Origin of the sequence: Bradyrhizobium sp. CCBAU 051011 (genome assembly GCF_009930815.1) — a bacterium.
Classification (GTDB): Bacteria; Pseudomonadota; Alphaproteobacteria; order Rhizobiales; family Xanthobacteraceae; genus Bradyrhizobium.
Window position 1 is genome coordinate 4,149,538 of sequence record NZ_CP022222.1, and the last position, 226,119, is coordinate 4,375,656.

At 60.7% G+C, this 226,119-nt stretch carries 210 protein-coding genes and 12 pseudogenes (2 of these 222 cut by a window edge); 117 read left to right on the top strand and 105 right to left on the bottom strand.

Features of this window, described 5'->3' with window-relative positions; translation table 11 throughout:
- A protein-coding gene (locus ACH79_RS19590) for a hypothetical protein (RefSeq protein ID WP_246738689.1) crosses the window boundary here: on the top strand, window positions 1-117 show its final stretch. 504 nt of this gene lie to the left of the window's left edge; the window shows 117 of its 621 coding nt (coding positions 505-621); its start codon lies off the left edge, out of view; the stop codon is at window positions 115-117.
- 60 nt (window positions 118-177) lie between these two features.
- Here ACH79_RS19590 and ACH79_RS19595 read toward each other — a convergent pair whose 3' ends face one another.
- The 3 genes from ACH79_RS19595 to ACH79_RS19605 form a co-directional block, all read right to left on the bottom strand.
- Window positions 178-1,830: a P-loop ATPase, Sll1717 family gene (locus ACH79_RS19595; protein ID WP_202639269.1), complete on the bottom strand. Its 1,653-nt coding sequence runs from the start codon at window positions 1,828-1,830 to the stop codon at window positions 178-180.
- A gap of 260 nt (window positions 1,831-2,090) precedes the next feature.
- Window positions 2,091-2,567 (bottom strand): hypothetical protein, encoded by a 477-nt coding sequence (locus ACH79_RS19600; protein ID WP_161852458.1) that lies wholly within the window; start codon window positions 2,565-2,567, stop codon window positions 2,091-2,093.
- A 611-nt stretch (window positions 2,568-3,178) separates the two neighbouring features.
- Window positions 3,179-3,346 carry a DUF3606 domain-containing protein gene (locus tag ACH79_RS19605; RefSeq protein ID WP_246738599.1) on the bottom strand — a complete coding sequence of 56 codons (168 nt, stop codon included), beginning with the start codon at window positions 3,344-3,346 and terminating at the stop codon, window positions 3,179-3,181.
- 2,400 nt (window positions 3,347-5,746) lie between these two features.
- On the opposite strand from ACH79_RS19605, the pseudogene ACH79_RS19610 reads away from it, so the two are divergent.
- Window positions 5,747-7,037, top strand: a pseudogene (locus tag ACH79_RS19610) (IS1182 family transposase); the annotation flags it as partial.
- Window positions 7,038-7,542: 505 nt separating this feature from the next.
- On the opposite strand, the gene ACH79_RS19615 reads toward ACH79_RS19610, so the two are convergent.
- Window positions 7,543-7,791, bottom strand: coding sequence for a hypothetical protein (locus ACH79_RS19615; RefSeq protein WP_074279461.1), 249 nt, complete (start codon window positions 7,789-7,791; stop codon window positions 7,543-7,545).
- Between the two features lie 213 nt (window positions 7,792-8,004).
- On the opposite strand from ACH79_RS19615, the gene ACH79_RS44785 reads away from it, so the two are divergent.
- Complete coding sequence (locus ACH79_RS44785; RefSeq protein WP_256380323.1) at window positions 8,005-8,139, top strand: hypothetical protein; 135 nt, start codon at window positions 8,005-8,007, stop codon at window positions 8,137-8,139.
- Between the two features lie 503 nt (window positions 8,140-8,642).
- Here the strand turns inward: ACH79_RS44785 and ACH79_RS19620 are convergent.
- The 4 genes from ACH79_RS19620 to ACH79_RS19635 all read right to left on the bottom strand — a co-directional run bounded on the left by ACH79_RS19620 (window position 8,643) and on the right by ACH79_RS19635 (window position 13,447).
- Window positions 8,643-10,757 carry a xanthine dehydrogenase family protein molybdopterin-binding subunit gene (locus ACH79_RS19620; protein ID WP_161852459.1) on the bottom strand — a complete coding sequence of 705 codons (2,115 nt, stop codon included), beginning with the start codon at window positions 10,755-10,757 and terminating at the stop codon, window positions 8,643-8,645.
- A complete protein-coding gene (locus tag ACH79_RS19625) occupies window positions 10,754-11,731 on the bottom strand; it encodes a xanthine dehydrogenase family protein subunit M (RefSeq protein WP_161852460.1) in 978 nt (325 codons plus the stop codon). Before ACH79_RS19625 ends, ACH79_RS19620 begins: the two co-directional genes overlap by 4 nt.
- A 2-nt stretch (window positions 11,732-11,733) precedes the next feature.
- Window positions 11,734-12,360, bottom strand: coding sequence for a (2Fe-2S)-binding protein (locus tag ACH79_RS19630; protein ID WP_161852461.1), 627 nt, complete (start codon window positions 12,358-12,360; stop codon window positions 11,734-11,736).
- 232 nt (window positions 12,361-12,592) lie between these two features.
- Window positions 12,593-13,447, bottom strand: coding sequence for a helix-turn-helix domain-containing protein (locus ACH79_RS19635; RefSeq protein ID WP_161852462.1), 855 nt, complete (start codon window positions 13,445-13,447; stop codon window positions 12,593-12,595).
- Between the two features lie 653 nt (window positions 13,448-14,100).
- Between ACH79_RS19635 and ACH79_RS19640 the strand changes: the two genes are divergently transcribed.
- The 18 genes and pseudogenes from ACH79_RS19640 to ACH79_RS44015 all read left to right on the top strand — a co-directional run.
- On the top strand, window positions 14,101-14,325 hold the full coding sequence (locus ACH79_RS19640; RefSeq protein ID WP_161852463.1) for a hypothetical protein: 225 nt from the start codon (window positions 14,101-14,103) through the stop codon (window positions 14,323-14,325).
- A 6-nt stretch (window positions 14,326-14,331) separates the two neighbouring features.
- A complete protein-coding gene (locus ACH79_RS19645; protein ID WP_161852464.1) occupies window positions 14,332-15,114 on the top strand; it encodes a hypothetical protein in 783 nt (260 codons plus the stop codon).
- A 682-nt stretch (window positions 15,115-15,796) separates the two neighbouring features.
- The gene (locus ACH79_RS19650; protein WP_161852465.1) at window positions 15,797-17,155 is read left to right on the top strand and encodes an ABC transporter substrate-binding protein; all 1,359 of its coding nucleotides are present in this window, start codon (window positions 15,797-15,799) and stop codon (window positions 17,153-17,155) included.
- A 121-nt stretch (window positions 17,156-17,276) separates the two neighbouring features.
- Window positions 17,277-18,200: a carbohydrate ABC transporter permease gene (locus ACH79_RS19655; RefSeq protein WP_161852466.1), complete on the top strand. Its 924-nt coding sequence runs from the start codon at window positions 17,277-17,279 to the stop codon at window positions 18,198-18,200.
- Window positions 18,197-19,159: a carbohydrate ABC transporter permease gene (locus ACH79_RS19660; protein WP_161852467.1), complete on the top strand. Its 963-nt coding sequence runs from the start codon at window positions 18,197-18,199 to the stop codon at window positions 19,157-19,159. Before ACH79_RS19655 ends, ACH79_RS19660 begins: the two co-directional genes overlap by 4 nt.
- Window positions 19,160-19,227: 68 nt before the next feature.
- The gene (locus ACH79_RS45140; protein WP_371419431.1) at window positions 19,228-19,356 is read left to right on the top strand and encodes a hypothetical protein; all 129 of its coding nucleotides are present in this window, start codon (window positions 19,228-19,230) and stop codon (window positions 19,354-19,356) included.
- 10 nt (window positions 19,357-19,366) lie between these two features.
- Window positions 19,367-20,464, top strand: coding sequence for an ABC transporter ATP-binding protein (locus ACH79_RS19670; RefSeq protein WP_161852469.1), 1,098 nt, complete (start codon window positions 19,367-19,369; stop codon window positions 20,462-20,464).
- Entirely contained in the window at window positions 20,457-21,485 is a 1,029-nt protein-coding gene (locus ACH79_RS19675) for an ABC transporter ATP-binding protein (RefSeq protein WP_161852470.1), read from the top strand. Before ACH79_RS19670 ends, ACH79_RS19675 begins: the two co-directional genes overlap by 8 nt.
- Before the next feature lie 12 nt (window positions 21,486-21,497).
- Complete coding sequence (dhaL, locus tag ACH79_RS19680) at window positions 21,498-22,121, top strand: dihydroxyacetone kinase subunit DhaL (RefSeq protein WP_161852471.1); 624 nt, start codon at window positions 21,498-21,500, stop codon at window positions 22,119-22,121.
- The gene (dhaM, locus tag ACH79_RS19685) at window positions 22,118-22,510 is read left to right on the top strand and encodes a dihydroxyacetone kinase phosphoryl donor subunit DhaM (protein ID WP_011086355.1); all 393 of its coding nucleotides are present in this window, start codon (window positions 22,118-22,120) and stop codon (window positions 22,508-22,510) included. Before dhaL ends, dhaM begins: the two co-directional genes overlap by 4 nt.
- A gap of 31 nt (window positions 22,511-22,541) precedes the next feature.
- On the top strand, window positions 22,542-22,841 hold the full coding sequence (locus ACH79_RS19690) for an HPr family phosphocarrier protein (protein ID WP_161852472.1): 300 nt from the start codon (window positions 22,542-22,544) through the stop codon (window positions 22,839-22,841).
- Between the two features lie 4 nt (window positions 22,842-22,845).
- Window positions 22,846-24,465, top strand: a complete 1,620-nt coding sequence (gene ptsP, locus ACH79_RS19695; protein WP_161852473.1) for a phosphoenolpyruvate--protein phosphotransferase — start codon at window positions 22,846-22,848, stop codon at window positions 24,463-24,465.
- On the top strand, window positions 24,458-24,880 hold the full coding sequence (locus tag ACH79_RS19700; protein ID WP_161852474.1) for a hypothetical protein: 423 nt from the start codon (window positions 24,458-24,460) through the stop codon (window positions 24,878-24,880). Before ptsP ends, ACH79_RS19700 begins: the two co-directional genes overlap by 8 nt.
- A 35-nt stretch (window positions 24,881-24,915) precedes the next feature.
- On the top strand, window positions 24,916-25,899 hold the full coding sequence (gene dhaK, locus ACH79_RS19705) for a dihydroxyacetone kinase subunit DhaK (protein ID WP_161852475.1): 984 nt from the start codon (window positions 24,916-24,918) through the stop codon (window positions 25,897-25,899).
- A gap of 188 nt (window positions 25,900-26,087) precedes the next feature.
- Window positions 26,088-26,255, top strand: coding sequence for a hypothetical protein (locus ACH79_RS19710; protein ID WP_161852476.1), 168 nt, complete (start codon window positions 26,088-26,090; stop codon window positions 26,253-26,255).
- 180 nt (window positions 26,256-26,435) lie between these two features.
- Window positions 26,436-26,663 carry a hypothetical protein gene (locus ACH79_RS19715; RefSeq protein ID WP_161852477.1) on the top strand — a complete coding sequence of 76 codons (228 nt, stop codon included), beginning with the start codon at window positions 26,436-26,438 and terminating at the stop codon, window positions 26,661-26,663.
- On the top strand, window positions 26,660-27,304 hold the full coding sequence (locus ACH79_RS19720; protein WP_161852478.1) for a VapE domain-containing protein: 645 nt from the start codon (window positions 26,660-26,662) through the stop codon (window positions 27,302-27,304). Before ACH79_RS19715 ends, ACH79_RS19720 begins: the two co-directional genes overlap by 4 nt.
- Window positions 27,217-27,417: pseudogene (locus tag ACH79_RS44015) on the top strand (hypothetical protein); the annotation flags it as partial. The gene ACH79_RS19720 and the pseudogene ACH79_RS44015, both read left to right, overlap by 88 nt.
- Before the next feature lie 53 nt (window positions 27,418-27,470).
- On the opposite strand, the gene ACH79_RS19725 reads toward ACH79_RS44015, so the two are convergent.
- Both ACH79_RS19725 and ACH79_RS19730 read right to left on the bottom strand, forming a co-directional pair.
- Window positions 27,471-27,971, bottom strand: coding sequence for a hypothetical protein (locus tag ACH79_RS19725; protein WP_161852479.1), 501 nt, complete (start codon window positions 27,969-27,971; stop codon window positions 27,471-27,473).
- Between the two features lie 633 nt (window positions 27,972-28,604).
- Window positions 28,605-28,772, bottom strand: coding sequence for a hypothetical protein (locus ACH79_RS19730; RefSeq protein ID WP_161852480.1), 168 nt, complete (start codon window positions 28,770-28,772; stop codon window positions 28,605-28,607).
- A gap of 56 nt (window positions 28,773-28,828) precedes the next feature.
- Between ACH79_RS19730 and ACH79_RS19735 the strand changes: the two are divergent.
- The 4 genes and pseudogenes from ACH79_RS19735 to ACH79_RS19750 all read left to right on the top strand — a co-directional run.
- Window positions 28,829-29,323, top strand: a pseudogene (locus tag ACH79_RS19735) (NAD(P)H-dependent flavin oxidoreductase); the annotation flags it as partial.
- Window positions 29,324-29,539: 216 nt separating this feature from the next.
- A pseudogene (locus tag ACH79_RS43020) lies at window positions 29,540-30,169 on the top strand (SOS response-associated peptidase family protein).
- 291 nt (window positions 30,170-30,460) lie between these two features.
- Window positions 30,461-30,637: a hypothetical protein gene (locus tag ACH79_RS19745; protein ID WP_161852481.1), complete on the top strand. Its 177-nt coding sequence runs from the start codon at window positions 30,461-30,463 to the stop codon at window positions 30,635-30,637.
- A 120-nt stretch (window positions 30,638-30,757) separates the two neighbouring features.
- Window positions 30,758-31,123 carry a hypothetical protein gene (locus ACH79_RS19750; RefSeq protein WP_161852482.1) on the top strand — a complete coding sequence of 122 codons (366 nt, stop codon included), beginning with the start codon at window positions 30,758-30,760 and terminating at the stop codon, window positions 31,121-31,123.
- A 457-nt stretch (window positions 31,124-31,580) separates the two neighbouring features.
- On the opposite strand, the gene ACH79_RS44020 is transcribed toward ACH79_RS19750, so the two are convergent.
- From ACH79_RS44020 to ACH79_RS19795, 9 genes are all read right to left on the bottom strand, one after another.
- A complete protein-coding gene (locus ACH79_RS44020) occupies window positions 31,581-31,847 on the bottom strand; it encodes an SDR family NAD(P)-dependent oxidoreductase (protein WP_371419432.1) in 267 nt (88 codons plus the stop codon).
- A gap of 198 nt (window positions 31,848-32,045) precedes the next feature.
- Window positions 32,046-32,261, bottom strand: a complete 216-nt coding sequence (locus tag ACH79_RS19760; RefSeq protein ID WP_161852483.1) for a dodecin family protein — start codon at window positions 32,259-32,261, stop codon at window positions 32,046-32,048.
- Window positions 32,262-32,283: 22 nt separating this feature from the next.
- On the bottom strand, window positions 32,284-33,006 hold the full coding sequence (locus ACH79_RS19765; protein ID WP_161852484.1) for a WS/DGAT domain-containing protein: 723 nt from the start codon (window positions 33,004-33,006) through the stop codon (window positions 32,284-32,286).
- A gap of 49 nt (window positions 33,007-33,055) precedes the next feature.
- Complete coding sequence (locus ACH79_RS19770; protein WP_161852485.1) at window positions 33,056-33,871, bottom strand: wax ester/triacylglycerol synthase domain-containing protein; 816 nt, start codon at window positions 33,869-33,871, stop codon at window positions 33,056-33,058.
- A gap of 67 nt (window positions 33,872-33,938) precedes the next feature.
- The gene (locus ACH79_RS19775; RefSeq protein ID WP_161852486.1) at window positions 33,939-34,634 is read right to left on the bottom strand and encodes an ABC transporter ATP-binding protein; all 696 of its coding nucleotides are present in this window, start codon (window positions 34,632-34,634) and stop codon (window positions 33,939-33,941) included.
- Window positions 34,634-35,386, bottom strand: coding sequence for an ABC transporter ATP-binding protein (locus ACH79_RS19780; protein ID WP_161852487.1), 753 nt, complete (start codon window positions 35,384-35,386; stop codon window positions 34,634-34,636). Before ACH79_RS19780 ends, ACH79_RS19775 begins: the two co-directional genes overlap by 1 nt.
- Window positions 35,383-36,684, bottom strand: a complete 1,302-nt coding sequence (locus ACH79_RS19785) for a branched-chain amino acid ABC transporter permease (protein ID WP_161852488.1) — start codon at window positions 36,682-36,684, stop codon at window positions 35,383-35,385. The genes ACH79_RS19780 and ACH79_RS19785 overlap by 4 nt, the downstream gene beginning before the upstream one ends.
- Complete coding sequence (locus ACH79_RS19790) at window positions 36,681-37,628, bottom strand: branched-chain amino acid ABC transporter permease (RefSeq protein ID WP_161852489.1); 948 nt, start codon at window positions 37,626-37,628, stop codon at window positions 36,681-36,683. Before ACH79_RS19790 ends, ACH79_RS19785 begins: the two co-directional genes overlap by 4 nt.
- Window positions 37,629-37,703: 75 nt before the next feature.
- A complete protein-coding gene (locus ACH79_RS19795) occupies window positions 37,704-38,939 on the bottom strand; it encodes a branched-chain amino acid ABC transporter substrate-binding protein (protein WP_161852490.1) in 1,236 nt (411 codons plus the stop codon).
- A 587-nt stretch (window positions 38,940-39,526) separates the two neighbouring features.
- On the opposite strand from ACH79_RS19795, the gene ACH79_RS19800 reads away from it, so the two are divergent.
- Window positions 39,527-39,745, top strand: coding sequence for a hypothetical protein (locus tag ACH79_RS19800; RefSeq protein WP_161852491.1), 219 nt, complete (start codon window positions 39,527-39,529; stop codon window positions 39,743-39,745).
- A gap of 337 nt (window positions 39,746-40,082) precedes the next feature.
- Here the strand turns inward: ACH79_RS19800 and dinB are convergent.
- The 3 genes and pseudogenes from dinB to ACH79_RS19815 all read right to left on the bottom strand — a co-directional run bounded on the left by dinB (window position 40,083) and on the right by ACH79_RS19815 (window position 42,271).
- A pseudogene (gene dinB, locus ACH79_RS19805) lies at window positions 40,083-41,187 on the bottom strand (DNA polymerase IV).
- Between the two features lie 48 nt (window positions 41,188-41,235).
- Complete coding sequence (locus ACH79_RS19810) at window positions 41,236-41,502, bottom strand: hypothetical protein (RefSeq protein ID WP_161852492.1); 267 nt, start codon at window positions 41,500-41,502, stop codon at window positions 41,236-41,238.
- A 130-nt stretch (window positions 41,503-41,632) separates the two neighbouring features.
- Window positions 41,633-42,271, bottom strand: coding sequence for an SOS response-associated peptidase (locus ACH79_RS19815; RefSeq protein ID WP_161856455.1), 639 nt, complete (start codon window positions 42,269-42,271; stop codon window positions 41,633-41,635).
- Window positions 42,272-42,306: 35 nt separating this feature from the next.
- On the opposite strand from ACH79_RS19815, the pseudogene ACH79_RS19820 reads away from it, so the two are divergent.
- Window positions 42,307-42,693, top strand: a pseudogene (locus tag ACH79_RS19820) (TrbI/VirB10 family protein); the annotation flags it as partial.
- Between the two features lie 5 nt (window positions 42,694-42,698).
- Complete coding sequence (locus tag ACH79_RS19825; RefSeq protein WP_161852493.1) at window positions 42,699-42,938, top strand: DUF2274 domain-containing protein; 240 nt, start codon at window positions 42,699-42,701, stop codon at window positions 42,936-42,938.
- A 42-nt stretch (window positions 42,939-42,980) separates the two neighbouring features.
- Here ACH79_RS19825 and ACH79_RS19830 read toward each other — a convergent pair whose 3' ends face one another.
- From ACH79_RS19830 to ACH79_RS44025, 3 genes are all read right to left on the bottom strand, one after another.
- Window positions 42,981-43,847, bottom strand: a complete 867-nt coding sequence (locus tag ACH79_RS19830) for a LysR family transcriptional regulator (RefSeq protein WP_371419433.1) — start codon at window positions 43,845-43,847, stop codon at window positions 42,981-42,983.
- A 585-nt stretch (window positions 43,848-44,432) separates the two neighbouring features.
- Window positions 44,433-44,663 carry a cation transporting ATPase C-terminal domain-containing protein gene (locus ACH79_RS45145; RefSeq protein WP_371419434.1) on the bottom strand — a complete coding sequence of 77 codons (231 nt, stop codon included), beginning with the start codon at window positions 44,661-44,663 and terminating at the stop codon, window positions 44,433-44,435.
- Between the two features lie 53 nt (window positions 44,664-44,716).
- Window positions 44,717-45,415 (bottom strand): HdeD family acid-resistance protein, encoded by a 699-nt coding sequence (locus ACH79_RS44025; protein WP_246738602.1) that lies wholly within the window; start codon window positions 45,413-45,415, stop codon window positions 44,717-44,719.
- 328 nt (window positions 45,416-45,743) lie between these two features.
- On the opposite strand from ACH79_RS44025, the gene ACH79_RS19845 reads away from it, so the two are divergent.
- Window positions 45,744-45,851, top strand: coding sequence for a DUF992 domain-containing protein (locus tag ACH79_RS19845; RefSeq protein ID WP_161852495.1), 108 nt, complete (start codon window positions 45,744-45,746; stop codon window positions 45,849-45,851).
- 631 nt (window positions 45,852-46,482) lie between these two features.
- On the opposite strand, the gene ACH79_RS19850 is transcribed toward ACH79_RS19845, so the two are convergent.
- A complete protein-coding gene (locus tag ACH79_RS19850) occupies window positions 46,483-48,129 on the bottom strand; it encodes an alpha/beta-hydrolase family protein (RefSeq protein WP_246738603.1) in 1,647 nt (548 codons plus the stop codon).
- 614 nt (window positions 48,130-48,743) lie between these two features.
- Window positions 48,744-48,947 carry a hypothetical protein gene (locus ACH79_RS19860; protein WP_161852497.1) on the bottom strand — a complete coding sequence of 68 codons (204 nt, stop codon included), beginning with the start codon at window positions 48,945-48,947 and terminating at the stop codon, window positions 48,744-48,746.
- A gap of 37 nt (window positions 48,948-48,984) precedes the next feature.
- Between ACH79_RS19860 and ACH79_RS43025 the strand changes: the two are divergent.
- Window positions 48,985-49,262 (top strand): annotated as a pseudogene (locus tag ACH79_RS43025) (IS630 family transposase); the annotation flags it as partial.
- On the opposite strand, the pseudogene ACH79_RS44030 reads toward ACH79_RS43025, so the two are convergent.
- From ACH79_RS44030 to ACH79_RS19880, 4 genes and pseudogenes are all read right to left on the bottom strand, one after another.
- A pseudogene (locus tag ACH79_RS44030) lies at window positions 49,251-49,460 on the bottom strand (AbgT family transporter); the annotation flags it as partial. The pseudogenes ACH79_RS43025 and ACH79_RS44030 overlap by 12 nt on opposite strands.
- A gap of 21 nt (window positions 49,461-49,481) precedes the next feature.
- Entirely contained in the window at window positions 49,482-50,657 is a 1,176-nt protein-coding gene (locus ACH79_RS19870; protein WP_246738604.1) for a calcium:proton antiporter, read from the bottom strand.
- Between the two features lie 10 nt (window positions 50,658-50,667).
- The gene (locus ACH79_RS19875) at window positions 50,668-51,408 is read right to left on the bottom strand and encodes a hypothetical protein (RefSeq protein WP_161852499.1); all 741 of its coding nucleotides are present in this window, start codon (window positions 51,406-51,408) and stop codon (window positions 50,668-50,670) included.
- On the bottom strand, window positions 51,396-51,662 hold the full coding sequence (locus tag ACH79_RS19880; protein WP_161852500.1) for a response regulator: 267 nt from the start codon (window positions 51,660-51,662) through the stop codon (window positions 51,396-51,398). Before ACH79_RS19880 ends, ACH79_RS19875 begins: the two co-directional genes overlap by 13 nt.
- A gap of 326 nt (window positions 51,663-51,988) precedes the next feature.
- Between ACH79_RS19880 and ACH79_RS19885 the strand changes: the two genes are divergently transcribed.
- Window positions 51,989-52,666, top strand: a complete 678-nt coding sequence (locus tag ACH79_RS19885; RefSeq protein ID WP_161852501.1) for a helix-turn-helix domain-containing protein — start codon at window positions 51,989-51,991, stop codon at window positions 52,664-52,666.
- A gap of 453 nt (window positions 52,667-53,119) precedes the next feature.
- Here ACH79_RS19885 and ACH79_RS19890 read toward each other — a convergent pair whose 3' ends face one another.
- Window positions 53,120-53,512: a helix-turn-helix domain-containing protein gene (locus ACH79_RS19890; protein WP_161852502.1), complete on the bottom strand. Its 393-nt coding sequence runs from the start codon at window positions 53,510-53,512 to the stop codon at window positions 53,120-53,122.
- A gap of 185 nt (window positions 53,513-53,697) precedes the next feature.
- Between ACH79_RS19890 and ACH79_RS19895 the strand changes: the two genes are divergently transcribed.
- The 3 genes from ACH79_RS19895 to ACH79_RS19900 all read left to right on the top strand — a co-directional run bounded on the left by ACH79_RS19895 (window position 53,698) and on the right by ACH79_RS19900 (window position 55,747).
- The gene (locus tag ACH79_RS19895; RefSeq protein ID WP_161852503.1) at window positions 53,698-54,072 is read left to right on the top strand and encodes a response regulator transcription factor; all 375 of its coding nucleotides are present in this window, start codon (window positions 53,698-53,700) and stop codon (window positions 54,070-54,072) included.
- 64 nt (window positions 54,073-54,136) lie between these two features.
- Window positions 54,137-54,304, top strand: coding sequence for a hypothetical protein (locus ACH79_RS43035; RefSeq protein WP_202639273.1), 168 nt, complete (start codon window positions 54,137-54,139; stop codon window positions 54,302-54,304).
- A gap of 963 nt (window positions 54,305-55,267) precedes the next feature.
- A complete protein-coding gene (locus tag ACH79_RS19900; protein ID WP_161852504.1) occupies window positions 55,268-55,747 on the top strand; it encodes a hypothetical protein in 480 nt (159 codons plus the stop codon).
- Between the two features lie 39 nt (window positions 55,748-55,786).
- On the opposite strand, the gene ACH79_RS45150 is transcribed toward ACH79_RS19900, so the two are convergent.
- Window positions 55,787-56,059, bottom strand: coding sequence for a hypothetical protein (locus ACH79_RS45150; protein ID WP_371419435.1), 273 nt, complete (start codon window positions 56,057-56,059; stop codon window positions 55,787-55,789).
- On the opposite strand from ACH79_RS45150, the gene ACH79_RS19910 reads away from it, so the two are divergent.
- Window positions 55,947-56,750 (top strand): alpha-amylase family glycosyl hydrolase, encoded by an 804-nt coding sequence (locus tag ACH79_RS19910; RefSeq protein WP_161852505.1) that lies wholly within the window; start codon window positions 55,947-55,949, stop codon window positions 56,748-56,750. The genes ACH79_RS45150 and ACH79_RS19910 overlap by 113 nt on opposite strands.
- Window positions 56,751-56,821: 71 nt before the next feature.
- Window positions 56,822-57,973: a glycosyltransferase family 4 protein gene (locus tag ACH79_RS19915; RefSeq protein ID WP_161856457.1), complete on the top strand. Its 1,152-nt coding sequence runs from the start codon at window positions 56,822-56,824 to the stop codon at window positions 57,971-57,973.
- A 98-nt stretch (window positions 57,974-58,071) separates the two neighbouring features.
- On the opposite strand, the gene ACH79_RS19920 is transcribed toward ACH79_RS19915, so the two are convergent.
- Complete coding sequence (locus tag ACH79_RS19920) at window positions 58,072-58,506, bottom strand: globin family protein (protein ID WP_161852506.1); 435 nt, start codon at window positions 58,504-58,506, stop codon at window positions 58,072-58,074.
- Between the two features lie 288 nt (window positions 58,507-58,794).
- Here ACH79_RS19920 and ACH79_RS19925 point away from each other — a divergent pair, with 288 nt between their 5' ends.
- The 4 genes from ACH79_RS19925 (at window position 58,795) to ACH79_RS19940 (ending at window position 61,901) form a co-directional block, all read left to right on the top strand.
- Entirely contained in the window at window positions 58,795-59,007 is a 213-nt protein-coding gene (locus ACH79_RS19925; RefSeq protein ID WP_161852507.1) for a DUF3072 domain-containing protein, read from the top strand.
- Window positions 59,008-59,016: 9 nt separating this feature from the next.
- On the top strand, window positions 59,017-59,172 hold the full coding sequence (locus tag ACH79_RS19930; protein WP_161852508.1) for a DUF3072 domain-containing protein: 156 nt from the start codon (window positions 59,017-59,019) through the stop codon (window positions 59,170-59,172).
- A 364-nt stretch (window positions 59,173-59,536) separates the two neighbouring features.
- Window positions 59,537-60,616, top strand: coding sequence for an AraC family transcriptional regulator (locus tag ACH79_RS19935; protein ID WP_161852509.1), 1,080 nt, complete (start codon window positions 59,537-59,539; stop codon window positions 60,614-60,616).
- 811 nt (window positions 60,617-61,427) lie between these two features.
- A complete protein-coding gene (locus ACH79_RS19940; protein WP_161852510.1) occupies window positions 61,428-61,901 on the top strand; it encodes a hypothetical protein in 474 nt (157 codons plus the stop codon).
- A 162-nt stretch (window positions 61,902-62,063) separates the two neighbouring features.
- On the opposite strand, the gene ACH79_RS19945 is transcribed toward ACH79_RS19940, so the two are convergent.
- The 3 genes from ACH79_RS19945 to ACH79_RS19955 form a co-directional block, all read right to left on the bottom strand.
- Window positions 62,064-62,426 (bottom strand): hypothetical protein, encoded by a 363-nt coding sequence (locus ACH79_RS19945; protein WP_161852511.1) that lies wholly within the window; start codon window positions 62,424-62,426, stop codon window positions 62,064-62,066.
- A 189-nt stretch (window positions 62,427-62,615) separates the two neighbouring features.
- Window positions 62,616-65,828 (bottom strand): alpha/beta fold hydrolase, encoded by a 3,213-nt coding sequence (locus ACH79_RS19950; protein WP_161852512.1) that lies wholly within the window; start codon window positions 65,826-65,828, stop codon window positions 62,616-62,618.
- A gap of 91 nt (window positions 65,829-65,919) precedes the next feature.
- Window positions 65,920-66,891 carry a tripartite tricarboxylate transporter substrate binding protein gene (locus tag ACH79_RS19955; RefSeq protein ID WP_161852513.1) on the bottom strand — a complete coding sequence of 324 codons (972 nt, stop codon included), beginning with the start codon at window positions 66,889-66,891 and terminating at the stop codon, window positions 65,920-65,922.
- Window positions 66,892-67,817: 926 nt separating this feature from the next.
- Here ACH79_RS19955 and ACH79_RS19960 point away from each other — a divergent pair.
- Complete coding sequence (locus ACH79_RS19960; RefSeq protein ID WP_161852514.1) at window positions 67,818-68,600, top strand: nucleotidyltransferase domain-containing protein; 783 nt, start codon at window positions 67,818-67,820, stop codon at window positions 68,598-68,600.
- 196 nt (window positions 68,601-68,796) lie between these two features.
- On the opposite strand, the gene ACH79_RS19965 is transcribed toward ACH79_RS19960, so the two are convergent.
- Window positions 68,797-69,996, bottom strand: a complete 1,200-nt coding sequence (locus ACH79_RS19965) for an alpha/beta fold hydrolase (RefSeq protein WP_161852515.1) — start codon at window positions 69,994-69,996, stop codon at window positions 68,797-68,799.
- Window positions 69,997-70,064: 68 nt separating this feature from the next.
- Between ACH79_RS19965 and ACH79_RS19970 the strand changes: the two genes are divergently transcribed.
- The 5 genes from ACH79_RS19970 (at window position 70,065) to ACH79_RS44040 (ending at window position 74,671) form a co-directional block, all read left to right on the top strand.
- Complete coding sequence (locus tag ACH79_RS19970; RefSeq protein ID WP_246738605.1) at window positions 70,065-70,718, top strand: OsmC family protein; 654 nt, start codon at window positions 70,065-70,067, stop codon at window positions 70,716-70,718.
- Window positions 70,719-70,748: 30 nt separating this feature from the next.
- Window positions 70,749-71,990, top strand: coding sequence for an NAD(P)-binding domain-containing protein (locus ACH79_RS19975; protein ID WP_161852516.1), 1,242 nt, complete (start codon window positions 70,749-70,751; stop codon window positions 71,988-71,990).
- Between the two features lie 11 nt (window positions 71,991-72,001).
- Window positions 72,002-73,168, top strand: a complete 1,167-nt coding sequence (locus ACH79_RS19980) for an NAD(P)/FAD-dependent oxidoreductase (RefSeq protein WP_161852517.1) — start codon at window positions 72,002-72,004, stop codon at window positions 73,166-73,168.
- A 10-nt stretch (window positions 73,169-73,178) separates the two neighbouring features.
- Complete coding sequence (locus ACH79_RS19985) at window positions 73,179-73,634, top strand: MaoC family dehydratase (protein ID WP_161852518.1); 456 nt, start codon at window positions 73,179-73,181, stop codon at window positions 73,632-73,634.
- Window positions 73,635-74,254: 620 nt separating this feature from the next.
- Window positions 74,255-74,671 (top strand): DMT family transporter, encoded by a 417-nt coding sequence (locus ACH79_RS44040; protein ID WP_246738606.1) that lies wholly within the window; start codon window positions 74,255-74,257, stop codon window positions 74,669-74,671.
- A gap of 349 nt (window positions 74,672-75,020) precedes the next feature.
- On the opposite strand, the gene ACH79_RS19995 is transcribed toward ACH79_RS44040, so the two are convergent.
- Both ACH79_RS19995 and ACH79_RS44045 read right to left on the bottom strand, forming a co-directional pair.
- Window positions 75,021-76,361 carry a transposase gene (locus ACH79_RS19995; protein WP_161852520.1) on the bottom strand — a complete coding sequence of 447 codons (1,341 nt, stop codon included), beginning with the start codon at window positions 76,359-76,361 and terminating at the stop codon, window positions 75,021-75,023.
- A 197-nt stretch (window positions 76,362-76,558) separates the two neighbouring features.
- Complete coding sequence (locus ACH79_RS44045; protein ID WP_246738692.1) at window positions 76,559-76,672, bottom strand: hypothetical protein; 114 nt, start codon at window positions 76,670-76,672, stop codon at window positions 76,559-76,561.
- A 306-nt stretch (window positions 76,673-76,978) separates the two neighbouring features.
- Here ACH79_RS44045 and ACH79_RS20005 point away from each other — a divergent pair, with 306 nt between their 5' ends.
- The 8 genes and pseudogenes from ACH79_RS20005 to ACH79_RS20040 all read left to right on the top strand — a co-directional run bounded on the left by ACH79_RS20005 (window position 76,979) and on the right by ACH79_RS20040 (window position 86,072).
- Window positions 76,979-78,550: a winged helix-turn-helix domain-containing protein gene (locus ACH79_RS20005; RefSeq protein WP_161852521.1), complete on the top strand. Its 1,572-nt coding sequence runs from the start codon at window positions 76,979-76,981 to the stop codon at window positions 78,548-78,550.
- Between the two features lie 205 nt (window positions 78,551-78,755).
- Window positions 78,756-80,195: pseudogene (locus ACH79_RS20010) on the top strand (IS1182 family transposase).
- A gap of 298 nt (window positions 80,196-80,493) precedes the next feature.
- Window positions 80,494-80,853, top strand: coding sequence for a GYD domain-containing protein (locus ACH79_RS20015; RefSeq protein WP_161852522.1), 360 nt, complete (start codon window positions 80,494-80,496; stop codon window positions 80,851-80,853).
- A 64-nt stretch (window positions 80,854-80,917) separates the two neighbouring features.
- Window positions 80,918-81,508 carry a malonic semialdehyde reductase gene (locus ACH79_RS20020; RefSeq protein WP_161852523.1) on the top strand — a complete coding sequence of 197 codons (591 nt, stop codon included), beginning with the start codon at window positions 80,918-80,920 and terminating at the stop codon, window positions 81,506-81,508.
- A 190-nt stretch (window positions 81,509-81,698) separates the two neighbouring features.
- Window positions 81,699-82,916, top strand: a complete 1,218-nt coding sequence (locus ACH79_RS20025) for an adenylate/guanylate cyclase domain-containing protein (RefSeq protein WP_161852524.1) — start codon at window positions 81,699-81,701, stop codon at window positions 82,914-82,916.
- 409 nt (window positions 82,917-83,325) lie between these two features.
- A complete protein-coding gene (locus tag ACH79_RS20030) occupies window positions 83,326-83,937 on the top strand; it encodes a DinB family protein (protein WP_161852525.1) in 612 nt (203 codons plus the stop codon).
- A 269-nt stretch (window positions 83,938-84,206) separates the two neighbouring features.
- Window positions 84,207-85,241 carry a class I SAM-dependent methyltransferase gene (locus ACH79_RS20035; RefSeq protein WP_161852526.1) on the top strand — a complete coding sequence of 345 codons (1,035 nt, stop codon included), beginning with the start codon at window positions 84,207-84,209 and terminating at the stop codon, window positions 85,239-85,241.
- A 390-nt stretch (window positions 85,242-85,631) separates the two neighbouring features.
- The gene (locus ACH79_RS20040; protein ID WP_246738607.1) at window positions 85,632-86,072 is read left to right on the top strand and encodes a hypothetical protein; all 441 of its coding nucleotides are present in this window, start codon (window positions 85,632-85,634) and stop codon (window positions 86,070-86,072) included.
- A gap of 238 nt (window positions 86,073-86,310) precedes the next feature.
- On the opposite strand, the gene ACH79_RS20045 is transcribed toward ACH79_RS20040, so the two are convergent.
- The 6 genes from ACH79_RS20045 to ACH79_RS20070 all read right to left on the bottom strand — a co-directional run bounded on the left by ACH79_RS20045 (window position 86,311) and on the right by ACH79_RS20070 (window position 93,941).
- The gene (locus ACH79_RS20045; RefSeq protein WP_161852520.1) at window positions 86,311-87,651 is read right to left on the bottom strand and encodes a transposase; all 1,341 of its coding nucleotides are present in this window, start codon (window positions 87,649-87,651) and stop codon (window positions 86,311-86,313) included.
- 270 nt (window positions 87,652-87,921) lie between these two features.
- Window positions 87,922-88,668, bottom strand: a complete 747-nt coding sequence (locus ACH79_RS20050; protein WP_161852527.1) for an alpha/beta hydrolase — start codon at window positions 88,666-88,668, stop codon at window positions 87,922-87,924.
- A gap of 269 nt (window positions 88,669-88,937) precedes the next feature.
- Window positions 88,938-90,776 carry a hypothetical protein gene (locus ACH79_RS20055; RefSeq protein WP_202639274.1) on the bottom strand — a complete coding sequence of 613 codons (1,839 nt, stop codon included), beginning with the start codon at window positions 90,774-90,776 and terminating at the stop codon, window positions 88,938-88,940.
- A 1,142-nt stretch (window positions 90,777-91,918) separates the two neighbouring features.
- Complete coding sequence (locus tag ACH79_RS20060; protein WP_161852528.1) at window positions 91,919-92,410, bottom strand: hypothetical protein; 492 nt, start codon at window positions 92,408-92,410, stop codon at window positions 91,919-91,921.
- A 111-nt stretch (window positions 92,411-92,521) separates the two neighbouring features.
- Window positions 92,522-93,346, bottom strand: coding sequence for a hypothetical protein (locus tag ACH79_RS20065; protein ID WP_161852529.1), 825 nt, complete (start codon window positions 93,344-93,346; stop codon window positions 92,522-92,524).
- The gene (locus tag ACH79_RS20070; protein WP_161852530.1) at window positions 93,339-93,941 is read right to left on the bottom strand and encodes a PriCT-2 domain-containing protein; all 603 of its coding nucleotides are present in this window, start codon (window positions 93,939-93,941) and stop codon (window positions 93,339-93,341) included. The genes ACH79_RS20065 and ACH79_RS20070 overlap by 8 nt, the downstream gene beginning before the upstream one ends.
- A 74-nt stretch (window positions 93,942-94,015) precedes the next feature.
- Between ACH79_RS20070 and ACH79_RS44050 the strand changes: the two are divergent.
- From ACH79_RS44050 to ACH79_RS20100, 5 genes and pseudogenes are all read left to right on the top strand, one after another.
- Window positions 94,016-95,398 (top strand): annotated as a pseudogene (locus tag ACH79_RS44050) (DUF6119 family protein); the annotation flags it as partial.
- 62 nt (window positions 95,399-95,460) lie between these two features.
- Window positions 95,461-95,646 (top strand): DUF3606 domain-containing protein, encoded by a 186-nt coding sequence (locus ACH79_RS20085; RefSeq protein ID WP_161852533.1) that lies wholly within the window; start codon window positions 95,461-95,463, stop codon window positions 95,644-95,646.
- A 2,076-nt stretch (window positions 95,647-97,722) separates the two neighbouring features.
- Window positions 97,723-98,115 (top strand): hypothetical protein, encoded by a 393-nt coding sequence (locus ACH79_RS20090; protein ID WP_161852534.1) that lies wholly within the window; start codon window positions 97,723-97,725, stop codon window positions 98,113-98,115.
- A 723-nt stretch (window positions 98,116-98,838) separates the two neighbouring features.
- A complete protein-coding gene (locus ACH79_RS20095; RefSeq protein ID WP_161852535.1) occupies window positions 98,839-99,000 on the top strand; it encodes a hypothetical protein in 162 nt (53 codons plus the stop codon).
- 276 nt (window positions 99,001-99,276) lie between these two features.
- On the top strand, window positions 99,277-99,510 hold the full coding sequence (locus ACH79_RS20100; protein WP_161852536.1) for a hypothetical protein: 234 nt from the start codon (window positions 99,277-99,279) through the stop codon (window positions 99,508-99,510).
- A gap of 680 nt (window positions 99,511-100,190) precedes the next feature.
- Here ACH79_RS20100 and ACH79_RS20105 read toward each other — a convergent pair.
- On the bottom strand, window positions 100,191-100,616 hold the full coding sequence (locus tag ACH79_RS20105; protein WP_161856461.1) for a hypothetical protein: 426 nt from the start codon (window positions 100,614-100,616) through the stop codon (window positions 100,191-100,193).
- 671 nt (window positions 100,617-101,287) lie between these two features.
- Between ACH79_RS20105 and ACH79_RS20110 the strand changes: the two genes are divergently transcribed.
- Window positions 101,288-102,256: an IS481 family transposase gene (locus ACH79_RS20110; RefSeq protein ID WP_161852537.1), complete on the top strand. Its 969-nt coding sequence runs from the start codon at window positions 101,288-101,290 to the stop codon at window positions 102,254-102,256.
- Window positions 102,257-102,764: 508 nt separating this feature from the next.
- Window positions 102,765-104,203, top strand: a pseudogene (locus tag ACH79_RS20115) (IS1182 family transposase).
- 102 nt (window positions 104,204-104,305) lie between these two features.
- Here ACH79_RS20115 and ACH79_RS20120 read toward each other — a convergent pair.
- The 3 genes from ACH79_RS20120 to ACH79_RS20130 are packed head-to-tail and all read right to left on the bottom strand — an operon-like array spanning window position 104,306 to window position 108,134.
- Complete coding sequence (locus ACH79_RS20120) at window positions 104,306-105,328, bottom strand: HupE/UreJ family protein (RefSeq protein ID WP_161852538.1); 1,023 nt, start codon at window positions 105,326-105,328, stop codon at window positions 104,306-104,308.
- On the bottom strand, window positions 105,325-106,134 hold the full coding sequence (locus ACH79_RS20125; RefSeq protein ID WP_246738610.1) for a peptidyl-prolyl cis-trans isomerase: 810 nt from the start codon (window positions 106,132-106,134) through the stop codon (window positions 105,325-105,327). Before ACH79_RS20125 ends, ACH79_RS20120 begins: the two co-directional genes overlap by 4 nt.
- 50 nt (window positions 106,135-106,184) lie before the next feature.
- On the bottom strand, window positions 106,185-108,134 hold the full coding sequence (locus ACH79_RS20130; RefSeq protein WP_161852539.1) for a DUF3604 domain-containing protein: 1,950 nt from the start codon (window positions 108,132-108,134) through the stop codon (window positions 106,185-106,187).
- Between the two features lie 352 nt (window positions 108,135-108,486).
- Between ACH79_RS20130 and ACH79_RS44065 the strand changes: the two genes are divergently transcribed.
- Entirely contained in the window at window positions 108,487-108,744 is a 258-nt protein-coding gene (locus tag ACH79_RS44065) for a hypothetical protein (protein ID WP_246738693.1), read from the top strand.
- Window positions 108,745-108,927: 183 nt separating this feature from the next.
- A complete protein-coding gene (gene gntH, locus ACH79_RS20135) occupies window positions 108,928-110,352 on the top strand; it encodes a guanitoxin biosynthesis MBL fold metallo-hydrolase GntH (RefSeq protein ID WP_161852540.1) in 1,425 nt (474 codons plus the stop codon).
- 322 nt (window positions 110,353-110,674) lie between these two features.
- Here the strand turns inward: gntH and ACH79_RS20140 are convergent, their stop codons facing one another.
- The gene (locus ACH79_RS20140) at window positions 110,675-112,231 is read right to left on the bottom strand and encodes an IS630 family transposase (RefSeq protein ID WP_161852541.1); all 1,557 of its coding nucleotides are present in this window, start codon (window positions 112,229-112,231) and stop codon (window positions 110,675-110,677) included.
- A gap of 237 nt (window positions 112,232-112,468) precedes the next feature.
- Between ACH79_RS20140 and ACH79_RS20145 the strand changes: the two are divergent.
- The 5 genes and pseudogenes from ACH79_RS20145 to ACH79_RS20165 form a co-directional block, all read left to right on the top strand.
- Window positions 112,469-113,407, top strand: a pseudogene (locus tag ACH79_RS20145) (IS1182 family transposase); the annotation flags it as partial.
- Between the two features lie 523 nt (window positions 113,408-113,930).
- Window positions 113,931-114,248: a hypothetical protein gene (locus ACH79_RS20150; protein WP_161852543.1), complete on the top strand. Its 318-nt coding sequence runs from the start codon at window positions 113,931-113,933 to the stop codon at window positions 114,246-114,248.
- A 1,024-nt stretch (window positions 114,249-115,272) separates the two neighbouring features.
- The gene (locus ACH79_RS20155; RefSeq protein WP_161852544.1) at window positions 115,273-115,812 is read left to right on the top strand and encodes a hypothetical protein; all 540 of its coding nucleotides are present in this window, start codon (window positions 115,273-115,275) and stop codon (window positions 115,810-115,812) included.
- A gap of 117 nt (window positions 115,813-115,929) precedes the next feature.
- Complete coding sequence (locus ACH79_RS20160; protein ID WP_161852545.1) at window positions 115,930-116,841, top strand: hypothetical protein; 912 nt, start codon at window positions 115,930-115,932, stop codon at window positions 116,839-116,841.
- Window positions 116,842-117,200: 359 nt separating this feature from the next.
- Complete coding sequence (locus ACH79_RS20165) at window positions 117,201-120,581, top strand: adenylate/guanylate cyclase domain-containing protein (RefSeq protein ID WP_161852546.1); 3,381 nt, start codon at window positions 117,201-117,203, stop codon at window positions 120,579-120,581.
- A 27-nt stretch (window positions 120,582-120,608) separates the two neighbouring features.
- Here ACH79_RS20165 and ACH79_RS20170 read toward each other — a convergent pair whose 3' ends face one another.
- Window positions 120,609-121,622 (bottom strand): enoyl-CoA hydratase-related protein, encoded by a 1,014-nt coding sequence (locus ACH79_RS20170; protein WP_161852547.1) that lies wholly within the window; start codon window positions 121,620-121,622, stop codon window positions 120,609-120,611.
- A gap of 209 nt (window positions 121,623-121,831) precedes the next feature.
- On the opposite strand from ACH79_RS20170, the gene ACH79_RS20175 reads away from it, so the two are divergent.
- Genes ACH79_RS20175 through ACH79_RS20200 form a run of 6 tightly spaced genes read left to right on the top strand, consistent with a single transcriptional unit; the run spans window position 121,832 to window position 127,294 of the window.
- Window positions 121,832-123,091: a Rieske 2Fe-2S domain-containing protein gene (locus ACH79_RS20175; RefSeq protein ID WP_161852548.1), complete on the top strand. Its 1,260-nt coding sequence runs from the start codon at window positions 121,832-121,834 to the stop codon at window positions 123,089-123,091.
- Window positions 123,091-123,585 (top strand): aromatic-ring-hydroxylating dioxygenase subunit beta, encoded by a 495-nt coding sequence (locus ACH79_RS20180; protein ID WP_161852549.1) that lies wholly within the window; start codon window positions 123,091-123,093, stop codon window positions 123,583-123,585. The genes ACH79_RS20175 and ACH79_RS20180 overlap by 1 nt, the downstream gene beginning before the upstream one ends.
- A gap of 22 nt (window positions 123,586-123,607) precedes the next feature.
- Window positions 123,608-124,402, top strand: a complete 795-nt coding sequence (locus tag ACH79_RS20185; protein WP_161852550.1) for an enoyl-CoA hydratase/isomerase family protein — start codon at window positions 123,608-123,610, stop codon at window positions 124,400-124,402.
- Between the two features lie 3 nt (window positions 124,403-124,405).
- Window positions 124,406-125,164, top strand: a complete 759-nt coding sequence (locus ACH79_RS20190; RefSeq protein WP_161852551.1) for an SDR family NAD(P)-dependent oxidoreductase — start codon at window positions 124,406-124,408, stop codon at window positions 125,162-125,164.
- A 1-nt stretch (window position 125,165) separates the two neighbouring features.
- Window positions 125,166-126,104 (top strand): alpha/beta hydrolase, encoded by a 939-nt coding sequence (locus ACH79_RS20195; protein WP_161852552.1) that lies wholly within the window; start codon window positions 125,166-125,168, stop codon window positions 126,102-126,104.
- The gene (locus ACH79_RS20200) at window positions 126,101-127,294 is read left to right on the top strand and encodes an acyl-CoA dehydrogenase family protein (RefSeq protein WP_161852553.1); all 1,194 of its coding nucleotides are present in this window, start codon (window positions 126,101-126,103) and stop codon (window positions 127,292-127,294) included. The genes ACH79_RS20195 and ACH79_RS20200 overlap by 4 nt, the downstream gene beginning before the upstream one ends.
- A gap of 202 nt (window positions 127,295-127,496) precedes the next feature.
- On the opposite strand, the gene ACH79_RS20205 is transcribed toward ACH79_RS20200, so the two are convergent.
- The 7 genes from ACH79_RS20205 to ACH79_RS20235 are packed head-to-tail and all read right to left on the bottom strand — an operon-like array spanning window position 127,497 to window position 135,512.
- A complete protein-coding gene (locus tag ACH79_RS20205) occupies window positions 127,497-128,657 on the bottom strand; it encodes an ABC transporter substrate-binding protein (protein ID WP_161852554.1) in 1,161 nt (386 codons plus the stop codon).
- A 33-nt stretch (window positions 128,658-128,690) separates the two neighbouring features.
- Window positions 128,691-129,737, bottom strand: a complete 1,047-nt coding sequence (locus ACH79_RS20210) for a branched-chain amino acid ABC transporter permease (RefSeq protein WP_161852555.1) — start codon at window positions 129,735-129,737, stop codon at window positions 128,691-128,693.
- 4 nt (window positions 129,738-129,741) lie between these two features.
- Window positions 129,742-130,614, bottom strand: a complete 873-nt coding sequence (locus ACH79_RS20215) for a branched-chain amino acid ABC transporter permease (protein ID WP_161852556.1) — start codon at window positions 130,612-130,614, stop codon at window positions 129,742-129,744.
- Window positions 130,614-132,548: a long-chain fatty acid--CoA ligase gene (locus ACH79_RS20220; protein ID WP_161852557.1), complete on the bottom strand. Its 1,935-nt coding sequence runs from the start codon at window positions 132,546-132,548 to the stop codon at window positions 130,614-130,616. The genes ACH79_RS20215 and ACH79_RS20220 overlap by 1 nt, the downstream gene beginning before the upstream one ends.
- Window positions 132,548-133,351 carry an ABC transporter ATP-binding protein gene (locus ACH79_RS20225; RefSeq protein ID WP_371419436.1) on the bottom strand — a complete coding sequence of 268 codons (804 nt, stop codon included), beginning with the start codon at window positions 133,349-133,351 and terminating at the stop codon, window positions 132,548-132,550. Before ACH79_RS20225 ends, ACH79_RS20220 begins: the two co-directional genes overlap by 1 nt.
- The gene (locus ACH79_RS20230) at window positions 133,339-134,202 is read right to left on the bottom strand and encodes an ABC transporter ATP-binding protein (protein WP_246738611.1); all 864 of its coding nucleotides are present in this window, start codon (window positions 134,200-134,202) and stop codon (window positions 133,339-133,341) included. Before ACH79_RS20230 ends, ACH79_RS20225 begins: the two co-directional genes overlap by 13 nt.
- Complete coding sequence (locus tag ACH79_RS20235) at window positions 134,199-135,512, bottom strand: NAD(P)/FAD-dependent oxidoreductase (RefSeq protein ID WP_161852558.1); 1,314 nt, start codon at window positions 135,510-135,512, stop codon at window positions 134,199-134,201. Before ACH79_RS20235 ends, ACH79_RS20230 begins: the two co-directional genes overlap by 4 nt.
- Before the next feature lie 243 nt (window positions 135,513-135,755).
- Between ACH79_RS20235 and ACH79_RS20240 the strand changes: the two genes are divergently transcribed.
- Entirely contained in the window at window positions 135,756-136,391 is a 636-nt protein-coding gene (locus tag ACH79_RS20240; RefSeq protein ID WP_161852559.1) for a TetR/AcrR family transcriptional regulator, read from the top strand.
- A gap of 1,466 nt (window positions 136,392-137,857) precedes the next feature.
- Here the strand turns inward: ACH79_RS20240 and ACH79_RS43040 are convergent.
- Window positions 137,858-138,097 (bottom strand): hypothetical protein, encoded by a 240-nt coding sequence (locus tag ACH79_RS43040; protein WP_202639275.1) that lies wholly within the window; start codon window positions 138,095-138,097, stop codon window positions 137,858-137,860.
- Window positions 138,098-138,838: 741 nt separating this feature from the next.
- On the opposite strand from ACH79_RS43040, the gene ligD reads away from it, so the two are divergent.
- Both ligD and ACH79_RS20250 read left to right on the top strand, forming a co-directional pair.
- A complete protein-coding gene (ligD, locus tag ACH79_RS20245) occupies window positions 138,839-139,726 on the top strand; it encodes a non-homologous end-joining DNA ligase (RefSeq protein ID WP_161852560.1) in 888 nt (295 codons plus the stop codon).
- Window positions 139,727-140,226: 500 nt separating this feature from the next.
- Entirely contained in the window at window positions 140,227-140,907 is a 681-nt protein-coding gene (locus tag ACH79_RS20250; RefSeq protein WP_161852561.1) for an ankyrin repeat domain-containing protein, read from the top strand.
- A 24-nt stretch (window positions 140,908-140,931) separates the two neighbouring features.
- On the opposite strand, the gene ACH79_RS44790 is transcribed toward ACH79_RS20250, so the two are convergent.
- From ACH79_RS44790 to ACH79_RS20260, 3 genes are all read right to left on the bottom strand, one after another.
- Window positions 140,932-141,060, bottom strand: coding sequence for a hypothetical protein (locus ACH79_RS44790; protein WP_256380325.1), 129 nt, complete (start codon window positions 141,058-141,060; stop codon window positions 140,932-140,934).
- 496 nt (window positions 141,061-141,556) lie between these two features.
- A complete protein-coding gene (locus ACH79_RS20255) occupies window positions 141,557-142,321 on the bottom strand; it encodes a hypothetical protein (protein WP_161852562.1) in 765 nt (254 codons plus the stop codon).
- An 86-nt stretch (window positions 142,322-142,407) separates the two neighbouring features.
- A complete protein-coding gene (locus ACH79_RS20260; protein WP_246738695.1) occupies window positions 142,408-143,328 on the bottom strand; it encodes a LysR substrate-binding domain-containing protein in 921 nt (306 codons plus the stop codon).
- 197 nt (window positions 143,329-143,525) lie between these two features.
- Here ACH79_RS20260 and ACH79_RS20265 point away from each other — a divergent pair, with 197 nt between their 5' ends.
- Complete coding sequence (locus ACH79_RS20265; RefSeq protein WP_161852564.1) at window positions 143,526-145,277, top strand: acyl-CoA dehydrogenase family protein; 1,752 nt, start codon at window positions 143,526-143,528, stop codon at window positions 145,275-145,277.
- Between the two features lie 3 nt (window positions 145,278-145,280).
- Window positions 145,281-146,063 carry a 2-keto-4-pentenoate hydratase gene (locus tag ACH79_RS20270; RefSeq protein WP_161852565.1) on the top strand — a complete coding sequence of 261 codons (783 nt, stop codon included), beginning with the start codon at window positions 145,281-145,283 and terminating at the stop codon, window positions 146,061-146,063.
- A gap of 18 nt (window positions 146,064-146,081) precedes the next feature.
- Here the strand turns inward: ACH79_RS20270 and ACH79_RS20275 are convergent, their stop codons facing one another.
- On the bottom strand, window positions 146,082-146,396 hold the full coding sequence (locus ACH79_RS20275; RefSeq protein ID WP_161852566.1) for a hypothetical protein: 315 nt from the start codon (window positions 146,394-146,396) through the stop codon (window positions 146,082-146,084).
- Between the two features lie 226 nt (window positions 146,397-146,622).
- Here ACH79_RS20275 and ACH79_RS20280 point away from each other — a divergent pair, with 226 nt between their 5' ends.
- Together ACH79_RS20280 and ACH79_RS20285 are read left to right on the top strand one after the other, a co-directional pair.
- On the top strand, window positions 146,623-146,823 hold the full coding sequence (locus tag ACH79_RS20280) for a hypothetical protein (RefSeq protein ID WP_161852567.1): 201 nt from the start codon (window positions 146,623-146,625) through the stop codon (window positions 146,821-146,823).
- A 571-nt stretch (window positions 146,824-147,394) separates the two neighbouring features.
- Window positions 147,395-147,889: a hypothetical protein gene (locus ACH79_RS20285; protein WP_161852568.1), complete on the top strand. Its 495-nt coding sequence runs from the start codon at window positions 147,395-147,397 to the stop codon at window positions 147,887-147,889.
- Window positions 147,890-148,019: 130 nt separating this feature from the next.
- On the opposite strand, the gene ACH79_RS20290 is transcribed toward ACH79_RS20285, so the two are convergent.
- From ACH79_RS20290 to ACH79_RS20315, 6 genes are all read right to left on the bottom strand, one after another.
- Window positions 148,020-148,988 (bottom strand): ABC transporter ATP-binding protein, encoded by a 969-nt coding sequence (locus tag ACH79_RS20290; RefSeq protein ID WP_161852569.1) that lies wholly within the window; start codon window positions 148,986-148,988, stop codon window positions 148,020-148,022.
- Window positions 148,985-149,977, bottom strand: coding sequence for an ABC transporter ATP-binding protein (locus tag ACH79_RS20295; RefSeq protein WP_161852570.1), 993 nt, complete (start codon window positions 149,975-149,977; stop codon window positions 148,985-148,987). The genes ACH79_RS20290 and ACH79_RS20295 overlap by 4 nt, the downstream gene beginning before the upstream one ends.
- Window positions 149,977-150,897 carry an ABC transporter permease gene (locus ACH79_RS20300; protein WP_161852571.1) on the bottom strand — a complete coding sequence of 307 codons (921 nt, stop codon included), beginning with the start codon at window positions 150,895-150,897 and terminating at the stop codon, window positions 149,977-149,979. Before ACH79_RS20300 ends, ACH79_RS20295 begins: the two co-directional genes overlap by 1 nt.
- Entirely contained in the window at window positions 150,863-151,822 is a 960-nt protein-coding gene (locus ACH79_RS20305; RefSeq protein WP_161852572.1) for an ABC transporter permease, read from the bottom strand. The genes ACH79_RS20300 and ACH79_RS20305 overlap by 35 nt, the downstream gene beginning before the upstream one ends.
- A 22-nt stretch (window positions 151,823-151,844) precedes the next feature.
- A complete protein-coding gene (locus tag ACH79_RS20310) occupies window positions 151,845-153,641 on the bottom strand; it encodes a peptide ABC transporter substrate-binding protein (protein ID WP_161856465.1) in 1,797 nt (598 codons plus the stop codon).
- 268 nt (window positions 153,642-153,909) lie between these two features.
- Window positions 153,910-155,328 (bottom strand): M20 family metallopeptidase, encoded by a 1,419-nt coding sequence (locus ACH79_RS20315; protein WP_161852573.1) that lies wholly within the window; start codon window positions 155,326-155,328, stop codon window positions 153,910-153,912.
- Window positions 155,329-155,535: 207 nt separating this feature from the next.
- Between ACH79_RS20315 and ACH79_RS20320 the strand changes: the two genes are divergently transcribed.
- Both ACH79_RS20320 and ACH79_RS20325 read left to right on the top strand, forming a co-directional pair.
- Window positions 155,536-156,156, top strand: a complete 621-nt coding sequence (locus tag ACH79_RS20320) for a DUF5343 domain-containing protein (protein WP_161852574.1) — start codon at window positions 155,536-155,538, stop codon at window positions 156,154-156,156.
- A complete protein-coding gene (locus tag ACH79_RS20325) occupies window positions 156,149-156,736 on the top strand; it encodes a Swt1 family HEPN domain-containing protein (RefSeq protein ID WP_246738612.1) in 588 nt (195 codons plus the stop codon). The genes ACH79_RS20320 and ACH79_RS20325 overlap by 8 nt, the downstream gene beginning before the upstream one ends.
- A 76-nt stretch (window positions 156,737-156,812) precedes the next feature.
- Here the strand turns inward: ACH79_RS20325 and ACH79_RS20330 are convergent, their stop codons facing one another.
- Window positions 156,813-158,060 (bottom strand): multidrug effflux MFS transporter, encoded by a 1,248-nt coding sequence (locus ACH79_RS20330; RefSeq protein ID WP_161852575.1) that lies wholly within the window; start codon window positions 158,058-158,060, stop codon window positions 156,813-156,815.
- Between the two features lie 268 nt (window positions 158,061-158,328).
- Here ACH79_RS20330 and hemC point away from each other — a divergent pair, with 268 nt between their 5' ends.
- Complete coding sequence (hemC, locus tag ACH79_RS20335) at window positions 158,329-159,288, top strand: hydroxymethylbilane synthase (protein ID WP_246738696.1); 960 nt, start codon at window positions 158,329-158,331, stop codon at window positions 159,286-159,288.
- 44 nt (window positions 159,289-159,332) lie between these two features.
- Here the strand turns inward: hemC and ACH79_RS20340 are convergent, their stop codons facing one another.
- The 6 genes from ACH79_RS20340 to ACH79_RS20360 form a co-directional block, all read right to left on the bottom strand.
- A complete protein-coding gene (locus ACH79_RS20340; protein ID WP_161852576.1) occupies window positions 159,333-159,812 on the bottom strand; it encodes a cyclic nucleotide-binding domain-containing protein in 480 nt (159 codons plus the stop codon).
- Between the two features lie 87 nt (window positions 159,813-159,899).
- Window positions 159,900-160,196 (bottom strand): hypothetical protein, encoded by a 297-nt coding sequence (locus tag ACH79_RS43045; RefSeq protein ID WP_202639276.1) that lies wholly within the window; start codon window positions 160,194-160,196, stop codon window positions 159,900-159,902.
- Window positions 160,197-160,426: 230 nt separating this feature from the next.
- Complete coding sequence (locus ACH79_RS20345; RefSeq protein ID WP_161852577.1) at window positions 160,427-160,651, bottom strand: hypothetical protein; 225 nt, start codon at window positions 160,649-160,651, stop codon at window positions 160,427-160,429.
- 413 nt (window positions 160,652-161,064) lie between these two features.
- Window positions 161,065-161,865: an SDR family NAD(P)-dependent oxidoreductase gene (locus tag ACH79_RS20350; protein WP_161852578.1), complete on the bottom strand. Its 801-nt coding sequence runs from the start codon at window positions 161,863-161,865 to the stop codon at window positions 161,065-161,067.
- Window position 161,866: 1 nt separating this feature from the next.
- On the bottom strand, window positions 161,867-162,421 hold the full coding sequence (locus ACH79_RS20355; protein ID WP_161852579.1) for a carboxymuconolactone decarboxylase family protein: 555 nt from the start codon (window positions 162,419-162,421) through the stop codon (window positions 161,867-161,869).
- A 40-nt stretch (window positions 162,422-162,461) separates the two neighbouring features.
- Complete coding sequence (locus tag ACH79_RS20360; RefSeq protein ID WP_161852580.1) at window positions 162,462-163,403, bottom strand: hypothetical protein; 942 nt, start codon at window positions 163,401-163,403, stop codon at window positions 162,462-162,464.
- Between the two features lie 188 nt (window positions 163,404-163,591).
- Here ACH79_RS20360 and ACH79_RS20365 point away from each other — a divergent pair, with 188 nt between their 5' ends.
- The 6 genes from ACH79_RS20365 (at window position 163,592) to ACH79_RS20390 (ending at window position 171,987) form a co-directional block, all read left to right on the top strand.
- The gene (locus tag ACH79_RS20365) at window positions 163,592-167,065 is read left to right on the top strand and encodes an indolepyruvate ferredoxin oxidoreductase family protein (RefSeq protein WP_161852581.1); all 3,474 of its coding nucleotides are present in this window, start codon (window positions 163,592-163,594) and stop codon (window positions 167,063-167,065) included.
- A gap of 144 nt (window positions 167,066-167,209) precedes the next feature.
- Window positions 167,210-167,608, top strand: a complete 399-nt coding sequence (locus tag ACH79_RS20370; RefSeq protein WP_161852582.1) for a hypothetical protein — start codon at window positions 167,210-167,212, stop codon at window positions 167,606-167,608.
- Between the two features lie 117 nt (window positions 167,609-167,725).
- Window positions 167,726-169,306, top strand: coding sequence for an alkaline phosphatase (locus ACH79_RS20375; protein WP_161852583.1), 1,581 nt, complete (start codon window positions 167,726-167,728; stop codon window positions 169,304-169,306).
- A 189-nt stretch (window positions 169,307-169,495) separates the two neighbouring features.
- Complete coding sequence (locus tag ACH79_RS20380; RefSeq protein ID WP_161852584.1) at window positions 169,496-169,936, top strand: heme-binding protein; 441 nt, start codon at window positions 169,496-169,498, stop codon at window positions 169,934-169,936.
- 21 nt (window positions 169,937-169,957) lie between these two features.
- The gene (locus tag ACH79_RS20385) at window positions 169,958-170,974 is read left to right on the top strand and encodes a Gfo/Idh/MocA family protein (RefSeq protein ID WP_161852585.1); all 1,017 of its coding nucleotides are present in this window, start codon (window positions 169,958-169,960) and stop codon (window positions 170,972-170,974) included.
- A gap of 50 nt (window positions 170,975-171,024) precedes the next feature.
- Entirely contained in the window at window positions 171,025-171,987 is a 963-nt protein-coding gene (locus tag ACH79_RS20390) for a tripartite tricarboxylate transporter substrate-binding protein (RefSeq protein ID WP_246738613.1), read from the top strand.
- Between the two features lie 43 nt (window positions 171,988-172,030).
- Here the strand turns inward: ACH79_RS20390 and ACH79_RS44795 are convergent, their stop codons facing one another.
- Window positions 172,031-172,159, bottom strand: a complete 129-nt coding sequence (locus ACH79_RS44795) for a hypothetical protein (RefSeq protein WP_256380326.1) — start codon at window positions 172,157-172,159, stop codon at window positions 172,031-172,033.
- A gap of 263 nt (window positions 172,160-172,422) precedes the next feature.
- On the opposite strand from ACH79_RS44795, the gene ACH79_RS20395 reads away from it, so the two are divergent.
- Window positions 172,423-173,595, top strand: a complete 1,173-nt coding sequence (locus ACH79_RS20395) for an acetyl-CoA C-acyltransferase (protein ID WP_161852587.1) — start codon at window positions 172,423-172,425, stop codon at window positions 173,593-173,595.
- Window positions 173,596-173,680: 85 nt separating this feature from the next.
- On the opposite strand, the gene ACH79_RS20400 is transcribed toward ACH79_RS20395, so the two are convergent.
- Window positions 173,681-173,914 (bottom strand): hypothetical protein, encoded by a 234-nt coding sequence (locus tag ACH79_RS20400; protein WP_161852588.1) that lies wholly within the window; start codon window positions 173,912-173,914, stop codon window positions 173,681-173,683.
- Window positions 173,915-174,278: 364 nt separating this feature from the next.
- Here ACH79_RS20400 and ACH79_RS20405 point away from each other — a divergent pair, with 364 nt between their 5' ends.
- Window positions 174,279-175,559 carry an amidohydrolase family protein gene (locus tag ACH79_RS20405; protein WP_161852589.1) on the top strand — a complete coding sequence of 427 codons (1,281 nt, stop codon included), beginning with the start codon at window positions 174,279-174,281 and terminating at the stop codon, window positions 175,557-175,559.
- Between the two features lie 13 nt (window positions 175,560-175,572).
- Here ACH79_RS20405 and ACH79_RS20410 read toward each other — a convergent pair whose 3' ends face one another.
- Window positions 175,573-176,481, bottom strand: coding sequence for a DMT family transporter (locus tag ACH79_RS20410; protein WP_246738614.1), 909 nt, complete (start codon window positions 176,479-176,481; stop codon window positions 175,573-175,575).
- Window positions 176,456-178,090, bottom strand: coding sequence for an FAD-dependent oxidoreductase (locus tag ACH79_RS20415; protein ID WP_161852590.1), 1,635 nt, complete (start codon window positions 178,088-178,090; stop codon window positions 176,456-176,458). The genes ACH79_RS20410 and ACH79_RS20415 overlap by 26 nt, the downstream gene beginning before the upstream one ends.
- Before the next feature lie 95 nt (window positions 178,091-178,185).
- On the opposite strand from ACH79_RS20415, the gene ACH79_RS20420 reads away from it, so the two are divergent.
- Together ACH79_RS20420 and ACH79_RS20425 are read left to right on the top strand one after the other, a co-directional pair.
- Complete coding sequence (locus ACH79_RS20420; RefSeq protein WP_161852591.1) at window positions 178,186-179,172, top strand: tripartite tricarboxylate transporter substrate binding protein; 987 nt, start codon at window positions 178,186-178,188, stop codon at window positions 179,170-179,172.
- A gap of 276 nt (window positions 179,173-179,448) precedes the next feature.
- Window positions 179,449-179,670, top strand: a complete 222-nt coding sequence (locus ACH79_RS20425; RefSeq protein WP_161856469.1) for a helix-turn-helix domain-containing protein — start codon at window positions 179,449-179,451, stop codon at window positions 179,668-179,670.
- A gap of 26 nt (window positions 179,671-179,696) precedes the next feature.
- Here the strand turns inward: ACH79_RS20425 and ACH79_RS20430 are convergent, their stop codons facing one another.
- Together ACH79_RS20430 and ACH79_RS20435 are read right to left on the bottom strand one after the other, a co-directional pair.
- Complete coding sequence (locus tag ACH79_RS20430; RefSeq protein WP_161852592.1) at window positions 179,697-180,941, bottom strand: PLP-dependent aminotransferase family protein; 1,245 nt, start codon at window positions 180,939-180,941, stop codon at window positions 179,697-179,699.
- A gap of 58 nt (window positions 180,942-180,999) precedes the next feature.
- Window positions 181,000-181,539 (bottom strand): DUF3124 domain-containing protein, encoded by a 540-nt coding sequence (locus tag ACH79_RS20435; protein WP_161852593.1) that lies wholly within the window; start codon window positions 181,537-181,539, stop codon window positions 181,000-181,002.
- Window positions 181,540-181,597: 58 nt separating this feature from the next.
- Between ACH79_RS20435 and ACH79_RS20440 the strand changes: the two genes are divergently transcribed.
- The 5 genes from ACH79_RS20440 (at window position 181,598) to ACH79_RS20455 (ending at window position 187,106) form a co-directional block, all read left to right on the top strand.
- Window positions 181,598-183,322: a cation:proton antiporter gene (locus ACH79_RS20440; protein WP_161852594.1), complete on the top strand. Its 1,725-nt coding sequence runs from the start codon at window positions 181,598-181,600 to the stop codon at window positions 183,320-183,322.
- A 108-nt stretch (window positions 183,323-183,430) separates the two neighbouring features.
- Window positions 183,431-183,556 carry a hypothetical protein gene (locus ACH79_RS44800; protein ID WP_256380327.1) on the top strand — a complete coding sequence of 42 codons (126 nt, stop codon included), beginning with the start codon at window positions 183,431-183,433 and terminating at the stop codon, window positions 183,554-183,556.
- A 43-nt stretch (window positions 183,557-183,599) separates the two neighbouring features.
- Window positions 183,600-184,676: a 3,4-dihydroxy-2-butanone-4-phosphate synthase gene (ribB, locus tag ACH79_RS20445; RefSeq protein ID WP_161852595.1), complete on the top strand. Its 1,077-nt coding sequence runs from the start codon at window positions 183,600-183,602 to the stop codon at window positions 184,674-184,676.
- 101 nt (window positions 184,677-184,777) lie between these two features.
- Window positions 184,778-185,992, top strand: coding sequence for an acyl-CoA dehydrogenase (locus ACH79_RS20450; RefSeq protein ID WP_161852596.1), 1,215 nt, complete (start codon window positions 184,778-184,780; stop codon window positions 185,990-185,992).
- Window positions 185,993-186,185: 193 nt separating this feature from the next.
- Window positions 186,186-187,106, top strand: a complete 921-nt coding sequence (locus ACH79_RS20455; RefSeq protein WP_161852597.1) for an MBL fold metallo-hydrolase — start codon at window positions 186,186-186,188, stop codon at window positions 187,104-187,106.
- Between the two features lie 53 nt (window positions 187,107-187,159).
- Here the strand turns inward: ACH79_RS20455 and ACH79_RS20460 are convergent, their stop codons facing one another.
- Entirely contained in the window at window positions 187,160-188,017 is an 858-nt protein-coding gene (locus ACH79_RS20460) for a DUF1499 domain-containing protein (protein WP_161852598.1), read from the bottom strand.
- Window positions 188,018-188,470: 453 nt separating this feature from the next.
- On the opposite strand from ACH79_RS20460, the gene ACH79_RS20465 reads away from it, so the two are divergent.
- Complete coding sequence (locus ACH79_RS20465) at window positions 188,471-189,712, top strand: hypothetical protein (protein WP_246738615.1); 1,242 nt, start codon at window positions 188,471-188,473, stop codon at window positions 189,710-189,712.
- A 102-nt stretch (window positions 189,713-189,814) separates the two neighbouring features.
- Here ACH79_RS20465 and ACH79_RS20470 read toward each other — a convergent pair whose 3' ends face one another.
- Window positions 189,815-190,711 carry a LysR family transcriptional regulator gene (locus tag ACH79_RS20470; protein WP_161852599.1) on the bottom strand — a complete coding sequence of 299 codons (897 nt, stop codon included), beginning with the start codon at window positions 190,709-190,711 and terminating at the stop codon, window positions 189,815-189,817.
- A gap of 93 nt (window positions 190,712-190,804) precedes the next feature.
- On the opposite strand from ACH79_RS20470, the gene ACH79_RS20475 reads away from it, so the two are divergent.
- Window positions 190,805-191,044, top strand: a complete 240-nt coding sequence (locus ACH79_RS20475; protein WP_161852600.1) for a hypothetical protein — start codon at window positions 190,805-190,807, stop codon at window positions 191,042-191,044.
- 133 nt (window positions 191,045-191,177) lie between these two features.
- Here the strand turns inward: ACH79_RS20475 and ACH79_RS20480 are convergent, their stop codons facing one another.
- Window positions 191,178-192,806, bottom strand: coding sequence for a fatty-acid--CoA ligase (locus ACH79_RS20480; protein WP_161852601.1), 1,629 nt, complete (start codon window positions 192,804-192,806; stop codon window positions 191,178-191,180).
- An 86-nt stretch (window positions 192,807-192,892) separates the two neighbouring features.
- On the opposite strand from ACH79_RS20480, the gene ACH79_RS20485 reads away from it, so the two are divergent.
- Window positions 192,893-194,020: an extensin family protein gene (locus ACH79_RS20485; protein WP_161852602.1), complete on the top strand. Its 1,128-nt coding sequence runs from the start codon at window positions 192,893-192,895 to the stop codon at window positions 194,018-194,020.
- A 24-nt stretch (window positions 194,021-194,044) separates the two neighbouring features.
- On the opposite strand, the gene ACH79_RS20490 is transcribed toward ACH79_RS20485, so the two are convergent.
- On the bottom strand, window positions 194,045-194,734 hold the full coding sequence (locus ACH79_RS20490; protein WP_161852603.1) for a L,D-transpeptidase: 690 nt from the start codon (window positions 194,732-194,734) through the stop codon (window positions 194,045-194,047).
- Between the two features lie 418 nt (window positions 194,735-195,152).
- Here ACH79_RS20490 and ACH79_RS20495 point away from each other — a divergent pair, with 418 nt between their 5' ends.
- On the top strand, window positions 195,153-196,130 hold the full coding sequence (locus ACH79_RS20495) for a magnesium transporter CorA family protein (RefSeq protein WP_161852604.1): 978 nt from the start codon (window positions 195,153-195,155) through the stop codon (window positions 196,128-196,130).
- A 129-nt stretch (window positions 196,131-196,259) separates the two neighbouring features.
- A complete protein-coding gene (locus ACH79_RS20500; protein WP_161852605.1) occupies window positions 196,260-196,478 on the top strand; it encodes a hypothetical protein in 219 nt (72 codons plus the stop codon).
- Window positions 196,479-196,679: 201 nt separating this feature from the next.
- Here ACH79_RS20500 and ACH79_RS20505 read toward each other — a convergent pair whose 3' ends face one another.
- The gene (locus tag ACH79_RS20505; protein WP_161852606.1) at window positions 196,680-197,432 is read right to left on the bottom strand and encodes an SDR family NAD(P)-dependent oxidoreductase; all 753 of its coding nucleotides are present in this window, start codon (window positions 197,430-197,432) and stop codon (window positions 196,680-196,682) included.
- 40 nt (window positions 197,433-197,472) lie between these two features.
- Entirely contained in the window at window positions 197,473-198,114 is a 642-nt protein-coding gene (pdxH, locus tag ACH79_RS20510; RefSeq protein WP_161852607.1) for a pyridoxamine 5'-phosphate oxidase, read from the bottom strand.
- A 122-nt stretch (window positions 198,115-198,236) separates the two neighbouring features.
- On the opposite strand from pdxH, the gene ACH79_RS20515 reads away from it, so the two are divergent.
- The gene (locus ACH79_RS20515) at window positions 198,237-198,638 is read left to right on the top strand and encodes an RT0821/Lpp0805 family surface protein (protein ID WP_161852608.1); all 402 of its coding nucleotides are present in this window, start codon (window positions 198,237-198,239) and stop codon (window positions 198,636-198,638) included.
- A gap of 151 nt (window positions 198,639-198,789) precedes the next feature.
- The gene (locus ACH79_RS20520; RefSeq protein ID WP_161852609.1) at window positions 198,790-199,749 is read left to right on the top strand and encodes a DnaJ C-terminal domain-containing protein; all 960 of its coding nucleotides are present in this window, start codon (window positions 198,790-198,792) and stop codon (window positions 199,747-199,749) included.
- A 288-nt stretch (window positions 199,750-200,037) separates the two neighbouring features.
- Here ACH79_RS20520 and ACH79_RS20525 read toward each other — a convergent pair whose 3' ends face one another.
- The gene (locus ACH79_RS20525) at window positions 200,038-200,811 is read right to left on the bottom strand and encodes an anti-sigma factor (RefSeq protein WP_161852610.1); all 774 of its coding nucleotides are present in this window, start codon (window positions 200,809-200,811) and stop codon (window positions 200,038-200,040) included.
- 56 nt (window positions 200,812-200,867) lie between these two features.
- The gene (locus tag ACH79_RS20530) at window positions 200,868-201,356 is read right to left on the bottom strand and encodes an RNA polymerase sigma factor (protein WP_057840161.1); all 489 of its coding nucleotides are present in this window, start codon (window positions 201,354-201,356) and stop codon (window positions 200,868-200,870) included.
- A gap of 237 nt (window positions 201,357-201,593) precedes the next feature.
- Here ACH79_RS20530 and ACH79_RS20535 point away from each other — a divergent pair, with 237 nt between their 5' ends.
- Together ACH79_RS20535 and aroC are read left to right on the top strand one after the other, a co-directional pair.
- Window positions 201,594-202,193 (top strand): histidine phosphatase family protein, encoded by a 600-nt coding sequence (locus ACH79_RS20535; RefSeq protein WP_161852611.1) that lies wholly within the window; start codon window positions 201,594-201,596, stop codon window positions 202,191-202,193.
- Window positions 202,194-202,390: 197 nt separating this feature from the next.
- Window positions 202,391-203,479: a chorismate synthase gene (gene aroC / locus ACH79_RS20540; RefSeq protein ID WP_161852612.1), complete on the top strand. Its 1,089-nt coding sequence runs from the start codon at window positions 202,391-202,393 to the stop codon at window positions 203,477-203,479.
- Between the two features lie 13 nt (window positions 203,480-203,492).
- Here aroC and ACH79_RS20545 read toward each other — a convergent pair whose 3' ends face one another.
- A complete protein-coding gene (locus ACH79_RS20545; RefSeq protein ID WP_161852613.1) occupies window positions 203,493-205,187 on the bottom strand; it encodes a GMC family oxidoreductase in 1,695 nt (564 codons plus the stop codon).
- 118 nt (window positions 205,188-205,305) lie between these two features.
- Here ACH79_RS20545 and ACH79_RS20550 point away from each other — a divergent pair, with 118 nt between their 5' ends.
- Window positions 205,306-206,490: an adenylate/guanylate cyclase domain-containing protein gene (locus tag ACH79_RS20550; RefSeq protein WP_161852614.1), complete on the top strand. Its 1,185-nt coding sequence runs from the start codon at window positions 205,306-205,308 to the stop codon at window positions 206,488-206,490.
- Between the two features lie 99 nt (window positions 206,491-206,589).
- Here the strand turns inward: ACH79_RS20550 and ACH79_RS20555 are convergent, their stop codons facing one another.
- Entirely contained in the window at window positions 206,590-207,282 is a 693-nt protein-coding gene (locus tag ACH79_RS20555; protein ID WP_161852615.1) for a glutathione S-transferase family protein, read from the bottom strand.
- A gap of 100 nt (window positions 207,283-207,382) precedes the next feature.
- On the opposite strand from ACH79_RS20555, the gene ACH79_RS20560 reads away from it, so the two are divergent.
- Entirely contained in the window at window positions 207,383-208,357 is a 975-nt protein-coding gene (locus ACH79_RS20560) for a LysR family transcriptional regulator (RefSeq protein ID WP_161852616.1), read from the top strand.
- Here the strand turns inward: ACH79_RS20560 and clpS are convergent.
- A complete protein-coding gene (gene clpS, locus ACH79_RS20565) occupies window positions 208,321-208,626 on the bottom strand; it encodes an ATP-dependent Clp protease adapter ClpS (RefSeq protein ID WP_161852617.1) in 306 nt (101 codons plus the stop codon). The genes ACH79_RS20560 and clpS overlap by 37 nt on opposite strands.
- Before the next feature lie 47 nt (window positions 208,627-208,673).
- Entirely contained in the window at window positions 208,674-209,990 is a 1,317-nt protein-coding gene (locus ACH79_RS20570) for a tetratricopeptide repeat protein (protein WP_161852618.1), read from the bottom strand.
- 251 nt (window positions 209,991-210,241) lie between these two features.
- Between ACH79_RS20570 and ACH79_RS20575 the strand changes: the two genes are divergently transcribed.
- Both ACH79_RS20575 and ACH79_RS20580 read left to right on the top strand, forming a co-directional pair.
- Complete coding sequence (locus ACH79_RS20575) at window positions 210,242-211,099, top strand: DUF1194 domain-containing protein (protein WP_161852619.1); 858 nt, start codon at window positions 210,242-210,244, stop codon at window positions 211,097-211,099.
- 376 nt (window positions 211,100-211,475) lie between these two features.
- The gene (locus ACH79_RS20580) at window positions 211,476-211,940 is read left to right on the top strand and encodes a hypothetical protein (protein WP_161856471.1); all 465 of its coding nucleotides are present in this window, start codon (window positions 211,476-211,478) and stop codon (window positions 211,938-211,940) included.
- A gap of 33 nt (window positions 211,941-211,973) precedes the next feature.
- Here ACH79_RS20580 and ACH79_RS20585 read toward each other — a convergent pair whose 3' ends face one another.
- The 9 genes from ACH79_RS20585 to ACH79_RS20625 form a co-directional block, all read right to left on the bottom strand.
- A complete protein-coding gene (locus ACH79_RS20585; protein WP_161856472.1) occupies window positions 211,974-213,161 on the bottom strand; it encodes a class I SAM-dependent RNA methyltransferase in 1,188 nt (395 codons plus the stop codon).
- Between the two features lie 52 nt (window positions 213,162-213,213).
- A complete protein-coding gene (locus ACH79_RS20590) occupies window positions 213,214-213,975 on the bottom strand; it encodes a TlyA family RNA methyltransferase (RefSeq protein ID WP_371419463.1) in 762 nt (253 codons plus the stop codon).
- On the bottom strand, window positions 213,972-214,535 hold the full coding sequence (locus ACH79_RS20595) for a nucleoside 2-deoxyribosyltransferase (RefSeq protein WP_161852621.1): 564 nt from the start codon (window positions 214,533-214,535) through the stop codon (window positions 213,972-213,974). The genes ACH79_RS20590 and ACH79_RS20595 overlap by 4 nt, the downstream gene beginning before the upstream one ends.
- 63 nt (window positions 214,536-214,598) lie before the next feature.
- A complete protein-coding gene (gene dxs, locus ACH79_RS20600; protein WP_161852622.1) occupies window positions 214,599-216,524 on the bottom strand; it encodes a 1-deoxy-D-xylulose-5-phosphate synthase in 1,926 nt (641 codons plus the stop codon).
- A gap of 349 nt (window positions 216,525-216,873) precedes the next feature.
- Window positions 216,874-218,193, bottom strand: coding sequence for a hypothetical protein (locus ACH79_RS20605; protein ID WP_161852623.1), 1,320 nt, complete (start codon window positions 218,191-218,193; stop codon window positions 216,874-216,876).
- Between the two features lie 145 nt (window positions 218,194-218,338).
- Entirely contained in the window at window positions 218,339-218,590 is a 252-nt protein-coding gene (locus tag ACH79_RS20610; RefSeq protein WP_161852624.1) for an exodeoxyribonuclease VII small subunit, read from the bottom strand.
- Between the two features lie 74 nt (window positions 218,591-218,664).
- The gene (locus tag ACH79_RS20615) at window positions 218,665-219,591 is read right to left on the bottom strand and encodes a histone deacetylase family protein (protein WP_161852625.1); all 927 of its coding nucleotides are present in this window, start codon (window positions 219,589-219,591) and stop codon (window positions 218,665-218,667) included.
- A gap of 88 nt (window positions 219,592-219,679) precedes the next feature.
- Window positions 219,680-221,344 carry a bifunctional UDP-sugar hydrolase/5'-nucleotidase gene (locus tag ACH79_RS20620; RefSeq protein WP_161852626.1) on the bottom strand — a complete coding sequence of 555 codons (1,665 nt, stop codon included), beginning with the start codon at window positions 221,342-221,344 and terminating at the stop codon, window positions 219,680-219,682.
- A gap of 148 nt (window positions 221,345-221,492) precedes the next feature.
- Window positions 221,493-222,257, bottom strand: a complete 765-nt coding sequence (locus ACH79_RS20625; RefSeq protein WP_161852627.1) for a crotonase/enoyl-CoA hydratase family protein — start codon at window positions 222,255-222,257, stop codon at window positions 221,493-221,495.
- A 241-nt stretch (window positions 222,258-222,498) separates the two neighbouring features.
- Here ACH79_RS20625 and ACH79_RS20630 point away from each other — a divergent pair, with 241 nt between their 5' ends.
- The 3 genes from ACH79_RS20630 to ACH79_RS20640 all read left to right on the top strand — a co-directional run bounded on the left by ACH79_RS20630 (window position 222,499) and on the right by ACH79_RS20640 (window position 224,917).
- Complete coding sequence (locus ACH79_RS20630) at window positions 222,499-223,452, top strand: ring-cleaving dioxygenase (protein ID WP_161852628.1); 954 nt, start codon at window positions 222,499-222,501, stop codon at window positions 223,450-223,452.
- 130 nt (window positions 223,453-223,582) lie between these two features.
- Window positions 223,583-223,789 (top strand): DUF1737 domain-containing protein, encoded by a 207-nt coding sequence (locus ACH79_RS20635; RefSeq protein ID WP_161852629.1) that lies wholly within the window; start codon window positions 223,583-223,585, stop codon window positions 223,787-223,789.
- Window positions 223,790-224,110: 321 nt separating this feature from the next.
- A complete protein-coding gene (locus ACH79_RS20640) occupies window positions 224,111-224,917 on the top strand; it encodes a hypothetical protein (RefSeq protein ID WP_161852630.1) in 807 nt (268 codons plus the stop codon).
- An 84-nt stretch (window positions 224,918-225,001) separates the two neighbouring features.
- Here ACH79_RS20640 and ACH79_RS20645 read toward each other — a convergent pair whose 3' ends face one another.
- Complete coding sequence (locus ACH79_RS20645) at window positions 225,002-225,217, bottom strand: hypothetical protein (protein WP_028346790.1); 216 nt, start codon at window positions 225,215-225,217, stop codon at window positions 225,002-225,004.
- A gap of 528 nt (window positions 225,218-225,745) precedes the next feature.
- Here ACH79_RS20645 and ACH79_RS20650 point away from each other — a divergent pair.
- Window positions 225,746-225,937 (top strand): hypothetical protein, encoded by a 192-nt coding sequence (locus ACH79_RS20650; protein WP_161852631.1) that lies wholly within the window; start codon window positions 225,746-225,748, stop codon window positions 225,935-225,937.
- Window positions 225,934-226,119, top strand: the 5' portion of a protein-coding gene (locus ACH79_RS20655) for a hypothetical protein (RefSeq protein ID WP_161852632.1). It continues 927 nt past the right edge of the window; only the first 186 of its 1,113 coding nucleotides appear in the window; its start codon is at window positions 225,934-225,936; the stop codon falls past the right edge of the window. Before ACH79_RS20650 ends, ACH79_RS20655 begins: the two co-directional genes overlap by 4 nt.

A 226,119-nucleotide genomic window follows, 5' to 3' on the forward strand; every position in this document is an offset into this window, starting at 1 on the left:
GGACCAGCCCGCTCACTGGTGAACACGAAAGGTGACTTCGGCTCTTGCTCCCGCTGCAACCGACAAAGGCCCGCAGTTCATCACATGATCGGATGGGAGCTGGGTGTGCTCGCTTGACCCTACGCACATGCAGGCGGTAGCTATCGATCTGATCCCAGGTCAAAGCCCTGATTGGCCTTAGATGGATTCGGACACGCGGAAGACACCATGGAGCATCTGATGGACCCTAATTGATACATCTGAATCTGGTGTTTGAGCCACTCGCAGTAATGGATGGCCGTTGTAGGCGAATTGGTGAGGTGCGCTCTTGTCGAGTTTCACGCCGATCGCGCCTACGCGGTATAGGATACTGACAATGGTCTTGGCAAAAATTCTGGTGCCTGGATTTTCGCAATGCTCTCTTGCGGCATCATGAAGTGGATCGTAATGGCGCTTTGGTTCGCTGTAAATTAATAGGGCCATTTCGTCCATTTCGCTTTGCGGGCAAAATTCATCGAATGAAAGAAGCACCTTCCTCTTGGAGGCCAAGAAAGCCGTGAGTTTTGCGATTGTTGGGTAGGCGCTCTGCCATTCCTGCTCAAGATTGGTCAGTCGCTTCGAGGAATAGGTGGCTTCGGCCTTTTTAATGGTTTGGGCCGAAACTTCGTAGTTGCCCTGCGCTTCATTTAGACATTCGTTCACAAACGCGATGATGTCGCGTGGGCGCATTAGAGTGCGCTCGACCATGTAGTCGAAAGGAAGAGAGGCTGAGACACGATTTTTGAAGATGTCATCGAATACGATGTCATCGCCGGTATATTGCTTCTTAAACAGTTTTGTAATTCGAAGATCGATGAGTTGCTTGAGTAGGGGCTTAGACCACTTCAGCTGGATAAAATAGTCTTCGAGCTTCTCGCGCTGGAACGTGAGGTCTCTGGTTTCTTGGACGACGCGTTCAAGTACATCTGAGCGCGCTGCAACCAGAATCTTGAGGTCGCGTATTTTACGGAAAGCCTTTAAGGATTCGACGAGGCCGCGAATAAGTTTAAAGCGAACAGAGATGTCGACCCATCCCTCATCAAGTCTATCAATGATAATGTAGTAGTGCTTGAAGTTTCCTTCATCAGCCCCCAGCTCGGAAAGCAAATCGATGACTGCCCCAAGTTCGCTGGCTTGTTCAGCGCTGATGATTTTCTTGACCCGCGATATAAACTCGGACTTCTTGTCGACGCTTAATCGCTTGTCGTATTGACCGCCAAGCTTAAACTTTTCAATCTCACCACCAAGCTCGGCCTTGACTGCGTTTTCGATTTTTTCGGTAAGTTCCTTGATGTTCTGATCCATCGTGATCCAGTACTTGCCCTCCCATGAGCGCAGATACGCGATTGCCTTTGTCCGACGAGCGTCGTGATAGAACTTATCGGCTATCCAGCTGAAAACTCCTTTTGAGGAGGTCTCGTCCACGATTGAGAATCTCAAGCGGATGAATTCTATGCAGAGGACATGCTTCCACAGAACCTGAAACATGAGGTCGAGGTCTGCACCGATGGCATGGAGGAAAGACAATACATCGGAGTTAGACACGTAGCTCATGGACATGTCGAAGGGGTCGACTTCGGAGCAATGCTCTACGCGGGATTCAATGTATTTCAGGATCGCTGTCTTTCCGGAGCCGGTGCGTCCTTCAATCACCGTGCCACGAGAATTTAGGTCCAAGCAAAGGTCGACGGGCGGGTAGTGAACAAAGCAAGGTAGAAGGAACTCGTCATCCATCTCAGCGGCGCTTGAGCCGATGCTCATTCCAGGCTTCAAAACTACGGGGTTGGTCCGCCTTGGTTCGGTTTTGGTCATTCCGGATTTGCCCGCTTGCGACACGCCGAATCTGTCAGGAAAGTAGTAACGTCCAGAGAGCCGACCTTTCCCCAAAGGTATTACTGGGTCGCGAACAGAAGTTCGAAGCCCAAATCCACAGCGAGCAAGCAGGCGCTCGACAGTGAGAGGGTTCGTGAGGGCTTGAAGGATGCCTTGCTTGGGCCAGCTCAGCTCTATGAGGCGCTCAGGAAGAAGGCAGGGCAGGCCGCGAACCGAACGAGCCTGTTGCTTAGATGCCGCTAACGGCGGCGCAAGGTCTCATAGACCGCAAAATAGATCATGAAGATCAAATAGGCGCCGCCATATAGGAAAACTGCGGCGACCAAGATCGGAAACAGAGGTGGAATGATAGCCTGGACGAGAGCCAAGGCGAACAGAATGATAAGTATTGCCCCACTGTTGATGAAGCGGCCTATATCGGCAGCGACGGCTTTAATGGGTGAATTGTTCCGTACCTTCGGAGAGATCAGGTGGGATTTTCCATCGAGGGCGGTAGCAGTCGGTGGCGGCTTAGTGGCGTCTGTTTTTCGAGAACGCTTCTCTTGGGCAGCAGTCGTGAATACCACGAAGGGCAGGCTTTCCTCGACTGCTCGCTTTGGGTCTTCACCTTTCCGTTCAGCTTCGTAAGCAACGTGGCGGATCAGAATCTCCTGGCCGCTGAGTTGATCGGCCGTACCATTCAAGATTGCCCTAAAGCGCGTCTCATCGATCTTCACTGCAGTCTCCCAGTCGATACAATTGGCATACTTGCGTCGCGAATGGCCAGCGACCTATACCTTGGTCGCAAGCCCCCTTGCGCCGAAAACTCGGACCTCTGCTACGCTTTGACTGAAAATGTATGGCATCCAGCAGTTGTCGAAATTGGACGGAGGAAGACGACCGTAGGCTTCTTGAGCTGCACGAAGCCGGACGGTCGGCCCTCTCTTGATTGCAGCGGCCCTGAAGCGAACCAAGGCGGCCGTGCATTCCCGTCTGAGCATTCTACGAGCGGACGCCCAGGAGACCCAGGCGCTGGTGGACCGAATTCCGCAATCAGATCTCGTGAACAGTTGGGTAGGCGGCAGGACATGGTCCAGCACTATGCCTGAGGTTTCGATGCGATGATCCTGGCGTGTGCTAGCTAAGGTCGGCCTTGAAGCCCGAGGGCATGGCGGGGAAGTCCTCTGGATCGTCCGCATCAACCTTGTTGCAGGCCGGGCAGGGCGCGCCAGCACCGTCGCAGGCAGGCCCGTTCACCCAGGAACGGCCGATCAAAATGGTTTTCGCAGACCCACCGCGTGTTGTCGCATCTGGGGCAGTACCGCATCACTCCAACCCCAGGCGCTCCTCACGTCTTGGCAGCTTCCTTGCTGATAGCCGAGATCGAATTTCCGGTCTTGCGTACGATGGCGGCCAATTCGACGTTCGATAGCTTGAGCCGCCGACGCAAAACTTTGACCTGCACCTTGCTGTTCATATCCAGAGAGTTACGAAAATTGGGCCTTCGCTTGATCATGATGCACTCGCGATGATGGGCGCGACGCAACCGCCTTGGCTGCTCGCAAAGATTCCGTCTCTGGCAGCCAAACTGACTTAACCGGGTTATTGTTCCTAAGTCGCGTGATGGCGGCGGCTAACTTTTGTTGTAGCGAGAGGCGGCCATCGGGTGCTTTGGATCAGCGCGGCCCTGATTGGTTCTCCGGGCTGGCAAGGGCTCCAGCTTCGACACCCCGCAGCTGGGGCTCTTGCGCGTTTGGGGTTGGCGAGGAGCATGGAGCGCTCGGTCCGCGACGGAACCTAAGATTGATCTAAGTGACCTCACAATCTTGAGGGGCCACTGGCGCAAGTTGTTCTTGCAATCCGCCAAGGTTGTGTTTGACTTGCAATGCTCGCTCCTTCGAACGAGATCGGCGGATCGGGTGGTCCCGGCGCAGGCCCCGTCCTTCTGCGCCGAGGCCCCATAGGTGGAGCACACCATGACGCCATCCACGCGCAGGGACATGTTCCGGGTAATCGCAATCGGGATCACGTCGTCGGTGCTGCTGGTCGCCGCGTTTGACCTTCTGCATTAGGCAGGGTGAACCGCTTCTATTTTTGGGAGGCGGTTATGGATTCAAGGACCACGGCGCATGCCGCTGGAGGACCGCCGAAGCGACGACAAATGGACGAAAGAACCACGACGCCCTGGGTGGGCGTCGCCTTTGTGATTGTTGAACTCAATTCCTCGGCTGTGTTCTGCCGCGGGCAATATAAGTCGTAGAGCTTGCGGTGCTCATCTGTCATGTACGCAGCGGCACCTGTCACGTCTGCACATTTCGCGTCGGTGGCCACCCATGATCCCTTCTGGCATTGCAGTCTTCTGCTGACCACCGATCCAGACGGCCCTCCCGTTGCATACCCAACCTCTGTCTTGAGGCTTGGGCATTCGCAAATGGTCGCGCCTTCGGTGTATTTCCGCTGCAATAATCCCGAGCGAGCGGGCCACCTTTGATGTCGAACCAATCCTCCCAGTCATGCCGTGGCCGACCGGAGCGCTCGTCAGAGCAACGACGGGGAGAGGTAGATTTTTGCGCGGCGGGTAGATGCGGTCCATGCAGAGCCGAAGCGCTACCACGTCACTGGCGACCGCGCGATGTGATGCGTTGAATGGCGATAGAGCTTTTGATCAGGCTGGGCGGATCAGGTGCGCGAGCATGGCGGTGCAAGCGATCTCAGCCTCGACAAGCGTCTGAAAGGGGGAGCCGCCGACCTTTATGGCGCATCGGCTTTGGTGGATCGGGCGCCAAGATGCCAAGTAACCATGGCGTCCGCGGAGGCCGGGACCGCTGCAAGTTTCAAAGCTAATCACGAAGGAGAAGCCGTTGCTTGTCGCACTCCATATATGCAGGTCCTCGACGAGACCGCTGACGCGGTTGAATTGCATGACAATTCCACACGAGCCCCCATCAGGAGGAAACAGCACTTCGCTGATTCGGAAAATGCAGTTGTTCTGACCTAACCTTGTTTGCCCAGAGTGGCCACAGCGCAGGCTCGTCGTCTAATTTCTTTGAACGACTACTGCCAAACAACTGTCCATCACCGACTTGATAACATGCGCCATCGAGATAAGAGCCGTCGTCCGCACGGATTTTGCGTCCAAACGAAAAGGACCACCGGAACGACCGATGGTCCTGAAAGCCTTGCGGCTTTCGTATCGCATTTCGTTGCCAGTTAGCTGCGGACAGACTGGCGGCAGCCGCAGGGTTGACCCTCGCTTTGCACTGGCCGTTTGGACTCTGACCTTTGGACCCTTTGCCGTTGAGACGTCGGTCCCGTCGGACGCCTGTCACCCTTGGCTTTGGTCGTTATCGGCACTCGTCACTGTTGGCGCGGGATGGTGCGAGAAACCACGCAATCAACCGAACAATCCAACGCTCGACGAAAGCGCCGGTTCCCGCAGGGAGAGAGCAACGGACCCAAAATCCGATGACCGCCCGACGCGTGCGGAGCAGTTCACCCGCACCGAATTGATCCGCATCGCTGTGCTAAGGCACGTCTGGCACAGACTGTATAGTCTAATACCGTAGGATGCCTGCCAGTTTTTGAGACATCCAGCGCTGTCCAAAGCATGCTTTCGCCATTGTAGCCGACTTTCCCACGCAATTGACCTGTGAGCCAGCAGGGCCACGGGATTGAATCGCGTCAGGTACCGGTACCGGTTACCGCCGGATCAGGGTGAGATTAACGTCCGCCCATGAGGACACGCTTGGCCGGGACGGCGTGGAGACGTCCGCTCTTTGAGGGTACAACGGACGTGCCACGCAAACAGGAACACTTCTGAGTTTGACCCTGGCTGTGTGAAAACGCTGTGCCGCTGTTATGATTCTCCCGTGATTCTAGGGGGAATTGATGAAGCGCTTCGTTGCGGGGGCGGATCGTGGCGCCGGCGGCGACGGGTCGGCCGTCGTACCATCCCTCGGTTCTGCTGAAGCTGTACATCTATGGCTATCTGAACCGAGTGCAATCGAGCCGGCGGCTGGAGCGCGAGGCCGGGCGCAATGTCGAGGTCATGTGGCTGTTGGGTCGGCTCGCTCCTGATCACAAGACGATCGCGGACTTCCGCAAAGACAATGGCCTGGCGCTGCGCAAGGTATGTGCGCTTTGTCGAACTCTGCCGCGAGATGGGACTCCTTGCGACGGCGAGCGTCGCCATCGATGGCAGTAAGTTCAAGGCCGTGAACAACCGGGACAAGAACTTCACACGGGCGAAAGTGGAGCGGCGGCGCGCCCAGCTGGAGGAGAGCGTCGCGCGCTATTTGAGCCAACTTGATACCGCCGATCGACAGGAACCGACGGAGGCGCTGGCGGAGAAAGTAACAAGGCTCACCGAGAAACTGACGAAGCTGAAGGCGGAAATGGGCAAGCTTGCCGTCTACGAGAAGCAGATGCTCGCGTCGCCCGACCAGCAAATCTCCCTGACCGATCCCGACAGCCGATCGATGGCGACGAGCGGCCGTGGTTCCGGCGTTGTCGGCTATAATGTGCAGGTCGCCGTGGATACCGAGCACCATCTGATTGTGGTGCACGAGGTAACGAACAGCGGCTCTGATCGGGCGCAACTTGCCAATATGGCCAAGCAGGCGAAGGCTGTTCTTAAGACCGAGACGCTCGAGGCCGTGGCCGATCGCGGCTACTTCAGCAGCCCGGAGATCCTCGCGTGCCACGAGGCCGGCATCACGGTAACTCTGCCCAAGCCGCAGACGTCGGGTGCCAAATCGGAGGGACGCTTCGGCAAGCAGGGCTTTGTCTATTTGCCAGAGGAGGACGCCTATCGCTGTCCAGCTGGGGAGCAACTGCCATATCGCTTTACGAGCGAGGAAGACGGCAAGCGGCTACGGCGCTACTGGACCACAGCCTGTCAAGATTGTTCGCTTAAATCGCAGTGCACGACAGGACCAGAGCGGCGGATTCCACGATGGGAGCATGAGCATCTGCTCGAGGCCGTGCAGCAGCGCCTTGATGCAAATCCACAAGCCATGCGCCGGCGTCGCGAGACGGTCGAGCATCCGTTCGGCACGATGAAGGCCCGCATGGGAGCGACACACTTCCTCACCAAAACGCTTCCAAAAGTAGCAGCCGAGATGGCGCTCTCGGTGCTGGCCTATAATCTGACACGGGTCATGAACATCGTCGGGACCAAGCCGCTGATCGCTGCGATCGTGGCCTGAAACACACCCGTTCCGGCCCTCTGGATAGCTTATCTCTGAAGACCGTTTTTACACGGCCAAGACCCGTTGCAGACATTGCAGCGGCCTTGGCCGATGTCGGATACGACCCAAAGCGGCAAGGGAAATGAAGAGAGGGGCACTGGCTTGGCGCCTCAATACCCCTCATGCTTCTCTTCCGCGCTATCTTGTCACTCCTCGCCCGGTCCGGTCTGCGATAGCCTTTGGGGCGGCGAGGGCACCTAATGAAGCGACGTGAATTCGTGGGTCTCCTGGGTGGCGTGGCGGTATGGCCGTTGGGGGCGCGCGCCCAACCGCCTTCACCTCAGTCGGGAACGCGACCAGCGGCCGGCGCCTCTCGTGGCAATCGGCCCTTCCCAAAACATGAGGCTGCCAAAGAAGGAGGATGGGGTTGGCCCTCAGTCACAGTCACAGTGAGATGCCATAGAGGCATCCACGGAGCGTGCGAACGCGATGGCGAAAATGAGTTGATGCCGCGTCCGCCTGCTCAGGGCTGCTTTTCAACCAGGGCGATCGCTAGTTCTACGCGTCCGAGCTTGTTCTCCTCACCGCCACCCATCCCTTCAGACTCGGCAACCGACAGGCTGCGTGCAGTCTGTTCCCACTGCCGCAGCAGTGCAAGCTTCATCTCCCGCGACAGCTGGGGATGTGCGACAATATCATTAGGTTCCGAAAAAATTGCTGTGGGATCGCGAAGAGCTGTTGCGAAATCGATTGTGGATGATGCTTGGCCCATACATCAGTCCTCCCTTGAAGGGTCCCAGCGGATGCGGCCACTGTTGCTAATCGAAGACTATGCCATGGGTGGTTTGACGTCTAGGGCTGCACTGTTACGGGCAAGACGTTTAGCGTCAGTCAGCCCATCGAGGTCGTTGTGTTGAACTGATGGGTGACCCAGACAAAGAACACGCCGTCACCTTGCGTCATCCTCAAACCAAAGGAGATCGACATGGCCAAGGGCCAACAAAGGAGCAATCGGGAGGCCAAGAAACCCAGAAAGAAGAAGATCAAAGTCATTGCCGCAGCACCAAGCCAAAAGGGTGCGGGATGGCAACCGACCTTCGCTGAGGGCAAAAGGAAATAGAAATGGCTAGCGTCATCTGACGCGTTGTCGGGGGATTCAAAAGATCCGCGTCCGTCCGGCGGCTGCATGTGCTGAGTGCTGCACGACAGCTATTGCCAAAGATTGGCTGGTAAACGTCATAGACGCACCGGCGCAGATCGATGTCGTCGCGCGTTCAAAGCTCGGTGGGTAAGCCGTCGCGTAAAACGATCGGACAGTTACAAGCGTCGGGCGGTTGACCTGATCTCAATCTCAAGACGGCTAAGGCGCTTGGCCTTGAGATTCCGCACACCTTTCTTGCCCGCGCCGACGGGGTGATCGAATAGGTCACCTTGTTGCGGTGCATGAGTCTGCTTCTGGCACTTTTCGGAAGTGGTGGTCCCGAAGCGTGATGTCCGCAGTTAGGGGAAGACCGGAAGTAGTCGGCCGACGACCAAGATGACGCGATTGACCCGTTGGGGACTCCAGAGATCGGAAGTTTCAGCTTTGCGCCGAGAGGGGCGGCATGAGACCGTGGATCGGAGCTACCCGGTCAGCACATCTTCAATTCGGATCGGCAGGGTGCGCACGCGTTTGCCGGTCGCGTGAAAGACGGCGTTGGCGATGGCTGGAGCCATGCCGACGAGCGCGATCTCGCCGAGGCCTTTGACGCCAAGCGCGTTGACGTGTGGATCCAGCTCCTCGACGAAGTGCGCTTCGAGTTGGGGAACGTCGAGATTCACGGGCAGGAGGTAATCGGCCATGTGGGCATTGACCGGGCGTCCGTCGCGCGGATCGAGGACAGTGCGCTCCATGAGCGCCATACCCATACCGCCGATCATGCCGCCAATGCATTGGCTCCTCGCAAGTCGCGGATTAACGACGCGGCCGATGCCATAGGCGCCTACTGCACGGCGCAGCCGGATCGTCCCGACGTCCGGATCGACAGCCACCTCCGCAAATACGGCTCCAAAGGAGTGCATGGAAAATCGGGCCGCAACATCGGGATCGCGCTGAGCCGAAGCCGTAGCCTCGATGGGTCGGCCATCCTGAGGGCCTTTTGCGGCTTCTTCCTGCACGGCCATGCAGGCGGCACGGACCGCAGAGCCGACCGAGGCCATCGTCCAGGAGCCACCATGGGATGGAGCGGGCGGATAGTCAGAGCGGCCCAGGCTGAAGCGCACCCGTTCAATAGGCAGTCCTAGCGTCTCGGCGGCAACTTGCGTCATGGACGTGTAGGTGCCAGGGCCCATGTCGCTTGCCGCCACTTCAACTTCGGCCGTGCCGTCCGCGAGCAGCCGCGCCCGCGCACTCGCCGGCGCGTGGAAGGCCGGATAGCTCGCCGATGCGACACCCATGCCGACCAGCAGCCGGCCATCGCGCATCGAACGCGGCTCGGGTAACCGCCGCGACCAGCCGAAACGTTCGGCGGCGAGGTCATGGCATTTCATGAGGGATCGGCTGGAGAAGGGCTTGTTCTCGCCCTCATCGATCGCCGGCTCGTTGCGGCGCCGCAGATCTATGGAATCGATCCCGAGCTTGTACGACAATTCATCGACGGCACATTCGAGCGCAAAGACACCGCTGGCCTCGCCAGGACCACGCATATGGTTCGGGGTGCCGATATCGAGTGGCAGCAGCCGGTAGCGGGTCCGCACGTTCGGCGTGGAGTACAGGAAGGTCGTCACTGACGTCAGAGCCTCCATGAACTCTTCATAGCGGCTCGTCTCTCCGGTGCCTTCGTGAACAATGCTGGTGAGCTTGCCGTCCGCCGTGGCGCCGAGCGCCATCCGCTGCAAGGTGCGGGGGCGATGGCCCGTCATGAAGAACATCTGCTTGCGCGTGAGCACGAGCTTGACGGGACGCCCCACTTGCCGCGCCGCCATGGCCGCAAGCGTCACGTGTGGCCACGTCCTCAGCGTCGTACCGAAGGCGCCACCGATAAACGGACAGATCACCTGTACGTTCTCGGACGGCAGGCCGAAGACGGCCGCGACCTCGGCCTGTTCGTTGACGACGAACTGGCTCTTGCTCCACAGCGTCAGCCGATTGCCATTCCAGGCCGCGACGGTGGCATGCGGCTCCATTGGACTGTGGTTCTCGCGCGCGATTTCGTAGATCTCGTCGACCCTCACCGGCGCATCCGCGAGAGCGCTGTTGGCATTGCCGCGCGCGGTGTCGGCTGGCAGCCTCGCATCCGGCTGCTTCCCGGCTTCCGGGACGACAGGCCGGGCTTTTGCGTCGGCAGGATCAATGATCGGCCGCTCGGCCGTGTAGGAGATACGTAGCGCGGCAGCCGCGCGCTCCGCCTGCTCGAGCGTATCGGCGACGACGATCGCTACCGGTTGCCCATAGAAACGCACGTGGTCCTCCTGCAACACATGCAGCCGCTCGCCCGTGGCCGGATCGATGTAGCTCTTGTGGGGTGCATACGGCAGGCGTGGCGCATTGCGATGCGTGATGACTGCAATGACGCCTGGCATCTTCTCAACCGGCGCGGCGTCGATGCCGGTCACGCGGCCGAGACCGACCGTGGCACCGGCGACCACCGCGTAGGCCTGGCTGGGCTGGTTGAAGTCAGCGGCATAGCGCGCGACGCCGGTGACCTTGGCGCGACCATCCACGCGCGGCAGCGGCTTCCCGATCACGTTCGTCGTCATGCGGCTTCTCCCGTCATCTCAAGGGCGCGAACGATCGTGCGGGGCAGGAGTTCGAGCTTGTAGTGATTGCCCGACAGCGGACGGGCTCCTTCGACTGCCAACCGGGCGGCTGTCTCGAACACTTTGCGATCCGGCGCCTTGCCGATCAGCGTTTTCTCCACCGCGCGCAGGCGCCACGGCCGAGTACCCACACCGCCGACAGCGAGCCGCGCCTGGCGGATCACACCGCCGCCAACGTCGAGTGCGGCGGCCGCGGACACCAGCGCGAACTCATAGGAGGCGCGGTCGCGCACCTTGAGATAGCGCGCCCGCCGGCTGTACGGGCCGCCGGGGACCCGCACCGCGAGGATGAGTTCGCCAGGCAGCAGCGTGTGTTCGAGATGGGGCGTGTCGCCTGGCAGACGAAAGAGTTCCTCGATTGGAAAGCTGCGCTCGCCGCGCGGTCCACTCACCTGCATCGTAGCTTCGAGGGCGACCAGGACGACGGCGAGGTCCGAAGGATGCGTCGCGACGCAATGATTGCTGGTGCCGAGAATGGCGTGGCCGGCATTGAGTCCATCGATGGCGGCGCAACCGGAGTTCGGGGTGCGCTTATTGCAGGGCGCATCGTGCATCCGGAAATAGGGGCAGCGCACGCGCTGGAGCAGATTGCCGCCGATGGAGGCCATGTTGCGCAGTTGCGGCGAGGCGCCCTCGATCAGGCTTTCGGCGACGAGCGGGTGCAGGCGCTGCACGTCGGGATGGGCGGCGACATCGGCCATGCGGGCGAGCGCGCCGATCACGAGATCGGAGCCATCGATACGGACTTCGGAAAGCGGGAGCGTGTTGATGTCGACAAGGTGCTCCGGCTGCTCCACCTCCTCCCGCATGAGGTCGATCAACGTCGTACCACCGGCGATGAAACGTCGGCCGGACGATGCAGCGGCGATAGCGTCTTGGACGGAGGTCACCTTCTCGAGCGTGAATGGAAGCATGGTCAGGCCCTCTTGGCAGCGTCGGCGACCGCGGCGACGATCCCCGGATAGGCCCCGCAACGGCAGATATTGCCGCTCATCCAGAACCTGATTTCATCCGGCGTACCCGCATGGCCTTCCGCGATGCAGCCTATTCCCGACATGATCTGTCCCGGGGTGCAGAAGCCGCACTGCAAACCATCGTGCTCGACGAATGCAGTCTGGAGCGGATGAAGCTCGCCATTCGTTTCAAGGCCCTCGATCGTCTTGATCTCAGCCCCGTCATGCATCGCGGCCAGCGTCAGGCAGGAGACGATCCGCCTGCCGTTGAGAAGCACGGTGCAAGCGCCGCAGGCGCCCTGATTGCAGCCCTTCTTCGTCCCGATGAGATCGAGCGTTTCGCGCAGCACGTCGAGCAGTGAGCGGCGGGGGTCCAGGTCAAGCTCATGCTGCTTTCCGTTGACGACCAAGCGGACCCGTCCCGTGGATGCGATGGGAGGCTGTTCAGATATAGGTTGCGCGGCAACTTCCGACGCGGCCGCGAGAGTGGCCACTCCCCCGACCGTAAGCAGGATCGAACGGCGCGATAATCCGCCACGCCTATGTTCGATCTCGACAGCACCGTCGGTGAACGGCTCTTCGTTTTTCATGGTCGTCTGCTCGCTTGCTTATGAGGTGATGAGTTCGCTGATTGCGACAAGATGGCCCATAATTCCTCTTCGACGCTCGGAAGCGGATCGGATTGCGCTGCGCACCGGAGTATCAAGCGCAGCCAAGCCATCGCCTCAGATGAGCACCGCGAACTAAGCACGAACTCGATGGGTGTACCGTTCGGATTTTGCGGCGACTATCTCGGTGTTGCGATGAATTGCCACCGGGCACCTACAGAGCGCGTCGGAACCCCGATGGGGTCACTCCGACAATCGTACGGAAAGCCGCCGTGAAGGCTGATGGCGTCTCGTAACCGACTGCAAGCGCGACCTGTGTGACACTCAGGCCTGACTGGGTGAGAAGCTCGCGGGCGCGGCGCATGCGTTGCGCGGTCAACCATGCATGCGGGGTATGGCCGGTCGAGTGCCGAAAAGCCGTGCAGAAGTGGAAGCGGCTCAGGCCGACAAGGGCGGCGAGCTCATTGAGCCCGATATGCTGTTCGAGATTCTCGCGCATGAACGTCGTAACACGCCGCACCTGCCAGTCAGCAAGGCCGCCCTTTCTAACGGGAGCAGGCAAGCTGCCAAATGATGAATGCTCCCGGATCAGCCGCGAGCAGAGAAGATCAATCGCCTGCTCCACGAACAGACGGGACGATGCGCTGTCCCGCGTCGCCTCGTGACTCAGAATTTCAAGCAGCCCCGCCGCCGCTGGATCGGCGAAAGCCACGCGCGGAACAATCTCGATACGTCTTCCACCCGCAATCTCGTCGGCGCATGCCTGGATGCGTTCCTGAGTGAGGTAGACATGCGAAACGACCACCGGGCCAGCAATGTTCCAGTGGCCGTCAACGCCTTTCGGAATGAGGGTGAAGGCCTTCGAGTTGGTCCTGGAAGTCAGGCGCTTGTTCTCAATCCGCCAGGATATCTGGTGCTGTCCTTCGTAGCAGCCGACAGCCACGTGCCCAGCAACGCCCCGCATGTAATCCTCTTGCAACCCGCCATGCGCCCACTTCCGAGTCAGGCGCGTATCACCGTGCAAAACCTCAGGCACCAGTACCGGCGGCTCGTCCAGAATGCGGGTCATCTCAATGGCAGCATCAGGAGTTGAGTGGTCCGCTGCAGATCCGCGCAGGCCGCGTGGACTCGGCGCAGCCCTGCTTCGGGAAGGGAACAGCCGCTGGTCCAAACTGTCGCCCTCCTCGAGCTGCTAAAATATTTGGAATGATTGAGATTGAGGCTCAATTACTCAATTATACGGAAAGGGCCCGCAGGGCGATACGAAGGTTGTGGTGTCTCGAGCCTGGGATGCGCGCTGTGGATACCAATGCAAAAAGACTCGGCCATGTGTAGAAAAAGATCCGCGCCACTCGTGAGTGCTGTCCGTCGTCTGCCCACAAACTGGTCAGCGCATTGTTGATGGTCGGGAGGCCTAGGGCCTCGTGGCGACGTGGTAGCTCCTGGCTATCCCGAGCTGCGGCTGACCGCCGGTTGTGCAACGCACAGGACTTCGCCGCTCTTGATGCGGCACCGCACCTTATTACCGCCGCGAACGTCTCGATCTGGCGAAGATTCATACGGGAAACGCCTCGCTGATCGCTCCCGAAGTGAAGCAGTAATTCCACCATAATGGGGTCTGTTCTTGGCACCTTTGAGACATGGCGACGCCACCGGCGCATTCATAAATCAGACGATCGCAGAACTCGACGAGATCTCGGGAAAATACGAGACCGGAGGCGTTTGGTCGACGACCCGGAGGTATTGGGCGTGGACGCGGACAGGATTCGATGCCGCTTCACCGGGACTGTCAGCGTCACGCTGATGGCGGGCGGCAAACATGACCCGGTCGACTTCAACGAGAGCTTTCCCTTCGAGTGCACCACCTCGGCGCCGGCGACCACGCCGGAGGACTTCGATCTCGACGACACAGCGATAAACGTCGACACTTCGTCGTGGAGGGAATGAGGTCGAATGCAGGTCTATTGTCGGGGAACCGCTCGAATCAGGCACCGCGAAACCGGTGAGATCCATGAGATCGAAAGCGACGAGCTCGACTGGGAGATCGTCGACAGCGACGAAAGGGGCATGGGCCCGGAGCTGCACCACGAAGCGTCCGTCGATCACCCGGCTCTGGGGATGCTGACCTGGGGCCTGTGGGAATATCCGGTCGGCGTTGAAAATTATGACGACACCAACGTCGGTCAGCACGAGATCCTCGAAGACTTCGACTACGGTCTCGAGCACGAAATGCCCGACCCCGACGAATGGCTGGATCTCACGCCTCCCCACGATCCCTGTTTCGTTTTTCTGGGCTCGTTCAGGGACACGACCGACCTCCTCGCGAGCCACGGCTCGGACGACGGGGGACATCTGGTCAACCGGCTGGTGTTCTCACATCAGATCACGGCATTGGAGACCTATCTCGGCGACACTCTGCTCAATGAGGTCTTCGCCGATACCGATGCCTTGCAGCGCCTGGTCGACGAGAGCGAAGACCTAAAGAAGGAGAAGTTCACTCTTTCCGAGATCTCCAAAGACCCCGCGCTGGTCAAGGGAAGGTCCGCAGCCATCTGCGCGGCATCCTGTACCACAACCTCGCGAAGGTCGACGTGCTCTACCGAATTGCACTGGCATACGGGTGCTCGACCTCGCGGCCGACAAGGAATTCTTGTTTCGAGTCGTCGGCCTCCGACACGATTGCGTCCATCGCAACGGAAACGACAAGGATGGGAACGAGCAAAGAGTCGTTCTTAAAGCGGGAAGCGAGTCGTTTTCAAAGTGTCCGCATACGCGAGCGAAGGCTGGTGGGCCCGGCAGGACTCGAACCTGCAACCAGACCGTTATGAGCGGGAGATCGGCTTTGTTGATTTTGCTGCGCCATTGCTTGAGTTCGATTGCGTGCGTTGCGCTTTGGCGAGGTCGTTTCTGGTGCGAAAGCTGGTGTGATCCACCGCAATGGCAGATTTCGGCCGACGGGGAGACTGCTCGCGCTCTCAATCGCTTTGTTGAACGTTCAGTAAGTTAGTTTGCTAAACATGCTGGCTATGTCCAGTCTTCTGGCGCTCCTGTTATCCAGGTGGGCCGAATTATCTCCGCCGGACCAGATCGGCAATCGTGCTTACAACAACCGTCGGGAATTTGCTGCGTTGCGAACATCCCGCTTGCTCACGCGAACGCCGCAAATCTTTTAGCCAGGCTCGCGAGAAACCGGCTTGACGGCCTCCGAAATTTAGTAATACGTTTAGTATTACAAAAAACTAAACATCACGCATTCGAGTGCATGTGTGGGAGGAGCCCAAGCCTTCTGGACCCGTTTCCAGAAATGGTGCGTCTCGTCCTTCACTCATCGCTCCTCAAACTCGGTTTCAGGGTCTTGGCGTCGTTCCGGCAGGGACCGCCGAGCAGGTTAGATGCTTCAACGAGAGAGGAAACGGATATGCGGACATTAAATTGTTTAAGAAGCTCGGCGGCAGCCACGGTCCTTGGGGCGGCGCTGCTGGGGATGTTTGGCGGGAACGAAGCCGCAGCACAGAGTAAGCAGCTCACACTGTGCTGGGCGGCATGGGATCCGGCCAACGCGCTGGTCGAGCTCGGCAAGGACTTCACCAAGCAATCCGGCATCGAGATGAAGTACGAGTTCGTCCCATGGACGAGCTATGCCGATCGCTTCCTGAACGAGCTCAATTCCCACGGCAAGCTCTGCGACCTGATCATCGGCGACAGCCAGTGGATCGGCGGGGCCGCCGAAAACAAGTGGTACGTCAAGCTCAACGATTTCTTCGACAAAGAGAAGATCTCGATGGACGACTTCGTCCCGGCGACGGTCGTCGGCTATTCGCAGTGGCCGAAGAACTCGCCGAACTATTGGGCGCTGCCGGCCATGGCAGACGCGGTGGGCTGGACCTATCGCAAGGACTGGTTCTCGCGGCCCGAAATTCAATCCGCGTTCAAGGCCAAATACGGCCGCGATCTGGCGCCGCCGAAAACCTATGACGAGCTGAAGCAGATCGCGGAGTTCTTCCAGGGCCGCGAGATCGACGGCAAGAAGGTCTATGGCGCATACATCTTCACCGAGCGCGGCTCGGAGGGCATCACCATGGGCGTGACGAACGTGCTCTACAATTCTGGCTTCAGCTACGACAATCCGAAGAAGCCGTACCAGATGCAGGGCGTCGTCAATTCATCCGACGCGGCCAAAGGGCTCGAGTTCTATAAGGAGCTCTACAAGTGCTGCACGGCGCCGGGCATGACCAACGCCTACATGCAGGAGGGGCTCGATGCTTTCAAGTCCGGCCAGGTAGCGATGCAGATGAACTGGTTCGCCTTCTTCCCCGGCCTCTACAAGGATCCGAATGTCGGCGGCGACAAGATCGGCTTCTTCGTCAATCCGGCCGGTCCGAACGGACACTTCACCCAGCTCGGCGGGCAGGGCATCTCGGTCGTCGCGACATCCGACCGCAAGAACGACGCGCTCGCCTACATCAAATGGTTCGCGCAGCCCGCCGTGCAGCAGAAGTGGTGGCAGCTCGGCGGCTACTCGGCCCTGAAGGCGGTGGTCGATGCGCCCGACTTCCCGAAGAGCGCGGCATTCGCCCCGCAATTCCTGGAGTCGATGGGCATCGTCAAGGACTTCTGGGCCGAGCCGTCCTATGCGCAACTGCTGCTCGACATGCAGAAGCGCGTGCATGATTACGTCGTCGCCGACAAGGGCACTGCGCAGCAGGCGCTCGATCTCCTGGTTAAGGACTGGACCAAGGTCTTCAAGGAGCAGGGCAAGCAGGTCGCGTCGCAATAGACATGGCAATCGCATCAACTGAACTGGTTTCCCCGGGGACGTGCCTCGGGGAAGCCGAACCAGCCAGCCGATGGACCAGATGACGACGATCCTTCAACCTGATGATGCTACGATTGCCAGTATGAGCGAGCCCGCCAGATCTCGCGCCACGCGGCGCGTCCGCGGCCTGTCGGACCGGACCATCGCCTGGCTGTTCGTTGCGCCGACGATCGCGCTGTTGCTGGCGATCAACATCTTTCCGCTGGTGTGGATGATCCGGCTATCCTTCACCAGCCTCAACCTCAGCATGTCCTATCTGCCGTTGCGGTTCGTCGGGCTCGATAATTTCCGCGACATCCTCACCGACGAGGACGTCTGGTTCCGGCTTCAGACCACGGCGCAATTCGTGATCTGGTCGGTGGCGTTACAGGTGGTCATCGGGTATGGCCTGGCGCTGTTGATCAACCGCCAGTTCCGCGGTCACAGCTTCTGGACCACGATCATCCTGCTGCCGATGATGTTGTCGCCGGCCGTGGTCGGCAATTTCTGGACGCTGCTGTTGCAGCCCCAGATCGGTCCGTTCAACTACGTGATCAGCCTGTTCACGGGGGTGCCGCCGAGCTCGTTCAGCATGACCGGACAGGTCGCGCTCGCACCGTGGACAATCGTGCTCGTCGACACGTGGATGTGGACGCCTTACGTGATGCTGATTTGCCTCGCCGGGCTTCGCTCCATTCCCGATTACATCTACGAGGCGGCCGAAGTCGATCGCGCCTCGGCCTGGCGGCAATTCTGGTCGATCACGCTGCCGATGACCGTGCCGTTCCTGATGCTCGCGGTGCTGTTCCGCGCGATCGAGAACTTCAAGATGTTCGACATGGTCAATCTACTGACGTCGGGAGGACCGGGGTCGACCACCGAACTGGTGTCGATCACGCTGAAGCGCGCGGCGTTCGAGAAATGGCGCACCGGCTATTCCTCCGCGCTCGCCATCATCCTGTTCGTGACCGTGTTCGGTGCCGCCAACATCTACGTCAAAGTGCTCAAAAAGGTGAAGCAACGATGACCGCCGCCGTCGCCAATTCCACCGCTCACTCCATCGTCGAAGCCTCGCCACGCGCAAAGGCCGTGGCCGGTGGCCTCGTCATTCTCTATGCCGTGATCACGATCCTGCCGCTGCTCTGGATCGTCGCCACCGCATTCAAGTCGCAGAGCGACGCCATTGCCTATCCGCCCAAGGTGATCTTCGAGCCGACACTCGAGGGCTATGTGAACCTGTTCACCGTGCGCACCCGCCAGACGCCGGACTTCATCGCCAAGCTGCCGCCGCCGGAGACATGGTACGACAAGCTCGTGCGTGAGCGGGACATGGTCATTGCCGGACCGTCGAAGGTCGTGCCGCGTTTCGTCAACTCGCTGATTATCGGGTTCGGATCGACGTTCCTGGCCGTCTTTCTCGGCACGCTCGCGGCCTATGCCTTCTCGCGCTTTCGCATTCCCCTGGCGGACGATCTCCTGTTCTTCATCCTCTCGACGCGAATGATGCCGCCAGTTGCGGTCGCGATCCCGATCTATCTGATGTACCGGCAGCTCAATCTGACCGACACCAGGCTCGGAATGATCCTGCTCTACACCGCCGTGAACGTGTCGCTCGCGGTCTGGCTGCTCAAGGGCTTCATCGACGAGATCCCGCGCGAGTATGAGGAGGCCGCTCTCGTCGACGGTTACACGCGACTGCAGGCCCTGCGCAAGGTGGTGTTGCCGCAGGCCGTCACGGGAATTGCGGCGACAGCGATCTTCTGCCTGATCTTCTCGTGGAACGAATACGCCTTCGCGGTTCTCCTGACCAGCGGCGAAGCGCAGACCATGCCGCCCTTCATTCCCTTCATCATCGGTGAGGGCGGACAGGATTGGCCGGCCGTAGCCGCCGCGACCACGCTGTTCGTCGTGCCGATCGTCCTGTTCACCGTGTTGTTGCGCAAGCATCTGTTGCGCGGCATCACCTTCGGAGCTGTGCGCAAATGAGCGCTTCTGCGGTCGCCAAGGGTAGAGTTTCTCGCTGGTTCCATCGCGGACCTTGGGAGACAGGCGCGATGACCCTGATCGGGGGCGGCATCATCATGCTGGTGCAGCCCTGGTCGATCGATTTGTACAGCTATTCCTTCGTGACGATCCTCGCCGGCACGGTTGGATACGTCATCGTCAGCCATTTTCCGGAATAGGGTGGCAGCCATGGCACAGATCCGCGTCGAAAACCTGCGCAAGTCGTTCGATCAGTTCACGGCCGTGCAAGGCTCTAACTTCACCATCGACGACGGCACCTTCTTTGCGATGCTGGGGCCTTCCGGCTGCGGCAAGACGACCACGCTGCGCATGATTGCGGGCCTTGAACTGCCGACCGAGGGAAAGATCCTGCTCGACGGCGAGGACGTGACATTCCGCCGCGCGGCCGCCCGCGACATCGCCTTCGTCTTCCAGCTTTTCGCGCTCTATCCGCACATGAATGTCGCTGACAATATCGGCTTTCCCCTGAAGTGCCAGGGCATGGGTCGACGCGAGGTTCGCGCGCGGGTGCAGGAGACGGCGCGGCTCCTGCGGATCGAGCATCTCTTGTCGAGCAAGACGTCAAGGCTGTCGGGCGGCGACCGCCAGCGCGTAGCACTTGGGCGCGCCATGGTCAGGCGGCCGAAGGCCTTTCTGATGGACGAGCCGCTGGGGGCGCTCGATGCCGAGTTTCGTCATCTGATGTGCGGCGAGCTTCGCGATCTGCACGATCGCATCGGCGCGACGACGGTCTACGTGACGCACGACCAGCTCGAGGCAATGTCGATGGCGGACCAGATCGCCGTCATGAACAAGGGGCGCGTCGAACAGATCGGCTCGCCGCAGGAGGTCTATCACCGGCCCGCGAGCATGTTCGTGGCCGACTTCATCGGCTCGCCGCCCATGAACTTCCTGCGCTTTGAGAGCAGCCTGCGCTCCGGCGATCGGGCTGTCGCCTTTCACGGCGTCAATGTCCCAGTCCCCGAGATCCACGAGGATCGCGCGAGCGCCCCGCTGGCGCTCGGAATCCGTCCGGAGCATATCCGTTTCGTCGACGCGGCGCCCGTTCGCGGCGAGGTGTTCGGCGCGGAATATCTCGGCACCACACAGATCGTCACCGTCGACACGACGCATGGCCGCGTCGCGGCGCGGCTGCCCTCCAGCGCGTCGGTGCGGATCGGCGAAACGGTGGGTCTTGAATTCCACTCCAAACGCCTCGCGCTGTTTGATGTCGGCAGCGGCCTGGCGATCCGGACCGCCAATGAGGGGAGCGCGCGCCATGGCTGACGTCACCCTGCGTAACATCACCAAGCGCTTCGGTGCGGTCGAGGCGGTGCGCGAACTCTCGCTGGCGGTGAATGACGGGGAGTTCCTGGTTCTGCTCGGGCCGAGCGGCGCTGGCAAGACCACGACGCTGCGGCTGATCACCGGGCTCGAGAGTCCCGACGCCGGCTCGGTCATGATCAACGGGCGCGACGTCACGCTTGATCCACCGGGATCGCGCGATATCGCCTTTGTCTTCCAGCAATATTCGCTGTATCCGCATCTCACTGTCTACGACAATCTGGCGTTTCCGCTACGCTCGCCCGCGCGGCGCGTGCCGGAGCCCATCATCCGCAAGCGTGTCGAACAGACAGCGGAGCTCTTGCATATCGCAAGCAAGCTGAACAACCGTGCCACCCGTCTGTCCGGCGGCGAGATGCAGCGCGTGGCTATCGGCCGCGCGCTGGTTCGCGATCCCTCGATCTACTTGATGGACGAGCCGCTTTCGTCGCTGGATGCGAAGCTTCGCGCAGAGCTTCGTCTCGAGCTCAAGCGGATTCAGCTCGAGCTCGGTGCGACCATCCTCTACGTGACTCACGATCAGGTCGAGGCCATGACCATGGCTTCCCGGATCGGCGTGATCAAAGACGGCCAGCTTCTTCAGCTCGGCACGCCGCGGGAGATCTACGAAAGCCCGTCCAGCAGCTATGTCGCTTCGCGGCTCGGGACGCCGCAGATCAACTTCCTTCCTGCCCGCCTGCTGTCCGACGTAGCAGTGCCGCCCGGAACCGAGACCGTCGGCATCCGCACCGAGCATCTGAAGGTTGCCGCGCGCAATGGCGGGCGGATGGTCGGTCGCGTGCACCGCGTCGAGCACCTTGGCGAGCAGAATCACGTTCACCTGGACTATAAGGGCGAGATACTGGTGACGCTGGCGGATCCCCATCAGCAGCCGTTGAAGGCCGGTCAGGAGGTCGAATTGCGTCTGGTTCATCCGCTCTGTTTCGATCGCGCGGGGCAACGTATCCCCGCGATGATGCACTAAAGGATAAACTCGATGTCGCTGCAACCCGAGACGTTCAAGTCGTTGGTCAAGGTGGCCGCAGAGCAGGTCATTGCCAGCGCGCCGGAGCTTACAAGCCTGGATCAGGCGATCGGCGACGGCGACCACGGAATAAACATGAAGCGCGGCTTCGAAGCCGTGCTCGGCAAGCTCGACGCCATCTCCACGCAACCGCTCGACGAGGCGCTGAAGATGATCGGCAAGACCTTGGTGATGACGGTCGGCGGCGCGTCGGGGCCGCTTTACGGCAGCTTCTTTCTCGCCGCCGGCGAAGCGCTCTCGCACGACAGACATTTGCCGGACGATCTCGCCGACGTCTTCGGTAGCGGCGTCAACGCGGTCAGTGCGCGTGGCCGCTCGCAGGCCGGTGAAAAGACGATGCTCGACGTGCTTGTTCCCGTCCTGGAGACGCTGAAGGCGTCGGCCGGCCAGCCGGACCTGATTGGGCGGGTCCGAGCCACTGCCGCCGAAGCGGTCGAGCGGACCGCGCCGATGCAGGCCACCAAGGGGCGGGCGTCGTTCCTTGGACCGCGCAGCATCGGCCATATCGATCCCGGCGCACGCTCGAGCTGCGTTCTCGTGCAGGCGGTCTGCGCTAGCCTGGAGGGACAGCAATGACCGACACTGTGGGTATCGTGATCGTCTCGCATTCGAAGGACATCGCCAAGGGCACCGCCGACATGGTGCGGCAGATGGTCGGCAGCGAGGTAAAGGTGGCATTCTGCGGCGGCAATCCCGACGGCGGACTGGGCACCAGCGTCTCGCTGATCATCGACGCCATCAATGATGCCTGGTCCGCCAAAGGCGTCGCGATCCTCGTTGACCTCGGCGGTGCCGAAACCAACAGCGAAATGGCGGTCGAAATGCTGGAGCCCGCGCGGCGCGATCTCGTTGTCGTATGCAACGCACCGATCGTCGAGGGGGCCGTGATGGCGGCGACCGAGGCGGCAGGCGGTAGCTCATTGGCCCAGGTGAAGGCCGTGGCCGAGGAACTCTCTGCCGACTGAGACGTCGGCGAAGCGAAGATGGAATATAGGTATGCTGGACAAAGCGGACGGACAGATTTTCACCGGCAATGTGCGGCTGGTGCACGCAGTGGGCATGCACGCGCGCCCGGCGGTCAAGCTGACCAAGCTTGCCAAGAAGTTCCAGGCCCAGATTTCCGTGCGGGTCGCAGGCGCAACCGAGTGGATCAACGCCAAGAGCATCGCCAAGATCATGGCGATGCGCGCGGCGCACGGCAGCATGATCGAGATCAAGGCGTCCGGCAGTGACGCAGAAGCCGCGGTTGCGGCGCTGGTCGATCTGATTGCAACCGATTTTCCGGAGGGGGCCTAGCAGCATGCAGGGTGGCGCGACAGGACTGGCCTACCGCGGCAGAACCGCCTCGATCGGCTTTGCCCATGGTCCGTTCGTCCGGGTCGACGCTGATACGAGCGGCGAGCGTGTCGCGGGTAATCTCGCCGAAGAAGCGCTTGCCCTTCGTGCTGCGATTGACACGGCAAGCGGGCAGATCGCGGATTTGGCCGGGATCGCCGGCGGCGAGGCCGCGCAAATTCTCGAATTCCAGGTCGCGCTCCTGGAGGACGAGGATTTCATCGAGGCTATTTTCGCGTCGATCGGAGAGGGGGATGCGGCTGACGTCGCATGGCGTTCGGCGCTCGATACGCAGATCGCGGATTACAATTCGGCGGCGGACGAATATCTGAAGGCGCGCTCCTCCGATCTTGCTGACCTGCGCGACCGCGTGATCAACATTCTGCGAGGCGGTGGAGGTAAGGCGCTGGAGATTCCAAATGGCGCCGTCGTCTGCGCCGACGATCTGCCGCCCTCGCGATTCCTCGAGATCGACTGGTCCGGCGGTGGCGGTCTCGCGCTCTTGCGTGGCAGTCCCACCAGCCACGTCGCGATGCTGGCGCGCGCGCGGGGCATCCCCATGGTCGTGCAACTCGGCGCGATTCCGGACGTCGGAGCCACCGCGTTGCTCGACGGCGAAGGCGCGACGCTCGAACTTGATCCCGGCGCCGAGCAGGTCCGCCTGTTCGAGAAGCGGCGCGAAAGCCATCGCAAGAGCAGGGCGTCCGCCCGTGCGATCCTGCGTCGGCCCACGGCAGCGTGGCGCGGCGAGCGGATCAAGTTGTTCATCAATATCCAGCGAGTCGACGATCTCGAGCACGCCGACGCGCAATATGCCGATGGCATCGGCCTGATGCGCACCGAATTTCTGCTGACGGAGCGGGGCGGCCTGCCCGACGAGGAGACGCAGTTTCAGGCTTACGATGCAGTGTTGCGTTGGGCCGACCGGCGCCCGGTCACCATTCGCACGTTTGACGCGGGCGGCGACAAGCCGGTGCCGGGCTTCACGCTGGACGGCGAAGCCAATCCGTTCCTCGGGGTTCGGGGCTTGCGGCTTTGCCTGGCCCGGCCCGAGATCTTTGCCATTCAGCTCCGCGCGCTGGCGCGCGCTGCCGTGCGTGGAAACCTCAGGGTCATGTTTCCGATGGTCACATCGGCGGACGAGCTTGAGGCGGGGCGGAAGCTGTTCTCCGACGTCGTGCAGCGCTTGCAGGCGGACGGTATTGCCGCAATGCTTCCCGAACTGGGAATCATGGTCGAAGTCCCGGCGGCGGCCCTGGCGATTACGAGCTTCAAGGCTTCCTTCTTCTCGATCGGCTCGAACGATCTCGCACAATATGTCCTTGCCTGCGATCGTTCCAATGGAGCGCTCGCCCCGTTGATGGACCCGCTGCATCCGGCAGTGCTCGAACTGATCGCGCGGACCGCCGAGCACGGGCGGCGCGCCGGGATCAGTGTCAGCCTCTGTGGCGACATGGCGGGCGATCCGCGCTGTCTCCCCGCATTGCTGAACTGCGGCTTGCGCGAGCTTTCCGTGAACGCGTCGGCGCTTGCGCAGATCAAGCAGACGATCGACCGGCTGAGCAGCGGAGGCGGTGTTGGCTGACACGGCGATCGATGAACCGGCCGACGCCGGCGCTGTTGCGGTTTACAAGCGCATCTTCAAGGAGGTGCTGGACAGCCGCCCGTCGGGCATGCGGCTGCGTCTTGCCCATGCGATGGGGAAGAACCGCAGCTTCGTCAGTCAGATCAGCAATCCTGCCTACCCGGTGCCAATACCCGTGCAGCATCTCAACACGATCTTCGATGTCTGCCACTTCCCGCCGCAGGCGAAGGCCGCCTTTCTTCGCGCCTATGCCCGCGCGCATCCGCGCCGGATCGGCCGGCTGACCGAAGGACCGCACGAACGGACCTTGACACTGCACTTGCCGGATCTTGGCAATGCCAAGCGGAACGCAGAGCTCGACACGTTGCTCCAGGAATTCGCGCGGCGCTTGATAGCCATCATGCAGGAAAAATAGGCGTGAGGCGGTGGGGAGGAAACGGGGAGGAGACAATGAAGAAGTTCATCAATTCGGTCGACGGCGTGCTCGCGGAGAGCCTCGACGGGCTTGCGGCCGCGCATGCCGATCTCGTCGCGCTTGGGCCGGAGCGGAAATTCGTGCGGCGCCGTGAGCTGACCCCGAAGAAGGTCGCGCTCGTTTCGGGCGGTGGCAGCGGGCACGAGCCGCTGCATGCGGGCTTCGTCGGCTATGGCATGCTCGACGCCGCCTGTCCGGGACAGGTCTTCACGTCGCCGACGCCGGACCAGATCGTTGAGGCCGCGCAGGCTGTTTCCGGTGAGGCCGGTGTGCTGTTCATCGTGAAGAACTATGCGGGAGACCGCATGAACTTCGAGATGGCGGCCGAGATCGCCGAGGGCCGCACGGCGACCATCGTGACCGACGATGACGTCGCGGTCGAGAACTCGACCCACAGCATCGGGCGCCGCGGCGTGGCCGGTACGCTCATCGTCGAGAAGATCGTCGGCGCGGCCGCCGAAAAGGGCACTGATCTGGCGGGCTGCGTTGCGCTCGGCGAGCGCGTCAACGCCCGCACCCGCTCGATGGGCGTGGCGCTGACGAGCTGCACGGTCCCTGCCGCGGGCACGCCGACCTTCTCGCTCGGTGAGGACGAGATGGAGATGGGGGTTGGCATTCACGGCGAGCCGGGACGTCGCCGCGTCAAGCTGGAGCGAGCTGACGCGATCGCGGACGAGATGACGACGGCCATCGCGCAGGATCTCGACGCGCGCGACGGGGCCGAGGCCCTCCTGCTCGTCAACGGATTTGGCGGCACGCCCACGATCGAGCTCTACCTGATGTACAATGCGGCGCGACGGATGCTCGAGAAGCGAGGGCTGCGCATTGCCCGCTCGCTGGTCGGCAGCTTCGTCACCTCGCTCGATATGGCCGGCTGCTCGCTCACGGTGAGCCTGCTCGACACTGAGACGACCGCGCTCTGGGATCATCCCGTGCGCACGGCCGCACTGAAATGGTGATCGCGGTGTAAGCGGTCGCTGAGTTTCGGATTGCGCTCCGGCCGACGATCCGCGGGCAACGGTTCACGCATGCACCGGGAGTTTCTCGGTTCACCCTCCCTGAAACTTGCCGTGTCCCTCGGGCACGGCATCTTTTTGTGCCGAGTGGAAGGCCATGCGTCTGGTGCGATACTCCAACGACCAGGAAAATGAGAAACCTGATGCGCCTTGATTTGCTGGTGGACCCGGCAGGACTGTCGCATTTCAAGGAATACAAGCGCTTAGCCAGGACTGAGACAGCCAGAAATCCAGATATTTCCCTATGTTTGTCTCAGCCGCGCGTCTCAATGGAGGTGCGCAATGCGCAGACCACCTGATCCGAAAAGCGAAAGGGCGCCCCTGCCAGGACGCGCCAAGCACAAAGCCGATTTCCATAAGCCCAAAGAGTCTACCGACACAGTCCCCGAACTTCAAGCGCGGATTCTTCGCCGACGATTTGCGCTCGCATACTATTTTGCGTCCGCAATTGCGGCCCTTGTATTCGCGGGGGGACCGCGATGAACGCGCACTTCAAACCGCCGTCGCGCGACCCGGACGCCGAGTACCTACTGGCTGCGCTTCGCTGCGCGAGCCGCCGGCTAAAGCTGATCGACGAGGAAGTCATTCTAATCGGCCTTGCTCTTCAGAAGGGCCTAATCACGTCACAGGAAGCCGTGGCCCGGACCGAGGAGATCGCACCAGGGTGTCTGGATGCCGTCGCCACTTCGATGTGGGTGACGGCATGAGCGATTGGAAAAGCCGACTGCTGGTCACAAGCACAGGCGCGCCGCGCCCGTTGCTTGCCAACGCGATCACAGCGCTCCGCGAGGCGCCAGCCTGGTTCGGCGTTCTCGCCTATGACGAATTCTCGCGTGAGACCGTCATCAAGGCCGCACCTCCGTGGGACATCAAACTGGCCCCATGGTCTGAGCGCGCTTGGTCGTCGTATGACGACTTGCTCGCGACCGAATGGCTGCAGCGCGAGGGCATCGCCGTCAACACCCAGACGACGGCGCAGGCGGTTGAGGCCGTGGCCGGCGATCGAGCCTTTCATCCGGTGATCGATTATCTGTCGGACCTTCAGCACGACGGCAAATCACGCGTGACCACTTGGCTACGTACGTGTCTTGGTGCCGAGCAAACCTCCTACAACGAGACCGTGGGCAGAGCGATGCTTATTGCCGCGGTGGCGCGGATCTTCGATCCGGGTTGCAAGGTCGACACAGTACCGATCTTTGAAGGCGCGCAGGGGGCAAGGAAATCAACGGCGGTGAAGGCCCTGTTTGATCCGTCGCCTAACCGACGCCAACGGCGAAGCGGAAGCAGACTTTCATGCTGTTCGCATATCCGACCGGTGTGCAGGGTAACGTGGTCTCGGCGGGAGTGAACGAGTTCATCATTCCCAATTACAAACAAACTTGGGGCGGCATCCGCAAAATTGCAGATGCACCCGAGGGCGTGAAACATTTGACCTTCAAGTCAAACGAATACGTCGCCTGATCTCAATGCTCCTCCCCAAAACTTGCCCGGGCGCCTGCGTCCCGGGCAACTTTTCAAGTATCGAAGAGGAATGCAACCTTCGACCGTCGCGACCGGCCGTAGATCGCCACGTCGATTTTCATTCGTCTTGCCAGCTTTTCGGCAAGTTCCGTCCAACCGGTCCGAGATCTGTTGGATGGCCTGTAGGTCGCCTTGCTCTGCTTTCTCAGCCAACTTGCGATCTTTGCTCGCACCGTGGCTCGTTCAGTCAATCCAGTCCTCAAGAACAACAGCCACCCCGATCCCAAACGCAAGAGAACCGGGCTCCGCACCCGGCTTTCCATCGCATTTAGATCTTCGAGCAGGTGGCGCTCGAATGGATCACCCACATGCTGAGGCACGCCTGCGGCTTCGCCCTGGGGAATCTCCCCAGATCCACCTACTTGGGAGCGCTCAAATTCCGCGATTGCCGTGCTCTCCTCGTTGGGCTTCTCCGAGAATCCGCGCGGGAAGATGAGTCCCCTGCAAACGATGGCGAGGCCAATGACAGTCAGGGCGATACCTAGTGCATCCATTTTTCGACCGCCAAACGGCTACTAATGAAATGCGAATAAGTTCAAACGAATGGGTCCGGCCAGTCGGTTCGAAATCCGACCGAGAGACGCTTTTGCGCTCGCACTGTGGGAATTAGGACACTATCGGCGGCGCCGCGGCGTGCCCCCATGCAATGCGAGCGACCAGGAAAAGGCGCCGACGTCAGGCCGGATCGGCAGAGCGTGGAGTCGCAATTCCTGCCGCTGGTGACTATGTGAGGGTATGGAGAAGCCGAGAATTAGAGCGCTCCGGCAAGCTCGGCTGTACGGATACCTTATCGACCGAACTGACAGGCTCTACTACCCCGGCGGCAGTCATCCTGTTTGTAGCGTGCAGACTGCGCAGGAGATGGTCAGAGCTGGGTGGCTGGTACGCCGCCCAGATGGCAGATACGAGATTACACCCGCTGGACTGCGCGTGCTGGAACTAGAGCACCCAGCGGCTTGATAAGCCCAGATAGCTGCGAGACGGAGTCTGCTTAGCCCTGACGACCTTCAATCGCCGCCGCCACGCGTCGGCGCACGCCGCATCTACGGGCGTCGCGGCGAAGGTCCGCGACGCCCTGCGACGGCAACCTGATGATGCACGTATTCCGCCGCGGTGCTTCTGCTCTGTCATATCGCGATGAGCATCTTCACGAGTGAGATGGCACCGAGCACCGCGAGGCCGGTGAGGCCGATTGCGATAGTTAGGAAGAGCGCCGCGACGATGAGAGGATGCGCGTTCGCGAATTGTGCGGCGGCCGAGCGCGCGCGGGTCAACGATCTGATAGCGACGATCATCAGGCCTATGGCTCTCGATCCTGGTCGGCGTCGACCGTCACCGCGGCCCGCAGAACGTGGCTTCCGGCGGGATGGCGGACGCCCGGAGCCTCGTCGCCGCACTGTCGATGGGCGCAGCCGGGATGAACATGGGCACCCGCTTCGTCGCCACCAAGGAGGCGCCCGTTCATGAGAACGTCAAGAAGGCGATTGTCGCGGCAAGCGAGCTGGACACGCGGCTTGTCATGCGCGCCCTTGGCAACACCGAGCGCGTGCTCAACAACGCGGGCGTCTAACGCCTGCTCGAGAAGGAACGCGAGAAGGGCAAGAACCTCAAGATCGACGATATCCACCACGAGGTGGCCGGCGTCTATCCGAAGATCATGATCGACGGCGACATGGATGCCGGCGCCTGGAGCTGCGGCATGGTAGTAGGGCTGATCGACGACGTGCCCACCGTCAAGGAGTTGATCGACCGCATCATGGCCGATGCCGAGCGCATCATTCGCGAGCGATTGACGGGCTTCCTCGACGGCGTCGCCGCGCCCAAGCGCGAGCGTATGGTCGCCTGAGCAGTTGGACGGAGAGCGTCAAGCCAGCATGTAAAGACGGAAGTCGACAACTGCATCTGGTCCTGACGCTGCAGCGTCTGAACAAGAAGAACGCCCTGACAGGTGCGATGTATGATCGACGCGCTCGAGCGCGCCGAGGCCGACAGTAGTATCAGGGTGGTCCTGTTCCATGGCGACGGCGACAGCTTTACCGCCGGCAATCAGCAGAACGCCGCAATTCATATCTACTCAATCACCATCAACCAAGCCGCCTTCCGCGTCGTCAACCGCTACGTCGGCAACCTGCCGCCTTTGCCCGGCATCTTCCCCGACTATCCGGCGCCAGTGGCGCGCAACCCGGGCGGCGAGCGCGAGATGACAATGATGCGCTGGGGCATGCCGCCACACCGCGCACTGTGGGCCACCGGTCACGAACATCCGCAACACGTTCTCGCCGCACTGGCGAGGCTGGCTCAAGCCGGAAACAGCTTCGCGGAGTACGCGCCAGAGCCGAACCCCGAGACCAAAAAGAAAGACATCGTCTGGTTCGGGCTCGGTGATGATCGACCGCTCGCGACCTTCGTCGGTATATGGACCGAGTACAAGGGCGACCGCGGCACAGAGTCCAAGCCGATCCCCGGCGCTGCATCTTGTGTACGGCTTCTTGACCCACCGCACCAAACGCGATCGTCGAGGCGATCCATCCCAAAGCGATGCCGGTGATCCTGACCACACCTATGAAGAACGCGATGTTCGGATGCGTGCGCCATGGGAAGAAGCGAGGCGTTGCAGCGACCGCTGCCGGACGAGGCCGTGAAGGTCGTGGCACGCGGTACTGAAAAAGAGGACGCCGCCGGAGCTGCATGACCGATGGTTTGAGAAGAACTCGGCGTGCACCTCATCAGCGTTTATTCCAGCCTGAACTTGCACCAGCATCAAGCTCGCGTTTTGATGTGGTTTTACGGTCCATAAGAGTCCACTCATCCAAACGTGATCGAGTTTTTTTAATAGCAGGTTCCATCGAAATGATTTCCTCTTTTATCTCAATGGGGAGCCGCAATGCGAGGCAACGTGCATAGTTCAGCAGCGCCCATGGGTCCTTGAACCTTGCATCGAGCTGTCGAACGAACCTTCGTGGAAGGAAACCGGAGGTTTCCCATGAAAAATCTGATCATATCCGCGATTGCGGCCGTTGCCCTTCTCACTTCTGCAACCACCATGCTGTCGTCGTACTCACCTTCGATCGAGCGTCATGCCGCCGGTACAGTCATAGGTCATTGCAAGAACTTCCACAGCCTGGCTGGGACAAAAGCTTCCGAGCTTTTGCCTTACTAAGCGCTAACAGCCGCTAAAAAGGGGCTGCCACTTTCTTTAGAATCTGGTTTCCTTGGTTGCCGGAGAGTTCGTGTGATTCGCGGATGCTAAAATTAGTGACAGTCCACAATGGAGGCTGCCATGAAAGCGTTCGGTCGCGTACTTACGATGTTCGGTATTCTTCTGATGTCCTTTCGTGCTGACGCTCACGATCCGTCGATGGCGCACCACGAATGGTTCAAGAGACAGGAAATGAACCCCGCCGCTCAACACCGGCTCGGCGTTCCGTGGAAATCGTGTTGCGATAACGGCGATGTTTTCAAAACACGCTTCCGCGTCGCAGACGACCATTCGGACCAGTGGCAATACCTCAAAGACGGCCAATGGAAAGTCATCCCACCCGACATCATCAAGGCTGAAGACACCCCAGATCGTTTGCCCGTGCTGTTCATAAACAAGAGCACGGGGGACGAGCTCTGCTTCTTCGTGCCGCGTGGTGGACTGTGAACTAAGGCGCACGCACCTCAAAAATGGGTGCGGGACTGTCGCGTTCAAAATCTGTTCGTCATCGCTCGCACTTCAAGCTTTACCCTACAAAGGCAAAGCTGTCGACGTCAAATGGGTTGGCCGCGAGCTTGACGTTCGCTACGTGCTGTAGGGTAGTGTCCGCAAGGCAGACAACCGCGGTCGCATTACCGGGCTGTTGAGCAACACGCAACTTCCAGGAAGGGCCGCTAGTGGCGCAAGGCGGTCGTTGACTTTCAGACGCCGCATGCCCTCGATCGAGCCTATATTGATAACGCGGCGTAGTCCTGCTTCGAGCCGACTGCTGCCAGCAGCTTGAAAACACGTTGAGTCATGAAGAAGGCCGATTTGACGTTGAGGTCCATGACTTTGTCCCAACCGGACTCGGGAGACGATTGAAAATCCGCTCCCCAGCGCGCCGGCGTTATTGACCAGAATGTCAAGCCTCCGCTCGCGCCGTTCGATTTCGGTGCCGAGACGATCGATTTCGTCCATGCGGGAAATATCGGCTGTGATTGAGATGCATTCGCCGGTTTTCGAAAAGTTGGGAGGCGAGAGCATCGCTGGCTTCCGCTTTCCGGGCCGTGATATAGACCTTGGCGCCATTCTCGACATAAGCGCGCGCGATCATCTCCCCAATGCCGCGGCCGCCGCCGGTCACTAGAGCAATCTTGCCCCGGACGCTAAACAGCTCCTCAATCTTCATCGATCTCCAAGTTCATTGTCGGTCAGGCGGATCGTTATGCGACCGCTCCGTCCGCATGAAGTTCCTCGATCAAGGCTGCGTCAAATCCGGCTTCGCATAGGTGCTGGGTTCATGGCCTGCGGCGATTGCCGGAAGATTGTCCAGAGACATCCCCAGGTGACATTCGAGCGGAGGCGAAGTTTGCAGCCGGAGCGGAAGCTACTGCTCGCCTTCGTATTTAAAGGAAACCTTGACCTTCGCCCGGTAGGCCTCGACCTTGCCTTCAGTGATTTGCATGTCGAGTTCGACGACTTCGGCCACGCGAAGGTCTCGCAGACTTTGCGAAGCACGTTCTACAGCTGCGCGTGCAGCCTTTTCCCAGGAGTCGGTACTGGTGCCGACCAATTCGATAACCTTATAAGCGCTATCAGCCATGGCGTCCTCCGTTGTGACTGTTTCATTTCGACCTCTCATGGGCCGTTGCGGAAGCGATAACGCGTCGATCGGAGACCGACCAGCGACTGCAATTCAGGCCGACCGTCGGGCGGCGTTCGCTTCCCTTATTTCGATCTTTTTTCACCTTTGGCTCACCGCCGCTCGCTGCCTTCTTCAAGCGCCCAAATTCGTCGATCAGGAAATCCACCAGTTTTTCAATGTCGGGAACGGCGGTTCGGCAGGCGATCAGCCCGAAGTCGAGATTGTCCAAATAGCTTTGAACGGTGATATTGAGGACGCTGCCGTTCGACGGAATCGAGACCGGAAAATAGTTGATCATCCTCGCGCCAGCGCAATAGAGCGTTTCTCTAGGTCCCGGCACGTTCGATATCAGGACGTTCACGATGGCGGGGAGTTGCTCGGCAAGCTTGGCCTGTCCCATCAATCGTGCCAAGCCGGTGATGATGATTGGTGCACCCAGCCAGGTCATGTCGGTCCGGATGACGTCGCGAATATCTTCGAGCCGCTTCTTGGAATCGGTCGATGAGGCCACGATTGCCTCCAGTTGGCGTATCGGGTCGGCAATGTCGGTAGCCAGGTTGCACAGCATCGCCGTGACCTGGTTGTTCATGTCTGAGTTGCCCGCCTTTCGCAGTGAAACCGGCACAGCTGCGATCAGCGGCCCATCGGGAAGTGCGTCCGTTGTTTCCAGGTAGCGCCGCAGGGCGCCGGCGCTGATCGTCATGACAACGTCGTTCAGCTTCGACCTTGTTAGCTTGGCGACCGCCTTCGCTTCACGAAGCGAGATGGTGCAGGTTGCAAATGATCGCTGGCCCCGATAGCGACGCATTGAAGAGGGTTTTCGGTGCGATCGGAAGCATGCGAGGCGGGTTTGCCAAATCTTCCGTAACGCGTTGTCCCACTTTCGCGATCGCTTTGCCGATATCGGTCCACGACTGATAGAACTCCCGCTGCTGGGTGAAGAACTTGTCGTAGGAATCGCGGATCAGCTGGAAGAGCTCGGGAGGCCTGCTGTCCCTGGTTGTCGGGGAGGGCAGTTGCACCGGCTCCGGATCGGGTGAGGTGGCGAATATGATAGGAAGCGCGGCCATGCCCGCGCCGCCGTCGATGCCAGCGTGGTGCATCTTGATGTAGATCGCGAAGCCGCCGCCCTCCACACCCTCGATCACATAATACTGCCAAAGCGGTCGGCTACGATCGAGCAGGATCATGTGCAGTCGAGCCACCAGGGTCTCGAGCTGCTCGCGCGTTCCCGGCTTCGGCAAGGAGACGTGGCGGAAGTGATATTCGAGATCGAGATTGTTGTCATGGACCCAGACCGGATGATCGAGCTGGATCGGCGCCAGGGCCAGCTTGCGCTCGAAGAAAGGAACGAGATGAAGCCTGCTCTTGAGATGGTCACGAAACGCCACGAAAACGTTGGCATCTGCGGGAGGCGGATCGAATATTGCCAGGCCAGCAACGTGCATCGGTGATTCCGGTGTTTCGCCGTACAGAAAGCTGGCATCGAGAGCTGACAATCTGTCCATGGTATCGTCCGATCCGTTTCTGAGCCTCAACCGCAGTCTACAGTCGGGCTCTGCACTCAAGGCGAGCTCCTCTTCTCCATGGCGGTGGGGTCAGCTCCGATTGTTGACCGGGCTACCCACGCCCGGCTCAAACCTCCAGCCATTCCTTTCTGACCGCGGCGTTGCGTGTAAGATCCGCGGGGGTGCCCTCGAAAACGATGCGACCGTGACCCATCACGTAAACGCGGTGCGATATCCGCATGGCGATGGAGAGCTTCTGTTCGACGAGCAGGATAGCCACTCCGCGCCGCGCGATTTCTGCGATCAGGTCGCCGACCTGATGAACGATGAGGGGCGCCAACCCTTCAGTCGGCTCATCAATCATAATCAGTTCAGGGTCACCCATCAGCGTGCGGCACATCGTCAGCATCTGCTTCTCGCCGCCCGACATGACGCCGGCGGTGGTGTCCGCACGCGCCGCGAGGTTAGGGAACATTTGCAGCATATCGTCGAGCCGCCATTTGCCAGGCTTGCGCGGGTCCTTGATCCCGAGCATCAGGTTTTGACGTACGGTGAGGCCTGGAAAAATATCACGGTGCTCAGGGACGTATCCGAGGCCGAGATGGGCGATGCGAAAGCTTGGAAGCCCGGCGATGTCGGTCCCCTTGAACCTGATGGTTCCCTGAGGCGGTACCTCGCCCATGATCGCCTTGACAGTCGTCGAACGCCCGACACCGTTCCGGCCCAATAGGCTTACGACTTCGCCGGCATCGATGCGCAGATCGACGCCCTGGAGGATATGACTTTTGCCATAGTAGGCGTGCAGGTCCTTGACCTCGAGCATCAAGCCGCCTCCTCGCCAAGATAGGCTTCCTTGACCTTGGGATCCGATCGAATTTGGTCCGGCGTTCCGGTCGCAATGATGTGGCCATAGACCAGCACCGAAATTCGGTCGGCCAGTCCGAACACGACGCTCATGTCATGTTCTACGATCACCAATGTGCGGCCCTCGGTGAGGCGACGAATGAGCGAAACTGCCCGCTCCGTTTCTGCGTGGCTCATGCCTGCGGTCGGCTCGTCGAGCAGGATGACGTCGGCGCCGCCGGCAATAGTGATGCCGATCTCCAGCGCGCGCTGTTCGGCATATGTCAGCAGCCCGGCCGGTACGTCGCGGCGTGCAGTGAGACCGATGTCCGACAGCACCTGCGCCGTTCGGTCGCGGACCTCCTTCAGATTATCGATGTTCTTCCAGAACGAGTAATGATGACCGTCGGTCCAGAGCACGGCGCAACGCAGGTTTTCCCATACGCTCAGGTTGGCGAACACATTGGTGACCTGGAAGCTGCGCGACAGGCCGCGGCGGTTGATCTGATAGGGTGGCAGGCCCGAAATCACCTCTCCGCGAAGCGTGACGGTTCCCGACGTCGGTCTGATGTAGCCGCTGATGAGGTTGAACGTTGTCGATTTGCCCGCACCATTGGGGCCGATCAGCGCGTGCCGTTCGCCTTGTACCACGCTCAAGTTCAGGTCGCGGATGATCGAGATGTTGCCGAAGCTTTTCTGGACGTCCTTGATTTCAATGGCAGGCGCGGTCATGCGTGGTATCCTCTTTCATGCGCCGCCGTCAGCGCGTCGTCCCAGGCGCGCGCAAGCCTGCGCCAAGTCTCTCGCGCAACGAAAAATCCGCCGACGATCAGGAATAGAGCAATTGCCCACGTGATCGGACTCGAGGCGTTGAAGTTCATACCGAAGGCTTTGATATTCGGGTCGTCGCCCGGATTCACGGTGTGATGCACGATAGTTTCGATCGCAAGAACGAGGCCAGCGACCAAGGCGAGCGTCGGAATCAGCGCTATCAAATAGGACGGCAATACCTTGCCCAATGTGCCGCCCTTGAGCAGCGGTCGGTGCATCATCAGAAGTCCTGTGATGCCACCCGGCGCAAACGTCACGACCGCTATGAAGAACAGTCCGAAGTAAAGCTGCCAGACAGATGTCAAATCGCTTAGGCTCAACGACAGCACTGTAACGAATATCGCGCCGACAATCGGCCCGATGAAGTATCCGACGCCACCGATGTAAGTCGAGAACAGTACGGTGCCGGACTGCACGGCGCCAAGATAAGCTGAGTTGGCGATCTCGAAATTGATCGCGGCGAGTGCGCCCGCGATGCCAGCAAAGAAGCCGGCGAAGCAAAAGGCCAAATAGCGAATGACGTGGGGGTCATAGCCAACGAACTGAACGCGCTCCGGATTGTCACGAACGGCATTGCACATGCGGCCGAGCGGCGTGCGCGTCAGCGCGTACATGGCGATGACCGCCAGCAGCGTCCATGCGGCGACAAGATAGTAGATTTGAATCTGCGGTCCGAAACTCCAGTCGAACAGCCGAAACAATTTGGTTCGATTCGCCGAGATGCCGGCTTCGCCCCCGAAGAACGTGCGCAGGATGAGAGCCGACGAGGCGATCAGTTCGGCGACGCCAAGCGAGATCATCGCGAACGCCGTTCCGCTGCGCTGGGTCGAGACCCATCCAAGCAGTGCAGCGAAGAATAATCCAGTCAGGCCTCCGACCAGGGGAACCACGGGCAACGGGATCGGGAGTTTGTTGGCGCTGATGATGTTGATGGCGTGAATCACCAGAAAGCCGCCAAGGCCGTAGTAGACGGCGTGTCCGAACGAAAGCAGTCCGGTTTGGCCGAGCAGGATGTTGTAGGAGAGGGAGAAAATGATGGAGATGCCGATCAGGCTAAAGGTCGTCAGCGCGCCGCCCGAGCTGAAAATCGTCGGCAGCACCAGGAGCAGCAGCGCTACGGAAACCCAGACGCCGTAGAATTTCAGCCTTTCGCTGAGGGCCGGATGAGGCGGCGCTACGCTTGAAGCCAATTCGGTCATGTTTCACGTGTCCCCAGCAGCCCCATCGGACGAAAGATCAGAATGAGCACCAGCAGCACGTACGGCATGATCGGCGCGATCTGAGCGACGGTTACGCCCCAGATGTCCGACAGCCAGGTTTGCGCATAGTCCGGACCAAGCGGGCCAAATGCGCCGGCAAGTGAACCATTCATCGAGACCGCGAAGGTCTGGACGAGGCCGATCAGCAGCGACGCAACGAAGGCGCCCGGTAGCGAACCGAGGCCACCGACGACCACGACGACGAACAGAATTGGTCCGAGCAGCGCCGCCATGTTCGATTGCGTCACCAGCGCGGGGCCTGCGATCACGCCGGCGACGGCGGCGAGCGCCGTACCGACGCCGAACACCAGCATGAAGATGCGCCCGACATTGTGGCCGAGATGGCCGACCATATGCGGATGGGTGAGGGCTGCCTGAACGATCAGGCCGACGCGCGACTTCTTGAGGACGATGAGCAGGCCAACGAAGATCGCGATCGAGACCAGCAGCATAAACATCTTGTAGGCCGGGTAATTGGTCGAGAAGATTCTAAAGGCTGGAAAATCCAGCGACGCCGGAATGCGGAAATCGACCGGGCTCTTGCCCCAAATGATCTGTACGATCTCCTCGATCGCGAAGGCCAGGCCGAACGTAAACAGGAGCTCTGCGACATGACCGTTACGGTGAACCCGTCGCAGCCCAAATCGCTCGACCGCCGCGCCGAGCGCTCCTGCCAGCAACGGGGCAATAAAGAGCGCGGGCCAGAAGCCAACCCATCGGCTGATCTGGAAGCCAAAGAATGCGCCGAGCATGTAGAAGCTTGCATGCGCGAAATTGAGAACGCCGAGCATGCTGAAGATGACGGTCAGGCCGCTTGCCATCAAGAACAGCAGCATTCCGAATAAAACGCCGTTCAGCGTGGAAATGACGAAAAGTTCGAGCACGACACCACCCCCGAGAGATAAACCAACCTCGCTCCGGCGATTGCCGGAGCGAGGAAGCTTGCGCGGAGACGACGGTTAGTTCGGGCGCTCCATCTTGCAGGTGGTCGGGAGCATGGTCTGCTCAGGGTCGATCTTTGCAGCTTGCCGCCAGCCCCAACCGGTCTTTTCCTCGTCGAACGGCTCCTTCTCCGTGCGCTCACCGAACGAGGCGATATACATCGGCTGGAAGAATTGGTGATCGTCCTTGCGCATGGTGCCCTTGCCACCACCGTTATAGACGTCGAACTGCATGCCTTCGAGCGCTGCAGCGACCTTGACCGGATCCAGCGACTTGGCCTTTTCCGCCGCGGCCGCAAACATCCGCATCTGGTTCACGGCCCGGGGATAGAACAGGCTGAAGTCATACTTCGCCCGCAGAGCCTTCTCGAAAGCGTCTGCTGACGGATTGCCGAGATTCGGAATCCCCTCGGCGATCTGGAACACCTGGTGATTGAGGTTCGCCTGCTTGATCGCGGTGGGACCGCCGGTCCCGCCCGCATAGTAGGTGTACCAGTTCACCTTCAGTCCGGCATCGGCACTTGCTTTGAGGAGCAGCGCAAAATCCTGCCCCCAGTTGCCGGTGATGACGCTGTCAGCACCAGACGCCTTGATCTTCGCAACGTACGGTGCGAAGTCGGTGATCTTCAGCAACGGATGCAGTTCGTCGCCAACGATCTGAATGTCCGGTCGTTTCGTCTTCAGCATGGTTTTTGCGGCTGAACGGACCGACTCGCCGAACGAATAATCTTGGTTGATCAGATATAGCTTCTTGATATCCGCGGCGCTCTTCATGTAGTTCGTGAGCGCTTCCATCTTGATGTCGGAATTTGCATCCCATCGGAAATGCCAGAAGCTACACTTTGCATTGGTGAGCACCGGATCCACGGCGGCATAGTTGAAATAGAGGATTTCCTTGCCGGGATTACGTTCGTTGTACTTTGTCACGAAATCGGTCAGCGCACCGGCAACAGACGACCCGTTGCCCTGGGTGATGTAGCGCACGCCGCCGTCGATCGCCTTTTGCGCCTGGATCAAGCTTTCCTGAGGATTGGTCTTGTTATCGAAGGGAACAATCTCGACCTTCTTGCCGAGGATGCCACCCTTGGCATTCAACTCTTCTGCAAGAAACTGGAAGGTCTTGAAGCCGACCTCGCCGATGCTGGCACCGCCGCCCGAGAGCGGATCGATATAGCCGATTTTGACCGTCTGTTGCGCAAGCGCCGTACCGCCGAGCATCGGCAGCAAGGCAGCAGCCATCATCCACTGACGCATGGCACTACTCCCTCTTGGTCGTTCTTTTTCGAAGGCTTATAGGAATCGCCGACCGAGAAAAACAGACCGGAAGACGAGCGCCTCCTGCTTTGTAAGTGTTGTCCAATAGTTCGGAGGCCGCAAGGGAATAAATCGAACCGGCGTTTGAAGTGTCGAGCTTTCACTGAGAGCAAGGCTGGGATCCCAGAAAGCTCACGGGAAGCCTTCAGGACGCGGAGCTCCGGCTCGCGACCTGCGCCAATGGGCGCGCGACGGCTCAAGATAGTGTGCGCCCGTCACTGCTCCTGCTTGGGGGCGTTGATTCCTGCCGCGGAAACGTCATTCGAAGCGACGGTAGTCCGTTAGGCGAGACCGTCGTTTAGTATGTTAGCCTCCGCGGCGACATCGTCATCCGTTGCGTCGTGCCGGCCGATGCGAGTCAGAGATCGAACAGAGAGGTCCTCGGAACTTGGATTGTCGATTTGGGTTGTGGGAGCGACGATCCATGTCAGGAATAACAGGCGGACAACACTGCTTGCTGATTGTGGAGGTTCGCATGAACAGCCCCCCCGTCGCCCAACGATCCAACTCAGTATCTCGAAGACCTGATGCATGCGGGCCAGCAATCGATCAAGCAATTCGACGATGCGCTTGCGGCTACCATGGGAGTGCGCCGCAATAATGCGGCGCCAAGCGGGCAGGTCTTCTCACCGCTTGCGTTCGCGATGGATATGCAGCGCGAGTACTTCACACAATTCTGGCGGTTCTGGAACGCTGCCTTCATCGCGGCGATGACCGGCGGGCTCCCATTGTCATCTATTCCATGACGACTTCCAGTCACGCGGGTGCTCCGCGCGGGATGGAGTTTCTTTACAGCGCCAACAACTGAACGTCGCGGTTTCGCGAGCGAAGTGCATCTGCATCGTGGTTGCGTCACCACGCTTATTCGAGGCCGAATGTCGGACGCCTCGAGCTCGCCAATGCGTTTTGTCGGTACAATGCGTTTTGTCGGTACGCGGAATTGGCGTTGGTTATGTAAGGAGTGCCTGCAAATTTGCATCGACACGGGATTTGTTAGCCGTAAGCGATCTCTGCGACAGGGATACACCCTATTTCCCTCGTGAGGTCCGCACCGCGCGGCTTACCGGCGCTGCCTATTCCGGTTCAAATCCCGAAATCCAGTTGCGGCTCCGTGTCGTTTTCGCCTTGCAGGGAAGACAGCGACACTCCCAGGAGGCGCACCGCTTTTGAAAGGGGCATGGCGTCTTCCAGCAGGCCGATCGCCAGACGCGCGAGATCGTCGCGGTTCGCGACCACCGCAGACACGGATCGGCTGCGCGTGATGATCTCGAAGTCAGCGAACTTCACTTTAAGTGTCACCGTTCGTCCCCTGGTGCCCGCCAACTCGCAAATGTCCCCAGACCTTATCTATCAGCGGCTGGAGCTCGGCGACCATTGCGTCGAATTCCGTGAGATCTGTGAAGAAAGTGTTCTCGGCGCCGACCGATTTGCGGACACGATTGGCCCGTACGGGGCGCTCGTCGATGCCGCGCGAAATCCAGTAGTAATAGGTGCCGGACTTGCCGAAGTTCTCCTGCAGAAAGGTGAGGGACTGGTTGCGAATGTCGAGGCCGGTCCAAATCCCGAACGCGTTGAATTTGGCAGCGGTTGCCGGCCCGATGCCGTGAAACTTCTCGACCGGTAGCGTCTCGACGAAGGCCGGTCCCATCTGCGGCGAAATGACATACTGCCCATTGGGTTTGCGATGATCGGAGGCGAGCTTCGCCAGGAACTTGTTGTAAGAGATGCCCGCCGACGCGTTTAGGCCGGTCTCGGCTTTGATCTTCTCGCGGATCCTCATCGCGATGTCTCTGGCCAGCAGGATGCCTTGCAGGTTTTCGGTGACATCGAGATAGGCCTCGTCGAGCGAAAGTGGCTCGATAATTGGCGTGTGCTCGGCGAAGATCTGGCGAATCTGTCGGCTGACCGCCTTGTAAACTTCGAAGCGTGGCTTGACGAAGATCAGGTCCGGACACTGCCGTTTCGCGGTGACCGACGGCATGGCCGAGCGAACGCCGTACTGGCGGGCTTCGTAGCTCGCGGCAGCGACGACGCCGCGCTCGGCCGAACCGCCCACTGCCACCGGCTTGCCCCGCAGGTCCGGATTATCGCGCTGCTCGACCGACGCGTAGAAAGCATCCATGTCGATATGGATGATCTTGCGGTGAGACGTTGTCGAAACGCTGTGTGCCGGATCGGGAGGGACCATGGGCGGATTGTACAGCGCACCGCAAGCCAAGTCGCGGCCAAGTCAGCCTTAATCCGCCGGGGGGCATTCAGGGCAGGTGTCGCCGATCGAGTCCAGCACCTCGGCGATCGCGACGGCAGCCACTTGGGACGAAACGCCGGCCGGCGGATCGGTCCGAGCGATCTGGAATGCGCGGTCGCGGGCATGCGGGTCGGCGCGGTCCTGCATCCACCCGTGCTCCTCGCATTCGCGAATGGCGCCGGCCTCGCTGAGCACCGAAATCGCCCAGCCGCGTAGCGTCCGGATGGCTGGTTGCCTCTCCTTCGTCATCAGCATTCGAAATCGCTCCTACGGGGCCGAATCCTCTCGCCCCGCCGTCCGTTCCCGGGCTGCTAACACAGGTCAGGGATTCCGAATTGCATGGCTATTGCTTTTCCACGTGTTCCGTCCGCCTGCGTGCAATATTTCAGGCGGCTAGCGCGGGATCTTCCTTTTCGCCGGTCGCAACGATCTTCAGCGCCCCGTCCGGCAACGGCCGCTGGAGCGCCTTGGCCTCGTCCCAAGGGGCGCGCAGCCAGACATCGTACTCTTCGGTTGTCGTCAGGATCACTGGCATCGCCTTCGGGTGCACGCGTTCCACCTCGGCATTCGGCTTGCAAGTCAGGAAGGCGTAGACATCGATCGTGACTTCTCCTTCCTTGGCCTTGCGGACGCTGGTCGAGTTCGTCCAGAGGCCGGCGAACGCCAGCAGTGGGCGGCTTTCGTCCGGAGCGAACCATACCGGAACCTTCTTGCCATCGATCGTGTCGTACTCGCTGAATGACGTGAAGGGGACCAGGCAACGGTGCTCAGTCCCGAGCCATCGCTTCCAATGCGCACTGCCCACGTTTCGGATATTGGTGGTGCCACTGTCCGGCTCCATCCGAAGCAATTCCTTGAAATCGACCGGCTTACCCTTGGCCTCGAGCTTCTGGGCTCGCTTCCTGGTGGCGTCCAGGAGCGCCTGCTGGGAGGACGGCATGCCCCATCGAGCCATGACGATCTCCCGATCGTCGGGCGCGTTGCGAACGATCGGCGCTGGGTAGTCCGGAAAGATGCCGGGCATTGAAGGCAAGTTGCCAACGCGACTGTTGAGTGCGACAGTCACGCGTGCTCCTGGTCTGGACACGCCTGATCATGCCAAACGGCCGATCGATCGTTCTTGAGCGCCAGCCGGGTGCCGACGCCGGGGGATATGCTGGGCTTCACGACGAGGTCGATCATCACTGGGGCGAGCTGTTCAAGGCGGCCTTGCTGTCGACTTTGCTTGGTGTCGGAGCCGAGCTTGGGTCCGGCTCGGATGCTGGCAACGGAGACAGCGCCATTCTGCAGGCCCTTCGCCGTGGGGCAGGGGATACCCTGAACCAGACCGGTCAGCAGATCGTTCGGCGCAATCTCAACATCCAGCCGACCCTGACAATCCGGCCGGGTTTTCCGGTGCGGGTAATCGTCAATCGCGACCTCGTGCTCGAACCATACAGAGGCTGAAGAAATTGGTGAAGTTAAAGCTCGGCGCCATTGCCGATGATAAGCCGGTAAAGCTCACCGTGGAACTGCCGGCCGACGTCCATCGCGACCTTGCTGCCTACGCCGACGTGCTTGCCCGAGAAACCGGCCAATCGATCTTGGACCCCGCAAAGCTGGTCGCGCCAATGCTGGCGCGATTCATGGCAACCGACCGAGCCTTTGCAAAGGCCCGCCGCAAGGGTCAGCCCTTGCAAGGCAAGGGATAGCGCTCGCTCAACAATTTGAGAAAGTTTGCCAGCGCCGGATTGTCAATGTGCTGAATAATTGACCTGACTCGGCCCCGCGCCGTCTCGTACCTCGCGATAAGTCAGGCCCGCAAAAGTAACGCCGATGTCGGATTCGGCCACCAGACTGACACCGAATCCTATGGATATGAGGGTCTTGATGATACCTCTGCTAACGTCATGGCGTTCGATCTTGGGACGGTCTGCTGTCGAGATCAGCTTCGCCAACAAGAGATCCTCAAGTTCTCGTCCCGGGTCGTAATGGCTGAGAAGGACCGTCTCGTTCCGCAGGTCGGTCCAGTAGATCGCCTTCTTCCCAGCCAGGTGATGTCCGTCAGGCAAGGCCACCAGGACGCGCTCGCTCCACAGCGGCAAGGCGTTGCTGTCAAAGACGTGTCCCCCGTCGGTCGCGATGACAACGTCGATTGCACCATTGCGTAAGGCGGTGACGAGGCGCATTCGCGATCGTTCGACCATGCCAAGTGCGACCTGTGGGCACCGCTGCCTGAAATCTACCAACGTCGCTCGTAAATTGCCGGCCGACAGCGACGTATAGAATCCCACAGACAACCGCCCAGCCTCGCCGCGTCCGTTAGACTTGGCTGACGTAACCAGCGCATCCATTTGTTCGAGAATCGTTCGGAGAAAATCCCGGCCAGCCGACGTGGCGCAGACGCCGCCGCTCGATCGCTCGAACACAATCACGCCTATTGATTCCTCGAGTTCCCGAATGCAGCGGCTCAGAGTTGACTGCTGCGTCAACAACGCTTCTGCAGCCCGCCGGAAGCTTCCATACTCCGCGGAAACAACCGCATATCGGAGGTGTTGAAGGGGGATCGTCGCAGATTGATTGCGGAGAGATAAATATCTGTGGTCTTGTTCGTCGGCCATTCGCGACCATGGTGCTCTGAGACTGCAGGAGCATCGATAAGATATTTGGAATCGGGTGATTTCGTCGGCAGGTTGTGTTTTTTATTGGGCCGATCCGTGCCCTGCCGTCGGCGTCCGGCAGGCGATGGGGCGCCATCCGGACCGCGTGTCGCCCGAGTAGCGCACGCTTCTCTCAGATCGTCGGATAAGCGACATCGCGTTACGCTACGCGTGGCGACTGCACCTCGTCGTGAACATCGCGCCCATTGCGAGGTTGATCGGCATCCGGTGAAAGCGCTTTACAGACCGGCAAGCATCACGTGATCAGAGCAGGGCGCAGCTTGTGCTCTGCTGTGGCAGCCGGCGCTTATACCAACGAGGGCGTTCTAGCGAATGCTTGCACCTGAATAGAGCGAGATGAAAATCGCTTTTAATGCCGCAAGTAAAGCTATCTTGCGCAAGGACTTGGGTCTCATTGCCTCTCCCGTCATCTGCGGTCGTATGCTCGCGCGTTGTCGGGCCGCTTTGTGGCGCTTGGACGTGCCGAGGCGGTGCCGCTTCGGTCACCGCCCATCGCGCGTGTGATGACTTTCCTCAGTTCGCGGGCTACAGTGCAGAACTTGCGACCGTCTCGGGCACGCGAACACTGGCGTAATCGCCGGCGTCGAGGCCGCTAGTCGAGAACGCTTCCTGCAGGAAGGGTACGTAAACAACGGCCGCGTGCAGAAAAAGCGACAAGGCGATGGCCGCCCAGAGCCAGCGCTTTCGGAAAAGGCCGCAAAGGCTGGGACCGGCACGATGCGCTACGGCCAGACGATGACCTTTACGACCTGACAAGCAAGGGTTCGAGGGGCGTTCTGCGCTGGATTAGCTTGGTCTCCCGACCACGATCAAGGTGTGACGCAGCGGTGGAGTTGCGGGTGCAAAGTAGATCCCGGAGGGCAGGTTGGCGCCGTAACGCAGCGGTGTAGTCGCGGATGCAAGGTAGATCCCGGAGGGCAGGTTGGCGCCGTAACGCAGCGGTGTAGTCGCGGATGCAAAGTATATCCCGCAGGGCATTCCGCGGCCACCAGCGTCACGTCCGGCACCGTAAGCTGAGAGTCATGAGGCGAGAACGGCATAGCTTGGGCGCTTACCGCGACCAACGATGCCGCCAAGGCAGCACGAGCAAGGGGAAAATAAGACCTGATCAGCATCATCCAGCCGTTCTGTCGCCAATGGGCGAAACTCAGGAGGCATCGAATGGCGCCCGATGCGATGAGCAGCGCGCCGAGGAAATAGGTCAGGACCAGGGCGCCGGACGCTGGCTGCACGAGCAGCACGAGTCCGAAGGTGAGATAGAGCACGCCAAGCAGGACCTGCCGCAGGAAGCCGCCCCATCCCTTGGTCCAGAAAGCATGCATGATCTCGAATGCGCCGGCCGCGATCGCCGTCAGCCCGATCAGCTTGACGCTGATGATGGTTGCGAACGCGACGTCAGTGAGCGCGAAGATGCCGGCGGCAATCAGCACGATGCCAAGAAGCGCGCAGACCCAGAGGGGAGGAGGACCCAGAGCTTCGATGCCGGTTCGGCTGTCATAGGCTGTCATGCCATCCTCCTGAGCGGTGATGGTTCGATTGGCACGCGCCGGATGGTAGCTTCCAGCCCGCAATGCCAACATCCGACGAAACCCTGAGCAACGGGCGGGAATGTTCCCATTGGCCTGACTCGAGCCGCATCGATCTCGCCCAAGATCCGCCAATACGAGCTCATCGCCGTCCTCTCGGACCCAGCGTCAAATTGGTTACGCCGGCGGCGAGATTGAATCCGATCGACCGCTCGATCGACAGTCAACGAGCTGAGCGGCTTCTACTTGACGATCAGATGGGCAAGGGTATCTACTTAAGCGGAGGCGGCGCTAGGAGTTCGTCTTAAGGGTGTCACACGCTGGCACCCTGCCTTGGATTGTCTTGGCCAGGAACTCGCGAATCGGCCCAGGCACCGTGCGAGGAAGTTACGTGGGCGCGAGCGGCGGGGCGGACTGACATTCACTAAGGGCTCGCGAGCTCAAGTACTGGACTTACTGGGCCCGCGGTGAGCAGGAAAGGAACTGGACCGATGCGGTGAACTGGAAGAAACCGGTGCCAGCGTACATGCAATTTGTTCATGGGATGGAGGTGAGGATGAATATACGGGCTGTATGCAGTGCATTGATCGTGAGCGGTTCGGTAGCGGTTGCTGCACCTTCAAGCCTTTCCTTGGCTCAGTCGAATGATGCCGGCTTATCCGCGAAGGATCGCGGCGCATCTGTGCCAAAGAGGGCAGCGCCAAATACAAATGCAACCCCGCTAACCCCGCGAAACCCCCGGTACTGGCGTCATCGCGGCGGTAAGCATCCGCACTTTGGCAGCCGGCGCGTTCGCACCTAGGTCCAGGCGCCACAGAGCAGCGGCTTCGCCCCGTTGCCCAGTAGAAGCGCCTGGTCAGTTCCACTCGTGTAACTTGACCGATCGACCCTTCGCTATGATCGTGGCGTTAGCTGCCTTCCATACGCGCTGATCAAGGAAGCAGCGGAAGCCGTCGCTGTGCCACTCGCTCGTTCATCTGATACGCTCGTTGATGGCTGTGCTAAAAAACCGTCTCCGCCGTAGCTCGTGTTGGAACAGCGGTCGCGGACTACGGCCTGGAGAGGTGTTGCTTCAGCCGCGTGATCTCGTCCGGGGACCAGTCGCGAACATCCGTCACCTCGATCCACGCGTCAACGTAGTGCGCCGGGGCGTAGACGTGGCCGTAGCCGATCGGCGCTGCGGTCGCCACGAACTTGTCCGCCGCCAGTTGAAGAAGAGTTACGACCGGGTACCACCGCAATTGCGGCGACACGTCCGGGCCGCGGGGCGGCGTCATCCAATCTGGTTCGCAATAGAGGCTGCGGTACTCGAAAAAAGTCACCGGGTCGCTTGCATATTGGAGATAAACGACCCGCATCCGCCCCCATGAGGCATTAGGAGCCGAGAATGGGCCGGCGGCGTCTCCGCCCTGGTTCATGAACCGCACGAACGATCCGTCGCGGAACCGGGGAAGCCAAGCTGGCGATCCGGGATTGCGGCGGTCGGTGAGGAAACGCCAGAGCTTGCTTGAATAAGGCGGGCCGCTCCACAGTGCGCCGGCGAACGGGTCGTCAAGTACTTCAATCAGATCTGTCGACTGTTCGGAGTTCTTGGCGCCAAGGCTAAGACCGTGCAGATAGAGTCGTGGCCGTTTGTCCTTGGGAAGCGTGGTCCAGTATCCGTAAACCTCCGTGAAGAGCGCGCGTGCAGCATCGGCGCCGTAGTCCGCTCCAACAAGCAGGTACAGCCAACTCCCGAGATAGGAATATTGCAGGGCAACGCTCGCGACGGCACCACGGTGCAGATATTCGACGCTATCCAACGCCGCCGGGTCCACCCAGCCGGTGCCGGTCGGCGTCACCACGATAAGCACGGATCGGTCGAACCCGCCGACGCGCTTTAATTCTTCCAGAGCGAGCTTGGCGCGCGCTTCCAGCGTGTCTGCCGATCTTAGTCCGACATAGACGCGAATTGGCTCAAGCGATCTCCTGCCCGAGAAAGCACTGATCTCCTCGCGGGTCGCTCCCAAGGAGATGAACTCCCGTCCCGCCCGCCCGAGCTCATGCCAAGCCAGCAGGGAAGCGCTGCTGCCGGTCTTCAGAGGGTCCGTTGGTGGCCCCGTCTCCGGTTCGATCAGTTTGTCGAATTCCCGGTAAGACGCATCTGCGACGCGCAGGGTGACCCGGAAGAGAAGTCCATTGATAACCGATGAGAACAGCGCAAGCGTGGCGATGATGCCAATGATGTGGGAAACCCGCATCGGCAGAAGGCGGTTAACTCTTATAGCTACGAAGCGGAGCGTCAGCCGAAAGCACCGCGCTAGCGCCAGCAGGATTGCGAAGACCGCCAGTGCAATCAGGGCGACCTCGAATGGATACGCCGTTTCGACGTACTCGATCTCCATTAGCTCTCGGATCGAATTCTGCCACCCTGCCGCCTGCCAGAGGGAGGCGAGCGCAATCCCCGTGCAACTGATCGCGGCGGTGAGCCGCACAACCCGCATGAGGCGGCCCTTAGGCTGAGGGAGCTCCATATAGGCCCAGAGCCAACGGCCGAATACGACGACGCCGTATCCGATCGTCAGAGAACATCCCGAGACAACGCCCTGCGTCAGAAAACTTCGCGGCAGCAGTGACGGCGTCAGAGAGGCGGCAAAAAACAGTGTTCCGAGGAGAAGGCCGCAGGTAGAGAATGAATGCCATCGCGCTCTCGCCATACGCCCGCGCCTCCCGATTCCGACGGACCTCATTCGTCCAGCAGCTTGTCGCGAGCACCTCATGGCCTAGTCTCGCCGTATGTTGAACACCGTTGAACGTTGATTTGACATGCTATCTCAATTTGAGAGCCTAACCGACTGGATAACTGCACATCTGAGCCGGCGGGCTAGCGGTGGCGATTGCCCCGCGTTTCGTTCTGCCGTCCTTGCTGAACTCGACGCCCGCAAGCGAATTGAATGGGAATAGCCCGCACCGTTCGCGCCAACCATCGCGCGAGCGGCCTCAGGCCTGATGAGGTCGCAAACCAACGCAAATACTATGAAGGGTTTGGAGACACTCATGATCGTGAACTCAATGTCGGCATCCACGGCGGAAGAGATGGTACCGTCCTCCCGACCACGCCATTGCCGAATACTCGCACGAGAGCTAGATGACCTGAGATATCTCTCCCGGTCGCTGTCTTTGACGCGAGCGCGGGGCCAACCAGTCGCTGCACTTGCTCAGCTGGCGGAAGATGCCCAGTCTCTGCTTTCGATACCACCTGAACCAATTCGTACAATATCTACGAATCTCTCCGAACAATCGCGCGTCCGGCTAAGGCTTGAAATCCGCACTAATTCAGGGGCTGATTGCGACGCACAATCTTCAGAATAAGGAGCACCAGACCGACCACCAGCAAGAACGCGCCTATAGCTGTAAGTCCATCGTACGACAGACTTACACCCGTAGCCGTCAATAACAATCCCAATATCAGCAAAAGCACGCCCGCAATCTTTTTGATCAAGAGGACGGGATTTCCACCTGTAGACGTTGCCATTGAATCGCTCCTAGAATTAGGATTCTCGTTGTCCTTTGATCCTGAACCTGGCCATCCGATGGGCCTACTCCACGACGATCAGGTTGCTGCTGTGATCGAGCAGACTTTGCGCACCACGCCGGTCGATGCGACGCACTGGGCGATCCGCTCAATGGCTGCGGAAACTGGCTTCTCCCACCCACGATCCGCCGAATGTGGATGGCGTTCGGCCTGCAGCCGCACCGGAGCCAGACATTCAAGCTGTCGAGCGATCCGCTGTTCGTCAACAAGGTGCGCGATATCGTCGGCCTTTACATGTCCCCGCCGAACCGAGCCTGCCGAAGCACCGAATAGGCTCGCGATAGCCGAGATGATGATGAGGCCGCCGATCAGGATCAGAAAAATGACGACCGGATGGGGCACCACGTTGCCCACCCGTTCGACGGCATTGACAAAGCGTTGCATCGCATCCTCCGCGTTCTCGCTCACCTTCGACAATGAGTGCCTCCCGCTAGCCGGGGGGATCCGCTCCATTCATCGGGACACTGCCGCTGACTAGCCCCACCAAAAGATCGCCGCGATCAGAACATAGAGTCCGACGAGCGAGGCACCATCAACAATGTCGGCCCGGCCATCAACGCAGACTAGTGTTACCACCAGGACCGACAGCGCCAGTGCCGCGGCCATGACCGGCGGAATGGTGAGCGTGAAAGGCGCCCCGTCGAAAAAGAAAAAGCTAACCAGGACCAGCACCGGGATCAATGCGACCGCGACCTGTAGTGCCCCGTTCAGCGCTACGCTGACTGCCAGGTCCGCGTTGCCCTGGAAGGCGAGCCGTATCTCCACCACGCCGACCGTATTGCCGGCGATGGCGACGACAACAAACCCCGCGAACGCCTCGGAAATACCAAGCTGTTCGGTTGCTGGCCTAAGCGCCTCGATGAACCAATCCGAGAGCAGGACGGTAATCACACCGCAAATGGCCAAGACCGCCAATACCAGGCCTATCGGCCAAACCTGGGGACGCGCGCGTGCTTCGGGGGGAACCTTGCGCTCGCCGTTCCGCAACATCACCTGTGTTGAGAGGGTAAAGACCAGCAACAGCGCCAATGCACAAACGACGGCAAGCTCGCGCTCGTGCCGCGCAGCCGGCAGATGTAGTTCGTAGGCAAGCGTTGGCAGCACCAACGCCGAGACTGCCAGCATCAGCAAGACAGCAATCATGCGCGGCGTCCGACTTTCGAACTTCAGCAGACCGTGGCGTACGCTGCCCACCATCAGAGCAACGCCGAGAATCAACACAGCCGTGGCAATGATGGAGCCAATCAGCGCTGCCTGCACCACCGCCACCGATCCCGCTTTAAGCGCGAAGATGCAGATGAACAGTTCCGGTAGGTTGCCCAGCGCCGATTGGATAATACCGGCGGCGGACGCGCCGAGATGGTTACCGAGCTGGTTGGTCGCTTCGCCGATCACATAAGCGATTCCCGCCAGTGCAACCGCGGTCATAGCGAAGATCAGTACCGACCCGGCTCCGACCAAGTGAAGGAATCCCACAACCGCCGCGGCCGCGAAGGCGCTCACAATTACGCATGTGTCGGCGAAGGTGAGGTCCTTGAACACTCGCGGTCCCGCTTTCAGTGCGCTGTCATCGCCAAGGCGAACAGAGCTGCCCTCGTCACAATCCGCCGCAAAGGCATAAGCAAACTTGGCAAAGCCGCTTCTGACCAAAGCGCTTCGCTCATGCTTTCGGCGTCTTGTCCTGCCTCCCTGCTGAAGTGCCGGAAATATCCGGTGGCACCGGCAGCCATTGAACCCATTTTGACATATTGCTGAGCTGCCAGGCCACGCCGACTGCGGCCATGATCATAATCAGCACGCTCGACCAAAATCCGCCGATACCGTCATACAGCCCGCCGCGCAGAAGAAGGTGCGCCCCAGCCGCCGCAAGGCTCGCACCGCCAAAGGCGGTTGCAGCAACCACGAAAACGTCGAAAAAATAAAGGACAAGGACTCCGCCGATCAGGCCGCCCGCGAGTATCAGAAAGAGATTGAGGAAGCCCACGAACCACCCCTCCAAACCGAGGCCAGCAGCAAGTGAAAGTCCCACCAGGACGCCGCTGGACGAGCCCAGCAGTATTCGCCGGTAAGGCTCCAGCGAATAGGAGGCGACAGCAAGTATCCCCGCGGCGACCATTCCCAGTACGATCGCAATCAAGCCGATGCCTCCTGTCAACCATCGGCCCAAGAGAACGCCGATATCAAAGCCGATGAAAGCGAACAGCAGCGGCAGGAACGCGTAAAACAGGAAAAGGCCGAACAACATAAAGGCGAGGCCTGTGACGACGAACACTATTCCAGCCAGAAAGGGCATGCGTGTTGTCCTCGGTTGATGCAGTTGACGCTCACCGCCGCGCGGGCAGAAATGCCCACCGGAGCTGGGGAGGAGGCCCTGCCCCGCGGCAGGATTCAGACGTTCCATGGGCCAATCCCTCCTGGGGGCGCGGTGCTACCAGCGCCGGCGTAGTGGGCGAGTTCTGCACCTGACATCTTGCCCGCTAGGTTGTGGTCAGTGATGAGCGCCTGCAATTCGGTTCCAGTTGACGCGATGATCAGTTCGGCAGATTCGGCGGTCGTGCATTCGATCACCTCGAACCCTTCATCCTTTAATACATCGGCCAGTACCTCGCGCTGCAACGCATCGTCTTCTACCAACAGGGTCACAAAGTTCGACATGCGCACCTCCAATCACGTCAATCCACCTCCATTCACGTCAATCGGAAGGACGGACTTTGGTTCATCAGCCACCCGCGATGTGCCGGTCCAACCATTTGTTCCTCTGTTATTTTGTGCGCAGACGGCGCGGGCGGATGCTGGTCTGCTGTCCGCATTATCGATCCTAGAAGTATATTTGCGATCAGCCCGACATTGCGTGTCGGGTTTTTCGTTAACCTAGTTCTGCTTTCGTAATCGACACGCGGATCAACTTCCTTGTCTGGTCGCTCTTCGCTCTAGGAACATGGCAGCTGCGGAGCCGTTCTCCCCTCATGTGAGAGGTTTGGATGTACAGCAACGCGGGAGGCCAAAAGCCTCGTCTGATCGGAGAACTTAGCGCTGCTTCCGATCGGATCAGTGTGAGCGACTTCAGATACGGCAGAGGAGCCGAGATTTTTGGAGAAGCAGAACCGGCTGAGTACATCTACCAAGTGATTGAAGGGGCTGTGCGTACACACAAGCTTCTACCAGATGGTCGCCGCCAGATCGGGGCATTTCATCTCTCTGGAGACATCTTCGGACTGGAGAACGGCGCAACTCATCGGTTCACGGCGGAAGCCATTGTCGCGACCATGGTGCGCCTTGTGAAGCGCAAGAGCCTTGATAACGTGGCGCAGAACGATCCCGCGATTTTCAACACCATCCTCGACATGACGACCAGCAGCCTAGTCCATGCGCAGAACCTGATACTGCTGCTAGGTCGCAAGACCTCACTTGAGCGAGTGGCGGCCTTTCTGCTTGAGATGCATTTTCGTTCAACAGCAGCAGGCGTTATGCACCTTCCTATGTCTCGTCGCGACATCGCGGATTATCTCGGATTGACGCTTGAAACGGTATCCCGAGCGATCTCGGAGCTTCGCAGAAGGCTCATCCTCAAATTCGAAGGCACGACGCAGAGACACATCGTCATTCTGGACGTTCAAGCTCTCGCGAAGCTGGCTGACGAACCTGACGCTGCAGCCTAGCCCGCGATCATGATGCAACTGCGAACTGCTTCATATTCCAGACGGGGTTCATATTGTATCGTTAGGCCATGCGCAGCCTTGTCCTTGCCATGGCTATCCTCGCAGCACTGTCGGCGGTGACGCAGTGTCAGGATCGCAGGCTCGTCTTGAGGCCATCTGCGCCGATGCCTGCCGTGCTGATCCCGTGAGGCGAGACGTGTGTGGGTACAGGTCAGCCCAGACCAGATGTGGCCCGACGCATAACGTTTAGGACGACACACGTCGGGCCATGCCACAACGGGTTCACCCCCGGAATGGCTCCTCAGCCGCGCTGGCTGAACAAAGCCTACAGCCCTTCAGTGCGGTCGAGAACTCCGTGGGACTACGGAGGACTGCGGACAGCCCATCATGGGCCGCGCAGACCCCCGCTGGATAAGCACGGGCACATCATCGTCTGTCGATAAGGTCGCGGCGCTACCAAGTGCCGAGTTCGGAAGCTTTCAAACCTTTCTCTGCAGTACGGAAGATGCGCATCGCTTCGGTGACGTACTTCGTCTGATTGAGGGCACGTTCTTTCGACAACAGATACACGTTGCCGTGGCGAGCTATCACGCCGTCCCTTAGAAACTGATTGAGTTTGCGGATTACCGTTGAGCGCGGCAGACCGATGTACTGCGCGATCTTCGTCGCACTCATCGGTTTGTTTTCTGCGTGGCCAACCATGATGGCGGAGCCGATTAGCAGCAGGGAGTGATCGGCAGGTTTCCCGCCGAACACAGAATCGACCATCACATGGGTAAGCGCGATGTACGCTTTTGCCAACGCGAGCCGCTCCGAACGGTGCATGATCGAGTATGTCCCAGACATGCGACCCTCCTCATTTGGCGTACTGTAAGACTGCCTCCCTTCATTATACATCAAGCGAAAGATTTGACGCCGGGTCACCACTAAGGAGCGGCGGGGGTGTCCAAAATGGACGCTTCCGTAGTTGTAGCCGCTGAAGGCGACGGCTAAATCACCCATCTCACAATCTGATAAGGGAAATCGAGCTTTTGAATGATCGGAAGATCGTAGTAGTCGTCGATGACGATCCCGGAATGCTGGAGGGACTTCAGCGGCTGCTCTGGCTCCATGCATACGAAGCTATCCCGCTTTCGTCTGCAAAGGCTTTCAAAGACCACACCGATTTCGAAAAGGTGGCTTGCGTCATTCTCGACATCAACTTGGGCGACGGATCAGGCATCGAGTTGGGGCTTCACCTGAAAGCCGCAGGGGTACCTGTCCCGGTCATCTACATCACCGGCAATCAGGACCCTGCTGTTCGCGCGGCTGCGCTGGACGCTGGGTGCATCGCATTTCTAACAAAGCCGTTCTCCACCCAGGAGCTGATTGAGCCGCTCAAGAAAGCAGCGGCAGCGCGTTCGTAGGCTTCGCCGCAACTGGTGCAGCCGCGTAATGGGTGCGGTAAGACAAGTAAATAACGAGGGCACGATGCAGGACATACTGGCTCATCTGGAAAGGCTAAGAGACGTTGCCGAGTGCGAGCGAATTCTCGTGAAGAAGTGCGAACTGTTCGACCGGCTAGCGGCCCATCTGACGCAGCTAGCATGCGAAGTCGAGCAGGCGATCTTGGAAAAAGGGAAAAAGGTTGGCGAATAGTCCCGAGCGGTCGATTGAGGCTACAGCCGTCTTGAGATGAGAAACCCAAGATGGCTACGTGGCGCGTTAATCATTGGTGTGATGTTCAACATGGTCCATTCGCGCTATCACTCGATTGCCCTCATTACGGCTCCGGCTCGCGCGATTGCAGACCAATTGGCGCATGACGAAACCGCGCTATTGATTGGGATGATGGAGATAGGATGGCGAGGTTACTATTTGCTGCGGTATTCGGAGTTCTTGCCTCGCAAGCTAACGCCGCTCCGCTTGACGATGCTAGCTACCTAAAGGGTCACTACATCGCTGATGTGGGCGAACTGGAAAAGGTGTCATGCCCTGTCGGTGGCAGATACGACTGCCTAGCGTTCCCCTCCAATTTGTACAAGCTGAACGGTCAGTGTCTTCAAATTCCTAGCTATTACGGCGAAGGTTCGCGCAACACTACGTTCCTTGCAGTGGATGTATCGACCAAGAGGCCATCAGCGTTCGTGGTTGAAGGAATTCTCGCAGTGTGCGCAAGTACCCCATTCTTCAGTACGACTGTCCCATTCTCTTTTAGGGCATCGCCATCATCAGCATTGCCGAGCGAGCCAACGGCAGTGCAATTCACGCTCGAAGGCGTGAAGTTTCTGCGAGGCGATAGGGTTGCGCGGCGGCGTGCCTGATCCTGAGTGCAAGGTTTGCTTTGGCATCGGTTGGGTCTGTGGAAACCATCCCAACAGAGCTTGGTCTGAAGAGCTTGGCTGTCGGTGCGGTGCGGGCATGCCGTGCGAGTGTGTCCGCGCTGACGGGCTTGAGGAGCCCTGACGTCACCCAAGTCCTCGAAGTCCCCCGTCAAACACAGCATTAGCGCCGTGCGGTCGTAACGAGCGGCCTATATTATGATGTTTGAATATTAAGCCGAGTGATATTATCGATGCTTGTCCATTTGGAACAGGACAGGCAAACCATGCGGCCCGCCCCATGAAACCGCGCTCCGCCTTTATCTTCGCATGCACGGGCCTGGCCATGTTGATATCTGGCTGCCTGCCGGTGTCGGCCGCAACACGGCATATCGTTCTCCTTTTCGACGAACGGGTGGAATTGCCCGGCCTGTCGCTACTAGAGGCCGAATTAGTCCGAACCCTTCGGTCCAATTCCAACGAGCCGATTGAGGTCTATCACGAAGCGATGGATTTGTCGCGATTTAGCTCAAGCTCTTACCGGACGCTCCTGCGGGATTTCCTCCACGCCAAATATGCGGACAAGAAGATCGACGTGGCAATCGCCGTCATGGCCCCCGCGTTTGATTTCTTGTTGGCCAATGGTGATCTGACTTTCCCCGGGACACCAATTGTGTTCAGCGGATTGGATAGACAGCAACTTGCCAATCGCTCCCTGCCGCCCAACGTGTCTGACCTACTTCTGGGACGGAAGGACGCAGGAAGCGGACGAGGTTTATGAATGCTCCAAAGAAAGCGCTATCAGAGCGCTTGAAGGCCGTTAGCCCCTCCAAAAGTCCTTGAACCTTGTCGGCGATAACTGGGTGTACCTCACGGTATGCTGAACGTCCTTGTGGCCGAGATAGGCTTGCAGAGCGTGGGTGTCATGCCCTTGTTGGCCAGCGCGAACCCGCAGGACATTACAGGCCCCAAGTGAGAAGTTGCTGCTCGCCTTTACAGGGTCCCGCCTGATCCGTGCCACGGCCATTCGCTCCAGCCCTACCGACTTCGCGATCTGGCTCGTGTTCATCGCTCCCTGGCTGGCGAGAGTCATCACCGTTCTGAATTGCTCACGGCTGATGGGCAATCACGACCGTCCGCGCCTCGCAACTCGAATCGGGCCCGACCAGGCCCGCGTCGCCGCAATGCTTTTGATGACATTGCGGGGAACACCGACGCTCTACTATGGTGAGGAGATTGGCATGAAGCAGGCGGCTATTCTGCCCGAACAGATTCGGGACCCGTTCGAAAGGAACGTTCCAGGCATCGGTATTGGTCGCGACGGATGCCGCACCCCGATGCAATGGGATGGCACCAAGTGGGCCGGGTTTTCGGACGTTGACCCCTGGCTGCCAATAGCTGCCAACTTTCGTGATGAAAATGTGAACAGTTACCGAAAGGATAAGGGTTCGCTCTATTGGCTATATCGTCGGCTGATCGATTTCCGGCGCAATCACGTTGCTCTTGCAGAGGGCTCGTATAAGCCCCTGATGGCCAGCGGCGAACTTCTGCTGTTCTGTCGTGAGCTGCGGGCCGAGCGAGTGTTAATTGCGCTCAACATGGGATCTGAGCCTATCGCAGTCTCATTTCCTGATAAAAGATCGTCTGGGCGCGTTCTTCTATCTTCATTCGCCGACCGCGAGGGGGAAGAGGTGAGGGCCAGTTTCGATTTACGAAGGATTGCTCCTGAAAGTGGATGCCGAACACGCTCGCCAATTAGGAACATAAAGCACATTGACAATTAGGAACATAAAGCAACATTGAATGTTGGGTCCCTCGCTAGACACACCAATTTTAGTGCATGGGTGAGAAGGAGATGAGGATCGCTCAGATTGCCCCCCTGATGGAGAGCGTGCCCCCAAAGCTCTACGGTGGGACTGAGCGGATCGTTTCTTACCTTACGGAAGAGTTGGTCAAGTTAGGTCATGACGTTACGTTATTCGCCAGCGGTGACTCCGTAACTTCAGCAAAATTGGTGAGCTGCGTTCCGACCGCTCTGCGGCTGGACCCCAAAGTATATGATGTCATTCCGTACTACATGCTCATGCTCGACCGGGTGCGGCGTCAGTCACACCAATTCGATATTCTTCATTTCCATATAGACTATTTGCACTTTCCACTTTTCCGGGACATGTCCTCGCGCGTTCTGACCACTCTTCACGGCCGGCAGGATCTCCCTGATAACAAGCCGATTTACATTGGTTTTGATGAAATGCGTTTGATCTCAATTTCCGAGAGCCAGCGAATCCCAATTTCAAACGCAAACTTCGCGGCAACGATTTACCACGGGCTCCCTGGAACGGATCTTAAGCTGACCCTGCGTCCTCAGGGCGGTTATCTTGCGTTTCTTGGTCGCATTGCACCGGAGAAGGGTCCAGAAACCGCCATTCAGATCGCACGATCTGCCGGTATTCCACTTAAAATAGCGGCGAAGATCGATCGGGTGGACGAACAATACTTTCGCGAACGAATCGCTCCATTGCTGGATAAACCGGGCATCGAATTCATTGGAGAAATCAACGAGCATCAGAAAGCGGAATTTCTGAGTCAGGCCTCCGGTTTGCTATTTCCGATTGATTGGCCGGAGCCATTTGGCTTGGTAATGATAGAGGCTATGGCATGCGGAACGCCGGTTCTCGCTTTCAATCGAGGCTCGGTGTGTGAAATCATCGAGGACGGCAAGACAGGTGTCGTGGTCCAGTCGATGGACGAGGCCATCAAGAGATTACCCCATCTTTTGACTTTGGACCGACGGAGAATCCGGCACGAGTTTGAGCGGCGTTTTTCGGCTCAACGAATGGCCCATGATCACGTTGGCCTGTATCAAAAGCTGTTGAAGGGCGAGCGCGAGTGTCTCCTTCAAGACGCTTTTAAAAGCGATGCTCTCGGAAACGCTCAGCAAGTGATCAGCCGACGTCTGCTATTCAATGATCAAGGTGGCGCGGTGCCGCTCATTAAAGATCATTGACCTGTCGCATCGGCAATACTTCGCGGGCCAGCACTTTAGACCATATTTTTGGCAGGGGCGTCCGCCGGCTCTTGTTTTTCCTTTTCAAGTATTTGCAGCTATGCATGCGCAGCCCGTTCCAACTCACTAGCCGCCGCGTTGCGCATGACCTCTGCTACGGTGCCGTAAGCAGCGGCCCATGCGGACTTCGCTGCGGGTGTCCAAGCCTCTTTCAGGCCCTGCTCCAGGGTCCAGAGCAATGCTGCGCCAACAATATCGTAGTGCTGATCTCTTACTCCATATCGAACGTGATTTCTGCCAAGCGCCTCCAGCGTCGGCACTAATGACGGGAGGTTATCGACACCGTTAATGACGGCGGCCAAAGCTTGCACCAGCTTTCGACGCTGTTCCTTCATGTCCGCGTTTTGGAACAGTCGACGCAGCGATGGATCGAGTGTGAAAAGTCTGTCGTAAAACAGAGTGGCTGCGGGATCGCCAATCGAGACGACCATGGCCCAAGTTGTCTTGAGAAGTGCCTTGGTTTCAGGAGACATGATATAGCTTCCAATTCTGATTGTTCAGTTGAGCATATGCAGATGTGTGCTGAGCGAGCCCGCGAAGGTTCGAGCGGGCGTCATGAATTGTTGAGATCGGCGCGTTCTAATTCAGTGATAGCGGCGTCGTTGCCGCCGGTTCTGGATCAACTCCTCCGCTCGCTGCACAGCCGTCTCACGAACAATGGCGTCGATAATGTGCGGCGGGCCGCCTCCATCATACGCCCGTAAGCCGCAGGAACATCTAGCGAACAGATGCGTTAGCCGCTTCAACAACGAGGCGTCACCATGAGTAATTCAAAGACGGAACCGACCGACAACACGAAGAAAGATCCCGACGAGTGGGTCTCCGGCGATCACCCGATGACTGGCGCACAGGCGTCGTATCTGAAAACCCTGTGCGAGCAGGCCGGCCCCCCCGAGCTTTACGACGACAATCTAACGAAAGCCGAAGCATCGAAGTTGATCGACGAGATGCGCGAAAAGGCTGACGTCAAATAGGAGAGTGTCATGGAAGAGCCGATGATGACCGAGGCGCAGCGGGACGAATTGAAAAGTCTCTGCCAAAAAGCGAACGTGCTCGATAAATCAGGTGAGTTGCTCACGCAGGAAGGCGCGCAGCATTTTATTGATGATCTAAAAAAGCAAATGTCTGAGCGGGAATAGGTAAAGAAAAACCGCCAGAGAATAACTGCGTTTTCTAGCGGAGTCGTCGTCAATTATCGGGTGGTTGTAGTGACCGCACCCGACCAATGCTGCAAAACGTCAGAAAGTTCTTGCCAGGAGCGGACATTCGATCTCTTGGATGTCTCCCGTAAAGGCTCTGCGCTCCAGTGTGATACATAGCAGGGGCATGGACTGATGCGTCGGCGAGAGCTCATTGCAATAATTGCTGGCATCTGAGCATTGTCGCTCGCGGCGCGGTTAACGGGCTCTGTGGCGGACGAGCGCGCGGAACGGCGCTTCGACGGGCCAATCATTTGATCTTAGAGCCGCAAGGCACCACGAATAGACCCAAATCGGCGATTTCATGCCCTCCAGCCAAAGCGCGAGGCTTTACTCGATACCAAGTGCCACCGGAGCTATCGCACGGCTCGCATGCGCGCGGCTGCGCGAACTTGGTAAGGACCCTGCGGCCGTTATCGCAAAGGCAAGGGCAAGGCCCGAGCAGGTCTATGATGACGCCATACGACTTGAGGTCCCCAAGCAAATCAGGATCCTGGAGTTGGCATCCGAAGAACTTCAGGATGGACTCCTCGGATTTCACCTGGCCCGCAGTTTCGATCTCCGCGAGATCGGGTTGGTTTACTATGTGATCGCATCATCGGAACGATTTCCCGACGCTCTGCTGAACGCGAAGCGATATTGCACGGTCATGAATGAAGGAGTCCGCCTTCAGGTGGGACAGGATGACCGAACGGTCTCGATTGCACTCGACTATGTCGATATCGACAGGAAGTCAGACCGGCACCAGATCGAGTTCTGGCTGGTGACGATGGTGCGGATTTGCCGGCAAGTGACAGCCACTAGGCTGGCGCTGCGCCATTTGAGGATCAGACATCGGCGTGATGAGACGCCTGCGGAATTCAAGAGCTTTTTTGGGTGCGATGTTGAATTTTGCGCAGACAGGGATGAGATCATTTTCGCAGCGCCAGTGGCATCCCTCCCCATTGTTGGCCGTGACAACTATTTGAACGATCTGCTGCGGCGATACGCAGAGGCAGCACTCGCCGACCATCCGAAGGAGCGCGGGGCTCTTCGATCGGCCGTGGAGGGAGTTCTGCCGCAGCTGCTTCCACACGCCAGAGCAAGTATATCGAACGTCGCCAAACGGCTAGCCATGAGCACGCGAACGCTGTCACGCAAGCTCCGCGAAGAGGGTGTGGCATTTGCCGAATTATTGGAGGAGACAAGAGCAGTTCTTGCAAAGAGCTACCTTGCCGAGCGCGATCTGCCGGTCTCCGAAATTGCATGGCTACTGGGATATCGCGAGGTCAGCTCTTTCAACCACGCGTTCAAGCGTTGGACCGGTATGACGCCGCGGCAATTTCGTTTAGCCGTTGCTTCTCCCCAATCTACGAACACGCCGAAGGGAGGGCGAGGTGGCTAGGGTTTGCTGGCAGTCATAGCCAACTGAGGCGGTCTTGTGTCACAAGAACGCGACGTGATGTGGCTCGGCAGGCTGATCGTCATCACCAAACGATCAGCCATATGACGGCGATGCTCAGGCCGAAAACCGAAGCGAATGAAGCCAGGACAAGGAAATCGTACCGATCCATATGGGGCTATGGTCCTTAGCTGAGAAGGCCGCAGTCATTCGATACTTCGGCGACAATGCCTTAGCGATTGATCGGATCTATCTTGTATTTGAACGCCTATTTGTTGCGATTGTGCGCCAATTTCTTATGTGGCGGCCAACCGCGCGGGGTCTGCTGTTGGCACTTTTCGGACCTGACAGGTCTGGCTGACGATGCCCATTGTTGAGGGCAAAGCGGACTTCCCAGTTGCGCACTCACACTTCTGAGTTCACCCACCCCGGACATCCGACCGCTTGCACAACGCGAGCCGCTCTGCAGGCAATAGTTGGCAAAAGTAGCTTGTCAGGTCCGGCGATTGAGCCGAGCGCCTGCCACATATCGGCTGCCTCCCTCGACACACCGAGGTTTCGTCAATCCGTCTATGCCCTGAAGCAACGACTCCGTCCGTGTTGCCAGGACCCAAGACCGAGGACAATTACCCGCAACCCGACTGTTTTTAGGATGATGCTACGGGGTTATTTGCAAACAAGCGCGGCGACGCAAATACTCTCGCTAAAATCGGAGCGCGCTATGATGACAACTCTTAGTCGGCGGACCTCGATTTTCTTGGTCCTATCTCTCCTATCTCCGATACCAACCGTTCTGAAGGCCGCAGAATTGAGCTTGGGTGAAATAGCCACAGCGATAAAAGATCTCGTAATTTTCATGATCAAAAGGGGCGATCTAGAGACGCGGGAAAAGCGCAAAGCCAGTGCTGCTCTAATAGGCGCGCGGATGATTCGTATCGCTGCAATGAAGCGCATTTTTGCGGAGTACTTGCAGGGCAAGCCCGCAACGATGAGTGAATTGTCGCCCCACGATCAAATGTTAGTCGATCAGGAGCTCAGACGCATCGATCGCGAAATTGCGAATTCTGCGGAGGACCTACGCGAGATAGATCCTGCATGGGCAACTAAAAATCCGAAGCTCTACAATGAACTATTCGCGATCGGTCACGGAAAGGGATTGTGGTGGGCCGTTAGATTCGAACGCTACGGCGCAAACCAGGACGTTGGTCGGTTGCGAGCTTGGATGAGTGCCGAAGCTAAGGCGCTCGAGATCGCAGCTGCCGGAATCCAATCAGAGCTAACTCCCTAACTGGCAACAACACGCACCCACCGGCCTTCAAATTTTTTCGGCGCTCCGCCACCCCCTTGCGCGCGCCGCCAGTGCAGGCTGACGCGCTGGGCGATTGAGCCGAAGCCGCGCTGCCGGCGGGCGGGGGCCCGCTGATAATGGGGGCGGCCCAATACATCCCGCCTAGCGGACCCTCAGGGCTACGACGGCACAGGCGAAGCCCAACACCAAGATGCTGGCAGCCGTGACGGTGACTAGGTCAACTGACCAGTGCTGACCGATCAGATCGAGGTGCGTTGAGCGATTTTCGTCCCGGTATGTGTGAAGGTGCATGGCAGCCTCCTGCGCGGTGGGGACGTCATTCAATCGTCTGCCGCTAAAACAGTTCCCACCAGATTGGACGCCCGGCTTCGCCGTTTTTTTGGCGCGCGATTTTCGACCCCATTGATCAGCCGGTATCGCCGCGCGGCCCACGTGCTTTCCGCGCCCGGAGGCGAGCAGCATTTTGCGCGTCTTGCTGGTCGACTTCAGTTTCTTGCCGAGCACTTCGAGCGCAGTAGTACCACTGCGCAAATTGCAGGACTTTGCCGCGCTTCATCGCATCTCTCCTCGGCGGTCGACACCCGCACGCATCCCCCGCCCGCCCAATTTTTCGCGCCCCGCTTTGTCGGGCAGGGACCACAAACTCCTCAGCCTCTCAGCAGCCGGTGGTCAGCCGCGGCGGGATCTGGGACATCATCCAGAGCTCGATCGCTGCCAGGAGGTACGCTCTGCGCGTCCGGTGCGAATGAAGTTGCAGAGCACTTCGCAAAATTCGTCTGGGGCGGAGAACATCGGGCTATGCCCCTTGCCAGCAAATATATGGAGCTGCGCTCCTGGAACACGCGACGCGATGAGTTTGCTGGTCTCGCACCTGATGAGCTGGTCTTCGCCGCCGTGCGCGATAAGCATCGGGACAGCGATCGAATCCAGTAGCGGCACGATATCCATGCCCGGATCCGGATCGTAGAAGCTGAGGATTGTTTCGTCTGGCAACTTGCGGCGGCTCTCGAATGCGATCCGCTGCAGCTCGCAGGTATTTGGCTCGCTGAATACGTACCGAATTTGCACGCGAATCAATTCCTCAACGTCGCCCCGACGAAAAGCGTCGTCACGAACGGCCAGGTAGTCCGGATTCCATGCCGAGAGCCCGTCAGGCAGCGGTCCTGTGAGCGGAGTGCCCACAGTCATGATTTTTCCGACGAGCTCCCGGTGCCTGTGCGCGAGCTGGATAAGCAGGTTTGAACCGCGAGAGATGCCCACGCCGACGATCGGAGCGGCAGCGGCCTCTAGGATTATCGCTCGGAGGTCCTCCATATGTTGCAGGGTAGAATAAGGTCGTACCAGAGCGTCAGATCGTCCAGCACCCCGACAGTCGACCGTGATCACACGAAATTCCTGGCAAAGCCGCTCGAGAATTGGCTCAAATGTCGCCAGTCCGTACACGATAGGGTTGATGAATACGATCGCAGGCTCGCCGCTGCCGTGCTCGTAAAAGACGAGCCGCGCGCCGTCCCGCTCTGCGTACTTGGGACGGTGAATGCAGTTGCGCGCCCGATCGCGGTCGGCATCGTTATCGGCGAGTGCCATGGCACGCTCGTAATAGGTGTTCGCTCGATCCAGGTCGTCATCAACACCGGCCAGGTCGCCCAACATCAGGAGGCACTCGCGCTCGGTGCGCCGGTCGGGCGGTGCCGCGTCGCCTTGGCGAGAGGCTGTGAGCCGCAGACACATCTCGAGCTGAGATACAGCCTCTGAGACGGCGTGCCGCGCCTTTGCCAGCCTACCGGCGGCCATCAGATAGATTGTCGCGCGGTCGGGCAAGCCAGATTCGATGAAATGATGAGCGACGATTTCGGGCTGCGCCGCCGCAATCTCGGGACGCAAGCGTTCGATGGCTTGCGCTATTCGGGCAGGCAACTGCTGACGGGATGATCTGAGCAAGGTGGCGTATGCGGCATCGCGGACTAGCGCGTGCTTGAAGCTGTACGCATGATGTGGCGGTGTCCCGCGTCGTTGGATGACTCCCGCGAGGCATAACAGGTCTAGAGCCTCGGCTAATTGGCTCTCGGGGCATCCCGCGATCGCTCTGACGACGTCCTCATCGAACTCCCGACCGATGCAGGCGGCGATCTGCGCGACCTCACGGGCTGGAGCCAAACGGTCAAGACGCGCCATGAGGGAATCTTCCAGCGTGGCCGGAATAGCGAGCGGCGGAAGTGGCCCAGAAAGCTCGAGATCGCCGCGACCCGTCGTTGCCTTCCAAATCGGGGATTCCAGAATCACTTTCGTCAATTCCTCGACGAACAACGGAACGCCCTCCGTGCGGGAAAGAATCTCTTCGATGACGACCGGCGGCAGCGACCACTCGCCCGCCGACATCTGAATGAGCTTTCGGGATGCGGGCCGCCCCAGGCGATTGAGGCTAAGCAACGTGACGTGTGGGAAGTTCGTCCACGGCGTCTGCTCCTCAGGACGAAAGGTGGCCACGAGTAGGATCGGCAGAACTCGAATCCTATCCACTATGCGCTCGAACAGCTCTGCCGATGTTGGATCGAGCCAATGCGCATCCTCTAGGATAACGAGCATCGGTCTCTGGCGCGAAAGCCCTTCCATCTGGGCCAAGAGAATTCCAAAGAGACGTGCCTTCTTCTCCTGCGGTGTGCCGCCTGATGCCAGGTAGCTTCCATTGAGCGGTAACCCGATAAGCTCAGCTAGTAGCGGGACGGCGTCTTTGCAAAACTCTCCGGCTCGGCCGAGAAGCCGCTCGAGCTTCTCGAACTTCAACGCAGGTGCGTCCTCACGGAGATACCCTGCCGCCCGCTGGAGCTGGGCTACCACCGGCCAGAGCGCGCTGTTCACATGATGGGGCGAACAGTAGTACCCGATGCGGAACCGAGGTTCGTTTCGCAAACGCTCACGAAGCGCGAGGACAAGCCGGGACTTGCCAATGCCGGCTTCGCCGGACAGCAGAACGACCTGACCCTCGCCGCTCTTGGCCGTCTCCCAGCGGTCGAGTAAGAGAGCGAGTTCGTGCTCGCGGCCGATCAGCGGGCCAACATTGGCGCTCCGCAAGGCCTCGAAGCGACCCTCCGCTGTCGCTTCACCGAGAACGCGGAAGGCCGTTACTGAGGCCTCAATCCCTCGGATCTGTTGCGGGCCCAGATCAGAGACTGTGAACCAGCTGCCAAGGAGGCGCCGCGTGCTCTCTGAGATCACCACGGCGCCAGGCTCTGCGAGTTGCTCCAACCGTGCTGCCAGATTGGGTGTTACACCGACGACATCTTCTTCCTGTATGGCTCCTTCGACGATGAGATCGCCAACCACGACCAGCCCTGTCGCTATCCCGACGCGCGCGGAAAGAGCGCCCCCTGCTCGCTCTAGCCGTTCCACGGCTTCTACAATTGCAAGTCCGGCCCGGACAGCGCGTTCGGCGTCATCCTCATGCGCCTGCGGCCAGCCGAAATAGACAAGAACACCGTCTCCCAGGAATCTCGCGATGTATCCCTCAAAACGGGTTACGGCCGATGCTACGGTCTGGTGATAGGCCGAAAGGATCTCTCTCATGTCCTCCGGATCCAGGCGCACCGAGAGAGCCGTCGATCCGACAAGGTCGGCGAACATCACAGTCAGATGGCAGCGCTCGGCGCGTGCCGATTTCATTGCAGCCGGTGAAGCGCTAACGTCCAATACCGGCGCACGATCGTCGCACATCTCTCTGTCAGGCTCTGGGAGCAAGGTGGCAATCGCCGAGAGCAGCTTCTTGCGGTGCCCCAGCGAGGTGACGCCGAGCTCACGCAGATCGTCTGCCGTCAAATTCGGCAGCGTCTCCGTGTCTACGTCGTTGTCTCGAAATGCACGCTCGTACCGGTCCAACCCAAGGCGGCGTAGCCAATCCGCTATGTCCATATCGACCTCCCACCGGGTGAGGAGGGCCCTTGAACGCAGCGGCAGTCTACCGGGGCGCAACAGCACACCATGTCCGGTTCTCGTCGACTGCTCATTCCCGTTTCATGTTGGCCGCCAGAATTACTCTGCTCCACTTCTTAACCTCATCGGAGATTTGCTTAGCGAAGTCGGCGGGCGACCCGCCAAGAGTCGTGCCGCCCTGATTGGCGAGCCGCGTTTGCAGTTTCGGATCGGCGATGCTGACGTTGACTTCCTTGTTCAGTTTTTCGATCACTTCTTCCGGCATGCGCTTTGGACCTCCAATGCCGTACCATGAACTCGCCTCGTAACCTGGCAACGTTTCGCCCAGAGCTGGAACGTCCGGCAAGATTGGCGAGCGCGCGACCGTCGTTACGGCCAGAGCGCGGAAATTGCCGGCCCTGACATATTCGATCGATGAGAGTAGCGGGCCGAAATAGACCTGCGCTTCGCCGGTGAGAAGGGCAGGAAACACCTGCGCACCCCGATAAGGCACGTGAAAGAGGTCGACGCCGGCCATTGTTTTGAACATTTCGCCGGCCAAGTGCGTCGTAGATCCGGTCCCGGCTGACGCCATATTGACCTTGCGGGGGTTGGCCTTCGCGTAGGCGATGAACTCCGCGACTGTCTTGGCGGGGACTGACGGGTGGACCTCCATGACGAGAGGCACACGAACGATACATGCGATCGGCGCGATATCGCGGACGATGTCGAAGTTAAGGCTGAACATGGTTGCATTTATCGCGTTTGCTGCGGTAACCAACAGCAGCGTATAGCCGTCCGGAGATGCCCGCACGACCGCCTCAGTCGCGATGTTGCCGGTGGCGCCGCTGCGATTCTCGATGACAAATGACTGTCCGAGTCGCTCCGATAGCGATTGCCCGATCAATCGCGCCACAATGTCCGGCGCTCCGCCGGCGCCAAAGCCTTCGAGCAGATGCACTGGTCGGGAGGGGTAACTCTGCGCGATAGCAAACCGAGATGATATTGGGAGCGTGGAAGCGGCCACTGCCAGATGCAGGAATTGACGGCGCGGAACTTTCATTGCGGCCTCCCCAAACAGCTGGGATGCGAAGCCCTGCGGAGCCGCACGGGACCCGCATACATTCAGATGTCAGTTCAATTTTGATGCGCGCCTGCCGACGGCATAAACGCTGCGGCAAAATAAATTGGGACTTCGGCACGTCCCGCTCGGCAGCTCGTGATCAGGTTACATCAGTTGCACGACCAGCGGAAGGCACGAATCGAGAGCTATTTGTACCTCATGCGTCAGGAACTCCCCTTAGGCCGTCGGTTTGTTGGTCTTAATCGATCACTCGGCGGATTGATTCTAGCTCGGCCTAAGGGCGTCGAACAGGTAGTGGATCAGGCGGAAGAAGTAGCTGCCTTCACTGACTTCCATTTGGACTCGGCGACTCAGGCGTCCACCTTGGGATTCGAGAGCTGACTCGTCCCGCTGACGTAATCGGCCACTATCTGCGGCAGCATGAAGTTGAAAGCGTTTGGGGTATAGTCGGTGTTCAAGATGACGAGTGGCTCGACCCGTTCCACTTGGAAACCCACCAAGGGTGAGCAACCGCGCGAGGCAACGCGGCAGTTGACTGTGGGCGAGGTGCCCCTGCAGGTAGAAAGAAAATAGCTGCCGCCGCCCTCAGGTTGAACCGCCCCAATACCCTAGGCCCCCCAGCAGCGCCAGAGTAAGAAATGCTCGATTGTTATTGAGTTGAATGAAGTGATCCCAACCCTGCGGAGGTTAAGCTCCGCAGGGTGGTCCGAAAGGATGTCAGCTTTCAGGGGCGAAGCGGAAGGACATTCGCTCGCCGGGCGCCTTCCGCTTTGGACCTTGGCTGTGTGATACACGCCAAGACCCAAAGCTGACATCTCATCGACCCCATTGGAGGAGTCGCAGATCGCGTAGGGCTTGTCGTCATACTTCCTCGCTGGCATTCTGAGGCTGGCTTGGAGACAGATGTGACCAGCACGCTTCCTTCCCAACATGCTGCATTTCTTGAGCGGCTCGTCGACAATGTGAGGCAGGACGATCGTTTTGAGGCGCTTTTGGCAGGCGGCTCAATGGTTCATGGCGGCTTCGATGAACTGTCCGACCTGGACCTAGTGCCCGTCGTTCGAGACGATGCCTATGCACAGGTGACGACGCAAAAGCGCGCTGTCGCGGAGCGCTTTGGTGATCTACTTGCCGCTTTTACGGGTGAGCATGTGGGCGAGCCGCGGCTGTTGATCTGCCTCTATGGACCCGAACTTCTTCATGTCGACCTGAAGTTCGTTGTCCGCTCCGATCTGACCCAGCTTGTCGAGCGTCCGGTTGTTCTGTGGGCGCGCAATGCGGCGGCAATCGAGGCCATCCTAGACAGCGCAGCAATAGTCTGGCCAGAACGGTCGCCCGATTGGTTCGAAGAACGCGCTTGGATCTGGCTGCATTATGGGGCGACGAAGTTGCAGCGCGGTGAGCTGTTCGAAGCAATGGGAATGATCGCGTTCTTTCGAGAGCAGGTTTTAGGCCCCATGCTCAACCGGCGGCTGGGTCACCCGCAGCGGGGTGTGCGCAAGATCGAGCAGATCGGCGGGGCAGTAGACCAACTATGCGCCGTGGTCGCCGATCACAGCAAGGAAGGTGTTACATCGGCGCTGCGGAACGCTGTGTGCCTATACGTGGAACTGCGCAGCGACAAACCTCCGGCAGTTTGCACGCGGGGGATGCCTGAACTGCTCATGCCGTTTCTTCGGAGAGATTGAAGAATGCGATCAGGACAGCGGTGCAGCCGGTACAACAAGGCCGGCTCTGTGCAAACGGACGGGTTATGTGCCGCAATGGTTCGATTGTGGTAAAAAAGGTCGGAGAATACTGCTGCGGAAAAACTCCGCTGAAATCGCCTCCGCCAAGCTAAGAGAAGCCTTCGTCGCAACGCAGTACCGCCTTGCCCTCGAGGCGTCAGCGTTTCAGAAAAAGCTCTATCTCCTCGAAAAACCGCTCAGAAGCCGCCTCATGCTCTAGAAAAAGATGGTTTTGACCCTGAAGCGGGATAAATCGGGCGCGCGGAATGCCGGCGGCCATGGAGCGCCCTAACTCGAACGGCACTCTCGCATCTCCTCGCGCGTGCATGACCAGCGTCGGCATAGTCACCTTGTCAAGAAGCTCAGTGACATCAATTTCTCCGGAGGCTTCAAAATAGCGCGCTGCGCACTCGGGTGACGTCGTTCGGCGTTGCAGTTCGTTGAAGAAGGCAGCTTGCTCTGGTGTGGCCTCGGGCATGAATTGCGCGGTAAACATCTGTCGAAAGGCCGGATTGTCTGATCCCCAGCCGTAACGCATCACCGTCGTCATGGCCGCTTTGAGTTCCCTTTGCTCCGGCGACCTCTTTGCCATGCCAAGCGCAAATCCCCCATAAAGAATAAGGTGAGAAACTCGTTCCGGGTGTCGAACAGCATACGCAATGGACACCGCGCATCCCTGAGACACTCCAAGGAGAGGAAATCGATTAATACCAGCTGCATTGACCACTGTTTCAAGGTCACTGATCCAAGCTTCGAGGGACACCGTCTCGACATCCCAGTCGGACATGCCATTGCCCCGCGCGTCGTATCGGATAAGCGTGTACTTTCGCGCCAGCCCGTGAACGACGTGCTGCCACACAGGGGTCTCCCAATCATATTCGAGGTGGTTCAACCAATTTGCCGTTTTGACCAGAGGGGGCCCACTGCCGGCAATCGCAAAGGCGAGACGAACACCTTCGGGTGTGCGGCAATACTTGATCTCCTGGTTCATCTGTGACGGATTGGCATCGGCATCGTTGGGTTTTTGCCCAAGGCTGCCTGACTCGGCTTGCAGACCAATCAATCGATACCCGCGGCCCGGAACCGTAACGACAAAGCTTTGGTCGCTTGCCCCGTCATCGAGTGCCTTCCTAAGTGCTGAGATGTGGACGTGAATGTTGCTTTCTTCCACTGCCAGCCCCGGCCATACGCGCTCTAACAGGTGGTCCTTAGAAACGACGTTGCCCTTTGCAGAAGCGAGTTCGCAAAGGATCTCCATCGCGCGGCTGCCCAACTGAACCCGAACGCCCTCCCGCGAAAGCTCGCGCCGTTCGGGATCAAGAAGGAATCGGCCGAAGCAAACCTTATTGCCGCCCATCAAAGCTCCACGACACGATCGCCGGTTCAGAACAATTAAGGTTCTAAACCAAGGATCTTACACGAGCATTGCCCTACCGTCCACGGAAGGTGCTGCTGCGGCAGCAATCCAGCAGCGTTTGGAACTTACTCACGACAAAGGAGAATGAGACGATGACTACGGACACTTCGACCCTCGCAAAGGTAGACAACGGCGTTAATGTGACTGCACTTCTTGGCGCGCGCGAAGCATTGGAGAAGGCGCCGGAAGCCGCACAGTTCAAATGGCGCGCGACCTGCGAATGGTTAGACGGGACACACAGCCGCTCAAAGATTGGCCAATTCTTCGGGCTCGGGGCGGAGCAGTCACGCGACAGGACCTTCGCGGTCGAGGCAGATCATCCCAAGGTGTTTGCGGCCGAAGACCATGCTCCGACCCCGGTCGAACTTATCCTCTCCGGGCTTGCGAGCTGTCTAACAGCGGGTGTTGCCGCGGTCGCCCAGCGACGCGGCATACAGCTGCATTCGGTCAAGGCATCACTTGAGGCCGACATGGATATTCAGGGCATCCTCGGCATCGACGACGAGGTGCGCAATGGCTTCGGCGCCATCCGCGTTCATTTCGACATTCGCGCCAATGCAAGCGAGGACGACATCAAAGCGCTCGTGGCTCAATCGCAGAAGCGTTCGGCCGTATTCGACATCATCACAAACCCGACGAACGTCTTCGTCACCGTTAACTAACAGCGGCAGCTGACAAAAGGAGCGAGTGTCGTGAGGTTCGCGACCACCATCATCATCGGTGCCGGCCAATCGGGATTGGCCATGAGCAGGCATTTAACCGCCCGCTCGATCGACCATATGGTCCTCGAGCGTGGCGAAGTCGCTAACTCATGGCTGACGGAGCGGTGGGACTCGCTGCGCCTGCTGACGCCAAACTGGCAAAGCCGGCTGCCAGGATACACCTATACCGGCAATGATCCGGACGGCTTCATGACTATGCCGGAAGTCGTGCGCTTTCTGCAGCAATATGCCGAGCTTTCGCGCGCTCCAATCGTGAGTGGAACGCGCGTCACTCGGGTAAGGCAAGCTGATGGAGGCTATGAGGTCGCGACCAGCCAGGGATCATGGCGTTGCCGCAAGCTAGCGATAGCAACGGGAACCTGCAACCTTGCCGCAATCCCATCGCTCAGTGCCGATCTGCCCCCCGAGGTGACCAGCCTCACACCGCTGCAATACAAAAACCCCGGCCACCTGCCGGATGGCGGCGTGATGATTATCGGCGCCTCGGCCAGTGGCATTCAGCTCGCCCGAGAGATCCAGGCAGCTGGCCGTCGCGTTGTACTTTGCGTCGGAGAGCACGTGCGGATGCCGCGAACCTATCGCGGACGCGATATCCAATGGTGGATGGATGCCATCGGCGCCATGGATGTTCGGTATGACACGCTCGAAGACATCGAAAGGGCGCGGCGCCTGCCGTCGCTGCAGCTCATCGGAACGCCGGATCGCGTCACGGTAGACCTCAACAGCCTGCACGGGGCGGGCGTCGAGCTCGTGGGTCGACTCGTCGGTCTGCGGGACGGGAAGGCACGCTTTTCCGGATCCCTCGCGAACCATTGCATGCTGGCGGATCTGAAGATGAACCGACTTCTTGACAGCATCGATAGTTGGGTAAACGCAAACGGGTTTGCGGATCGATTTCCCGCTCCCCATCGTTACGAGCCGACAACCGTTGGGTCGGAGACCAAGCTCAGCTTGGACTTGATCTCCGCTGGTATTCGTACGGTGATTTGGGCGACAGGATATCGCCCCGACTACTCTTGGCTCGACGTCCCCGTGCTCGATCGCAAAGGGCGCATCCGTCACGATGGAGGGATTGTCCCAGCGCAGGGAATGTATGTCCTGGGCTTGCCCTTCATGCGGCGGCGAAAATCATCCTTCATTGATGGAGCTGGCGACGATGCTGCGGATCTCGTCGCTCATTTGGACCAGAACCTAGCTCGCGCTGCTGCTTGAGGGCAATTGCCATGAACGGGCTCTACAGTCTCGACTCCCATTACGATGCCGTGGTCATCGGCGCGCGCTGTGCGGGCGCCGCCACAGCATTTCTCTTAGCAAGGTCAGGGGCCAAGGTCCTGCTGATCGACCGACAGGCCTACGGCTCCGACACACTATCGACGCACGCCTTGATGCGGGGCGCTGTGCTCCAGCTCAAGCGTTGGGGACTGATTCCGACTGTCCTTGCAGCCGGAACACCCGCCATTCGATCGACCACGTTCCACTACGGCGACGAAGCGGTTAGAGTAGACATAAAGCCGGATCATGGCGTCGATTGTCTGTTTGCGCCGCGGCGCACGGTGCTCGATCCCTTGCTGGTCGACGCAGCCCGGGAAGCCGGCGCGGAGGTCCGCCACGGCGTCGCTCTGTCCGAGTTGCAATTCGCAGGGAGCGGCCGGGTCATTGGCGCCTTGTTGAGAGATGCTGGCGGGGCGTGCATGAGCGTTCGCTCAGACATCATCATCGGTGCGGACGGCCGCCAGTCGACTGTCGCACAGCTTGTCAATGCCAAAGCGTACGTCGAAGGCTCCAACGCCTCGGCTATCGTGTTTGGCTACTATGAAGACCTAAACCGCGACGGGACGCATTGGCACTTCGCGAATAATGCGGCGGCAGGAGTGATTCCGACCAACGCCGGCCGCTGCGTCTTTGCGGCAGTCCCAAATTCGCGATTGGGCGCGACATTTCGCGGCGATGTGATGCGCGGCTTTCTCCAGGTGCTGGCGTCGAGCTTTCCGAAGCTGCGTGAAGACGTCGATCGGGCCACACTGATCGGCCGCCTTCGAGGTTTTGGGGGAGCAACGAGCTATCTTCGACAATGTCACGGAGCAGGATGGGCTCTTGTCGGTGACGCCGGCTACTTCAAGGATCCCCTCACTGCGCACGGAATCACTGATGCCCTTCGTGACGCGCAATTGTTGGCGATACGCATCCTCGACGGCGGTCGCGCGATAGAGGGCTACCAACACGAGCGCGATGCGCTGTCCATGCCATTCATGCGCGTTACCGACGCGATCGCTTCGTTCTGTTGGGACATCGATGGGATCAAGCAGCTACATGATGATTTGAGTGCCATCACGAACATGGAGGTCAATCACATAGCAAGCTTGTCTCAACTGCCCTCCCTCGCAGCATAGGAGTACAAAAATGTCGACCGATTCACCTTGGACACGAACGCTGGCCGGCCGACCCGTGCCGGGCAGTCGTGCGGAAAGGAGCCGCACGACCACAATGCGCGATGTCGAAATTTTCACCGAGATGACAGGGGACAAGAATCCCATCCATTATGATGTCGAGTTGGCGGCAAACTCGCCCTTCGGCGGCCTTATCGTACAAGGCGGAATCACTACAGGTCTCATGAACGCCGTGGTCGCGGAAGATCTCCCGGGACCGGGCACGGTGTTTCTCGAAACGAACTGGCGTTTCGTCAAAGCCGTCCGAGTCGGGGAGACGATTACGGCAAGCGTCAAGGTCGAACACGTCCGAGATGACAAGCCGATTTGCAAGTTGGAGACCGTTGTCCGCAATGCAAGCGGGGAAAATTGCATAATCGGGACCGCCACCACTTACACCATGCCGCTGTCTCGGCGTGTGGCCGGGTAGCCGAAGGATGCCCATAGCCAAGTGACGGGCTATCGCGCTGGCTCGATGCGCCATCAGGGTTGTCGCAAATTGCAGTGCCGAGCAGCGGCAGGACACGGTCTGTGGTCGGTCCTATTGAAGTTTCGAAACGGCGCTCTCATAGCTCCAAAAACCAACGACTAGGCGAATCTCGAATGAAGCGGACTACCAGGACAATTGCCTTGACCGGTCTGGCGATGGTTGCATTCGCAGCAAATTCAGTGCTTTGCAGAGTCGCTCTATCCCAAGCTGCGATTGATCCGGCTACTTTTACCGTTGTACGGCTTGCGTCAGGCACGTGCGTGATGTGCCTTATCTTGTCGCTTTGTCGGAAGCCTAAACAGTCCAGCGGATCGTGGCCTGCATCTGTAGCGCTATTCGCTTATGCGGCCGCATTTTCCTTTGCATATATCTCCCTTTCAGCTGGAACTGGGGCGCTTCTCCTGTTTGGCGCTGTTCAGGCAACAATGGTAAGCTATGGGCTCGTCCGCGGTGAACGATTACCCGCCTTACAGTGGCTCGGACTGACAATTGCTATCGCAGGTTTGGCGGCGCTCGTTAGTCCCGGTGAATCGGCACCATCTGTGACGGGCGCGTGTCTTATGCTGGTTGCTGGCATTGCATGGGGCGCTTACTCGTTGCTCGGCCGTGGCATTGCGGATCCCCTCAGCGTGACGGCCGGCAATTTCCTGCGTTCCCTAGCAATCGCAATTTGTCTTTATCTGAGCGTTGTGGTTTTCGGCACGAACCTCACGGCTATCGGGCTCGCCTGTGCGATCCTTTCTGGCGCAGTTGCTTCTGGGCTTGGTTATACGATCTGGTATGCGGCTCTCCCATGGTTGACGCCTGCGCAAGGCGCATCAGTGCAATTGAGCGTTCCGGTTATTACGACGTTAGGAGGCGCTTTTGTGCTTGGAGAAGCAGTTACTCTTCGCCTGTTTGTATCTTCAGTTGCGATACTCGGCGGAATCTCACTTGTGATAGGCAGCCGAGAACGCGCGCTATCCCACACCAGTTGAGTGGTTATCGATGATGTCGCTGAGCGACGGCCACATGGCGAAACATAGCACGCGGATAGCCAATGATCAGTTCTCCAAGGTCGGGTAGAGGCCAGCGGCTGGTATCGCCGAGAACATTGGCAGGAGACCTCGGGTTATCATCCATGCCCGACCTTGGCAGGCTTAGGGAAAAGGCTGCTTCTGGCCCTTTAGCAGACGTCTTCGACTGCCAACGATGTTTGCTTTCAAGGGCGAAGGAGATCAGTTTGACGCTAGCCGCTGTCTGTTTTTTGCCGATTCCGTTGAAAAAGGCGGCAGTAGTTTCGTCGTGAACGCCCGCTGTTCCGCGGACGAGTCGGCTTGATGAGGCTCACGCGGGCATCGGGATCAGCTTGGCCATCTTACGAAGGTTCTGAGCGGTTGCAGCGAGGGTGAACTCATCACGTGCGCCATTCGGACCCCTTAGTCGTAGCCGATCGAGCTTGAGAATGCGCTTGAGGTGCGCGAACAGCATCTCGATCTTCTTCCGGAGCCGACGTGAAGTGCGGCCTTCCCATGATCTTGCGATCTCGCGCGCCATGTCGCGAGCGCCCTCGTAGATCGAGCGCGGCACTTTGCGGGCCGGAGTGTTGGGGCAACACCTGCTTCTCAGAGCGCATGCTTGACAATCGTGCTTGCTCGCACGGTAGAGGATCGTCGCATCGTCGTTCACCGGCGTCCCTGTGGTGGTGAGGGTTTTGCCACCGGGGCAACGATAGATATCCCCGGCATGATCATAGGTGAAGTCCTCGCGCGAGAAGGTCCCGTCGGTGCGGGCCGACTTGTCGAAGACGGTCACGTGCGGCTCGATCCCGTGCTCGTAGAGCAGCCACCCCAGCATCTCGGCGGAGCCATAGGCGCTGTCACCAAGAATCCGGCCCGGATAAAGATCGAACCGTTCGAGCGAGCGTTGGATCATGCGCTTGGCGGCCAACACTTCCGCCTGGCGGATCGCCGTGGTCGCCTCGACATCGACGATGATCGCGTTCTCAACGTCGATCAAGTAGTTCGTCGAATACGCAAAGTAAGCTTGTCCGCCGTGCGCTCCCGTCCAGCGCGCCGCCGGATCGGAGGGCGACACGAACTTCGGCGTGACCTCCGTCGCAGCACCGAACGCGGCGTCATCAAGAACGGCAAGGTATTCATCGATTGCTCGACCCGCGGCCTCCGGTGGAAGCCCCTTGCTGCCTTCGATACCCTTCTGCCGATTGGCATCCGCTTTGATCAGGCTCGCGTCGACCGCGAACCCTTCGCCACCGACTAGCCGCTCCCGGATGCAGTGGCGCAAAACGGCCTCGAACACGCGACGGAAGAGATCGCTCTCACGGAAGCGGCCGTGCCTGTTCTTCGAGAAGGTCGAGTGATCGGGGACAGCCCCGTCCAGTCCCAGCCGGCAAAACCAGCGGTACGCCAGATTGAGGTGGACTTCATCGCAGAGGCGACGCTCCGATCGTATGCCGAAACAATAGCCCACCAGGAGCATCCTGATCATCAGTTCGGGATCGATCGAAGGTCGTCCGATGTTGCTGTAGAACGGCGCCAGCTCCCGTCGCAGGTCCTCAAGCTCTACGAACCTATCGATCGACCGGAGTAGGTGGTCGGCCGGGATGTGCCTTTCGAGCGAGAACTCATAGAACAACGCAGCTTGTTCGATTTGCCGATGCCCCATCATGACCTTCAGTCCTGCCAATTAGACAGACTGAATCACTGATATCTCTGCGTCGCAACAGCCGCCTTTTTCAACACAATCGGGAGATTAGCCGACCCGGTTAGGCAAGCCTGCCGAGGCTCGTTTTTGACCCAATGCGGAAGTCGGCCCCCGATGAACGGTGCGCGGGCGTGTCCAATGCTGGTCACTGGTGCTGAATATCAGACATCCATCGGAGGGGATCGGACGCCTCGCGGGTCGATTGAGCGGTTCGAGGCGACGTAGTCGATCTCGCCGCGCGTAATGCCGATATCCATCAGCTCCTTATCGCTCAGGTTGCAAAGATCGGCTCGTAACCGCTCTCATTTGCGCCATTCTTGAAACGCACCCCAAAAATTCTTGAAGGCGCTGGAGACGCGCCGCGTCGCGGTCGTCTGGGCTAAATCCGTTGCACTGTAGGTCGTGTTCATTGCAGCACCTCCTGGGTGCGTTGTTTCCACCCAGACAACGGTGCCAAGCCGCCGGCGGGCGCGCTTGACATCCTCCTTACATTTTCCTCACCGGCGGCTTATTCTTGGCCGCTCCAGGCGTTGCTAAAGCGCTTCCCGACGATTAGAGGCCCAACCAAGGGTTTTCGCAGCTTGCGTTATCTCTTCGAGGAGTATGCATTCGACACTGACCGACGCGAGCTGCATCGCGGGGCGGACGTGATCTCCGTCGCGCCACAAGTATTCGACCTGCTCGATTACCTAATCCGCAACAGGGAGCGTGTCGTCAGCAAAGAAGACCTCATCAACGCCATCTGGAATGGGCGCAGCGTATCCGATGCAGCGCTGACGACCCGCCTGAATGTCGCTCGCAGCGCGGTCGGCGATTCCGGTGAGGAACAGCGCCTCATCAAAACACTGCCGCGCAAGGGCTTTCGTTTCGTCGGACCAGTGCGGGAAGTGCAGGGGCCGGCAGGCGGGGAAGATGCCAATAATCCAGTAGAACCGAGGAAACCAGCCCTCACGCTCCCCGATAAGCCATCGATCGCCATTCTCCCCTTCGCCAACCTGAGCTCCGATCCGGAACAGGAGTACTTTGCCGATGGAATGGCCGAGGACATCATCACGGCGCTATCTCGTTTCAAGGCGCTGTTCGTCATCGCCCGCAACTCGAGCTTCACATACAAGGGTCGTGTCGTTGACGTGAAGCACGTCGGACGCGAGCTTGGGGTGCGCTATGTGCTGGAAGGGAGCGTTCGCAAGGCGGCAAACCGGGTGCGCATCACGGGACAGCTCGTCGATGCCGCCGCTGGCACACATCTGTGGGCAGACCGGTTTGATGGTGGGCTTGTCGATATCTTCGACCTGCAGGACCAGGTGACTGAGAGCATTGTTGGAGCGATTGCGCCCGCGATTGAAAAGGCCGAGATCGAGCGTGCCAAGCGCAAGCCGACCGAGAGCCTCGACGCCTATACGCTCTATTTGCGCGGTTTGGCCAGGTATTATCAGTTTGCTAGTCAGCAAGCGAACGACGATGCGTTGCGCCTGTTCAACAGCGCAATCGAGCTCGACCCGGATTTTGCGTCTGCCTACGGTCGTGCCGCCTCTTGCTACGTCTATGCCAAGATCAATGACTGGTTTTCAGACACGGCGAAGGAGATTGCCGAAGTGACGAGGCTCGCTCAGCGGGCGGTTGCGTTGGGCAAGAATGACGCGATTGCGCTCGCCGCCAGCGGGTGGGCGTTAGCGTATGTCGTTCGTGATCTTGGGGTAGGTGCCGCCTTAATCGATCGCGCGCTTGTGCTCAATTCCAATTCGGCCGAGGCATGGTTTTACGGTGGCTGGGCCAAAATCTATCTCAGCGAGCCGGAAGAGGCGATCGAGCGCCTCGCGCGTGCCATGCGCCTCAGCCCGCTTGATCCGCGGCTGATGGGAATGCGAGCCGGGACTGCGTATGCCCATTTCCTCCTGGGCCGCTATGACGAAGCGGCATCTTGGGCGGCAATGGCATTGCAGGACAATCCGGACTATCAACCTGGATTACGCATCGCCGCCGCAAGCAATGCATTGGCCGGACGACCGGAGCAAGCACACAGGGCAATGGCTCGACTGCGGCAACTCAATCCGGCGCTACGTGTTTCCACTCTCAAATACCGGGGCCCTTGGCGGGCCGAAGACCTCTTGCGATATGAAGAAGGATTGCGGCAAGCCGGGCTGCCCGAATGAACATCACGGCCAGGTGGTCGCCTTGTTGCGACGAGTTGATCGAAGAGTGCGACTTCCAGAACAGCGCTTAAGCCGGCGTCATGTCGGCTGACAGAAGCAGATCGGACGGCGGTCCATGCTTGCCTCTACCGCCGCTAGTGACCCTGGCTGTGTGAAAACGCTGTGCCGCTGTTATGATTCTCCCCGTGATTCTAGGGGGGGATCGATGAGGCGCTTCGTTGAGGAGGCCGATCGCGGGCAATGGACGCTACTGCCCGAGTGCCTCGATGATTTCATTGACGAGAGCAACCCCGTCCGCGTGATCGACGTGTTTGTCGGTGCGCTCGATTTGGCTGAGATGAGCTTTGAAGGAGTGGAGCCGGCGGCGACTGGTCGGCCCTCGTACCATCCCTCGGTTCTGCTTAAGCTTTACATTTACGGCTACCTAAACCGGGTGCAGTCGAGCCGCCGGCTCGAACGAGAAGCCGGACGCAATGTCGAGGTGATGTGGCTGCTGGGCCGGCTCGCTCCCGATCACAAGACGATCGCGGACTTCCGGAAAGACAACGGCTTGGCGCTTCGCAAGGTCTGTGCGCGCTTCGTCGAACTCTGCCGCGAAATGGGGCTTCTAGGGACGGCGAGCGTCGCCATCGATGGCAGCAAGTTCAAGGCCGTGAACAATCGGGACAGGAACTTCACAAAGGCGAAGGTGCAACGGCGGCGTGCTCAGCTTGAGGAGAGCGTCGCCCGCTATCTGAGCCAGCTTGACACGGCCGATCGACAGGAGCCAAGCGAGGCGCTGGCCGCAAAGGTAACAAGGCTCACCGAGAAGCTGACGAAGCTCAAGGAGGAAATGGGCAAGCTTGCGGTTTACGAGAAGCAGATGCTGGATTCGCCGGACTAGCAAATCTCCCTGACCGATCCGGACAGCCGTTCGATGGCGACGAGTGGCCGGGGTTCCGGCGTTGTCGGCTATAATGTGCAGGTCGCCGTTGATACCGAGCATCATCTGATTGTGACGCACGAGGTCACGAACAGCGGCTCAGATCGGGCGCAACTGGCCAATATGGCCAAGCAGGCGAAGGGTGTTCTAAAGACCGAGACGCTCGAGGCCGTTGCCGATCGCGGCTACTTCAGCAGCCTGGAGATCCTCGCCTGCCACGAGGCCGGCATCACGGTAACTCTGCCCAAGCCGCAGACCTCGGGCGCCAAGTCAGATGGCCGCTTCGGCAAGCAGGACTTTGTCTATTTGCCAGAGCAGGACGCCTATCGCTGTCCAGCTGGAGAGCAACTGCCATATCGCTTTACGAGCGAGGAAGACGGCAAGCGGCTACGGCGCTACTGGACCTCGGCCTGTCAAAATTGTTCGCTCAAATCGCGGTGCACGACCGGGCCAGAGCGGCGGATTACGCGATGGGAGCATGAGCATCTGCTCGACGCTGTGCAGCAGCGCCTTGATTCAAACCCACAAGCCATGCGCCGGCGTCGCGAGACGGTCGAGCATCCGTTCGGCACGATGAAGGCCCGCATGGGAGCGACACACTTCCTCACCAAAACGCTTCCAAAAGTAGCAGCCGAGATGGCGCTCTCGGTGCTGGCCTATAATCTGACACGGGTCATGAACATCGTCGGGACCAAGCCGCTGATGGCTGCGATCGCAGCCTGAGATCGAACCGGTCCTGGCTTCTCTCCAACCTCCCTGGGAAGGATGTTTTTACACGGCCAAGACCCAAAGCGGCCGTTCGAGATCGCATCCCAGCGCGGCGTGGGCGCAATAACTGTTTTGTCGATTACGATGGCTTCTCGTTTCGAGCGTGCCTTCACGGGAGTGGCGCGAAGTGCTACACTGTTTTCAATATTAACACTGGTGCCGTGAGCTTGCCGTTGTGAGGGGAACAAAGATATCCGCGGCAATGCGTTTTGCGGTGAGCAAGGGGGCGGCAAACTCTGAAAGGAGACCCTCCATGGCCCTTTATGCCTTGCAGACGGCTTACGCCCCTGTCGGGTGGGCAGCCCTGCTCAAAGATCCTCAGAACCGCATGGAGGCCGTCAAACCTGTTGTTCAACGACTCGGCGGCAGTGTCGTCGACGGCTGGCTGACGTTCGGCGATTACGACGTGCTGGTGATCTGTCAGCTGCCGGACAATGTGAGCGCCACGGCGCTGTCCATGGCGATCTCAGCTGGTGGGGCGGTTAAGAGCGTCAAGACCACGCCGCTCGTGACCTTCGACGAAGGGCTTGAGGCTCTCAAGAAGGCCAAGGACGCAGGATACACGCCGCCGCCTAGCGAAGTCCCGTACTTTGGCGTGTATCGCGGCGCGTGACGCCTCGATGAGGTAGTGAGCTGCAACTTGAATTGAAGTAGCTTCAAGAGCGAGGAGGTATCTTATGGCGACGCCACTCGATGATTCCACGCTTGATACGATCTTTCGCAAAGCGCGTACTCAAAACAAGTGGTTCGATAAGCCGGTTTCGCGTGAACAACTCGTTGCCCTGTACGATCTGACGCGCTGGGGCCCGACCAGTGCGAACTGCTTCCCCGTGCGCATCGTGTTCGTGACGACGCCGGCGGCGAAGGAGCGACTAAAGCCCCTCGTCCTTGAGGGTAACCGGCAAAAGGTGACAGACGCGCCGGTGACAGCGATCATCGGCTACGACACCAGGTTCTACGACTGGCTGCCGCGCCTGTTTCCGCACGTTGATGCCAGATCCTGGTTTATCGACAAGCCCGGTTTTGCCGAAACAACGGCCTTCCGCAACAGCAGCCTGCAAGGCGCCTACTTTATCATGGCGGCGCGGGCCATCGGGCTCGACTGCGGACCGATGTCCGGGTTCGACAACGAGGCTGTCGATCGGGAATTCTTCCCCGGTGGCCAGATCAAATCGAACTTTATCTGTGCCATCGGCTATGGCGATCCGGCGGGATTGCTTCAGCGTCTGCCGCGTCCGGATATCAACGAGGTGTGCTCGTTCGTGTAACCGATCTGCATGTGCAGCGCGATCGCGGCCGCCATGCAGACCCCGTTTGAGTGTCAATCGGCGTTGGAGTGGGACCCTGTGTCGGCGACGGCCCGGCATGACACTGCCAGCACGAAACTTCCAGCCGAGCTGCGAGCGCGCTACAGGAACTTATCGTTGCGGATGTGCCCTGGGAAACTTCGGGTGAAATGTGACCAAGGCTCTCGATTTCTCACTTGCTGATCGCAAGGCCGAGCTTCTGCGCTGGCTAAGCGAGGAGGGACGTTTTGCGCCCGATACCGGTGGGCTTCTTGAGATGCTCTGCGAGAAGTTCACCGTGCTCGGGGCGCCGATAGCCCGCGCCACAGTGCATGTCCGTACGCTGCATCCAGAATTCCGGGGAGTATCGCGTATCTGGCGCCGTGGACAGAGTACCGAGTTCCGAACGTCGCGACATGGTATCGAGTCTACATCGGATTACCAGAATAGCCCCCTTCAGTACGTTATCGAAACCGGACAGTGGCTTGATACTGTCCTTAGCGAAGCCACCGATCGGCGCTTCCCGATCCTCGCAACGCTGCGGGCGCAAGGCATTACCCATTACGTGATGGCGCCTCTTATCTTTTCGAATCGGATCGTTAACGCGATATCGTGGGGAAGCGACGCTCCCAGCGGGTTTAGGGAAGCGGATGTTGAACTCTTTCGCTATCTAGTGCCGACCTTTGCCCCAGTTCTCGAAGTGACGGCGGGCCGGCGGATCTATGCTGAACTTCTTGCTACCTATGTAGGTCGAGATCCGTGCGCGCGGATTATGGCGGGCGCCGTCCAGCGCGGAAACGTCCACCACATCAAGGCGGCAATGCTGCTCGCCGACTTGCGTGGTTTCAGCCGACTGACAGATGAGCTTCCGGAGCAAAGAATCATTGAACTTCTAAATGCCTTCTTCGATCTGGTCGTCCCTGGCATCATTGGCAGCGAAGGTGACATCCTGAAGTATATCGGTGATGCGGTCATTGCGATCTTTCCAGTCACCGGCGATGATCCGGCGCGGGCCTGTGAGTTGGCCCTGGCTGCAGCGCAGACAACGCTGGCTGCGCTCCAGGCTTCACCGCCCGAGGTCCAGCAGCATATTTCCATCGATATTGCTCTGCACTATGGTGATGCCGCATACGGCAACATTGGCTCTGGCAATCGCCTCGACTTCACCGCCGTCGGGCGCGACATCAACATCCTCAGTCGGCTTGAACTCCTCTGCAAGGATGTTGGCCGGCCACTGCTCATGAGTGGTGCTTTTGCCGCCGAAGTTGCGACACCGGTCGTTGAAATCGGCCATTTCGAATTGCGCGGCTTCCGTCAGCATCAGTCTTTGTACGGGTTGTGCCAAGACGGCGAGGTGCCTGGTGCGCCCACGTGGACGGATGGCGTGTAGCAGGCTGTACGGACTGTTGGGGGTAAACTTCTGCTTTTGGCAGATACTGTTGCAAAAGTCGAAAGTTGCAGGGCTCAAGATTTTTAGCGAAAACACTAAGCAGCGAGCGATCGCTGATTCGTATGACCTCAATCGCGTTACCGAAGTCGCCTGTGAATTTTGCGTGAGGCCCTGAGGTCCCTCACATCTTGTACACGAACGTCGCGCCCACGGCCCGCAGAATTTTGGTCATCGGCGAAAATCGACTTTTGCAACACAATCAGGGGGAAAGCGGACATCGCTCAGGACCGAGCCGAGGTCCGAGAATGACCAGAGCAAAACAGGCCACTCGCGAAACTGAAAGGGACGAGGTCGGAACCTTCTTCTCGGCTTCTTCTTATTTCTTCAGATCGTGTCGGTTAGTAACAGCATGATCACCCAAGAGCACTTCAAACTGCTTGCCGCTTACAACCGTTGGGCTAACGCCCGACTTTACGCGGCAGCTCTTGACCTATCAGAACTGTCATGCCGCCTTCACACCGGTGTCTACTTCGGTAGCCTCCACGGGACGCTGAATCATCTACTGCTGACCGACAGGCTTTGGTTGAAACGATTGACCGGTGAAGGCGACCTTCCAAACGATCTTAATGCAATCCTGTATGAAGACCGCATCGAACTAACCAAGGCTCGTATCGCAGAAGACAATCGGATGGTCGAGGTCATCGGAAAGTACGATGAAACAGCACTGAGAGGTCTTCACAGTTACAGAACTACATCCGGAATGCCACAGTCACAGGTTCTCGCGAATATTCTGCTGCATCTATTCAATCATCAAACTCATCATCGCGGCCAAGCGCATGCCTGTCTCTCCCTTCTTACTGGTGGTGAGCCGCCGTCGTTGGACTTGTTGGCCTTTCTAAGAGGCGGCGCAGCGCCAAACCTCGAAAAACTAATTGCCAGCAACCCAGCAGATTGCAAGAGAGATAAGGTGCGCGATGACCGCCCTGGTCCAAAGTCGCGCTCGCAAAGGGATTCGCCCTAGCGGTTGCCTCGCCTTCCTGCGAACTCCGACGGACCGGAAAGAGACCGTAGACACCCCATCCGGGGCAGAACAAGGCCGCCTCTAGACTTGCAGTCTAGGATTGGGGTGTCACCTAACTCACGATCGCGTCAATGGTCGATTTTTCGTCGCCGGCTCGTCGATCCCGTCGGAAGAGGATAAAATCGCATAAGAAACGCACAGTTCTGCTTGACCGTGGCTCCTCATTGACGTGAGAATCTCCATCGCTTTCAGAGGTTACAGGAGTACCCTTGGACATTGTTCTGGCGCTTCAGTTGGTCGCGGCGATCGTCATCGCGTTGTTCGTAGCATACAACATTTTTCATTACGTACTTTTTCTCTTGGTGACTCAACCGAAGGACGCGAGCAAGATCGGCCACGAATTGAATCAATTCGAGCAACGTCAACTGATCGAGTGGACACCGCAGCCGAGCGATTTTCTCAAGCACGACGACGAGAAGCGTACATACGATGACGTGTTCGGCGCGTATCGCGACGAGCAAGCGAACTACAGCACGTGCGTTTTCCCCCGCTTCGCGTTTTCGCGTCCCTACGAAGCCGAATACGTTCTTTTGAAGCCGAAGGAAGGGATGCGAGTGTTGGATCTCGGGTGCGGATCTGGCGCGGCGGCCTACTACCTCGCCAGCCGGCGAGACATCGAGATTGTGTGCGTGACCAATTCATCCGTACAGGCGGAAATCTGCCGGCGTAAATTTGCAAAACTGGGTGGGCGCGGACAGGTGATCGTCACCGACTTCGACAGTCTCGATCTCCCGAGTGAGAGTTTTGACGCCATCTACGCGCTCGAATCGATCGGCTACACCAAAAACTTGGACGCTTGGCTGGTGCAGTGCTGGCGGATGCTCAAGCCGGGAGGAAGCCTGTTAATCCGCTCACCGGGGTCGTTGGATCATTGTCGGCGTAAGGAGGATTACCTGAGCGTCACCGTCTTCTTCGAAAACTGGCGCTACAATTTTGTCGGCGCCAATCTTCTTGTCTACAAGATGCGCCGACTCGGCTTCAACCCGATCCGCTATCGGCGACTGCCATTCTGGGCCTGGGGCCTCACGTGGAACTTCATTCAACACTTGGTGTTGTGGAAGTACCGGCTAAAGATGCGCACATTCGTGGAATTGGAGCGGATCATTTGGCGCACTTCGAAGGTATTTGTCTTCGGCAACCCGTACAACACGGTGCTGGCTACCAAGCCCGAGGCAGCATCTTGCTCCCGGCAGACTCTTGCATCCTCAGAAGCATTGGATGGTGTTGCCGAGACTGACCGCTAAAGCGACCCTTCGTTCATTGCGGCCGAGGGCTGACATCATCTAAGAATCTCGAGGCGCGTGGTGGTTGATGGATTGGAAAAGCTGTGCGACAGATGTTTCTCCGCATCGTTCAGCCGTGTCGGGTTTGGCAGGATTAGGAAGCTCCTTGAATCCAATCGTCACATCTCTGAATGGACTGCCGGGTCGGTGGCACACTCAGATTTTTATCGACGAACTTAACAGAACTTCAGGAATTGCTCGGCGATTGGTCCGTGACTTCCGTTATTGGCACTTTTTAGACATGCCGACGGTCTGCGATTATGTCTGCTTTTGGGGTTAGACCAGAAGTGAGCAGCACGCGGTCAAAGCGACGCGGTTGACTCAATCCGGACATTGCCTTGGAACAGTTTATTGAGCGGTTCATCGGCTGCCGGGCTTGTAAAGCCGCTGAAGGACGCGCAGTTTTGTATCTACCCCCCGGGCAGCAGGGCGATTGCGCGGCATCAAATCATGATCAGGAACGGACTTTATCTAGCTGAGACGAGATTTTTGGACGGCGTGGAAGCCTACAACCGACACGTCATGGTGCTGCGTGATGGCACGATGCGCGGGGGCGGCGGATATTACTATACTGTCGGAAGCTACACTTGTTCTGACGGCAAGTGGAAAGGTGAAATGACGAGCCGAGAGCATTCACCTATTTCTGGAACGTATCCATGGGCACGAAAGACTATCACCATTGGATTTACTGGAACCTATTCAGATGACGGTGCCGAGTTCGAAGCCACGGCACTGGCTGGCAAGCAATCCTTTCGGTTCAAATCCGTCTACCGGTTGCTATTCGCGGATTGAAAGAGTTGGTTGCAGCCTGGATGCGCTCAACATGGTGGCCCGTCTTGCGCGACCAACATCAGCGCCGCAATGGTCGCTTGCCATTCGGGGATGGCAGATTGTCGATACTTGCCATGCCGACGAGTTGACTGATTGAACCTCCGCCAGTGTCGGTTATTGGGCCGATTCCGTTGAAAAAGGCGGCAGTAGTTTCGTCGTGAACGCCCGCTGTTCCGCGGACGAGTCGGCTTGATGAGGCTCACGCGGGCATCGGGATCAGCTTGGCCATCTTACGAAGGTTCTGAGCGGTTGCAGCGAGGGTGAACTCATCACGTGCGCCATTCGGACCCCTTAGTCGTAGCCGATCGAGCTTGAGAATGCGCTTGAGGTGCGCGAACAGCATCTCGATCTTCTTCCGGAGCCGACGTGAAGTGCGGCCTTCCCATGATCTTGCGATCTCGCGCGCCATGTCGCGAGCGCCCTCGTAGATCGAGCGCGGCACTTTGCGGGCCGGAGTGTTGGGGCAACACCTGCTTCTCAGAGCGCATGCTTGACAATCGTGCTTGCTCGCACGGTAGAGGATCGTCGCATCGTCGTTCACCGGCGTCCCTGTGGTGGTGAGGGTTTTGCCACCGGGGCAACGATAGATATCCCCGGCATGATCATAGGTGAAGTCCTCGCGCGAGAAGGTCCCGTCGGTGCGGGCCGACTTGTCGAAGACGGTCACGTGCGGCTCGATCCCGTGCTCGTAGAGCAGCCACCCCAGCATCTCGGCGGAGCCATAGGCGCTGTCACCAAGAATCCGGCCCGGATAAAGATCGAACCGTTCGAGCGAGCGTTGGATCATGCGCTTGGCGGCCAACACTTCCGCCTGGCGGATCGCCGTGGTCGCCTCGACATCGACGATGATCGCGTTCTCAACGTCGATCAAGTAGTTCGTCGAATACGCAAAGTAAGCTTGTCCGCCGTGCGCTCCCGTCCAGCGCGCCGCCGGATCGGAGGGCGACACGAACTTCGGCGTGACCTCCGTCGCAGCACCGAACGCGGCGTCATCAAGAACGGCAAGGTATTCATCGATTGCTCGACCCGCGGCCTCCGGTGGAAGCCCCTTGCTGCCTTCGATACCCTTCTGCCGATTGGCATCCGCTTTGATCAGGCTCGCGTCGACCGCGAACCCTTCGCCACCGACTAGCCGCTCCCGGATGCAGTGGCGCAAAACGGCCTCGAACACGCGACGGAAGAGATCGCTCTCACGGAAGCGGCCGTGCCTGTTCTTCGAGAAGGTCGAGTGATCGGGGACAGCCCCGTCCAGTCCCAGCCGGCAAAACCAGCGGTACGCCAGATTGAGGTGGACTTCATCGCAGAGGCGACGCTCCGATCGTATGCCGAAACAATAGCCCACCAGGAGCATCCTGATCATCAGTTCGGGATCGATCGAAGGTCGTCCGATGTTGCTGTAGAACGGCGCCAGCTCCCGTCGCAGGTCCTCAAGCTCTACGAACCTATCGATCGACCGGAGTAGGTGGTCGGCCGGGATGTGCCTTTCGAGCGAGAACTCATAGAACAACGCAGCTTGTTCGATTTGCCGATGCCCCATCATGACCTTCAGTCCTGCCAATTAGACAGACTGAATCACTGATATCTCTGCGTCGCAACAGCCGCCTTTTTCAACACAATCGGCCCTTAGCGGACCACCCCGCCCGAAGTCGGCAGGTCCGCTGGCGACTCCATTGCGGACGTGCGTTGCTGTCATCGTAACTGCTTCGCGGTAAAAGGACTTAGATTTTGAACACTTCGCGGTCCACATGAACCTTAGCGGTCCTGTACCTTCAAAGGTAATGATCTGCCGTAGAGCTACTAACTCTCGCATTCAAGGAGAGGAGTGGCTCCATAAAGTCGTTAGCGCGTGATTGAGCGGCTCTCCGGTGAACTGGATCTCGTGGCCCGCTCCTTCGATCACCATGCGGGAAGCGCCGATGCGTTGCGCTAGGTCGTCACAGATTGCGTCGAACCCTGCACTATGCCCACCCGATATCACGAGTTTAGGGAAGGAGGCAGACGCCAGCTTGGGAAGCGGCGGTTCAGCCTCCCAGATCGGCCGACCGCGGCGGAAGACGGGTGCGAGCGACACTGCAGCGGCGATCAGTTCGGGGGAAAGAGCGCTCGGATCACTTCCCACAATTTCCAGGAAACGAATGACCCATTCCTCGTCCGGAGCCTTCTGGTCCCAGAGAGATCGAACCTTTCCGACGAGTGTCCTCGCTGCTTCATTGTGCTGGCCCAATGCGAAGGTGGCCGGCTCCAGTAATGTAATAGATAGAGCCGCTTCGGGACGGCGGGCGGCGGCGAACAGCACGCCGAGACCACCGTAGGAATGCCCTACAAGGTGCGCGCCATTGCCCATCAGACGGGCAATGTCGTCGGCATCGACTAGAAAGTCCTCACCTTGAGCGGCGGGACTTCGCCCATAACCACGCCTGTCCGGAACTATCAGACGAAAGCCGCTGTCGGCCAGCGGTCGCTGAGCCTGCCACTCGTCGGATCCTGTTGCCAGCGAACCGTGCACTAACACGACGGGCACGCCCGACCCCCATGCTTCCATGAAAAAATCGCTCATTACTCGACCACCCTTTCAATTCGGCAAGGCTTAACTCCCTCCATTTCAGCTCACGACAGGGAGACCCAAATTGGGCCGGGTATTAGCCATAGGTCGAGAACGGATCGTAGGAGAAGGTGTCCGGGCGGATTGATCCGCAGCGATCACGAGGGGCCGATCCTATGAGAGCGTAACTGCCTGTTCATACTAGCAAACGTTCCGCGGACGTGGCAGCGGCATGACGGCTGAGCACCGGTCGTGCTGGACGTTAGAAAGGTGAGCGTCACGCTTCAAAGATTTGAAATCTGCAACAGCTTGCGGTCGCCAATCCAGGTTTTCGCAAGATTAGCCTGGGCCTTGCGCATGCCGGCGGCATCGCCGCGTGCCTTATGCAGCTCTGCCAGACCGTAATACGACCAGCCGTTGGCGGGTGCCCGCCGCAGCGCAAGCTCGAATTGCTGCTTCGCCTCAGCGTAGCGACCGGCCTGCAGCAAGGCTGCTGCAAGCGACTGCCGGATTGGATAATACCAATAAGGCGGTTCCGTATAAGGCAAGGCATCCTGCAAGTTAGCCGCCTGCTCGAACTGGACGACGGCGCCGCTCTTGTCGCCTTTACCCTGTGCCACGCGCCCCATGACTACGGTGCGCGCGATACGAAACACTTCCTGTACCGGTATATTGGATTCCTTCAGGAGCTTGAAGTCGGACTCGCGCTCCAATTTCTCGATCGCATCGGCCGCCGCCGTTGCGCCCTCGAACTTGCCCTGCGCTGCCAGCGCCACGCCGCGGGCATAGAGCCAGATCGCTTTGACGTACGGGACGGCATCACCCGGGTCTGGTAGCGCCAGGATGGCCTCCGGTGAACTGAACTGCGCGTGCGCGAAATAAGGCGCTGCTTTGACGGGCTGCACCAGCGCGATGCCGCGGGCGGCCTCATCCGGAATGAGCGTTCCCAGCTTCTCCGCGGCTGCAATTACGGTATTCCCGTCGCCCGCCATTTGCGCGGATGCCATCACGAAGTGCACGTTGTGCGGATAATAGCCCATCCTGTAGACGCCGGGAGGCGCGTTGGTGTCAGCCAGATATTTTTCGTCCACTGTGACAGCGGCCTTATTGTCCTGAAGAGCGTCCAGATAACGCCCGACACGATAATAGATGTGGCTCGGCATGTGCACGAGATGGCCGGCGCCTGGTACCGAATTGCGCAGGCGGTCGGCATAGGGCTCCGCGCGCTTGGGTCGGTCAGAGGCCTCGACCGCATGGATGTACAAATGGATCGCGCCGGCATGATTTGGATTGCGCGCCAGCACTCGCTCCAATGTCGGCACAATGGGTACGCTCTGCGGGTTGGGCTCGCGGCCAGCTGGCTTTTTCCAGTAATCCCACGGGCTGAGATCCATCACCGCTTCGGCATAAAGCGTGGCGATTTCGTTGTCGCTGGGAAATCGCGCCGCGGCTTTCGCCATTTCGGCGGCATAGGCCTTGTCGAGTGGCGCACGTTCCGCCTTGGCGTCATTGCTGTAGCGCACAGCGAGAGCGCTAATCAGCGCCTGCTCCCGAGACGTTACCTTGCCTGCTAGAGCTCGCGCCTTCTGTGTGGCGGCATAAGCGGGCGCGATGGCATCCTCCTGCATGGGCAGATTAATATTGGGGCCAAGCACCAATGCTTCGCCCCAGAAACACATGGCGCAATCGGGATCGAGCTTTTGCGCCTTGCGGAACGCGCGTTGCGCTTCCCCGTGATTGAAGGCGTAGGCCAGGCGCAGACCCTGATTGAAATAGGCTTGCGCCTTTTCGTTCTTGGTCGTGATCTTGTAAGTGATGGAGCCGAGGCCGTCCCATAGCGGCGGCTCGGTGTCTGCGAATGCCGGTGCAGAAGAGGCAGCACTCATCTCCGCGCGCGGCACTTCGGTTTGCGCAAGACGAAGCATCATGCCCGGTCGACCACTCGCGCCCGATGTCTTGCAGAGCGCGACATCCGGAGCAGCGAGGGAAATGTCCCTGGCGCTGGCGCCTGCGTCGGCGAGAGTTGCAATATTGTATGCCAGCAGCGCCGCCAACGAGGTGCCTGCGAGAGCTGCGGCTCCAGTGGAAGCAAGCAGCGTGCGTGAGTGCCTGGAGATGGCCATGTCGTGCTCCCAAACGTTCGTCTTATGGGTCCTAAGGCGTTTGGAAAGGTTCAATGATTGCTCCAAAATGTCGTGCGGGTGCAGCTAAGGCAACGATACTGTCCCAATGTTGCTGGCGCTGAAGCACCGCTCCCAGATGTCGATCAGCGAACACGGGCTTACTTTTAGGCGGACAACTAAACACGGCTGGCCAGAACTTCGGCTGTTGGGTCCGTACAGGCATCCCCTAACGCTCCCCACCGCGAGCCTTTCGATCGTTTCGTCCTTAACTTCCAATCACATTTGGTACCGGGCCTTGAGATGGGTGAGTTCTCGCAGAGACTTCGTGCTGATTGAATGTTGTTGACCGAAGTCAATGGCTTATCCATTACCTAGGCGGAAATTCGGAACCCCTACCCGTAGGCTGTATGTACCCCGGTTTTCACTGCATAGCGCTGAAACGAGTAAAGATCGTTTGGAAAAATTTCCGAGAGCGAGTAAGAGAAATAAATTCTTGCAAGTGACTCCGAGGATTCGAGTCGATTTCGTCTCGTCGCCGATGATCCCGTTTCGGCCAATTGGATGACGTCTACATATCATTTGGCGCAGCCATGCTGACAAAGGTCGCGCCATGCTTTTGCTTTTCGTGCGTGGTGTTTTTGTGCGGGGCTTCGACGACTAGAAAGATCGCCCGAGCAGGGATATTATTTTAAGCTTCAAGTATTTGATTTTATTTCTAGTTACGCGAACACTCGTCGTCGCGCGGCCGCGCTATGATCGGGGCCTTCCAGCAGGATAAAGGCGCTTCGCACGCTGGCGCTGTGCAGGGCTATCGGCCGGGGTCGGGCAAGGGGGTACGGCCCTTTTTGGGGCAGCGGGGGCTGTCACCGGCGAAGGGTGACATCGTCACTCTATTTCGGAACAAGGTGACAGGCTCTCACTCCTATTTTCGAAGGCTTCTCTATATTTGTCACCTTGTCACCCTAAAGGAATAAAAGGGATATAGAAACAACAGGGGATGCGATCACGGCGCGCCCCCTCCCATGGGGTCGTGACCGGGAAAAGTAGGGTGACAGGTGACAAATCCAAGAAATGCCTGCGGCACGAGGGTTTCTTGCATTTTGAGGGTGACCCGCGTGGTGACAACGGGTGACCCGTTACGGTTAGATCCTAAATTCCTGCTTCAATCTGATGCCTATAAAGCGCCCCTTGATCCGTTCGCCTTTCCCGCCTGTCGGCTTGAACGGGTCGTGCCAGCGGGTTTGGTTCGACGCGTATTTGACTCCGCGCGCCCGCAGCGCTGCAATCATGTCTTCCTTAAAGTCGTTTTTGTTGCGGCGTTCGCGCGGGCTTAGCTCCTCCCGCGCTGCCCATTCCCCGTAGACGTCGAAGATTAGCGGCACCGGGACCATATCTTCCCGCTTGCCCGTGATGACAAGGCATTCAGAGGCAAACCGAAGCGCCGGGGACTGCGCCAGCTTTACTTCGTGTTGTGCCACCTTGCCCTTCGCGCCGATAGTGAACTTGCCTTGCTCGCGGAGACGCTCCAGCCCCTTGATGGCCCAATTAGCGATTCCCGGACGTTCGGCCGCCAGCCGGTCGCGCAATGTGAGGTCTTCGCGACCCGCGAATGAAGTTTCGAACGTGAACACCAATTCGCGATTCGCCAGCGCGGACGAGTCGTCGATGAACTTAGGGTGACGGTTGGCGATAAGTCAGCTTCGCGGGGATTCGGACGTTCGGAAGCAAGGGCTTGTTCTTGCGGTTCACCGACAGCGCGTCATTGCCGCTGATGCTCTTGATGCGCTCAATGGCAGTGTTGCGCTTCGACGTCTCGGCGTCGGACGATCCGGGATGATAATCAGCTTTTTGTCGATCATGGCTTGCAGTCCGAAGTCGCCAGCAAGATCGTTGAGCGTGATCGAACCGCGATGCGCCTCGCCGGTGAGCCCTTCCAGCACGTTTTTTATTGTGCCCTTGCCGCCGCGCGACGCGCCGATAAGCGCCGCAATCTTTTCCAGTGACGTATCTGGAGTCAGCGTGTAGCCGAACCACTCTTGCAGAGTCGGATGGAACGACTGGTCTAAAACCTGCTTTAGAAACGCCAGCCACATCGGACATTCGGCGTCCGGGTCAAAATTCCAATCGGGAACTCCCGTGGCGAAGTAGTCGGGCGTCAATGGCATCAGCTTGCCGGTTTCCACATTGTAGATTCCATTGCCGGCCAAGATCAGATTGTTAGACGACGGCGCGTCGTCGGCTTTCTTGATCCATTGGAAAGGCATCGCGCTTGATCGAATGCCGCTTGTGATCTTCAGTTCGTCCATTCCCGCAATCTGACCCGACGTGCTGAGGTACTGACAACCCGGATCGGTCTGCCGAATCTCGGCTCGTAAGTCGTCCGGTTCCATCACGTCCCAATAATCGGAGTCGTTTGCCGTGTAGAAGTCGCCAGCGGCGAAGAGCAGCCGATAGGGTCGCGCTTCCTTGAAGATCAGCGCGTTCTGCGACGGCGTGTTTTGGTTTCGGGGGCCGCCATAGGCGATTTCCACCGGCCACGGTTCAAACATCGGAAAGGCGTGCTTAGACATTGTCGAAATCCCTTGCGGCGGTGTTGAACAGTTGGAAGACGACCAAGCCGGGGACTCGGAATTCCAAACACATGCTGCGTAGCGTGCCGATTCCTACACCGCTCCCGTGCGATGGGTCGAACGATTCCCAGCGCAGGCGATTGCGTGCGTCGGTGTCTTCATCGCCGTAGCCCTCGCCAGTTGAACAGAATTCAAAGAACAGTTCGGCCACGTCTTCATTGGCGTTGCAGGTGCTATTCAGCGCCATCGCGAAGCGCTGCCAGTTCGCGTTCCCCGACAGGTATTCGACGTCCAGATGTTCAAAAAGTAGTTTGGCCTTATCGACTCCGATGAAGCCGATTCCCTTGTCATTCGAATTGACGAAGCGGCGCGGCAGCGGCGGCAATCGTTCATCGAGTTCGGCGAGCGTGTAGCGTCGCGCGAAGTGGTCGATCTGGAGAATGCGGCTTGTGAACGGGGAGGCCTTCATGTGCCGAAAGCCGGGCATTCGGAAGACCCGCGCCCGGTCGGACACGGTCGGATCGCCGCCAAACTTCACGGCCATTCGCTTCGCGACGTTCTGCGCCAAAGCGAAATCGGTCGTCTGTTCGATCATAAATAGCGCTTGATGGCGGCCGGGGCGACGATCACGAGCTCGAAGAGCGGCCGTCCGAATCCGGACGGCTTTTTGTGGGCCAAGCGCCAGCATTGCCGCCGGCTTGGTTCGACTTTGTCAGTGGCTTTGCGACAGGCGGTCTTGGGCGCCTCGTAAATCAAAGTTGTGCCGCTGTACTGTTCTTGGAAGTCGTCCCTGACGATAAGCGGCTAGCGACGCGAATCATGGCCCTGACTTTTGGGACCGGGCATCATTCGCTCGATCCGGATGCATTTGAGCGAAGCTTCGGTCTGAAGGTCGTTCTCAACTCCGTAGCCCGTTCGAATTTGCGGAGCCTAGACATTGCTACGCTCGATGCCACCACCTTCCAGAAGCGCATTCAGGCCAGTCGGGATGCTGATTTGCAGGGATTTGGAGTCGACGTTGATCGCGATCTTTTGAGGCTGGCTGCAGGATCACCTAAGGATAATTCGTTCGCAAAATCCCTCGCGGGTAAAGACGCTCTAACACTGCACACAAAGACGTCGCCCGACGACGTGATTGATAAGTGCAAGATAGCGCTCAAACTCTATCATGCTACAGACTACAAAAAAGACTTCGGGTTTATCGACTTCGTAGCGCCCGTCCGACAACGAAATCTTCTTGAGCAACTGGAGCAGCAGCCTTCGCTGAATTGCGGAAATTGGTGAAGGGAAATGCATCGGACCTTCACATCGCGTTGCCGGATATACTGGGGCCCTGAGGAGGCGGTCGAGGTTGGGTATTTTGGCATTGGGTTAAGATCGGGACGAAGGCAGGCTTATGTGCAAATTGCGATTGAAGACTACGTTGATGAGCTCAAAGCAGGTCAGATCTCCGATATTGCAGACATGGCCGAACTTCGCGCGAGCCATGAGGTGCGCGTTATTGTCGATGGCGAGGGAGACAGAAAGCAGAAGCGCAAATCGTACGATTGCTTCGTCTATGAATTGACGCACAAAGGTGATACCTACGTTCTATTTGCCGGCGACTGGTTCGTGGTCGACAAGGCGTTTCACGCTGCTGTCGAAACGGATTTCCTCAAGCTGTTAGCAAAAAAGGCATTTGTGCCATCCACAAAAAGCAAGAGCGAACGTGATTTCATCGCGGAGCTCGATGCCCGCAAAACCTTGCTCAATCTTGATCAAGTCAAACTCTCGCCGGCAGGGGCGCCTGGTGCCAATCTTGAACCATGCGATTTTCTTTCGACAACCAGGCAATTTATCCATCTAAAGGATGGTCACGGATCAGCGCCAATTAGTCATCTCTGGAATCAGGGCGTTGTGTCTGCCGAAAGCTTCATTCGTGATGAGAAGTTTCGGATAGACCTCCGTAAGGAAGTAAAGAAGCGCCAGGCGCAATCCAAGAAGACGGGCTTTGATGCCATTCTGCCAGACGGTCGCTCGAAGCCAGTCCCGGGCGAATACACTGTGGTTTTTGGAATTATGCGTGACCGATACAAGAGATCCGGAGCGATCAGCCTTCCCTTTTTCAGCAAGGGATGGCGAAGGCAAAGAAGAGATCAAGCCGCGGACGCAAGCAGGACCGGCCGCGGGTCGCCGGTGGGCAGGATTACGAGGTGCGCTACACGGCGAAGAAGACGAAGAGGTCGGCAGGTGCGGTGAAGAAGGCGGTGAAGAAGGTCGGCAGCAGCCGCAAGCGGGTCGAGCGTCGGCTTGGACGTTAGGAACGCGATCGAGGCTGGCGGGTTGAGCCGATATCGCACCGCTTCCCCCAGGGTGCGATTCCTCAGTCACAAGGGTCTCGGGGTCGCCGCTCGAGGCCCTTCTCCTTTCATTGCGTGCGCCGAGCACGACGAATGCCGCCAAGGCGGCAATTTTTTGGCTCTGGCGATTATAGGAGGAATTTGACGCCGATCATCGTTTCGGTTCGCCAAATAGCTATGCATCTGATGCGGTCAGAGGCGACGACCAGTGTAAACTGTGCCGGAAGGCTGCTCGTGCTGACTAACTGCAAGGCCGCTCCAGTCTCAGACCGGTTACGAACGAGACAGGCAATCGCGTGCCCGCTAAACTCAATGCTTCCAGATTTCAAAACGCTTCATCCGATCAGGCGCAACGATCCCGTTTCGAGGGCTGCGAACCTGGGGATTTTAACCACTCATTCAAGCGCGCTGCGTGTTCAGCCTGGCGGGCACGCCTCAGGAGCAGTTCCTGAGCCGTGCCGGGAGGAAGCGCCTCGGCCGCCTCTCTAAAGCGGTGAGCCTCTTCCGCTAACCGTTCTCCAAAGCTTTTTTCATGCTTAATGCGGCGACGTTTCTGCATACGCTGCTCCATTCCATTTGGTGAAGGCGGGAGCGCGTCGTTGCGATCTCATCACCGAAGATGCCTGGGCCGGGCGGTGATGGCTGGTATGATAGTCCAACTGGAAACGTCGGCTGTTCGCTACCCGACTTAAGGGCTCATTCCTTCGGAGGGGCTGGTATGAGTGCTCCGAGTGGAACGACAGCCGTTTCACTCAAGTTGAGTGACTGTAGCCGATGGCGCGCAAGGCTGAATTTCGACGCGGCCCTTTGTAGGTGAAATTGTTGCAGCTGAGTTAGCTGCGTTGACGCACGGGCCTTCACACGATTTTGCCGCTTTATCCCGGCATGATGATTCGGCGCTCGAAAGAACGCAAGGACGGCTCTGGCACATTAGCCCCCAAGCCCCTCGCCAGAGCCGTTTCATCAAGACCCGTGTTCGCTGAGGCTCCTTTAATGGCATGGCTTCCGCTATGCAGCGATCTCGTTCTGCGATTGTCCTGGAAGTCATCACCGCGGCGGCGGTGGTCGTGCTCGTCGTGTACGTGATATTCCCACCCAACTAGCCAGCGGTGCCAGACGCCCGCGCCGCGTGGGGGCGGACAGAAACTCTATTGTCGGGAGGCTTTAGGCGAACAGCTCAGATCCTGCTGGTGTGAAGATTACAAGGTCCTGGATTCGTGCATCGTTCAGCCAGCAGCGTTCGATTAGATCGGGCTTGCATCGCCGGGACGTCGTCAGGATCGGCCGGATTTCTATTGCAGTTCGGGCAAGGTGCGCCGGCGCCGCCGCAACCACAGGCCCTTTCTCCCAAGAACGGCCGATCGAGGTGATTTTCACAAACCCACCGGCACCGAGGACAGTACCTCATCAATTCCGCCCGCTAGCAAAGGAAGACCAATGTCCGGTGCTGTCATTGCGTTCCGGCGCGGTTAACTTTTGTTGTAGCGAGAGACGGCTGTCCGGTGCTGTAATTTCGGCGCGGCCCTTTGTGCTGGTCACACACGCAAGGGCTGGCCTCCAGGGGCCTTGGCTCCACTCCTCAGCCCCCACTCTCGGGTCAAAATTTTCGTCATGGGTCAGAGCGGCTCACTTTTACGGAGCCGACGGCGGAGTCATGGTCCGCCGCCGACCGCGACATAGATGCCGCACCCGCGGTGTCGGAGGCCTCCGGTTAGCGTCGGCGCGCTCACTGACGGCCGCCCCGTGGTGAGCGGGAGACGGCTCCGCTCACCCCGGAGCCGTCTCCATTCGCGCCGAAATCTCCTCGAACAAACGCGGCCCCGGGGGGACTACGAGGGACCGCGAGTTCCAAAGTTCATTTGGAGTCGACGATGTTTAAGGTGTGCCGCTCTCACTTCGGCACAGACGCGCAACACCTTCAGGGCGGGATCGTTCCTACCAGCGTTGCCTGCCGTACCAGTCGTTGGGGCGAAAATGGTAGGCCTGCACTATTGAGCTGCTGCAATCCCCCGGCGATAATGCGCGCCTGGGGGCGAGATGGACTGGTCATTTCTGATAGTGCTGGCGATCGCGGGCGGGTTCTTCCTATGGCGCCAGTCGAAGAACGCGGAAGCCGCGAAAGTCGCCAACGCGAGGTTGGAGAGAGGCACACGCCTGTATCAGCGCATCAAGGAGGGAATGCGGGAGTACCATTGGCGAGAGCGCGAGCAGCCTTTGTGGCGAGCGAAGCACGGCGAGTTAGTGTTTGAGACCGCTCACATGTCGGCTTTCCATGTCAGCCATGTGGGCTTCTATTTCAAAGACCTCGATGAATATGGGCTCTACGGCTTCTTCGCAGGTAACGGCGACGAATTCTTCGAGAGCTACTACCGCACGGACAGAACCTTCCAAGAGGAAGGGCAGCTACTGCATAAGATGAGTGACCTTTAACCGCCGGCATGGCATCGCCGCTGTCGGGGGATAAGCGGACATCGCGATTTATGAGGCCACGCGCAAGGCAAATAGATCAGCGCCGCCCTGCTTATGAAAACGAGTCCTTCACGCGGTTTATCGCCGGGTGTTTCCGATTCTTCATCTTAATCCAGTCCGCGGATCGCCCGGCATGGTAGCGGCTGTCAGCGCGCTTGGACACGAGCCCCTCACCGGCCGATTGGGGACCTTGGTCCCGCGCGTCGGAACGCAAGGATCGAACGCAAACATACGCATGCGGGATAAATAGGCAACCGCGGGGGGAAATGCGAGGCTGAGTTAGACCAGTTGGAGGGTCAACTGACGCCGATCTCGGTCCTCGTGCCGTTCGACGAAATCACCTCGACCAGATGCGCTGCGACCACCCGGTAGCCGGGTCTAGTTGACGGTTCCAAGATAAGCGCGCCTTGTCGTCGTTCACCCCAGGGGACACCGAGGGTAAGTCATGACCGACCAGACCATCCGACGCCTCATCGCCGCTGTAGTTGTCGTCTGCACCTTCATGATCGTGAACCACATCTGGATTGCCATCGGTCCCGACTAGCAGAAGTCCACTTGGTCCCGCGCGTCGGAATGCAAGGATCGAGCGCGCACGTACGCATGCGGGATAAATAGGCAACCGCAGGCAAAATGCGAGTCTGATTAGACCAGCCGAAGGCTCAACTGACGCCGATCCTGCCCTTCGTGCCTTTCGACGAAATCCGAGATCGCGGCTGGCAGCTCGCGCAGCTGCAGATCGCAGCGGCGGCGCAGTTCGCGGGCGACGTCTTCGGAAACATCTTCCGACCAGCGTTCGGCGGTGTTGAAGGCGACGACGCGGATCGGGTTGCTGTATTGGCCGGCTAACAGGTTTTGAATGACGGTCTCGAGATCCGTGGCTCGTAATCGGCTTCACGCCAGGCCCGGCCTAATCGGCCGAAATCATCCGCGACCAAATAGACCGTCGCATCGTTGTCGTTCGGGACGATCGACGGCGTCCAACTAGACTTACGCATATGAACTCCACGCAATACGGTTTCAAATTGACCTGCGCTGAATCGTTCCGAACTGAGGCGGCCTTTATTTTACTGCTTGGTCAAAATTGACCAGCGGGATTGCTGAAAATAATCCAGGCTCTGGGTCATGACCTTTGAAGCGACAAAGCTCACCCATGAAAAGCTCACCCATGAAGAGTTTGCCTCCCTGCTCGCGGTCGGCAACGCCCGTGTACATGGGCCTGCACCCGCGATCCCCGCTGAACATAGTGCCCGATTGATCGCGTTGGGCTACGTCTTTCATCTCGAAGGTAGGCTGCGGATGACCACGCCCGGCAGAGTGCGGATATATGTTGGCAACTCGCCAATTGAGGCGGCCTGAAAGGTTCAGAATGACGTCTAAAATCAAAGAACATAAGTGCGTTGCTTGCAACGGAACGGGCTTCCCCGACGTGATGCAGCCGGTACAACCGGACCGCAAAATCTATCCCGTCAAATGCACGGCCTGCGCCGGCAAGGGAAGGATTACGGACGTCAACTGAGGCGGCTTTACCGTTCTGGATCGAATTGCGCGACCTTACGACCTTCCCGCCATAGCTCTATGGTGTGAAAGTCGCACTTCACCCCCGTCCGCGCGACCACCTTGAAGACTCCTTGGAAGGGCTTCAGCTCTGCCGCTGGGGCAAGGCAGCGAACTGAAGATGGTTTCAAATGGCCGGCATGGCCCGATTGACGCCAAACTGGAGCGGTTCTTTTTGAAGGTGCCTAAAGGGATCGATTTCCATCCACTCGCGCAAGACAAGATAGGTCTCTACATTCAGGGGCTTGTGTCGTTCGGCTCGATACAAGATCGAATGATCGTCCAACCCCATGTGACGCGCGACCTCACGCAAACTTAGCCCCCTAGTCTCGCGTGTGTTCTTAAAGTCGCGGCTAGAATTCTCCCAGTCGATCCTCACTTCACTCCGGCCCCTTCCTACCTTTCGTTGCGAGCAGCGGCGCTGCTCATCCTAAGATTACTCATCTTAGCGAGAGGCGAAAGGCGCACGGTAAGTTGCAGACCTAATGGCTCTCCCGTTGATCGCCGGGATACCAAGGTTCGCTGTCATTCTTAGTCGTAGAATTGGAGCGTCGCAGTCGGACCAGGTGGCCGCGCTTGTAGGGAGAGCCTCGCAGTTCCGAACAGGGGCGACAAGCCATGCGGCGCTCAAGTTGCCAGACCGGCGTTTCCTTCGGCCGGCGGATAATGGTCAGGTCAACCGTGCTATGCGTGCTGCAGCCGTCGCACTTCACCTCGAGATAGCGGAACCCGGCATTGAGAGCGTCTCCAATCACCGGCGATGGCTGGGCGGGACCACCATAGCCGCGCAACCTGAAATTCCATGCTTCGCAGGCAGCGACGTCCGCTGCCAAGCGCAGTTCTTTCGCGCGCTGCTCGGCCGCGGCGATTGTGGCGCCCCACAGGCGTTCCTTCGAGACAGATCCCATGGCGCCCATGAAAGCGCGACGCCGCGACGGTGTCGAATCCTCTAGATGTTGGGCCCAGGAGGCGAAAGCGAGCGCATCAGCTAGGCGAACAGCTCGGCGCCCGGCCGTCGTGAAGGTAGAGTAGGACTAGGCTTCGATCCGCGGTTCGCTTTCAATCGCACCGGTGCCGATCAGCCATTCTCGCTCCTTTGCGAGCAGGCGGTAGCAGGCTGCGATGTCGCTATATCGCTTTCTCAGCACGTCGACGGCAGCCGCTGCGGCTAGCGCTTCGAATTCGTCCTCTCTCCAAATACTCCACGACGCTACGCACCTTGCCCTCGTCACCCGATAGCTGCCGTCGCACCTTGCGGGGGGCAATCAACGCTGGGGCCGCCATTCCAATGCGCCATGCAGGGGGGCGTGGCGCCCCCATCAACGCGAACGGTGGCAGGTCCGTTCCTGGCGAGCCCTAGACCGCCTCGTAAGCTGTTGGCTGCTTTTCAGGAGTCTTCGGAATTTTGAATGTCATGGGGAAGGTGCCATCTACCAAACGCTCGTAATCCGATTGCTCCTCGGACAGACGCCTTTCAATAAATTGACGCTCTAGATGTGAGCTTTCAGGAGGTTGTCCATCCAGTCCTGAACGAGGAAGCTGAAGTTGTCGAAGCTTTAGCCAATCCCCGGAGGACCGAATGGACACCCATAAGAATGCGCCTCTGACGCCGAAAGGTCGAGAGGCCATGGTGCGGAGCGTGATCGAGGGCGGCCTGACGAAGGCCGCAGCCGCGCTCCGGTTCAACGTCACAGCGAAGACGGTCGCCAAATGGGTCAAGCGCTCCCGGGAGGAAGGTGTTGATGGGTTGCGTGATCGCTCCTCACGGCCCCATTCATTGCCAGGCCAAACCCTGCCTGCCACATGCGCTGCGGTCGAGGCGCTGCGCCGACAGCGCCACACGGGCAAGCAGATCGCGGCCGAACTCGGCATCTCTCCGGCGACTGTCAGTCGTGTCCTGCGGCGACTGGGATTGAACCGGTTGCGCGACCTGGAACCGGCCGAACCGGTGCGGCGCTACGAGCGTGAACATCCCGGCGAACTGATCCACATCGACATCAAAAAGCTCGGCAAGTTCAACCAGGTAGGCCATCGCATCACCGGCGATCGAACCGGTCAGAGCAACCTGCGTGCCCGCGGCGAAGGGCCTGGCTGGGAATACGTCCACGTCTGTATCGACGATGCTTCCCGGATCGCCTTCAGCAAGGTCATGAAGAGCGAACGGCAGGGTTGCGCCGTGGCCTTCCTCAAAGCTGCGATCGCTTACTACGCCAGCCTGGACGTCAGGGTCGAGCGGGTGATGACCGACAACGGTTCTTGCTATAAATCGCGCGCCTTCCGCAAAGCCTGCCAGCGCCTCGGCCTCAAGCACATTCGCACCAAGCCATACACGCCGAAGACCAACGGTAAGGCCGAACGCTTCATTCAGACCAGCTTGCGCGAGTGGGCTTATGCCCGCGCCTACAACACCTCAGGAGAACGCGCCGCCGAACTGCCAAGATGGCTTCACCGCTACAATTGGCATCGCCCTCATGGCAGTATCGGCGCGATGCCACCCATCAGCAGACTCGCTCTAACCGGGAACAACCTGTTGAGGCTCCACATCTAGATCAGTAAGCTTGGTTTGGAGCAAACGCCGGTAGCGGGCGATATTATTGCGATGGGTTCGTAAGCGGGCAATGTTTTCGTCCATCATCGTCGTCATCCTTTGACGGTCGTTACAGCTTTCCCTTTTGGTAGAGGGGCGATGCCCCCGGCGAAAAAATTAGGCGCGGGCCGCAACCTGTCAAGAGGCTTGGCGGGGTAGTCCTTTGGGCGACGGGGCAGGGAGGCGTCGGATACGACCTGCAACGGTTAGTTAGGTCTGGCGCGTGTCGTTCGGAAGTGTCCGGGGCCTTCCTCACCCCCGGGCGCGCCTCTATTCCACAAGGCGAAGAGTTCGGCGCCGTTGCATTCGATCGAGAGCAAGGACAACCTCATCTCTATCGAGGACGGCGATGAGCCTGTGCACTGTACGCGTAGCGTCGTGTGGACCTGGTGAGTCCGGAATTGGCCCTGGCTGTGTGAAAACGCTGTGCCGCTGTTATGATTCTCCCCGTGATTCTAGGGGGGGATCGATGAGGCGCTTCGTTGAGGAGGCCGATCGCGGGCAATGGACGCTACTGCCCGAGTGCCTCGATGATTTCATTGACGAGAGCAACCCCGTCCGCGTGATCGACGTGTTTGTCGGTGCGCTCGATTTGGCTGAGATGAGCTTTGAAGGAGTGGAGCCGGCGGCGACTGGTCGGCCCTCGTACCATCCCTCGGTTCTGCTTAAGCTTTACATTTACGGCTACCTAAACCGGGTGCAGTCGAGCCGCCGGCTCGAACGAGAAGCCGGACGCAATGTCGAGGTGATGTGGCTGCTGGGCCGGCTCGCTCCCGATCACAAGACGATCGCGGACTTCCGGAAAGACAACGGCTTGGCGCTTCGCAAGGTCTGTGCGCGCTTCGTCGAACTCTGCCGCGAAATGGGGCTTCTAGGGACGGCGAGCGTCGCCATCGATGGCAGCAAGTTCAAGGCCGTGAACAATCGGGACAGGAACTTCACAAAGGCGAAGGTGCAACGGGGCGTGCTCAGCTTGAGGAGAGCGTCGCCCGCTATCTGAGCCAGCTTGACACGGCCGATCGACAGGAGCCAAGCGAGGCGCTGGCCGCAAAGGTAACAAGGCTCACCGAGAAGCTGACGAAGCTCAAGGAGGAAATGGGCAAGCTTGCGGTTTACGAGAAGCAGATGCTGGATTCGCCGGACCAGCAAATCTCCCTGACCGATCCGGACAGCCGTTCGATGGCGACGAGTGGCCGGGGTTCCGGCGTTGTCGGCTATAATGTGCAGGTCGCCGTTGATACCGAGCATCATCTGATTGTGACGCACGAGGTCACGAACAGCGGCTCAGATCGGGCGCAACTGGCCAATATGGCCAAGCAGGCGAAGGGTGTTCTAAAGACCGAGACGCTCGAGGCCGTTGCCGATCGCGGCTACTTCAGCAGCCTGGAGATCCTCGCCTGCCACGAGGCCGGCATCACGGTAACTCTGCCCAAGCCGCAGACCTCGGGCGCCAAGTCAGATGGCCGCTTCGGCAAGCAGGACTTTGTCTATTTGCCAGAGCAGGACGCCTATCGCTGTCCAGCTGGAGAGCAACTGCCATATCGCTTTACGAGCGAGGAAGACGGCAAGCGGCTACGGCGCTACTGGACCTCGGCCTGTCAAAATTGTTCGCTCAAATCGCGGTGCACGACCGGGCCAGAGCGGCGGATTACGCGATGGGAGCATGAGCATCTGCTCGACGCTGTGCAGCAGCGCCTTGATTCAAACCCACAAGCCATGCGCCGGCGTCGCGAGACGGTCGAGCATCCGTTCGGCACGATGAAGGCCCGCATGGGAGCGACACACTTCCTCACCAAAACGCTTCCAAAAGTAGCAGCCGAGATGGCGCTCTCGGTGCTGGCCTATAATCTGACACGGGTCATGAACATCGTCGGGACCAAGCCGCTGATGGCTGCGATCGCAGCCTGAGATCGAACCGGTCCTGGCTTCTCTCCAACCTCCCTGGGAAGGATGTTTTTACACGGCCAAGACCCGGAGCGGACATCTGTCTCTTACACCGCGCTCCCCCGGCTACACAAAAAAGCCCGTAGTGCGCTCAACCAGCCAGTAGGCCGCTACGATGCCTATGGCATAGGCGACGGCCACATCCAGCCGGTCAAGGGCTGGCTGTATGCGCACAGGCTGCAATAATTGTGAGGCCACATAGCGTAACAACGATATTAACGACAAGACTGCGGCGACGAAGATGAGCTGCCCAATCTCCACCCCAACATTGAAAAACAGCAGCGCAATGGGGATCGCATGTTGAGGTAATCCCACCTCCGCCAGCGCTCCGGCGAAGCCAAAACCGTGTAAAAGCCCAAAGCTGAAGGCGACCAGCCATGGCATACGCGCCGTCAGACTTGGCTTTCCGCGCCGTGCGTTCAGAATCTCGACCGAAACAAGCATAATGCTAAGCGCTATGGCTGCTTCAAGAGGCGGACCCGGCACGTTCACGAAACCGAGCGTCGCCGCGGAAAGCGTAATGCTGTGCGCGATGGTGAATGCCGTCACTGTAAGGGCGACGCGGGCCCAGCCTCGAACGAGGATCACCAGCGCCAGCACAAAGAGCAGGTGATCGAAGCCGAAAAGGATGTGTTCGACGCCAAGGCGCAGATAAGTTGCAGCCACCTCGCCCGCGCCTGGCGTGGCCTGAACAATGAACGTCGTCTTCGTCGGAAACAGCCGCTCGGTCTGTACTGCGCCGGTAAGGCTTTCGATCCGTACGAGTACATCAGTCAATGTGGCCGAAAGGCCCTCAATCGATACCGCCTGCCCGGCGAGCCCTCCATCCCGCCGAATGGTACGGCGTTCGATATAGGCACCCTCTCTGAACGACGCCCGGGGCGGCGCTACATCTTGAGTGCCTTCGGGCAGCTTGATGTAGATCGCGAGCCGCAAATCTTCCCCCCGCGCGGGGATCTTGAAAAGCAGATTAAAGGCGTCAGGGCTGGTCTGGCGCATTTCAAGATAGCCAGGCCGAAGTTCATCCGAGAAGGCAAGTTGCGGCAGCAGCACCGTCAGGACGGCAAAGAGAAAACGGAAACGATTCATCGGCTGACGGCCTCCGCCGCCTTTTCCCGAGGCGCCTCCACCACGATTTCGTAGCGCTCCCGCAGCGAGGCATAAAGTTTCTGCTCCGCCTCAAGGCGCCGCGCATTCGCCCACTCACGGCGGACGGCTGGCCGGACATCATCGAGCGGTGGCAGGCCGCCCGGCACTCGTTCGCTGACAAAGACGAAATGCTGCCCAAAGCCCGAAGCAACCGGTCCCTGCCAGCGGCCCTCTTCCATAGCGAGGATCCGCTTGGCAAACCTTTCACCAAATTGGTTCATTACCTTCGTTGCCGAGACGGCACGAAACTCTTCGCCAAGCAGGAAGGGATCGCCGAGTGCCGTCGCATCTACAGCCGCGTCGGCGCGAGCCAGGATGCTCGCAACCTGTTTGCTATCGCTGTCGATGGTACTTTGGCGCCGCGTTGCACTCAGGAATACGTGACGGAAGGTGAGATGGTCGTCGGCTCTGAAGCGCTCCGGATTGGAGGCGAGATAGGCCGCAAGCTGGTCATCATTCGGCTCCGGTACGGACATGTCCTCGGCGAGAAATTCCATCTTCTGCCGCACGCGGCGGCGAATGACGGCGTCGTCGCGGTCCAGTCCAGCCGCCCTGCCTTCGCGGTAGAAAACTTCGTCGCGGATGTAGTCCTCAATCAGACCCTGCAGTTCCTGCTCGCTCGGCGGCCGTCGCCACGTCCGCGCAAATCCGTCGCCGAGGTTGGCGATCCGCGAGGCGGAAACAACGATTTTCTCGGGCGCCTCCGCGCTTTGCTTGCCGACCAAGCCGTAGAGCGCGAACAGCATTGTACCGAGAGCGAGGAACTGGAGTAATGGCTCCCTCAGCAGCCGAGCGATCAAGGGGTGTACCAGATCGGTGAAGTGTATGCGCGTTCTGTGGTAGTCATCGTAGCTTCCGCCGGCATCTTGATACCGAAGTATTTTGCGTCATAGGCCGTCCAGCGCGGGGTCGGAATTTCGATCACGCGCACATAGTAGAAGGCGCGCAACGCCGGATCGAAGTCGGGATCCTCCCAGACGGTGATCATCTCGCCCGTGCCGATCGTGTTGGTCCATGTAGCGTTGGCGACATTGACCGTGCTCCCGACCGCTGTTCTGCTGCGGCCGTCGGCATCGATCTTGCGGCCTCCCGATACCGCAACGTCATAAATTCGCTCCTGCGTCTGGCCGTCTTTTCCGGCCCAGCCCTTGATGACCTGGATGCGGTCCAGATTTGCACCGATCGGATCCTTCAATGCGGCGACAAGGAAGGTGGGCGACTTTCCATTTGGCGCGTTGTTCAACTCTCCGCCCATCGGCACGCCTTTGGTGTAGCCAATTCGCGCCGGCGTGCGGTTGTTGGCATCCGCAGTCTCAAAATCCCACCCGCCGAAGAAGCGAACGGCCATGCGCGGACCGGTGGTGGCATAGGTCTCGCGCCGCTTCATGGCGTCGAAAATCGCTTCCCGGGTATTTTCCGTGGCCCATACCGCAGCATAGCCGGATGACGTCTGCTCCCAGCCCATGATGACGCCCTTGTCGGTTTTGGCGAAGGGATGCGTCGCCCGGTCCGGACTTGGTTCGGCAGAAGATGTCTTGCCGAAGAAGTTATCCTCCTCGACCCCCGCAAGCCCGGTATGAGCATCGGTGCTGCCGACCAGACCAAACTTGTAAGGATTAACCCCGAGTTCAGCTTCCATCTTGAGGCCGTTTTTCAGTGCCGAGCGGACGTATTCGAATTCAAGCATTTCAGGTTTTTTGACTACGGTGAGATCAAGGTTACCCTTGTCCCAGCGCTCAAAGTTCGCGAACTCGTCGTTAGGCGAAAGAAATGGATGGGTTTCGCCATCACCTTTGATCTGCGTGGCTTCGTAAAGCGGCTCCCAGCGCACGCGGTTCTCCGCATATTCGCGGTCGATTCGCTTGCCATTGAAGCTTTCGATAATGGGAAACATCCGGCCGTTGCTCAGATTGCCGTTGTGGGCAAGCGCGAGAAGTTCGGCGCCGGTTTTTTCCTCAACCATCGCCATCCACTTCCAGAGGTCACGAGGATTTGCACTACCGAGCGGGGGTTGCGTGGTGAAGGGTTCGATAAGGCCCGCTTTGGCTCCGTTGTCGCGCCAGATGACATTGCGATGAAGGTTGTTACCGCCCTCGCCCGAGGTCCACTCATAGCCGATGAAAGCAGTGAAACGGCCCGGTTCATTAGCTTCGTCGGCCGCCTTGATCGTTTCGCGCCAGGCACTGCGATAGGCCGGCGTTCCCGGCGTGGGGAAGCCCTTGGGCAATTGTCCCTTGCCGAAGCTTGTAATGATATCGATGGCGGCCTGGGCACCCTTGCCCGAAGTGATCTCGTCGTACCACTTGCGGCCCTGCGGCGTCGCCAGCAGGGTCGGATCGCCTCCCATCAGTTGCGGGAAAAAGCCCATGCCGTCGGAATGGTCCGTTACCACCATGAAATCCAGCGGACGCGAAAGTTTCGCGCGCTGTCCGCTGGAAGCGATCACTTCCTCGCCCTTGGCAAAGCGATAAGCGTCCTTTGGGCCAAGCCGAGCGCCGAACGCGCCGGCGTCCATCGAGAAAGAGGTGTGCGTGTGCGTGTCGCCGAAGTACGGCCGTGTCGGGAAATTGCGTCCCGCATACGGCGAGTAAGGCGGCTTGGTGGGGAACGCCTTGTCGGCGCTCTCCCTGTCGAACGTGCCAATGTCCGTCGTTACATCTTCTGCTGCGACATTCGTGGCAAACGCGCCTGCGGCACAAACGAAAGCCAGCACGGCTCCGGAAATGGAGGACAAACGGAACAGCATCAGTGCGCTCCTACAATCCCGGTGAAATATCGCGGCAAGGATATCAGTTCAGCGGATGACCTGGTCAAAGATATTGGAGGCAGGTGATGTCTTTAATAATTCGATTTAACGCGACGTTAGGCTTTCTCTAAACCGCTTGGAAGCCCGCAATGCCAAATCAGTTAGGGCAGCCACACTGCCGCTTATTCGCTGCGGCGATTCCTCCAGGTTAGTTTCTCATAGCCCTATGCGCGCATAGACTGTAGCTTCGGCGAAGGTACGCACTTGTGCACTGTCGGGATTTGCGGATGCAGGCCGCAAAAAATGGAGGCCATCCATGAAGCGGACGACGAGACATCTCGAAGGACGCCAAATGAAGCTTTCGATCACGTTGTCGGCGCTGCTGACAGCTGGGTTCGTGGCCGCAAGTACTGAACAGGCCAGTGCCGTAGTCTACTGCCAATACGTTGCGTATCCTGCCGGGTGCGTCGTAAGGCCCGGCGTGGTGCTGCGGCCGCGGCCGGTCGCGCGAGCCGTGGTAACCCCCGGCGTCGGCGCCGTAGGTGTTGGAGTTCGGCGCGGAACACCGATGAATCGTGGCGGTCCCGTCAATCGAGTCGGCAGGCGCTGATATCCCGAGCCGTACTGCACGCGCAGCATCCAGGCGGACGCGTGCAAATCTCGCATGTTCGTGTTGGCACAAGCTGACCTAACGGTCCCTTGATCCATAGCGGTCGATTTAGTCCGCAAAACATTACTCTCCGTGGCTTCTTCCGTTTTCTGAAAGAGTGCCATCACGAAAGGGAGAGAATAGATGAAAATCCCGGCACGAATAATCCTGATTGTCCTGGCGATGATCAGTCTACAATCAGTATCTCCCGCACAGGTGCCCAGCCTCTCGATCACTCCAGAGCAGTTGCAGGAGCTTGAGAAGAAGGGGTTTCAGGCAGATCCGAAGATATTGCAGGATATTGCCACCGCCGGCCGACCACTCGGACGTTGGAAGGAAGGGCTCATGTTTGACGGCATCGCACCGATGCCGTGGCTGAAGAGCGCAGCCAACTGGACCCCAGGCACGGAAGAGGTGCAGCCGGAAGAAATCCGCGTCACCTTCATGGGAAGTTCGCCCTTGCCACGACCAGGCCAAATGGGCACGTCGATCTATGTCGAGCTTGGCAATGGCGACCGCTTCATCTTCGATTTCGGCCCCGGCTCCATCGCTAACTATCTGGCTTCCCGCGTACCGCTGAACCAGATCAACGACATCTTCATTACCCATCTGCATTGGGATCATTTCGCTTCTGTGCCGTATGCCTTCGTGTTTGGCGCCTGGGGTGGCCGCTGGCATGAAACCTTCCGGATTAATGGCCCCTCCGGAAGGACCCCGAAACACGGCATCAATCATATGGTGTATCATATGAAGGAGATGTTGTTTTGGCACATGGAGAACTTCAGTGCCGGTAGCCCGATTGGCAAAGGCTATGACATCGAAGTCAACGAGTTTGACTACACAAATGACGGCGGTGTGGCCTACGAAAAGAACGGTGTAAGGATTACCCATTGGCAACAATCCCATGGGAGCGATGGCGCCTCGGCATATCGTCTTGATTGGAACGGCATGTGCGTGGCGTTCACCGGAGACGGTCGCCCCAATTCCCTGACAATCACGTACGCCAAGGGCTGCGACCTGCTGATCACCGAAATTCAGCCGGAGACGGTGGCCATCAGTTCGTCGGTGTCGGGCACCATGCCCCTGACTTCCCGCACTACCATTGATGGCTGGCATAATCCCGCCTACGCCGCTGGTTACCTGTACAATGAAGTGAAGCCGCGCCTCGCTATGGCAACTCACGTGTCCTATGACGAGTACGTGATTCCCGAACTCGTGGCAGAAGTGCGCCACCATTGGAAGGGGCCCTTCCAGTTCGGCGCGCCGGACATGGTAGTCGTGAACATGACCAAGGACCAAATCTGGGTGCGGGATGGCGTCGTGCCCAAGTATCCGAACATGGCGCCGCCCCAGTTTGATGTATCGACATCAGGCGGATTGATCATGCCGCTGCCGCCAACAACGCGCCGTGACGTACAGTCACAATTTATTCGTGATGCGGAAATCCCCCCGCAGAAATACTACCCGGAGGGTTATCATCCTCAGCTGATGCCCTGGTGGCCATCTGACAAGCCGATCTTCCTTCCCGAGGCACTTGTACCGGAACAGATGAAGAAAAAGTCGAAGTAAGCATCCAAGTAATCGGTGGCGGCCGTCCCTTCCCAGGAGATATTGTGTCGAGCCGATCTTGCGCGCCATTGATCTGTAATAGCAAAAACGTCCTGCGGGATGAGTCCGTTAATGGCACCTCTGAGACATGACGACCGGCCATTATGACGTCCGTTTACAGGGGAAGAACGGAACTAGCCGGCCGAGAGCCAAAATGACGCAATTGACCCGAAGCGGAATTGCCGGAAATACTGAACGATGCGAAAGCGAGGCGATTGCCTCGCGCCGGTGGGGATCCCAAAGGCTCTGAAATCTGGCCAATTAGATCGTCCAAGGCCGCCGTCTAGCGAAACCGCGGATCTTTACAATTGTTGAATTCCGAAAATCTGCTCGGCGTTGGCTCCTTTCCCCACACCTTCACGCCAGCCCGTCGTGGATGATCTCTGAAGTGGGCGTTGCGCTCACTGAAGTACCGGTCGATTGCGGCTTTGGCGTCATCCACCGATTGATAGTCGCTGTTTTGAATTATCGCGCGAGACATGCCACTGAAAACGGATTCTATCACGTTAAGGAACTGAGCCCTTGCCGGAAGCGGCGCTGTCTCGACCGTTGGACCCTTACAGCCGGCAAAAAAATTGTGCTCATCGATACATTCAAATAGCTTCTTAGAGACGTGCCACGATGCTGCATCCCACGAGAGATAGAATTTTCGACGATTGCCATATCGAGCGAGGAGAACCTGCATCATACGGATCATCTCATCAGTGTTCTTTTTCGTGCTGTAAAAATGAGTAATCTGATTGGAGGACAGTTCAATGGCAGCTGTGAGAATTAGACAGCCCTTCGATCGCTGCCACTGCGCGACGAGTGTTTTCTCATTTGGGGCAACGAGCGCCCGTCCTGGCTGAGCCTTTACCGCGAAGGGCCCGAATTCATCGATCGAAAAGAAAGCTTCGTCCGCTCTCAGTCCGGAGAGAATAGACTGAATGTGGCAGAGCTTCTCGGAAAATTCAGAATCATTAGAGGTCAGCGCAACGCGCGCTTTGCGCCAGCGGTATCCTGCCTCCTTCAAAATTTTTCGAATGACGTCGTCCCCAGCCGGCTGGCCCGTTTCCTTCATTATTCGGGACAAGTCGGCCATTTTCCACGTCGTGCGATTTATGCCAAAATTGCTGGGCGGTTGATGAAGCAGGCTGAAAACCGCCTTCTTCACCGCTTCCCTATCAAATTTCCGAAGGGGGCTGATGCGCGGAGCGAATAGCGCTGCTGCCCCGCCCTCGTCGAACAAACGGACGTAGCGACGGTAGGTTTGTCGACTAAGATTGAGCGCGCTGCAGATCGCGCCAGTTTGCAGGCCATTTCGGCTTGCCAAGATGGCTATTGAACGCCGTCGATCCCCCAAGTGTCCGCGCTTGAGTCGTTGAAGGAGTATCTGCCGATCCGGGTGGCCGATGATTGAGCGCGGGAGTTCCTCGGGATTGCCGTCGTTGTGAAGCATCGCCAAGAGCCAGATGTGTGCCGATTGTTTGGGGGACGTTTTCAGTCGCCCATTGCGAGTTAAGATTGCAGTGATCGTTGACGGCGCGGGAACGACAGCGGCACCAAAAAATTTAAGATGTGAAGCAATTTTTCGACCGCCCCACCTCGGGTGGTCCGCGCGTACGGAAAGGACAGCCAATTCAGTGTCCTTGGAAGAGCGCAACGGCGTCCGATGTGGGGCCCGCGAACGATCTCGCAAGCCATTTTCGCCCTCGGCTCGATACCTTTCTAAGGTTTGATAACCTGTGTTTGGGCTAATGTTAAATTGCTTGCAAAGACGTCGGATATTTGACTTCGGGGATAGCGCAAGCAGTGCAAAATTGCGCCGCGCCTCAAAAATGGAGTTTGCGGTCCATGGCATGTGAGCCTCCAATCAGTTTATTGGATCGGCCTTTGCCGGAATTCTTTGCCACCGGCTAAGCCAAGGCACGAGTCCGATCTTGGCACTTTTCGGACGTAGGCCGTCAAACTCGCGATGTCGGCTCATCGAAGTAAAGCGGAACTCCCAACTGCGCTCGCCCAGTCCGAAATTGACCCTGGCTGTGTGAAAACGCTGTGCCGCTGGTATGATTCCCTCGTGATTCTGCGGGGGGAATTGATGAGGCGCTTCGTTGAAGAGGCGGATCGTGGGCAATGGACGCTGTTGCCCGAATGCCTCGATGATTTCATTGACGAGAGTAATCCTGTTCGGGTGATCGATGTGTTTGTCGGTGCGCTCGACTTGGCCGAGATGAGCTTCGAGGGGGTTGAGCCAGCGGCAACTGGTCGGCCGTCGTACCATCCCTCGGTTCTGCTGAAGCTGTATATCTACGGCTATCTGAACCGAGTGCAGTCGAGCCGGCGGCTGGAGCGCGAGGCCGGACGCAATGTCGAGGTCATGTGGCTATTGGGCCGGCTCGCTCCCGATCACAAGACGATCGCGGACTTCCGCAAAGACAATGGCCTGGCATTGCGCAAGGTATGTGCTCGCTTCGTCGAACTCTGCCGTGAGATGGGCCTTCTCGCGACGGCGAGCGTCGCCATCGATGGCAGTAAGTTCAAGGCCGTGAACAACCGGGACAAGAACTTCACACGGGCGAAAGTGGAGCGGCGGCGCGCCCAGCTGGAGGAGAGCGTCGCGCGCTATTTGAGCCAACTTGATACCGCCGATCGACAGGAACCGACGGAGGCGCTGGCGGAGAAAGTAACAAGGCTCACCGAGAAACTGACGAAGCTGAAGGCGGAAATGGGCAAGCTTGCCGTCTACGAGAAGCAGATGCTCGCGTCGCCCGACCAGCAAATCTCACTGACCGATCCCGACAGCCGATCGATGGCGACGAGCGGCCGTGGTTCCGGCGTTGTCGGCTACAATGTGCAGGTCGCCGTGGATACCGAGCACCATCTGATTGTGACGCATGAGGTCACGAACAGCGGCTCAGATCGGGCTCAACTGGCCAATATGGCCAAGCAGGCGAAGGCTGTTCTTAAGACCGAGACGCTCGAGGCCGTTGCCGATCGCGGCTACTTCAGCAGCCTGGAGATCCTCGCGTGCCAGGACCATGATCGGAAGGTGTATAAGCAGGAATGGCCCAAAGCCGACCAGCAATTTTGCGTTGGTTCACGGCAAAACGCGAAGATTGACGATATAGGGCCCGGTCGCAAACGGACGCTCGCTTCGTATGGCATCGAGACCGCGCTGGATCTTGTTCCGAACCGCATAAGTGCCGTGCCCGGCTTTGGCCCGAAGAGAGTGGAGCGGTTGATGAAATGGCGGCAATCTATTGCGGCGAAGTTCAGGTTTGACCCCGCCAAGCCCATTGATCCGAGGGATGTCGCGAAGGTAGAGCAGGAAATGCTGGCATTGCGGAACAAGGCGGAGAGCGCGGCCAAGACAGCACACGCCGAAGCATTGCAGGCGCACGCCCGCATTTTAGCGATACGGCAGACGGGTCGGCCCAAAATAGAGGAAGCTCAAAATGCAGTAGCACAAGCAAGAGCAGATTATGATTTCGTGAGCGGCAGCTAATCCTTGAACTGCCCGTACTTAGCCGCACCCGCCATTTCTCCTAAAGGTCGGTTTGATGAGCGATTTGAACGATCAGATTGCTGCCAAGTGGATAAACCGCTTGCCGCTGCGGTGGGCTATCGGCGGATTGCTGGTCGGGGTCGTTTGGAGTGCCATTTCATCTTATTTGCAAGGACGCTTCAAAGACCCCGCAGGAGGGGTTGAAGCTGGACTTGTTCGGCTAATTGTTTTCATCGTGCTTCCGCTTGGCGGAGGCGTTTGTATCTCGAGAGTCACATACGATCAGATGCGGAAGATTTTGCCATTGGCGTTCACGGACCTTGGTGCCCAGGACGTCAAGAACATTCAAGAGCCAGTCAGGTGGCTGCCTTAGGCGAAACGGAGGAAGCTACTTATCCTCATCTTATTGAGCGACAAGCCCGACTCCGAACATACCCTCCATTGCGGTGCTTCCGCTTCAGAACATGAGCGGCGATCCTGATCAGGAGTATTTTGCCGATGGGATGGTCTAAGAGATCATCACCGCGCTCTCTCGCGCTTCAAATCGTTGTTCGTAATCGCTCGAAATTCGGCGATTGTGAAAGTGAGATTGAAATGGCTGACCGGGCGGTTGCGCTCAATTCTAATTCATTTCTCGCATGGCATTTGAGGATGGGTCTATAGAATTGTGGGGCAGCCGGAGGAGGCGCTCCGGAGCTTTGAACGTGCTCTTCGCATCTCGGTTGACACGGGGCTACACCTAACGTTCGCTGCGATGGGAAGCGCCTTTGATTGAGCTTCGTCGCTTTGACGAGGCCGTCGTCATTGCCAAGAAGGCCCGACGTCATAGCCCCTCCTATTCGGCAAGTTACCGCTGTCTCGCGTCCACTTTCGCCCATCTCGGACGCGACGCTGAGGCCCGCAAGGCGGCGGCGCGGGCCGAAGCGCGACAAGCCAAGGAAGCCCTCGCGCTCGTTGAAGGGGCCATTCGCAAGCGTCTGCTTTGCGCAAACCCAGGTGCCGTAACAGGTTGACAGCGGTAGCCTGATACATTGCGAGCTGCCATGGCTCGCCGCGTGCCGCCAACGAGCGCCTTGTCAGCGTTTGTCGTCGTACTTGGCTGCCTCAGCGGATAGTTCGAGGTTTCGCAGGTCCTTTTCTAGCTTCGCCACGAGCTGATTTACCAGCGATAGGTCGTCACAGTTCCTTATGTAAGTCGTATTCACACATGCAAGTCAAAGCACGTGCGACGACTTGGTTTCGTAGTAGGACGCACGCGGCGGCAGCGACTTAATCCGCTACTCTATGGGGTCAATTTAGGCAGTGTTGCAGCAGACTTGTCAGGACGAAATCCTACAACTAAAATACAAAGTGCGGCTGTAAGACACCGAACTGGTTTCAGCAGGGAGGGATTGATCATGGCCTCGCACACCAAGTCGCAACCGAATTCCGGCATCAATCGGCGTTGGCTCCTTGCAGGAGCCGCCGGCGGCGCAATGCTTCCTGTAGCAGCGCACGCAGTACCACCTAAACCAAAAAAGCGCGGTGTTTGGCTGAACCCCAGAGGGGGAGACGATGATAATTTAGTAGATAAGGTGGCTGATTTCTCCTACCAAAATGATGCCCTCGCACAATTGATCGTCGATACTTGGAAAGACCTCTACCCTGATCTGCTTGCAGGGGTCGGAACGCCCCAGCAACAGTACCAACAACGCTCGAGTCGCGCAAAAGCAGTTCTCGAGGATCGGGGCATCTATTTGACGCAACCCATCGTGATCACGGAAGACGAGTACGACCAGGGTTTCAGTTTGGCAGACGCAGGCCTGCCGGTAACTGACGGAGTCGTCCTTGTGGTGCCGAGAAAGACACGTGCGACGATGACGACTGCGACTGGGCCGGCTCCGCCTCTGCTTGAGACGGCCAAGATGCTGATGGCCGTTACGCCGAACGGGATCTAGCGCTGTCGCGAGTCGGTTCAAGCGATGTGTCTTTGATTTGAAGCGAGCTCGGTCCGCATAACAAGTCGCATCCTCCAAAGCGAGCGCGGGCGAGGACTCGAAAATGGGAGGTTTCGCATGGCACGGTCGGTCACGGAGTGGGTCAACGTCACGGGCGATATTTCGATCATCGCTCGCGAGTCGGGAGAGGTCTGGTTTCATACGCCTGACGGTACAAAAGAAGGCATAGATCCATTCGCGACGCCGATGATGGGCGCGGGTGCGGTGGGCAGCACGCTCGGGCTGCTCGACGGCGCGATAAATCTCGGTTTTGCGGGAATCGAAAAGCGCCTCGCGTGCCCTGACCCGACGATCGCCGGCTATATCGTCGCCCTGGCCGGCGCCTATCACACGTCTGTCAACACGCCTCGAAATCTCCGGCGGGCCGCCAGCCGCTTCAAGGAGCTGGGGAGGCCCGAGGTCGCGGCCTACCTTGAAGAGCGTGCTCGCGAGGAGACCGGTCACGACCGGCTCGCGCTCAAGGATCTGCGTGCGCTGGGTGTGCCCGGCGAGCGCCTCGTCGCCAATTTCATTCCGGAGGGCATCAAGCCGCTTTGCAAGCGCTTCGATGACCTCTGCATCCAGGACTATCCGATGGGCTGCATCGGCTATTCGTACTGCCTGGAGCGCATCGCCGCGCTCAAGCAGGAAACCGATATCGAGAAGGTGCAGACAATGTGTCCGGATGACGTCGATGCGACCCGCTTCCTCAGAAGTCACAGCTCCCTCGGAAGCGAGGCCACTCACGTCGAAGAAACGATCAAGTTCGTCGCCTCCCTTCCCGCGAATGATCGTATCAGAGTCGTTCAGGAGACCTATGAATCAGCATTGATTCTGGCGGAGGGATATAATCACGAGCTTCTCAAATCCGAAGCGGAGATGCTTGAAGAGCTTGAGCAGGCGCTCGGAGAGGCGCTCCCGTATCGTCGCAGCACATATCCTTTGCATAGTGGAAAGCGCGGCGCTCGGCCCGCAGCGCGAGCGGAATAGCGCCATAGTCATCGCAGTTGACATAGCGTGAGGCACGAGAAAGGAACCTTTCTCCCATAGGGTAATAGTACGGTTGCGATTTGAAATGATGAGGGCCGCGTGACTGCTCGCGATCGGCCGCCATGGTTAGCTGGGTAGGGCACCGGCGCTGGCGTCGTCGCCAAGCTGCAGTTGTGCCTCGACGCCGGGTGAAGCAAATATTTCGGCGGTCAAAAGAACCCTCATATCATATCGTGTGCGGGAGATGATATCGTGCGGAGGAGAAGGTTTCCTGGTTTTAAGCGACAGAGGCACCACATGGTGGGTCTGAAGCCCCACTCCTTCTTAATGAACTACGGCAGTAGGCAAGGGCCTCTGCAATGACGAGGACAACAACCACCGACTTAGCCGAGTGGCTGGGTAGACACGGTCTAGGCCAGTACGCCAAAACCTTCGCAGAAAACAATATCGACTACTCCGTCCTTCCGGATTTGACGGAAAATGATCTCGAAAAACTCGGAGTTTCTTCGCTAGGTCACCGCAAGAAGCTGCTTAGGGCCATTGAAGCATTGACGGCCGCGCGCCAGCCCACCGGCACAACAATAGCGCTTTCAAGCGCCACTGTGTTGCCACCCTCTCTTGTGCAACATCGCGACGCTGAATTCCGTCAGATCACAGTGATGTTCTGTGACCTGGTGGGATCTACGCAGCTATCGGAGAAGTTAGATCCTGAGGATCTCCAAAAACTCATTGACGCGTATCGGGTAGAGTGCAACGCGGCGATTGGGCGCTATGGAGGCGAGGTCGCCCGCTATTTCGGCGATGGAGTGATGGCATTTTTCGGTTGGCCCCGTGCACACGAGGATGACGCCGTTCGTGCTGTTCACGCCGGCCTGGAGATTGTGTCCGGAGTTACGAAAATTTCAGGGCCAGTTACCTTGAATTGTCGAGTGGGTGTTTGCTCGGGTCCGGTTGTTGTCGGTGAGATTGGAGATAGCGGTACGTGGTCGATGGACGCGGTGGGAGAGACGCCGAATATCGCCGCACGTCTACAGACCCTTGCCGCTGCCAATACGGTACTCATCTCGGATTCGACGAGGCGTCTCGTATGGGCAGCTTTTGAGTTTCAGGACGTCGGGCTCCAGGAACTCAAAGGTGTAACTGAACCTCTTCACGTGTATCGCGTGCTCTCGGCAAAAAATACCGCTAGCCGCTTCGAGGCTGCGCATACGGGCTCTCTTACCCCGCTCATTGGACGCTCAAGCGAACTAGGCTTGCTGCTCGATAGGTGGCAGAAAGTCAAAGAAGGTGATGGCCAAGTCATATTGCTCTCGGGTATTCCCGGAGTCGGAAAATCAAGGCTCCTCCACGAATTGAAATCGCATATTCAGCAGGAACCACACATTTTGCTGCACCATCAGTGCTCGCCCTATCACAGTCAGAGCGCATTCTTTCCGGTGATCGGGCAGATCGAACAAGCGGCCCAACTAACAGCTCGCGAGGCCGAGGCAGATAAGATTGCCAAGCTTACAACTTACCTTCCGCGCTCAACTAATAACTCCAAAGAGCCGGTCCTGCTCATTGCCAAACTGTTATCAATCCCTTTGGAAAATAACCTCGAACTATCTGATCTTACGCCGCAGCAAATAAAGAACAGGACGATAAGCACGCTTGTCGACATGATCTTGGCGTTTTCTGTCCAACGCCCCACGCTCTGCATCTTCGAGGATGCGCACTGGCTAGATCCATCGACGCTTGAGCTGCTGGAATCGATCATCAGCCGGATCGACCACGCCCGCGTGCTACTTATTGTGTCGTGCCGGCCCGAGTTCCGCCCCACATGGATGACCCACGCGAACACCACCATGCACTCGCTCACTCGATTGTCGCTCACCGAAGTGAGGGCGATGATCCGAGATATCTTGAGGGGAGGGAGCATGCCCCAACCGGTGCTCGACCGGATTATCGAAAAGGCCGATGGCGTCCCGCTATTCATAGAGGAACTGACAAGCAGTATGCTGAGTGCGCCTTTACAAACCCGAGGCACCTTCGAGCCCGCAGCACAGTCAGCATTACTCAGGGTTCCGGACACGCTGAGTGACGCATTGATGGAGCGGCTCGACCGCGTTGCGCCGAGTCGCAGACTTGCACAGATTGCGGCTGTGATTGGGCGCGAGTTCTCCTATGATCTCTTGTCGGCTGCATCGCGAATTGACGATGACGATATGCTGTCGGCCCTCTCGTTGCTCGAACAGGCTGACATCATCTATCGAGTCGGAATTTCGCCTTTCCTTCGTTTCGCCTTCAAACATGCGTTGTTGCGTGACGCAATCTACGACTCTTTGCTTAGGAGTAAGAGGCAGCAGATACACGCGGACATCGCGGCAATCTTAGAGCATGACTTTTCGGAGCTCGCCGAAAATCAACCCCAAGTCCTAGCCTATCACTATCAAGAAGCAGGCAATCACCAATTGGCCATTCGTCGCTGGTTCGAGTCTGGACAGGGTGCGCTCGCGCATTCCGCCAACGTCGAAGCGATTGCTAGCTTTCGAAAGGCCCTTCAGCTTCTGGACGCTTTGCCGGAAACGCCTGCACGGATCAGACAAGAGATCGACATTCAATTGGCGTTGGGAATACCGCTTATCGCCGTTCAAGGGTATGCCTCCGCGGAAACCCGCGAAGCGTTTTCGCGGGCTCGTACCTTATGCCTGCAACTCGGCGACATCCCTGAGTATTTCCAAGCCCTGTTTGGGTTGTGGGGGCACTCCTGGATGGGTGGAAAGAATGATGATGCGCGCCGCTTAGCTGATGAGTTCCTGTCACGGTCACGAGCGTTGTCTCAACCCGTGCCGCTAATGGTGGCTCATAGAGTGATGGGCAGTACGTTATTGACGATTGGGGACTTCCAATCGTCAGCGAACCATTTCGCGGAGTCAATCAAGCTCTCGATTGGCAAAGGAAAACAGCCCCTATCCAATCTTTACATGGTGGAACCCCAAGCGGCTTCGCTTCTGCTCCTATCTTGGGACTTGTGGTTTCTGGGCTATCCGGATCAATCCCTTTCCCGCGTTTCGGAAGCGCTTGCCTTGGGTCAAGACCTTGGCCACCCATACACCGTGGCGTTCGCTCATTACATGACTTCTGTTGTGCACCTCCTGCGCGGGGAGGCCGCTCGCGCCTTCGAAAGCGCCGAAAAAAGCTTCGAAATGTCGCAAGAACAGCGGTTTTCGCTGTACGCAATTTTGGCGAGAATTTCACGAGGCCGAGCAGCCGGCGAACTAGGCCGACTGGAGGAGGCCCGGGAGGAAATGGCACTGGGAATCGCCGAAGCACGACGCAATGGCGTGGGCTTCATGCTTCCAATGATGGATAGCTGGCTGGCGGACCTGAACGCCAAAGCTGGCGAAAATGAATGCGCGCTATCGAGTGTCGAGGGGATCCTAGCCAATATTGGTGACGTGACAGGCAGGTCATGGGAATCGGAATTGCATCGGCAAAGAGCGCAAATTCTTGTAGCACTCGACCCATCGAACATAAGAGAAGCTGAGTCCCATCTTAAGAAGTCTGTCGAAGTGGCGCGTGGTCAAAGCGCCAAGTCCTTGGAACTACGCGCCGCCACAAGCCTTGCAGAACTCTGGCGGACGCAAGGAAGGCCCGATGAGGCGCGCGCACTGCTAGAACCAATCTGCCGTTGGTTCGACGAAGGAGCCGAAACGGCTGACCTCAGGCGGGCGCGCGGCGTTCAAATCACCCTGAACTGATCCTTCACCTCCTCAACAGTTGATTAGTTAGTTCGAAATGCGTGCGCATTCATCTCGCGGCAGAATTAGCTGGACATCATGGTCCGGCGCCAGGCGCGTCACCAAACCGAAGGCGAGGGCTTCTTGCGCGGTGAGGCGGCGGTTGAGCAGGAACAGCTCCTGCGCGCGCCGCATCCCGACCATGCGCGGCAGGAACCAGGTGTTGCCGCCATCGGCGGTGAGGCCGAGCGCCCCATAGCCCAGCGCAAACCGGGCGTCGTCAGCTGCAACGACAATGTCGGCGACGTAGAGCAGGCCGAGTCCACCGCCACCGACGCCGCCGCGCACCGCGGCGACAACAGGCGCGTCGATGCTGGTCAGCCGCTCGATCGCCAGATGAAAGCGGTCGATCATGCGGCGCAGCCGGTTCGGCAATTGCTCGCGCGCGGTACCGGCAAACAGGCCGAGGTCGCCGCCGACCGTAAAGTTCGGCCCGTTGCCGGTGATAAGGACAGCGCGAACGTCAGGCCGTTCGGCAATCTGTGTCGCGGCTTCGGCGAGGTCGGCGGCCATGCTTTCGTCAATCGCATTGCCCTTGTCCGGACGGTTCAGGCGCAATGTGGCGACGCCACCTTCGAAATCGAGCAGCACGGTCCGGAGCGGTCCAGCGGCGTCATGCCAGCGTGCGGTGTCGGTGAATTGCTCGAGCGACTTGATGTGCCCCTCGTCGAATGTGATCAGATGGGCAAAGGCGGCGTCGAGAGCAGCGCCGCCCTGTTTGCCGCGGCCGCGGTAACGGCCGGTCACCAGCAGGCGGCCATCGGCGAGATCGAGAAACCGTTCCGGCTCGGCCCGTGCCTCGAAATGCCTGCTAATCGCGCCCCAGCCGTTGCGCCGCATCGCCGCGGGGCCGTCATGATCGCCGCCGATGCCGAACGGCATGCCCTCTGCGCTGCGGCCGGTGAACTGCGGATGCAGCAACGCGTCGAGCTGATCGCGGTCGCCGGCGGCGAGGGCGGCGTAGAGGGCGCGGGCGAGTCCGGCAGGGGTGACTTCGTCCATCCCGATGATCCTCCTAGCGAATTCGTTGTTTTGGCGCCTGAATGGGAAAATTCCCTTGAAGCCGTCGAACGGCGATGCTATTATTTGAACGGTCAGTCGGATTATTTTTAAGCCAAGTCGCAGGTTTTCGCAAGAGAGCCTGGCCGGAACGAAAGATGTCGGGCCACAAAAGATACCCGGCCACGAAAGACACAATGGGAGATGCAGCGATGAACGTGGTGCCGCGCGCGTCGCAATGGGGCGAATTGATCCGCCCCGACAAGGTGCACGGCTCGCTATACAGCGATCCTGCAATCTTCGAAGCCGAACTGCAGAGCATCTGGTACCGCACCTGGGTCTATGTCGGGCACGAGAGCGAGGTGCCGAACGCGAACGATTACGTGGTCAAGTCGATCGGCCCGCAATCCGTGATCATGACCCGCGACGAGCAGGGCAAGGTCAATCTCTTGCTCAATCGCTGTTCACATCGCGGCAACCAGGTCTGCTCCTACGACAAGGGCAATGCGCGCTCCTTCACATGCCCGTTCCATTCCTGGACGTTTGCCAATGACGGCCGTCTTGTCGGCTACGCCTTCCCGGACGGCTATGAAGGCCAGGACAAGTCAAAGCTTTCGCTCGGCCGCGTGACGCGGGTGCAGTCCTATCGCGGCTTTGTGTTCGGATCGTTTGCGGCCGAAGGCCCGACATTGGAGGAGCATCTCGGCGGTGCGGCCGAGACCATCGACCGCTTGGTTCGCTTCTCGCCGGAAGGCGAGGTCGAGGTCACCGCGGGCTTCCTCAAGCACCGCGTCAAGGCCAACTGGAAATTCATTCTGGAAAACGAATGCGACGGTTATCACCCGGCCTTCGTGCATTCCTCGATCTTCGGTGTCGCCGACAGCGCGATTGGCAAGCTTTATGGCGGCGCGTCGACCGCGGTGACGCGTGATTATGGCAACGGCCATACCGAGATCGACCTGCGGCCCGAATTCCGCAAGCGCGACACGCCGATGAGCTGGTTCGGCACCACCGAAGAGCGGCTGCCGGATTACACGGCGCGGATGAAGGCCGCCTATGGTGACCAGAAGGCGCGCGAGATCATGATCGACGGCACGCCGCATGTGATGATCTTCCCGAACCTGTTCATTGCCGAAATCCAGATGTTCGTGATCCAGCCGCTCGCGGTCGACGACAGCGTGCAGCATGTCACCGCCTTGCAGTTCAAGGGCGCGCCCGACATAAACCGGCGTCTGCGCCAGCAGACCATGGGCTCGGTCGGCCCGGCCGGATTGTTGCTCGCGGACGATTCGGAAATGTACGAGCGCTGCCATCGCGGCGTGCTGGCGCGCAATCCCGAATGGATTTTCCTCGGCCGCGGCGAGAAGCGCGAGCGCCAGGACGAACTCGGCTTCAAGGTCGGGCACGTCACCGATGAAATTCCCTCGCGCGGCATCTGGCGCCACTACCGCAGCCTGATGGAGGCGGTGTGATGCTGTCGCGTGAAAGCAGCGCCACGCTGATATCAGCCGTAACCGCCTTCATCTACAAGGAGGCGCGGCTGCAGGACGAGCATCAATACGAAGCTTGGGAAGCGCTGTGGACCGATGACGGCGTCTACTGGGTGCCGGCCAATGGCGACGACATCGATCCCGAAAAGCAAATGTCGATCATTTACGACAACCGTTCGCGCATCTCGCTTCGCATCAAGCAACTGCTGACCGGCAAACGCCACACCCAGACGCCGCAATCGCGGCTGCGGCGGCTGGTGTCCAACATCGAACTGCTGGACGAGCAGCCCGGCGGCGATATTTCGGTCGCCAGCAACAGCATGGTGTTCGAATCCAGCCTGCGCGACGACACCGTCTGGGCCGCGCGCAATGAATACCGGCTGCGCTATGTCGATGGCGAGCTGCGCATGGCGTACAAGAAGGTGATCCTGGTCAACAACGAGAAGGCGCTGTTCACGCTCTCGTTCCTGATCTAGCCGGTAAAGGCGGAAACTTGCCATGATCGACAAAGGTCCTGTTCTGCTCGACATCTCCGATGGCATCGCGCGGCTGCGGCTCAACCGCCCCGATGCGGCCAACGGCATGAGCGCCGAACTCCTGAGCGCGCTGTGCGACGCCATCATGGTCTGCCACGGCCAGCCCGATTTGCGCGTGCTGCTGCTGAGCGGCGAGGGCACGAATTTTTGCGCGGGCGGCGATATCAGGGCGTTTGCGTCGAAGGGCGAGAAGCTGCCTGACTACATCAGGCAGGCGACGGCCTATCTGCAGAACGCAGTGACGGGATTGCTACGGCTGGAAGCGCCTGTCATTACCTCGGTGCAGGGATTCGCGGCAGGCGGCGGCGGCTTTGGCCTTGTCTGCGCCTCCGATATCGTTATCGCCGGCGAGTCCGCGAAATTCCTGGCGGGTGCAACGCGGGTCGCGATGGCGCCCGACGCCGGCGTGTCCGTCACGCTGTCGCGGCTGGTCGGTTTGCGCCGGGCGATGTCGATCCTTCTGACAAATCCGGTGATCTCGGCTGCGGAGGCTCTGGATATGGGCATCGTCACCCAGGTCGTTCCGGATGCGGACCTCACCGAGGCGTCGCTTGTGATGGCGCGGGAACTGGCGGCCGGTGCGCCGAAGGCACTGGCCGCGACCAAGCGGCTGGTCTGGGCCGGGACCGCGCTCAGCATCGAGCAGTGCCTGTCGGAAGAAGCGCGCACCGTATCCGAGCTGTCCGGCATGGCCGACGCGCGGGAAGGGCTCGCCGCGGTCATCGAGCGGCGCAAGCCCATTTTTACGGGACGCTAGCCAGTGCCGGCCTCTGGCACGCGCGCGTTCGGACGGCTCGACGGCCGCCGCGCTTTCGTCTCCGGCGGCGCGAAGGGGATCGGTGCGGCGATCGTTCGCAGCTTCGCCGATGCCGGTGCTCACGTCGTGATCGCCGATCTCGATCTCGAAACGGCATCCGGGCTTGCCGGGCAGGTCGGTGCGACTGCTGTTCACCTCGATGCCGGCGACACCAAAATGGTGCAGGCGATCGTGGCGCAGCACGGACCGTTCGATATCGTCGTCAACAATGCCGGCGTCGACCAGCATGCGTTCTTCACCGATACGGCACCGGAGGATTGGGCCAAACTGCTCGCCGTCAATCTGGTCTCGGCCTTTGCCTGCACCCACGCCGCGCTTCCGGCGATGCAGGCGGCCGGCTTTGGGCGCATCATCAACATCACCTCGGAGGCGGGCCGGCTGGGCTCCAAAGGTGGCGCGGTCTATTCCGCCGCCAAGGGCGGCGTGATCGCCTTCACCAAGAGCATGGCGCGCGAAAATGCGCGCTTCGGAATTACGGCGAATGCCATTGCGCCGGGGCCGATCCGCACGCCGATGCTGGAAGCGGCAGTCGCCCGGGGCGGCGACAAGATCTTGCGCGCGATGACCGATGCCACATTGCTACGGCGGCTCGGCGAGCCCGACGAAGTCGCCGCAGCTGCATTGTTCCTGGCTTCCGATCAGGCGGCCTACATCACCGGCGAGACGATCGGTGTGTCCGGCGGAATGGGTCTGGGTGGATAGTATGGCGCGCGCAGGCGAGGAACTCGCAACGGCTCCGATCGATCTTGCGATCGAGCGTATCCGCGCGGTCTATCGCAGCTGGAACCGGGATACGTCAGTCGCGCAGATGCGCGAGGATTGGGAAACGGCCTTCGGAGGCAGCACGGCGCCGGTAACATACGAACGTGTCTCTGCCGATGGCGTCGATGGCGAATGGATTTTTCCGGCCAATGCGCCCGATGACAAGACCATTCTGTATTTCCACGGCGGCGGCTTTCGCATTGGCTCGGTGGCTTCGCACCGCGACCTGATCGCGCAGATTGCACTCGCCAGCGGCTGCCGCGTGCTCGCCATCAACTACCGCCTCGCGCCGGAACATCGCTTTCCGGCTGCGCTGGATGATGCGCTTGCGGCCTATGGCTGGATGATCGATCGCGGTCTGAAGTCCGGCAACATCGCCTTTGCCGGGGATTCCGCTGGCGGCAATCTCGTGCTCGCGGCGATGCTGGCCTTGCGCGAACGCGGCCTCCCGCTGCCTATATCGGCGGTGCTGATGTCGCCATGGACCGATCTGGCGGCGACCGGCGCGAGTTATGTCACCCGCGCCGAAGCCGACCCGATCCACCAGCGCCCGATGATCCTGGCGCTGGCGAAAAATTATCTGGGCGGGCAGGGCGATCCCTGCGATCCCAGGATCTCACCGCTATACGCCAACCTGCAAGGCTTGCCGCCGCTCTTGATCCAGGTCGGCGACCGCGAAACCGTGCTGGATGATTCCGTCATGTTCGCCGACAAGGCGCGCGCCGCAGGTATCGATGTCAGTCTGGAGGTCTGGGATGGCATGATCCATGTCTTCCAGATGTTCGGTGCGGAGCTTGCCGAGGCACGTCAGGCCATCGCATCGATCGCCAGGTTTCTCGACCGGCACCTTCACATCAGGGACGAGAGGGTATCATCATGAACGTCAGGCCCGCCGATCCGCGAGGTCATACCGACAGCGAATTCCATTTCTCGGAGCAGCCGCAGCTGTCCGAGGAATTGCGGATGCTGCGCGAGCAGGTCCGCCGCTTTGTCGAGAAAGAGGTCATGCCGCATGGCGAACAGTGGGAGCGCGACGGCAAGATCCCGCGCGAGATCTACCGCCGCATGGGCGCCCTCGGCTTTCTCGGCATGCGCCACGCGGTCGAATATGGCGGCACCGATATGGGCCCGCTGGCGTCGATGGTGTGGGCGGAGGAGCTTGGCCGTTCGACCTTTGGCGGGTTCACCTCGTCAGTGCTCGTGCATACCGACATGTCGGCGGTCCACATCACCTTGCGCGGTACACCCGAGCAAAAGCAGAAATACCTGCCTGCGATCATCCGCGGCGAGACGATCTGCTCGATCGCGGTGACCGAGCCCGATGCGGGTTCCGATGTCGCCGGGCTGAAAACGCGGGCCCGCCGCGACGGCGATAGCTGGGTGATTAACGGCTCAAAAATGTTCATCACCAATGCGGTCTATGGCGATATCCTCATCGTTGCCGCGCGCACCGATCCCGCGGCCAAGGGGAGCCGTGGCATTTCGCTGTTCATTGTCGAGCGCACGACGCCGGGCATTTCGGTGACAAAACTCGACAAGCACGGCTGGCTTTGCTCCGACACCGCCGAGATCAGTTTTCAGGATGTCCGCATCCCCACCAGAAATCTGCTCGGCGAGGAGAACCGCGGCTTCTACGGCATCATGGAGACCTTCGAGAACGAGCGGATCTGCATCGGCGGCATCTGCGCCGGCGAATCCGCCAAGGCGATCGAGCTCACCACCAATTATGTGAAGACCCGGCAGGCGTTCGGCGGTCCCTTGTGGAACCAGCAGGCGGTGCGGCTCAAGCTCGCGTCACTGGCAACCAAGGCCGCGGCCGCCCGGGCGCTGGCCTATCATGCGGCGGAACTGGTGGAGGCCGGCAAGCCGTGTCCGCGCGAAGTGTCGATGGTGAAGGCGCTGTCGCCGGAAGTGCTGCACGAGGTCGTGCATGGTTGCCTGCAGCTGCACGGCGGCTCTGGCTTCATGCGGGGCACGCCGATCGAGCGGATGGTGCGCGATGCCCGGGTGCTGACGATCGGTGGCGGGGCGACGGAGGTGATGCTGGAAGAGGTTGCGAAGCGGATGTGAGGGGGCTGTTGCTTCTCTCCCGCCTGCGGGCGTCGAGACGAGCGAAGCTCGCTCTTAGGTCGACGCGCTGGGCGCAGCGCAATTGCGCGCCAGAGCGCGGCGGGTGGGGGCTCTCACTTGGAAAACCCGTCGTGGGGATAGACCCCCCGCAAGCGGGAGAGGGGGCCGACTGCCGTCGCGGCGGTCTGGCGGGATCTGACTCTCAATTCACCGGCTTGAAGCTCAGCGTCGAGAACTCGGACTGCATGATCTGCAGCTTCTGGTTTGAGAAGCGGACGCCGGGGCCGAAGCTGATTGGCGCCATGATGCCGGTTTCGACATTCTCGGTCTTTTCCAGTTCGGCAATGGTGCAGGCCCAGGTCGGCTGCTTGCCGCAGCGCTCGATGGCGGCAATCAGGACCTTGGCGGCGGCGTAGCCGGTCATGGAATAGCGGTTGATGCCCTTGATCTCGGCTTCCGGCAGTAGTTCCTTGGCTTTCTCGAGGAAAGCCTTGCCGGCGGCGCCTGCGAACGGTTCGACATAGTCGACGGCGTAGATGCCGTCGCCGGCCGGGCCCATCAGCTTCAGCACCGGCTCGACCCGCCCGGGCCAGAAGATGCCGACCACCGGCTTGATGCTGAGCTTTTCGAGCTCCTTTATCATCGCGATGTTCTCGCCGATGATTCCACCGGCGAGAAACACTTCGGCGCCGGAATCCTTCAGCTGCAGCATGTCGGACGAAAAGTCCTGCTGTCCCTTTTTGTAGTTACCGCTGTAGACCACATTGAGTTTCCTGGCCTTGACCACGGTATCAAAACCGTCGCGCACGGTGATGCCATAGTCGTCGTCCTGCGTGATCAGGCCCCATTTCTTGCCGGGGTTCTTCTCGGCGAGATAATTGACGAGATGGATGATGCCTTCCTCGTAGGATTGCCCGACGACGAACACGTTCTTTCGTGGCGGTTCCCAGAGGAATTTGACGGGCGCGACGTCGATGACGGTGGGAATGCCGGCTTTCTCCAGCAGCGGCATCACGGCGATGGACTGTCCGGAGCCGGAGATGCCGAGCAGGGCAAACGCCTTGTCGACATCGGTCACTTTCTTGACGCCCTGGATGGTGCGGGCGGTGACGTAACCGTCGTCTTCCAGCACATACTTGATCTTGCGGCCGTTGATGCCGCCGGCGGCATTGGCTTCCGCGATCGCGATCTTGTGGCCGATCGAGGCGGCGACCCCGAGCAGCGCCGGGGGGCCGGTCAGGGGTTCGACGTCGCCGATCACGATTTCGGTGTCGGTGATGCCGGGGTCGGCGGCCAGCGCCGGGGCGGTCGAGAGATACGCGCCCGCGAGCAACAGCGACGCGCTCGCCAGATATTTGATCATTGTTTCCTCCTCCTGTTCGATTTTCTTTTCTGGTTAGTAGCGAAGCGGCCAGTTCACCCACATTCGCCTGATGTCGTGCCAGGCGCCGACCAGACCGCGCGGCTGGAAGCGCAGGAACAGGATAATGACGAGGCCGTAGAGCATGCTCTTGAGCTCCTGCGCGCCGGTCGTGAACATGGCGTCCATCTGCGCGCTGAACAGACTGAAGACCAGCCGCGTCGCTTCCGGCAGCAGCACGATCAGGATGGTGCCGAGCACGGCGCCTAGCGCCGAGCCGAGACCGCCGACGATCAGGATCGCCAGCGCCTCGATCGAGAGCAGGAACGGAAAGCCTTCGACGCTGACGAAGGACAGGTAAATTCCGTACAGCGCGCCGGACAGGCCGGTGATGAAGGCGGAGGTGACGAAGGCGAACAGCTTGTAGGCGTGCAGATTGATGCCCATGACCCGGGCGGCGGTGTCGTTATCGCGGATCGCGACAAAGGCGCGGCCGACGCGGCTGCGGCGGATGTTGAGCGTGGCAAACAAAGTGAGGACTGCAAAGCCGAGGCAGAGCCAGGTAAAGGCGGCGTCGCTGTCGAAGCTGATGCCGAAGATCTCCGGTCGCTGCACCGAAATACCTCGAGCGCCGTTGGTCAGCCACCGCGCTTCCAGGATCACGGTGTTGATGATGAAGGAGAAGGCGAGCGTGGTGATGGCGAGATAAAGCCCCTTCAACCGCAGTGACGGCGCGCCGACGATGAGGCTCGCGAGTGCCGGCACCACGCCGGCGCCGAGGAAGCCGACCAGCGGGTGCATCTGGTATTTGGAAACCAGGATCGCGTAGGCATAGGCGCCGGTGACGAGGAAGCCGACATGGCCGAGCGAGATCAGGCCGGTGTAGCCGGCCAGGATGTTCAGCCCCAACGCGCCGACGACAGTGATCAGGATGATCATCAGGAACGACAGCACGTAGGAGTTCAGCACAAAGGGCGCGGCGATCAGGCCTGCGACCAGCAGCGCCGACCACAGCCATACCGGCGGGGAATCGACGAGGGTGACGAGTTCGCCGTAGGTCTGTTTGAAATCACCGGTGCGCATCGCCCTAGACCCTCTCGATGTCGCGTTCGCCGAAGATGCCGAACGGGCGGACCATCAGCACCACGATGATCATGGCAAAGCCTGCGACCTCCTTCATGCCGGAGCCGATGTAGCCGCCCGCGAGGTTTTCGGTGATGCCGATCAGGAGGCCGCCGAGGCCGGATCCGAGCACGGCGTCGAGCCCGCCGAGGATGGTGGCCGGAAACGCCTTCAGCCCGAGCTGGAACATCGCCGGCGACAGGTCATAGGACAGCGCAAAGAACACGCCGCCAATTCCGGCAATCACGGACGATGCGGCCCAGGCCAGCGCATGGACCTTGGTGGCGCTGATGCCCATCAGCAGCGCGGTACGGTCGTCGGCGGCGACGGCGCGCATGGCGACGCCGATCTTGCTGTAGCGGAAGAACGCCCAGATCGCGGCAAGCAGCACAAGGAGCGTGACGATGACGGCAATCTGGCCGGTGCGTACGCCGATCGGGCCGATCCGCACGATGCTGCGGCCGAAGCCCACGTCGAGGCCGTGCGGATAGGCGTCCCAGATGAAATTGATCGACGAGCGCAGAATGACCGCAAGGCCAATGGTGACCATCACGGTGGCGAACACCGGCTCGCCCAGCATCGGCCGCATCACGACGCGCTCGATGATCAGGCCGAGCACCACGGCGGCAAGGATGGCGCCGAGCGCCACCACGAACACATCGCCGCTGACCGTGGTCGAGATGGTCCAGGCGATATAGGCCGTGATCATGGTCATTTCGCCCTGCGCGAAATTGACCAGGCCCGTGGACTTGTAGATCACAGCAAAGCCCATCGCGATCAGGCCATAGATGGCGCCGATGGCGAGGCCTGAAATCAGCAGCTGCATGAAATACTGCATCAGATCTCCGCCTGGTAAATGATGGCGAGTTCACGCGCGAACTTCTTCTCGATCATGGCGCGGCGGACTTTTTGCGTGGCGGTCAGTTCGCCGTCGTCGTGGTCGAGTTCTTTCTCGAGAATCGCAAAGCGGCGGATGTTCTCGACGCGAGCGAAACGCTTGTTGGTCTCATTGACGATCCGCTCGACGAGGTCATGCACTTCGGGGAGTTGCGACAGCGACTTGTAATTGGTGTAGGGCAGCGCCTTGTCGCGGGCCCAGCGGCCGACATTGTCGAAATCGACCTGGATGATGGCGCCGAGATATTTTTTGGCCTCGCCGACCACGATCGCTTCCTTGATGAACTCGGAGTCCTTGAGCGCGTTCTCGATCTCGGAGGGCGCGATGTTCTTGCCGCCGGCGGTGATGATGATCGCCTTCTTGCGGTCGACCACGCTGATCTCGCCATTGTCCATGATCTCGACGATGTCGCCGGTGCGCAGCCAGCCACCCGGTTCGAGCGTGGCCGTCGATGCCTTGTCGTCGAGGAAATAGCCCTTGAAGACACCGGGGTTCTTCAGCAGGATTTCGCCGTCGGCGTCGAGCTTCCATTCGGTGTGGAGCAGGGGCAGGCCGCAGCCGCCGAGCCGGTGATGGCGGTCAGTCTGGATGAAGGCGACGCCGCCGCTTTCGGTCAGGCCATAGCCTTGCGACACCGGGCGGCCGATGATGTCGAAGAAGCGCAGCGTCTCCGGTGAAATCGAGGCGCCGGCGCAGAGACGGTGGCGGCTGCGCGCGAGCCCGAGATGGCGCTGGATGTTGCGGAACAGGAAAATGTAGAGCAGTGCGTAAGCGATCTGGTCGAGCCGGGTGTCGCTGCCGTTCTGCCGCCGGTCCGACAATTTGCGGCCGAGTGCGAAACAGGCCTTCGCGAATGCCTGCCGCAGCCGGCCGCTCTCGCCGAGTCTGAACAGGAAATTCTGCTGCAGCTTCTCGTAGATGCGGGGAACGCCGACGAAAAAGGTCGGCGCGATCTCGCGGATGTTGAGTGCGACGGTATCGATCGATTCCGCAAAGCTGACGGTGCCGCCCAGCACGAGCTGCATCACCTCGGAATAGCAGCGTTCAGCTACATGGCAGAGCGGCAGGTAGCACACCGATTCGAACGGCTTGTCCGATATCCCGACCGCCTCGGCATAGATATACGATGCATAGATCAGGTTGCGATGCGTCAGCATGGCGCCCTTGGGCGGACCTGTGGTGCCTGAGGTGTAGACGAGGATGCAGACATCGTCGGGCGAGGCCCGCGCAATCAGCCGGTCGAGCCTGCCATTGGCGTCGGGGTTTTCGTGTGCGTAACGCTTGCCGAGTTCGCAGAGCTTTTCGAACGACATCAATTGCGACTGGCCGTAATGCCGCAGGCCCTTCATGTCGACGCAGACGATGGCCTCCAGTGCCGGCAGGCCGTCATTATTGGCGATGGCGTCCAGGACCTTGTCGGTCTGCTCCTGGTCGCCTGATATGATCACGCGCGCGCCTGAATGCCGGACGATATACTGCAGCTCGACCCACGGATTGGTCGGATAGATGCCGACCGCGATAGCGCCGATCATCTGGGTGCCGAGATCGGCATAAAACCATTCCGGCGTATCCTCGCCCGCGATGGCGACGCGGTCGCCGGGTTTTAACCCGAGCGACAGCAGGCCGAGCGCGACGGAACGCGCGGTCTCATAATAATGGTTCCAGGAATAGCGGTTCCAGATGCCAAAATCCTTCTCGCGCAGTGCAAGCTTGTCGCCGTGCAGTTCAGCCCGCTTTTGCAGCAGTTGCGGAATGGTGATCGCGGCATTCTGCAGCGTGGACCGCAACGACGCGGTGTCGGGGGCGGACGTGCTCTTGGCCGAATCCGCCTGCACGGTCGGATGCGCTGTTCGCATCGTGTCGAGGGTGGACATCATGCACCCACCTTCGCAGGCACTTCCGCGCGATGGCCGCCGAGATAGGCTTCCGTGACGGCCGGATCGCAGCGCACTTCGGCGGGCGTGCCTTCGGCGATCTTGCGACCGAAATTCAGGACGTGAACGCGGTCCGAGATGTCCATCACGATCCGCATCTCGTGCTCGATCATCAACACGGTGATGCCGAGCTGGTCGCGGATATCGAGCACGAAGCGGGCGATGTCCTCGGTCTCCTCCTGGTTCATGCCCGAGACCATTTCATCGAGCAGCAGCAGCTTCGGCTCGCAGGCGAGCGCCCGCGCCAGTTCGACGCGCTTCTGCTGGCCGTAGGACAGCGTGCCGACGATGGCGTCACGGATGTGCTCGATCTCGAGGAATTCAACGATGTGCTCGACGCGCTGGCGGGCCTCGATTTCCTCCCGGCGGGTGCGGCCGAAGAAGATCACGGCATCGAGCACATTGGAACGCAGATGAGTGTGCCGGCCGGTCAGGATGTTCTCGACCACGGTGCCGTGCTTGAACAGCGCGAGATTCTGAAAGGTCCGTCCGATCCCGATAGCGGCAAAGCGCGAGGGGGAGACGGTCGCGAGATCGGTGCCGTCGAACAGGATGCGGCCGCCGCTTGGCCGCAGCACGCCGGAGATCATGTTGAACAGCGTGGTCTTGCCGGCGCCGTTCGGGCCGATCACGCTGCAAATTTCGCCTGCGGTGACATCAAGGCTGACATCGGCGACCGCCTGCAGGCCGCCAAAACGCTTGGTGAGGTTTTTGACACTGAGCAAGGCGATCACGATAGCCACCGTTTGCGCCGCTTGTAATGCTTGACATCGCGCAGGCTCTTTCGCCCCGAATTGGAAACGCCGAGATAGAACTCCTGCACGTCCTCGTTCGACGCCAGCTTCTGCGCCGTGCCGTCGAGCACGACGCGTCCGGTTTCCAGGATATAGGCGTAGTCGGCGATATCCAGCGCGCGCTGCGCGTTCTGCTCGACCAGCAGCACCGTCATCTTCATCTCGTCGCGCAGCTTGGCGATTACCTCATAGATGCGGTCGATGATGAGGGGCGCGAGGCCCAGCGAGGGCTCATCGAGCGCCAGCAGCACGGGATCGGTCATCAAGGCGCGCCCGATCGCGAGCATCTGCTGCTCGCCGCCGGACATGTAGCCGGCGATCTGGTCGCGCCGTTCGAACAGGCGCGGAAACAGCGTAAACACCTTTTCGCGGTGCTCGCGCGCTTCCGCTGCGGTCTTGGTGTAACCGCCCATCTGCAGATTTTCGTCGATGGTCAGCGCCGGAAACACGCGGCGGCCTTCCGGCACCTGCACGATGCCGCGCCGAACCAGCTCATCAGGGGCGAGGCGGTGGATTTCCTCATTGCGGAAGCGGATCGAGCCATTCTCGATCACGCCTTCCTCGGTGTAGAGAATGCCGGACATCGCCTTGAGCAATGTCGACTTGCCGGCGCCGTTGGAGCCGAGCAGGGCGACGATGCCGCCTTCGGGCACGGCAATGCTGACGTCGCGGATCGCCTCGATGGCGTTGTCATAGACGACGCGGATGTTGCGGAATTCGAGCAGGCATGACGGATCGGGCGCGGCCTGCGCGCCGCTAAGATTCGCCTGCGTCGGGATTGTTGTCGGTATCGCACTCATACCCGGCTCGATTGTGCCACGCGTGGCCGCTGCGCCAGGATCGCGTCGGTGACGATCTTTGCGGTTTCGGCACAAGCTTGCGTGCCGCCATTGCCGTATTGCTTGACGGCGTCGCCGACGCACCACAGTCCGTCAATGCCGGTCTCTCGCGGCAGGTCATATCCGGCGCAGCTGCGCTGGGCCGCCCAGTCGTCGCGCATGACGCGGATCGACAGGATTTTGGCTTGGGCAAAATTCGGGAACTGCTCGCGCAGATCGGTCAGTGCGAGTTCGACCTCGACCTCGGAGTCGAAATCGCCGAGCGCCGGGATCGGAACGGCGTAGGCGACATAAAGATGCCAGCCGGGCGGTGCCAGTTCGGGGCAGGTTGCCGTGAGGTTCGCCATATTGCACAGCCGGCGGGTTTTGCCAAAGGTCACGATGCCGGGATGGGAGATCAGCGGTTCGCGGCTGGCGATATTGATGACGATGTTGGCGGCGGGCTTGAGCCCGCTGCGTACCTGCTCGACATAGGCGGGCGGGAAGGCGCCTTCGCCGCCAAGGGCCACGGTGGTCTTCGGACCGGCATTGCTGATGACGAGATCGGTCTCGATCCGCACCCATTGGCCATCGCGTACAACGGTCACTCCATCGACGCGGCCCCCGGTGGTGTGAATTTGTGCCGCCGGCGTCGACAGCCAGATATCGCCATTCCGTTTGATGACGGCCCCGAGTGCATTCCAGACGCCGATCGTGCCTTGCGGGCAGAAGCCAAAACGCTTGAAGGCGCCCTTGCTGGTGAAATAGGTCAGGAAGGCGCGCGCTGGCAGCTCATTGGCGTTGCAGGCGAAGATCGCCGCGCAGAGGTTGCGGAAGATGGCATGCACCGAGGCATTGCTGGTGTAGGTCTTGAGCCAGTCCTCGGTCGATTGCCGGCCGTCGGGAAGGTTGCCGGAGCGGGCGTCGGCGAATTTCTCCAGGATGCGGGAGGCCTGCTTGGTCAGTTGGCCGAGCAGCAGTGACCAGCCGCCGCGCCCGACATCGATCAGCTTGCCGTCGATGAAGAAGGAACTGGCGGGCTCGGGGGTGCGGATATCGAGCGGCGCGCCGACGGTATTGAAGGTCTCCTCGAAGACACCGCCGAGTTCGATGGCGATGGCGCCGATATTGACGGTAAAGCCGTCGATCTCTTCGGTCGAGGCACGCCCGCCGAGCCGGTCCTTGTCGTCGACGACGAGGGTATGGAGCCCGGCATGGGACAGGCGAGCCGCGGCGCAAAGCCCGCCGGCACCGGCTCCGATCACGACAGCATCCGCCCTAATCACCGTCATTTCACCTCCCAAAGCGCGCTGCACGGTTGGTCCGGGCTGTCCTTATTTAGATCATTCTATTATAATCCGACTGGCCGTTCAAACAATTTTTTGCGATAAGGACGATGTGGTCGATCGGCCGCAGGCCCGTGCGGGGCCGGCGGGGGCAGCCGACGCATCGAGATGTGAAAAAGGGCTGCTGAATCAGCTAAGCATGTCCTTGGGAAGACGAGCTAAGGCTGAAATGGAAGCGGACACTACCCGATGGCGCGAACACGCTCTGAAAATTACGACGGCATCCATCTCGGCATCTTGACCAATGCCGCCCGGTTGTTTTCGGCGCAGGGCTATATGCGCGCTTCGATCGCCGACCTTGCGGACGCCTGCAAGCTGTCGCGCGGCGCGCTCTACCATTATTTCGACTCCAAGGAAGCGATCCTGTTCGCGATCCTCGACGCCCACATCAGGGAAATGATCCAGCATGTCGAAACGGCGGTCGCGGCGGGCGGTCCGACGCTGACGCAGTTTCAAAACGTCATTCGCGCCATCGTCGAGGTCAACGCCAAATCGCCGCATGAGCAGCGCGTGCTGATTCACGATCTCTCGTTCCTGAACGAGGATGAGCAGCAGGCCATCAAGGATCTCGAGCGCCAGCTGGTCGATATCGTCGCCGACCTTCTGCTCAGGCTCGACGCCGAAGGTCGAATCGTCAAGCGCACCAAGAAGATCTACACGATGATCCTGTTCGGCATCATCAACTTCACCTACACTTGGTACGATCCTAAGGGCGCGGTCGATCCGCAGGAATTTGCTGATATGGCGGTCGAATTATTCCTGCACGGCTTTGCGCCGGGAGCGGTTGGGAAGCCTGCCACGACGAACCGGCGTGAGAAAGTTTAGCGTAGGCACCCTGTCGGAGATTGCATGCGCGTGTGGAACGACCGCTTCTGGCGCAAAGCGGCCGTTCGTACGCAAACAGCATCCCGCGACTAAGGAATAGGTAGAGAATCAATCGGTTTGATTTCGGGGAAGGGCGCTTAGCCGATCACATGGGAAGCCGCGACATCATGCTTCGGTGGCGTGCGCGAGCACTGGGCGTGCGTTGCCCGCTTTCGTCCCCTCCGAGCCAAACGCTGCCGTAGCGTCGTCCCACTGGCGCAGATTTCTGCGCCATAGCTGGATCATTTTTGGTGAGTTTGTGGTGGGTTTTGCCCTACAGGGGCGTTTGACTAAGTAATTCATTTTATGGCGCACCCGAAACGATTCGAAAGGTGACCTTTGCCTTTGGGCAACGCTAAGCGACCGCCTGAAATAGCGATTTGAGGTGGTTGAATGTCCCCGCAACCAACCGAAAATCTCTGGTCGAAAAGCTATTCTACATGGAGCGCCAACCCCGGGATAACCCCGGCTACGTCAGCAACGAACGAAAATAACCAATATCGTATGAAGCCAAAACTCTCGACTTTTCAGCGCTATGCGGTCCGATAACTGGGTTCGGGACGCAGGGGTCGCAGGTTCGAATCCTGCCACTCCGACCATTATCCTAGCCGTTCATTTTTCAGGACTTTTTCTGATTGCTGGCGGTTCCCGAGTCAACCGCCCATTCCCTTCCAAAAGCCGGATACAGGTCTGCGTTCCCGCGGCGCGTGGCGTCCGGGCGTTGTCAGGTTACCCTCTGATATGGAGGGTGCAGGGAATGCCGGGTGCTCGCCGCACCCGCGGTCTCGTGTGCATGTGTGGATAGAAATGCGCACACGAGCATACAGGTACAGCCGGAGCAGTCCGGCATTCCCTGCGCAATGGGTTGACGGCTTATGCCGTGGTCTCCCCGGAGCCGAATTCCTCTGGCCTCCGTCACTGCCGGCTTGATGGCTAAATCGATCCGGTTGGATCTGATACGCCACCGGCAGCTTGGCACCAGCCACGGGTGTCAGGACCACACGGTTTTGCCGTACGCATCGAGCGCCGTCATCTTGCGCGCCGTCAGCCGCTCACGAGTTTGACCTCGCCCTGCAACCATCCTGCGCACCGACGCCCTCGCGTCCACCGCATCCCGTCCCGCGTTCGTGACGATCGCGATACGCCCCTCTTGCCGGGACGAGACGCGCGGAAAGTGCCGCTGATTTGGGTGCGAGGGAAAGCAGTATATTTTTGCGCTGACGACTGGACGACCCAAATCAGATTGAATCTGTTCAGCAAATTAGATTATTCGCGCGGCTGCCTATCTTCAGTTGTGTAGATCCATTTCTACACATAAATTCCTTTGCGCCATTCATTGTCATGCACATCTTTGAAGCTGGGCGACGCCGTCCCAGCAGATCTTGCTGACACCCGGCCATGCCACCAGGCTTCGTTATCGAGGAAAATCAGGCTGGTTGTTTTGGCAGAGCAAATCGAGCGTGGGGTTGCGTAGAGGATTGCGGGTGAGGACGGACAGGAGGCGGGCTTGGTGGCGGCAGGCCATACTTGGCCGCGCGTTCGGAGACGAGCTTCCGATAAGCGACCGCCTGCATCTCGAAACACTTTCGGAGCTCCGGATTGGTTTCTTCGGCGGCCAATCGCTCGAAGGTGAGCGCGTGCTCCAGGTATTCGGTCAACAACTTCATCGGTCGTCCCCGATTTTGTCCGCCCAACGCGCCAGGGGGCGTTCAAGTTCCTAGCGGTCTTCCGGGCTCTGTCGTGTAGATAAGTGCATTCAAATGAGGGAATGGAGTGCAATGCTCAAATTGAGTACGTGCAACTACATTGTCGGGAAAAAATGGCAGACCAGCGGAATTGGCAGTGCTCAAAAATTCGCGCGCCGTCTAAAGAGACGCGGTGACTGATGAAATGTTTACCGCTGTTGTTATCGCAAGTGGCCTGCTCGTGGTGATGTTACTCGCTGCCGTCATACTCAATTTGTGACGGCTTGCTGGCGTATCTGCACGCATTGGCGCCCGAGGCGCGTGGCCGGATCTGTCTTATTGCAGTCCTCTGCGGTTAACTTTTGTTGTAGCCAGAGACGACTGTCCTTGCTGTGATTTCGGCGTGGCCCTTTGTGGGTGAAGGGCTGGCCTCCAGGAGTCTAAGCTTCGACGCCCCGAAGCTTAGGCTCTTGGTGCCAGGCAAATAGATCAGCGCCACTCTGTGTTAACTTCACGAACGTTCCCGGACGCCCGAAACCGGAAACAGGTCTGGCGCTCAAGGCGCTCAAGCAACCGCATCCTTCCTCAATAAGCCCTGCAGCATTGGTGGTGGCAGCGAGGATCACGTCCCCTGATTGTTCGAGATTCCTGAGAACTGCGCGAAGATGCCTGCTTTTCCCGCAGGCTTTTTTGTGAGTTGCGTTGTTGCCCAAGAATATCCAGATGCCGGGGTTCATTAAGCCCCAGCTTGCAACGTTGAAGTCCAAGGCGCCCAAGGGCGACCAGTGGCTTCACGAGATCAAGTACGACGGTTATCGCGTCCAGGTCCATCTCAACCGCGGAAGGAAGAAGGTCTTCACCCGGAACGGGCTGGATTGGACCAAGCGCTTTACCGAGATTGCCGGCGCGCTCGCCATACCGGGCGAAGCCATCATCGACGGCGAGGTGGTGGTCGTCCATGAAGGGCGCGCCAACTTTTCCGAACTCCAGGCAGAGCTAGCCGCGGGCAGGCAGGGCCGGCTCGTCTACTACGCCTTCGATCTGCTCTGGCGGAATGGCGATCTCCGCAAACTCCCGCAAATCGAGCGCAAGCAACGGCTGCGGGATCTCCTTGGGGAGAACGATGTCGAGCTTCCGGTGCTTTATTCCGAACACCTCACTGGTGACGGACAGAAGATGTTCGAACACGCTGCGAAACTGAATTGGGAAGGCATCATCTCCAAGCGTGCCGATGCTCCCTACAGATCGGAGCGCGGTGAAGCCTGGATAAAGGTCAAGACCATCCAGAGGGAGAAATTTCCCGTCGTCGGCTTTGTCAAAGATCCCTCGGGTATAGCAGCCCTCTATCTGGGCAAGCAGGAAGGCAAGGAGCTGCGCTACATGGGAAAGGTTGGCACGGGGTGGTCCCGAACCGTCTCCAGCCAAATCCGCAAGCAGCTCGATACCGTTATCAGCCCCAAGTCGAAGCTCACGAAACCCATAAGAGAGCCGAAGGCCACCTGGGTCGAGCCGACGTTCTACGCGGACGTGGAGTACAAGGACATCACCTCAGAAGGCTTGTTGCGCGCCAGCTCCTTCAGGGGATTGTTCAAGGGAACGGGCCGCACCTGACAACGTTCGTGGTTCATAACGTGAGTCCTACGGGGCAGCTGAACCAGGAAGGTTCGAATGCCGAAAGACAACGACTGGAACGCCGACAAGACATGGGCGGCAAGCACGGCGGACAGGCAGGAATGCCCAAGCCGGAGTCGCAGACCGCAGCTCAACAGGGCATCGCCCGTGGCGAGAAGGGTAACGAACAACCTTCAGATAAGTCGCGAAGCCGGCAGCGGTAGTTGCCGAGGCGTCTCAAAAAGAAACGCCGCCGGGCTCGAAATGATTGTCCCGGCGGCATCTTGTCTCAGACTGGGCCCTGAAATCCCAGTCACTGACAAGGATGCAATGGCTATGCCACAGGGGCGTGACACCAAGGGAAAAAGCGGAAATACGTAGGTATCCCTCGGCTTTCATAATTCCGTAAAATAACGTTCGCGTCCCTTCCGCGGGACGCGCGCTATTTTCGGCAATATGCGCAAGTGTTTTCCGATGGCCAGTGGCCGGAGTCATTTTTCATGCGTTTCCTCGCCGCGCTCGTTGTCGCGCTCCTGACCGTCCTGCCTGCATCGGCGCAGGTCGCGCCGACCGAGGCGGAGTTGCGCGCCTATGGCGGCCTGCATGCGGCCGCCGCGCGGGGCGACGTCGCCGATATCGAAAGGCGCATCGCAGCTTTCGAGAACAAGGAGGCGCTCGACGCGCGCCATCGCACGCCGCTGCATGTCGCGGTCTATCAGAAAAAGCACGATGCGGCGCGCGCCCTGATCCGGCTCGGCGCCGATCCGAACAGGCTGGAGGTCGACCGCTATGACATCGTCACCATCGCCGCGGTCGCCAACGACGTGCCGATGCTCAGGATCGCGCTCGAAGGCGGCGGCAACCCGAAGGCCGTTACCAGCCGTTATGACGGCACGGCGCTGATTGCGGCCGCGCATCTCGGTCACGCCGAGATCGTGCGGGCTTTGATTGCCGCCAAAGCGCCGCTCGATCACGTCAACAATCTGCAATGGACTGCGCTGATCGAATCGATCGTGCTTGGCGATGGCGGCAGGAACCACACCGAGACCTTGCGCGCGCTGGTCGAGGCCGGCGCCGACGTCAATATTCCCGACGGAAGCGGATCGACACCGCTCGTGCTGGCGCGAAGCCGCGGTTATCGCGACATGGTTGCGATCCTGGAAAAGGCCGGCGCGAAGTGACGAGGTCGCCGGCTGCGGCGCGGGTTAGAACGCCCGGCGCCGCGGCGGCGGACCGGCTTGCGGGTGCCGACGGGTGAGGAGCTCGGAAATTGCGATCGTCGCGATGCCCGCGATGATGGTGATGGCCGCCATCACCAGAACAGTTTTGAGCACGGTTCCCTCCTCAACAATTTTAACCAACACGCCAGACGAATCACGTTCTGGCAAGACGAGGGAACTACGGGGGCTGAGTTGTACGGGGTAGTTCGGCGAGGCTGTTCTGTTCCAGTTTCATGCACGATCCGGAACCGGAACTTGCCGAATGAAGCAGTCCGGCCGATGAGAGTCCGTTTCCGAACAGACGGATGATCCAGCGTTGATTTTAATCGTCCTCGTCAACGAGGAGCACCAGGATGCAGACACGGCGTAACAAGCGCGAGAAGACTTTCGAAGAGCGGCTGGCGGAAGAGGCCCAGTGCTTTAGAGAGGCGGCAAGTCAGGCGCCGCCCGGCATGGCTCGCGAGTTGCTGTTACGTCGGGTTCGGCAGATGGAAGCCGCATTGGAACACGCCGGGCATGAGAGAGTGGCAAGACTTGTCTCCCCGCCGCCTGGTGCTGCGTTTGAAGCGGCGGCTTATCCGCCAAAACCGTAATAATCCCGCACGACCGTTTAAGGTGGGTGATGCCTCTTTCCGGGCCGATCCGGTATTTGGTATGGAAACAGAAGTGATCGAAGCGCCAGCTGACGCTCGCCTAACTCACCTTCGCCCGTCGTGAAGCAACGATCCGCTGCTTTAATCCTAGTGACGCTTTGCGTTTCCTCGAAACATTGCAACCATTTGAGATTGTCGAGTTTTCTTTTGTCGGCTCTCGTAAGCTCCCAAAATGACGTACCCAACCACATTGTTGCCCCTACTGCCTCGATGTATCCGGCGCCAAAGCGCCACCTTCCAGGATTGCGCGATGTATCGATTTCCATGCGGTCCAACGGATACGGCATTCCGTTCGACCGCAAGGGAAGATGCGCAAACGATTTGCCGACCACTTCGTATTGCTGAGGATCGACAGCATTCTGCCAATGGTCGTATTCAATATCGACGACCCAGGCCATCACGAAGTGATCACCTTCAATGAGGCCAGAAACCCAATCATCCCAGCGTACTATGGCGCCATCGGTCGTCGTGATAATCAGAAGATCGAGCTGAAACCTCGGCAAGGAAGCAAAAATAAAATTGAATCCATGCCCAGTGACGTCAAAGTCAGTCACGCCTGTTAGCTTCGACAGCAGTCGAGGTCTGCTCAGTTTCAGCCCGTCTGATTCGAACTCTGTCGCGCCAATTCCGTGACGAACGAGAATCTCCGCCACTCGTCGCATTGTCAACTGCGGGTCAAATGTATCGTATTTAAAGATCAGTTTCAGCCGTTCGTTCGCCATCGTACGCCACCTAACGGGGAAATGCTCGAATTCTGACGTCTACTCCAGGTTGAGCTCCACATATCTGAACGCGCCTTGAGTAAAACTCAACGCGCATATTCCGCGCCCGCCTTCACGGCCGCCGTCTTCGCCGCGGGCTTCTTCGCCGCGCCCTTCTTCGGCGCGGGCTGGCCGCGTGTATCGTTCAGCCAGGCGACGAAAGCGGTGACTGCGGGATCGTCGGCCATGCGCTGCTCGTATTCGAGCACGAACTGTCGGCGCGTCGGGCGAATGGTTGGATGGGCCCTGACGAGGTTGCCGCGGGCGAGATCGGGCGCGAGAAGGCCGTCGATCGCAATAGCGACGCCCATGCCGGCGGCCGCAGCTTCAATGGACAGGCCGAGGCTTTCGAAACTGCTGCCGCCCTGTACGGGCACGTCGGTGAATTGCGCGTGATCCAGCCAGCGGCGCCAATCGTCCGGACGCGGCCGCGCATGCAGGAGGGGAACGGCGGCGAAATCCACCGCGCCCTTCTGCAAAAACTCCGGCGCGCAGACCGGCACGGTCGCGATCGGCATCAACGAGTGGGTGACGAGCCCGGGACGCGGTTGCCCATCGGAAACGGCGATCACCGCATCGTAACGGCTGGCGAGAAGGTCGAGCGGATTGGAGCTGGTGTGCAGGTCGACTTCCAGATCGGGATAGGCCGCATGGAGTGTCGGCCAGATCGGCAGCAGGAAGCGCGAGACGAAGAAGCCGTAGACGCCGACCGACAACCGCCGGAAACGCCGCAACCGAAGCCCGTCGGCGGCGTCGGCGATCCGGTCCAGCGCCTCGCGGGCGGAGTCAGCGAAGGTTTTCCCTGCGGAGGTCAGGATCAGGCCGCGCGAGCCGCGCAGGAAAAGGGCGGTCCCCATGCGCGCCTCCAGCGCGCGGACGTGCCGGCTCACGGCACCGACCGTCACGTTCAGCTCCTCGGCCGCCCGCGTGATCGACAGATGCCGCGCGGCGGCCTCGAACGCCCGCACCGCATGCAAGGGAGGAAGTCGTCGTGACGCCATCGCGCAAGCTTAGTGGAAAAGGCCCAGCCGGCAAACGGGAGCGTTGACTCTGGCTCAAGGCGCCGACCCAAGAAGTCGTTTGCACGGATGCGTAGCAGGCCATACCCCGGCATTCGCCCCGGGCCTCACTTCAGCCCGGGCAGGCGAAGCCGAGGGAGGTGTCCATGACCATTCATGTCGATCTGACCAGCCGCGAAGCGGTGGCCCGGCGTTCCGGCGCATTGGCGCCGACCTGCCGCGGGCTGAACTTTTACTCGCTCGACCAGAGCCTGCGGGACCTGTTGCCGCATTACATGGAGGCGCCGCTGCTGGCGCATCTTTCGCCGCATCTTGCGGAACTCGGCGAACTGGCCGGAGGCCGGCTGCATGATCTGTCCGATCAGGCCGAGCGGCATCAGCCGGTGCTGCATCCCCGCGACGGCTATGGCCGCGATGAGGAGTGGATCGAATATCACCCGGCCTATCGCGAGATGGAAAGCATCGCGTTCGGCAAGTTCGGCATGCACGCGATGTGCAACCGCGCCGGCATCATGGGCTGGCCATCGCCGATGCCGCCGCTCGCAAAGTACGTCTTTCACTATCTGTTTGCGCAGGCCGAGTTCGGCCTGCTGTGCCCGGTCAATCTCCCCGACAGCTCTTCTGAACTGGTGCGCCGCTTCGGAAACGATGAGCTGCGCCAGCGCTATCTCGATCGGATGTGGAGCCAGGATCCGGCTTCCCTGTTCAAGTGCGCGCAGTTCATGACGGAGAAGACCGGAGGTTCCGATGTCGGCGCTGGCGAACTTCTCGCCGTGCGCGACGGCAAGGACTGGAAGCTGTGGGGCGAAAAGTGGTTCTGCTCCAATGTCGACGCCGAATTGGCGGTGCTACTGGCGCGGCCCGAGGGTGCGGTGGCCGGTGGGCGCGGCCTCGGCCTGTTTCTGATGCCAAAGATGCTGCCCGATGGGCGGCGGAATTCGTACCGGATCATGCGCCTGAAGGACAAGCTCGGCAGCCGCACCATGGCGAGCGGCGAGATCGTTTTCGAGGGCGCGGTCGCCTACCAGCTCGGCGAACTGGATCAGGGCCTCAAGCACATGCTGGTGATGGTGAATTCGAGCCGGGTGTCGCACCTGGCGCGCGCCGCCGGCATGATGCGGCGCTGCCTGAACGAGGCGATGGTCGCCGCGCGGCATCGCAACGCCTTCGGGCGTGCCGTGATCGATCATCCCCTGATGCGACGGCAATTGCTCAAGCTGATGGTGCCGACCGAGCAGGCGCTGTCGGCGCTGCTCTATTCGGCGACGTCATCCGACAAGGTGCTGCGGTTGCTGACGCCGATCGCAAAATACCGGGCGTGCCGCGACAATGTCACGGTCGCGACCGGCGCGATGGAGGCGCGCGGCGGCAACGGCTACATCGAGGACTGGCCGAACGCGCGGCTCATTCGCGATGCCCATCTCGGCCTGCTGTGGGAAGGCACCAGCAACATCAACGCGCTGGACGCGGTGCAGCGCGCGGTCGGCAAGGCCCGCGGTCACGAAGCGCTGCGCGACGATCTCAGCCGCCGCCTGGAAGACGTAAGTGGAATGCCGGGTCAATTCCGCACCCGCCTTTCCGGCGCGCTGACGGATGCCATGCGCTTTGCGGAAGAGGTGGCGGCCGATCCGGAGAACGAGCGGTTCTGCCGGATCGCCGCCGGGAAACTTTATCACGCGACGACAGCTGCGCTGCTGGCATCCGAAGGCACGCGGCTCGGCAACGCCGGCGGCGATGCGCGGCGTCTATTGCTTTCGCGCTTCGTGCTCGAGCATCGCCTGGCCGAGCATTCCTCCGCCAATCTGCAGGCGCAGCGCTGGGAGAATGAAGCGATCGATCTATTGCTCGGCGATGCGCCTGTCACGATGAGCCAGGCTTCGGCGCTGGTGCAGGGGTAGATCGTGGACATTGCTTGTCAACGCGAACTCGCAAGCCTGCTCGCCACGTTGCGCCGTGAAGGCCGCCAGCAGAGCGGCCTGGATCAACGTCTCGTGCCGCCGGACAACGCAACGGCCTATCGCGTCGCCGGCATGGTCGTGGAAGAACTCGGTTGGGACGTGGTCGGCTGGAAGATCGCCGCGATGAAGGAGGGGTTGCAGCGTCAGCTTCGCACGGACCAGCCGATCTACGGCCGGGTGTTGATGCCGGTCGTGCCGTCGCCGGCTACGGTCGAACACGCCAAGGTCTGCAGCCCGATTCCCGAAGTCGAATACCAGGCCATACTCGGCGCCGACTTGCCGCCGCGCGAAAAGCTGTACACGGTGGAGGAAGTCACCGAGGCAGTGGCGTCGCTGCATCCGGGTATCGAACTCGCCGAATGCCGCTTCGTCCACGACGCGGCGTTTCCGCCGCTGCCCGCGATCCTCGCCGATGGCGCCGGAAGCGGCATCATCGCCTGCGGTGACGCGATCCCCGATTGGAAGACGCGCGATATCGCCGGCCAGGAAGTGGTGTTGAGCTGCAACGGCACGCTGCGGCGGAAGGGCACGGCCGGCGAAGCGCTCGATCATCCGATGGTGCCGCTGACCTGGCTCGCCAACGAACTCTCGCGTACCGGCGTCGGCATCAAGGCGGGGCACATTGTCAGCACGGGAACGCTGACCGGCATGCTGCGGCCGAAGCCGGGCGACACCTTTGTCGCGGATTTCGGCCCGTTCGGCAGCGTGACCGCGACTTACGCGTGATAGAGGGCAGTCCCGATCTCAGGTACCCCGCTCGGGAAGGTCGCCGAGGAGATTCGACAGCCTGACCGCCAGGTTTCGCAGCCGGGCGTTCTCCTCGAGCAGTTGCAGCACGTTGCCGGTATCGTGCTGCCGCGCTTGATCGCCTCGAAGTCCGTCGGCTTCGTCGAGCAGGGGCGATAAAGCTGCGAGCAGCGCGTCGCCCCGGAGCGGCGCTTCCTGTGCCTGAGCCACGGCACTGCGCTCACGCAGCGGCACGACGTTATCGCGACGGCCGATATCCCGGAATGCATTGACGCGGACCTGTTTGCCCAGCGGTAGATGTTCGGTACTCATGACAATTTCCTGATCACAAGGTGGCGCAGTCGCCGTTTTCGACGCCCAGCTTTTATTGAGTCCGGGGCAAATTTGCGTCGGAAAGGCAACGGCGAAAAGGCTCGCCGGATGGCGCCTGCGTCGCTTGAGTCACACGGCAGATCGGATTAGGCCAAATTTTTGACGTATCGCCGTCCTTTCTGACGTCGACGGTGGGCTGGGGAGCGACCACCGTAGGGGCGTATCAATGACGGATTTCCTGACCAACGCAGATCACTGGCGCAAGCGCGCGGAACAGACAAGGGCGTTAGCCGCGAATGCGGTCAAGGACCAGGGCCGCCTGCTTAAAGTGGCGGAAGAATACGATCGTCTGGCAGCGCACGCCGAACAGCGGCGGAGCACGTTGGTTCCTCGGGGGTCCTACATTCCGGCAAGCCAGTCCGAATAGATCTTCTTCAATCGAAAACGTTGGGAGAAGCGGGCATTTCTTGCTTCCGCGGCCGCGCGGCTGCGCCGTCGTGGCGGCGAAACGCGCAGCCATACCCAGATGTGTGACCTGTAAAACACAACCGCGAAGCAACGTTCAAAGCATTGTGATCGCGCGATTGCAGTCGAATCAACGAATCGCCTAGACCGTTAGCGGGGCTGGGAAGCGGAGAGTTAGTATGAGAGTCGCTTCCTTAGAAAGTGTACTGACGGCGGCTACGCTGGTATTGGCCATCGTCATCGTGCTGTGGGGAATCAAGATTTTCCACGGTGTGTGAGCAGGTAAGCTGGCGTCGAACAGAGACCTCCGAATCAAGAAGAGGCTCGCGACAAAGGCACGGGCAGGGCGTCACTTCCGCGGCGGCGGAGGTCCTTCTCATTTCTGATTGCCGAGGCATAGTTCGCCGGAGGCTTGTCCCTTCCGACGCGTATCGGGTTTGGTTTACGGCTTGGCGTAAAATTCGCGCAGGCCGCGAAAGGCATTGGTTTCAATTTCCGCATGCATTTTGGTTATTATCTGATGATCGCAGCCCTTGTTCTCATCGGGCTGGAAGTCCTTTACCGGCTCTATCAATTGGCAACATTCCTTTAAATCGCACGCGCAGGCTGTTGTTTTTGTGCACGCGGGCTTCGGGTCTTGCCGCAATCACGCCGCTTTAGCGCCGGGGTCGCCACCGCACGATTCCAATTTTAGTCGCAAATTTGCCGGCCGACTCACCTCATTCTCCGCGCGCGACGTGGTGACTGGGGGCACGTTTCCGCTTTTTAAAATTGGAGTATCAATCATGCGAGTAGACCATCCGCAGCTTAATAAGCGAGACCGCCGCGCTGAACCTTCATTTTGGGTTGAGGAACCGACCGACGACGCACTGTCATTGCTGGAGAATGCCCTTCGCGGGGATGAGCCTGCCCTTCGCCGCGAAGAGCGGGCCGACGAAGCCAACGCGCTGATCGAGGAAAATGCCAGGCTTCGGGAGCTTCTGTCACAGCTATCGGACCTGATCCGCAAAAACGGCATTCAGCGCTAACGCCCACATCTGATTTCGGCCCCGCCCCGGCAACAAGCGATTGAACCGCTGCCGGGGCGGGGCCGCGTTTATTTTCAGCGATTGCATTCACGCCGCCGACTGCGCGAGAGCGGCGGCTCAGGCGCCGCCGTCAGGCCAGATGACATGCGACGAAATGTCCGTCGCTCCCTTGCTTCAATTCGGGCGCGCTCTCGCGGCAGCGCGGCTCGGCGATTGGGCAGCGGGTGTGGAAGTGACAGCCGCGCGGCGGGTTCATCGGGCTCGGCACGTCGCCCTGCAGGCGGATCCGCTTGCGTTTCACCTTCGGGTCCGGCACCGGCACGGCGGAGAGCAGCGCCTGCGTATAGGGATGCCGGGGATTGCGGTAGAGCTCGCTGGCATCAGCCAGCTCGACGATGCGTCCGAGATACATCACCGCGACGCGGTCGGAGATGTGCTCCACCACGGAGAGATCGTGGGCGACGAACAGGTAGGTAAGGTTGAGCTCGGACTGCAAATCTTCCAGCAGGTTGATGACCTGCGCCTGAATGGAGACGTCGAGCGCGGAGACCGGTTCGTCGCAGACGATGAATTTCGGCTCCACCGCGAGCGCGCGCGCGATCACGATGCGCTGGCGCTGGCCGCCGGAAAATTCGTGCGGATAGCGCCGCATGTGCTCGGCCTTCAGCCCGACCTTGACCAACAGGCTCGCCACGCGGTCGTCGCGCTCGCTTGCCGAGGAGGCGAGCTCGTGGATGGTGAAGGCTTCTCCGAGGATCGCGCCAACCGTCATGCGCGGATTGAGCGAAGCGAAGGGGTCCTGGAACACGATCTGCATGCTACGCCGCATGGCGCGCAGGTCGCCGCCGGAGAGGCCACGCATGTCCTGTCCGTCAAAGACGATCTCGCCCTCGCTGGGCTCGACCAGGCGCAGCACGCAGCGCGCCGTGGTGGACTTGCCGCAACCGGACTCGCCGACCAGGCCGAGCGTTTCGCCGCGATTGACCGCAAAGGACACGCCGTCGACCGCGTGAACGCGGCCGACTTCGCGCGACAGCAGTCCGCCCTTGACCGAAAAATGCTTCTTCAGGCCGGTAACGCGGAGCAGGGGTTCGCTCATGCCATCGCTCCCTGCTTCTCGCCGAGGTGACATGCCATGCGATGACCGGGCGCGACCTCGCGCAGCAGCGGCTCCTCTACGGTGCAACGATCAAAGGCGTAGCGGCAGCGCGGCGCGAAGCGGCAGCCGGGGGTCGGATTGATCAGGATCGGCACCGAGCCGCCGATGGCCTCCAGCCGGGTCTTGTGCTTGCTGTCGAGGTCGATGCGCGGGATCGAGCGGATCAGGCCTTGTGTATAGGGATGGCGCGGATTTTCGAACAGGCTGTCAACGTCGGCCTCTTCCACCACCTTGCCGGCATACATGACGACGACACGCTGCGCGGTTTCCGCCACCACGCCCATGGCGTGGGTGATCAGCATTACCGCCATGCCGAAGCGGTCCTTCATGTCCTGCAGGAGGTCGAGGATTTGCGCCTGGATGGTGACGTCGAGCGCGGTAGTCGGCTCGTCGGCGATGACGAGCTTGGGCTTGCAGGCCAGCGCCATCGCGATCATGACGCGCTGGCGCATGCCGCCGGAGAACTGGTGCGGATAATCATGCACGCGGCCCTCGGCGTTCGGGATCTGCACCAGCTTGAACATTTCCACGGTGCGGGCGAGCGCGTCCTTGTTCGACAAGCCCTCGTGACGGCGAAGGCTCTCGGCAACCTGTTCGCCGACCGTCAGCACCGGGTTGAGCGAGGTCATCGGCTCCTGGAAGATGAAGCCGATATCCTTGGCGCGGATATCGTCCAACTCGTGGCTCGTGAGCGGCACGAGGTCGCGGCCCTCGAACAGGATCTGGCCCTGGACGATGCGGCCGGGCGGCATCGCGATCAGCTTCAGGATCGACATCGCGGTGACGGTCTTGCCGCAGCCGGACTCGCCGACCACGCAGAGCGTCTCGCCCTTGTTGATCGTGATGTCGACGCCGTCGACCGCCTGCAGCATGCCGTCGTCAGTAGAGAAGTGGGTTTTCAGCCCCTTGATTTCGAGCAGCGGCGCCATCAGATCACCCGCCTTGCATCGAGCGCGTCGCGCATGCCGTCGCCGATGAAATTGATGGCGACGACGGCGACGAAGATCGCCCCGCCCGGGAACAACGCCCAATGCGGACCGATGTCGAGGAAATCCTTGGCGTCGAACAATAGCCGGCCCCAGGTCGGGGTATCCGGCGGAAAGCCGAGGCCGAGAAACGACAGCGTCGATTCGGCGATGATCGCTGCGGCGACGTCGATGGTGCCGGCGATGATCACGGGGCCGACGGCGTTGGGCAGGATGTGCCGCACTACCTGCCGCAACGGGCTGGCGCCGAGCGCGCGCGCGGCTTCGACGAATTCCTTCTCGCGCAAGGAGAGGAACTGCGCGCGCACCAGGCGCGCGACCGGCATCCAGCGCAGGCCGCCGATGACGAGCACGATCAGGATGAAGATGCCGCCCTCGGGACCGAACACGGCTTTGAGCCCGTCGCGGAACAGATAGATGAGCAGGAGCAGCAGCGGCAGTTGCGGCAGCGACAGGAAGAGATCGGTGAGCCACATCAGCGCATGCCCGAGCGCCCCGCGCGACATGCCGGCGAGCGCCCCGATCAGCGTGCCGACGAGGACGGCGACCGCCATCGCCGCGAGCCCGACGGCCAGCGAGATGCGGCCGCCGTAGATCATGCGGGCGAGGATATCCTGTCCGAGATCGTCGGTGCCGAAGGGGTGGGCGAACGAGGGGCCCTCCAGGCGCGCGCTGAAATCGATCTCATTGATGCTGACGCGCCAGACGAAGGGGCCGAACACCACCGCCGCGATCAGGACAAGCAGCAGGAATGCGCTGACCACGGCGAGCTTGTGGCGGCGATAGCGCCGCCAGGTCTCGCGCCAGGGCGACCAGGCCGGCCGCCGCTCAGCGGAAGGAGATGCGAGGGTCAAGCCAGCCATAGAGGATATCCGCGATCAGGTTGAACAGCACGACGAGACAGGCGAACACGAAGGTCACGGCCATCACGACAGGCGTGTCGTTGGAGAGGATGGAAGAGATCAAGAGCGAGCCGATGCCGGGAATGCGAAAGATCTGCTCGGTCACGATGGCGCCGCCGAACACCGCCGGCATCTGCAGCGCGACCAGGGTGACGACCGGGATCATCGCGTTACGCATCGCGTGCTTGACGATCACCCTGGGTTGCCCGAGGCCCTTGGCGCGGGCGGTGGTGACGTAGTCAAGGCGGATCACGTCCAGCATGGCCGAGCGCACGAAGCGCGTCATCGAAGCCGCCTGGAACAGGCCGAGCACCATCACGGGCATGATGGCCTGCTTTATCTGCTCAAACAGCCAGCGTATTCCGGTCGCCTTGATGTCACTTGAATAGACAAAGGGCAGCCAGTCCAGCGTGATCGAGAAGACCAGGATGAATAGGAGCCCTGTGAAGAAAGTCGGTAGCGAGAAGCCGATGAAGGCAAACGTGTTGGCAATCTGATCGAAGATCGAATAGGGCCTGGTCGCGGCGTACACGCCGACGGGTATAGCGATCAGGAGCGCCAGTATCTGCGCCGAGCCGATCACGTAAAGCGTGGTCGGCAGGCGTTGCAGGATGAGCGTGTCCACGTTCATCCTGCTGACGAAGGAAAAGCCCCAGTCGCCTTGCAGCATCGCCGCGAGCCAGCGCAGGTAGCGGAGGTAGATCGGATCGTCGAGACCGAACTTGGCGCGAAGCGCCGCCCCGACTTCGGGCGGTACGTTGGGGTTGGTTGCCAGTTCACTGAAGGGATCGCCCGGCGCAAGCGCCAGGACAATGTAGAGAACCAGCGAAATGCCGAGCAGGCTCGGCACGGCGATCAACAAGCGACGCAGGACATACTGACTCATGAGGGAACAATCCCTTCGATGATTAGCCTGTCGCCTCCCGGTACCAGTCAAACAGATTGTCGGTTTCGTTGGCCCAGCCGCTGACCACCGGACGCAGTGCGTTGGCGCAGGCCTCCACCTTCAGGCGATGCATCACCGGGATGAAAACGATATCCTGCATCATGATGTCGTTGGCCTTGATGTAGAGCGCAGCCCGCTTGACCAGATCGGTCTCGGACTCGGCGGCGTCGACGGTGTCGTCATATTCCTTGTTGACCCAGCGCGGGAAGTTCACGCCCTGCCACTTGTTCTCCTTGGTGGCGACGTTGCGCGAATGATAGCGGCGCATGTGCTGGGCCGGATCCGGCTGACTCATCGGGATCTGGAACATCTCGAGGTCGGCGTAGAATTTGGCGTAGGTGTCGGGATTGGCGACGTCGGAGGAGAAGAACACCGAGGCGACCACCGATTTCAGCTCGACGTCGATGCCGGCCTTCTGGCAGGCCTGCTTGACGATGGCCTGGGTCTTCTGGCGCGGGCCGTTGATCGCGGTCTGGTACAACAGCTTCAGCTTCTTGCCGTCCTTCTCGCGGATACCGTCAGCGCCCGCTTTCCAGCCGGCGTCCTCCAGCAGCTTGGCCGCCTTTTCGATGCTGAATTCCCAGCTCGTGTTCTTGGAGACGAATTTTTCCGGGCCGTTGAGGAAATTGGGCGTGACGCGTCCGGCGCGGCCGTAGATGACTTTCTTGACGGCCTCGCGATCGACCAGCATCGAGAGCGCCTTGCGCACCGCCGGATCGGAGAATAGCGGGTGCTTGGTCTTCATCGAGGACCGCTCGCCGTCGACCTCGGTATTAGGATCGGTGAAGTTCAGCGCAATGAATTCGGTGTCGCCGCCGACCGCATAGACGGTCTTGCCCTTGCCGCCCTTTTCCAGGCGCAGCAGCACGTCGTCTTCGACCTGGATATTCCAGCCGAAATCATACTCGCCGGACTGGATGACGGCGCGCGCCGCCGAGACGGCATCGCCGCCGCCCTTCATCTCGATGGTGTCGAAGTGCGGGCGGTTCGGCATGTGGTAGTCGGGATTGAGCTCGCCGCGGATCACATCGCCCGGCTTGAACTCGACGAATTTGTAGGGGCCGGTGCCGACCGGCGACAGGTTGTTCGGGGCCTCGCGCGACTTCGCGCCTTTGTATTCCGCAAACAGATGTTTCGGGATGATGCTGCCGGGGGCGCCGACAAAGGCGTCGGCCCAGAATGGCGTCGGCTTCTTGAAGAGGATGCGGACGGTGAGGTCGTCGACCTTCTCGACGGTGATGTCGCGGTGAATGCCGATGGTCACGGTGGCGGTGGCAGGATCGCGGGCATATTCCCAGTTGAAGACGACGTCATCGGCGGTGAAGGGTTTGCCGTCGTGCCATTTGACGCCGGGCTTGAGCTTCCAGGTCACCGACATGCCGTCGGCCGACAGGCCGCCATTCTCCAGCGAGGGAATCTCTGCGGCCAGGACCAGCTTCATGTTGCCGTCGGGATCCCAGCAGGCGAGCGGCTCATAGAACAGGCGCGAGCCGTCCTGGTCCTTGGTGCCGGTGGCGAAATGCGGATTGAGCAGGGTCGGTCCCTGCCACCACAGCAGTTTCAGTGCGCCGCCGCCGCCGCGCTTGGTCGGCTTGTAGACGGAGGGACCCTCGGCCATGGCGACGCCACCGATCGCCAGAATCTGCGTGGCCATGGGCGCGGTGAGACCGAAAGCCAGCATACGCTGAACGAAGCCGCGGCGGTCCATGTGGCCGTCCTTTACCTCGTCGATCATGGTGCGCAGTTCGGTGTCCAGCATCGTTGTCCCCGTCTGGTTCTTGTGGTTGAGGCGCGCCGGAGGCGGCGGCGCCAAATGGTTCGCCGGTAAAAGGCTCATCAAATGCTTCGGAGGTCAACGCCCGGCTGTCAACAATTGGCAGCATGGAAGCGGCAAATGATTTCTGCTTGGGCAGAAACACGCTGCGTCGCACATCGCTTTGGCAATCCGGCAGCCAGGGCGCGTCAAAACCGCGCGAAATCGCGCCCTGCACTGCAAAAAATTTGTTCGCTAGACCGGCCGGAGCCGGTCAGGTCAGCGACATGTCCAGCGGCGGCGCGACGCTATCCGGCAGCGGATTGACGTAAGGGGTGCGGGCGGTGCGCTTCTTTAGATCGGCCTGGGCGGCGGCAATCAGCTCCGGTTCCGTCAGCGCCCTGACGCCGAGCCCCGCCATGGCCTTGGCGGCCTGCACCATGGCCTTGTGGGCGTGTGGGCTCTTGCCCTGTGCTACCACCTGCCAGGTGTGGAACGGGGTGCCGATCGCGACCGTCGGAGCGTGAACCTGAACCGTCGGCACGACCCAGCTTACATCGCCGACGTCGGTCGAGCCGATCAACGGATTGCGCCTGGCGTCCAGCGGTACGATGAAATCGGCCAGCGGCCGGTCGGTCGGATCCATGCCGATCGCATAATAGACGCTGGCGATGTCCTTTTCAGTCAGCGTCGATCGGATCTGTTGCGCAAATCCCTTGTCGGCGTCGTCGAAATGCGGCGGGCCGAGTTCTTCCATGATGTTGTGCAGCGCCGCTTCGAGCGGGGTGTTCGGCAACAGGTTGGAGACGGCGGAAATGATCTTCATCTCCATCTTGGTTTCTGTCATCAGCGCTGCGCCCTGCGCGATCTTGTGGACGCGCTCCACCAGCTCGGTCATGCCAGGCAGGTCGCGGGCGCGGATCGAATAGCGCACGCGGGCATGGGCCTGCACCACATTGGGGGCGATGCCGCCGGTATCGAGCAGGGCGTAATGCACACGGGCGTCGCTCGGCATGTGCTCGCGCATGTAGTTGACGCCGACATTCATCAACTCGACGGCATCGAGCGCGCTGCGACCGAGATCCGGCGAGGCCGCGGCATGCGAGGTACGGCCGGTGAAGATGAAATCGGCGCGGGTGTTGGCGAGCGAAGGCGTCACCACGACTTCCCAGAAGCTGGAAGGATGCCAGGTGATCGCGATGTCGGCATCGTCGAAAGCGCCGGAGCGCACCATGAAGGTCTTGGCGGCGCCGCCTTCCTCCGCGGGGCAGCCGTAATAGCGGACGCGCCCCGGCACCTTGTGCTCGGCGAGCCAATCCTTCACTGCGGTTGCGGCCAGCAGCGCGGCCGAGCCGAGCAGGTTGTGGCCGCAGCCATGGCCGTGGCCGCCGGCCTCGATCGGCCGCGGCTCGGCCACGCCCGCCTCCTGGCTGAGGCCGGGCAGGGCATCATATTCGCCAAGGAAGGCGATCACCGGTCCGCCTTCGCCCCATTCGCCCATCAGGGCGGTGGGAATGCCGGCGACGTTCTCGGTGATGCGGAAACCCTGATGGCGCAGTTCGGTGAGATGCTCGGCGGAAGAGCGCGCTTCGGTGTAGCAGACTTCTGGCATCGCCCAGACCCGGTCGCTCAGGGCGACAAAGCGCGGCTTGATGGTGTCGACGCCACGCCAGATAGTGCTGCGGTTATCCATCTTCCGATTCCCAATTCTGAAGCCGATGTGAGCGGAGGAATTGTTATCAGCTTCGCCACATGACGCCAGCGCCGGACGGACATTCAGCCATGCGGCCGGGGCGGGCGTAAGTTGCGTTAATTTCGCAGTGGCTTTCCCAACTTCTGAGTTGACTCTCGTTAGCCGCCTAGGCGTGACTACTCCTCGTTGTAGAAGAAGGGATAATTCATGGCATTGCCGGACGTCTACGTTCAGATTTATGGGCAATTACCGGATATTTTCAAACGGATATCTGAGGGACAAGCGCCGGATAAATTTACCAGTCAATACCTGAAGGACATCGGCTTCCAGTCCACGAACCATCGCGCGATCATTCCGCTGTTAAAGGCGCTCGGGTTCCTGTCTGCGGAAGGAGTGCCTACGTCGCGCTACCATTCGTATCGAGATCACAGCCAAGCAAGAAGGGTAATGGGACAAGCGGTTCGGGAGGCATATTCAGATCTTTTTACGATCAAGGCTCATCCCACTGATGCGGATCGAAGCCTTATCGAGGGGAAGTTTAAAAGCGCACATAATACGACTGAGCGCATGGCCAAATTAATGACCAGCACCTTCTATTCACTCTTGCCATTAGCCGATCTCACGGCCGCGACACCAAGTATCACGCTCGAAAGCAAGCAGGAAAATGAGCCGACGCTGCCTCACGAAGTCTCTCGTTCTGACAAGCTCGTACGCTCAGTAAGACCAGCAACACTTCACTACAACATTCAGATCCACCTGCCTGCGACAAAGGACGTTGAGGTTTTCAATGCGATTTTCAAATCATTGAGGGAGCACCTTCTTGACTGACACCAGGACTGCTCTCAGAGATTTCATGTTTCGGGGACTAATGTTTGAGTCAAAAGCGGCTGGATTTCAATCCGCTGGTATCCAAGTTGGAGCGGATGTGGGCCAAGCGGAGGAAAGACTCCTATCGGAGGCGTTGTCGCCTTTCGGAGTCGTCCGGCGAAACCAAGCTTTGGAGATGGGACGGCTGTACGTTGTTATTCATTGTTTTGAGAACGAGGTGAGATCTCTGATTCGCGAAACGCTAGAAGAAAAAGACGGCATAGATTGGATTCAGAAGCTACCAGCAAAGATAAGGTCGTTTGCAGAGGGACGACAAAAAGCCGCTGAACAGGATTCTTGGCTAAGCGGAGAGAAGTCGGACGTGCTTGGGTTTGCGGATTTTGGCCATCTAGCGACTATCATTGTCGAGAAGTGGGCGCACTTCGAGGATTTGTTGCCAAGCCAGCATTGGTTGAAGCAGCGCATGGATGAACTGGAAAAAGTTCGCCACTTCATCGCGCATAATCGGGTGCTTCTGCCTACGGAGTATCAGCGCGTTTACATGTACATTGCTGATTGGAATCGTGTCGTTGGACTTTAGTGAGTATGAATAGATTTGGCTTAAGCAGTCAGCCTCCCTTGTCCTACCTCGTTGAGCAAATCAGCGGCGCCACTTATCACACCTTCAGGCCGTAAGGCCTGAACAGCCGGCCTTTCTCCACCACCAGCACCACGGCGAGCGCGGCCAGCGTGCAGAGCAGGAAACCAGTCGCGAACGGCACCAGCGTGCCGTCGTAATCCTGGCCAATGGTGGCGCCAATGCCGATGGCGAGGAGCGTGGTGATCGAGCCGTACAGCGATGCGGCGGTGCCGGCGATATGGCCCTGCGGCTCCATGGCGAGCGCGGTGAAATTGGCGATCATCAACCCGAACGCAAACATCATCGAAATCGAAAGCACCATGAACAGCGGCAACGGCAGCATCTGCAGTTTTGCCGCCACCAGCATGGTTGCAGCGATGACGACGAAGCCGATCAGCGCGGCATGCGAGATCACGCGCATGCCGAGGCGGCCGACGAGGCGGGAATTGACGAAGCCGGCGATAGCCGTTCCAACCGCGACGCCGGCAAACGCCAGCGGAAAATAATGTCCGAGCTGGTAGATCCCGGTGAACACCTGCTGCGAGATGAAAACGAAAGCGAACAGCGAGCCCAATACGCCGCCGGCGACCAGCGCATAACCCAGCGTCTGGCGGTTGGTCACGGTCTGGCGGAAGGCGTCGAACACTTCGTCAATGGCAAGCGAGCGGCGCCGTTCGGCCGGCAGCGTCTCCGGCAGGCGCAGCGCGCTCCAGATCAGCGCCACCACGCCATAGAGCATCAGCACGATGAAGATGCCGCGCCAGTGCGACACCAGCAGCACGGCCTGGCCGAATGCCGGGGCGACGACAGGCACGGCAATGAAGATCATCATCGTCAGCGACATCACGCTCGCCATGCGGCGCCCGGCATAGCAGTCGCGCACGATCGAGGTCGCGATCACGCGCGTGGCCGAGGTGCTGAGGCCCTGCAAGGCACGCGCCAGCAACAGCGTCTCGAACGAGGGCGCGGCGATCGCGAGCAGGCTGGCAGCGCAATAGACGGTCATGCCGCCGAGCAGGACCGGCCGCCGGCCGAACCGGTCGGACAAGGGGCCCATCACGAACTGGCCAACGCCGAAGCCGACCAGAAAAATCGACAGCACCATCTGCGGCCGGTTGACTGAAGTGATGTGGAAGGCGGACGCGATGTTCGGCAGCGCCGGCAGCATCATGTCCATCGCAAGCGGATTCAGCGCCATGATCGAGGCGATCACGATGACGAATTCGGGAAAGCCCATCGGGCGGTGGCCTGAAGCGGTCAAGGCATCGGCACTGGTATCGGACAACGAAAAAATCCTTTTGCAGGCGGCACCCTATGGATTTTGATGCGCTGCACAAATAACGTTTTCGGCATGGCAGACCATCGGCCAGCGGGGCTTGAAGCGGGCCACGCCGGTCTGGCGGGAAGAACACGTTGGGCCCGGCCGGCCAAAGCCGTTGTTCTGATGGGCGGCTTGCTCTATCCCCTACGCACAAAACATCAGCGATGGACCGCTTTCGAACGGAGATCTTGTGTCGGAACAGACCTTGAAGATCGGCACGCGCAAGAGCGCGATGGCGCTCGCGCAGACGGAAGGGATCGCGCGGCTGCTGCGCGTGGCCGATCCCGCGCTCGATGTCGAGATTGTCAAGTTCGAAACCCGCGGCGACCAGGACCAGACCAGCAAGCTGCTGCGCCATGGCGGCAAGGGCGGCGCCTTCGTCGCGGAGATTCGCGAGGCGATGCTCGCCGGGCAATTGCAGGCGGCGATGCATTCGTTGAAGGACGTTCCTGGGAACGAGGAAACGCCGGGCCTGATCATCGCCGCGACTCTGCCGCGCGATGCTGCCAACGATGCGCTGGTACTGCGTCCTGGCCTCTCGCTCGACGACTTTCGCGCTTCGCATGGCAAGGGCTTCAAGATCGGCACCAATGCCGTGCGCCGCGCCGCCTATCTGCGCCGGCTGTTTCCGGAAGCCACCGTGATCCATTTCCGCGGCGCGGCCGATACGCGCGTGGCAAAACTCGATCGCGGCGACAAGCAGCGGCTGCCCGACGGCGGCGAGGTGGGACCTGCGGACGCGCTTGTCATGGCGCGGTCCGGGCTCGAACGCATCGGAATGGCGTCCCGCATTGTCCATGACTTTTCGGTCCGCGAGATGCTGCCCGCGGTGGGGCAGGGCATCGTCGCGGTGGAATGCGTCGAGAAGGACTGGCTCACGCGCGAACGCCTTTCGAGGATCGAGGACGCCTCGTCGCGGCTCTGTGCCGAAGCCGAGCGCGAGGTGTTGTGGGTCTTGAACGGTCACTGCAACTCGCCAATCGCCGGCCATGCCACGCTTGATGGCCGCGAGATGACGCTGACGGCCGCCGTGCTGGATGAAGCCGGCGACCGCTTCATCGAGGTGTCGCGGCAGGGGCCAGCGGACCGGCCGCGCGAACTCGGCAGGACGGTTGGTCTCGAACTGCTCGACAAGGGCGCGGCTGAGATCATCGCGCGGACAAGGCCGGAGGAAGATTCGCTGCTTTCGTAAGGTAGCCGGATTGACGTGGATGGGCCGGTGGCTTGCCCCCGGCGCTATGAGCCATCGGCACGGGCGCTCAGCTCGGCTATGCGACGGTCGGCGCGGCGGAGCCGCCGGCACAGTTCGCGATTGATATTCTGCATCACAATCACATAGCCGTGGATGTCGGCCTTGTAGTACGCGTAAAGGTTTCCGGCCGTCAGCTCGTGCAGTACGGTTTCGCTCTCCGCGACCACGGTGGCCGACCGGTTCTGCATTTCGATCAGCGTCATTTCGCCGAAGAAATCGCCGGGCTCTAGAACCAACATCCGAATTGAGCGCCCGGAATCACCGAGCTTGCTCACCACGAGTTCGCCCGAGAGAACAATGAACATGGAGCGCCCCGGTTCTCCTTCCGCGACGATCGTGGCGCCGGCGTCGAAGCGGCGTTCGACCAGCATGGAGATCAGGCGATCGAGGCTTGCGTCGGAGAGGCCACCGAAGAAAGGCGTGGCGAGCAAAAATGCTTTCAGATCGGGCGAGCTGACAGCCATCGGTCGAATATACGCCTGCTCCGGGCAGCGGCAAGTTCGGAACGGCTTTGCGGTGGTGTAGCGAACCTGTCTCTCTTCAGGGTTGAGTCAGCGCGCGACGTCGCGCCACTCGGGGCAGGCGCGCTGGTAGCCGCGGACGCGCTCGCGGTTGGTCGGCGCGGCCGGCGTTCCCTCGATGACGACGATCTTGCCCTTGCCGCCCATCTTCTCGAACAGATAGCGCGCCTCGCGGTAGCCGATTTCGAAATCGTCGGCGGCGACGTCCATGCGCTCGCGCAGGCGCGGGAAGTATTCGAGGATCCGCGCCTCGCGTTTCGAAAGCAGATTCCAGGTGGCGTGAATAAAGGCGGCGAGGACAACGAAGGAGAGTGAGAGCAACGACATGAGACCTCCGTGCCATCTGGCGCGAACAAGATCTCGACATCTCCTCCTCTGGGCTTTTGTCCCTCGGGTGCAGCCGCGTGCTACCGCGGTTTTCCGCAACGCTCGGACCGGCGATGGCGGTTTCGCCATCCGGAACCCTAGTTGCCACTCAGTCGATGGAACTCCGATATGTCAGGGAATCAGGTGCGGTCAATGCGAAATTTATGCTGCAGGTGCGCAATGCCGCGCGGTCAGGCGGCCAGATCCTGCAGCAACAGCGACGATCCGCGAATCAGCACCTTGCGTCCCTTCGCCGTGATGGCGGGCGCGTCGCCGTTCATGACGGCGAGTTCGAGCACGATCAGGCCGTCGATCGTGTAGCGGCTCATGCGCGGCAATCTTGATGCCGGAGTGCGCAATGCCTTCAGTGTTTCCCACTGGGACGGCGTCAGGTCGTAGTCGAATTCTTCGTTCATGGTGCCTCGGCTTCCACAATTCTTGTGGCGTCTCATAGCGAGCGCACGTGAAATTCGTGCGACCGCAACGAGTCGGTATTTCGACAAGCGACGATGCGCTGTCACATCATCGTGTCATTGGAATTGGTCGATGTTGTCGAATCACGCGGGGGCCAAAAAACAAAATTACGCCGGCGCAGGTCGCGTGAGCAGGGTCGGCAAAAAGGCCGCCCAATCGCCGCAACCCTTAGGAGAAGGTTACTAACGAAAAGTAAACGGCGGCCTGGTTCGAATACCGTGATTCAGCTCACAGCGCGATGAACGGCGCTGCTGCCGTAGGGTGGGCAAAGCGAAGCGTGTCCACCATTGCGAGCGAGGTGTTCGATGGTGGGCACGGCGCGGTGCGCCTTTGCCCACCCTACGAATCCACTATCCTATCCGCGCCGCACGCTGGCGCCGCCGTCGACCGGCAGGGTCACGCCGGTGATGAAGCTCGCTTCGTCCGACGCGAGGAACAGGGCGGCGTTGGCGACGTCCCAGCCGGTGCCCATCTTGTGACGCAGCGGCACCTTGGCATCGCGCTCCGCCTCGACTTCGGCGCGGCTCTTTCCCCATTCGCGGGCGCGGGTGTCGACTGCCATCGGCGTGTTCATCAGGCCGGGCAGGATGACGTTGGCGCGAATGCCATATTGCGCGTTCTGGTAGGCGAGCTGTTCGGTGAAGGCGATCATCGCCGACTTGGTCGCCTTGTAGGCCACATAAGGATAGGTGGTGATCGCGGCCATCGAGGAGATGTTGATGATCGCGCCGCTCTTTTGCTGGCGCATGATCGGGATCACGTGCTTGGCGGCGAGCACGCAGCTCTTCAGGTTGATCGCCACGCAGCGGTCGAAGGCTTCCTCCGAGATCTCGAGCAGTTCCGCGTCGCCGCCGGACAGGCTGACGCCGACATTATTATGCAGGATGTCGATGCGGCCCCAGCGCGTTTGCGCATCCGCCACCATCGCCTTCAACTCGGCGTTCCTGGTGACGTCGGCCTTGAATGCCGCCGCGGTGCCGCCATTCGCGGCAATCAGGTCGACGGTTTCCTGCGCCGATTCCAGATTATGATCGACGCACAAGACCTTGGCGCCTTCACGCGCAAAGGTCAGCGCGGTGGCGCGGCCGTTGCCGATGCCTTCGCCGGGACTCTGGCCGGCGCCGACGATGATGGCGACACGATCTTTCAGGCGCATCTCATTCCACTCCCGGGATCGGGTACTGTTGCAGTACCTCTTTGTAATAGGGTTCGTTGTCGATCTTCATCGTCGCCAGCACGCGGACCACGGCGCAATAGAAGGCGATGGTGAGCACGAGGTCGACCATCTCTTCGTCGGAGAGTTTTTGCTTGATCTCGCCGAAGGTTGCCTCCGACATCGCAAGCTCCCGCACCATCTCGCGGGCGCCGCGGAGAATCGTCTTTGCGAGCGGTTCCAGCTTTGATGGCTTGCCCTCGGTCTCGGCCATCAGTCCTTCGATATCCTCGTCGGTGACGCCGAATTCCCTGCCGATCTTCACGTGGTGGGTGAACTCGTATTCAGATTTCTCCATCCAGCCGACCTGCAGGATCGCAAGCTCGCGCAAGCGCGGATCGAGCTTGCTCTTGAAGCGGATGTAGTTGCCGACGCCGTTGAAGGCGCGGGCCATGTCCGGCGAGTTCACCAACAGCTTGTGCAAATTGGTGTTGCGCTTGAGCATGTCGCGGTACTCGGGCGCGACCTGGTCGGCTTCGAGATAGGGCAGGCGAGCCATTTTGTTGTTGTCCTTATTGGCGATAGCGCATCACGCTCACCTAGCCGTAGAGCGCTTTGTGCTCCCGCTCGTAGCTGGCGTAGGAGTCCTTGATGCTGGCCATGTTGAGCAACATGGTTGCAACCGGCTTGTCATCCGAAGCGAATACCGTGGTGCGCATCCACACGCTTTCGGTGCGGCGGCTGCCGCTCAGCGCCACCACTTCGCGTTCGGTCGAATAATTCTCCCCGACGAATAGCGGGCCGCGCAGCAGGCGGATTTCCTGATCGGCGAACAGCCCGACGGCGGGCCCGCGCACCGGCAGCCGGTCCTCGCGGGCGCGGTATTGAAACAGCACGCTCAGCATTTCGAACGGAATGATCGCGCGACCCCAGGGATTGAGTTCCTGGGAATAATAGGCCGAAGGTTCAGTGATGGCCTTGAGCTTGTCGGCAAGCGAAAACGGGTAGAGGTCGCCCATGTGCTGGTCGAAATCCATTTTTACCGTCTGCCGTCCCGTCTTCATGCCGACCTTGAGGTCGGCGAGGATGACAGGATCGGCGAGCGGCTTCAGTTCGCCGAGCCGCTGACTTAGCGCCGTTTCCGTCACGTCGCCGACGGAAGCGGTGCCGCGCAAGATCTCGGTGCCGTCGCGCTTGGTCATGCCGATCGCGCAAGTCCTCTCGCCCGGCTTCGGCTTCTCGATATTGGCCTGAACTTCCTCACCCTCGAAGGCGGGGTTGCGGTAATGCGCGGACAGGCATCCGCTCTCGAACCAGGCCTGGCCCCAGATGCGTTCGCATAGTGGCGCGAACTGGCTGAAATGGGTCGGGCCCTCGATGGTGCCGCGCTGAAAGCCGAGTTTTTGCGCGGTAGCGTCGTCGTGGATCGAGGCGTGGGAGTCGTAGACCTGCGCGTGGAGCATCTGTTTGGGGCTGCGCCACGGCCCCACCAGCAGATTGCCGCTCTCCGATAACTCGGTCCTGAATGCCGGTTCTGTCATCCCTGGTGTCTCCCTTTACGCCCAAACGTTTCAAAGAAGGCGGGGGCCCGCAAGAGGCGGGCTGATCCCAAGGCAGGCCGAGATATGTCCTGCGGCCATGAATTCACGCTGGGCACGCATAGCAAAACCGGTGCATTCTGTTCGCAATTAGACCGGTTCAAATAACCGGCGCGACGGGGAGCGGACGAATGGCGTTGATGGAAGTTGGGCTGGATGACAAGTACCGGCTGGATGCGAAGCGAATCTTCCTGTCCGGTACGCAGGCGCTGGTCCGTCTTCCCATGTTGCAGCGCGAACGCGACCGCGCGCAGGGGCTCAACACCGCCGGGTTCATATCAGGCTACCGCGGCTCGCCGCTCGGCATGTATGACCACGCGCTGTGGCGCGCGAAAACCTTTCTCAAGCAGCATGACATCGAGTTCTCGCCCGGCCTCAACGAGGATCTGGCGGCGACGGCGGTATGGGGCAGCCAACAGGTCGGCATGTTCCCCGGCGCCAAGGTCGATGGCGTATTCGGTATCTGGTATGGCAAGGGCCCCGGTGTCGACCGCTCGGTGGACGCGCTCAAGCACGCCAACTCTGCCGGCACGTCGAAGAATGGCGGCGTGATTGCGCTGGCCGGCGACGACCATGGCTGCCAGTCCTCGACGCTGGCGCATCAGAGCGAGCAGGTATTTGCCGCGGCGCTGATGCCGGTGGTCAATCCGGCGACGCTGCAGGATTATCTCGATCTCGGCATTCTAAGCTTTGCGCTGTCGCGCTATTCCGGTTGCTGGGTCGGCTTCAAGGCGATCTCCGAGACGGTCGAAAGCTCGGCGTCGATCGTCAGCGATCCCGACCGCATCAGGATCATCACGCCTGACGATTTCGAGATGCCGCCGGGCGGACTTTCGATCCGCTGGCCGGATGCGCCGATGGAGCAGGAGCGTCGGCTGCACGGCCCGAAGATGCAGGCAGTCGCGGCATTCGCGCGTGTCAATCGCTTCGACCGCATCGTGCTTGACTCAAAGCCCGCGCGGCTCGGCATCATGGCGACCGGCAAGGCCTATCTCGATCTGCGGCAGGCGCTGGCCGATCTCGGCATTACCGACGCCGAGGCAAAGGCGCTGGGATTGCGCATCTACAAGGTCGCGCTGACCTGGCCGCTGGAGGAAACCGGCGCGCGCGTGTTTGCCGAAGGGTTGCAGGACGTGCTGGTCGTCGAGGAGAAGCGCGGCTTCATCGAGGACCAGCTTCTTCGCATTCTCTACAACGTCGATGCCTCGAAGCGGCCTTCGGTGGTCGGCAAGCGCGACGAGAGCGGCGCGCCGCTGCTGCCGAGCGAAGGCGAGTTGACGCCGACCATGGTGGCGGCGGCTGTGGTCGCGCGCTTGCGAAAACTCGGCCATCGCAGCCCGGCGCTGGAGCAGCGCCTCGCAAAGCTCGAAGCCTTCGACCGGCCGGCGGAGGGCGTCGGCGCAGCAAAGCTGCAGCGCACGCCGTACTTCTGCTCCGGCTGTCCGCACAACACCTCGACCAAGATACCCGAAGGCAGCCGCGCGATGGCCGGCATCGGCTGTCACGGCATGGCGCTCTCGGTGCCGAATCGCCGGACGCAGACGATCTCGCATATGGGCGCGGAAGGCGTCACCTGGATCGGGCAGGCGCCGTTCACCGATGAGCCGCACGTGTTCCAGAATCTCGGCGATGGCACCTACACCCATTCCGGCCTGCTGGCGATCCGCGCGGCGGCGGCTTCCGGCGTCAACATCACGTACAAGATCCTTTATAACGACGCGGTGGCGATGACCGGCGGCCAGCCGGCCGAGGGCGGTCTGACGGTGTCGCAGATCGCGCACCAGGTTGCTGCGGAGGGGGCAAAACGCCTCGTCATCGTGTCCGACGATCCGGAGAAATACCCAAGCAATTACTTCCCATCAGGCGCGACTGTTCATCACCGCCGCGAACTCGACGCGGTGCAAAAGGAACTGCGCGAGGTCAAGGGCCTCACGGTGCTGATCTACGACCAGACCTGCGCGGCGGAAAAGCGCCGCCGCCGCAAGCGCGGCCTCTATCCGGATCCGCCGAAACGCATCTTCATTAATGAGCGGGTCTGCGAAGGCTGCGGCGACTGCTCTTCTGTTTCCAACTGCGTCTCGGTGCAGCCGCTGGAGACCGAATTCGGCCGCAAGCGGCGGATCGACCAGTCGAACTGCAACAAGGATTTTTCCTGCATCGAGGGCTTTTGCCCGAGTTTTGTCACCGTGCACGGCGGCAAGCTGCGCAAGGCCGACCGCACCGCGGCTGATCCGTCGGCGCTGTTCGCCGACCTGCCGACGCCCGCTACCCCAGCGCTCGCGGGCCCCTGCAATATCCTGGTCACCGGCATCGGCGGCACCGGCGTCATCACCATCGGTGCGCTGCTCGGCATGGCCGCGCATGTCGAGGGGATGGCGTGTTCGACACTCGACTTTACCGGCCTGTCGCAGAAGAACGGTGCGGTTATGAGCCATGTCCGCATCGCGCCGACGGCGGACGATCTCTCGACGGTTCGCATCGCACCCGGTAACGCCAATCTCATTCTCGGCTGCGACATCGTGGTCGCTACCAGCATTCCCTCGCTGAGCCGGGCCGAGCGCGGTCTCACGCGGGCGATCGTCAATGCCGACCTCTTGCCGACTGCGAGCTTCGTCATCAACCCCGACATCGATTTCGAGGCGGGCGCGATGCGGGAGGCGCTCAACGAGGCGGTCAGCGCCTCCGATCTCGACATCCTCGACGCGACCGGCCTTGCCACCGCGCTGATGGGCGACAGCATCGCCACCAACGCCTTCATGCTCGGTTTTGCGTTCCAGCGCGGCGCGATCCCGCTGTCGCTGGAAGCGATCATGAAGGCGATCGACCTCAACGGCGCGGCGATCGAGATGAACAAGCTGGCATTCTCCTGGGGCCGGCTTGCCGCGCACGACCTGCAGCGGGTCGTCACCGCGGCGCGCTTCAAGAGTTCGGGCGCGGCGCCGGTCCGGCGGACGCTCGAGGAGAGCATCGCCTTCCGAGCCGAATTTCTGACCAACTACCAGAACGAGGTCTATTCGAAGCGCTATCTCGCCGAGATCGAACGCGTCCGCGCCGCCGAGGCCAAGGCCGCGCCCGGTTCGCATGAACTGACGGAAGCTTTCGCAAAAGGCCTGTTCAAGTTGATGGCCTACAAGGACGAATATGAAGTCGCCCGGCTTTATTCCGACGGCGAGTTCGCAAAAGCGTTGAAGGAACAGTTCGACGGCGAGGAGGGCGTCAAGGTCAGCCTGGCGCCGCCGCTGCTGGCGTCACGCGACAAGGTCACCGGCCATCTGCGCAAGCGCGAGTTCGGCGCCTGGATTTTCCGCGCGTTCGATATCCTGACACGATTCAAGTTTCTGCGCGGCACCGCGTTCGATCCGTTTGGCTACACGGCCGAGCGGCGGATGGAGCGGGCGCTGCCGGGCGAATATTCTGACATGATCTTCCGCCATCTCGACAGAGCGAAGCCGCAGGACTGGCCGCGGTTGGTCGCATTGGCGAAGTCCGCGGAACTCGTTCGCGGCTACGGCCATATTAAGGAAGCTAATGTAGCGAAGTTCCGCAGAGAGTGCGCGCGACTGGAGGCCGCGATCGGCCAGCCGATGGCGGAGGCCGCCGAGTAGGGGCAGTTGATTCGGCACGTGAACTTCTTCGCGGCCGGGATCACTCACCGGTAATCCCGAGGGCGGAACCCGCTGGAATTGTGCTGGCGGCTTCCTACATGATGGCTGTTCCCTAGCTTTTGAGTTGGTTTCACGAGGCCTGCGATGGTCCTGAAGAATGCTATTGCCGCGGCACTTTGCGCGGGGCTCCTGATGTCGGGTAGCGCCGCGCTCGGCGATGAGTATCGCGCGGGCGAACTGTTCGGACTCGATCTTTCCAGCGCCGTGCTCTCGCCGAAGCGGCTCGGGCCGGAGACGCAATTCGCTCCAGTCCGGATCGAAGCCCGAACCGATCGCAAGCCGGTGAAGACGGAGCGCGTGGTTGTCCGTAAAACTCCGGAGCGCAAGGCGCATGTTGCGCAGGAACGCGTCGAGAAGCCGCGGGGTGCGGCCCGCGCCCAGCTGGCGCGCCGCCACAGCAACCCGCTTGACGCCCAGGCGCGCGACACGCGGATTCAGACCTGGCCGTGCAGGTCCGGCGCCATCTGCGGCTGGCAGAATTAGTTCGTAGCTTCGCTCCACCCATCCTACGATTCTACGTCATCCACCTGTCGTAAAAGCTTCAGCCGCGAGTCAAATTCAACGGGCACACCTTCGTCGTGATTCGACGAGGGTGCTTCGATGCCGATTGCGATACGCGCCGGGCAAAGCTTGAACCGGCGTCAATGGCTGGTCCGCTCCGCCGCAACATGTGCCGTCGCCGGTCTCGGCAGCCTCGCCAGACCCTATCTCAGCCGCGCCGCCGATCGGCCGCTCATCACCAGCGGCATTCAATCCGGCGACGTCTCGGCCGATTCCGCTGTCGTTTGGGCGCGCGCCGACCGCGCCGCGCGGATGCAGGTCGAGTGTTCGACCGCCGAAGACTTCAAGACCATCATCGGCGCGGCTTCGGCCGATGCATTGCCGGCAAGCGATTTTACATCGAAGGTTCTGCTCGGCGGCCTGCCATCGGGGCAGGACATCTTCTATCGCGTGCGGTTTGAAAGCATCGACACGCCGGGACTGGCCGGCGAGACGCAGGCCGGGCATTTCCGCACCGCGCCCACGGCAAGGAGCAACGTGTCGTTCGCCTGGTCCGGCGATACGACGGGGCAGGGCTGGGGCATCGATGAAAGCCGTGGCGGGATGCGGACTTACCGGACGATGCTCGACAACCGTCCGGACTTCTTCATCCATTCCGGCGACCACATCTATGCGGACTGCCCGGTGGAGCGGGAATTGAAACTGCCCGACGGCGGGGTGTGGCGGAACATCGTCACCGAGGAAAAGTCCGTCGTCGCACAAACGCTGGCGCAGTTCCGCGGCAACTACAAATACAACTGGCTCGACCAGAACTTTCGCGCCTTCCATGCCGCCGTGCCCCTGTTCGCGCAGTGGGACGATCACGAGGTCACCAACGACTGGGCGCCGGTCGGCACCGCCGATGAGACCGGCTATGCCGGGGATGGCTCCTCGCTTCTGGTGGCGCGGGCCCGCCGCGCCTTCCATGAATTCATGCCGATGCGCGCGAGACCTGCGCAGGAGGACGGCCGTATCTATCGCAAGATCGCCTACGGCCCGCTGCTCGACGTCTTCATGATCGACATGCGCAGCTATCGCGATTCCACCTTCAACAAGCGCGACGACCATGGCGACACCTGTATCTTTGGCGCGACGCAACTGGCTTGGCTGAAGCGCGAACTGGTGGCGTCCGATGCTACCTGGAAGGTGATCGCCGCCGATATGCCGATCGGCCTGATCAGCGAGGACGCGATTGCGCTCGGCGACGGTCCGCCGGAGCGGCGCGAGCATGAGATCGCCGATCTGCTGTCGTTCATGAAGCGCGCCGGCATCCGCAACACGGTGTGGCTGACCGCCGACATGCATTACACGGCGGCGCATCATTACGATCCGAACCGAGCGACTTTTCAGGATTTCGAACCGTTCTGGGAATTCGTCTCCGGCCCGCTGCATGCGGGCACCTGGGCGCCGGCCCCGCTCGACAATACGTTTGGGCCAAAAGCGATGTTCCAGAAGGGCTGCAGCGGCGAGAATCTCGCGCCATGCTTCGGGATGCAGTTCTTCGGCCGCGTCGATATCGACGGCAAGACCGAAGTGATGACCGTGACACTGAAGGATGTCGACAATCGCGACCTCTGGTCGGTCGACATCGAGCCCCGTCCGGATGCGCGGCCGGGGCAGATCATGGCGCAGCACATCTGACGCCTTCGATCTGGGGACGCTCGGCACACAATCCCCGGCAACTTCCATGTTCGCGCCGCATAGTTCGGCCAGGCTTTGTCGCCTGCCAACACGTGCGGCAGATAAACAACTGAAAATTGCGTATCGTTTCTTGAAGGAGGCGCTGCGGTGAAGCACAATTGGCCTGTCCCTCCCGACCGGAGCGCCCCCATGTTTGTCGCCGAAAGCAAGCGCCTGACGCATCAGGGCGCGAAGATGATCATGGCGACCGCGCTGGAATTGGCCGGCCAGGCCAAGGTCGCGATCTCTTGCGCCGTCGTCGATGCCGGCGGACATGTGATCCTGATCGAACGCATGGACGGCGGTCGCTTCCACACCGTTCACTCCTGCACCACCAAGGCGGTTTGCGCCGCATCGAACCGGCGCCCGACCACGGCCAAAGGCGCGGCCGGTCAGGACCTCGACGTGGCCCACGCGATCGGACTTGCGCTCGCGGCCGGACCGGAACGGTGGACGGCGATGGAAGGCGGCGTGCCGGTGCTGGTCGACCGCGAATGCATCGGCGGCGTCGGCGTCAGCGGCGGCGACTGGGAGACCGATTTGCGGATCGCCAAGCTGGCCGTCGAGTCGATCGGCGCGAAATGGGAATGATATCGTAGAGAGGGCAAAGCGATGACTGCCGATCCGCTCCGTGTGGCTTGTATCGGGATGGGATGGTGGTCCGATGTTCTGGCGGATGCGATCCAGCGCTCGGGCAAGCTCGAGATCCGCACCTGCTACACAAGATCCGATGAAAAGCGCAACAGCTTCGCGGCAAAGTACCGCTGCCGGCCGGCCGAGAGTTACGAGGCGCTGCTGGCCGATGCCGAGATCGAGGCGATCATCAACACGACGCCGAACGATGTCCACCTTGCGACGACCTGCGCGGCCGCGGCCGCCGGCAAGCACGTCTTTCTCGACAAGCCGATCGCCAACAGCATCGCGGACGGCCGCGCCATCACCGAGGCCTGTCGCAAGGCGGGCGTGGTGCTGGCGCTCGGCTATCAGCGGCGGCGCGAGAGCCATTTCCGCCACGTCAGGCGAGAGATCGACGCCGGCCGGTTCGGCAGACTCGTCAACGCCGAGGCGAATATCAGCCGCGACCGCCTCGGCAAGGTCGATCTCTCCTCCTGGCGCTACCAGGCCGCAGGCATGCCGGGCGGCGTGATGCTGCAGATCGGGATCCACTACATCGACGTGCTCGCCTACCTGATCGGGCCGGTCCATGCGGTGCGTGCGCAATCGGCGCAACTGGTGCTACCCGGCGACAATCCTGACGTCGCGAGCCTGATCCTGCAGCATGAGAACGGCGCGTTGTCGACGCTGAATGCCAGCTACGCCTCGGCCTCCGAATACTACCTGATGAACGTCTACGGCAAGGACATGACGGCGTTTTACGATCTGCACAATGGGCTGCGGCTGCTCAAGCGCGGTGAAAGCCGACCTGTCACGGTGCCATGCGCAGTCAACGATACCCTCGTCGAGGAACTCGAGGAGTTTGCCGCGGCGGCGCGCGGGCAGCGTCAGCACGAAGTCGGCGGCGAGGAGGCGACGCGATCGCTCGCGGTGGTACGCGCCGGCATTGTTTCGGCGCGCGAGAGGCGTTCGGTCAAGGTCGCGGAAATATTGAACGGTGACGGAAGCTTGTGACCGTGCATCAGCACGGATGGGAGCGCGTTATGAAACCTGGCTCTTGTGTCTTGAAATTTTTCGCAGTCGCACTGGTTGTAATTGGGATCGTCGCGCCGGTGCGCGCGCAGGACTATCCCTCCAGGGCGATCACGGTGGTCGTGCCGTTCCCGCCCGGCGGCGCCAGCGACGTCGTTGCGCGCATCGTTACCAACCAGATGTCGAAGATCCTCGGGCAATCCATCGTCATCGAGAACGTCAGCGGCGCCGGCGGCACCGTCGGCAGCGCGCGCGTCGCTGCTGCCGCGCCTGACGGCTATACCCTGCTTGCCGCGGCGATGGGCTCGCATGTCGCGGCTCCCGTGCTGACGCCGAACCTCAAATACGATCCCGTTGCCGACTTCATGCCGATCGGCTTCACGGCCCATTCTCCGGCAGTCGTCATCGCGCGGAGGGATTTCCCGGCAAACGACCTGAAGGAATTCGTCGCAACGCTGCGACAACGCGGCGACGCTGTAAGGCAGGCCCATGGCGGCATCGGCGCGTCCTCGCATATGGCGTGTCTGTTGTTCACGGCGGAAATCGGTGCGAAGCCGGCGCTCGTTGCCTATCGCGGTTCAGGCCCGGCCTTGAATGATCTGGTCGGCGGCCACGTCGATTTCATGTGCGAGCAATCGGTCAGCGTGGCGGAGTCGGTTCTGGCCGGCTCGGTCAAGGCCTTCGCCGTCTCGGCCGCGAAGCGGCTGGAAACGCTGCCGAATGTTCCGACCGCCGGCGAAGCGGGCATAGGCTATCAGATGAGCGTCTGGGCCGGACTGTTTGCGCCGAAGGGCGTTCCGCCTGAAATCATCGCCCGGCTTTCGGATGCGCTCGACAAAGCGCTTGATGAGGCCACAGTGCGCGAGCGGATTGCTCAGCTCGGTGGCTCGATCCCGCCAAAGGACGAACGCAACCCGGCGGCGTTCGACCGGTTTGTTCGATCCGAGATCGCACGCTGGTCACCCATTCTCGCTGCGGCCGGATCGGGGAAGTGAGGCATCGGACGCAAGCGCCCGCGCTGTACCACAGGAAATCGGCTCAGGGCGTAACGATCAGATAGCCTCCGACAACGAACAGCACCGAGAGCGCAATAACCACCCCGAGCACGGCAGTGATGATCGCTGGCAGTTCATGGGTTTCCAGCCATTGTCGCAACGCCCTTACCATCGCACCCCTGCCTTGGTTCTGATTGTCTCGCGCACGCCCGCGGGCATTCTCCATAGCGGTCAATTTCGCTCAGTGAAATAGCCGCTGCCTGCGCCTTTCGTCGACTCCCATCGCGGCCTTGCCGAAGTACGTGCGTTGTGTAAATCCCGGCTTCGAGCTGGCCTGCCGGGTTCATTCTTTTCCGCTGGCCGGAATTCGGGTTTTCGCTACACACGGGCGCGGCTCCAGTCCATACTGGATCGCATCAAAGGGAGGTCTTTCAAATGCGTGAAGCTGTCATCGTTTCCTATGCACGTACGGGGCTGGCAAAGTCCGGCCGCGGCGGGTTCAACATCACGCCGCCGATGTCGCTGGCGGCCCACGCCATCAAGCACGCTGTGGATCGCGCCGGCGTCGACAAGGAATATGTCGAGGACTGCTATCTCGGCAATTGCGCGCATGGCGCGCCGAACATCGGCCGGCAGGCCGCGCTGCTCGCCGGCTTGCCGAAGTCGACCGCCGGCGTCTCCGTCAACCGCTTCTGCTCGTCGGGCCTGCAAACCATCGCGATGGCCGCCAATTCGATCCGCTCTGACGGAGCCGACTGCATCGTGGCCGGCGGCGTCGAGAGCATCTCGATTCCGGGCGGCGGCTCGCCCAAGGAATCGATCGATCCGGAACTGCTCAAGGTCGCCCCTGATATCTTCATGGCGATGATCGACACCGCCGATATCGTTGCCGAGCGCTACAAGCTCAGCCGCGAATATCAGGACGAGTATTCGCTGGAGTCGCAGCGCCGCATGGCCGCTGCCCAACAGGCCAACAAGTTCAAGGACGAAATCGTCCCGATGAAGACCAAGATGAAGGTGGTCGACAAGGCGACGAAGGCGGAATCGATCGTCGACTATGTCGTCGACCGCGACGAGTGCAACCGGCCCGAAACGACGCTGGAAGGCCTGGCCAAGCTCGAGCCCGTAAAGGGCCCCGGCAAATACGTCACCGCCGGCAACGCCAGCCAGCTCTCGGACGGCGCCGCCGCCGTCGTGCTGATGGAAGCCAAGGATGCCGAGAAGCGCGGCCTCAATCCGCTCGGCCGCTTCGTCGCCTGGGCCTCCGCGGGCTGCGAGCCGGACGAGATGGGCATCGGCCCGATCTACGCCGTGCCGAAGCTTCTGAACCGTCATGGCCTGAAGATCGACGACATCGATCTCTGGGAGCTCAACGAAGCCTTCGCCAGCCAGTGCCTCTATTCCCGCGACAAGCTCGGCATCGATCCGGCGAAGTACAACGTCAACGGCGGCTCGATCGCGATCGGCCATCCCTTCGGCATGACCGGTGCGCGTCTCACCGGCCACATCCTGCAGGAAGGCCGGCGGCGCAAGGCCAAGTGGGGCGTCGTCACCATGTGCATCGGCGGCGGCCAGGGCGGCGCGGGCCTGTTCGAAATCTATAGCTGAACCTCCGCAGCCAGCGTGCAGTAAAGAAAATGGCTCCGCGAGGAGCCATTTTCCGTTTCAGGTTCTTCGGTTTCGGGTGTCGGCCTTAGTAGCGATGCTTCTTGATGATCACGACCTTGTCGCGATGGCCATGGCGCCATCCGCGATGGTAGCCGCGGTCACGATGTCCTCGGAATTCGGCGCGTGCGCCATAGCCATGGTGATGATGACCATGATAGCCGCCACGCTTCTTGATAATGACGGTCTCAGCGCTCGCAATCGACGGCGCTGCGATAATGAGCGCGCCGAGCGCGGCGATAACGTATCCAAGCCTCCTCATTCCAATCCTCCTCAATTGAGCGAGGATAAAACATCGGATTGCGAGCAACGTTCCCGAGGAATTTCAAGAGAATTCTGAACACCCGTTCAGATACGTCGGCGCGGCTTGCGCCGTTGAACTTTTGGATGAGGCGAGCTCGTAGGATGGGTGGAGCGAAGCGATACCAATCACGCTTCCGCGCCGGGATTCGATGGGTATCGCTTCGCTCGACCCAGCCTACGCGGGCAAAACGCGGTGGTCTGCCCACTCAGGAATTATCGGCGCCACTGCGGACTGCGCGTGGGACGATGCACGCCCTGCTTGCGGAATGCAGGAGCCCGGCGCATCATCATCAGATAAAAATCATATCAGGGGGAGCGCTGCGATGACCGGGTTTTCACGCCGTGATTTTCTGGGCCTGACCGGGACGGCCGCCATTGCCGCCATGTCTGGCCGCGCCCATGCCGCGATGGGTCCGAACGACAAGTTCGATCTTGTTATCAAGGGTGGCGACGTGCTGGATCCCAGCCAGTCGCTGAGGGGCAAGCGCGACATCGGCATCCGCTGGGGCGTGATCGAGGCGGTGGAGAACGAGATTCTATCCGCCCGCGCCGCCAAGACCATCGACGCCTCGGGCAAACTGGTGACGCCCGGCCTGATCGACTTACATTCCCACGTCTACCCCTACGGTTCGGCGATCGGCATTCCCGCAGACGAACTGGTGCAGGCGCAGGCCACCACCACTGTGGTGTCGGCGGGCGACGCCGGCGTCAACAACCTCGCGGCGCTGCGCCGTTACATCGTGGCGCAGTCGCGGGCGCGGATTTATGCCTTCGTCCACATTGCCAATAACGGCCTGTCGGGCTTCCCGGTCGCCGAGCTCTACAACATCGACTACGCGCAAGTGGACGCTTGCGCGATGGCGCTGGCGGAAAATCCGGATTTCCTGCTCGGCGTGAAGGTGAGGATGTCGGAGAACGTGATCGCCAAGCACGGCCTTGAGCCGCTGAAGCGCAGCATCAAGGCCTGCGAAATGTGCGGCTGGCCGGCCAAGATGATGGTGCATATCGGCGGCGTCGAGACCAGGGAGCTGATGTCCGAGATTCTCGACCTGCTGCGGCCCGGCGACGTGCTGACGCATGCCTATTCCGGCGCGCCAAATATTGGCGGCGTCTTCACCAACATCGTGCAGGACGGCAAGCTGTTGCCGGCGGCGCTCGCCGCCAAGCAGCGCGGCGTAATGTTCGATGTCGGCCATGGCGGCGGCAGTTTTGATTTTACCATAGCGGAAGTCGCGCTTCCCGGAGGCTGCACGCCCGATACGATCTCCTCCGACATCCACGTCTTCTCCGGCAACAGCCCCGGCATGCCTTATCTGCCGAACGTCATGAGCAAGTTCATCACGCTCGGCCTTTCATTGGAGCAGGTGGTGGCGGCGGCGACCGTGACGCCCGCGAAAATCATCAACCGCGCGCCCAAGATCGGCACGCTGCAGATCGGCGCGCCCGGTGACGTCGCGATCATGGATCTGATGGAGGTGCAGACCTCGTTCGTCGATACACGCAACAACAAGCGCGAAGGCAAGCTGTTGCTCAAATCGGTGCAGACCGTGATCAACGGGGTGCCGTTCGGCCGTCCCTATCAGGCGCCGTTCGCAGTGCGGTAGCTCCGCCCGCTCATTATGCTGGCCGCTGCGTGCGCATATCGCCGACGATGTCGGCAATCACGGCGCCCATCACCAGGGCGCCGCCGGCGAGGACCCGCAGCGTCGGAACGTCGCCAAATCCAACCCATACCCAGAACGGCATCAGCGGCGTCTCCAGCGTGGAGATCAGCGCCGCCTGGCCGGAGGGCAGCAGGCGCGAGCCGAGAAAGAACAGCGTCAGGCCCAGCGAAACCTGAAAGCATCCGAACATCGCGAGGACAAGGATATCGGTCCCGGTGACGTTGGCAATTTCGCCGGCGAAGGGAATGCTGACGATGCTGCCCAGGATGTTCGACAGCGCGGCGGCGGCCACCATCGACGTATTCTTGTGCTGCCGGACCAAGACCGTCATCGCGGCAATCGCCAGCGTCATGAAACAGGCGAGTGCGACGCCGAGGATGTCAGAACCAACGCGTGCGTTGCCGACGATGACAGCGACACCGCAAAGCGCCACGACGCTTGCGATCATGGTTCGCGCGCGCGGGGCTTCCCGCAACCAGACCCAGGCGAGCGCGGCGGTGACGAACGGGCCGGTCGCGATGATGATCGCCACATTGGACACGCTGGTCAGTTGCAGGGACGGGATGAAGGCGATCATGGCCGATGCCGACAACGACGCGACCAGCCAGCCGCTTTTTCTCATCCCGATCAGATCCCGCAGGCCGGCACGGCCTTGCAGCACCAGCAAGATTGCCGTGATCATGCCGCCTGCGAACAATCCGCGCCAGAACAGGATGGTCCAGGAGTCGTAGGGAAGCAGCCGCGTGAAAAACGGCGCCGTGCTCCAGGCGATCGCGGCGGCGACGACGAGGGCAATGCCGACGCGATGCTGGGAGCGCACTTCCGCCATCAGGCCATCAAACCGGACTGAAGCTTCGGCCAAGCAGCTTTCCGACGAGGTGCGCGGGATTGTCAGGAATGACGTCGCCGCGCCAGGCCACGTGCTGATCGGTGCGCGCAAGAATGAGTTTGTGGCCAGGATTAGGGGCGGGGACGTCGACGACTGCAAACGGCACGCCGTTGACACGCATCGCGTCGGCCAGTGGCGCTACCGCGACATCCGGTTCATAACGCAAAAGCGTGTAGCCCGGCCCGAGCGCATCATAGACCGGTCGTCCGTCGTCGAGTTTTGCGAATGGCAACCGGCATCCCGGCGTTGAGGACGGCGTGAAATCCGCCATCGTAAAGCCCGGCTGCTCGGCGCCGTCATAGGCGATGATCGGAGAGTTGTCGTAGAAATAGCCGAAGTTGAGGCCGGCGCAGCAATATTGCTGCACGTTAAGATCATACGCCGCTTGCCCGACCTGTTTGCGAACGGCGTCGCCTTCGGGGCCCGGGTGCTCAATCGCTTCGGGAACGGTGCGGCGCTGGCTCAACACTTTGCCGGCCATTTCCATTGCGAAGCGGGAGACTTGCTCGGTGATGGGAAGGCGCTCGGCCTCATAGGCATCGAGGATTTTGATGTCGGCCCATCCTTGCAAATAGGCGGCGAGCAGCCATGCGAGGTTGGTCGCATCGGCAATTCCCGCATTCATGCCGTAGCCGGCATAGGGCATCCACAAATGCGCGGCGTCGCCGCAGATGAAGGCGCGACCCCTGCGAAACCGGTCGGCGACGAGCCGGCGGCCGACCCAGTCCTCCTTGCTCAGGATCTCGTATTCGAACTCGGGGCCGACGCCGAGGATGGCACGGATCGAGGCGTCGCGATCGACGGACTCGAAGGTCTCGTCCGCGCGGTTGAGGTGATTGTGGATCAGCCAGTTCTCGCGGCCGTCAATGGCGACCACCGTGCCGCAGCGCCGCGGATTGAGCGACAGCGTCATCCAGGCCGGCTGATCCATCATTCCAAGCAAGGCGGGCGCGTGGATATAGGTCGATTGCACGCGCTGGATGATCGGCGTTCCCTGCAGGTTGGCGTCGATGGCCTTGCGGACGAGCGAACGCGCGCCGTCACAGCCCACGATGAAATCGGCATGAATTGGCGAGGCAGTTCCAGTATCGAGATTGCGGACGGTCGCAACGATGCCGTCATTGTCTTCGCGAAAATCCTCGAACGCGGTGCGGTTCAGAATCTGAAGCCCGTCGATGGAAGCCGCGTGCGCGAACAGCACGGGTTCCATGTAGATCTGATTGATGCGGTGCGGTGGCTCGGCCGTCGGCCAATCGGTATCCGGCCCGCCGGTGGCGGTATAGCGATCGCGTCGGCAGGGGATGAGGATGCGCGAGAGCTCGATGCCGGTTGCCGTGGTGCGGTAAGAGCAATCGTTCGGGTAGTCGGCCGGCAGTCCGGCGTCGCGCAGCTTCCGTGCCACCCCTAAGCGGCGAAAAATCTCCATCGAACGCGACGAGACGTGGTTGCATTTCACGCTCGGCGGCTCGCCGGCGGCGCGCGTTTCGACGACGGTGACGGAAATTCCCCGCGTTGCGAGGTCCATGGCCAAGGTGAGTCCGACCGGACCGCCGCCGACCACGAGAACGCTGGTCTTCACCATGTCGTTTGCTGCCAAGTCCTTGCTGTCATGTCGCTTGCTGCGTGCGGACGATCATGCATTACTGAGGGCCAAAGAGATCATCGGGGGGCCCTTTAATGTTTCCGTCGATCCGCCAAGGCATGATCCGCGCCCTTATTGTTGTTCTGTCGCTGTCGTTGTCGGCGATTGAAGCAGCAAATGCCTATCCCGATCAACCCATCAAGATCATCGTGACGTTTCCGCCCGGCGGCAGTGCCGATATCGTGATCCGCGCCCTGCAGCCGCTGCTTTCGGAAACGCTCCGCCAGCCGATCGTCATCGAGAACAGGGCAGGCGCGGGCGGCAATATCGGAATCGGGGCGGTGGCGCAGGCCGCGCCTGACGGCTACACGCTCGGCATCGCCGCGGCCGGCGTGCTGACCGTCAATCCCCATCTCAATCGCGCGGCGATGTCGTTCGATCCGGTCAAGGATCTGGCGCCGGTGACGATGCTGGCCGAAATCCCGTTCGTGCTGGTTTCCTCGCAACAATCGGGCATTGCGTCCGTCGCAGACATCATTGCCAAGGCCAAAGCGAAAACGGCGGGCCTGTCGATCGGCCATGGCGGCAACGGCACCGCGATGCATCTGACTTCGGCATTGTTCAACCAGAAGGCCGGTGTCGGAATTCAGTTGATCGCCTATCGCGGCACCGCGCCGGCGACAACGGACGTTCTGGCCGGCCACGTCCCGCTGGCCGTACTGGATATCCCGGCCTCCAAACAATTGATCGGCGACGGCAAGTTGAAGGCGCTCGGCGTCTCCGCCGCCAAACGTGTGGTGTTCCTGCCCGACGTTCCGACGCTGGCGGAGCAGGGCCTCTCCGGCTTCGAATCCGTCGGCTGGTTCGGCATCGTCGCGCCCGCCGGCACGCCGCCGGAGGTCATCACCACGCTGAACGCCGCCTTCGTGAAGGCGTTGAGCGATTCCGCCGCGATCGAGAAGATCCGCACACTCGGCGCCGAACCCATGCCCACTTCGCCGGATGCTTTTGCCAGGTTCATCCAGAGCGAAAGCACGAAATGGGGGAAGCTGATTGCCGAGGCCGGCATCAAGGCTGAATAGGCGCTGGCCGGCATTTTGGCCGTTTGTACCGCATGGCCGGGCTTGTCCCGGCCATCCACGTCTTCCCTGCATCACGGAAGCGAAGACGTGGATGCCCGGCACAAGGCCGGGCATGACGGGTTCCGATTGATCGAAATCAATTGGCCCATCCCATTTGATCCCAATCAATGCGGCGGTCCTTTTGCCTGGCGACGATGCCGGGCAAAAGGATCGAGCGTGATGCGCAGCGAAAGCCTATCCCAGACCGAAGCAGTTCCGGGCCACCGCGTCCGGGCGATGCGCTATGACGAAGACGGCCGCCTGCCTTACGAAAGCGAGTTTCTGGCGCAACTCGGAGACAGGGTGCGCGAGATGCGCGCGCAGCACGGCCTGTCGCGCCGCGAGCTCGCGCGCCGCGCCAGCATGTCCGAGCGCTACGTGGCGCAGATCGAAGCCGGCAAGGGCAACGTCTCGATCGTGCGTCTGTTGCGGATCGCGCTGGTGTTCCGCGGCGAATAGCGCATCAAGCGACGAGTTCAGCTCGCTCAACTCCGCGCTCGTTTATCCACATTGGCAATCCGTTCCGGCACGCCGAACTCCTTGCGGCAGACTTCGGCGAGCACCGCGACGCCCTCGCGGATCTGTTCGTGCGACGGACTGGCGAAGCAGAGCCGCAGCCGGCTGCCGGCATAGGCCTTGTCGGTCGACCATTCCGGCCCGGGATTGATGGAAACTCCGGCGGCGAGCGCGGCCTGATAGAGTTTTAGCGTATCGACATTGTCGGGCAGCTTCACCCACAGGAAGATGCCGCCCTCCGGCGCCGCGAATTCGGCCGCGGTTCCGAACTGCTCGTTGAGCGCCTCCATCAGCGTATCGAGCTTGGCGCGCAGGCCGCGCGTCAGCCTCGGCACATGGCTTGCGAAATGCGGTGCGCAATATTCTGCCAGCACCATCTGCTCCAGTGCGCCGCTTCCGGCGTCGGTCTTCAGCGCCAGCATCCGTGACATCATCTCCCAGGGCGCGACGATGAATCCGACGCGCAGGGCAGGGGCGATCGACTTAGAGAACGAGCCGATGTGAATGACGCCGCCGTGCTGGCTCATGGCGTAGATCGCGGGCGGCCGCTCACCGTTCCAGATCAGGTCGGCATAACAGTCGTCCTCGAAGATCGGCACGCCGTACTCCCGCGACAGCTTCAGTAGCTCCGCGCGGCGCTGCTGCGGCAGGATGCTGCCGGTCGGGTTCTGCACGGTCGGGATGGTGTAAATGTATTTCGGCGTGATGCCGCGGCGCTTGTGGTGGGCAAGCGCTGCCGCCAGCGCATCCATCCGCATGCCCTGGTCGTCGAGGGGAATGCCGACCGCGTTGACGCCGAGCCGCGTCAGCCGGGTCAGCGCGCCCTGATAGGTTTCCTGCTCGACCAGCACGGTATCGCCGCGTGCGAGAAGCGTCTGGTTGACGAGGTCGAGCGCCTGCAGCGAGCCTGAGACGATCATGATGTCGTCGGCACTGCAGGCGATGCCGGCGTCGCGCTTGAGTTTTGCGGTGAGGAATTCGCGCAAGGGGCGATAGCCCTGCGGGCCGCTGGCAAGGCCGTAGGTCGCGAGCGTCTTGCCCTCGCGCCGGAGCACGGCGTTGACCGCCTCGATCAGGCCGTCGACCGGGACCTGGTCCGGATCGTTGTTGCCGCCGACGAAGGAGTATTTGGCAAGTCCCGTCCACCGCGCTGCCGGGGCCGGCAATCCGGCGGGCAGCAATGGCGCGAAATCGAAGGGGGATGCGGCAGACATGGATATTCACTCCCGTTTTGTTGTTCGTTGAGAAGGCCGCAAGCAGCCTTCCGGCAGGCTAGTTCTTGATGATCCTGATCGACCGGCCCTGGCTGATGAAGGCATAATGCCCGGCGCCGACGCCGCCGAACATCAGCGCCTCCACCGTGGGCTCGGCGATCTCTCCCGTGGCCGCCCAGTCGACCACGAAATTGGCGCCCGTTCCGCCGCGCACGTCGTTCGCGGCGATGAAGACCTCGACGGTCGCGAACGGTTTTAGCGCAACCGGTGACTTGAGGTAGCTCTCCACCATCTTGCCTGATGTGTCGAAATAGGCGATCCGCTTCAGGACGAGGGGACGGGTTTCGGAGGCGTTGTGGACGCCCAGCGTGACCGAAAAATCGGCCCGCAGCTTGCCGGGGTTCATCGAGACGCTGGAATAGACGGGGACGTAGGAGGCGCCGGACACAGCGAGATTTTCCGCCGGCCGCGCGGTGAGGGAGGCGGCAAAATTCTGCTCGATACAGCCCGCGGGCTGCGCGCCGGCGCCGGGGACGGAAAGGATCGACAGCGCAGCCAGAATCGCGAGAAAAGCCCCCAATCCATGGCTGTGACACATTGCTTGTTTGACCCTTGCGCCGGGATCTCTAGGTTGCAAGAAGGGGAAATCCGGAACCATGCACGAACTTATTCGCGATATCACCTTATGCATCCTGTTCGCCTGGGGGCTGGGCCTTTTGGCGCATTTCTCGCGGCAGCCGCTGATCCTGGCCTACCTTATCGCCGGGTTCTTCATTGGTCCATTCGGCATGGGCTGGGTCAAGTCCCAGGAGTCGATCACCGTCATCTCCGAACTCGGCCTCATCTTCATGCTGTTCATGATCGGGCTGGAAATCGACCTGAAGAAGATCGTGCGCGCCGGCAAGGTGATCCTGTTCGCCGCCGGCGGGCAATTGATCGGTGGCGTTCTGCTCGGGATATTGTTCTTTGTCGGGATCGGCCTGTCGATGGGCAACGGGCATTTCGACGCGCTCTATCTCTGCATCGCCTGCGCGCTGTCGAGCACGGTGATCATCGTCAAGGTGCTGTACGAAAAGCGCGAGCTCGACACGCTGCCGGGCCGGATCACGCTCGGCGTGCTGGTGCTGCAGGATATCTTTGCGATCCTGTTCCTGGCGGTGCAGCCGAGCCTCGATAATCTGCAAGTCAGCGTCATCCTGCTGTCGGTCGCGCGGGTCGGCGTGCTGGTGGCAACCGCGCTCGTGCTCAGCCGCTATGTGTTGCCCTGGCTGTTTCACCAGATCGCGCGCCGGCCGGAACTGATCCTGCTCGGTGCACTGGCCTGGTGCTTCCTGATCGGCGAGATCGCGGAGAGGCTGCATTTGTCGCGCGAGATGGGTTCGCTGGTAGCGGGCGTTTCGCTATCGACATTCCCCTATGCGCTCGACGTCACCGCCAAGGTGACGACGCTGCGCGACTTCTTCATCACGCTGTTCTTCGTCTCGCTGGGCATGACGATCCCGATTCCCGGCCTTTCGGTAATCGGGCTGGCGCTTGCGATCGCGGCCTTCACCGTCGTCAGCCGCATGGTGACGACGTTCGTGCCGCTCTATCTGATGAAGCAGGGCCTGCGCGCCAGCCTGTTGCCGGCGATCAACCTGGCGCAGATCTCGGAATTCTCGCTGGTCGTGATCCAGACCGGCGTGACGGCACACCATATCAGCGCGGAGACGTCGAGCGCGGCGTCGTTCGCCTTCGTGGTGCTGGCGGTATTGAGCACCTTCGTCATGAGCCGCAGCGACCAGGTCACGCGCGGCCTGATCGGTCCCCTGAAGCGGATCGGCTTGCGCGATCTCGATCACAAGCATGAGGCCGATGCCGGGCACGGCGGACATGGCGAGGCGCGCCGCATCGTCATCCTCGGCTTCTTCCGTGCCGCCAGCGCATTGATCGCCGAGATCGAGCGCCGCACGCCGGCGGTATTGGATCAGATCACCGTGATCGATTTCAATCCGCTGGTGTTCCGCACCCTGACCGACCGCGGGATGCATGTGGTCTATGGCGACATCAGCAATGTCGATACGCTGGTGCATGCCGGCGTCGGCAAGGCCGAGCTGATCATCCTCAGCATCCCGGACTCGCTATTGAAAGGCGCCGACAACGAAAAGCTGGTCCGGCACGTCCGCTCGCTCAATCCGAGTGCCAAGATCGTCGCGACCGCGGAGATCCTGGCCAATGTCAACGACCTCTACGAGGCCGGCGCCGACTACGTGACGGTAACCCGCCTCAGCGACGCCGACGAACTCTACAAGGTGATCGAAGCAGCCCAGGCCGGGCTGTTGGAGGACAAGCGCGCCGAGACCGACGTGCTGCTCAGCGAGCGCCGCGAGGTGCTGCCGTAAGGGGGCCGAACGGCGTCGCGGATCGGTGCCCGGCCGGCGCCGCCATTTCGCCAGTGCCGCGAGAAGAGCTATAATCCCGAAAGTGTTTTCGCCAGGCGAAACCGTTCCATGCGATCGGGCGAAATCGCCAACACCTCTCCGTTCAGGCCCGACCGCAGCATGGCCTCTCCGCCATGCCCCTCCGGCGTTCCGCCCTGCGTATTGGCGCTGGCGCTGCGCATGGAGTCCGGCTAATGCACTGGCTGAAAGAAGCGGGATTTGACGAGATTTCGAGAAAATGGCCGATAGCATCCAGGAAGTTCTGCAAGCCTTTGCCAAGGGTGAACTCGTCGTCGTCACCGACGATGACGACCGCGAGGGCGAGGGCGATCTGATCGTCGCGGCCTCGCTCTGTACCGCGGAGAAAATGGCATTCATCATCCGCCATACCTCCGGCATCGTCTGCGCGCCGATCACCACCGACGACGCCCGCCGGCTGCGGCTCGATCCGATGGTGGCGCATAACGAGTCCAACCACACCACCGCCTTTACCGTCTCGATCGACTACAAGCCCGACGGCGGCACCGGCATTTCGGCGGAAGAGCGCGCTTCCTGCTGCCGCGCGCTCGCCAATCCCAATGCCGGCGCCAGCGACTTTGCCCGGCCCGGTCACATCTTCCCGCTGATCGCCCGCGACGGTGGCGTGCTGCTGCGCTCCGGCCATACCGAGGCGGCGGTCGATCTCTGCAAGCTCTCCGGCCTGCCGCCGGTCGGCGTCATCTCTGAGTTGATGAACGACGACGGCACCGTGATGAAGGGCGAGCAGGTGGCGCGCTTCGCCGCCAAGCACAAGCTCAAGCACGTCACGATCGCTGACATGATCGCCTACCGCCAGGCGCGCGAGAAGCTGATCGAACGGGTCGCGACCTTTACCACCGACAGCCCGATTGGTCCGCTGCAGGGCTACGCCTACCGCTCGCCATTCGACGAGATTGCGCATGCCGCGTTCGTCTATAACGGCGTCGGCGACGGCAAGAATGTGCTGACGCGGCTGCACAAGCCCAACATCGTCAAGGACCTCTTCACCGGCCAGGCACGGATGCAGATCGTGCTGAACCATTTCGAGAAGGCCGGCCGCGGTGTGCTGGTGTATCTGCGCGACGGTGCGGCCGGGGTTCCCGTCGAGCCGGTGGGAGAGCAGAAATCAGCGGAGGCCGATCGCAACCGGCAATGGCGTGAGGTCGGCGTCGGTGCCCAGATCCTGCGCGATCTCGGCATCACCTCGATCGTCAACCTCACGTCGTCGGTGCACGACTACAAGGGACTTTCCGGTTTCGGCATCGAGATTGTCTCGAGCGAGCGGCTTGAAGACTAGCCTTCGTCATCTCGTCAAGCACCAATCCATTTGCGCTTCTGCCGATAGCGCACTAATTTGTCAGCAATTTCCATGAGGACAGTGATGCGAAAGGGATTTTCATGAGCGTGCGCCCTCAAGCCAAGGACAAGCCGGCGGCGGCTTCCTTCCAGTGGGACGATCCGTTCCTGCTCGACGAACAGCTCACCGAAGATGAGCGCATGATCCGCGACACCGCGCGTGCCTATGCGCAGGACAAGCTGCTGCCGCGCGTCATCAATGCGTATCTGGAAGAGAAGACCGATCGCGAGATCTTCAACGAGATGGGTGAGCTCGGCCTGATTGGGGTCACGCTGCCGGAGGAATATGGCTGCGCCAATGCGAGCTACGTCGCCTATGGCCTGGTGGCGCGCGAGATCGAGCGGGTCGATTCCGGCTATCGCTCGATGAACTCGGTGCAGTCGTCGCTGGTGATGTACCCGATCTACGCCTATGGCGACGAGAACCAGCGTAAGAAATATCTGCCGAAACTTGCCACCGGCGAGTGGGTCGGCTGTTTCGGCCTGACCGAGCCGGATGCCGGCTCCGATCCCGGTGGCATGAAGACCCGCGCCGAAAAGGTATCCGACGGCTACCGCCTGACCGGCAGCAAGATGTGGATCTCGAATGCGCCGATCGCCGACGTCTTCGTGGTCTGGGCCAAGTCGGCCGCGCATGACAACCAGATCCGCGGCTTCATTCTCGAGAAAGGCATGAAGGGCCTGTCGGCGCCGAAGGTCGGCGGCAAGCTATCCTTGCGCGCCTCGATCACCGGCGAAATCGTGATGGACGGTGTAGTGGTGCCGGAGAGCGCGCTGCTGCCCAACGTGTCGGGCCTGAAGGGCCCGTTCGGCTGCCTCAACCGCGCCCGCTACGGCATCTCCTGGGGTGCGATGGGCGCCGCGGAAGACTGCATGCACCGCGCACGGCAATACACGCTCGACCGCAAGCAGTTCAACCGGCCGCTGGCGGCCACGCAACTGGTGCAGAAGAAGCTCGCTGACATGGAAACCGAAATCGCGCTCGGGCTTCAAGCAAGCCTGCGTGTCGGCCGCCTGATGGACGAAGGCAAGATGGCGCCGGAGATGATCTCGATCGTCAAGCGCAACAATTGCGGCAAGGCGCTCGACATCGCCCGCGTGTCCCGCGACATGCATGGCGGCAACGGTATCCAGATCGAATACCACGTGATGCGCCACACCGCGAATTTGGAAACCGTGAACACCTACGAGGGCACGCACGACGTCCATGCCCTGATCCTGGGCCGGGCGATCACCGGCATCCAGGCGTTTTCGTAAGGAGACAATGTCGTTGCGTTCGGCGTGACGTAACCCCGATTTTCGTCATGGCCGGGCTTGTCCCGGCCATCCACGTCTTGGGGCTCGCAAGGAAGACGTGGATGCCCGGGACATCTAGCGCGAAGACGCGCTTCGCGCTTTAGCCCGGGCATGACGAGGTCAAAGAGAATCCGGAAATCACGGACAAGAACCCATGGCCGACAACGACGACATCCCCTTTAACCGCGACTTTCCCTTAAAGCCTGGCGTCGTCGATGAGCCGCGCCCCGGCGTGCGGCGCGTTCTCTGCAACAATCCGAGCCCCTTCACCTTTACCGGCACGGTCAGCTACCTCGTGGGCCGAGGCAATGTCGCGATCATCGATCCCGGCCCCGATGACGAAGCGCATGCAAAAGCGCTGCTCGACGCCGTGCGCGGCGAGACGGTGACGCATATTCTCGTCACCCATACCCACCGCGACCACTCGCCGAACACCGCGCGGATCAAGGCCGCCACCGGCGCGTCCGTCTATGCCGAGGGGCCGCACCGCGCCTCGCGGCCACGCTTCGAGAGCGAGAAGCACAATCCGGAATCCGGCGCCGATCGCGATTTCAGGCCCGACATCGAGGTCAAGAACGGCGATGTGATCGAAGGGCAGGGCTGGGCGCTGGAGGCGGTCGCAACCCCCGGCCACACCGCCAATCACCTGGCGTTTGCGTGGCCCGAGCGAAAGATCAATTTCGTCGGCGACCATGTGATGGGCTGGTCGACCTCGATCGTGGCGCCGCCGGACGGATCGATGATCGACTACATGGCCTCGCTGGCGCGGCTGGAGGCCCGCGAGGAGGATCTATATTTTTCGGGCCACGGGCCGGAGATTCCGGAAGGGCCGCGCTACGTCCGCTTCCTGACGCGCCACCGCCAGGCCCGCGAAGCTTCGATCCTGCATCGCCTTGCCAAGGGCGAGGCCGACATCCCGACCATGGTGCGCGCGATCTATATCGGCATCGACCCGCGGCTGACCAATGCCGCCGGCTATTCCGTGCTGGCGCATCTGGAAGACCTGGTCGCCCGCGGGATCGTGGCTACCGACGGCGATCCGGTAATCGGGGGGACGTATCGGATGGCGAGCTAATTCATTCGGACCCGGGCGGAGATGCGGATGAATGTCTCGTCGTCCGTGCCGCGCTAGCTGCCCTTCTTCACATTCTTCGCCTGTGCCTTCGCCGGCGCCTGCGGTTTCTTCGGTGCCGCCGGCTTGGCATTGTCGACGGCCGAGTTGATGTCCTCGATCAGCTTGGAGATGCGCGAGGCGTTGCTGCCGAGGTCGCTTTCGAAATAGCGCGAGGAGGAGCGGATATCGACACGCGATTCCTCGCCGTCGGGCGTGATGCGGATCGAGACGTCCTCGCGGAAACCCATGATCGGCGTTCGCGCCACCGCCTCGATGCGGCCGATGCGGCGCGGCGGCTGCGGCGGCCGTTCGTCGATAACCAGCCATTTGCGCTTGGTGACCAATGCCAGCGTCACCTCGTAGGCCCGCTGCGGCGGGACCTCGAGTTCTACCGTCTCGATGTCGGGGTAGGCGATCCGCTGCTGTTCGGCCGAATAGAGTCCGGCATAGACCGCCGAGTTGGCGCCTTCGCCGCTGCGCAGCCGCGCCAGGGCCTCGAAGCGCGGCGGATCGATCGGATCGGTGGTGATGTCGTGGATCGGCGGCAGCTTGCGGTATTGCAGGGCGAGGTAGGCCGGGTAGGCAAGCAGGATGGCGTTGATCAGGAACGCCAACAGGATCCGGCCCATGCCGCGCGACCCGTTCTGCCAGATTGCGGCAAAGGCGGCGAGGCCGACCAGGATCGAAAGTACGGCGCAACCGAGCGCGCCGAAGAAGGTCGCCAGCGCCGGCTTCATCTCCAGGAAGCCGAAACGGACGATGAGGATCGACCCCACCACCGCGATCACGGCGAAGATGGCGAGGTTGCGCGACCAGGTGGCGAGGCTGGACACGGGCTCCGACTGGTAGGGAGCGGAAAACCTTCGGGCCATCGATGCAATCTGCCGGGTTGAAATCTGTCTGGCCGGCGGGCGGGCCGGGCTGCAAACTAGGAAAACTTGAGACCACGGCGTGCGTAGAATTTCAAGGTTTGCAGGCGATACTAATCAGACAGGCGGCGGCAACCTCACCGGTTTAACCATCCCTGTAAATTGATTATTAGTTGTAGATTGAAGTTGGTCCAACTTTCGTCTACCTCTCGCCGCCGGGTTGTCGTATTTGCCGCAACACGGGACTGTCCTGCACGGGGACCGGCGAGCGCCAACCAAGGGGGAAACGGCGGGCGTCGGCCGGAAGCGCTGCAGGATGATCTCAACTTCCGGTCCTTGTTGCGGGCGGAGTCGCAAATAAATTGCGGTTACGCTCCCGGAGTTCTAGGATTGTATAGGGCGCTATCAGCATACGTCCGCGGGGCTGGCGGAAGGCCCCATGAGGGCGAGTTCAGTATGAGTAGTGATGCAAAGCACGAAGGATATGTCGGCCCGAACGATCCGGCATATTATGCGCCGCGGGAGTTGAGGGACCGGACGAGCAGTGAGCAGCCGAATCCGATGCTCATGCAGAACAATGACGGCTGGCGTCCGCGCGTGACGACGGAGGGCCCGCCCTTGCAACCATTGAGCAAGCCGTCTCGCCGCCAGGATTCCGAAATGTTTACCAAAGCCGTGGCCCAGGCCATGCAGGAGGCGAGGGATAACGTGCCGGTCGAGGCACCCTCCGTGCTTCGCGACCTGTCGGGACGCCGCGCGCTTATGCAGCAGGTCATTCGCTTCTCGATCGCGGTAGCGATCGCAGCGAGTATCGCGATGCTTCTGGTCATGGCCATTCCGTCGTCGCAACGCCCTGCAAACCAGGATGCATCGCTTTCGGCTGCCTGGCAGTCGGTGAAATCCTCGGTGCTGCCGCAGCAGCCGGCGACACCCCAAAAGCGTACGGCCACCCTGGCCGTGCAGGACGGCAGCGGGTTCGTCAACGATCCCGTGCCGCTTGGAATTCACGTCGGCGCTCCGCCGCCCGGCGCGTTCGTATCGATCAGCGGGCTGGTCGGCGGCGCGCGGCTGACGTCCGGCAAGCGTATCGCCGCCAACGAATGGCGGGTGCCGGCAACGGAGATTTCGGGCGTTTCGGTCATTCCACCGGACGGATATACCGGCCAGATGCTGGTGACGGCTGAATTGCGTGACGGTGGCGGCGTGGCGCTCACCGGCACCTCCACCCGTCTGACCTGGGTGGCCTCGCCCAGCGCCGCCGCGCCGGTGGTCGCCGCCGCTTCGCCGGTCCTCGCCGCTGCGCCCGCCGTCGCCGCTCCGCCGCCGGTTGTCGCCCCGCCGCCGGTCGCCGTGGTCGCCGCCGCGCCGCCGGCGCTGCCGGTACCGGCTCAGCCGCAGGCAGAGGTAGTGCGCAGCCTCGATCCGAGGGAAGTCGCCGCATTGATCAGGCGTGGGCAGGATTTGCTCGCCAGCGGCGACGTGCAGTCGGCGCGGCTGTTCCTGATGCGCGGCGCGGAAGCACAGAATGCGCGCGCTGCGCTGCTCGTCGGCAACACCTACGATCCGGCGCCGCTCAGGCAACTCGGCGCCAGCGGCCTCGCCGACGTCGCGCAGGCCCGCATGTGGTATCAGCGGGCCAAGGAATGGGGCGAACCCGACGCGCAGCGACAGCTCGACGGACTCGCGTTCGCGCGCTGATTGGAGCGGGCGCGCCACGCGCGCCCGTCAATCGACCTTGCTGCTCACGCGACTGCGGCCGTTCTGATGGGCCGTTGTGCTCCGCCGCACGAGGCCGCGTTGTCACCGCCCACCGTCCATCTGCGAGACCATGAACTCGGTGAAGGCCTTCACGCGTGGCGTCCGGTGACGGCCGGACACCGTGACGACGTGAACCGGAAACGGCTCGCTCAGATGGGTATCCATCAATAGCGGCACCAGCGCGCCCTCCTGTAACGCGCGCGCGACCACGAAATCCGCCAGCCTTGCAACGCCGAGCCCCGCCACCGCCGCATCGAGCAGCAGATCGGCATTGTCGCTTGTAAGGGTGCCGGAGATGGCAAGCCGGTTGATACCTTCGCTGGTGTGGAACGGCCATTGGTTGAACTGCCCAAAGCCGGTCAGCGTCAGGCAATTGTGCTGCAACAGATCGGCGGGCACGCGCGGCGAGCCGTATTTCCTGAGATAATGCGGGCTGGCGCAGATCAGACGTCTGGCGTCGTGAAGCTTGCGCGCCACGAGGGTCGAGTCGCCGAGCCATCCGGAGCGGATGGCGATATCCACCTGTTCGGCAACGAGATCGATTTGCCGGTCCGAAACCAGCAGCTCGACGGTGATATCAGGATAGCGGGCGAGGAAGAGCGGCAGCGCGGGACCGAGGATCTGCTTGGCGTAGGTCGTTCCGACGCTGATCCGCAAATGACCGCGCGGCGCCTGGCTTGCCGCCGTGACCTCGGCTTCTGCGGCTTCGATCGATGCGAGGATCTCGCGGCTGCGGGCGACGAACAGCTCCCCCTCGGCGGTCAAAACCAGACGGCGCGTGGTGCGCGTCAGCAGGCGGACGCCGAGCCGGCCCTCAATCCGGGTCACCATCTTGGACAGCGCAGAAGGCGTGATTCCGAGATCGCCGGCCGCCGCGACGAAGCTGCCGCGTTCGATCACCCGCACAAAGGCATTCATTTCATCGGAGGTGCTATTCATGAATTCATTTCACGAATGAAGTGAAATTGTAAAATATTATCAACTTCATGGAAAGGAATAAATTTGAGCGATCGGATCATGGAGATCGAACAAATGTCAGCACAAGAGATTTGGAGCGGCGGCTCAAGGTGGCCCGGCAGCGGCGATGCCGTGCTGCGCCATCCCAACGGCAGTATCGATATCCGGGCCTATGCTGCGATCGCGCATCGCCAGCGCGCTGCGGCGCTGACGTCTTTGCTCTCGTCCGCCGTTCGGCCAATACGCGATGTCTGGGCTGCCATCACGGTGCGCCGTGTGCATCGACGAGCCGCCACCGGGAAACCCTGCGGCTGATGTCGGGAGACGGGCGGCGCGGGGCGCCGTTGCGCAGCTGCCGAAAATTCCGAACGTTCAGACCGATATGCCGGCGTGCGATCTCACGCCGGCAGCATGTTCGAGTCCTTCCCGGCACGGGAGGAAATTTGCATCACGCCGCCGCGTTCGGGAAGCGGTAGCTCTTGAACTGCTCGCGCAGCGCCGTCTTCAGGATCTTGCCGGTCGCGGTGTGCGGAATGCCTTCGACGAAAGCGACGTCATCGGGCATCCACCATTTGGCGATCTTGCCATCCATGAATTTCAGGATGTCCTCGCGGCTCGCCTGCTGGCCTTGCTTGAGCTGGACGATCAGGAGCGGACGCTCGTCCCATTTGGGATGATAGACGCCGATCACGGCGGCTTCTGCGACCGCCGGATGGCCGACCGCCAGGTTTTCCAGGTCGATCGATGAGATCCATTCGCCGCCGGACTTGATGACGTCCTTGGAGCGGTCGGTGATCCGCATATAGCCGTGCTCGTCGATGGTCGCGACGTCGCCGGTGTCGAAGAAGCCTTCCTCGTCGAGGATGTCGGTGTCGATCTTGAAATAGGCCTTGGCGACCGCGGGGCCGGCGACCTTGAGGCGGCCGAAAGTCTTGCCGTCCCACGGCAGTTCCTTGCCGGCATCGTCGGTGATCTTCATCTCGACGCCGAACGGCGGATAGCCTTGCGTCTGCAGGATGTCGAGCCGCTCCTCGCCGCTGAGTTCGGCGAACGGCGGCTTGAGCGCGGCAACCGTGCCGATCGGGCTCATCTCGGTCATGCCCCAGGCGTGGCGAACGCGAACGCCCATGTCGACGAACGACTTGATCATCGAGCGCGGCATCGCCGAGCCGCCGCACACCACGCTCTTGAGGTGCGGCAGTTTCAGATTGCCGGCGGCCATATGATTGAGCAGCATCAGCCACACCGTCGGCACGCCGGCGGTGTGCGTGACCTTCTCGGTGTCGAGAAGCTCATAGACCGAAGCGCCGTCCAGCTTGGGGCCCGGCATCACGAGCTTGGTGCCCATCGACGGTGCGGAGAATGCGATGCCCCAGCTATTGGCATGGAACAACGGCACCACCGGCAGCATTGTCTCGGCGGCGCTTGTGCCGAGGGCATCGACATTGTTGGCCATCAGCCCGTGCAATACGTTCGACCGGTGCGAATACAACACGCCCTTCGGATCGCCCGTGGTGCCCGAGGTGTAGCACATCGCGGCCGCGGTATTTTCGTCAAAGTCCTTCCAGGCGAACTTGCCGTCGACCGCGCCGATCCAGTCCTCGTAGGCGACTGCGTTCTTCAGCGTGGTCTGTGGCATGTGCGCCTTGTCGGTCAGCACGACGTAGCGCTCGACGCTCGGCAGGTTGTCGGCGAGCTTCTCCAGAATCGGCACGAAGGTGATGTCGGTCATCACCACGCGGTCCTGCGCGTGGTTGATGATCCAGGCGATCTGGTCGGGAAACAGCCGCGGGTTGACGGTGTGGCAGATAGCGCCGATTCCCATGATGCCGTACCAGCATTCGAGATGGCGCCAGGTATTCCAGGCGATGGTGGCGACGCGGTCACCGAGCTTGATGCCGTCGCGGTCGAGCCGTTGCGATACTTTCAGCGCGCGTGCATGAATTTCGGCGTAATTGGTGCGATGAATGGGACCTTCGACCGACCGCGTGACGACCTCTTGCGTACCGTGATACTTCGCCGCGTGTTCGATAATCCGGTGGCAAAGCAAAGGCCAGTCTTGCATCAATCCGAGCATACGCACGTCCCTCCGATGGTATTGTTTGTTGCCGCACGATCCGCCGATGATACGGCCAGATCGGTGGGTGGGTTCATGGAATTGACATGAACTTTACCGCGCGTAAAGCAAGCCGAAAATGGGCTATTGGCGCCTTTGGCCGCAGTGGAGCGGTAATGGTTACCGTTGCCGTGGCGGCGCTCCTGCTTGGCATGCCAAGCGAACCGGCGCAGGCCAGGAAAGCATCCCGTACGGTGTGGGACGATCTGTTCAGGGTGCCCCCGTCAAAACCGCGGGCGACGGCGCACCGCGGGGCAGCCGTGCCCTTGCCGAAGCCGCGTCCGGCCGATGCGCCGTCGGCCGAGCGTGACAAGCCGGACAAGGAGCAGCAGGCGTCTCCGCCGAACGGCAAGTCCGGCGAGCAGGCCGCGCCCGCGCCACAGCCGACGCCACAGCCGTCCGCGTGCCGGCTGGCGCTGACCGACGCCGTCGCGATTGCCCCCAGCATCCCCGACATTCGGGGCGCCGGCGGCTGCGGGGGCGAGGATCTGGTGCGGCTGGAGGCGATCGTGCTGCCGGACAGCCGGCGGGTCTCGGTGAAGCCGGCGGCGATCCTGCGCTGTACCATGGCCTCCGCACTGGTCGACTGGATCCGCAAAGACATCGCGCCGCTGACGGAGCGTCTGGGTAGCGCGATCTCCGATATCGATAATTTCGATTCGTTCGAGTGCCGCGGCCGCAACCGCATTGTCGGCGCCAAACTCTCCGAACATGGCCGCGCCAACGCGCTCGACGTGCGCGGCTTCAAGCTCGCCGATGGCACCTTCATATCGCTGACCGACCGCACCGTGCCGCGGGGATTGCGCGAGACCGTGCTGCACTCCGCCTGCACGCGATTCTCGACCGTGCTCGGCCCGGGCTCGGACTGGTACCATGAGGACCATATCCATCTCGATCTGATGGAACGGCGCGGCAATTACCGGATCTGCCAGTGGGACGTCTGGGAGCCGCTGCCGCAGAAAGCGCCGCTATTGCCGGCCGAGCGGCCCGAGGAAGCGCCGCCGCGCGAGGTCGCCGAAGGCGCCAAACCGCATGCTGGCAAATCGGATGCCGGCAAGTCCGATGCTAGCAAGTCCGATGCTGAAAAATCCGACGCCGAGAAGCCGGATGAGGCCGAGCCGCCGCGCCAGGAGAAGCCTGCAACGAAAAAGCGCCGGCAAAACCGGCGCTCTTGATCCGCGACTGCTGACGATGCCGGCTTATTGCGGCATCGGGCCGCTGGTGCCGCCACCCTGCAGCGCCATCTTGGAATTGTATGGCGAGTCACCCTGCTTGGGGTCGAGCACGACAACCACCGTACCGGCCTTCACACGGCTGTAGAGGTCGATGACGTCCTCGTTGGTCATGCGTATGCAGCCCGAGGAGATCGAGGCGCCGATATATTCCGGCTGGTTGGTGCCGTGGATGCGGAACAGCGTGTCGCGGTTGCCCTGGTAAAGGTAGAGCGCGCGGGCGCCGAGCGGATTGTCGACGCCGCCGGGCACCGAGGCAGGCAGGCCTTCGATGCGTTTGTGAATGTCGGCGGTCGGTGTCCATTTCGGCCATTCGGCCATGTTACCGACCTTGGCGATGCCGGAGAACGCGAGCGCTTCCTCACCGACGGTGACGCCGTAGCGGATCGCCTTGCCGCCGTCCTGGACCAGATAGAGGTAGTGGTTATCGGAATCCACGACGATGGTGCCGGGAAGTTCCTTGCGGTGATAATCCACAATGGCGCGGCGGAACGGCTCGGGCGGCGCCACGGCGGCATAGCGCGCCTTGGCAAGTTGCGCCTTGTCATTCGGCTTGAGGGTGGCTTCAGGGGCGGCCTGATAGGTGGTTGCCGGCATGCAACCAGACAACGCAAGGCCAGCGGCAAGCAGCCCCAGGATTACTTTCAGCGACGACATGGCACACTTCCAATCGAAAGTCTGGTGTTCGCGACGCCAATCCTGCGCCCCAAACGCGACGATTCCATTAATCCCATTATCGGCAATAAGCGGCAGATAAGCCAGCATTTGCACGGCCGTTCGGCGCTGCGGAAGGCCGGCTGTGGCTTTTGTGCCGCAAATTTTGCGAGTTCCGTCTGAATCCCGGGCAGGGGTGTTGCCGGCGGCCGATCACGGCCGCGTCAACGCCATCTGGACGCCATAAGCGCCACTCCGCCGCCATAAATATGGACCGGCGGTTATTGTGCCGGTCATGAAGCGCTTGCCAGAATCGGGTCTAGTGGCGCTGGGTAGCCATGGCGGAGCGAAACGGGTACCCGGTTCGCGTCAGAAAGCGCGTCAAAACAACAGGCTGCCGCCCCCCTTTCCGGAGTTGCTCATGTTTTCGGTGTTTGTTCCCTCGGAATCCAGCCTGAAGAAGCACCCCGCGACGGACCCGGTGGCGTTGCCGGACAATGCGGTCTGGATCGATCTGGTCAAGCCGACGATGGAGGAGGACCGCGCGGTCGAGCGGCTGGCCGGGATCGCGGTGCCGACCCGGGAGGACATGCAGGAGATCGAGATTTCCAGCCGGCTCTATATCGAGAACGGCGCCCGCTACATGACGGCGACGCTGATGTGCCAGTCCGACACCGATGCGCCGAAGACCACAGCGGTGACCTTCATCCTGGCCGGTCACCGCCTGGTCACCGTGCGCTACGATGAGCCGAAGCCGTTTGCCCTGGTCGAGCACAAGCTGGCGCGCTCATGCATGCCGGGGATATCGGGCGAGATGGTGCTGATGGAACTGCTCGACGCGGTGATCGACCGCTGCGCCGACATTCTGGAGCGCGCCGGCGCCGAGGTCGACCAGGTCTCGCACGACATCTTCGAGCCCGAAAGCGCGCGCCATGGCCAGGCCAAGCGGTACTCGCAGATCCTGATCGCGATCGGGCGCAAGGGGGACCTGGTCTCGAAGATCCGGGAGAGCCTGGTCTCGATCGGCCGCGTCGTCACCTTCCTGTCGGCGGTGGTCGAAGGCGTCAAATGGTCCAAGGACATGCGCGAGCAGCTCAAGACCATGCAGCGCGACGTCGTTTCCCTGACCGACCACGCCTCCTATCTCTCCAACAAGATCACCTTCACGCTCGATGCCATGCTCGGCGTCGTCAATCTCGAGCAGAACAACATCATCAAGCTGTTCTCGGTGATGGCAGTGGTGCTGATGCCGCCGACCTTGATCGCCTCGGTTTACGGCATGAATTTCAAGGCGATGCCGGAACTCGAATGGCCGCACGGCTATCCGATGGCGGTGCTGATGATGCTCATGGCAGCAGTGCTGCCGTACTTGTTCTTCAGATGGAAGAAGTGGCTGTGACGCAGCGGTTCCCTGCGGTTCCACACGTGCGAAGATCGGCTCAATCTCACCGCTAAAATTTGAGCGGTGGGCTGAACGAATGGTCGAAACTTGTCTGCGATAAAGCGTCTCTCAAGCCGCGAGGATCCCATGGTTGAGAAACTCATAATGTCGCCACGCAACGTCATCGATCTGGCGCGCTATCAGCAAGGCCGGAGCGTTGGCAAGGCGCAGACGTTCTCGACGCGGCTTTGCCGGCACTGCGGCGCGGCGCTGGCGGACGGCGAGAACGAAGACGAATGTTCGAGCACGTTCAATCTTGCAGCGGCTGCTCCACGCGCGGCGCAGCGCAAATTTTACGCGGAGTGAGCGTTGCTTCAGCAATCACCGACCTCATCCTGAGGAGTGCGACGTTGCGCGCGTTCGAAGGATGAATGGCACGATCGTGTAGTGGAATCGTGGGGTGGGCGAGGGCGCACTTGCGCCGTGCTCACCATTTCAATCCGCTCACAGAAATGGTGGGCACGCTGCGCTTTGCCCACCCTACGAGATCTTGGATCACGTCACGGACTAAACGTGCTGGCCGCCGTTGATGTGAATCTCGGCGCCGTTCACATACGAACTGGTTTCCGTGCACAGCACATAGATGATCTTCGCCACTTCGTCCGGCGTGCCGAGCCGATGCATCGGAATCTGCTGCTCGACGATCTTCTCGGTGCCCGGCGACAGGATCGAGGTGTCGATCTCGCCCGGCGCGATCGAGTTGACGCGGACGCCGACGCGGCCAAAGTCGGAGGCCATTTCCCGTGTGAGTGAAGCAAGTGCCGCCTTCGAGGTCGCATATGCAACGCCCGCGAACGGGTGCACGCGCGAGCCCGCGATCGAGGTGACGTTCACCACCGCGCCTCTGGCATGCTTCAATTCCTCGATCAGGCCGCGCGCCATCATGATCGGCGCAAAGAAGTTGACGCGAAAAACATGGCTCCAGGTTTCGATATCGGTGTCCATGGTGCCGAGCCGCCCGCCGTCCGGCGCCTTGGGCGAGATCGCGGCGTTGTTGACCAGCGCATGCAGCTCGTCGTTCTCCAGCCGCCTTCGGATCTCGGAGATCGCGCGCGTGGTGTCGGCGTGGTCGGCAAGGTCGACCTCGATGTGATCTTCCGGGCCTGCGCCCCACGGGCAGACTTCCGGAAAGGCGTGCCGCGAGCAGGTGATGACGCGCCAGCCGGCCGAGGAGAAGCGGATCGCGGTGGCGTGGCCGATGCCGCGGCTGGCACCGGTCAGAAGCAGCGTGCGCCGTGGCGCATTGGATGAAGCAGGCATACAGGTCTTTCAACTTTGAACGTCGTCGCGTGCGTTGGCGTCAGGGATAGAGCCGCACCTTGCTCCAGGCTTGTGACGGCGCATCGCGGCGGAATTCGATGCGGTCGTGCAGGCGGAACGGGCGGTCGTGCCAGAATTCGAAGCGGGAAGGCGTAATGCGCCAGCCGCTCCAGCCCGGCGGGCGCGGCACGTCGCCGATCATGTACTTGGCGGCAACCAGCGCGATCGCCTGTTCGAAGGCAAAGCGGCTCTCCAGTGGCTGCGACTGCTTGCTGGCCCAGGCGCCGAGTTGCGCCTGCTTCGGCCGCGTGGCGAAATAGGCATCGGCCTCCTCATCCGTTACCGGCGACACGTTGCCGCGGATGCGCACCTGACGGCGCAGCGACTTCCAGTGAAATAGTAAAGCGGCCTTAGGATTTGCGGCGAGTTCGCGGCCTTTCTGACTGGCGATGTGGCTGTAGAACACGAAACCATCGGCATCATAGCCCTTCATCAGCACCATCCGGACATCGGGCAGCCCGTCCGCATCGACGGTCGCCAGCGCCATCGCGTTGGGATCGTTCGGCTCGGACTTCACGGCTTCCGCAAACCACTCGGCGAACAGCGCAAACGGTTCCTCGGCTGCGGTAAAATCACCCGATGTTAACGGTGTGGGGTGTTTGATGGAGGTCGTGTCCGTCATGTCAGGAGTCCCAGTTGCGTACCCTCGCGTCTCAGAGCGCGTTGCAGCCCCGATACGGGCTCGCCCTATATAGGGCATGGGGGCGCGTTGGCCTATCGGCGATCGGGCCGCGAGGCGCTGTGATGACGTTGATTTTGATCGGCCTCGGCTCCGGGGGCTGCAGCCTGTCACGCCCCGATTCCTACGCCAAGATGAATGCCGCCGACGTCACGGGCTCGCTCGGCAAGCAAGCGGCCACGGCGCCGACCGAGAGCGATCTCGCCTTTGCCCGCACCGCCGCTTCCGACGTGCTGACCAAAGGCGACAAGGATTCCAGCCAGTCCTGGGAAAATCCGGAGACCGGCGCGCGCGGCTCGGTGACGCCGCTGTCGCAAGCCTATTCGGCGGAAGACGGGCGCACCTGCCGGGATTTCCTGGCAAGTTACGTCAACGGCCGCGCGGAGAGCTGGCTGCAGGGAGCCGCCTGCAAGGCTGGTCAGGGCCGGTGGGAAATTCATACGATCAAGCCCTGGACGAGGGGATAGCGCTTCAGGTGTTTTTGAGCGACGCTATTGAGTGATCTGATTGAGTGGCTTGGGGTAGTTGCAAAAATGCAACTGGCTCCCCAAATGAAGCCAAGGCGGGCGAATTGCCCTAAGCTTTGAAAATCGAATTCCCGTGAAGGAGACGTAACGGATGCGCGACCCCTATGAGGTCTTGGGGGTGCCGCGGGGCGCCAGCGCTGCGGCGATCAAGAGTGCCTATCGCAAGCTCGCCAAGAAGCATCACCCCGACAACAACAAGAACGATCCGAAGGCGGCTGCGCGCTTCTCCGAGATCAACTCCGCCAACGAGATCATCGGCGACGAGGACAAGCGCAAGCAGTTCGATCGCGGCGAAATCGACGCTGAGGGCAAGCCGCGCTTTCAGGGCTTTCCCGGCGGCGGAGCAGGCGGCCGCGCGAGGGGACCGGGCGGCTTCGAATCCTACAGCTTCCGCACCGGTGGAGGTCCCGGCGGCGGGGGTGGCGCGGGTTTCGAGGACATCCTCAACAGCATGTTCGGCGGTGCGGCCCGGGGCGGACGTCCGGGCGGTGGCCGCGCCTTTGAATTCGACACCGGCGGGATCGGCCTCGATCTCGATCTGAACGTCGCCATGACGGTGTCGCTGGAAGAGTCGGTCAAGGGCGGGGAAAAGCGCGTCCGCCTGCCGACCGGCAAGGAGCTCAACGTCAGGATTCCCGCAGGCGTCACCGCCGGCCAGCAGATCCGGCTCAAGGGGCAGGGCGAGACCGCGCCGGGCCATCCGCCGGGCGATCTCCTGATCACGGTCAGCATCGCGCCGCACGCCTATTTCAAGGTCGACGGCAGTGACCTGCGCCTCGATTTGCCCATCACGCTCTATGAGGCCGTGCTCGGTGGCAAGGTTCGCGTGCCCACGCTCGGCAGCGCGGTGGAACTGTCGATCCCGAAAAACACCTCCAGCGGTCGCATCTTCCGCCTCAAGGGCAAAGGCCTGCCCAAGCCGGGGGGACCTGGGGACCTGTTCGTCACCACCCGAATTATTCTGCCCGACGGGAACGATAGCGAGCTTGAGGCATTGATGGAGAAGTGGCGCGATGGCCACCCCTACAACCCGCGCAGCGATTTCGGCTGATTCGGCCGGGTTCGCGGCGTCGATGGTGTGTGGAACAAAGCAGCGGGGCCCGAGCAGGCTTCCTGAAAAAGCGCGCTTATTTCCTGAAAACAAAAGGTTTTCCGGAAAAAGGGGCGGCCTCGAAAGGGGGACCAGCGCGGTACCAAACCCCGATCGAGGCCGCTTGCGCCGATCGGCGGATCGAGCGCCACTCATTTTCGCGTGATCACCCGGTGCATTAATGAGACCGGCCGGTGTTTTGATTCCAGATTTTCGATGTCAGAATTGGGACAAGGGGCCTGAAGGCGCCTATCCCCCCTTCTTTTCCATCTGATCGTAGACCGCTTGGGCCACCTGGCTCAGCCGTCCCCGGTCGGCGCCGGTAGACACCACCGCATAAACGACGCCGTCATCGGCCCAGAACAGCGTGCTTTCCTTGCCTTCCGCCGCGAATCGCATCTGCGTCGCCTCGGCGGCAGATTTGGCGGTGTAGATCGTAAAACGTTCGCCCGAGGCGCTCTCGTACATCATGAAGGACGCCGGGCCGCCGGAACCTGGCAATAGCCGTCCGCCGACGAGCTTCAATCCAGCCCCCGTCAGTTCGGGCGCGCGCACGACCCAGCCGCAGCGCTTGGTCAGCCATTGCTGCAGATGACTGCGCTCGCTGCCCGGCACCTCGACGGGATGCCGCACTTCCACGACGTAAAGCCGGTGCGCTTCGATCGCATGCACCGTAAAATTCTGCAGAGACGACGGTGCGGCCGTCGCGCCGCGCGCGAGCCAGCCAACGCCGCCGCCGACGATGAACGCCGCCAGCGTCGCCGCGACCGCGCCGTACACCCATTTGCGCGGCTGTCGCACCAGCCGCTCGATCTCGAGCCGCTTCGGCACCGCCTCGTCGATGACGGAATCGTATCTGGAATGCAGTGCTTCCGCCATCGCGCGCCACGACTGCACCCGCGCGGCATCATCGGGATGCGAAGCGAGCCACGCCTCGACGTCGCCGCGGCGTTCCGCCGGCAGCTCGTTGTCGACGTAAGCATGCAGCTCGTCTTCGGTGACGGGAATGTTGCGATCGGTCATTGTCGTCGTCTCTGCCTGATCCTGCTCTGTCTATCCATCGTGCGTTTCATGCGTCTTCACTTCACCCGCCGCAGCGCCGTGCGCTCGCCCTCCAGCGAAGCTTTGACATGGGCGCGGGCGCGGGCAAGCCGGGACATTACGGTGCCGATCGGCACGCCCTGGATGTCGGCGACCTCGCGGTAGCTCAGTCCTTCCAGCATCACCAGCAGCAGGACCGAGCGCTGCTCTTCCACCAGCGTCGACAGTGCGCGCGCGATGTCGCGGCCTTCCGCCTCGGTGCCGCTGGCGTCGGGGTTGTTGTCCAGCAGCGGCATGAACTGCGGCCGCCGCGCCAGCGACCGTCGCCGGTTCTTGTTCAGGTTGGTCAGGATCGTATAGAGCCAGCTTCTGACGTCGCCGCCAAGAAACAGCCGTTCCGAACGCAACGCACGCACCAGCGTATCCTGCACCAGATCGTCGGCGATGTCGGCGTCGCGCGCCAGCGCTCGCGCATAACGGCGGAGCGCCGGAATCATGGCCTCGACACTTTGACGAAACGCGCTCATCGGCACCAGATTGCAAAAGTCATGAGGCGCGAACGCCTTACCCAACATAACACCCAATTGACGTATCTATTCCAGCCCTTGAGGCGCGTGGCAAACAGCCTTAACCCGGGAGGCGATTTGGGCTCGACCGCGCCGGAGTGCTGATGTACCTCCAAAGCTCGTCGCCGGCATGAAGCGCCCCGACGCGCCCGACCTCTCGCTCTCCAATTTGCCAGCGAAGAATAGCCTGATAGTCCGATGCCTGCGCCCGTGATCTACTACATCCGCCATGGCGAGACGTCGTGGAACGCTGAAGGCAGGCTGCAGGGCACGCAGGACATTGCGCTGAACGAACTCGGCCGCAGGCAGGCGGAGCATGCCGGGAATGTGCTGGCCGATCTGTTCGCGCGCGAGGGCCGCGACAAGTCCGCGCTGCCGTTCGTTGCAAGCCCGCTTGGCCGGGCGCGGGCGACGATGGAATTGGTGCGCAGCGCGCTGAAGCTTCCCAGGGACGGATATGCGCTCGACGATCGCCTGCGCGAGATCGGCTACGGCGTCTGGGAGGGCTCGACGCTCGCCGAGATGCAGGCGGCCGATCCCGTGCTGTATGCCAAGCGGCTCACGGCGAAATGGACGATGGCGCCGGAAGGCGGCGAGACCTATGCCGACGTGCAGCTTCGGATGCGCGACTGGTACGATTCCTTGCGCGCCGACACCGTCGCCGTGGCCCATGGCGGCACCGCGCGGGCGCTGATGGTGGCGCTCGGCATCGAGACGCCGCAGAGCGCTGCCGACCTCCTGATCGAGCAGGGCGCCGTCTACGTGTTCCGAGACGGGGGACTTAAGAAGTATAGTTAACTCCTTCTCCGTCATGCCCGGGCTTGTCCCGGGCATCCACGTCTTCCTTCGAATACGCCGCCAAGCAAGACGTGGATGGCCGGGACAAGCCCGGCCATGACGGGGTGAGAGGTGATTTGACCAGCCCTCTCCACCGCGTTACGAAACGTTGACAAACAACATTAGCGCTGAATGTCGGCAAGCGAATTCAAGGCACCATGTCCCACAACACCTTCGGCCACCTCTTCCGCGTCACGACCTTTGGCGAAAGCCACGGGATCGCGATCGGCTGCGTGGTCGACGGCTGCCCACCGCTGATCCCGCTGACCAATGAGGACATCCAGCAAGATCTCGACCGCCGCCGTCCGGGACAATCGCGCTTCACCACCCAGCGCCAGGAGCCGGACGCGGTCAAAATCCTGTCCGGAGTGATGGCGCATCCCGAAACCGGCGTGCAGGTGACGACGGGAACGCCGATCGCGCTTCTGATCGAGAACACCGATCAGCGCTCCAAGGACTATTCCGAGATCAAGGACAAGTTTCGCCCGGGCCATGCCGACTTCACCTATGAGGCCAAATACGGCCTGCGTGACTACCGCGGCGGCGGCCGCTCGTCGGCGCGCGAGACCGCAACGCGCGTCGCGGCTGGCGCCATCGCGCGAAAGATCCTGCGTGACGTGAAGGTACGCGGTGCGCTGGTGCAGATGGGCCCGCACAAGATCGATCGCGACAAGTGGGACTGGGACGAGATCGCGCGCAACCCGTTCTTCTGCCCGGACAAAGATAGCGCGGCGTTCTTCGAGACGTATCTCGACGGCATCCGCAAGAGCGGCTCGTCGATCGGCGCGGTCATCGAAGTGGTTGCCGAAGGCGTGCCGGCGGGGTGGGGCGCGCCGATCTATGCCAAGCTCGACGGCGAGCTGGCGGCCGCGATGATGAGCATCAATGCCGTGAAGGGCGTCGAGATCGGCGCGGGCTTTGGCGCCGCCGAATTGTCGGGCGAGGAAAACGCCGACGAGATGCGCACCGGCAATGACGGCACGCGCTTTCTGTCCAACAATGCCGGCGGTGTGCTCGGCGGCATCTCCACCGGCCAGCCGGTGGTGGTGCGCTTTGCGGTGAAGCCGACCTCGTCGATCCTGTCGCCGCGCAAGACGGTGGATCGCGCCGGCGCCGACACCGACATCATGACCAAGGGCCGCCACGACCCCTGCGTCGGCATCCGCGCCGTGCCGGTGGGTGAGGCGATGATGGCCTGCGTGCTGGCCGATCACTTCCTGCGCCATCGCGGGCAGGTTGGCGGGTAGGGCCCGACTTCTCTCACTGCATGGCGTCTGCGACCTTTTCCGCCGACATCAGGACCGGGACATTGGTGTTGGCGCACGGCACCACCGGGAAGATCGACGCGTCGACCACGCGCAAACCGTGCACGCCCTTGACGCGGCCTTGGGTGTCGACGACCGCCATCGGATCGTCCGCCGCGCCCATCCGGCATGAGCAGGAGGCATGCCACACGCCGATCGCCGCCTTGCGCACGAAGGCTTCGAGTGCTTCGTCGTCGCTCATGACCTGCTCGAACGTAAAGCCTTCAACGATGAAATTGTCGATCATGTAGTGGCGCAGCGCCGCCGGTCCGTCCATCAGGGCAGCTGCAATGGCGGTGAGGATCTTGTTCTTGGTGTTGACCACGCCGATCTTGCGCACGCGATCGGAATACGAAGCCGGGAACGGCTTGTCGGTGACTGCCTTCAGCGGCGCGCTCATCTGCAGCGCCGCCATCTTGCGGAAGCCGCTCATGAGACGATCGAGGTCGCGCCTGTCGGACAACAGGTTGAACTCGACAATGGGTTCTATTCGCGGGTCGCGCGAGGCGAGCTTTACCTGCCCGGTCTCCGAATAGGTCTTGTTGACGAAGGTGAGCAGCGAGGCGATCTGCTCGCCGACCGAATGCCAGGCCGACTTGGTGAGAACGGCGACGAACATGTCGCCGGCGGGTGTGCCCGGAAGCCCCGAGGAGTAGCGCAGCCCCATCTGGATGTGGCGTCTGGTGTGCTCGTTCATGCGCGCGCCACGGCGGACAAAGGACGACAACGCGATCGAGGGATGATCCATCAGGCGCTGACCGACGCCGGCGAGGCCCATCACGACCGGAATGCCGATCTCCTTCAGATGCCCGACTGGTCCGATGCCGGCGCGCAGGAGATGCGCGGGAGAATGTATGGCACCGCAGGAGAGAATGACCTCGCGCCCGCGGAACTCCTGTTCCCGGCCATCGACCAGCGCCTTCACGCCGACACATTGCGTGCCCTCGAACAATAACTCCTTGACCTCTGTGTTGGTCGAGATGGTCAGGTTGGCGCGCTTGCGGGTCTCGCGATCGAGATAGCCCATCGCGGCCGAGACACGTTGCTCGTCCTGGTTGGAGTGTGTCACCGGGAAGTAGCCGTCTGTGAACTCGCCGTTCTGGTCTGGCAGGAAGGCAAAGCCGGCGAGCTTGCAGGCCTCGCCCATCGCTTGCGAATGCCCTGTCCAATGCTCTCGCGGAATGCGGCGGATGGGGATACGGCCGTCCTTGCCGTGGAACGGCCCGTCGAAATCGAGGTCGCGCTCGACCTTCTTGAAATAGGGCAGCACGTCCTTCCAGTTCCAGCCCGTGGCGCCGCGGGCCTCCCACTCCGCGTAATCGGTCGGCGCGCCGCGATTGGCCATCTGGCCGTTGATGGAGGACCCGCCACCGAGCACGCGCGCCTGCTCATACTTGCGGAGCGGCGGTCGGCTCTCATCGGGATTGTTGTGGCTCACGACCTGAGTGGTGACCTTGAGTTCGGTCCAGTGGAAGCGCGGATCGAAATAGGCCAGCCCCGAATAGCTGTCGCGGATTTCGGGCGGCTCGTTGCCGGGCGGCGTGTCCTGACCTGCTTCGCAGAGCAGGACCTTGTTGGCGCTTTTGGCGGAGAGCCGGTGCGCCATGACCGAGCCCGCTGATCCTCCGCCGACGATGATGAAGTCGTACACTTCTGCGCTTCCTCTTGTTTTGCGCCGTCAAGCTAGCGCAGCTCTGTCGTCGGGTCACGTCCGGCTGTCGCAGGAGCGCGCTTGACGCCCGCTGCAGTTGCGCGGCAAATACGCCGCCATGAATATCGCAGAACTGCAGAAGCTGACCGACTGGCTGATTGACGGCGGGAGGTCGGCGACCAGCCCGACCCGGTTTATGGCCGAGTGCTGCGAACGGATGGTCGCGGCAGGGCTGCCGCTGTGGCGTGTCGGCGTCTTCGTCCGCACGCTGCATCCTGAGATCTACGGGCGCAATTTCATCTGGAAGCCGGGCGCTGAGGTCGAGCTGGGCACGGTCGATTACCATATCCTGGAGTCACCGGATTTTCACAACAGCCCGCTGAAGATCGTTTTCCAGCAGGGGCTGGAGGTTCGGGCACGCGTTGACGATCCCGCAAGCAAGCGCTTTCCGATCATCGACGATCTTCGCGCCGAAGACGCCACCGACTATATCGCGCTGCCGCTACCCTTCATCGGCGGCCCGGTGAACGCGTCGAGCTGGACCACCAAACAGCCGGGCGGATTCACGGATGAACAATTGGCGGCGCTGCGGAGTCTCGCGAAACCGCTGGCGCGGGTGGTCGAGATTCTCAGTTTGAACCGCATGGCTGCGAGCCTTCTGGACACCTATGTCGGCAACAGCGCCGGCGAGCGGATCATGGGTGGACAGATCCGGCGCGGCCATACCGAGACGATGAATGCCGCGATCTGGCTATCCGATCTGCGTGGCTTCACCTCACTGTCGGACCGGCTGCCGGCCGAGACCGTCGTCGAAATTCTGAACCAGTATTTCGATTGTCAGGTCGCCGCGATCAAGAATCATGGCGGCGACGTGTTGAAATACATGGGCGACGGGCTGCTCGCGGTGTTTCCGATCGATGAATATGTCGGAGACGAGCAGCAGGTCTGCTCGCATGTGTTGGAGGCCGCCCACGAATCCCGCGTCAGCGTCGCCAACCTGAACTACCCGATCGGGGATGCGGTCGAACGGTTTCGCTTCGGCGTCGCACTCCATGTCGGGCGAATTCTCTACGGCAATATCGGCGGCGGTAACCGGCTCGACTTCACCTGCATTGGACCGGCGGTGAATATGGCGGCGCGGCTGGAAAAGATCGCCAGCAAGCTCGGCCGCACGGTCGTGGCCTCGGAAGGATTTGCCGGCATCTGCCGGGGAGGCTGGAGCGATCTCGGCGAGTTTCCTGTCGCCGGTTTCTCCAAGGCCGCACGCGTATACGGCCTGGTCGACGAAAAATCGGCGGCCTAATCGGCGTGCTGCGCGGTCGGCGCGGCCCTATCCCGGAAATGCCGCGCGGCCTGCGGCGATTTCACCGGCAAACCATTGGTGGAATCCGCGCGATATCAGTCACTCCATCCGGTCTCCGCTCCAGAACAGCCGCTTGCGCTCATGGGTGAGATGCTTCAACTCCTTCAGAAACGCGGCGGTGCGCTGCGCGTCGGCGACGAAGACGGGATGGGTCCGCATCGCCCGAAACCAATTGCCGACGATGGGAAAGCGCTGGAGGTCGATGGCGAGGCCAAACGTGCGCAAGGCGGCGAGGTTGGCAAACCAGGCGCATTCGAGGACACCGGGCTCGCCGAATGGCCACGGCTTCGGGCGCGACAGCAGCATGCGTTCGAGATGATCGAACAGCTCATCGATATCCCTTTGGGCGGCCGCCAGCAGGCCGGCCGGCGGCTCATCCTCGCGTTCCGCCCAGTGCCAATACGAGCAGTCCACCACGATCGGGTCGAAGCGTTGATCGGCCAACCGCTCGAACGCGCGGGCGAGGACGCGTTCCTCGATCGCAGTGGGATAAAGAGGCTGTTCGGGATAGCGCCAATCCAAATATTGCAGGATGTCGCTTGAGTTCACGACGACGAGGTCTCCGTCGGTCAGCACGGGGACTTCCAGCCTCGGATTGAGTTTTCGCAATTGCTCGCGACGATCCGGCGTCAGCGCATCAACGAGATCGTAAGACAGCCCTTTCAGTTCAAGGCCGATCGCGACCTTGCGGGCGAAGGTGCTGATCGGACTGCCGTAGAGACAGATGGTCATGGGGGTCTCCTCGGCGAGAGCTTGCCGAGGCAATCCGTCTATTGCAATTTGTTTTCGATAACCGAGATTATTCCGGTTTTTGTATTAATTGCGAGGCAGCATGTCCCGTCATGTCTTTCCCGACCTGAGTTCGCGACAGCTTCAGGCCGTTCTCGCGCTCGCCAAGTATCGAAGTTTTGTCGCTGCGGCCAGCTCGTTGAAGATATCGCAGCCGGCACTAACGCGAACGATCAAGCTGATCGAGATCGAGTTGGGTGTGCCGCTGTTTTCCCGCAGCACCCGACAGGTCACGGTCACGGACGCCGGAAAGGAATTCGCTGCGCTGGCGGAACGGTTGCTCAACGATCTGAAGATCGGCGCCGAAAGCGTGAGGGAGTTGGCCGCTCATCCACGCGGACAGATCGTGGTCGCGAGCGTGGTTTCGCTTGCAGGCGCCGTGCTTCCAGGCCTGATTGCGGACTACAGCCGAAGGTTCCCCGGCATTGAACTTCACCTGCGCGAGGGACTGCACAACATGGTGATGGACGAGATACGCAACGGACTTGCCGACTTCGGCATCGGCTATGTCGACGATGTGCCGCGATCATTCGTGACCGAAGACCTTGGCGTCGAAACCTTCCATCTTGTCATGCGGCGGGATCATGGGCTGGCGCGCCGCACGAGGATCGCCTTGCCGGCGCTGGCGGACGTTCCGCTTGTCTCGTTTCCCGTGGAGTCCCGCACCCGGCACATCGTCGACCGCGCGGCGGCGACCGCGGGACTTTCATTCCACTATGTGACGACGACGAACCGTTTGCCGACACTCCATGGACTGGTCCGCAATCGGGTAGGGCTCGCCGTCGTCCCGAGGAGCGAGCGCCCGTTACCCGATGATCCGGACCTCAACTCATCGTCGTTGGCCGGGCACGGCCTGTCGTGCCGCGTCGGGATCATGCGGCTGCGGGATCGCGAATTGACGGCGGCCGCCGCCCAATTTCTGGACGTCGTTCGAAGCTGGTGGCGGGCTTCCCGGCATGGCCCCGGCGGGAGAAATCGGCGTTACTCCTCCGGCTCGGTCGTGAACAGCAGCGGATAGCCCTTGGCGCGGCCGGCGTCGGTGGCGCGGGTGGCCTTGGTCTCGGCGACGTCCCTGGTGAATACGGCGACCACGCAGACGCCGCGCCGGTGCGCGGTTATCATCACCTTGTGGGCTTGGTCCTCGCTCATGCGGAACTCGGCCTTGAGTACCGTGACGACGAATTCGCGCGGCGTGTAATCGTCGTTGATCAGGATGACCTTGTGCAGCCGCGGCCGTTCGACCTTGGTTTTGACTTTGGTCTTTGGCCTGACAACGGTATCTGCCATTTCCAGCTAAGTCCCGAAGCGAGCGAACTCAGACGGGCCGGCAGCGCTCAGTTGGCGCGGCAATCCGCCAGGCGCTGCGCCATGGTCTGATCGCCGCGGCTGACGGCCGTCTCGATCAGTTTACAGGCTCCGGGCCGGTCCTGAAACTGGGCGTTTGCCGAGAGTTTCAGCGCGATCAGGGCGGCCAGCGCGCCGGGCTCGCCGAGTTCCGCGGCCTCCACCGCGTAATAGAGCGTTCCCTTGGGATGGCTCACATGCACATGCGGATATTCAGCAAGCAGCCGCACCACCTGCATCCTTGCGTCGAAATCCCATGTGCTGGCGCGGTCGATCAGATTGACCGCCTCCTGGACGTCGCGCGGCAGCAGCTTGCCCTCGAGGGTGAGTTGCCCGAGCATCCCTTTGGCCATCCAGCTATCGCGTGTGCCTTTCAGCAACGACAATGCGCGCTTGGGGTCGGCCGGGCCGCCTTCGCCCGCGATCAGCATTTCTGCGAGCGGGACAATGGCGCCGCCAGGATCTGGGTGGCGGGCTTCTTCGAGCAGCGTGCGGGCGCGCGCCGGATCTTCTCTACGGATCGCCAGCGCCAATTCCCTCTTCGCGCCGTATTGGTAGTGCCCGGGCGCGTTCAGCCTTTCCAGAATGTCGAGGCCGCGGGCCCGCTCGTCTGGCTTGTCCGACGTGGCCAGCAGGCTGCCGAGCATCACAAGCAAACCGCCCTTGTTGGCTTCCTTTGCCGGATTCTCGACCGCGCGCTCCGCCCAGTATCGCGCCGCGGCAGGATCGCGTTTCACAGTGGTGCCGCGATCGAGCAGCGCCGCCAGCGTGGAAGTGGCGGCGGGATGGCCGAACTCGGCCGCCTTGCGAAGGGCCTGATCGGCCTCGGCGCGCGTGACTAGCGGGACCTTGTCGAGGTCGCCGCGATCCCACGATCGATGGTGCTCGTAGAGCTGGAAGTAGGCCTCGGCACTGCCCTGCGATGCCGTCTCGCGCAGCATGGCAACTGCCTCTGTCTTCTTCTCGTAGGGCAGGTTGCGCGCATACTCGGCCTTGAGGTCTGCGTTCGCCGGGTTGGCCTCGAACGCCATCTTGCACGCGTCGTGCCGCAGGTCCCAGCGCCGGCGCTTGGCATCGTAGTCCATATACTCCCTCGGCTCTTCAAAGAGCTGCTGGCATAGTTCAATGGCGTTCTGCGGCGTCAGCACCGGTTCCGGTTGCGCCACTTTGGGCTGATCGGGGCCCGAAAACACCAGCGGCAGCGACAACACCGCCAGGACGAGAGCTACGAAAATCCCGGCCCAGAGCACGATCGTGCGCGTTGCCGAGGGGCTGTCATTTGCTGAAATTTTCGGGGGAGTAACCATGTCCGTGCCGCTAGCGGCCGCTTGCTAGCCGCGCCCCTTCTGTCGCGCCGAGCGCGAGATTTGTTCAAATAGCGGTATCGAGAGCCTGATTCTCTGGCAACTGACACGAGGAACCGTAGCTGAATCCGGCAGCGTTGCCCGAACCGCCTGAATGTTCGGCACTAACCCGAATGTGAAGGACAAATGATTTCAGCGCTTTGCGTCCGCCGTTTTGCATGTCACCATCACTGTCGTTCGACGGGAGGGCCGCAATGCGCTGGTATGTCTCGATCGGGGTCGTGCTTGTAGCCGGCGCACTCGCCGGCGGAGATGTGGCGAGTTTTGCCGCGCCGAATCCTGCGAGCCGGCCGGGCCAGCAACTGAACGCCGCCAACAAGGACGCCAATCCGACCGTCGATGTGGAACTCGTCCTTGCTGTCGACGTCTCCTATTCGATGGACCTGGATGAACTCGCGCTGCAGCGCGAAGGCTACGCGCAGGCGATCGTCTCCAAGGAGTTCCTGCAGGCGCTGAAGAGCGGGCCGAACGGCAGGATCGCGATCACCTATTTCGAATGGGCGGCCTCCACCGACCAGAAGATCATCATCCCCTGGCGAGTGATCGACGGGCCGGAGACGGCAGATGCCGTCGCCAACGAGATCGTCAAGACCCCGATCCGCCGCGCCTCGCGCACCTCGATCTCGGGCGCGATCAATTTCGCCATGCCGCTGTTCGAGGAGAACCCGCACCGCGGCCTGCGGCGGGTGATCGATATTTCCGGCGATGGCCCGAACAACAACGGCATGCCGGTGACAGTCGCCCGCGATGCCGCGATCGAGAAGGGCGTCATCATCAACGGCCTGCCGATCATGGTGAAGGAGCCGTCCTACTCCACCATGGATATCGACAATCTCGATTTCTATTACGAGGACTGCGTCATCGGCGGCCCCGGCTCCTTCGTGGTGACGATCAAGGAACGCGACAAGTTCAAGGAGGCGATCCGCACCAAGCTGCTGCTGGAAATCGCCGGCCGAACGCCCGAACGCCCGGTGGTGCCGGCCGCCGGCCGGGAGCCGCGCGTCAATTGCATGATCGGGGAAAAAATCTGGCAGGACCGGTGGGGACGGTAACCGGCATCACTTCTGGTGCGCATGTCCTATACCCTCGGCATGATGCAGTCAGGCGTCGTGCGCGTTACCCCTGGACTGAGAAACGATCGTCCGCGGGTATTCGAATATGTTCCGGCAGGCTCAATCGCCCTTGCTGCGGCGTTGGTGCCGATCCAGGCGCAGCCGCTGCGCTCTCATGCGCTTGATGCCCTCATCCCATGCTCCGGGGTGGCGGATAGACGGGTGATCCATCCCAAGATCTGCGATGCCGGACAGCGCATCTTGATCTAGGTCAATATCTCCGAACCGATGGTGCCGGACGATGCGTCGCTTGCCGCAGGTCTGGGCATTGACCCGCCTGGTGCGCATCACGTCTATCGACACCAGTGTAGGGCACATGAGATTTCCCGTCTGGATGCTGGCCGCAATGCTATCGCTGACGGGTGCAGGCCCAGGTCACGCAAAGGTCAGGATCGCGAATGATCGGGGCGGAATTATCGAGCGTTACATAGATCGATACAAGCAATTGAGGGCTTCGCGGCAATCGGTGATCATCGACGGCCTTTGCGCCTCGGCCTGTACGATCGTCCTTTCGGAGATTCCTCACGACAGGATCTGTGTGACTTCAAGAGCCAGGCTGGGCTTCCACGCGGCTTGGGATTTCGGTCTGCGCGGTCGCACGGTCACAAATCGGGGCGCGACGCGATGGCTCTACTCGATGTATCCCTTGCCGGTCCGGCACTGGATCGCCGGTCGCGGTGGTCTGACACCGCGCACGATCTTTCTGCAAGGCCGGCAACTGGAAGAGATGTATCGCCCTTGCGACCTCAATGCGCTGGCCTCCCTCGGCACGCGCAGATAATCGTCCTGGATCATTGTCTTGGAGAGGAGGCCGTCAGCGCCTGAACCTCGCCACCAATTCCACATGCGGCGTGTGGCGGAACTGGTCGACCGGCGTGACGCCTTCGATTCGGTAGCCGCCATGGATCAGAATCTTCGCATCGCGCGCGAAGGTCGTGACGTTGCAGGACACCGCAACCACCGTCGGCACCTTGCTCGCCGCCAGCTGCGTCGCCTGCGCCTGCGCGCCCTGCCGTGGCGGGTCGAACACGACCGCGTCGAAGTCACGCAGCTCCTGCGGCATCAGCGGACGGCGGAACAGATCACGCGCCTCGGCCTTCACCGGCTTCAATCCCGAGGTTGACGTAGCAGCCTTCTGCAGCGCCGCGACTGCGCCGGTATCGCTGTCGAGCGCGGTGACGCGCGACTTTGCCGCCAGCCGCAGCGCGAAGGGGCCGACGCCGCAGAACAGGTCGGCGATATGCTTGGCGCGCCTGCCATGCTCCGATACCAGCTCGGCCAGTGCCGCTTCGCCCGCCACCGTTGCCTGCAGGAACGAGCCAGGCGGCAGAGCGACCTGCGCGCTGCCCATCGAGACAACCGGCGGCATTCGCATCAGGACCAGTTCGCCATGGCGCGTCAGCCGCGCCAGCCGGTGCTGTCCGGCGATGCGCGACAGCCGCGCGATCATGGCTGACGATACCGGGCCGGAGCCGCGGACATCGATATCGAGCCCGCTATTGGTCGCCGTGATCTGGATGTCGAGCGGCTTGCTCATCGCGATCAGCGGCTCGGCGATGGCCCAGGCCGCCTCGATCGCACCGCCGAGCTGCGGGTCGAGGATCGGGCAGCGGTCGATCGGAATGATGTCGTGCGAACCCGCCGCGGCATAGCCGACCTTGAGCACGTCATGGGTGCCCATGCGCGCATGCAGGGTGATGCGCCTGCGGCCCGCGCCATGGGCGTCGATCAGCGGCGCGACGTCGCAATCGATGCCCGCCTGCGCCAGCGTCGTCACCACCAGCTCGCGCTTCCAGGCGCGATAGGCTTCGGCGTCCCAGTGCTGGATCGCGCAGCCGCCGCAGACGCCGAAATGCGGACAGAAAGGCGCGACGCGCTCCGGGCTTGCGGTTTCGACGTTGAGCAATCGGCGACGGTCGGGATGGTGGCCGGGCACCGGGCCGACCTCCACCGTCTCGCCGCCCAGCGTGTAGGGAACGTAGATATTTCCGCCGCCCGACATGGCGACGCCGTCGCCGTGGTGGCCGACATGGTCGATGACAAGGCACTCGCTCTCAGCCACGGCGCGCGCCCATGAAGAATTCGATATTGCCGTCGCCGCCTTTGATCGACGACGGAAACACCTCGATGCCGGTGCAGCCGAGGGAAGCCGCAAATGCCGAGATATCGTCGCAGATTTCCTGATGCACCATCGCGTTGCGGATGATGCCGTGCTTGGAATGCTTTCGCTCCGCCTCGAATTGCGGCTTGATCAGCGCGAGCAGTTGCGTGGGGGCCGCGGCGAGCTCCAGCGCCACCGGCAGCACCGCCTTCAGCGAAATGAAGCTGACGTCGATGACGACGACATCGGGCCGGGCGGGCAGGCGCTTGCCTTCGAATTGGCGGATATCGGTTTCTTCCATCGACACGACGTGCGGATGGATCCGCAGCGAGGGATGCAACTGGCTGTGTCCGACATCGATGGCGAACACGAGGGTCGCGCCGTTCGCCAGCAGCACCTCGGTAAAACCGCCGGTGGAGGCGCCGACGTCGAGGCAGACATGGCCCTCGATATCGATCGGATATTGCTCCAGCGCGCCGGCGAGCTTGACGCCGCCGCGCGAGACCCAGGGGTGCGCGGGCTGCGCGCTCAATTCGGCGTTGGCGGCAATGATTTCCGACGCCTTCAACACCGGCCGGCCATCGGCGGTTACGCCGCCGGCGTCGATCGCGGCGCGGGCGCGGGCGCGGCTTTCGAACAGGCCGCGCTCGACCAAAAGTACGTCCGCGCGCTTGCGCGCCGAAGTCTCGCTGTCGTTCTTGTCAGCCAATGTCAGTCCGATTTTCCGGTGGCACGATCCGCCGCGAGCGCGACGCAGGCCTCGAACGAGGTGAGATCGTGCCAGATGTCTTGAGGCGGCTCTCGCGGCGTCACCAGTCTAGCACCATGCAGGTCCAGCGTGTGGATCATCATGAGATTGTCGGGCAGGCCGAAATCCTCCACCGTGAGCCCGTCGGCGTCGATCATGTGACCGGCGTCCGACGTCGTGATGCGGAATGACCGCGCAACGCGGTCGGCGTAGATGGCCGGATCGTTGCTGTAGGCGAAGCAGAGCTTGCCGCGGCCGGCCATGTAGCCGAGTTCATAGACCGTGCCGGCGTCGGCACTGGGGCCGCGAAATGGCGTCAGATTGGCAATGATCGCATCCGCCGCATCCATCATCGCTTGATTGCCCTTGAAGATCGCGAGCGAAGCATCGAGGGCGGCGAGGTCGATTGTGTTGTCGAGCGGGTAGAGGCCGGTCATCCCATAACGGGCGCAGATCGCGGCCTTGCGGCGCCCGATCTCGATGGCGTCCGGCAGGAACACATCGGGACCTGCCAGATAGATCTTCATGGAATTACCGGCGAAAGGGCCAACCTTCGGTTCTGATCGGGTCAGAACCGAAGAAGCTGTGCCTCAGGCGAGCTTGACGGTCTCGGTCTTGTAGTCCTTGCCGAGAGCATCGAACACCTTGGCGACGATGCCCTTGGCGTCGAGGCCGGCATGGGCATACATCGCGTTCGGCGTGTCGTGATCGATGAACTCGTCGGGCAGGATCATCGCGCGCATCCGCAAGCCGCCGTCGAGCATACCGTGGTCGGACAGCGTCTGCATGACATGCGAGCCGAAGCCGCCGATCGAGCCTTCCTCGATGGTGAGCAGCACCTCGTGGTCGCGCGCCAGCTTCAGCACCAGATCGACGTCGAGCGGCTTCATGAAGCGCGCGTCGGCGATGGTGGTGGAGAGGCCATGGGCGGCGAGTTCGTCGGCAGCCTTTTCGCATTCGGCCATGCGCGTGCCGAACGAGAGCAGGGCGACCTTGTTGCCCTGGCGGACGATGCGGCCCTTGCCGATTTCGAGGGGAATTCCGACTTCGGGCATTTCGACGCCGCGGCCTTCGCCGCGCGGATAACGCACCGCGCTCGGCCGGTCGTTGATTGCAACCTGCGTCGCAACCATGTGCACCAGCTCGGCCTCGTCGGACGCCGCCATGATGACGAAGTTCGGTAGGCAGCCGAGATAGGCGTTGTCGAACGAGCCGGCATGGGTCGCGCCGTCGGCGCCGACCAGGCCGGCGCGGTCGATCGCAAAACGCACCGGCAGGCTCTGGATCGCGACGTCGTGGACCACCTGGTCATAGCCGCGCTGCAGGAAGGTCGAGTAGATCGCGCAGAACGGCTTGTAGCCTTCGGTGGCGAGACCGGCCGCAAAAGTCACGGCATGCTGCTCGGCAATGCCGACGTCGAAGGTGCGGTTCGGGAACGACTTGTTGAAGATGTCGACGCCGGTGCCGGACGGCATCGCCGCGGTAATGGCGACGATCTTGTCGTCCTTCTCGGCTTCCTTGACGAGGCTCTGGCCGAACACGTTCTGATAGGCGGGGGCGTTCGGCTTTGCCTTTGCTTGAGCGCCGGTCGCGACGTCGAACTTGACGACCGCGTGGTACTTGTCGGCAGAGGCTTCTGCCGGGCCGTAGCCCTTGCCCTTCTGCGTCACGACGTGGACCAGGATCGGGCCGGTTTCCATGTCGCGGACGTTTTTCAGAACCGGCAGCAGATGGTCGAGGTTGTGACCGTCGATCGGGCCGACGTAATAGAAGCCGAGTTCCTCGAACAGCGTGCCGCCGTCCATCATGAAGCCGCGGGAATATTCCTCGACGCGGTTGGCGCGGTTGGCGAGGATCTTGGGCAGACGCTTGTTGATCTGCTTGGCCGCCTCGCGCAGCGTGCGGTAGGTCTTGCCGGAGTAGAGGCGGGACAGGTACGCGCTCATCGCGCCGACCGGCGGCGCGATCGACATGTCGTTGTCGTTGAGGATGACGATCAGCCGCGAGTTCATCGCGCCGGCATTGTTCATGGCCTCATAGGCCATGCCGGCTGACATCGCGCCGTCACCGATCACGGCAATGACGTTGTTCTTGCCGCCGGAGAGATCGCGCGCCACCGCCATGCCGAGGCCGGCGGAGATCGAGGTCGAGGAGTGTGCGGCGCCAAACGGATCGTAGTCGCTCTCGCTGCGCTTGGTGAAGCCGGAGAGGCCGCCGCCGGTACGCAGCGTGCGGATGCGGTCGCGGCGGCCGGTCAGGATTTTGTGCGGGTAGGCCTGGTGGCCGACGTCCCAGATCAGGCGGTCGCGCGGGGTGTCGAAGGTGTAGTGGATGGCGGTGGTCAGTTCCACGACGCCGAGGCCGGCGCCGAAGTGACCGCCGGTCACCGACACGGCGTCGATGGTTTCCTGGCGGAGTTCGTCCGCGACCTGCCGCACCTGCTCGATCTTGAGCTTGCGAAGGTCGTCGGGTGTGCGAATGGTGTCCAGAAGCGGCGTCTTACTAAATGTGGTCACAGCGATATTCCAATTTTGCAAGTCAGGGCGAACGGCCTGACGCGAGACGGGAAGCGCGTTAACCGCGCCGTGAAAATCCAGACCCGCCTGCCAGTTCGGCAGGCCGGTACCTGATTTGAAACCCTAGATGCACTCCGGTTTAAACCATGTGATATGCATCACTTAGTCGCTCGGAACCCTTCCCGGTTCAGTTTCTTTAGCTATTTGAGGTGCTTGCCGCCGCCCGAAGCCAGCCGCAGGCTGCTCTCCACAGCCCATAGAACCGCAAGCTTTACACCAAAGCCGCCGGTAAAGCCAACCCGGAGAGCCGATTCGGTTCCACCGTTCTGGGGCAAAAAGCCTCGATTTTTCAACCACTGCGGCGGGCAGATGGTTCCAGTTTGCTCAAATCGGCACTTGGGGCCGCCCTTGGGGTCGCCCTTGGGGCCGCCATGGCGGCCGCTTCGATTCGCTTCCAGGCCCGATCGCGCGCCCCGGAATCGCCGGTCGCGATATCAAGCGCGGCGTCGGGGTGGGTCATGCGGGCGCTGAGCGGGACCGGTCCGCAGACGATCATGAAGAAGTCGTAGGCATTGGGCAGTTCGTTGGCCATCACGAACTGGAAATGCACGCGGAAGAACTGCCAGCGAAACTTCTTGTAATGCTCGGGCAGGATGATGTCGCGGAAGCGGACCGGCACGATCTTCGGATTGCGTCTGGCCGCGCCGACGTCGATGCCGTGGCTCGTGATCGGATCGAACTGGTAGAAATTCATCACGTCCTTGCGGGCCTGACAGTCGATCCAGTCGATCGACGGCTCGACCGCCAGCATCCGCAGATGGTCGCGAAACTCGACCGATACGGCGTGATAGCCCACGATCGGGAAATTGCCGCCGATTGTCAGCAGCACGATCCGCGGACCGTGACGGCCGAGCGCCGGATCGAGCTTGAGCGCGTGCGCCAGCATTTCGGTCGACAGGAACGATCCGGAACTATGGCCGACGATGACGATCTCGTCGGCGTCGGTACTCTTCGCCGTCTTGATGAGATGCTGCGCGAAGCGGTCGATGCGCTGATCCCATTCCGGGCGCTCGCGGCGCGAGAACTCCCAGGTCCAGATCGTGTCGCACAGCAGGTAGAGCACGTAAGTGGCGTTCTCGGTGTATTTCAGCACGGCCCCGAGCAGCGCCACGCAAATGGCAATGGCGATCGCGATGCTGAACATGTCGGGAATGCCGATGGCATTCAGGCCTTTCTCGAACACGAAGGCAATGGCGCCGGCGCACGCGGCCTCGAGCAACAGCATCAAATGGGGGTAGGTGATGAAGGTGGCGAACCGCCAGTTCGCCTTGCCGAAGCGGCCGATGGTGCCGGCGAACACGAGGCGCCAGTAGATCCACACTGCGTTGAACACCGTGCGCCAGATCGGCGACGCCAGGTCCTGCTGGATAAAATCCTCGAACCGGAGGAAATCGTAGGAGGTCCGGGTCTGCCAATCCTCAGCTTTGGTGTCGATGGTCCAGGACGCGATCTCGTCGTCGGAGGCGACCTTGGGCCGGCTGATGGTGGCCTGGAGTTGGTAAAGCCGGCCGAACTTGCGCAGCTCGGTCCGGAACATGCGGTAATATTGCGCCAGCCCGCGCGGATCGTAGCCCTGAATGTAGATAATATGGCGGTGCTCGACGCGCACGTACTGTCCCCAAGTGTGGGCGGACTATATCAGGCTGTGCAGCGCCGGAAGAACTAATTCGGCTGTTCCGTCTCCCACACGGCAAGGTAGAAACTTCGGCCAGTAAGCCCGTTTCGTGCGCCGAACGCTAAGACCGCTGGCGGGCTTACTGGACGTCGAGTGGCTCGGTCCCGGTGGACTGGCCGTTCGCGTCCGTCGTGATCTTGTCGACGCGGGCCTCCGCCTGCCGCAGCAGTTCTTCGCAGCGGCGCTTCAGCGCTTCGCCCCGTTCATAGATTGCGACCGATTCCTCGAGCGGCACCTTGCCGTCCTCCAGCCGTTTCACGATCGATTCGAGTTCCTCGATCGCGCGCTCGAAGGAGAGTTTTTTGACGTCCGCTTGCGTGTTTTCGGCCATATCGAGTTCCCGGATGCGCCCCCGGTCAGAAGCGCAGAATCAAGCAAATTATTTCGGACCTATTGTGGCGGGATCTAAGCGCCCATCAACGCGGTGACATGCGCGGCAACCGACTCTTTCAGCCCCTGCAGGTCGTAGCCGCCTTCCAGCACCGAGACAACCCGCCCCTCGGCGCTCGAATCAGCCACATCCATCAGCTTGCGGGTGACCCAGCCGAAATCGTCCGCCTTCAGGTTGAGCGAGGCGAGGGGATCGCGGTAGTGCGCGTCGAAGCCGGCGGAGATGATCACGAGCTCCGGCGAGAATTTTTGTAGCTGCGGCAGGATCAGGTTCTCGAATGCTGAGCGGAACTTGGCGCTGCCGTCTTCGGACGCCAGCGGCGCATTGACGATGGTGTCGTGCTCGCCGCGCTCGCCGCTGGCCCCGGTGCCGGGAAACAGCGGCATCTGGTGCGTCGAGCAGTACATCACGGTCGGATCGTGCCAGAAAATGTCCTGCGTGCCGTTGCCGTGATGGACGTCGAAATCGACGATCGCGGCGCGGCCGATGCCGTATTTGCGCTGGGCGTGGCGTGCGGCAATGGCGACATTGTCAAAGAAGCAGAAGCCCATCGGCTTCGAGACCTCGGCATGATGGCCGGGCGGCCGCACCGCGACGAAGGCATTCTGATGGGTTCCGGACATCACCGCGTCCGTCGCAGCCACCGCGCCGCCGACGCCGCGCATCACCGCTTCCCAGGTGCCCGGCGACATCGAGGTGTCGCCATCGATATAGATCATACCGCTCTGCGGGGCGATATGCCTGAGTTCGCCGACATAATGCTCGCCATGGCACAGCGTGACGGAATCGAGATTGCCTTCCGGTGCCTCGCTGCGCGTGAGCGGCTTGAAGCGCTCGTCCGCCAGCACCTCGGCGACCGCGCGCAGCCGGTCGGGACGCTCCGGGTGCCCCGGGGGCGTGACATGGTCGAGGCAGGCGGTATGGGTCAGAAGCAGCGTCATGCGATAATCCTGGCGTAGAAGAGCGCGCCGGCAAGGAGCGGCTAATCTAGGCCGTTAGAGGCCGCTCGGAAAGGCCCACGGCGCGGGCTCAGTTGATCCGGACGATGCGATCGGCGGAGGTCGGGCCGACCGGGCTGTTCGCCGCAAAATAGGTATGCAGCGCGTCGACGTCATAGACGCCAATCAGCGGTGCGGTTCCTTCCGTCAGCACGGTAAAACCGTCGCCGCCAACGAACAGGAAATTGTTGACGGTGACGCGATAGTGCGCAGCAGGATCGATCGGCTGTCCGTTCAGCGACATCCGTTCGGCGATGATGCGCTCGCCATCGCCCTTCGATCCGTCCCATGCGTAGCTGAAGCCTTTCGACACCTGCAGGATCCGCGGCCGCTTCGGGTCGCGCCATTGCTGCTCCAGCATGTCCTTGATCTGCTTTCCGCTCAGCGTCAGCGTCACCAGTTGATTGCGGAACGGCTGGCTGGCGAACAGGTCGGCATAGGTCACCGCGCCATCTTCCTTCCGCGTGACATCGGCGCGGACGCCGCCGGGATTGGTGAAGGCGATGACCGCACCGCCTTTTGCTTCCGCGCTGGTCGCGGCGAGTTGCGCGTCGGCGATGATGTCGCCGAGCGGACTTTCGCCGGCGGCATTCGGCACGCGCGACAGCGTCGCTGTCACCGAACCTGCAGGGCGGTTGGCGATCGGCGCGGCCAGCCTGTCATAGGCGTCAAGCAGCGCGGTCTGTTGCGCATCCTTCGCAAGCGTTGCGGTGCGGACGATATTGTTGCCGGCCCTGGCGCTGACGACGTCGCGCGTCACGGGATCGAGTTTCAGATCGATCGCGGTGACCAGCGTGCCGTATTTGTCGCCGGAAGTGACGAGCCGCCCGTCGATCTCGCAGACATAGGCGCGGTGGGTATGGCCGGAGACCACGACGTCCACTGCCTTGTCGAGCCTTTTGACGATATCGACGATCGGCCCGGAAATGCCGGGACATTCGTTGTAGTCCCCGGTCGGCAATCCGCCCTCGTGGATCAGCACGACGATGGCCTCGACGCCGCGCGCCTTCAGCTCCGGGATCAGCGCGTTCACCGTCTCGGCCTCGTCGCGGAATTCGAGGCCGGCAATGCCGACAGGCGAGACGAGGCCAGGCGTGCCTTTCAAAGTCAGGCCGATGAAGGCGACCGGAATGCCTTCGAATGTGCGAATTTCATAGGCGGGAAACACCGTCTTGCCGCTGCTCTTCTCGAACGTGCTGGCGGCGAGATAGCGAAATTTCGCGCCGGTAAACGGATGCGGCCCCTGGCATTTGTCGACCGGATGGCAGCCGCCGTTCTGCATGCGCAACAGCTCGTCTTTGCCCTCGTCGAATTCGTGATTGCCGACAGCGGAAATATTCAAGCCCATCATCGACAGCGCTTCGATCGTCGGCTCGTCATGGAACATCGCCGACAGAAACGGGCTGGCGCCGATCAAATCGCCGGCCGCGACGAAGATGGAATTCTTGTGCCCCCCGCGAAGCTGGCCGACCAGCGTCGCCATGTGCTCGGCGCCGCCGGCTTCGACGGTGATCTTCTTCGTCCCGTCCTCGGGATCGGCGATCGTGATCCCGCCCGAGGGCGGGCGAAGATAGCCGTGAAAATCATTGATCGCGAGAATGCGCAGGTCGACCGGAGCGGTGGTTTGCGCGCTTAAGGAAGCGATGGGCGCCAGCATGATCGCGAGCGCAAGGAAAGGACGGAAGAGAACTTTCATGGCCTTGATGTTTCCGCATCATTGCCTGCGACAAACGCGAAGCGTTTGTGCAAGGGAGCGCAGCGACGCAATCCATTATTTCTTGATGCGGCGCAATGGATTGCTTCGCTGCGCTCGCAATGACGGTGGGGCGAGAGCGTGCCTTCAACTACCCCTTCTTCCGCTCGAAGAACGCCTTGAACGCCGTCACGGCTTCCTTCGAACGCAATCGTTCGCCGAACAGATGGCCTTCCTGGTCGATCCGGCGCGTCATGTCCTCTGGCGGCAGTTTTAGCAGTTTGCGCGTGATTGCGACCGCTTCTGCCGGCAGTGCGCAGATCTCGCGCGCGACCTTGCGCGCCTCGGCTTCGGTGTGTCCGGGCGCCACAACGACATTGACGAAGCCAGCCTCGCGCGCCTCGTCAGCGGAAAACTTGCGGCCCATCACCAGCATGGCGAAGGCGCGCTGGTGGCCCATGGTGCGCGGCATCAACAGGCTGGAGGCGGCTTCGGGCACCAGTCCGAGATTGATGAACGGCGTGGAGAACGTCGCGGTCGTGCTCGCCAGCACATAGTCGCAATGGAACAGCATGGTGGTGCCGATGCCGATCGCGACGCCGTCGACGGCGGCGATGATCGGCTTGACGTTGTGCGCCAGCGAATAAAGCAGTTCTACGGCGTTGGAGGCGCCGCGTGGCGTATCGGTATTCGACGTGCTCTCTTTCAGAAAATCCTCAAGATCGTTGCCCGCGGTGAACACGCCCGAACCGCCGGTGATGATGATGCAGCGGATATCGGGATTGTTCTGCGCCTTGTCGATTGCATCGCTCATTTCGCGATACATGTCCTGGGTGAACGCGTTCTTCTTCTCGGGCCGCCGCAGCTTGATCACGCGCGTCGCGTCTTCGTCCGACACAATGAGGTGTCCGGTCATGAACTTGCCCCTAAAAGCAGGCGGCCGCGGTGCCGCTGGCCAATCATCCGGTCCTATCCTACATGATCCGGCAAGGGCCCCAACCACTCCGTGCAATTTTCCCGGGGGAGCATGATCCGGACCCGAAGGGCCGCGTTAGCGCAAAGTGGCCCCCGGTTTTCCGAAAAGATCATGCTCAAATAACAACATGACGCGGGGATGGCTTCCGGCGGAAAGCCATCCCGACCACGAGGATAATGCAATGCAGCTAGGCGGAATTCATCATCTGACCGCGATCTCGGCGAAGCCGCGGGAGAATTTAGCGTTTTACACCGGCCTGCTTGGCATGCGGTTGGTCAAGAAGACAGTCAACCAGGACGACGTCAGCGCCTACCACCTGTTCTACGCCGACGGCAAAGCCAATCCCGGCACCGATCTCACCTTCTTCGATTTTCCCGCGGCGCCTGAACTGCGCGGAACCAATTCGATCTCGCGCACCGGCCTGCGCGTTGCCGGCGAGAAGGCTCTCGGCTACTGGCGGGATCGACTCAAGAAGGCCGGCGTGGAGGCCCGCGACATCACCGAGGTCGACGGCCGTCTGACGCTGCCGTTCGAGGACGGTGAGGGGCAGCGGCTGGTGCTGATCGACGATGGCGGTGCGGGGCCGGCCTCGCCTTGGGAGAAGAGTCCGGTGCCGGCGGAGCATCAGATCCGCGGGCTCGGTCCGATCGTGCTGACCGTGCATGATCTATCGCGCACCACCTTCGTGCTGGCCGAGGTCATGAACATGCGCCGCGTGCGGGAGTATGCCGCTCACGGTGCGCAGATTCACGTGTTCGAGATGGGCGAGGCAAGGGGAGAGAGCAACCCCGCCGTTGAGCTGCATGTGCTCGAGGATAAGACCTCGCCGATCGCCCGCCAGGGCGCCGGCGGCGTGCACCATGTCGCGTTCCGCACCCCCGACGAGGCGCAGTATCACGCCTGGACGAAACGTCTGACGGACTTGCGCATCCCCAACAGCGGCGAGATCGATCGCTTCTATTTTCGCAGTCTCTATTTCCGCGAACCCAACGGCATCCTGTTCGAGATCGCGACGGATGGTCCCGGTTTTGCGACCGACGAGCCGATGGAGACACTCGGCGAAAAACTGGCGCTGCCGCCGTTCCTGGAGCCGCGAAGGACGCAGATCGAAGCGGGGCTGAAGCCGATCGAATGAATTCCGCAGCTTCGTAGGATGGGTGGAGCGAAGCGATACCCATCACCTCACCGCACACCGTGCTCGATGGGCATCGCTTCGCTCCACCCATCCTACGCGCTAAAAGCTGTTCGAGCGTTTGGAGGGCATCATGAAGGTTTACCGATATCTCACGGGCAAGGATGATGCCGCATTCTGCCACCGAGTGACCGACGCTTTGAACCGCGGGTGGCAGCTTTACGGACAACCGACTCTGACATTCGACCAGAAGCGCGGCGAAGTGATCTGCGGGCAAGCCATCACCAAGGATGTCGAAGGCAAGACTTACGATTCCGAAATGGATTTGTCGAAGTTGTAGCGCAGCGAATCCCATCGCAGTCCCAGGCGGCATCGCTTCCGCCTTCGCTCGTTGAGCTACGGCGGATAAAGTCCCGCCACCCATCCTACGGGCTGTGCGTCTCGCGCATGTGGGCGCGGGCCTTCGGCTTGGAACAGGGGATACGGAACTTGACGACGAATGCAGAGCGCCCGCGAAGGGTCAGAGTTCCTTCCGTAGTTCTCCGGTCGTGAACATAGTTCCGCCTTCTCAGCTGCGTTAAACGCCAGTGTTAGCTCGTCGTAGCGCAGATGCGCGGATCGCTCCCAGGCGGGAGCCATTGCATTTGATACGGAGCATCAAATGAATTCCAGTCTTGAAGACCGGCTCGCGGAAGGGCAGATCGCAAGTTTGGATCAGCAGCTTTCGAACCTGGCGCGCGAAGTGGGAATCGGTCCTTCGGTCCCGCCGACCAGCATGAACACGTCTCGCCCCCCGCCGGCAACGAGTCATCGATTGGCGGATTGGCGCTATCTGGCTTTCGTTGGCTCTCTCTCGGCAGCATTCATTGGTGTCGCTGCCTGGTGGTGGTCATCCTCCGCCGATACGGTGATGATGGCCCCCTCAGATCCGGCACCTCTGACACAGGCGGCGCCGGAAGCCGCTGCGCCGAAAGATGTCGCGTCGGCTGCTGTTGTTCTGTCTTCCGAGTTGGCGCAGCAGCTAGAACCGATGGCGGGCGATCTCGCTGCCTTGAGGCAAACGGTCGAACAGCTCAAGGTGAGGCAAGAACAATTGGTCCGCGACAATGAAAATCTCACGAGCCAACTCGACGCGAGCCGGGAAGCAATGGCACGCAACAACAGTATCATCGAGCAGATCAAGGCGACCCAGATCCAGATGACGCGCGAAAGCCAGACGCTTATCGAGCGGGTCAACACAAGCCAGGAACAACTCGCCCGCAATGTCGCCAGCGCTTCAGAGCCAAAGGCGGTGCCCGAAGCGCCAAAGATGATGTCTGAAGAGCCAAAGGTGATGCCCGAAATACCACTGCCGCGTCCGCGGCAGGCGACCACTGTCGGTCAGACGCAAAAGCCGACGCCAGCCCCGGCGCGGCCGCAAGCCAAAAAAACGCAACCGTTATTGGCATGGCCATGGTCAGTGCGCTAATGCACCCGGCCGCCTGACGTCGACGCAAACAAATTCGTTATGCCCGGCAAAGAACCGCGCCAGCGTGAGATAGCCTGTGGCTCCTCAGGCTTCGTTCTTCGGCGTGTATTTACCGAGCACGCATTTGTAGCCTTGCAATCGCCACGCGTGATAGGGCCCCTTGGCGAGCCAGTCGGCGATGCCGATTTGCGCGTTGACTGCGCAGGCGCCCATGGTGATGCCGGACTGCTCGCTGGTGGTAACGACCTTTTCGAGGCAGAGCTGGCTGTTGCAGAGAACGGCGATGAGAGTAACGAGCATGGTGACCTTCGTCGTTGAATATCCGGCTCGCTCACGCCATGCAGGGTTCGTGCCAGCAGGGTGCGCGCCCGGCCTTCAGGAAATCGGCCCGCAAAACTACGCACTTCAAAGCCGCGCCATTCGGCGCGGGACGGTCTAGTCAAACGCTCAAGGGAAACAATTGCAGTGAAAGTAGAATCCGGGCGTGGACGATTCGCAAAGCGTAGAACTACGGTCTCTGCGGCGGATTAGCCTGACTGTCATTATGCAGCAACAGTTCTGGATGGCGTTGTTCGGCACGCGATGCCCGCAGCGCTTCTCAGATTCAGATCGTCCGAATGATTTCGTCCGCGACCCGCTTTTCGGACTCAATTCGAACATCGCGCGATGCTCGCCTCGCGCTCCACGTTGGAGCGGTTGCGGCCGGAGAGCAGGATGCGGCATTCGTGCAACAACCAGCGTCGTAAATTCCGGAAGGCGAATCGTTGAGCAGCGATGGCCTGCGTGTGCGGGTATAATCGCGTCAACGAATCCGAGAAGGGGTTTTCGATGTCGAAGTTTGCGATTGGCGAGCAAGTCGAAAACGTGGCCAACGATCACGAGTCGGGCCCGGTTGTGGCCGTGTTTCCGACCGTTGACGGGAGCTTTAGATATGCCGTCGACACGGACGGCTACGGCGCACGTCAGTTCTTTGTCGAGCAAAAGCGGACTTTCGTCGTTTCGAGGCAGGGCGCCACATGACAGGCCGTGCAACCACGCGAGCGATCTCCGCGACCGAACCGGCGGAGGGCGACAGCGACGCCATGCGCATCAGGCATCAGCTTGATGCCTGGGCCAATGCCTCAAATCGTGCCCCTAGACTGGTGACAACACCGGAAGCCCTCAGCATGGAGCCATCCGGCGAGGCGCCCCAGGCAGCAAAG

What these genes read in the sequence shown, in the direction of transcription:
- ACH79_RS19595 (WP_202639269.1), bottom strand. Translation starts at nt 1,830, where the DNA reads ATGACCAAAACCGAACCAAGGCGGACCAACCCCGTAGTTTTGAAGCCT.
- ACH79_RS19605 (WP_246738599.1), bottom strand. Translation starts at nt 3,346, where the DNA reads ATGATCAAGCGAAGGCCCAATTTTCGTAACTCTCTGGATATGAACAGC.
- ACH79_RS19615 (WP_074279461.1), bottom strand. Translation starts at nt 7,791, where the DNA reads ATGGGCCAAGCATCATCCACAATCGATTTCGCAACAGCTCTTCGCGAT.
- ACH79_RS44785 (WP_256380323.1), top strand. Translation starts at nt 8,005, where the DNA reads ATGGCCAAGGGCCAACAAAGGAGCAATCGGGAGGCCAAGAAACCCAGA.
- ACH79_RS19620 (WP_161852459.1), bottom strand. Translation starts at nt 10,757, where the DNA reads ATGACGACGAACGTGATCGGGAAGCCGCTGCCGCGCGTGGATGGTCGC.
- ACH79_RS19625 (WP_161852460.1), bottom strand. Translation starts at nt 11,731, where the DNA reads ATGCTTCCATTCACGCTCGAGAAGGTGACCTCCGTCCAAGACGCTATC.
- ACH79_RS19630 (WP_161852461.1), bottom strand. Translation starts at nt 12,360, where the DNA reads ATGAAAAACGAAGAGCCGTTCACCGACGGTGCTGTCGAGATCGAACAT.
- ACH79_RS19635 (WP_161852462.1), bottom strand. Translation starts at nt 13,447, where the DNA reads ATGACCCGCATTCTGGACGAGCCGCCGGTACTGGTGCCTGAGGTTTTG.
- ACH79_RS19645 (WP_161852464.1), top strand. Translation starts at nt 14,332, where the DNA reads ATGCAGGTCTATTGTCGGGGAACCGCTCGAATCAGGCACCGCGAAACC.
- ACH79_RS19650 (WP_161852465.1), top strand. Translation starts at nt 15,797, where the DNA reads ATGCGGACATTAAATTGTTTAAGAAGCTCGGCGGCAGCCACGGTCCTT.
- ACH79_RS19655 (WP_161852466.1), top strand. Translation starts at nt 17,277, where the DNA reads ATGAGCGAGCCCGCCAGATCTCGCGCCACGCGGCGCGTCCGCGGCCTG.
- ACH79_RS19660 (WP_161852467.1), top strand. Translation starts at nt 18,197, where the DNA reads ATGACCGCCGCCGTCGCCAATTCCACCGCTCACTCCATCGTCGAAGCC.
- ACH79_RS45140 (WP_371419431.1), top strand. Translation starts at nt 19,228, where the DNA reads ATGACCCTGATCGGGGGCGGCATCATCATGCTGGTGCAGCCCTGGTCG.
- ACH79_RS19670 (WP_161852469.1), top strand. Translation starts at nt 19,367, where the DNA reads ATGGCACAGATCCGCGTCGAAAACCTGCGCAAGTCGTTCGATCAGTTC.
- ACH79_RS19675 (WP_161852470.1), top strand. Translation starts at nt 20,457, where the DNA reads ATGGCTGACGTCACCCTGCGTAACATCACCAAGCGCTTCGGTGCGGTC.
- dhaL (WP_161852471.1), top strand. Translation starts at nt 21,498, where the DNA reads ATGTCGCTGCAACCCGAGACGTTCAAGTCGTTGGTCAAGGTGGCCGCA.
- dhaM (WP_011086355.1), top strand. Translation starts at nt 22,118, where the DNA reads ATGACCGACACTGTGGGTATCGTGATCGTCTCGCATTCGAAGGACATC.
- ACH79_RS19690 (WP_161852472.1), top strand. Translation starts at nt 22,542, where the DNA reads ATGCTGGACAAAGCGGACGGACAGATTTTCACCGGCAATGTGCGGCTG.
- ptsP (WP_161852473.1), top strand. Translation starts at nt 22,846, where the DNA reads ATGCAGGGTGGCGCGACAGGACTGGCCTACCGCGGCAGAACCGCCTCG.
- dhaK (WP_161852475.1), top strand. Translation starts at nt 24,916, where the DNA reads ATGAAGAAGTTCATCAATTCGGTCGACGGCGTGCTCGCGGAGAGCCTC.
- ACH79_RS19710 (WP_161852476.1), top strand. Translation starts at nt 26,088, where the DNA reads ATGAGAAACCTGATGCGCCTTGATTTGCTGGTGGACCCGGCAGGACTG.
- ACH79_RS19715 (WP_161852477.1), top strand. Translation starts at nt 26,436, where the DNA reads ATGAACGCGCACTTCAAACCGCCGTCGCGCGACCCGGACGCCGAGTAC.
- ACH79_RS19720 (WP_161852478.1), top strand. Translation starts at nt 26,660, where the DNA reads ATGAGCGATTGGAAAAGCCGACTGCTGGTCACAAGCACAGGCGCGCCG.
- ACH79_RS19725 (WP_161852479.1), bottom strand. Translation starts at nt 27,971, where the DNA reads ATGGATGCACTAGGTATCGCCCTGACTGTCATTGGCCTCGCCATCGTT.
- ACH79_RS19730 (WP_161852480.1), bottom strand. Translation starts at nt 28,772, where the DNA reads ATGATCGTCGCTATCAGATCGTTGACCCGCGCGCGCTCGGCCGCCGCA.
- ACH79_RS19745 (WP_161852481.1), top strand. Translation starts at nt 30,461, where the DNA reads ATGAAAAATCTGATCATATCCGCGATTGCGGCCGTTGCCCTTCTCACT.
- ACH79_RS19750 (WP_161852482.1), top strand. Translation starts at nt 30,758, where the DNA reads ATGAAAGCGTTCGGTCGCGTACTTACGATGTTCGGTATTCTTCTGATG.
- ACH79_RS44020 (WP_371419432.1), bottom strand. Translation starts at nt 31,847, where the DNA reads ATGAAGATTGAGGAGCTGTTTAGCGTCCGGGGCAAGATTGCTCTAGTG.
- ACH79_RS19760 (WP_161852483.1), bottom strand. Translation starts at nt 32,261, where the DNA reads ATGGCTGATAGCGCTTATAAGGTTATCGAATTGGTCGGCACCAGTACC.
- ACH79_RS19765 (WP_161852484.1), bottom strand. Translation starts at nt 33,006, where the DNA reads ATGACGATCAGCGCCGGCGCCCTGCGGCGCTACCTGGAAACAACGGAC.
- ACH79_RS19775 (WP_161852486.1), bottom strand. Translation starts at nt 34,634, where the DNA reads ATGCTCGAGGTCAAGGACCTGCACGCCTACTATGGCAAAAGTCATATC.
- ACH79_RS19780 (WP_161852487.1), bottom strand. Translation starts at nt 35,386, where the DNA reads ATGACCGCGCCTGCCATTGAAATCAAGGACGTCCAGAAAAGCTTCGGC.
- ACH79_RS19785 (WP_161852488.1), bottom strand. Translation starts at nt 36,684, where the DNA reads ATGACCGAATTGGCTTCAAGCGTAGCGCCGCCTCATCCGGCCCTCAGC.
- ACH79_RS19795 (WP_161852490.1), bottom strand. Translation starts at nt 38,939, where the DNA reads ATGCGTCAGTGGATGATGGCTGCTGCCTTGCTGCCGATGCTCGGCGGT.
- ACH79_RS19800 (WP_161852491.1), top strand. Translation starts at nt 39,527, where the DNA reads ATGCATGCGGGCCAGCAATCGATCAAGCAATTCGACGATGCGCTTGCG.
- ACH79_RS19810 (WP_161852492.1), bottom strand. Translation starts at nt 41,502, where the DNA reads ATGCTGATGACGAAGGAGAGGCAACCAGCCATCCGGACGCTACGCGGC.
- ACH79_RS19815 (WP_161856455.1), bottom strand. Translation starts at nt 42,271, where the DNA reads ATGCCCGGCATCTTTCCGGACTACCCAGCGCCGATCGTTCGCAACGCG.
- ACH79_RS19830 (WP_371419433.1), bottom strand. Translation starts at nt 43,847, where the DNA reads ATGGCCGACGAACAAGACCACAGATATTTATCTCTCCGCAATCAATCT.
- ACH79_RS44025 (WP_246738602.1), bottom strand. Translation starts at nt 45,415, where the DNA reads ATGACAGCCTATGACAGCCGAACCGGCATCGAAGCTCTGGGTCCTCCT.
- ACH79_RS19850 (WP_246738603.1), bottom strand. Translation starts at nt 48,129, where the DNA reads ATGGCGAGAGCGCGATGGCATTCATTCTCTACCTGCGGCCTTCTCCTC.
- ACH79_RS19860 (WP_161852497.1), bottom strand. Translation starts at nt 48,947, where the DNA reads ATGGCAACGTCTACAGGTGGAAATCCCGTCCTCTTGATCAAAAAGATT.
- ACH79_RS19875 (WP_161852499.1), bottom strand. Translation starts at nt 51,408, where the DNA reads ATGGAACGTCTGAATCCTGCCGCGGGGCAGGGCCTCCTCCCCAGCTCC.
- ACH79_RS19880 (WP_161852500.1), bottom strand. Translation starts at nt 51,662, where the DNA reads ATGTCGAACTTTGTGACCCTGTTGGTAGAAGACGATGCGTTGCAGCGC.
- ACH79_RS19885 (WP_161852501.1), top strand. Translation starts at nt 51,989, where the DNA reads ATGTACAGCAACGCGGGAGGCCAAAAGCCTCGTCTGATCGGAGAACTT.
- ACH79_RS19890 (WP_161852502.1), bottom strand. Translation starts at nt 53,512, where the DNA reads ATGTCTGGGACATACTCGATCATGCACCGTTCGGAGCGGCTCGCGTTG.
- ACH79_RS43035 (WP_202639273.1), top strand. Translation starts at nt 54,137, where the DNA reads ATGCAGGACATACTGGCTCATCTGGAAAGGCTAAGAGACGTTGCCGAG.
- ACH79_RS19900 (WP_161852504.1), top strand. Translation starts at nt 55,268, where the DNA reads ATGAAACCGCGCTCCGCCTTTATCTTCGCATGCACGGGCCTGGCCATG.
- ACH79_RS45150 (WP_371419435.1), bottom strand. Translation starts at nt 56,059, where the DNA reads ATGACTCTCGCCAGCCAGGGAGCGATGAACACGAGCCAGATCGCGAAG.
- ACH79_RS19915 (WP_161856457.1), top strand. Translation starts at nt 56,822, where the DNA reads ATGAGGATCGCTCAGATTGCCCCCCTGATGGAGAGCGTGCCCCCAAAG.
- ACH79_RS19920 (WP_161852506.1), bottom strand. Translation starts at nt 58,506, where the DNA reads ATGTCTCCTGAAACCAAGGCACTTCTCAAGACAACTTGGGCCATGGTC.
- ACH79_RS19925 (WP_161852507.1), top strand. Translation starts at nt 58,795, where the DNA reads ATGAGTAATTCAAAGACGGAACCGACCGACAACACGAAGAAAGATCCC.
- ACH79_RS19930 (WP_161852508.1), top strand. Translation starts at nt 59,017, where the DNA reads ATGGAAGAGCCGATGATGACCGAGGCGCAGCGGGACGAATTGAAAAGT.
- ACH79_RS19935 (WP_161852509.1), top strand. Translation starts at nt 59,537, where the DNA reads ATGCCCTCCAGCCAAAGCGCGAGGCTTTACTCGATACCAAGTGCCACC.
- ACH79_RS19950 (WP_161852512.1), bottom strand. Translation starts at nt 65,828, where the DNA reads ATGGACATAGCGGATTGGCTACGCCGCCTTGGGTTGGACCGGTACGAG.
- ACH79_RS19955 (WP_161852513.1), bottom strand. Translation starts at nt 66,891, where the DNA reads ATGAAAGTTCCGCGCCGTCAATTCCTGCATCTGGCAGTGGCCGCTTCC.
- ACH79_RS19965 (WP_161852515.1), bottom strand. Translation starts at nt 69,996, where the DNA reads ATGGGCGGCAATAAGGTTTGCTTCGGCCGATTCCTTCTTGATCCCGAA.
- ACH79_RS19980 (WP_161852517.1), top strand. Translation starts at nt 72,002, where the DNA reads ATGAACGGGCTCTACAGTCTCGACTCCCATTACGATGCCGTGGTCATC.
- ACH79_RS19985 (WP_161852518.1), top strand. Translation starts at nt 73,179, where the DNA reads ATGTCGACCGATTCACCTTGGACACGAACGCTGGCCGGCCGACCCGTG.
- ACH79_RS44040 (WP_246738606.1), top strand. Translation starts at nt 74,255, where the DNA reads ATGCTGGTTGCTGGCATTGCATGGGGCGCTTACTCGTTGCTCGGCCGT.
- ACH79_RS19995 (WP_161852520.1), bottom strand. Translation starts at nt 76,361, where the DNA reads ATGATGGGGCATCGGCAAATCGAACAAGCTGCGTTGTTCTATGAGTTC.
- ACH79_RS20015 (WP_161852522.1), top strand. Translation starts at nt 80,494, where the DNA reads ATGGCCCTTTATGCCTTGCAGACGGCTTACGCCCCTGTCGGGTGGGCA.
- ACH79_RS20020 (WP_161852523.1), top strand. Translation starts at nt 80,918, where the DNA reads ATGGCGACGCCACTCGATGATTCCACGCTTGATACGATCTTTCGCAAA.
- ACH79_RS20030 (WP_161852525.1), top strand. Translation starts at nt 83,326, where the DNA reads ATGATCACCCAAGAGCACTTCAAACTGCTTGCCGCTTACAACCGTTGG.
- ACH79_RS20045 (WP_161852520.1), bottom strand. Translation starts at nt 87,651, where the DNA reads ATGATGGGGCATCGGCAAATCGAACAAGCTGCGTTGTTCTATGAGTTC.
- ACH79_RS20050 (WP_161852527.1), bottom strand. Translation starts at nt 88,668, where the DNA reads ATGAGCGATTTTTTCATGGAAGCATGGGGGTCGGGCGTGCCCGTCGTG.
- ACH79_RS20055 (WP_202639274.1), bottom strand. Translation starts at nt 90,776, where the DNA reads ATGGCCATCTCCAGGCACTCACGCACGCTGCTTGCTTCCACTGGAGCC.
- ACH79_RS20065 (WP_161852529.1), bottom strand. Translation starts at nt 93,346, where the DNA reads ATGTCTAAGCACGCCTTTCCGATGTTTGAACCGTGGCCGGTGGAAATC.
- ACH79_RS20070 (WP_161852530.1), bottom strand. Translation starts at nt 93,941, where the DNA reads ATGATCGAACAGACGACCGATTTCGCTTTGGCGCAGAACGTCGCGAAG.
- ACH79_RS20085 (WP_161852533.1), top strand. Translation starts at nt 95,461, where the DNA reads ATGGCGAAGGCAAAGAAGAGATCAAGCCGCGGACGCAAGCAGGACCGG.
- ACH79_RS20090 (WP_161852534.1), top strand. Translation starts at nt 97,723, where the DNA reads ATGGACTGGTCATTTCTGATAGTGCTGGCGATCGCGGGCGGGTTCTTC.
- ACH79_RS20100 (WP_161852536.1), top strand. Translation starts at nt 99,277, where the DNA reads ATGACCTTTGAAGCGACAAAGCTCACCCATGAAAAGCTCACCCATGAA.
- ACH79_RS20105 (WP_161856461.1), bottom strand. Translation starts at nt 100,616, where the DNA reads ATGGGATCTGTCTCGAAGGAACGCCTGTGGGGCGCCACAATCGCCGCG.
- ACH79_RS20110 (WP_161852537.1), top strand. Translation starts at nt 101,288, where the DNA reads ATGGACACCCATAAGAATGCGCCTCTGACGCCGAAAGGTCGAGAGGCC.
- ACH79_RS20120 (WP_161852538.1), bottom strand. Translation starts at nt 105,328, where the DNA reads ATGAATCGTTTCCGTTTTCTCTTTGCCGTCCTGACGGTGCTGCTGCCG.
- ACH79_RS20125 (WP_246738610.1), bottom strand. Translation starts at nt 106,134, where the DNA reads ATGCTGTTCGCGCTCTACGGCTTGGTCGGCAAGCAAAGCGCGGAGGCG.
- ACH79_RS20130 (WP_161852539.1), bottom strand. Translation starts at nt 108,134, where the DNA reads ATGCTGTTCCGTTTGTCCTCCATTTCCGGAGCCGTGCTGGCTTTCGTT.
- ACH79_RS44065 (WP_246738693.1), top strand. Translation starts at nt 108,487, where the DNA reads ATGAAGCTTTCGATCACGTTGTCGGCGCTGCTGACAGCTGGGTTCGTG.
- gntH (WP_161852540.1), top strand. Translation starts at nt 108,928, where the DNA reads ATGAAAATCCCGGCACGAATAATCCTGATTGTCCTGGCGATGATCAGT.
- ACH79_RS20140 (WP_161852541.1), bottom strand. Translation starts at nt 112,231, where the DNA reads ATGCCATGGACCGCAAACTCCATTTTTGAGGCGCGGCGCAATTTTGCA.
- ACH79_RS20150 (WP_161852543.1), top strand. Translation starts at nt 113,931, where the DNA reads ATGAGCGATTTGAACGATCAGATTGCTGCCAAGTGGATAAACCGCTTG.
- ACH79_RS20155 (WP_161852544.1), top strand. Translation starts at nt 115,273, where the DNA reads ATGGCCTCGCACACCAAGTCGCAACCGAATTCCGGCATCAATCGGCGT.
- ACH79_RS20160 (WP_161852545.1), top strand. Translation starts at nt 115,930, where the DNA reads ATGGCACGGTCGGTCACGGAGTGGGTCAACGTCACGGGCGATATTTCG.
- ACH79_RS20165 (WP_161852546.1), top strand. Translation starts at nt 117,201, where the DNA reads ATGACGAGGACAACAACCACCGACTTAGCCGAGTGGCTGGGTAGACAC.
- ACH79_RS20170 (WP_161852547.1), bottom strand. Translation starts at nt 121,622, where the DNA reads ATGGACGAAGTCACCCCTGCCGGACTCGCCCGCGCCCTCTACGCCGCC.
- ACH79_RS20175 (WP_161852548.1), top strand. Translation starts at nt 121,832, where the DNA reads ATGAACGTGGTGCCGCGCGCGTCGCAATGGGGCGAATTGATCCGCCCC.
- ACH79_RS20180 (WP_161852549.1), top strand. Translation starts at nt 123,091, where the DNA reads ATGCTGTCGCGTGAAAGCAGCGCCACGCTGATATCAGCCGTAACCGCC.
- ACH79_RS20185 (WP_161852550.1), top strand. Translation starts at nt 123,608, where the DNA reads ATGATCGACAAAGGTCCTGTTCTGCTCGACATCTCCGATGGCATCGCG.
- ACH79_RS20195 (WP_161852552.1), top strand. Translation starts at nt 125,166, where the DNA reads ATGGCGCGCGCAGGCGAGGAACTCGCAACGGCTCCGATCGATCTTGCG.
- ACH79_RS20200 (WP_161852553.1), top strand. Translation starts at nt 126,101, where the DNA reads ATGAACGTCAGGCCCGCCGATCCGCGAGGTCATACCGACAGCGAATTC.
- ACH79_RS20205 (WP_161852554.1), bottom strand. Translation starts at nt 128,657, where the DNA reads ATGATCAAATATCTGGCGAGCGCGTCGCTGTTGCTCGCGGGCGCGTAT.
- ACH79_RS20210 (WP_161852555.1), bottom strand. Translation starts at nt 129,737, where the DNA reads ATGCGCACCGGTGATTTCAAACAGACCTACGGCGAACTCGTCACCCTC.
- ACH79_RS20215 (WP_161852556.1), bottom strand. Translation starts at nt 130,614, where the DNA reads ATGCAGTATTTCATGCAGCTGCTGATTTCAGGCCTCGCCATCGGCGCC.
- ACH79_RS20220 (WP_161852557.1), bottom strand. Translation starts at nt 132,548, where the DNA reads ATGTCCACCCTCGACACGATGCGAACAGCGCATCCGACCGTGCAGGCG.
- ACH79_RS20230 (WP_246738611.1), bottom strand. Translation starts at nt 134,202, where the DNA reads ATGAGTGCGATACCGACAACAATCCCGACGCAGGCGAATCTTAGCGGC.
- ACH79_RS20235 (WP_161852558.1), bottom strand. Translation starts at nt 135,512, where the DNA reads ATGACGGTGATTAGGGCGGATGCTGTCGTGATCGGAGCCGGTGCCGGC.
- ACH79_RS20240 (WP_161852559.1), top strand. Translation starts at nt 135,756, where the DNA reads ATGGCGCGAACACGCTCTGAAAATTACGACGGCATCCATCTCGGCATC.
- ACH79_RS43040 (WP_202639275.1), bottom strand. Translation starts at nt 138,097, where the DNA reads ATGAAGTTGTTGACCGAATACCTGGAGCACGCGCTCACCTTCGAGCGA.
- ligD (WP_161852560.1), top strand. Translation starts at nt 138,839, where the DNA reads ATGCCGGGGTTCATTAAGCCCCAGCTTGCAACGTTGAAGTCCAAGGCG.
- ACH79_RS20250 (WP_161852561.1), top strand. Translation starts at nt 140,227, where the DNA reads ATGCGTTTCCTCGCCGCGCTCGTTGTCGCGCTCCTGACCGTCCTGCCT.
- ACH79_RS20255 (WP_161852562.1), bottom strand. Translation starts at nt 142,321, where the DNA reads ATGGCGAACGAACGGCTGAAACTGATCTTTAAATACGATACATTTGAC.
- ACH79_RS20265 (WP_161852564.1), top strand. Translation starts at nt 143,526, where the DNA reads ATGACCATTCATGTCGATCTGACCAGCCGCGAAGCGGTGGCCCGGCGT.
- ACH79_RS20275 (WP_161852566.1), bottom strand. Translation starts at nt 146,396, where the DNA reads ATGAGTACCGAACATCTACCGCTGGGCAAACAGGTCCGCGTCAATGCA.
- ACH79_RS20280 (WP_161852567.1), top strand. Translation starts at nt 146,623, where the DNA reads ATGACGGATTTCCTGACCAACGCAGATCACTGGCGCAAGCGCGCGGAA.
- ACH79_RS20290 (WP_161852569.1), bottom strand. Translation starts at nt 148,988, where the DNA reads ATGAGCGAACCCCTGCTCCGCGTTACCGGCCTGAAGAAGCATTTTTCG.
- ACH79_RS20295 (WP_161852570.1), bottom strand. Translation starts at nt 149,977, where the DNA reads ATGGCGCCGCTGCTCGAAATCAAGGGGCTGAAAACCCACTTCTCTACT.
- ACH79_RS20300 (WP_161852571.1), bottom strand. Translation starts at nt 150,897, where the DNA reads ATGGCTGGCTTGACCCTCGCATCTCCTTCCGCTGAGCGGCGGCCGGCC.
- ACH79_RS20305 (WP_161852572.1), bottom strand. Translation starts at nt 151,822, where the DNA reads ATGAGTCAGTATGTCCTGCGTCGCTTGTTGATCGCCGTGCCGAGCCTG.
- ACH79_RS20310 (WP_161856465.1), bottom strand. Translation starts at nt 153,641, where the DNA reads ATGCTGGACACCGAACTGCGCACCATGATCGACGAGGTAAAGGACGGC.
- ACH79_RS20315 (WP_161852573.1), bottom strand. Translation starts at nt 155,328, where the DNA reads ATGGATAACCGCAGCACTATCTGGCGTGGCGTCGACACCATCAAGCCG.
- ACH79_RS20320 (WP_161852574.1), top strand. Translation starts at nt 155,536, where the DNA reads ATGGCATTGCCGGACGTCTACGTTCAGATTTATGGGCAATTACCGGAT.
- hemC (WP_246738696.1), top strand. Translation starts at nt 158,329, where the DNA reads ATGGCGCTCGCGCAGACGGAAGGGATCGCGCGGCTGCTGCGCGTGGCC.
- ACH79_RS20340 (WP_161852576.1), bottom strand. Translation starts at nt 159,812, where the DNA reads ATGGCTGTCAGCTCGCCCGATCTGAAAGCATTTTTGCTCGCCACGCCT.
- ACH79_RS43045 (WP_202639276.1), bottom strand. Translation starts at nt 160,196, where the DNA reads ATGTCGTTGCTCTCACTCTCCTTCGTTGTCCTCGCCGCCTTTATTCAC.
- ACH79_RS20345 (WP_161852577.1), bottom strand. Translation starts at nt 160,651, where the DNA reads ATGAACGAAGAATTCGACTACGACCTGACGCCGTCCCAGTGGGAAACA.
- ACH79_RS20350 (WP_161852578.1), bottom strand. Translation starts at nt 161,865, where the DNA reads ATGCGCCTGAAAGATCGTGTCGCCATCATCGTCGGCGCCGGCCAGAGT.
- ACH79_RS20355 (WP_161852579.1), bottom strand. Translation starts at nt 162,421, where the DNA reads ATGGCTCGCCTGCCCTATCTCGAAGCCGACCAGGTCGCGCCCGAGTAC.
- ACH79_RS20360 (WP_161852580.1), bottom strand. Translation starts at nt 163,403, where the DNA reads ATGACAGAACCGGCATTCAGGACCGAGTTATCGGAGAGCGGCAATCTG.
- ACH79_RS20365 (WP_161852581.1), top strand. Translation starts at nt 163,592, where the DNA reads ATGGCGTTGATGGAAGTTGGGCTGGATGACAAGTACCGGCTGGATGCG.
- ACH79_RS20370 (WP_161852582.1), top strand. Translation starts at nt 167,210, where the DNA reads ATGGTCCTGAAGAATGCTATTGCCGCGGCACTTTGCGCGGGGCTCCTG.
- ACH79_RS20375 (WP_161852583.1), top strand. Translation starts at nt 167,726, where the DNA reads ATGCCGATTGCGATACGCGCCGGGCAAAGCTTGAACCGGCGTCAATGG.
- ACH79_RS20380 (WP_161852584.1), top strand. Translation starts at nt 169,496, where the DNA reads ATGTTTGTCGCCGAAAGCAAGCGCCTGACGCATCAGGGCGCGAAGATG.
- ACH79_RS20385 (WP_161852585.1), top strand. Translation starts at nt 169,958, where the DNA reads ATGACTGCCGATCCGCTCCGTGTGGCTTGTATCGGGATGGGATGGTGG.
- ACH79_RS44795 (WP_256380326.1), bottom strand. Translation starts at nt 172,159, where the DNA reads ATGGTAAGGGCGTTGCGACAATGGCTGGAAACCCATGAACTGCCAGCG.
- ACH79_RS20395 (WP_161852587.1), top strand. Translation starts at nt 172,423, where the DNA reads ATGCGTGAAGCTGTCATCGTTTCCTATGCACGTACGGGGCTGGCAAAG.
- ACH79_RS20400 (WP_161852588.1), bottom strand. Translation starts at nt 173,914, where the DNA reads ATGAGGAGGCTTGGATACGTTATCGCCGCGCTCGGCGCGCTCATTATC.
- ACH79_RS20405 (WP_161852589.1), top strand. Translation starts at nt 174,279, where the DNA reads ATGACCGGGTTTTCACGCCGTGATTTTCTGGGCCTGACCGGGACGGCC.
- ACH79_RS20415 (WP_161852590.1), bottom strand. Translation starts at nt 178,090, where the DNA reads ATGGTGAAGACCAGCGTTCTCGTGGTCGGCGGCGGTCCGGTCGGACTC.
- ACH79_RS20420 (WP_161852591.1), top strand. Translation starts at nt 178,186, where the DNA reads ATGTTTCCGTCGATCCGCCAAGGCATGATCCGCGCCCTTATTGTTGTT.
- ACH79_RS20425 (WP_161856469.1), top strand. Translation starts at nt 179,449, where the DNA reads ATGCGCTATGACGAAGACGGCCGCCTGCCTTACGAAAGCGAGTTTCTG.
- ACH79_RS20430 (WP_161852592.1), bottom strand. Translation starts at nt 180,941, where the DNA reads ATGTCTGCCGCATCCCCCTTCGATTTCGCGCCATTGCTGCCCGCCGGA.
- ACH79_RS20435 (WP_161852593.1), bottom strand. Translation starts at nt 181,539, where the DNA reads ATGTGTCACAGCCATGGATTGGGGGCTTTTCTCGCGATTCTGGCTGCG.
- ACH79_RS20440 (WP_161852594.1), top strand. Translation starts at nt 181,598, where the DNA reads ATGCACGAACTTATTCGCGATATCACCTTATGCATCCTGTTCGCCTGG.
- ACH79_RS44800 (WP_256380327.1), top strand. Translation starts at nt 183,431, where the DNA reads ATGCGATCGGGCGAAATCGCCAACACCTCTCCGTTCAGGCCCGACCGC.
- ribB (WP_161852595.1), top strand. Translation starts at nt 183,600, where the DNA reads ATGGCCGATAGCATCCAGGAAGTTCTGCAAGCCTTTGCCAAGGGTGAA.
- ACH79_RS20450 (WP_161852596.1), top strand. Translation starts at nt 184,778, where the DNA reads ATGAGCGTGCGCCCTCAAGCCAAGGACAAGCCGGCGGCGGCTTCCTTC.
- ACH79_RS20455 (WP_161852597.1), top strand. Translation starts at nt 186,186, where the DNA reads ATGGCCGACAACGACGACATCCCCTTTAACCGCGACTTTCCCTTAAAG.
- ACH79_RS20460 (WP_161852598.1), bottom strand. Translation starts at nt 188,017, where the DNA reads ATGGCCCGAAGGTTTTCCGCTCCCTACCAGTCGGAGCCCGTGTCCAGC.
- ACH79_RS20465 (WP_246738615.1), top strand. Translation starts at nt 188,471, where the DNA reads ATGAGTAGTGATGCAAAGCACGAAGGATATGTCGGCCCGAACGATCCG.
- ACH79_RS20470 (WP_161852599.1), bottom strand. Translation starts at nt 190,711, where the DNA reads ATGAATAGCACCTCCGATGAAATGAATGCCTTTGTGCGGGTGATCGAA.
- ACH79_RS20475 (WP_161852600.1), top strand. Translation starts at nt 190,805, where the DNA reads ATGTCAGCACAAGAGATTTGGAGCGGCGGCTCAAGGTGGCCCGGCAGC.
- ACH79_RS20480 (WP_161852601.1), bottom strand. Translation starts at nt 192,806, where the DNA reads ATGCTCGGATTGATGCAAGACTGGCCTTTGCTTTGCCACCGGATTATC.
- ACH79_RS20485 (WP_161852602.1), top strand. Translation starts at nt 192,893, where the DNA reads ATGAACTTTACCGCGCGTAAAGCAAGCCGAAAATGGGCTATTGGCGCC.
- ACH79_RS20490 (WP_161852603.1), bottom strand. Translation starts at nt 194,734, where the DNA reads ATGTCGTCGCTGAAAGTAATCCTGGGGCTGCTTGCCGCTGGCCTTGCG.
- ACH79_RS20495 (WP_161852604.1), top strand. Translation starts at nt 195,153, where the DNA reads ATGTTTTCGGTGTTTGTTCCCTCGGAATCCAGCCTGAAGAAGCACCCC.
- ACH79_RS20500 (WP_161852605.1), top strand. Translation starts at nt 196,260, where the DNA reads ATGGTTGAGAAACTCATAATGTCGCCACGCAACGTCATCGATCTGGCG.
- ACH79_RS20505 (WP_161852606.1), bottom strand. Translation starts at nt 197,432, where the DNA reads ATGCCTGCTTCATCCAATGCGCCACGGCGCACGCTGCTTCTGACCGGT.
- pdxH (WP_161852607.1), bottom strand. Translation starts at nt 198,114, where the DNA reads ATGACGGACACGACCTCCATCAAACACCCCACACCGTTAACATCGGGT.
- ACH79_RS20515 (WP_161852608.1), top strand. Translation starts at nt 198,237, where the DNA reads ATGACGTTGATTTTGATCGGCCTCGGCTCCGGGGGCTGCAGCCTGTCA.
- ACH79_RS20520 (WP_161852609.1), top strand. Translation starts at nt 198,790, where the DNA reads ATGCGCGACCCCTATGAGGTCTTGGGGGTGCCGCGGGGCGCCAGCGCT.
- ACH79_RS20525 (WP_161852610.1), bottom strand. Translation starts at nt 200,811, where the DNA reads ATGACCGATCGCAACATTCCCGTCACCGAAGACGAGCTGCATGCTTAC.
- ACH79_RS20530 (WP_057840161.1), bottom strand. Translation starts at nt 201,356, where the DNA reads ATGAGCGCGTTTCGTCAAAGTGTCGAGGCCATGATTCCGGCGCTCCGC.
- ACH79_RS20535 (WP_161852611.1), top strand. Translation starts at nt 201,594, where the DNA reads ATGCCTGCGCCCGTGATCTACTACATCCGCCATGGCGAGACGTCGTGG.
- aroC (WP_161852612.1), top strand. Translation starts at nt 202,391, where the DNA reads ATGTCCCACAACACCTTCGGCCACCTCTTCCGCGTCACGACCTTTGGC.
- ACH79_RS20550 (WP_161852614.1), top strand. Translation starts at nt 205,306, where the DNA reads ATGAATATCGCAGAACTGCAGAAGCTGACCGACTGGCTGATTGACGGC.
- ACH79_RS20555 (WP_161852615.1), bottom strand. Translation starts at nt 207,282, where the DNA reads ATGACCATCTGTCTCTACGGCAGTCCGATCAGCACCTTCGCCCGCAAG.
- ACH79_RS20560 (WP_161852616.1), top strand. Translation starts at nt 207,383, where the DNA reads ATGTCCCGTCATGTCTTTCCCGACCTGAGTTCGCGACAGCTTCAGGCC.
- clpS (WP_161852617.1), bottom strand. Translation starts at nt 208,626, where the DNA reads ATGGCAGATACCGTTGTCAGGCCAAAGACCAAAGTCAAAACCAAGGTC.
- ACH79_RS20570 (WP_161852618.1), bottom strand. Translation starts at nt 209,990, where the DNA reads ATGGTTACTCCCCCGAAAATTTCAGCAAATGACAGCCCCTCGGCAACG.
- ACH79_RS20575 (WP_161852619.1), top strand. Translation starts at nt 210,242, where the DNA reads ATGCGCTGGTATGTCTCGATCGGGGTCGTGCTTGTAGCCGGCGCACTC.
- ACH79_RS20580 (WP_161856471.1), top strand. Translation starts at nt 211,476, where the DNA reads ATGAGATTTCCCGTCTGGATGCTGGCCGCAATGCTATCGCTGACGGGT.
- ACH79_RS20585 (WP_161856472.1), bottom strand. Translation starts at nt 213,161, where the DNA reads ATGTCGGGCGGCGGAAATATCTACGTTCCCTACACGCTGGGCGGCGAG.
- ACH79_RS20595 (WP_161852621.1), bottom strand. Translation starts at nt 214,535, where the DNA reads ATGAAGATCTATCTGGCAGGTCCCGATGTGTTCCTGCCGGACGCCATC.
- ACH79_RS20610 (WP_161852624.1), bottom strand. Translation starts at nt 218,590, where the DNA reads ATGGCCGAAAACACGCAAGCGGACGTCAAAAAACTCTCCTTCGAGCGC.
- ACH79_RS20615 (WP_161852625.1), bottom strand. Translation starts at nt 219,591, where the DNA reads ATGACGCTGCTTCTGACCCATACCGCCTGCCTCGACCATGTCACGCCC.
- ACH79_RS20620 (WP_161852626.1), bottom strand. Translation starts at nt 221,344, where the DNA reads ATGAAAGTTCTCTTCCGTCCTTTCCTTGCGCTCGCGATCATGCTGGCG.
- ACH79_RS20625 (WP_161852627.1), bottom strand. Translation starts at nt 222,257, where the DNA reads ATGACCGGACACCTCATTGTGTCGGACGAAGACGCGACGCGCGTGATC.
- ACH79_RS20630 (WP_161852628.1), top strand. Translation starts at nt 222,499, where the DNA reads ATGCAGCTAGGCGGAATTCATCATCTGACCGCGATCTCGGCGAAGCCG.
- ACH79_RS20635 (WP_161852629.1), top strand. Translation starts at nt 223,583, where the DNA reads ATGAAGGTTTACCGATATCTCACGGGCAAGGATGATGCCGCATTCTGC.
- ACH79_RS20640 (WP_161852630.1), top strand. Translation starts at nt 224,111, where the DNA reads ATGAATTCCAGTCTTGAAGACCGGCTCGCGGAAGGGCAGATCGCAAGT.
- ACH79_RS20645 (WP_028346790.1), bottom strand. Translation starts at nt 225,217, where the DNA reads ATGCTCGTTACTCTCATCGCCGTTCTCTGCAACAGCCAGCTCTGCCTC.
- ACH79_RS20650 (WP_161852631.1), top strand. Translation starts at nt 225,746, where the DNA reads ATGTCGAAGTTTGCGATTGGCGAGCAAGTCGAAAACGTGGCCAACGAT.